168 protein-coding genes, 1 rRNA gene, 5 pseudogenes and 2 riboswitches (1 of these 176 running past the window's edge) are annotated in these 171,229 nt (G+C 73.1%); of the genes and pseudogenes, 83 read left to right on the forward strand and 91 right to left on the reverse strand.

Going from position 1 to position 171,229, the window contains the following annotated elements; genetic code table 11:
- On the forward strand, positions 1 to 1,363 hold the 3' portion of the coding sequence (gene adh, locus ACFV46_RS08740; protein ID WP_361930414.1) for an aldehyde dehydrogenase. It extends 161 nt beyond the left edge of the window; only the last 1,363 of its 1,524 coding nucleotides appear in the window; the start codon falls outside the window, past its left edge; it ends in the stop codon at positions 1,361 to 1,363.
- A 91-nt stretch (positions 1,364 to 1,454) separates the two neighbouring features.
- On the opposite strand, the gene ACFV46_RS08745 is transcribed toward adh, so the two are convergent.
- The 3 genes from ACFV46_RS08745 to ACFV46_RS08755 all read right to left on the reverse strand — a co-directional run bounded on the left by ACFV46_RS08745 (position 1,455) and on the right by ACFV46_RS08755 (position 4,053).
- Positions 1,455 to 1,802 (reverse strand): ArsR/SmtB family transcription factor, encoded by a 348-nt coding sequence (locus ACFV46_RS08745; protein ID WP_385497540.1) that lies wholly within the window; start codon positions 1,800 to 1,802, stop codon positions 1,455 to 1,457.
- Between the two features lie 188 nt (positions 1,803 to 1,990).
- Positions 1,991 to 3,715, reverse strand: a complete 1,725-nt coding sequence (locus tag ACFV46_RS08750) for a SulP family inorganic anion transporter (protein WP_385497542.1) — start codon at positions 3,713 to 3,715, stop codon at positions 1,991 to 1,993.
- Complete coding sequence (locus ACFV46_RS08755) at positions 3,712 to 4,053, reverse strand: ArsR/SmtB family transcription factor (protein WP_385497543.1); 342 nt, start codon at positions 4,051 to 4,053, stop codon at positions 3,712 to 3,714. Before ACFV46_RS08755 ends, ACFV46_RS08750 begins: the two co-directional genes overlap by 4 nt.
- A gap of 193 nt (positions 4,054 to 4,246) precedes the next feature.
- Between ACFV46_RS08755 and ACFV46_RS08760 the strand changes: the two genes are divergently transcribed.
- Together ACFV46_RS08760 and ACFV46_RS08765 are read left to right on the forward strand one after the other, a co-directional pair.
- Positions 4,247 to 5,476, forward strand: coding sequence for a metallophosphoesterase (locus ACFV46_RS08760; protein WP_385497545.1), 1,230 nt, complete (start codon positions 4,247 to 4,249; stop codon positions 5,474 to 5,476).
- A 51-nt stretch (positions 5,477 to 5,527) separates the two neighbouring features.
- On the forward strand, positions 5,528 to 5,683 hold the full coding sequence (locus tag ACFV46_RS08765; RefSeq protein ID WP_385497547.1) for a DUF2804 domain-containing protein: 156 nt from the start codon (positions 5,528 to 5,530) through the stop codon (positions 5,681 to 5,683).
- Between the two features lie 123 nt (positions 5,684 to 5,806).
- Here the strand turns inward: ACFV46_RS08765 and ACFV46_RS08770 are convergent, their stop codons facing one another.
- Both ACFV46_RS08770 and ACFV46_RS08775 read right to left on the reverse strand, forming a co-directional pair.
- A complete protein-coding gene (locus tag ACFV46_RS08770; RefSeq protein ID WP_361930427.1) occupies positions 5,807 to 6,082 on the reverse strand; it encodes a hypothetical protein in 276 nt (91 codons plus the stop codon).
- 104 nt (positions 6,083 to 6,186) lie between these two features.
- Positions 6,187 to 7,386, reverse strand: a complete 1,200-nt coding sequence (locus ACFV46_RS08775; RefSeq protein ID WP_385497665.1) for a cysteine desulfurase-like protein — start codon at positions 7,384 to 7,386, stop codon at positions 6,187 to 6,189.
- A 226-nt stretch (positions 7,387 to 7,612) separates the two neighbouring features.
- Here ACFV46_RS08775 and ACFV46_RS08780 point away from each other — a divergent pair, with 226 nt between their 5' ends.
- Positions 7,613 to 8,536, forward strand: coding sequence for a LysR family transcriptional regulator (locus ACFV46_RS08780; protein WP_385497548.1), 924 nt, complete (start codon positions 7,613 to 7,615; stop codon positions 8,534 to 8,536).
- Positions 8,537 to 8,542: 6 nt separating this feature from the next.
- Here the strand turns inward: ACFV46_RS08780 and ACFV46_RS08785 are convergent.
- A pseudogene (locus ACFV46_RS08785) lies at positions 8,543 to 8,701 on the reverse strand (sarcosine oxidase subunit gamma); the annotation flags it as partial.
- Positions 8,702 to 8,853: 152 nt separating this feature from the next.
- Between ACFV46_RS08785 and ACFV46_RS08790 the strand changes: the two are divergent.
- Positions 8,854 to 10,131, forward strand: a complete 1,278-nt coding sequence (locus ACFV46_RS08790) for an alginate lyase family protein (protein WP_385497549.1) — start codon at positions 8,854 to 8,856, stop codon at positions 10,129 to 10,131.
- 16 nt (positions 10,132 to 10,147) lie between these two features.
- On the opposite strand, the gene ACFV46_RS08795 is transcribed toward ACFV46_RS08790, so the two are convergent.
- The 4 genes from ACFV46_RS08795 to ACFV46_RS08810 form a co-directional block, all read right to left on the reverse strand.
- Positions 10,148 to 11,371, reverse strand: coding sequence for a glycoside hydrolase family 88 protein (locus tag ACFV46_RS08795; RefSeq protein ID WP_361930435.1), 1,224 nt, complete (start codon positions 11,369 to 11,371; stop codon positions 10,148 to 10,150).
- 94 nt (positions 11,372 to 11,465) lie between these two features.
- Positions 11,466 to 11,651 carry a hypothetical protein gene (locus ACFV46_RS08800; RefSeq protein WP_376728469.1) on the reverse strand — a complete coding sequence of 62 codons (186 nt, stop codon included), beginning with the start codon at positions 11,649 to 11,651 and terminating at the stop codon, positions 11,466 to 11,468.
- A 58-nt stretch (positions 11,652 to 11,709) separates the two neighbouring features.
- Positions 11,710 to 12,792 carry a sugar ABC transporter substrate-binding protein gene (locus ACFV46_RS08805; protein WP_385497552.1) on the reverse strand — a complete coding sequence of 361 codons (1,083 nt, stop codon included), beginning with the start codon at positions 12,790 to 12,792 and terminating at the stop codon, positions 11,710 to 11,712.
- 20 nt (positions 12,793 to 12,812) lie between these two features.
- A complete protein-coding gene (locus ACFV46_RS08810) occupies positions 12,813 to 15,323 on the reverse strand; it encodes a SpoIIE family protein phosphatase (protein ID WP_376728467.1) in 2,511 nt (836 codons plus the stop codon).
- Between the two features lie 429 nt (positions 15,324 to 15,752).
- On the opposite strand from ACFV46_RS08810, the gene ACFV46_RS08815 reads away from it, so the two are divergent.
- The 6 genes from ACFV46_RS08815 (at position 15,753) to ACFV46_RS08840 (ending at position 21,336) form a co-directional block, all read left to right on the forward strand.
- A complete protein-coding gene (locus tag ACFV46_RS08815) occupies positions 15,753 to 16,841 on the forward strand; it encodes a substrate-binding domain-containing protein (protein ID WP_385497554.1) in 1,089 nt (362 codons plus the stop codon).
- A 45-nt stretch (positions 16,842 to 16,886) separates the two neighbouring features.
- A complete protein-coding gene (locus tag ACFV46_RS08820; protein WP_385497555.1) occupies positions 16,887 to 17,660 on the forward strand; it encodes an ATP-binding cassette domain-containing protein in 774 nt (257 codons plus the stop codon).
- Positions 17,657 to 18,937 (forward strand): sugar ABC transporter permease, encoded by a 1,281-nt coding sequence (locus ACFV46_RS08825; RefSeq protein WP_385497666.1) that lies wholly within the window; start codon positions 17,657 to 17,659, stop codon positions 18,935 to 18,937. Before ACFV46_RS08820 ends, ACFV46_RS08825 begins: the two co-directional genes overlap by 4 nt.
- Before the next feature lie 40 nt (positions 18,938 to 18,977).
- Positions 18,978 to 19,604 (forward strand): DedA family protein, encoded by a 627-nt coding sequence (locus ACFV46_RS08830; protein WP_361930454.1) that lies wholly within the window; start codon positions 18,978 to 18,980, stop codon positions 19,602 to 19,604.
- Between the two features lie 58 nt (positions 19,605 to 19,662).
- The gene (locus ACFV46_RS08835) at positions 19,663 to 20,025 is read left to right on the forward strand and encodes a DUF779 domain-containing protein (RefSeq protein WP_192806050.1); all 363 of its coding nucleotides are present in this window, start codon (positions 19,663 to 19,665) and stop codon (positions 20,023 to 20,025) included.
- A gap of 72 nt (positions 20,026 to 20,097) precedes the next feature.
- Positions 20,098 to 21,336: a phosphodiester glycosidase family protein gene (locus tag ACFV46_RS08840; RefSeq protein WP_385497558.1), complete on the forward strand. Its 1,239-nt coding sequence runs from the start codon at positions 20,098 to 20,100 to the stop codon at positions 21,334 to 21,336.
- Between the two features lie 3 nt (positions 21,337 to 21,339).
- On the opposite strand, the gene ACFV46_RS08845 is transcribed toward ACFV46_RS08840, so the two are convergent.
- The 6 genes from ACFV46_RS08845 to ACFV46_RS08870 form a co-directional block, all read right to left on the reverse strand.
- Positions 21,340 to 21,534: a hypothetical protein gene (locus tag ACFV46_RS08845; protein ID WP_151782841.1), complete on the reverse strand. Its 195-nt coding sequence runs from the start codon at positions 21,532 to 21,534 to the stop codon at positions 21,340 to 21,342.
- A 125-nt stretch (positions 21,535 to 21,659) separates the two neighbouring features.
- A complete protein-coding gene (locus ACFV46_RS08850; RefSeq protein ID WP_385497560.1) occupies positions 21,660 to 22,523 on the reverse strand; it encodes a phosphatidylinositol-specific phospholipase C/glycerophosphodiester phosphodiesterase family protein in 864 nt (287 codons plus the stop codon).
- A 183-nt stretch (positions 22,524 to 22,706) separates the two neighbouring features.
- Positions 22,707 to 23,789 carry an acyl-CoA dehydrogenase family protein gene (locus ACFV46_RS08855; protein WP_385497562.1) on the reverse strand — a complete coding sequence of 361 codons (1,083 nt, stop codon included), beginning with the start codon at positions 23,787 to 23,789 and terminating at the stop codon, positions 22,707 to 22,709.
- The gene (locus tag ACFV46_RS08860; RefSeq protein ID WP_385497564.1) at positions 23,786 to 24,967 is read right to left on the reverse strand and encodes an acyl-CoA dehydrogenase family protein; all 1,182 of its coding nucleotides are present in this window, start codon (positions 24,965 to 24,967) and stop codon (positions 23,786 to 23,788) included. The genes ACFV46_RS08855 and ACFV46_RS08860 overlap by 4 nt, the downstream gene beginning before the upstream one ends.
- Positions 24,964 to 25,941, reverse strand: a complete 978-nt coding sequence (locus ACFV46_RS08865; RefSeq protein ID WP_385497565.1) for an NADPH:quinone oxidoreductase family protein — start codon at positions 25,939 to 25,941, stop codon at positions 24,964 to 24,966. Before ACFV46_RS08865 ends, ACFV46_RS08860 begins: the two co-directional genes overlap by 4 nt.
- An 88-nt stretch (positions 25,942 to 26,029) precedes the next feature.
- On the reverse strand, positions 26,030 to 26,605 hold the full coding sequence (locus ACFV46_RS08870; protein WP_361930618.1) for an XRE family transcriptional regulator: 576 nt from the start codon (positions 26,603 to 26,605) through the stop codon (positions 26,030 to 26,032).
- A gap of 92 nt (positions 26,606 to 26,697) precedes the next feature.
- Between ACFV46_RS08870 and ACFV46_RS08875 the strand changes: the two genes are divergently transcribed.
- The 5 genes from ACFV46_RS08875 (at position 26,698) to ACFV46_RS08895 (ending at position 31,500) form a co-directional block, all read left to right on the forward strand.
- Complete coding sequence (locus tag ACFV46_RS08875) at positions 26,698 to 27,630, forward strand: NAD(P)/FAD-dependent oxidoreductase (protein WP_376728461.1); 933 nt, start codon at positions 26,698 to 26,700, stop codon at positions 27,628 to 27,630.
- Between the two features lie 131 nt (positions 27,631 to 27,761).
- Positions 27,762 to 29,300, forward strand: a complete 1,539-nt coding sequence (locus ACFV46_RS08880) for an ATP-dependent DNA ligase (protein ID WP_385497567.1) — start codon at positions 27,762 to 27,764, stop codon at positions 29,298 to 29,300.
- Positions 29,297 to 29,770: an NUDIX domain-containing protein gene (locus ACFV46_RS08885; RefSeq protein WP_361930477.1), complete on the forward strand. Its 474-nt coding sequence runs from the start codon at positions 29,297 to 29,299 to the stop codon at positions 29,768 to 29,770. Before ACFV46_RS08880 ends, ACFV46_RS08885 begins: the two co-directional genes overlap by 4 nt.
- A 73-nt stretch (positions 29,771 to 29,843) precedes the next feature.
- Positions 29,844 to 31,238 (forward strand): NADP-dependent succinic semialdehyde dehydrogenase, encoded by a 1,395-nt coding sequence (locus ACFV46_RS08890; RefSeq protein ID WP_385497568.1) that lies wholly within the window; start codon positions 29,844 to 29,846, stop codon positions 31,236 to 31,238.
- Between the two features lie 25 nt (positions 31,239 to 31,263).
- Positions 31,264 to 31,500 (forward strand): DUF6213 family protein, encoded by a 237-nt coding sequence (locus tag ACFV46_RS08895; protein ID WP_055622335.1) that lies wholly within the window; start codon positions 31,264 to 31,266, stop codon positions 31,498 to 31,500.
- A gap of 44 nt (positions 31,501 to 31,544) precedes the next feature.
- Here ACFV46_RS08895 and ACFV46_RS08900 read toward each other — a convergent pair whose 3' ends face one another.
- On the reverse strand, positions 31,545 to 32,771 hold the full coding sequence (locus ACFV46_RS08900; RefSeq protein WP_385497570.1) for an acyl-CoA dehydrogenase family protein: 1,227 nt from the start codon (positions 32,769 to 32,771) through the stop codon (positions 31,545 to 31,547).
- Between the two features lie 185 nt (positions 32,772 to 32,956).
- On the opposite strand from ACFV46_RS08900, the gene ACFV46_RS08905 reads away from it, so the two are divergent.
- On the forward strand, positions 32,957 to 33,601 hold the full coding sequence (locus ACFV46_RS08905; RefSeq protein WP_151782850.1) for a TetR family transcriptional regulator: 645 nt from the start codon (positions 32,957 to 32,959) through the stop codon (positions 33,599 to 33,601).
- Between the two features lie 20 nt (positions 33,602 to 33,621).
- Here ACFV46_RS08905 and def read toward each other — a convergent pair whose 3' ends face one another.
- A complete protein-coding gene (gene def, locus ACFV46_RS08910) occupies positions 33,622 to 34,167 on the reverse strand; it encodes a peptide deformylase (protein ID WP_385497571.1) in 546 nt (181 codons plus the stop codon).
- 113 nt (positions 34,168 to 34,280) lie between these two features.
- Between def and ACFV46_RS08915 the strand changes: the two genes are divergently transcribed.
- The 5 genes from ACFV46_RS08915 (at position 34,281) to ACFV46_RS08935 (ending at position 38,744) form a co-directional block, all read left to right on the forward strand.
- Positions 34,281 to 35,519: a MurT ligase domain-containing protein gene (locus ACFV46_RS08915; RefSeq protein ID WP_361930487.1), complete on the forward strand. Its 1,239-nt coding sequence runs from the start codon at positions 34,281 to 34,283 to the stop codon at positions 35,517 to 35,519.
- Positions 35,520 to 35,544: 25 nt separating this feature from the next.
- A complete protein-coding gene (locus ACFV46_RS08920; RefSeq protein ID WP_361930490.1) occupies positions 35,545 to 36,273 on the forward strand; it encodes a glutamine amidotransferase in 729 nt (242 codons plus the stop codon).
- Positions 36,274 to 36,439: 166 nt separating this feature from the next.
- A complete protein-coding gene (locus ACFV46_RS08925; RefSeq protein ID WP_361930493.1) occupies positions 36,440 to 37,465 on the forward strand; it encodes a 6-phosphofructokinase in 1,026 nt (341 codons plus the stop codon).
- A gap of 112 nt (positions 37,466 to 37,577) precedes the next feature.
- Positions 37,578 to 38,528: a cytochrome c oxidase assembly protein gene (locus ACFV46_RS08930; protein WP_385497573.1), complete on the forward strand. Its 951-nt coding sequence runs from the start codon at positions 37,578 to 37,580 to the stop codon at positions 38,526 to 38,528.
- Positions 38,529 to 38,573: 45 nt separating this feature from the next.
- Complete coding sequence (locus tag ACFV46_RS08935; protein ID WP_151782856.1) at positions 38,574 to 38,744, forward strand: hypothetical protein; 171 nt, start codon at positions 38,574 to 38,576, stop codon at positions 38,742 to 38,744.
- Between the two features lie 3 nt (positions 38,745 to 38,747).
- Here ACFV46_RS08935 and ACFV46_RS08940 read toward each other — a convergent pair whose 3' ends face one another.
- The 4 genes from ACFV46_RS08940 to ACFV46_RS08955 are packed head-to-tail and all read right to left on the reverse strand — an operon-like array spanning position 38,748 to position 42,832.
- Complete coding sequence (locus ACFV46_RS08940) at positions 38,748 to 39,968, reverse strand: histidine kinase (protein ID WP_361930499.1); 1,221 nt, start codon at positions 39,966 to 39,968, stop codon at positions 38,748 to 38,750.
- The gene (locus ACFV46_RS08945) at positions 39,965 to 41,677 is read right to left on the reverse strand and encodes a cation acetate symporter (protein ID WP_385497575.1); all 1,713 of its coding nucleotides are present in this window, start codon (positions 41,675 to 41,677) and stop codon (positions 39,965 to 39,967) included. Before ACFV46_RS08945 ends, ACFV46_RS08940 begins: the two co-directional genes overlap by 4 nt.
- Before the next feature lie 37 nt (positions 41,678 to 41,714).
- Complete coding sequence (locus ACFV46_RS08950; protein WP_283289584.1) at positions 41,715 to 42,080, reverse strand: hypothetical protein; 366 nt, start codon at positions 42,078 to 42,080, stop codon at positions 41,715 to 41,717.
- 2 nt (positions 42,081 to 42,082) lie between these two features.
- Complete coding sequence (locus ACFV46_RS08955) at positions 42,083 to 42,832, reverse strand: LytTR family DNA-binding domain-containing protein (protein ID WP_361930505.1); 750 nt, start codon at positions 42,830 to 42,832, stop codon at positions 42,083 to 42,085.
- A gap of 88 nt (positions 42,833 to 42,920) precedes the next feature.
- On the opposite strand from ACFV46_RS08955, the gene ACFV46_RS08960 reads away from it, so the two are divergent.
- From ACFV46_RS08960 to ACFV46_RS08985, 6 genes are all read left to right on the forward strand, one after another.
- On the forward strand, positions 42,921 to 43,433 hold the full coding sequence (locus ACFV46_RS08960) for an Lrp/AsnC family transcriptional regulator (RefSeq protein WP_361930508.1): 513 nt from the start codon (positions 42,921 to 42,923) through the stop codon (positions 43,431 to 43,433).
- 114 nt (positions 43,434 to 43,547) lie between these two features.
- Complete coding sequence (gene ddaH, locus ACFV46_RS08965) at positions 43,548 to 44,360, forward strand: dimethylargininase (RefSeq protein ID WP_151782862.1); 813 nt, start codon at positions 43,548 to 43,550, stop codon at positions 44,358 to 44,360.
- Positions 44,357 to 45,574, forward strand: a complete 1,218-nt coding sequence (gene rocD, locus ACFV46_RS08970) for an ornithine--oxo-acid transaminase (protein WP_361930511.1) — start codon at positions 44,357 to 44,359, stop codon at positions 45,572 to 45,574. Before ddaH ends, rocD begins: the two co-directional genes overlap by 4 nt.
- Before the next feature lie 161 nt (positions 45,575 to 45,735).
- Complete coding sequence (locus ACFV46_RS08975) at positions 45,736 to 48,192, forward strand: SpoIIE family protein phosphatase (protein ID WP_385497579.1); 2,457 nt, start codon at positions 45,736 to 45,738, stop codon at positions 48,190 to 48,192.
- Between the two features lie 83 nt (positions 48,193 to 48,275).
- Positions 48,276 to 49,502, forward strand: coding sequence for a SpoIIE family protein phosphatase (locus ACFV46_RS08980; protein WP_361930517.1), 1,227 nt, complete (start codon positions 48,276 to 48,278; stop codon positions 49,500 to 49,502).
- A gap of 298 nt (positions 49,503 to 49,800) precedes the next feature.
- Positions 49,801 to 50,526 carry a lysophospholipid acyltransferase family protein gene (locus ACFV46_RS08985; protein ID WP_361930519.1) on the forward strand — a complete coding sequence of 242 codons (726 nt, stop codon included), beginning with the start codon at positions 49,801 to 49,803 and terminating at the stop codon, positions 50,524 to 50,526.
- Here ACFV46_RS08985 and ACFV46_RS08990 read toward each other — a convergent pair.
- The 7 genes from ACFV46_RS08990 to ACFV46_RS09020 all read right to left on the reverse strand — a co-directional run bounded on the left by ACFV46_RS08990 (position 50,519) and on the right by ACFV46_RS09020 (position 55,790).
- Entirely contained in the window at positions 50,519 to 51,301 is a 783-nt protein-coding gene (locus ACFV46_RS08990; RefSeq protein WP_385497580.1) for an urease accessory protein UreD, read from the reverse strand. The two genes, ACFV46_RS08985 and ACFV46_RS08990, sit on opposite strands and share 8 nt — an antisense overlap.
- Positions 51,289 to 51,966, reverse strand: a complete 678-nt coding sequence (gene ureG, locus ACFV46_RS08995) for an urease accessory protein UreG (protein ID WP_283289590.1) — start codon at positions 51,964 to 51,966, stop codon at positions 51,289 to 51,291. The genes ACFV46_RS08990 and ureG overlap by 13 nt, the downstream gene beginning before the upstream one ends.
- Before the next feature lie 37 nt (positions 51,967 to 52,003).
- The gene (locus ACFV46_RS09000; protein WP_385497583.1) at positions 52,004 to 52,678 is read right to left on the reverse strand and encodes an urease accessory protein UreF; all 675 of its coding nucleotides are present in this window, start codon (positions 52,676 to 52,678) and stop codon (positions 52,004 to 52,006) included.
- Positions 52,679 to 52,690: 12 nt separating this feature from the next.
- Entirely contained in the window at positions 52,691 to 54,412 is a 1,722-nt protein-coding gene (locus tag ACFV46_RS09005) for an urease subunit alpha (RefSeq protein ID WP_385497584.1), read from the reverse strand.
- The gene (locus tag ACFV46_RS09010; RefSeq protein WP_151782871.1) at positions 54,405 to 54,716 is read right to left on the reverse strand and encodes an urease subunit beta; all 312 of its coding nucleotides are present in this window, start codon (positions 54,714 to 54,716) and stop codon (positions 54,405 to 54,407) included. The genes ACFV46_RS09005 and ACFV46_RS09010 overlap by 8 nt, the downstream gene beginning before the upstream one ends.
- A gap of 8 nt (positions 54,717 to 54,724) precedes the next feature.
- A complete protein-coding gene (locus ACFV46_RS09015; RefSeq protein WP_055622481.1) occupies positions 54,725 to 55,027 on the reverse strand; it encodes an urease subunit gamma in 303 nt (100 codons plus the stop codon).
- A gap of 115 nt (positions 55,028 to 55,142) precedes the next feature.
- The gene (locus ACFV46_RS09020) at positions 55,143 to 55,790 is read right to left on the reverse strand and encodes a TetR/AcrR family transcriptional regulator (RefSeq protein WP_385497585.1); all 648 of its coding nucleotides are present in this window, start codon (positions 55,788 to 55,790) and stop codon (positions 55,143 to 55,145) included.
- A gap of 110 nt (positions 55,791 to 55,900) precedes the next feature.
- Between ACFV46_RS09020 and ACFV46_RS09025 the strand changes: the two genes are divergently transcribed.
- A complete protein-coding gene (locus ACFV46_RS09025) occupies positions 55,901 to 56,917 on the forward strand; it encodes an ABC transporter permease (protein ID WP_361930535.1) in 1,017 nt (338 codons plus the stop codon).
- A gap of 666 nt (positions 56,918 to 57,583) precedes the next feature.
- A riboswitch (cyclic di-AMP (ydaO/yuaA leader) is annotated at positions 57,584 to 57,794 on the forward strand.
- A gap of 3 nt (positions 57,795 to 57,797) precedes the next feature.
- Positions 57,798 to 58,271, forward strand: coding sequence for a C40 family peptidase (locus tag ACFV46_RS09030; protein ID WP_361930538.1), 474 nt, complete (start codon positions 57,798 to 57,800; stop codon positions 58,269 to 58,271).
- Positions 58,272 to 58,440: 169 nt separating this feature from the next.
- On the opposite strand, the gene ACFV46_RS09035 is transcribed toward ACFV46_RS09030, so the two are convergent.
- Entirely contained in the window at positions 58,441 to 58,899 is a 459-nt protein-coding gene (locus ACFV46_RS09035; RefSeq protein ID WP_376728448.1) for an ATP-binding protein, read from the reverse strand.
- Positions 58,900 to 59,111: 212 nt separating this feature from the next.
- Between ACFV46_RS09035 and ACFV46_RS09040 the strand changes: the two genes are divergently transcribed.
- Both ACFV46_RS09040 and ACFV46_RS09045 read left to right on the forward strand, forming a co-directional pair.
- Positions 59,112 to 59,978, forward strand: coding sequence for a helix-turn-helix domain-containing protein (locus tag ACFV46_RS09040; RefSeq protein WP_376728447.1), 867 nt, complete (start codon positions 59,112 to 59,114; stop codon positions 59,976 to 59,978).
- 9 nt (positions 59,979 to 59,987) lie between these two features.
- Complete coding sequence (locus ACFV46_RS09045) at positions 59,988 to 60,215, forward strand: DUF397 domain-containing protein (RefSeq protein ID WP_361930545.1); 228 nt, start codon at positions 59,988 to 59,990, stop codon at positions 60,213 to 60,215.
- A gap of 54 nt (positions 60,216 to 60,269) precedes the next feature.
- On the opposite strand, the gene ACFV46_RS09050 is transcribed toward ACFV46_RS09045, so the two are convergent.
- Positions 60,270 to 61,397, reverse strand: a complete 1,128-nt coding sequence (locus ACFV46_RS09050) for an 8-amino-7-oxononanoate synthase (protein ID WP_385497587.1) — start codon at positions 61,395 to 61,397, stop codon at positions 60,270 to 60,272.
- A gap of 146 nt (positions 61,398 to 61,543) precedes the next feature.
- Here ACFV46_RS09050 and bioB point away from each other — a divergent pair, with 146 nt between their 5' ends.
- From bioB to ACFV46_RS09070, 4 genes are all read left to right on the forward strand, one after another.
- Positions 61,544 to 62,761 (forward strand): biotin synthase BioB, encoded by a 1,218-nt coding sequence (gene bioB / locus ACFV46_RS09055; protein ID WP_385497590.1) that lies wholly within the window; start codon positions 61,544 to 61,546, stop codon positions 62,759 to 62,761.
- Complete coding sequence (locus ACFV46_RS09060) at positions 62,754 to 64,043, forward strand: adenosylmethionine--8-amino-7-oxononanoate transaminase (protein WP_385497591.1); 1,290 nt, start codon at positions 62,754 to 62,756, stop codon at positions 64,041 to 64,043. Before bioB ends, ACFV46_RS09060 begins: the two co-directional genes overlap by 8 nt.
- A 1-nt stretch (position 64,044) precedes the next feature.
- Complete coding sequence (bioD, locus tag ACFV46_RS09065) at positions 64,045 to 64,761, forward strand: dethiobiotin synthase (RefSeq protein ID WP_361930554.1); 717 nt, start codon at positions 64,045 to 64,047, stop codon at positions 64,759 to 64,761.
- A 118-nt stretch (positions 64,762 to 64,879) separates the two neighbouring features.
- Entirely contained in the window at positions 64,880 to 65,581 is a 702-nt protein-coding gene (locus ACFV46_RS09070; protein WP_385497592.1) for a class I SAM-dependent methyltransferase, read from the forward strand.
- Between the two features lie 5 nt (positions 65,582 to 65,586).
- On the opposite strand, the gene ACFV46_RS09075 is transcribed toward ACFV46_RS09070, so the two are convergent.
- A complete protein-coding gene (locus ACFV46_RS09075; protein ID WP_385497593.1) occupies positions 65,587 to 65,961 on the reverse strand; it encodes a fic family toxin-antitoxin system, toxin component in 375 nt (124 codons plus the stop codon).
- A gap of 4 nt (positions 65,962 to 65,965) precedes the next feature.
- On the reverse strand, positions 65,966 to 66,205 hold the full coding sequence (locus tag ACFV46_RS09080; RefSeq protein WP_062668086.1) for a hypothetical protein: 240 nt from the start codon (positions 66,203 to 66,205) through the stop codon (positions 65,966 to 65,968).
- A gap of 211 nt (positions 66,206 to 66,416) precedes the next feature.
- On the opposite strand from ACFV46_RS09080, the gene ACFV46_RS09085 reads away from it, so the two are divergent.
- The 6 genes from ACFV46_RS09085 to ACFV46_RS09110 all read left to right on the forward strand — a co-directional run bounded on the left by ACFV46_RS09085 (position 66,417) and on the right by ACFV46_RS09110 (position 73,691).
- On the forward strand, positions 66,417 to 67,262 hold the full coding sequence (locus tag ACFV46_RS09085) for an ABC transporter ATP-binding protein (protein ID WP_376728443.1): 846 nt from the start codon (positions 66,417 to 66,419) through the stop codon (positions 67,260 to 67,262).
- Between the two features lie 3 nt (positions 67,263 to 67,265).
- A complete protein-coding gene (locus ACFV46_RS09090) occupies positions 67,266 to 69,839 on the forward strand; it encodes an ABC transporter permease (protein WP_385497594.1) in 2,574 nt (857 codons plus the stop codon).
- A gap of 76 nt (positions 69,840 to 69,915) precedes the next feature.
- The gene (locus tag ACFV46_RS09095; RefSeq protein ID WP_151782887.1) at positions 69,916 to 70,341 is read left to right on the forward strand and encodes a GNAT family N-acetyltransferase; all 426 of its coding nucleotides are present in this window, start codon (positions 69,916 to 69,918) and stop codon (positions 70,339 to 70,341) included.
- A gap of 143 nt (positions 70,342 to 70,484) precedes the next feature.
- Positions 70,485 to 71,828, forward strand: coding sequence for a hemolysin family protein (locus ACFV46_RS09100; protein ID WP_376728441.1), 1,344 nt, complete (start codon positions 70,485 to 70,487; stop codon positions 71,826 to 71,828).
- A complete protein-coding gene (locus tag ACFV46_RS09105) occupies positions 71,825 to 72,838 on the forward strand; it encodes a hemolysin family protein (RefSeq protein ID WP_385497595.1) in 1,014 nt (337 codons plus the stop codon). Before ACFV46_RS09100 ends, ACFV46_RS09105 begins: the two co-directional genes overlap by 4 nt.
- Before the next feature lie 70 nt (positions 72,839 to 72,908).
- Complete coding sequence (locus tag ACFV46_RS09110; RefSeq protein WP_385497597.1) at positions 72,909 to 73,691, forward strand: SGNH/GDSL hydrolase family protein; 783 nt, start codon at positions 72,909 to 72,911, stop codon at positions 73,689 to 73,691.
- 76 nt (positions 73,692 to 73,767) lie between these two features.
- Here ACFV46_RS09110 and ACFV46_RS09115 read toward each other — a convergent pair whose 3' ends face one another.
- A complete protein-coding gene (locus tag ACFV46_RS09115; protein WP_385497599.1) occupies positions 73,768 to 74,496 on the reverse strand; it encodes a hypothetical protein in 729 nt (242 codons plus the stop codon).
- A gap of 341 nt (positions 74,497 to 74,837) precedes the next feature.
- Here ACFV46_RS09115 and purB point away from each other — a divergent pair, with 341 nt between their 5' ends.
- Together purB and mug are read left to right on the forward strand one after the other, a co-directional pair.
- Positions 74,838 to 76,280: an adenylosuccinate lyase gene (gene purB, locus ACFV46_RS09120; protein WP_151782892.1), complete on the forward strand. Its 1,443-nt coding sequence runs from the start codon at positions 74,838 to 74,840 to the stop codon at positions 76,278 to 76,280.
- Between the two features lie 13 nt (positions 76,281 to 76,293).
- Entirely contained in the window at positions 76,294 to 76,839 is a 546-nt protein-coding gene (gene mug, locus ACFV46_RS09125; protein WP_361930575.1) for a G/U mismatch-specific DNA glycosylase, read from the forward strand.
- 4 nt (positions 76,840 to 76,843) lie between these two features.
- Here the strand turns inward: mug and ACFV46_RS09130 are convergent, their stop codons facing one another.
- The 3 genes from ACFV46_RS09130 to ACFV46_RS09140 are packed head-to-tail and all read right to left on the reverse strand — an operon-like array spanning position 76,844 to position 78,929.
- The gene (locus tag ACFV46_RS09130; RefSeq protein WP_385497601.1) at positions 76,844 to 77,257 is read right to left on the reverse strand and encodes a hypothetical protein; all 414 of its coding nucleotides are present in this window, start codon (positions 77,255 to 77,257) and stop codon (positions 76,844 to 76,846) included.
- Between the two features lie 41 nt (positions 77,258 to 77,298).
- Entirely contained in the window at positions 77,299 to 78,006 is a 708-nt protein-coding gene (locus ACFV46_RS09135; RefSeq protein ID WP_385497602.1) for an ABC transporter permease, read from the reverse strand.
- Positions 78,007 to 78,008: 2 nt separating this feature from the next.
- Positions 78,009 to 78,929, reverse strand: coding sequence for an ABC transporter ATP-binding protein (locus tag ACFV46_RS09140; RefSeq protein WP_385497603.1), 921 nt, complete (start codon positions 78,927 to 78,929; stop codon positions 78,009 to 78,011).
- A gap of 108 nt (positions 78,930 to 79,037) precedes the next feature.
- Here ACFV46_RS09140 and ACFV46_RS09145 point away from each other — a divergent pair, with 108 nt between their 5' ends.
- The 3 genes from ACFV46_RS09145 to ACFV46_RS09155 all read left to right on the forward strand — a co-directional run bounded on the left by ACFV46_RS09145 (position 79,038) and on the right by ACFV46_RS09155 (position 82,165).
- A complete protein-coding gene (locus ACFV46_RS09145) occupies positions 79,038 to 80,219 on the forward strand; it encodes a histidine kinase (protein WP_385497604.1) in 1,182 nt (393 codons plus the stop codon).
- Between the two features lie 14 nt (positions 80,220 to 80,233).
- Positions 80,234 to 80,896 (forward strand): response regulator, encoded by a 663-nt coding sequence (locus ACFV46_RS09150; protein ID WP_385497606.1) that lies wholly within the window; start codon positions 80,234 to 80,236, stop codon positions 80,894 to 80,896.
- A gap of 111 nt (positions 80,897 to 81,007) precedes the next feature.
- Positions 81,008 to 82,165 carry an ROK family protein gene (locus ACFV46_RS09155; protein ID WP_361930589.1) on the forward strand — a complete coding sequence of 386 codons (1,158 nt, stop codon included), beginning with the start codon at positions 81,008 to 81,010 and terminating at the stop codon, positions 82,163 to 82,165.
- Positions 82,166 to 82,214: 49 nt separating this feature from the next.
- Here the strand turns inward: ACFV46_RS09155 and ACFV46_RS09160 are convergent, their stop codons facing one another.
- Together ACFV46_RS09160 and ACFV46_RS09165 are read right to left on the reverse strand one after the other, a co-directional pair.
- Entirely contained in the window at positions 82,215 to 82,976 is a 762-nt protein-coding gene (locus tag ACFV46_RS09160) for a GntR family transcriptional regulator (protein WP_361930592.1), read from the reverse strand.
- 167 nt (positions 82,977 to 83,143) lie between these two features.
- Complete coding sequence (locus ACFV46_RS09165) at positions 83,144 to 84,028, reverse strand: RNA polymerase sigma-70 factor (RefSeq protein ID WP_376728433.1); 885 nt, start codon at positions 84,026 to 84,028, stop codon at positions 83,144 to 83,146.
- Positions 84,029 to 84,219: 191 nt separating this feature from the next.
- On the opposite strand from ACFV46_RS09165, the gene ACFV46_RS09170 reads away from it, so the two are divergent.
- A complete protein-coding gene (locus ACFV46_RS09170; protein WP_385497608.1) occupies positions 84,220 to 85,050 on the forward strand; it encodes an alpha/beta fold hydrolase in 831 nt (276 codons plus the stop codon).
- A 90-nt stretch (positions 85,051 to 85,140) separates the two neighbouring features.
- On the opposite strand, the pseudogene ACFV46_RS09175 reads toward ACFV46_RS09170, so the two are convergent.
- Positions 85,141 to 85,986, reverse strand: a pseudogene (locus tag ACFV46_RS09175) (DMT family transporter); the annotation flags it as partial.
- Between ACFV46_RS09175 and ACFV46_RS09180 the strand changes: the two are divergent.
- The 5 genes from ACFV46_RS09180 to ACFV46_RS09200 all read left to right on the forward strand — a co-directional run bounded on the left by ACFV46_RS09180 (position 85,977) and on the right by ACFV46_RS09200 (position 94,974).
- Positions 85,977 to 87,434: a PLP-dependent aminotransferase family protein gene (locus ACFV46_RS09180; RefSeq protein WP_385497609.1), complete on the forward strand. Its 1,458-nt coding sequence runs from the start codon at positions 85,977 to 85,979 to the stop codon at positions 87,432 to 87,434. The pseudogene ACFV46_RS09175 and the gene ACFV46_RS09180 overlap by 10 nt on opposite strands.
- Positions 87,435 to 87,620: 186 nt before the next feature.
- A complete protein-coding gene (locus ACFV46_RS09185) occupies positions 87,621 to 89,192 on the forward strand; it encodes an alkaline phosphatase D family protein (protein ID WP_385497611.1) in 1,572 nt (523 codons plus the stop codon).
- 143 nt (positions 89,193 to 89,335) lie between these two features.
- Complete coding sequence (locus ACFV46_RS09190; RefSeq protein ID WP_385497612.1) at positions 89,336 to 90,742, forward strand: SWIM zinc finger family protein; 1,407 nt, start codon at positions 89,336 to 89,338, stop codon at positions 90,740 to 90,742.
- Complete coding sequence (locus ACFV46_RS09195) at positions 90,739 to 93,393, forward strand: DUF6493 family protein (RefSeq protein WP_385497613.1); 2,655 nt, start codon at positions 90,739 to 90,741, stop codon at positions 93,391 to 93,393. The genes ACFV46_RS09190 and ACFV46_RS09195 overlap by 4 nt, the downstream gene beginning before the upstream one ends.
- Positions 93,394 to 93,513: 120 nt before the next feature.
- Positions 93,514 to 94,974, forward strand: coding sequence for a GNAT family N-acetyltransferase (locus ACFV46_RS09200; protein ID WP_385497614.1), 1,461 nt, complete (start codon positions 93,514 to 93,516; stop codon positions 94,972 to 94,974).
- A 74-nt stretch (positions 94,975 to 95,048) separates the two neighbouring features.
- On the opposite strand, the gene ACFV46_RS09205 is transcribed toward ACFV46_RS09200, so the two are convergent.
- Positions 95,049 to 96,266, reverse strand: a complete 1,218-nt coding sequence (locus ACFV46_RS09205; RefSeq protein WP_361933432.1) for an aminotransferase class I/II-fold pyridoxal phosphate-dependent enzyme — start codon at positions 96,264 to 96,266, stop codon at positions 95,049 to 95,051.
- 93 nt (positions 96,267 to 96,359) lie between these two features.
- On the opposite strand from ACFV46_RS09205, the gene ACFV46_RS09210 reads away from it, so the two are divergent.
- Both ACFV46_RS09210 and ACFV46_RS09215 read left to right on the forward strand, forming a co-directional pair.
- Entirely contained in the window at positions 96,360 to 96,851 is a 492-nt protein-coding gene (locus ACFV46_RS09210) for an Lrp/AsnC family transcriptional regulator (RefSeq protein ID WP_151782907.1), read from the forward strand.
- A gap of 78 nt (positions 96,852 to 96,929) precedes the next feature.
- On the forward strand, positions 96,930 to 98,618 hold the full coding sequence (locus ACFV46_RS09215; protein ID WP_385497617.1) for a DUF885 domain-containing protein: 1,689 nt from the start codon (positions 96,930 to 96,932) through the stop codon (positions 98,616 to 98,618).
- Positions 98,619 to 98,627: 9 nt separating this feature from the next.
- Here the strand turns inward: ACFV46_RS09215 and ACFV46_RS09220 are convergent, their stop codons facing one another.
- From ACFV46_RS09220 to ACFV46_RS09230, 3 genes are read right to left on the reverse strand one after another with little or no spacing between them, the layout of a single operon-like run.
- The gene (locus ACFV46_RS09220) at positions 98,628 to 99,461 is read right to left on the reverse strand and encodes an SDR family oxidoreductase (protein ID WP_385497618.1); all 834 of its coding nucleotides are present in this window, start codon (positions 99,459 to 99,461) and stop codon (positions 98,628 to 98,630) included.
- A gap of 41 nt (positions 99,462 to 99,502) precedes the next feature.
- Positions 99,503 to 100,033 (reverse strand): immunity 21 family protein, encoded by a 531-nt coding sequence (locus ACFV46_RS09225; protein WP_385497619.1) that lies wholly within the window; start codon positions 100,031 to 100,033, stop codon positions 99,503 to 99,505.
- A 56-nt stretch (positions 100,034 to 100,089) separates the two neighbouring features.
- On the reverse strand, positions 100,090 to 100,590 hold the full coding sequence (locus ACFV46_RS09230) for a rhodanese-like domain-containing protein (RefSeq protein WP_385497620.1): 501 nt from the start codon (positions 100,588 to 100,590) through the stop codon (positions 100,090 to 100,092).
- Between the two features lie 133 nt (positions 100,591 to 100,723).
- On the opposite strand from ACFV46_RS09230, the gene ACFV46_RS09235 reads away from it, so the two are divergent.
- Positions 100,724 to 101,170, forward strand: a complete 447-nt coding sequence (locus ACFV46_RS09235; RefSeq protein ID WP_151782912.1) for an Lrp/AsnC family transcriptional regulator — start codon at positions 100,724 to 100,726, stop codon at positions 101,168 to 101,170.
- On the opposite strand, the gene ACFV46_RS09240 is transcribed toward ACFV46_RS09235, so the two are convergent.
- The 6 genes from ACFV46_RS09240 to ACFV46_RS09265 form a co-directional block, all read right to left on the reverse strand.
- The gene (locus ACFV46_RS09240; RefSeq protein ID WP_385497621.1) at positions 101,164 to 104,184 is read right to left on the reverse strand and encodes an AAA family ATPase; all 3,021 of its coding nucleotides are present in this window, start codon (positions 104,182 to 104,184) and stop codon (positions 101,164 to 101,166) included. The two genes, ACFV46_RS09235 and ACFV46_RS09240, sit on opposite strands and share 7 nt — an antisense overlap.
- Positions 104,181 to 105,344, reverse strand: a complete 1,164-nt coding sequence (locus tag ACFV46_RS09245) for an exonuclease SbcCD subunit D (RefSeq protein ID WP_385497622.1) — start codon at positions 105,342 to 105,344, stop codon at positions 104,181 to 104,183. Before ACFV46_RS09245 ends, ACFV46_RS09240 begins: the two co-directional genes overlap by 4 nt.
- A gap of 132 nt (positions 105,345 to 105,476) precedes the next feature.
- Complete coding sequence (locus ACFV46_RS09250; protein ID WP_385497623.1) at positions 105,477 to 106,640, reverse strand: aromatic acid exporter family protein; 1,164 nt, start codon at positions 106,638 to 106,640, stop codon at positions 105,477 to 105,479.
- Between the two features lie 96 nt (positions 106,641 to 106,736).
- A complete protein-coding gene (locus ACFV46_RS09255; RefSeq protein ID WP_385497626.1) occupies positions 106,737 to 107,363 on the reverse strand; it encodes a YigZ family protein in 627 nt (208 codons plus the stop codon).
- Positions 107,364 to 107,420: 57 nt separating this feature from the next.
- Positions 107,421 to 107,963, reverse strand: a complete 543-nt coding sequence (locus ACFV46_RS09260; RefSeq protein ID WP_385497627.1) for a SixA phosphatase family protein — start codon at positions 107,961 to 107,963, stop codon at positions 107,421 to 107,423.
- Positions 107,960 to 108,679: a hypothetical protein gene (locus tag ACFV46_RS09265; protein WP_385497668.1), complete on the reverse strand. Its 720-nt coding sequence runs from the start codon at positions 108,677 to 108,679 to the stop codon at positions 107,960 to 107,962. Before ACFV46_RS09265 ends, ACFV46_RS09260 begins: the two co-directional genes overlap by 4 nt.
- A gap of 304 nt (positions 108,680 to 108,983) precedes the next feature.
- On the opposite strand from ACFV46_RS09265, the gene ACFV46_RS09270 reads away from it, so the two are divergent.
- Together ACFV46_RS09270 and ACFV46_RS09275 are read left to right on the forward strand one after the other, a co-directional pair.
- Positions 108,984 to 109,391 carry a CoA-binding protein gene (locus ACFV46_RS09270; RefSeq protein ID WP_151782918.1) on the forward strand — a complete coding sequence of 136 codons (408 nt, stop codon included), beginning with the start codon at positions 108,984 to 108,986 and terminating at the stop codon, positions 109,389 to 109,391.
- Between the two features lie 60 nt (positions 109,392 to 109,451).
- The gene (locus ACFV46_RS09275; RefSeq protein ID WP_385497628.1) at positions 109,452 to 110,675 is read left to right on the forward strand and encodes a 4-hydroxybenzoate 3-monooxygenase; all 1,224 of its coding nucleotides are present in this window, start codon (positions 109,452 to 109,454) and stop codon (positions 110,673 to 110,675) included.
- A 19-nt stretch (positions 110,676 to 110,694) separates the two neighbouring features.
- On the opposite strand, the gene ACFV46_RS09280 is transcribed toward ACFV46_RS09275, so the two are convergent.
- Positions 110,695 to 111,054: an ArsR/SmtB family transcription factor gene (locus ACFV46_RS09280; RefSeq protein WP_376728418.1), complete on the reverse strand. Its 360-nt coding sequence runs from the start codon at positions 111,052 to 111,054 to the stop codon at positions 110,695 to 110,697.
- Between the two features lie 62 nt (positions 111,055 to 111,116).
- Here ACFV46_RS09280 and ACFV46_RS09285 point away from each other — a divergent pair, with 62 nt between their 5' ends.
- The gene (locus ACFV46_RS09285; RefSeq protein ID WP_361933279.1) at positions 111,117 to 112,175 is read left to right on the forward strand and encodes a cation diffusion facilitator family transporter; all 1,059 of its coding nucleotides are present in this window, start codon (positions 111,117 to 111,119) and stop codon (positions 112,173 to 112,175) included.
- A 12-nt stretch (positions 112,176 to 112,187) separates the two neighbouring features.
- Here ACFV46_RS09285 and ACFV46_RS09290 read toward each other — a convergent pair whose 3' ends face one another.
- Both ACFV46_RS09290 and ACFV46_RS09295 read right to left on the reverse strand, forming a co-directional pair.
- Entirely contained in the window at positions 112,188 to 112,751 is a 564-nt protein-coding gene (locus ACFV46_RS09290) for a YbaK/EbsC family protein (RefSeq protein ID WP_361933282.1), read from the reverse strand.
- A 43-nt stretch (positions 112,752 to 112,794) separates the two neighbouring features.
- A complete protein-coding gene (locus tag ACFV46_RS09295; RefSeq protein WP_361933284.1) occupies positions 112,795 to 113,367 on the reverse strand; it encodes an XRE family transcriptional regulator in 573 nt (190 codons plus the stop codon).
- A 103-nt stretch (positions 113,368 to 113,470) separates the two neighbouring features.
- Here ACFV46_RS09295 and ACFV46_RS09300 point away from each other — a divergent pair, with 103 nt between their 5' ends.
- Positions 113,471 to 114,328 (forward strand): DMT family transporter, encoded by an 858-nt coding sequence (locus ACFV46_RS09300; protein WP_385497630.1) that lies wholly within the window; start codon positions 113,471 to 113,473, stop codon positions 114,326 to 114,328.
- A 359-nt stretch (positions 114,329 to 114,687) separates the two neighbouring features.
- Here the strand turns inward: ACFV46_RS09300 and ACFV46_RS09305 are convergent, their stop codons facing one another.
- Positions 114,688 to 115,485: an acyltransferase gene (locus ACFV46_RS09305; RefSeq protein ID WP_361933290.1), complete on the reverse strand. Its 798-nt coding sequence runs from the start codon at positions 115,483 to 115,485 to the stop codon at positions 114,688 to 114,690.
- A 115-nt stretch (positions 115,486 to 115,600) separates the two neighbouring features.
- Here ACFV46_RS09305 and ACFV46_RS09310 point away from each other — a divergent pair, with 115 nt between their 5' ends.
- On the forward strand, positions 115,601 to 116,137 hold the full coding sequence (locus ACFV46_RS09310) for a gamma carbonic anhydrase family protein (RefSeq protein ID WP_361933293.1): 537 nt from the start codon (positions 115,601 to 115,603) through the stop codon (positions 116,135 to 116,137).
- A gap of 34 nt (positions 116,138 to 116,171) precedes the next feature.
- On the opposite strand, the gene ACFV46_RS09315 is transcribed toward ACFV46_RS09310, so the two are convergent.
- Positions 116,172 to 116,822 (reverse strand): DedA family protein, encoded by a 651-nt coding sequence (locus tag ACFV46_RS09315; protein WP_361933295.1) that lies wholly within the window; start codon positions 116,820 to 116,822, stop codon positions 116,172 to 116,174.
- A gap of 170 nt (positions 116,823 to 116,992) precedes the next feature.
- A complete protein-coding gene (locus tag ACFV46_RS09320) occupies positions 116,993 to 117,445 on the reverse strand; it encodes a DUF4442 domain-containing protein (protein WP_385497632.1) in 453 nt (150 codons plus the stop codon).
- A gap of 153 nt (positions 117,446 to 117,598) precedes the next feature.
- On the opposite strand from ACFV46_RS09320, the gene ACFV46_RS09325 reads away from it, so the two are divergent.
- A complete protein-coding gene (locus tag ACFV46_RS09325) occupies positions 117,599 to 118,909 on the forward strand; it encodes an MFS transporter (protein ID WP_385497633.1) in 1,311 nt (436 codons plus the stop codon).
- A gap of 7 nt (positions 118,910 to 118,916) precedes the next feature.
- On the opposite strand, the gene ACFV46_RS09330 is transcribed toward ACFV46_RS09325, so the two are convergent.
- The 3 genes from ACFV46_RS09330 to ACFV46_RS09340 form a co-directional block, all read right to left on the reverse strand.
- A complete protein-coding gene (locus ACFV46_RS09330; RefSeq protein WP_385497635.1) occupies positions 118,917 to 119,762 on the reverse strand; it encodes a spermidine synthase in 846 nt (281 codons plus the stop codon).
- An 82-nt stretch (positions 119,763 to 119,844) separates the two neighbouring features.
- On the reverse strand, positions 119,845 to 121,014 hold the full coding sequence (tuf, locus tag ACFV46_RS09335; protein WP_376728411.1) for an elongation factor Tu: 1,170 nt from the start codon (positions 121,012 to 121,014) through the stop codon (positions 119,845 to 119,847).
- A 275-nt stretch (positions 121,015 to 121,289) separates the two neighbouring features.
- A complete protein-coding gene (locus ACFV46_RS09340) occupies positions 121,290 to 122,012 on the reverse strand; it encodes a DNA alkylation repair protein (RefSeq protein WP_385497636.1) in 723 nt (240 codons plus the stop codon).
- 48 nt (positions 122,013 to 122,060) lie between these two features.
- Here ACFV46_RS09340 and ACFV46_RS09345 point away from each other — a divergent pair, with 48 nt between their 5' ends.
- Entirely contained in the window at positions 122,061 to 122,843 is a 783-nt protein-coding gene (locus tag ACFV46_RS09345) for a TVP38/TMEM64 family protein (protein WP_376728410.1), read from the forward strand.
- A gap of 13 nt (positions 122,844 to 122,856) precedes the next feature.
- Here the strand turns inward: ACFV46_RS09345 and ACFV46_RS09350 are convergent, their stop codons facing one another.
- Positions 122,857 to 124,026: a thiolase family protein gene (locus ACFV46_RS09350; RefSeq protein WP_376728409.1), complete on the reverse strand. Its 1,170-nt coding sequence runs from the start codon at positions 124,024 to 124,026 to the stop codon at positions 122,857 to 122,859.
- Positions 124,027 to 124,272: 246 nt separating this feature from the next.
- Between ACFV46_RS09350 and ACFV46_RS09355 the strand changes: the two genes are divergently transcribed.
- The 3 genes from ACFV46_RS09355 (at position 124,273) to ACFV46_RS09365 (ending at position 126,055) form a co-directional block, all read left to right on the forward strand.
- The gene (locus ACFV46_RS09355) at positions 124,273 to 124,743 is read left to right on the forward strand and encodes a helix-turn-helix domain-containing protein (protein ID WP_361933319.1); all 471 of its coding nucleotides are present in this window, start codon (positions 124,273 to 124,275) and stop codon (positions 124,741 to 124,743) included.
- Between the two features lie 142 nt (positions 124,744 to 124,885).
- The gene (locus ACFV46_RS09360; RefSeq protein WP_361933322.1) at positions 124,886 to 125,761 is read left to right on the forward strand and encodes an undecaprenyl-diphosphate phosphatase; all 876 of its coding nucleotides are present in this window, start codon (positions 124,886 to 124,888) and stop codon (positions 125,759 to 125,761) included.
- Between the two features lie 114 nt (positions 125,762 to 125,875).
- Positions 125,876 to 126,055, forward strand: a complete 180-nt coding sequence (locus ACFV46_RS09365) for a hypothetical protein (protein ID WP_385497638.1) — start codon at positions 125,876 to 125,878, stop codon at positions 126,053 to 126,055.
- An 80-nt stretch (positions 126,056 to 126,135) separates the two neighbouring features.
- On the opposite strand, the gene ACFV46_RS09370 is transcribed toward ACFV46_RS09365, so the two are convergent.
- Complete coding sequence (locus ACFV46_RS09370; RefSeq protein ID WP_376728407.1) at positions 126,136 to 126,696, reverse strand: hypothetical protein; 561 nt, start codon at positions 126,694 to 126,696, stop codon at positions 126,136 to 126,138.
- A gap of 49 nt (positions 126,697 to 126,745) precedes the next feature.
- On the reverse strand, positions 126,746 to 127,123 hold the full coding sequence (locus ACFV46_RS09375) for a winged helix-turn-helix transcriptional regulator (RefSeq protein ID WP_385497639.1): 378 nt from the start codon (positions 127,121 to 127,123) through the stop codon (positions 126,746 to 126,748).
- 102 nt (positions 127,124 to 127,225) lie between these two features.
- Between ACFV46_RS09375 and ACFV46_RS09380 the strand changes: the two are divergent.
- The 3 genes and pseudogenes from ACFV46_RS09380 to lnt form a co-directional block, all read left to right on the forward strand.
- Positions 127,226 to 127,885 (forward strand): annotated as a pseudogene (locus ACFV46_RS09380) (NADPH-dependent F420 reductase); the annotation flags it as partial.
- A 64-nt stretch (positions 127,886 to 127,949) separates the two neighbouring features.
- Positions 127,950 to 128,432, forward strand: a complete 483-nt coding sequence (locus ACFV46_RS09385) for a nuclear transport factor 2 family protein (RefSeq protein WP_385497641.1) — start codon at positions 127,950 to 127,952, stop codon at positions 128,430 to 128,432.
- A gap of 72 nt (positions 128,433 to 128,504) precedes the next feature.
- The gene (lnt, locus tag ACFV46_RS09390) at positions 128,505 to 130,076 is read left to right on the forward strand and encodes an apolipoprotein N-acyltransferase (protein WP_385497642.1); all 1,572 of its coding nucleotides are present in this window, start codon (positions 128,505 to 128,507) and stop codon (positions 130,074 to 130,076) included.
- Here the strand turns inward: lnt and ACFV46_RS09395 are convergent.
- Complete coding sequence (locus ACFV46_RS09395) at positions 130,000 to 130,905, reverse strand: Gfo/Idh/MocA family protein (RefSeq protein ID WP_385497643.1); 906 nt, start codon at positions 130,903 to 130,905, stop codon at positions 130,000 to 130,002. The two genes, lnt and ACFV46_RS09395, sit on opposite strands and share 77 nt — an antisense overlap.
- Positions 130,877 to 132,103, reverse strand: coding sequence for an FAD-dependent monooxygenase (locus tag ACFV46_RS09400; protein WP_385497645.1), 1,227 nt, complete (start codon positions 132,101 to 132,103; stop codon positions 130,877 to 130,879). The genes ACFV46_RS09395 and ACFV46_RS09400 overlap by 29 nt, the downstream gene beginning before the upstream one ends.
- Before the next feature lie 94 nt (positions 132,104 to 132,197).
- Between ACFV46_RS09400 and ACFV46_RS09405 the strand changes: the two genes are divergently transcribed.
- The 4 genes from ACFV46_RS09405 (at position 132,198) to ACFV46_RS09420 (ending at position 134,563) form a co-directional block, all read left to right on the forward strand.
- Positions 132,198 to 132,788, forward strand: a complete 591-nt coding sequence (locus tag ACFV46_RS09405) for a TetR/AcrR family transcriptional regulator (protein WP_385497646.1) — start codon at positions 132,198 to 132,200, stop codon at positions 132,786 to 132,788.
- A gap of 53 nt (positions 132,789 to 132,841) precedes the next feature.
- A complete protein-coding gene (locus ACFV46_RS09410; RefSeq protein WP_385497648.1) occupies positions 132,842 to 133,354 on the forward strand; it encodes a DinB family protein in 513 nt (170 codons plus the stop codon).
- Between the two features lie 112 nt (positions 133,355 to 133,466).
- Positions 133,467 to 133,955, forward strand: a complete 489-nt coding sequence (locus ACFV46_RS09415; RefSeq protein ID WP_385497649.1) for a hypothetical protein — start codon at positions 133,467 to 133,469, stop codon at positions 133,953 to 133,955.
- A gap of 125 nt (positions 133,956 to 134,080) precedes the next feature.
- Positions 134,081 to 134,563, forward strand: coding sequence for a hypothetical protein (locus tag ACFV46_RS09420; protein WP_361933350.1), 483 nt, complete (start codon positions 134,081 to 134,083; stop codon positions 134,561 to 134,563).
- A 15-nt stretch (positions 134,564 to 134,578) separates the two neighbouring features.
- On the opposite strand, the gene ung is transcribed toward ACFV46_RS09420, so the two are convergent.
- From ung to ACFV46_RS09450, 6 genes are all read right to left on the reverse strand, one after another.
- Positions 134,579 to 135,262: a uracil-DNA glycosylase gene (gene ung / locus ACFV46_RS09425; protein ID WP_376728397.1), complete on the reverse strand. Its 684-nt coding sequence runs from the start codon at positions 135,260 to 135,262 to the stop codon at positions 134,579 to 134,581.
- 142 nt (positions 135,263 to 135,404) lie between these two features.
- Entirely contained in the window at positions 135,405 to 136,985 is a 1,581-nt protein-coding gene (locus ACFV46_RS09430; RefSeq protein ID WP_361933355.1) for an ABC transporter substrate-binding protein, read from the reverse strand.
- A 212-nt stretch (positions 136,986 to 137,197) separates the two neighbouring features.
- Entirely contained in the window at positions 137,198 to 137,959 is a 762-nt protein-coding gene (locus ACFV46_RS09435) for an SDR family oxidoreductase (protein ID WP_385497651.1), read from the reverse strand.
- Between the two features lie 18 nt (positions 137,960 to 137,977).
- On the reverse strand, positions 137,978 to 138,739 hold the full coding sequence (gene fabG / locus ACFV46_RS09440) for a 3-oxoacyl-ACP reductase FabG (protein ID WP_361933361.1): 762 nt from the start codon (positions 138,737 to 138,739) through the stop codon (positions 137,978 to 137,980).
- A gap of 114 nt (positions 138,740 to 138,853) precedes the next feature.
- The gene (locus ACFV46_RS09445) at positions 138,854 to 139,303 is read right to left on the reverse strand and encodes a DUF3037 domain-containing protein (RefSeq protein WP_385497652.1); all 450 of its coding nucleotides are present in this window, start codon (positions 139,301 to 139,303) and stop codon (positions 138,854 to 138,856) included.
- Positions 139,300 to 140,064, reverse strand: a complete 765-nt coding sequence (locus tag ACFV46_RS09450) for a HipA family kinase (protein WP_361933366.1) — start codon at positions 140,062 to 140,064, stop codon at positions 139,300 to 139,302. Before ACFV46_RS09450 ends, ACFV46_RS09445 begins: the two co-directional genes overlap by 4 nt.
- Before the next feature lie 210 nt (positions 140,065 to 140,274).
- Here ACFV46_RS09450 and ACFV46_RS09455 point away from each other — a divergent pair, with 210 nt between their 5' ends.
- Entirely contained in the window at positions 140,275 to 140,718 is a 444-nt protein-coding gene (locus tag ACFV46_RS09455; RefSeq protein WP_062668155.1) for a Rieske (2Fe-2S) protein, read from the forward strand.
- Here ACFV46_RS09455 and ACFV46_RS09460 read toward each other — a convergent pair.
- Positions 140,705 to 140,983, reverse strand: a pseudogene (locus ACFV46_RS09460) (cysteine hydrolase family protein); the annotation flags it as partial. The gene ACFV46_RS09455 and the pseudogene ACFV46_RS09460 sit on opposite strands and share 14 nt — an antisense overlap.
- 119 nt (positions 140,984 to 141,102) lie before the next feature.
- Here ACFV46_RS09460 and ACFV46_RS09465 point away from each other — a divergent pair.
- A complete protein-coding gene (locus tag ACFV46_RS09465; protein WP_361933371.1) occupies positions 141,103 to 141,570 on the forward strand; it encodes a pyridoxamine 5'-phosphate oxidase family protein in 468 nt (155 codons plus the stop codon).
- 8 nt (positions 141,571 to 141,578) lie between these two features.
- Here ACFV46_RS09465 and ACFV46_RS09470 read toward each other — a convergent pair whose 3' ends face one another.
- Positions 141,579 to 142,478, reverse strand: coding sequence for a LysR family transcriptional regulator (locus ACFV46_RS09470; RefSeq protein WP_361933373.1), 900 nt, complete (start codon positions 142,476 to 142,478; stop codon positions 141,579 to 141,581).
- Between the two features lie 74 nt (positions 142,479 to 142,552).
- Between ACFV46_RS09470 and ACFV46_RS09475 the strand changes: the two genes are divergently transcribed.
- Complete coding sequence (locus ACFV46_RS09475) at positions 142,553 to 143,488, forward strand: DMT family transporter (RefSeq protein ID WP_361933376.1); 936 nt, start codon at positions 142,553 to 142,555, stop codon at positions 143,486 to 143,488.
- A gap of 24 nt (positions 143,489 to 143,512) precedes the next feature.
- Here the strand turns inward: ACFV46_RS09475 and ACFV46_RS09480 are convergent, their stop codons facing one another.
- Positions 143,513 to 144,844: an aminotransferase class I/II-fold pyridoxal phosphate-dependent enzyme gene (locus ACFV46_RS09480; protein WP_376728395.1), complete on the reverse strand. Its 1,332-nt coding sequence runs from the start codon at positions 144,842 to 144,844 to the stop codon at positions 143,513 to 143,515.
- A 35-nt stretch (positions 144,845 to 144,879) separates the two neighbouring features.
- Between ACFV46_RS09480 and ACFV46_RS09485 the strand changes: the two genes are divergently transcribed.
- Positions 144,880 to 145,563, forward strand: coding sequence for a pyridoxamine 5'-phosphate oxidase family protein (locus ACFV46_RS09485; protein ID WP_283289681.1), 684 nt, complete (start codon positions 144,880 to 144,882; stop codon positions 145,561 to 145,563).
- 47 nt (positions 145,564 to 145,610) lie between these two features.
- Here ACFV46_RS09485 and ACFV46_RS09490 read toward each other — a convergent pair whose 3' ends face one another.
- The 4 genes from ACFV46_RS09490 to ACFV46_RS09505 form a co-directional block, all read right to left on the reverse strand.
- Positions 145,611 to 146,558, reverse strand: coding sequence for a DMT family transporter (locus ACFV46_RS09490; RefSeq protein WP_376728394.1), 948 nt, complete (start codon positions 146,556 to 146,558; stop codon positions 145,611 to 145,613).
- Positions 146,559 to 146,730: 172 nt separating this feature from the next.
- On the reverse strand, positions 146,731 to 147,735 hold the full coding sequence (locus ACFV46_RS09495; protein ID WP_361933385.1) for a DMT family transporter: 1,005 nt from the start codon (positions 147,733 to 147,735) through the stop codon (positions 146,731 to 146,733).
- 74 nt (positions 147,736 to 147,809) lie between these two features.
- Positions 147,810 to 148,349: a Clp protease N-terminal domain-containing protein gene (locus ACFV46_RS09500; RefSeq protein ID WP_385497653.1), complete on the reverse strand. Its 540-nt coding sequence runs from the start codon at positions 148,347 to 148,349 to the stop codon at positions 147,810 to 147,812.
- A 285-nt stretch (positions 148,350 to 148,634) separates the two neighbouring features.
- Positions 148,635 to 149,249, reverse strand: coding sequence for a PadR family transcriptional regulator (locus tag ACFV46_RS09505; RefSeq protein WP_385497655.1), 615 nt, complete (start codon positions 149,247 to 149,249; stop codon positions 148,635 to 148,637).
- Positions 149,250 to 149,567: 318 nt separating this feature from the next.
- On the opposite strand from ACFV46_RS09505, the gene ACFV46_RS09510 reads away from it, so the two are divergent.
- Positions 149,568 to 149,780: a hypothetical protein gene (locus ACFV46_RS09510; RefSeq protein WP_376728392.1), complete on the forward strand. Its 213-nt coding sequence runs from the start codon at positions 149,568 to 149,570 to the stop codon at positions 149,778 to 149,780.
- Positions 149,781 to 149,850: 70 nt separating this feature from the next.
- A complete protein-coding gene (locus ACFV46_RS09515) occupies positions 149,851 to 150,660 on the forward strand; it encodes a PhzF family phenazine biosynthesis protein (protein ID WP_385497656.1) in 810 nt (269 codons plus the stop codon).
- 69 nt (positions 150,661 to 150,729) lie between these two features.
- On the opposite strand, the gene ACFV46_RS09520 is transcribed toward ACFV46_RS09515, so the two are convergent.
- Positions 150,730 to 151,530, reverse strand: coding sequence for a CPBP family intramembrane glutamic endopeptidase (locus tag ACFV46_RS09520; RefSeq protein WP_376728391.1), 801 nt, complete (start codon positions 151,528 to 151,530; stop codon positions 150,730 to 150,732).
- Between the two features lie 208 nt (positions 151,531 to 151,738).
- On the opposite strand from ACFV46_RS09520, the pseudogene ACFV46_RS09525 reads away from it, so the two are divergent.
- Positions 151,739 to 153,513, forward strand: a pseudogene (locus ACFV46_RS09525) (substrate-binding and VWA domain-containing protein).
- A 30-nt stretch (positions 153,514 to 153,543) separates the two neighbouring features.
- Here the strand turns inward: ACFV46_RS09525 and ACFV46_RS09530 are convergent.
- Positions 153,544 to 155,061 carry a glutamate-cysteine ligase family protein gene (locus ACFV46_RS09530; protein ID WP_376728389.1) on the reverse strand — a complete coding sequence of 506 codons (1,518 nt, stop codon included), beginning with the start codon at positions 155,059 to 155,061 and terminating at the stop codon, positions 153,544 to 153,546.
- 557 nt (positions 155,062 to 155,618) lie between these two features.
- Here ACFV46_RS09530 and ACFV46_RS09535 point away from each other — a divergent pair.
- Both ACFV46_RS09535 and ACFV46_RS09540 read left to right on the forward strand, forming a co-directional pair.
- Positions 155,619 to 156,221: a hypothetical protein gene (locus ACFV46_RS09535; RefSeq protein WP_385497657.1), complete on the forward strand. Its 603-nt coding sequence runs from the start codon at positions 155,619 to 155,621 to the stop codon at positions 156,219 to 156,221.
- Between the two features lie 334 nt (positions 156,222 to 156,555).
- Positions 156,556 to 156,762, forward strand: a complete 207-nt coding sequence (locus tag ACFV46_RS09540) for a DUF5999 family protein (protein WP_361933408.1) — start codon at positions 156,556 to 156,558, stop codon at positions 156,760 to 156,762.
- Between the two features lie 199 nt (positions 156,763 to 156,961).
- Here ACFV46_RS09540 and gcvP read toward each other — a convergent pair whose 3' ends face one another.
- Positions 156,962 to 159,847, reverse strand: a complete 2,886-nt coding sequence (gene gcvP, locus ACFV46_RS09545) for an aminomethyl-transferring glycine dehydrogenase (protein ID WP_361933411.1) — start codon at positions 159,845 to 159,847, stop codon at positions 156,962 to 156,964.
- A 175-nt stretch (positions 159,848 to 160,022) separates the two neighbouring features.
- A riboswitch (glycine riboswitch) is annotated at positions 160,023 to 160,118 on the reverse strand.
- Between the two features lie 113 nt (positions 160,119 to 160,231).
- Between gcvP and ACFV46_RS09550 the strand changes: the two genes are divergently transcribed.
- A complete protein-coding gene (locus ACFV46_RS09550; RefSeq protein WP_361933414.1) occupies positions 160,232 to 160,624 on the forward strand; it encodes a PRC-barrel domain-containing protein in 393 nt (130 codons plus the stop codon).
- Positions 160,625 to 160,875: 251 nt separating this feature from the next.
- Here ACFV46_RS09550 and ACFV46_RS09555 read toward each other — a convergent pair whose 3' ends face one another.
- The 11 genes from ACFV46_RS09555 to rrf form a co-directional block, all read right to left on the reverse strand.
- Positions 160,876 to 162,351, reverse strand: coding sequence for a DNA polymerase IV (locus ACFV46_RS09555; protein WP_385497659.1), 1,476 nt, complete (start codon positions 162,349 to 162,351; stop codon positions 160,876 to 160,878).
- 44 nt (positions 162,352 to 162,395) lie between these two features.
- Positions 162,396 to 163,058, reverse strand: a complete 663-nt coding sequence (locus ACFV46_RS09560; RefSeq protein ID WP_361933419.1) for a MerR family transcriptional regulator — start codon at positions 163,056 to 163,058, stop codon at positions 162,396 to 162,398.
- A gap of 260 nt (positions 163,059 to 163,318) precedes the next feature.
- Positions 163,319 to 163,792 carry a bifunctional nuclease family protein gene (locus ACFV46_RS09565; RefSeq protein WP_004002801.1) on the reverse strand — a complete coding sequence of 158 codons (474 nt, stop codon included), beginning with the start codon at positions 163,790 to 163,792 and terminating at the stop codon, positions 163,319 to 163,321.
- Positions 163,793 to 163,877: 85 nt separating this feature from the next.
- Positions 163,878 to 164,615 (reverse strand): MerR family transcriptional regulator, encoded by a 738-nt coding sequence (locus ACFV46_RS09570; protein ID WP_151782970.1) that lies wholly within the window; start codon positions 164,613 to 164,615, stop codon positions 163,878 to 163,880.
- A gap of 39 nt (positions 164,616 to 164,654) precedes the next feature.
- Positions 164,655 to 165,191 carry an FHA domain-containing protein gene (locus tag ACFV46_RS09575; RefSeq protein WP_361933422.1) on the reverse strand — a complete coding sequence of 179 codons (537 nt, stop codon included), beginning with the start codon at positions 165,189 to 165,191 and terminating at the stop codon, positions 164,655 to 164,657.
- 424 nt (positions 165,192 to 165,615) lie between these two features.
- Complete coding sequence (locus ACFV46_RS09580; protein WP_361933425.1) at positions 165,616 to 166,458, reverse strand: DUF881 domain-containing protein; 843 nt, start codon at positions 166,456 to 166,458, stop codon at positions 165,616 to 165,618.
- 5 nt (positions 166,459 to 166,463) lie between these two features.
- The gene (locus ACFV46_RS09585) at positions 166,464 to 166,796 is read right to left on the reverse strand and encodes a small basic family protein (RefSeq protein WP_003988855.1); all 333 of its coding nucleotides are present in this window, start codon (positions 166,794 to 166,796) and stop codon (positions 166,464 to 166,466) included.
- Entirely contained in the window at positions 166,793 to 167,704 is a 912-nt protein-coding gene (locus ACFV46_RS09590) for a DUF881 domain-containing protein (RefSeq protein WP_361933427.1), read from the reverse strand. Before ACFV46_RS09590 ends, ACFV46_RS09585 begins: the two co-directional genes overlap by 4 nt.
- Before the next feature lie 98 nt (positions 167,705 to 167,802).
- Positions 167,803 to 170,298, reverse strand: coding sequence for a mannose-1-phosphate guanyltransferase (locus tag ACFV46_RS09595; RefSeq protein ID WP_361933429.1), 2,496 nt, complete (start codon positions 170,296 to 170,298; stop codon positions 167,803 to 167,805).
- A gap of 114 nt (positions 170,299 to 170,412) precedes the next feature.
- On the reverse strand, positions 170,413 to 171,024 hold the full coding sequence (locus tag ACFV46_RS09600; RefSeq protein ID WP_062674484.1) for a CDP-alcohol phosphatidyltransferase family protein: 612 nt from the start codon (positions 171,022 to 171,024) through the stop codon (positions 170,413 to 170,415).
- Between the two features lie 110 nt (positions 171,025 to 171,134).
- A 5S ribosomal RNA gene (gene rrf, locus ACFV46_RS09605) occupies positions 171,135 to 171,229 on the reverse strand; the annotation flags it as partial.

Below are 171,229 nucleotides of genomic sequence, written 5' to 3' on the forward strand. Positions count from 1 at the left end.
CACGGCGGAGGACGTGGAGCGGGCCCTCGACGCGGCGCACGCGGCCGCTCCGGCGTGGGGCCGTACCTCGGTCGCCGAGCGGGCCGGGATCCTGCTGAAGATCGCCGATCGCATGGAGGCCAACCTGGAGCGGCTGGCCGTCGCCGAGAGCTGGGAGAACGGCAAGCCGGTACGGGAGACGCTGGCGGCCGACATCCCGCTGGCCATCGACCACTTCCGTTACTTCGCGGGCACGATCCGGGCGCAGGAGGGCACGCTCGGCGAGGTGGACGACGACACGGTGGCGTACCACTTCCACGAGCCGCTGGGCGTGGTCGCGCAGATCATCCCGTGGAACTTCCCGATCCTGATGGCCACCTGGAAGCTGGCGCCGGCGCTGGCGGCGGGCAACGCGGTGGTGCTCAAGCCGGCCGAGCAGACCCCGGCGTCCATCCACTACTGGCTGAGCCTGGTCGCCGATCTGCTGCCGCCGGGCGTGTTGAACATCGTCAACGGCTTCGGCGTGGAGGCGGGCAAGCCGCTGGCGTCCAGCCCCCGGGTGGCCAAGGTGGCGTTCACCGGTGAGACCACCACGGGCCGGCTGATCATGCAGTACGCGTCGGAGAACATCACGCCGGTGACCCTGGAACTCGGCGGCAAGTCCCCGAACATCTTCTTCGACGACGTCTGGTCGGCCGCCGACGACTTCCGGGACAAGGCGCTCGAGGGGTTCACGATGTTCGCCCTCAACCAGGGCGAGGTCTGCACGTGCCCGTCCCGGGCCCTGGTGCAGCGCGGCAGTTACGCGGAGTTCATGGAGGCCGCGGTCGCGCGGACCGAGCAGATCAGGACCGGTCACCCGCTGGACACGGACACGATGATCGGCGCGCAGGCCTCCAACGACCAGTTGGAGAAGATCCTGTCCTACCTCGACATCGGCCGGCAGGAAGGGGCGAAGGTCCTCACGGGCGGGGAACGCCTGGAGCACGAGGGCGAGTTGAAGGGCGGCTACTACGTCCAGCCGACCATCTTCGAGGGTGACAACCGCATGCGGATCTTCCAGGAGGAGATCTTCGGGCCGGTCGTGTCGGTGACGTCCTTCGACGACTTCGACGACGCCATCAAGATCGCCAACGACACGTTGTACGGCCTGGGCGCGGGCGTGTGGACCCGGGACGTCAACACCGCGTACCGCGCGGGCCGGGCCATCCAGGCGGGCCGTGTGTGGACGAACTGCTACCACGCGTATCCGGCACATGCCGCGTTCGGGGGCTACAAGGGCTCCGGGATCGGCCGCGAGACCCACAAGATGATGCTGGAGCACTACCAGCAGACGAAGAACCTCCTGGTGTCGTACTCCCCGAAGAAGCTGGGCTTCTTCTAGACACCCGCGAAGGGCGCCTGACCCGGGTTCCCGCGGTCGGGCGCCCTCCGGAACTCGAAGCTCGCGCAGTGGCAGGCGAGGGTGCCAGGCGTCAGGACGGTGATTCCGTCCCCGTGCCCGCCTGGAGGTCTGCCAGGAGTTCGGCCTGGCCTGTCAGGACGCCGGAGAGGATCGTGCGGGCGACCCGGAGGAGTTCGGCGACCTGGAGGGTGGCCAGGGAGTAGTAGACGGTGGCGCCCTCCCTGCGGGTCACGACGAGATTGGCCCGGCGCAGGACCGCCAGTTGCTGGGAGAGGTGCGGGGGCTCGATGCCCACCTCGGGCAGCATCTCCGCGACCGCGTGCTCGCGTTCGCTGAGCAGTTCCAGAACGCGGATGCGGGCCGGGTGCCCGAGCGTCTTGAAGAACTCGGCCTTCAGTTGGTACAGCGGCGTGCTCACCGGGCCGCCTCCTCCCCGCGGCTGCGGCACACGCTCCAGCTGCTCGTCGTATGCATGCTGCCTTCCTCGTCGGCGGAGCCGGCACCGCCGGTTCCCCGTGCGGTCCCGGGCGCACCACTTCCCGTGGTGACGACCTTTCGAATTGCCAACATTAGCAATCGGGCAGAAACAGCCGCAGGGGTGCGCGGTCAGGCGGGCTCGTCGCGTGCCGCCTGGGCCGGGATCGCCTCTGCCCCGGCGCAGAGGACGCCCGTCAGCTCCAGATGGTCACGGGCGGCGCGGATCGCCTCCGGGGTGGTGGCGTACGCACGGCCGTCGGGCTGCAGCAGGTCCAGTGCGCCCACGGAGTCCAGGACCTGCCGCTGGCCGGGGCGTACGCCGGACGCCAGGACGAGGATGCCGCGGCGGGTCAGTTTCTCGACCGCGTCCTTGAGGACGAGGGCGCCGGTCGCATCCATCGTCGACACCCGCGACATGCGCAGGATGACCGCCCGGACGTCGGCGACCTCGGTCAGTTCCAGCAGGAAGCGGTGAGCGGCCGCGAAGAACAGCGGGCCGTCGATGCGGTACGCCACGATGTGCTCGGCGAGCAGCGCGTGTTCCTCGGCGCTGTGGTCGCCCCGCTCCAGCGGGACCTGGTCGAGGCGGGCCTGCTTGGCCACCGCGCGCAGGGCGAGGGCGCCGGCCACGACGAGGCCGATGATCACGGCGTACACGAGGTCCAGGGCCAGTGTCGCGACGGCGGTGACGACGAGGATCAGCGCGTCGGACCGGGTGGCCCGGGCCATGGCTCGCAGGGAGCCGACCTCGACCATGCGGATCGCGGTGGCCAGCAGCACGCCCGCCAGCGCGGCCAGCGGGATCCTGGAGACGAGGGGTGCCGCGGCGAAGACGATGACGGCCAGGACGGCGGCGTGGATGAGGGCGGCGAGCCGCGAGGTCGCGCCGGTGCGGACGTTGACAGCGGTGCGGGCGATGGCGCCGGTCGCGGGGACGCCGCCGAACAGCGGGGCCGCGATGTTGGCCAGGCCCTGCCCGAACAGTTCCCGGTCGGGGTCGTGCCGCTGCCCGACGGTCATGCCGTCCGCGACCGACGCCGACAGCAGGGACTCCAGGGCGGCGAGGGCGGCGACCGCGACGGCGGGGGCGAGCAGGGAGCCCAGGGCGCTGGGATCGAGGAAGGCGAGGGTCGGTGCGGGCAGGCCGGACGGCAGGTCGCCGATCGGTCTGGCCGCGTTCAGGTGCGCGAGCTGTGCGACGACCGTGGCGGCGATCACCGCGACGATGGAGAAGGGCACCGTCGGCCGCCATCGGGCACCGGCGAGCATGAGCGCGGCCACGGCGACCGCGAGACCGACGGCGGTCCAGTTCGGGGACTGGGCGAACTCCTGGACCGCCCGCCAGGTGACCACCAGCACGCGGTCGCCCTCCGGCGTGGGCACGCCGAGGGCGTTGGGGATCTGCTGGAGGCCGATGACGCAGGCGATGCCGAGGGTGAAGCCCTCGACCACCGGAGCGGGCACGTACTGCATGTACGTGCCGGCCCGCAGCACGGCCAGCGCCACCAGCATCACGCCGGCCATCAGTCCCACGGTCAGCACGCCGGTCGGGCCGTACGCGCCGACGATCGGGACCAGGACGACGGTCATCGCGCCCGTGGGCCCGGACACCTGGAGGTTCGAGCCGCCGAAGACGGCGGCGAGGGCACCGGCCACGACGGCGGTGGCCAGGCCCGCCTCCGCGCCCAGCCCGGAGGAGACCCCGAAGCCGAGAGCGAGCGGCAGGGCCACGACCGCGACGGCCAGCCCCGCGAGGAGGTCCCGGCGCGGGTCGCTCCGTACGTCCCTGAGGTCGTGCCGGCCTGGCAGCAGGGAGGCGATCCGGGTCCACACCCGGCGGGCACCGGGGGTCATGGTGCGACGACCTCCGCGTCCTTCGGTTCGGCCGCCAGTCGGCCCCTCCCGGCGAGCATGTCGGTCAGGATGCGGCGCGCGGCCCTCATGAGGTCGGCGACGTCACCGCCCGCCAGCGCGTGGACGACCGTGGAGCCCTGCCGGGTGGAAGCGACGATGCCGGACCGGCGCGACACCGCGAGCTGCTGCGACAGGCACGGCGCCTCCACCTCGATCGCGGCCGGCAGGTCCCGCACCGGCGACGGCCCGTCCTGAAGCAGCTCCAGCACCCGGATGCGGACGGGATGACCGAGCATCCGGAAGAACTCGGCCTTGGCCTGGTACAGCGGAACGGACACGACCCCTCGACTTCCCGCGGACGGCACCCAGGGAGGCCGTGTGGCAGTGCACCACCCTGACGTCAGCAAGAAGAGCATGTTGGCAATTGCTTAATTTCGCAACTCCGCATGTCCTGACAAGCCCGCCGCCGACCGGCATCCTCCGGCTCGCCCGATACAGTGCGCGAGACGGCAGCCCGGTGGGAGGGGACGCGTGACCGACACCAGCAACACCAGATCCGCCGACGGCGAGGCGCCCGCCCCGAAGCCGAGGCGGCTGCTGTACCGCGTGATGCGCCACCTCCCCGCGATCGCCCCCGTCCTGCTGTGGGCGGTGCCGTGCGTCGTGCTCCTGCACACCGGTCAGCACTGGCCGCTGCCCGTCACCCTCGCCGGCACCGCCCTGTTCGTGCTCGGTCTCGCCGCCATGCCGGTCGCGATGGTGCGCGGTCACGGGCGACGTCAGCAGGACCGTGCGGCCATCGTCGGGGACACGCTGCTGGGCGGCAGCTGGGTGCTGTTCACCTGGTCGCTGCTGCTGGGCGTGCCCCTGCGGATCGCCCTGACCGTGGCCGGCGTCGGAGAAGGGCACGACCGGGCCCGGATCGCCACCTGGGCCGTCCTCGGCGTCACCGCCGTCCTGCTCGTCTGGGGATATGCCGAGGCCCGGCGCGTGCCCCGTGTGCGGCAGGTCGAGGTGCGGCTCCCCCGGCTGGGCGCCGGGCTGGACGGTCTGCGCGTCGCCCTCCTCACCGACACCCACTACGGCCCCCTCGATCGCGCCCGCTGGTCCGCGCGGGTCTGCGAGACGGTGAACGGCCTCGACGCCGACGTGGTCTGCCACACCGGCGACATCGCGGACGGCACCGCCGCCCGCCGCCGCGCGCAGGCGGCTCCGCTCGGCACCGTGCGGGCCACCCGGGCGAAGGTGTACGTCACCGGGAACCACGAGTACTACAGCGAGGCCCAGGGCTGGGTCGACCTGATGGACGAGCTGGGCTGGGAGCCGCTGCGCAACCGCCATCTGCTGCTCGAACGCGGCGGCGACACCCTGGTGATCGCGGGGGTCGACGACGTCACCGCCGAGTCGTCCGGCCTGGCGGGCCACCGTGCCGACGTGGCCGCGGCGCTGGAGGGCGCCGATCCCGCACTGCCCGTCCTGCTGCTCGCGCACCAGCCGAAGTTCGTGGACCGGGCGGTGGCCGCCGGGGTCGACCTGCAGCTCTCCGGGCACACGCACGGCGGCCAGATCTGGCCCTTCCACCACCTCGTCCGGCTGGACCAGCCCGCCCTCGCCGGTCTCAGTCGGCACGGCGGCCGCACCCACCTCTACACGAGTCGCGGCACCGGCTTCTGGGGCCCGCCGTTCCGGGTCTTCGCCCCCAGCGAGATCACGCTGCTCGTGCTTCGCTCCCCCGATCCGGCCCCGGCCGCCTCCGCATAGCGCGCGTCGTCGGAGCGGCGCCGGTTCCCGACGTCCCGTCAGCATCCGCAGGTGCGAACGGACTTCGGCGGGTGCGCCCTGTTCGTCGCCCGTGAAACCCTCCAGTGCTTCGGCGAGTTCCTTGGGCGCGCGCAGTCCGACGACGGCTCCTCGGTGGAGCTCGACGGGCTCACCGGCTGGGCGGAGGAGGCACGCAACCGCTGGTGACCGGCCGACCGGGGCGCGACTCCAAGGTGGCGCCGGATACAGCCCGAGTCGGTCCGGAAACGCGGCAGCCAGGCGCCCGGTTCGCACCGGTCGCCTGGCTGGTCGCCGCGAAGCGGGGTTCGCTCAGAAGGCGCTGTTGTTGCAGCCCATCGACGAGCCGAGGTGGGTGCTCTGCGCGCCCGCGTCGCCCTCACCGTTGACACCGGCGCCGAGGACGCCGTTGAGCAGGCCGACGACACCGAGGATGTCGATGTTCAGGTCGTGCGACTTGCACTCGGTGCTCTGCTGGACGTTGTACGCGCTGCCCTGCGGGCCGTCGGCGTGGGCGGTGCCGGCGGCGAGGAAGCTGACGCTGCCGAGGGCGGCGACCATGACGGCAGCCTTGCGAAGCTTGAGCATTTCATCTCCGGTGGAGCGAGGTGGATGCGAAGGTGAGAGGGTGACCCCTCACGATTTACGGAGATTAATGAGAAATGTCCCACATTGCCCTGTGGCGCGCCGTGTCAGAGGAAGGACGCCAGCCCTTCCAGAAAACGGTCCACCTCCTCGGCGGTGTTGTAGGGCGCGAGGCCGACGCGCAGGGCGGGGTCCGGCAGTTCGAGCGCGGTGAAGGGCTCGTGGGCGTAGAACGACCCGGCGGGGGCCACCACATCGCGCGCCGCCAGATGCGCTTGCGCGGCGCGGGCGTCACGTCCTTCCGGGGTCATCAGCAGGGTCGGGGTGCGGTCGGCCGCCTTCGTGTGGACGGTCACCGCGTCGCCGAGACCGCGCAGCCCTTCCTCCAACCGGGCGCGCAGCACGGTCTCGTGGACGTGCAGCGAGGCCAGTGAGCGCGCGAGCCGCTCCCGGCGCGTGCCCTCGGCCGCGGGGTCCAGCGCGGCGAGGAAGTCGACGGCCGCCGTCGCGCCCGCCAGCGTCTCGTACGGCAGCGTGCCGAACTCGAAGCGCTCCGGCACCGCGTCGGAGGACGGCAGGAGCTTGTCCGGCCGCAGCGTCTCCAGCAGTTCGGGGTCGCCGGCCAGCACACCGCAGTGCGGGCCGAGGAATTTGTACGGCGAGCAGACGAACAGGTCGGCGCCCAGCGCCGGAACGTCCACCAGGGCGTGCGCGGCGTAGTGCACGCCGTCCACATAGACCAGCGCGCCGGCCTCGTGCGCCAGGTCGGCGATCCGGCGGACGGGCGGCTTGGTACCGAGCACGTTCGAGGCGGCCGTCACCGCGACCAGCCGGGCACGGGAGGACAGCGCGCGCTCGAACGAGGCCAGGTCCAGCTCCGTGGTCGCGTCGTCCAGTTCGATCCAGCGCACGATCACCCCGGCCCGCTCGGCGGCCTGGACCCACGGACGGACGTTGCAGTCGTGGTCGAGACGGCTGAGGACGATCTCGTCGCCGGCCGCCCAGCCCTTGGCCAGATGACGGGAGAAGTCGTACGTCAGCTGGGTGGCGCTGCGCCCGTGGACGACGCCGTGCGCGGGTACGGCGAGCAGGTCGGCGTAGGCGGCGCGGAACTCCGCGACGGCGCGCTCCGCGTTGAGCTCCGACGGGCTGACCGCGCCCCGGTTGGACAGCGGCCCGGTCAGGGTGGCCGCGATGGCGTCGGCGACGGGCCGCGGGGTCTGGGTCCCGCCCGGGCCGTCGAAGAAGGCCAGCCCCTGCCGGAGGGACGGGAAGTGGGCCCGGAGGGCGGTCAGATCGATGGCCATGGCCTCGGCTTTCGAGAGCATCGGGCTCAGTGGGAGCGGAGCGGTTCGCCGGCGGGTGCCGGAGACGGTCCGCGACGTCATGTCGTCCGCCGGCGCGGCAGTCCGGACGCCGCGGACACCCTTGGACTCTGGCACCCGGCCGCGCGACACGTACAGCGATGGATCGCGAAGTGAGAGTTCATGTTTCATGATGGCTCGAGCTCGTGCGAGGTGGTGGCGGTGCGTCATGAAGGACCAGCCGGATCTGAAGCTGCTGGCCACGTTCCTGGCCGTGGTCGAGCACGGCTCCATGGCCGCGGCGGCGGCAGCGCTCGGCTATGTGCCGTCGGCGGTGTCGCAGCACATAGGCGCCCTGGAGCGGGACCTGGGTGTCGAACTGCTGGTCCGCCGGCCGGGCAGCCGGCTGATCCTCACGGGCGCCGGCCGGTCGCTGGCCCGTGCGGCCGGGGAGCTGTTCGAGGCGACCGCCCGTTTCCGTGACGCCGCCGACGGCATCGCCCGCCGGGAGGTCGCCGAACTGCGCGTCGGCGCGTATCCGAGCGCGGTCAGCCATCTGTTCCCGGGCGTGCTGTCCGCGCTGCGGCCCCGGGAGCGGGGCGTCCGGGTGCGGCTGATCATCGTGGAGACGCACGCGGGGCTGCCCAGGGTCCGGTCCGGCGACCTCGACCTGCTCATCGCCTACCGGTATCTCCCCGAGGACCCGCCCGCCGCCTCCGCCGAGCTGGCCCTCACCTCGCTCGGGCACGAACCGCTGGTCCTCGTCGCGGGCGCGCGGCCCGGCAGCCGCCCCCTCGCCCTGGAGGACTGTCTGGACCGGGAGTGGACGTCCGGCCTGGCGCACAGCCCGGACCGGCGGCTGCTGCACCGCTGGGCCGGTGAGCTGGGCATCTCCCCGGACGTGACGCTGGAGACCGAGGATCTGCACAGCATGCTGGCGATGATCCGGGCGGGCCTCGCCGTGGGCTGGATCCCGGCCACGCTGATCGACGGGGAGCGCGGCGACGAAGGCGTCCAACGGGTGGTGCTGCCTCCCGGCTCGGCGCCGCTGAGCCGGGAGATCCTGGCGGTGAGCCGGCCCGGCACCCGGACCCCGGTGGCCGACGAGCTGGTCGCGCTGCTGACGCGGGCTCTGCGGGGCGCCAGGGCGTAGCGCCGCCTAGGGGGTGTGCAGGAGATACTCCGTCGCCGCGTCCAGCAGCCAGTCCGTCAGATGTGCGGCGTACGACGACCGGACCAGCACCCGGAAGCCTGCCCGGTGCGGGGCGCGGGCGGCCAGGACGACCTGAGTGCGGCCGAGCGTCGCGCGGGCGCACCGGCGCCACCGCCGCGCCCGTCGCAGGGCCACCTTCCCAGAGCCGGCCGCCGGAGGACCCGTTCCGTTCGGACCCTCATCCATGCCATGCTCATGCAGACTCATTCATGAACCTCGTTCATAACCATGACCATTGGCTGATACGGAGGCTGGAGATGAGAGCGACATCCCGACTGGGTGTCCTGCTGGTGGCGCTGGCCGCGTTCACCACGGGCGCCGTCCCGGCCGCGACCGCTGAGGCACCGGAGCGGCAGACGCCGCGTGTGCCGCACACCGTCGTCCTGGACGGCTCCCGTATGCAGCGGACCAAGGCCCGCCTCGATCACGGCGACCCTCAACTGCGCCGGGCGGTACGGGCGTTGCGCGCCCGGGCCGACACCTGGCTGGACCAGGGCCCGTGGACGGTCGTCGACAAGCCCCGGCCCGCGCCCGGCGGCGACGTCCACGACTATCTGAGCCAGGCCCCCTACTGGTGGCCCACCACTCCCGCGACCGCCGACAACCCGTGGGGCTGTCCGTACGAGCAGCGCGACGGCGAGCGCAATCCCGAGGTGGACTCCGGCACCGACCGGCAGGACGTGGAGAAGACGTTCGACTCGTCCTACGACCTCTCCCTGGCCTGGTACTACACCGGGGAGCGGAGGTACGCCGAGAAGGCCGCGCGGGTGCTGCGCACCTGGTTCCTCGACCCGGCCACCCGGATGAACCCGAACCTCGACCACGCGCAGTTCATCCCCTGCCGGTACGACGGCCGCGCGATCGGGATCATCGACTTCTCGCAGTCCTACACCGCCGTCCTCGACGCGGTCGCCCTGCTGGAGACCGGGGCACCCGGCTGGACGGCGGAGGACCGCGCGGCCATGAGGACGTGGAACACCGACTTCCTGAGGTGGCTGCGGGACAGCGACTTCGGCCGGCAGGAGGCCGCGGCCACCAACAACCACGGCACCTTCCACGACATGCAGGTCGCGGGCCTGGCGTTGGCGACCGGCGACCGGGAACTGGCCCGCCGGACCGTGCTGGACGCGCGCGCCCGGCGAATCGCGCCGCAGATCGCGTCCGACGGCGGTCAGCCCCAGGAGCTGGCCCGCACCCGGAGCTGGCACTACTCGACGTTCGACCTGGTCGCCTACACCCGGCTGGCGGCGATCGGCCGCCATGTCGGGGTGGATCTGTGGGCCTATGAAGGACCGCAGGGACAGAGCCTGTTCAAGGCGGTGGACTATCTGCTCCCCGCCGCGACCGGCGCCGCCCCCTGGCCGCATCCGGAGCTGGAGTTCCACCGCTTCGCGGCGACGGACGTCGTGCACGCGGCGGCCGACGCCGGGGACCGCCGGGCGGGGCAGGCCGTCCCCCTGCTGGAGGAGCCGCCGGGCGGCGACCTGTGGGCCCTGCGCCCGGCGGCGGAACAGCTGGACTCGATCGCGGGCTGACCGGCGGCCCGGCGGGTCAGACCGTGGAGAGGTCGATCGCGCGGTCGACGTCGGCGGGCCGCAGGACGCGCAGGATGCCCTCCAGCAGGTAGTAGTCGGCGTACGGGAGGGAGATCTCGACGCCGTCCTCGGCCGGGCGGTTGCGGGTGCAGCGGGCCACCACCGCGTCCGCCCGGGCCGACTCCGTGGTCAGGCACGTCCGCGCCAGCGCGGTGAGCATCCGCAGCGCCACCTCGCGGTACCGCTGCCGTCCCGTGGCGGCGGCCAGGTCGAGCAGCCCGCAGGCCATGATCGCGCCCGCGGAGGCGTCCTTGACGTCGTGGGGCTGCTGCGGGGCGCGGAAGTCCCACACCGGCACATGGTCCGGGGTGAGGGCGCCGACGGCGTAGTCGGCGAGGGCGCGGGCGGTGGTGAGGAAGCCGGCGTCACCGGTCCTGCGGTACATGGTGGTGAACCCGTAGATCCCCCAGGCCTGCCCGCGTGCCCAGCAGGAGGTGGGGCTGTATCCCTGCACGGTGTTCGGGCCGATGGGGCGGCCGTCGGCCGGGTCGAAGTCGTACACGTGCGGGGTCGAGCCGTCCGGGCGGGGGAAGACGCGCCGCGCGGTCCGCGCGTGCTCGACGGCGATGTCCAGGTAGCGGCCGTCGCCGGTCTGCCGGGTCGCGAAGGCCAGCAGGTCGAGGTTCATCATCGTGTCGATGATGACCCGGCCCGCGTTGTTCGGGTCGTTCAGGCCGCCCCAGGCCCGGATGAAGCGCCCGCGCGGGTTGTAGCGGCGGATGAGGGAGTCCGCCGCCCGCAGGGCGCCGGTGCGCCAGGCGTCGTCACCGGTCAGCCGATAGGCGGTGACCCAGGAGGGGTAGAAGAGGAAGCCGAGGTCGTGGGTGCCGGTGTCGTCCTGGCGCGGCGCCAGCTTCCGGGCCGAGGCGAGGGCGCGGGTGCGGAAGGCGTCGTCGCCGCTGTACAGCCAGGCCATCCACAGCGTGCCCGGCCAGAAGCCGCCGACCCAGTCGCCGTTCTGCGAGTACACCCACTTCTCGAATCTGGTGCCGACCGGGAAGGCGGTCACCCCGGGCGAGACGGCGGCGAGCTTGCCGACCGCGTAGTCGGCCGCCGTACGCAGCGTGCGCAGGTCGGCGGGGGGTGCCGTCGCCTCCACGGCCGCGGCGGGCGCCGGTAAGGCACCCGCCGACGCGGCTCCGGCCGCCGTGGCCAGCACAGTACGCCGGGAAACACTCATGCGGACTCCTCCAACTGCTCGGTGTGGGGGAACGGAGTTGACCGAGCCTTGCATGAGCCGCGCCGAGCTGTACACCCATGTGGGCGATGTTCATTCACCTGAACGTCTGGGGACCCCTGGCGTCGTCGCGTTCGCCCTCCGCCTGGGACGGCTCCGTCCTCGGGACGTCCGGGTGCTGCTCCGCCGCCGTGCGTTCCGCCGGCTCGTCGCGTTCCCCCTCCGCCTGGGACGGGGTGTGCGAGTACAGCCAGCGGTCGTAGTACGAGGCTCCGCTCTTCATGGCCGACCTCCCTCGACGGTTCCCTCCATGCTCCCCCCGGTGCGACCGGCCGACCAGCTCAGCGGGTGATCCCCAGGCGGGCGCAGGCGGCGCGCAGCTCCGGGACGCAGATCTGGGCGGCGGTGTAGACGCCCGGGCGCACCAGGGTCCGCTCCACGTTGCCGGCGGTCACCGGGGCCGGGGTCAGCAGGATGGCGGGGATGTCCTGGCGGGTGGCGCTGTCGACGGTGGTGGTGGCCACGTCCTCGGCGGGCTCGCCCCGGCCGAGGGCCACGGCCATGGCGGCGGCCGCGGCGGCCTCCTTCTCGAACGGCTTGTACACCGTCATGTACTGCCGGCCGGCGACGACGCGGCGTACGGCCTCCAGGTCGGCGTCCTGCCCGGTGACCGGCGGGGGCTTGTCGATCCCGGCCTTCTTGAACGCGGAGACCACTCCGGCGGCGATGGCGTCGTTGGCGGCCAGGACGCCGCTGATGCGGTCCGCGCCGAGGGCTGAGATCGCGGCCGACATATTGGCGTGGGCGCTCTCCGGGCTCCAGCCGGCGGTGTCGTAGGAGCGGGCGATGGTCACCTCGGGTGCCAGGACGGAGAGCGCGCCGCGCCGGAACCACCCCGCGTTGGCGCTGCTCGGGTCGCCGTTCATCATCACGACGGTCCGGCCGTCCCCGCGGGCCCTCATCGCCGTCAGCAGCGCCTGGCCCTGAAGCCTGCCGACCTCCGCTCCGTCGAAGCTGACGAACCCGGAGACGGGCCCTTCGGCGAGGCGGTCGTAGGCGACGACGGGGACACCCGCGCGGCGCGCCTCCTGGATCGAGGAGCGCAGCGCCTTGCTGTCGGCCGGATCGAGGATGAGCACCTTCACCCCCTTGGTGATCATGGAGGTGACCTGGTCGCGCTGCCGGGCCGCGTCGGCCTCGGCGTTGGCGTACACCACCCGGCAGTCCGCGCACCGCCGGGTGACGTGCTTCTCGATCAGCGGTTTGTCCGCGTGCTCCCAGCGGGGGGTCACCCGGTTCGGGAGCAGCAGCCCGACGGTGAAGCTCTGTCCGCCGGTCCTGTCGTCCGAGCCGCATCCGGCCAGGGACACGGTCAGCAGTCCCGCGACGAGCGCCGCGGCGGCCTGCAGCGTACGGGTGCGCATCCCAGCTCCCCTCGTCGTGTTCAGGGCGCGCGCCCGGCGGCGGCGGCACGGTTCGGCACGACGACCTCGCTCCACACCTGCTTGCCGCCGGCCACCGGGAACGATCCGGTGGACTCCGACACCGCCTCGACCAGGAGCAGTCCCCGGCCGCCGGTGGACTCCCAGTCCACGATGACCGGCTTGGCGGGGGCGCGCGGCGAGGAGTCGCTGACGCAGACGCGCACCCGGTCGCCGCGCAGGACCAGATCGAGCCGGACCGAGCCCTGGGTGTGCACGAGGGCGTTGGTGACCAGTTCGGAGACGACGAGCAGCACGGCGTCGGCCGCGTCCTCGACGTGCCAGCGGCGCAGGGTGCGCGCGGTGAACCGGCGGGCGTGCATCACGGCGTCGGGCAGCCGCCACACCACCCAGCCCGCCCGGATCGGCTTGGTCCGCATGCCGTCGTAGCGCAGGAGGAGCAGTGCCACGTCGTCCTCGCGCGGGCCGCCGTCGCCGAGCAACTGGTCGGCGGCGCGGGGCAGGTCGGCCGGGTCGGCGGCGGCGAGGGCGGCGCGGGTGCGTTCCATGCCGACGTCCAGCGGGAGGTCGGCGGCCTCCACGAGGCCGTCGGTGACCAGGGCGAGCACGGTGCCGGTGCCCAGCGCGACCGCCGTCATCGGGAACTCGGCGTCGGCCAGGACGCCGAGCGGGGGCCCGCCCTCGACCAGCACCTCCTCGGTGGTGCCGTCCGGATGGCGCAGCAGGGGCGCGAGATGCCCGGCCCGTACGAAGAGGAAGTTGCCCTCCTCCATGTCCAGTTCGACATAGCAGCAGGTGGCGAAGAGGTCGGTCTCCATGCCGGTGAGCAGACGGTTGGCGTGGGCCATGACGACGTCGGGCGGGTGTCCTTCGACGGCGTAGGCCCGCACCGCCGTCCGCATCTGGCCCATGATCGTGGCGGCTCCCGCGCTGTGGCCCTGCACATCGCCGATGACGAGGGCGACCCGGTCGTCGGACAGCGCGATGACGTCGTACCAGTCGCCGCCCACCTGCAGGCCCCGCCGGGCGGGCAGGTAGCGGGCGACGGCCGCGCCGCCGGGCAGCTCGGGCAGCCGCCGGGGCAGCAGGCTGCGCTGGAGCATGGTCGCCAGCTCCTGCTCCGCGTCGTGCGCGTGCGCCCGTTTCAGGGCCTGTCCGACGAGCGCGGCGGTGGCGGTGAGCAGGGACCTCTCCTCGGGCGTGAACTCGTGCGGCCGATCCCAGCCGACCAGGCACACCCCGGCGACGCTGCCCTTGGCGGGCAGCGGCAGCACGGCGAGGCCGCCGGAGCCGATACCCGCGAGCGCGGGCTCCAGGGGGGTTCCGGCGGGCCAGAGGTCCATCCGGCCGTCCCGCAGGGCGAGTTGCAGGGTGGGCACGGCGCCGATCGGGGCGTCGGGCCACTCCGAGCGCCATTGCGCCCGCCACACCTGGGGCCAGGCCGACGGTTCGGGCGGGTCGAGCAGGGTGACGACGAGCCGGTCGTCCCGGATGTCGGCCAGCGCCACCCGGTCGGCGCCCAGCGGCTCACGCAGCGCGGTGACGGCGACCCGGCCGACGTCCTGGACGCTCACGGCGTCGTCGAGGGCGGCGGTCAGCCATTGGATGCGGGACACGTCGTCGGTGGTGCCGTGCTCCACGGAGGTGGCGGTCACCACGCCCAGCACCTCCTCGGACCGGTCGCCGGAGGCGGGCCGCACCCGGCAGCTCAGGCTCAGCCAGCGCAGCTCACCGGAGGGGCGGCGGACCCGGAACTCCAGTTCCCGGCGGACGGGGGCCTGCGAGGTCGGTTCGAGGACGGCCATCAGCGCGGGCATGTCCTCCGGGACGGCGTGCCCGAGCAGGGACTCCACCTTGCCGTCGAAGGCGTCCGGGGTGGTGCCGACCAGTTCGAGCAGGGTCTCGTCCGCGTCGATCAGGCCGGTCTCGGGGACGAGGACGAAGGAGCCGGCGCGCATGGCGTGCAGGGCGCGGGCGAGCAGTTGAGGGGGCGCGGTGCCGGCCCGTTCGGCGCCGAGCAGACGGCCGACGTTGTCGGCGTAGCACTCCAGGAAGCGCTGCTGTCCGGCGTCGAAGCCGTCCGCCGAGGTGCCGACGACGACGAGGCAGCCGAGTCCGCCGTCGGTACCGCGCAGGGGCAGGGCACCGAGGGAGACGCTCCTCTCCCGGGGCGGCGCGGGCGCTCCCTCGGGGTAGGAGGCCAGTGCGGCGGCGTTCAGCCACAGGGGGCGGCCGGTGCGGAAGGCGTGGGCGGCGGCCGAACCGCCGGTCGCGGACAGGGCGGGCGGCAGCCGGTGCTGCGGGGAGTCCAGCCCCGCGGAGTCGAGCAGCCGTAGCTCGGGTTCGTCCGGGTCGGCCGCGTAGACGGCGGCGAGGGCCGTCCCCGCGAAGGTCAGCGCCCGGCCGCCCGAGGCGGCCTGTCCCGCCGTGAGCGCCGCACCGGTGCCCGTGATGCCGGCCTCCGGTGCGTCCGGCTCCGGAACTCCGGTCCGGGCACGGCCGTCATGAGGCATGTCCGCAACCTTCCTCCCGTCCCTGCCGGAGGTGCTGGGGGAGATCGGGGGCACCCTCACGCGGAAGGCGCACGGGAACCCGGGACACCAGAATCGCATATCCGGATGATCCGGACATATCTATCTACGGGGCCTCTTCGTTCGCTGGTGGGAGCGCTGTCACTGCGTTCGCCGATCGACCGGGCCGGTGTCAGACTGACCAGGTGGTCGTCTTGCCGCCGCCACGGAGCACGCACCGGCCGGGAGCAGGGCGCCGGCGCGTGGCCGCACCGTCGGCCCGCCTTCCACCCGGCCGGGCGCATGGAGCCTGAGCCGGCCCGGCGGGTGGGCGCCTCCGCCGCCCCGCACCGGCCGCCACCGGCTCCGCCGACGCGCCACGGCACCGCCGGCCCGGCGGTGCCGCCCCGGCACGCTCGGGAGGTCTTCCGTATGAGAACTCGCATACGGGACACCGCCGTGGCCCTGGTCGCGGCTTCCACCGCCATCGCCGTGGCGGCCTGCGGCTCGGACGGCGCAGGCGGCGCCGGCGACGGGACCGGACCGAAGATCGGGATCCTGCTGCCGGACAACACCACGGCCCGCTGGGAGACCCAGGACCGGCCGCTGCTGGAGAAGGAGATCGAGAAGCGCTGCGGCGACTGCACGGTGGTCGCCGCCAACGCCAAGGCGGACGTGGCGGCGCAGCAGCAGCAGATGGACTCGATGATCGCCAACGGGGCCGACGCCCTGCTGCTGGTGGCGGTGGACGCCCGCGCGATGGCCTCCGCGGTGCGCAAGGCGGAGGAGGCCGGCATCCCGGTCATCGCCTACGACCGGCTCACCGACGGGCCGATCGCCGGGCACGTCTCCTTCGACGGCGAGGAGGTCGGCCGGCTCCAGGGCACGGCCCTGCTCAAGGCGATGGGCGACGAGGTGCCGGGCGCCCAGATCGTCATGATGAACGGCGACCTCAGCGACCCCAACGCGGTGCTGTTCAAACGCGGCGCCCTGTCCGTGCTGCGGGGCAAGGTGAAGATCGGCAAGACGTACGACACCCTGCAGTGGCGGCCCGAGGCGGCCAACCAGAACATGTCCGCCGCCATCGCCGCCCTCGGCGGCGACAGCATCGACGGGGTGTACGCCGCCAACGACGGACTGGCCGCCGGCAGCATCTCCGCGCTCCGGGCGAACCTGGTCCGTCCGCTGCCCCCGGTCACCGGACAGGACGCCGAACTCGGCGCCATCCGCCGCATCGTCAAGGGCACGCAGTACATGACCGTCTACAAGCCGTTCCTCCCGGAGGCGACCGCGGGCGCCGAGATGGCCGTGGCGGCGGCCCGCGGGGAGAACCTGGACCGGGTGGCCGACGACGAGGTGACGACCCGTGACGGGCACGAGGTGCCGACGGTGACGCTCACCCCCGTGTCCGTGACCGTGAACAACATCAAGGACACCGTGGTGAAGGACGGCGTCTACACGGTCCGCCAGATCTGCGTCCCCGACCTCGCCGCCGCGTGTCGTACGGCCGGACTGACCTGACCACCGGTCCGGCCCGGCCGGACGCACGGGAAGGAGATCGTCTCCGTGTCCTCTCCCCCACTGCTGGCCCTGCGCCGCGTGAGCAAACGCTACGGCGCCGTGGAGGTCCTGACCGACATCGACCTGGAGATCCGGGCCGGCCAGGTCGTCGCGCTCCTCGGCGACAACGGCGCCGGCAAGTCCACGCTGGTCAAGGTGATCTCCGGGGTGTCCCCGGCCGACCGGGGCCTCATCGAGTGGGAGGGCCGCGCGGTCCAGATCCGCCGCCCCGCCGACGCCCGGGAGCTGGGCATCGCGACCGTCTACCAGGACCTCGCCCTGTGCGGGAACCTCGACGTCGTCGGCAATGTGTTCCTCGGCCGCGAGATCCGCCGGTACGGCTTCCTGGACGAGATGGAGATGGAACGCCGCACCCTGCACCTGCTGGAACGCCTGACCCGGGGCATGCCCGATCTGCGGGCCCCCGTCGTCTCCCTGTCCAGCGGCCAGCGGCAGACGGTCGCCATCGCCCGCTCGCTCCTCGGCGAGCCGCGGCTGATCCTGCTGGACGAGCCCACCGCGTCACTGGGGTTCCAGCAGAGCACCGAGGTCATGGACCTCGTGGACGAACTGCGCGACCGGGGCATGGGCGTGCTGCTCATCAGCCACAACATGGGCGACGTCAAGGCCCTGGCCGACCGGGCCGCCGTGCTGCGGCTGGGCCGCAACAACGGCTTCTTCGACGTGAACACCGCCTCCCAGGAACAGATCATCTCGTCCATCACCGGCGCGACGGAGAACACGCCCCGCCGGCCGGCGCACCAGGAGGCGGCGTGGTGAAAGGGACCCGCACCATGGCGGACGACCGGGGCACCGGGACCGCGTCACCCCCGGCCGGGGACGGCCGCGGTCCCCGCGGGCAGGCCGTGACCGGCACGCTGCGACGCTGGGCGGCGCTCGCCCGCCGCAGGCTGCGGGCCGGTGAGGTGGGCTCGCTGCCCGTGGTGGTCGTCCTGGCCGTCGTCTGGATCACCTTCCAGTCCCTCAACGACAACTTCCTCTCCCCGCGCAACCTGTCCAACCTGAGCGTGGACATCGTGGGCACCGGCCTGATCTCCGTCGGCATCGTCTTCGTCCTGCTGCTCGGCGAACTCGATCTGTCCGTCGGGGCGATCAGCGGGCTGGCGGCGGCCATCTTCGCCGTCCTCAATGTGCAGAACGGTGTGCCCGAGTGGCTGTCCCTGGTCATCGCCGTGCTCGCCGGCACCGTCGCGGGCGCCGTGCAGGGCTACTCCTTCGCGAGAACCCGGGTGCCGGCGTTCGTCGTCACGCTCGCCGGGCTGCTCACCTGGAACGGCCTCATGCTCTACGTCCTGGGCACCAGCGGCACGATCAACCTCGACGACAACGGGCTGGTGGCCGAGCTGACCAGTTACTACTTCACCCAGGACGCCGTCGCCTACGCGGTGGCCGCGCTGGCGGTGGGACTCGTCCTGCTGGTGTCCTGGCTGGACCGGCGGCGCCGGGTGGCCGCCCGGATGCCGCACCGGTCGCTGCAGGTGATCGTCGCGCGGGCCGGCGGGCTCGCGGTCATCGCGTTCACGGCCGCGTACCTGCTCAACCGGTTCCAGGGGCTGCCGCTCGCACTGCTGATCTTCCTCGTGGTGGTGGCCGCCCTCGACATCGTGCTGCGGCGCACACACTACGGACGGCAGGTCTACGCCCTCGGCGGCGGGGTCGAGGCCGCCCGCCGGGCCAGTCTCAGCGTGACCCGGGTGCAGACGGCGGTGCTCGCCGTGTCCGGGACCATGGCCGCGATCGGCGGGCTGTTCCTCGCCTCACGCATCACGTCGGTCAGCCAGAGCTCCGGCTCGGGCGTGCTGCTGCTCAACGCGATCGCGGCGGCCGTGATCGGCGGGACCAGCCTGTTCGGCGGGCGCGGTTCGACCTGGTCGGCCGTGCTCGGCATGCTCGTGATCCAGTCGATCGCCTCGGGTATGGCCATCACGGACACCCCGGCGGCCATCCAGTTCATGATCACCGGAGGAGTGCTGTTCGCGGCGGTGGTCATCGACGCGCTGTCCCGCCGCTCGCAGGAAGCCCACGGCCGCGCGTGACCCCGCGAGCGCGGCACCGGGCAGGCGGGAGGTGAGGGCGGTGCTGGCCGTGAACCCGACCGACGGTGACGCCGTCCTGGCCACCTTCGGAGCCCTCGGCGTCCTGGTGGTGATCTTCGCCGAGTCCGGGCTGCTCGTGTTCGGCTTCTTCCTGCCGGGCGACACCCTGCTGCTGCCGGCCGGAGTGCTGTGCGCCGCCGGTGCCGGCCAGGGGCTGGTGCTCTGGCAGGTGCTGCTGTGCGCGGCCGCCGGGGCCCTGCTCGGCGGCCAGGTCGGCTATCTGATCGGGCGGCACGGCGGCCGGGCGCTGCTCGCGCGCACCTCCAGACCGCGTGTGCGCGAGGCGGCGGCCCGCGCGGAGACCCTGCTCGCCCGCTACGGCTACGGCAAGGCGCTGGTGATCGGCCGCTTCGTGCCGCTGGTCCGCACGGTCCTGCACCCGGCGGCCGGAGCGCTGGGCGTGCCCGCGCGGACGTTCACGCTCTGGCAGATCGTCGGCGGGCTGCTCTGGTCCCAGAGCCTCGTCCTGGCCGGCTACGCGCTCGGGCACTCCGTCCCCGACATCGAGTCCTATCTGCTCCCCCTGGTGGCCGGTGTCGTGGTGATCTCCCTGCTGCCCGCGCTGCCGGTCCTCGCCCGGGCCCGCCGCGAGCGCCGCGACCGCTGAGCCCCGGCGGAACACGCCGCAACCCCCTCGCAACCTTGCGTGTGATGCGCTGGGCCGCATGTATGAGGAGACCCCGCGCGTCGAACTCACCCCCGCGGCCGCCGATCTGCTCCGGCGGCTGCACGCGGCCCACGGCCCGCTGATGTTCCACCAGTCCGGCGGCTGCTGCGACGGCAGCGCGCCCATGTGCTACCCGGAGGGCGAGTTCCGCACGGGCGGCTCCGACGTGCTGCTCGCCGAGCTGGAGGTCGAGGGGGTGGCCGAGCCGGTGACGTTCTGGATGTCGCGCGCCCAGTACGAGGCCTGGCGGCACACCCGTCTGATCGTCGACGTGGTCGAGGGGAGGGGCAGCGGATTCTCCCTGGAGGCACCCGAGGGAGTGCGTTTCCTGATCCGTTCCCGCGTCGTCGGCGCTCAGTGACGTCGCAGGTCGTCGCCGTCTGGTGCACTTCCCCCGAGTCCTGCCACATTTGACGTGACCTCAGGGGGGATCGTGACGCTTCACCGGAGGAGATCAGGCACGGCCCGGGCGGCCCTCACGCTGCTCACGGCGTTCGGCGCGCTGGCCGGTGCGGCCCTGACGGGGGCGGCACCGGCCGGCGCCGTGCAGCGGGGCACCCGGATCGCGCCGGGTGTGGTCTACGACGAGTTCGACATCGCGGCGGCGAAGGGCACCGCGCACGCCCATGTCCTCACCGTCGACCTGCGGGAGCGGCGGGTCCGGCTGGGCCTGCTGCATCCCGGGGCGGTGGCCGCGCGGGCGCCGGTCTCCCGGCAGGCGACCGCGCTGGGGGCGGTCGCCGGGGTGAACGGCGACTTCTTCAACATCAGCGAGACCCAGCACCCCGGCGTCCAGGCGACCGGGGCGAGCGTGGGCCCGGCGATCGCGCGGGGCCGGGTGCTGAAGGGCGCGGTGCCGGACGGCCAGCGCTTCGGCCCGGCGCTGCCGCCCGGTACGAGCACCGCGGAGGTGTTCGGGGTGGGCGCCGACCGGCGGGCCCGGCTGGACCGTCTGCGCCTGACCGGCTCCGTCCGGACCCCCGAGGGTGTGCTGCGGTTGCGCGGGCTGAACCAGTACGCGCTGCCGACCGGCTCGATCGGGGCGTTCACGGCGGCCTGGGGCAGCGCGTCCCGGGTGCGGGCCACCTGCGGCACGGACACCGACCGGGCGGCCCCGTGCAGCACGGACACCTACGAGGTGACGGTCCGTCGCGGCCGGGTGGTGGCGGCCTCGAACACCCCCGGCGGCGGCCCGGTGGCCGCGGGCACCACGGTCCTCGTGGGCCGGGAGGAGGGCGCGCGGCGGCTGCGGAAGTTCTTCGTGGGCGAGCGGGTGACGGTACGGCACCGGCTGGTGGCGGCGGCGTCACGGGTCCCGTACCGCTTCGCGCTCGGCGGTTATCCGGTGCTGTCGGACGGGCGGCCGCTGCCCGGCCTGGACGACCGGACGTCGGCGGTGCGCACCGCCGTCGGCGTCGCGGACGGCGGCCGGCGCGTGGTGCTGCTCGCGCTGGACGGCGCGCCGGCGTACCGCACCGGCCTGACGATCGCGGAGGTGGCGGCGGTCATGCGGAAGTTGGGTGCGGTGCACGCCTTCAGCCTGGACGGCGGCGGTTCCTCGACCCTGGTCGCCCGTGCGCCGGGCGCGCAGGCCGTCTCCGTGCGCAACCATCCGTCCGACGGGGCGGAGCGGCCGGTCGCCAACGGCATCGGGGTGTTCTCGACGCCTTGAGCCTCAGGGCCTCAGACCGCTGACGATGTCCGCCGTGGCGGTCAGGCCGCTGTGGATGGTCGGCGCCATGCTGGTGCTGGCCAGATAGAAGCCGAGCAGCAGGCAGACCAGCGCGTGGGTGATCTTCAGTCCGCCGTTGCGGACGAAGATCACCGCCAGAATGAACAGCAGCAGTACCACCGAGATGGAAATGGCCATCGTCAACCTCCTCCGCCACGCCGTCACGCCCGGTTCACGGCGTTCGGGCGCAAGTGTGGCGTAGCGGAGGGTTCGTCCGGGCGGCTGACCTGTCCCCCGAACGTGTGATGTTCCAGGTCGTCGGGCTAGACGTGGTGGTGGCTGTCCAGGAAGGCCTCCAGTCCGGCCAGGTCGTCGGTGTTGAGGTGGTCGACGCCGGCGGCGAGCAGTTCGGTCCAGAGGGCGTCGCGGGCGGGGCCCGGGGTGTCCGGGGTGGCCCAGAAGCGGACGCGCTGACCGTGTGCGTGGGCGGCGGCGGTGAGGGCGTGCAGCGTGCGCCGTTCGGCGTCCGGGAAGGGGCCGGTACCGAGCCAGGTGAAGTTCAGCGTCCAGTTGTCGCTGATGAGCGGGATGAGGGAGGCGGGCGCCGCGCTGCCGAGGTCGGTGAGACGGCCGTCGTAGAAGGCGTGGCGGACCTTCTGGGCCTCCATCGGAGCGCGGGCCGCGCGGTCGCCGGAGACGACGGCGGTGACCGGGCCGGGCTGCACCCGGCCGTGGGCGTACGTCGTGAACAGGTGCCGGTGGCGGGCGAGACACCGGTCGAGCGCCAGGTAGGTCGAGGCGCCCTCGGTCTTGAGGTCGATCAGCAGCTGGAACGACCGCCGGGCGCCGGGATGCACCCGGCCGTGATGGGCCCGGACGCGGGCGGCGAGCGGGTCGAGGTACAGGGCCTCCAGGGTGCGGGCGGGGTCGAGGTCCTCGGGGCCGTGCGCCACCAGGAGCCGGCCGTCGACGAGGTGGACGTCCGCTTCGACGCTGCCGAAGCGGTGGTCGAGGGCGTCGAGGAGGGGCCGTGGGTGCTCGTAGTCGTTGTGGGCGTGGGCCCGCCACAACGGGCGGGGGTGGTGCGGGCGTTCGGCCGCCTGGGCGCGGGCCGCGGGGAGGGCTGCCGCGCCGGCGAGGGCGGCGCCGAGGGTGGTGAGGGCTCCGCGACGGGTGGTGGGTGCCATGCTTCGCCTCCGTGTCGGGCCGGACGGGACTGCGGCGAGTATGCGATCCCGAGGGGCCCGAACAGCAGGGGCCGGGGCGGGAATTGGCCGGACCGCCCTCCCTCGTTCACCTCACCGGCGCATGGCACACGCGGAAGCCCGCCCCTGCCGGGACGGGCTTCTGCGGGGTTCCGCTCGGGTGCCTCAGGGAGCGCGGAGGTCGACCAGTTCGGCCAGCGCCTCGCGGTGGACGCCCGCCGTGCCGTAGGCGAGCGAGTCGGCCTTGGCCCGCTTCAGATACAGGTGGACCGGGTGCTCCCAGGTCATACCGATCCCGCCGTGCAGCTGCAGGGCCTCCTCGGCGGCGTGGACGGCGACCGGGGACGCGTAGGACTGGGCGACGGCGACCGTCACGTCGGTGTCCTCGCCGGTCGCCAGGGCGTCGGCGGCCGCGCGGGCGGCGGCGCGCAGGTTGACGACCTCCAGCCACAGCTGGGCGAGTCGGTGCTTGAGCGCCTGGAAGCCGCCGACGGGGCGGTTGAACTGCTTGCGCTCCTTCAGGTAGCGGACCGTCTCCGTCAACGTCCAGTCGGCGAGCCCGAGTTGCTCGGAGGTGAGCAGTCCGGCGCCGGCGCGCAGCGCGCGTCGTACGGCGGGTTCGGCGTCGCCCAGCAGACGGCCCGGAGCGCCGTCCAGGGTGACCGTGGCCACGGGCCGGGTCAGGTCCAGGGACGGGTGCGGTGTGACCGTCACGGCGTCGGCGTCGACCGCGTACAGCCCGCCGTCGTCGGCCGGGACGAGCAGGACGTCGGCGATCACGGCGTCCGCGACACCGGTCAACTCGCCGTACAGCGCACCGCCTTCATGGCGTACGACCGTGTAGGCGCCGCCCGCCGCGGTGTTCAGGGCCAGCGCGAGCGCGGCGACGGTCGTCGCGGACGCCAGCCGGCCGAGCAGCTCCTCGTCCCCGCACTCCAGCAGGGCCTCGGTGGCCACGACGGCGCTGGTCAGATAGGGCACCGGGGCGACGGCCCGGCCCAGCTCCTCCAGGACGACGGCGGCTTCGCGGTGCGTGGCGCCCTGTCCGCCCAGCTCCTCGGGGATGAGGAGGCCCGCGAGCCCCATCGTGCCGGCGAGCGCCTTCCAGGCCGCGATGTCGTGCGGTGCGCCGGACTCGGTGCGGGCGATGACACCGGGAGCGTCGCAATGGTCGGCGAGCAGGTCCCGCACGGCCGCCCGCAGCGCCTCTTCCTCCTCGGTGTACAGCAGGTCGGGCTGGGTGCTCATCGGGCGAGGTCCTTCCAGGCGACGTCCTTGTCGGTGCGCGGCTCGGCGGGCAGGCCCAGGACGCGCTCGGCGACGATGTTCAGCAGGACCTCGCTGGTCCCGCCCTCGATGCTGTTGCCCTTGGAGCGCAGGTAGCGGTATCCGGCGTCGCGGCCGGTGAAGTCCACGAGCTCCGGACGGCGCATGGTCCAGTCGTCGTACAGCAGGCCCTCCTCGCCGCGCAGTTCGACCTCCAGACCGCTGATCTCCTGGTTGAGACGGGCGAAGGCGAGCTTCATGCCGGCGCCCTCGGGGCCGGGCTGGCCGGCGACCAGTTGCTGGCGCAGCCGTTCGGCGGTGAGGCGGGAGACCTCGGCGTCCACCCACAGCTTCAGCAGCCGCTGGTGCAGGTCGTGGGTGCGCAGTCCGGGGCGTTCGCGCCAGGTCTTCGCGACCGGGCCGATCATGCCGCCCTCGCGGGGCAGCCGCATGCCGCCGATGGCGACGCGCTCGTTGTTCAGGGTGGTCTGGGCGACCCGCCAGCCGTCGCCGACCTCGCCGAGGCGGCGGCTGTCGGGGATGCGGACGTCGGTCAGGAAGACCTCGTTGAACTCGGCCTCGCCGGTGATCTGCCGCAGCGGGCGGACCTCGACGCCGGGGTCGGTCATGTCGCACAGGAAGTACGTGATGCCGGCGTGCTTGGGCACGTCCGGGTCGGTGCGGGCGATGAGGATGGCCCAGCGGGCGATGTGGGCGCTGGACGTCCACACCTTCTGCCCGTTGACCACCCAGTCCTCGCCCTCCCGCACGGCCCGGGTGCCGAGGGCCGCCAGGTCGGAGCCGGCGCCGGGCTCGCTGAAGAGCTGGCACCAGACCTCCTCGCCGGTCCACAGGGGCCGCAGGAAGCGCTGCTTCTGCTCGTCGGTGCCGTACTTGAGGATGGTCGGCGCGGCCATGCCGAGGCCGATGCCGATGCGGCGCGGGTCGTTGTCGGGGGCGCCGGCGGCCTCCAGTTCGGCGTCCACGACGACCTGGAGGGAGCGGGGCGCGCCCAGGCCGCCGAGGCCCTCGGGGTAGTGCACCCAGGCGAGGCCCGCGTCGAAGCGGGCGCGCAGGAAGTCCGGGCGGCCGGTCGTGGCCGGTGGGTGCGCGGCGAGCAACTCCTGGGTACGGCGGCGCAGTTCGGCGGCGTCGGTCATGCCGCTCCTCCTTCGGTGAGTCCCGGGAGTACGACGACACGGCCGGTGGTGACGCCGTCGGCGACCCGCTGGACGGCCGCCGCGGCCCCGCCCAGCGGGACCCGCTCGCTCACCAGCGGCTTGACGGCGCCCTGGGCGGCCAGCTCGGTGAGCTGTTCGTGGCAGTGCCGGACCAGCTTGGGATTCTTGGTGTTGTACAGACCCCAGTGCAGGCCGAGGATCGAGTAGTTCTTCACCAGGGCGTGGTTGAGGGCCGGTGCCGGGATGGTGCCGCTGGCGAAGCCGAGGACGACGATCCGGCCCTCGAAGGCGACGGCCTTCGCGGACTGGGCGTACGCCTCGCCGCCGACGGGGTCGTACACGACGTCGGCGCCCCGGCCGCCGGTCGCCTCCTTGACGGCGGCGACGACGTCCTCGGTGTGCCGGTCGATCACCACGTCGCAGCCGAGTTCGCGGGCCACGGCGGCCTTGGCGGCGCCGCCCACCACCCCGATGACCCGGGCGCCGGCCGCCTTGCCGAGCTGGACGGCGGCGCTGCCGACCCCGCCCGCGGCGGCGTGGACCAGCAGGGTCTCGCCGGCTTCGAGGCCCGCGCGGCGGTGCAGGCCGAACCAGCCGGTCTGGTAGCCGATGTGCAGGGCGGCGGCCTCGGCGTCGTCGAGGGCGTCGGGCGCGGGCAGCAGGGCGGCGGCGTCCGCGACCGTGTACTCGGCGAATCCGCCGTACGGCAGCGCGGGGGTGGCGAGGACGCGGCGGCCGTCCTCGGTCTCGCCGCAGACCTCCACACCGGGCGTGAACGGCAGCGGGGGCCGGACCTGGTACTGGCCCCGGCACAGCAGCGCGTCGGGGAAGTTGACGTTCGCGGCGCGCACCTTCAGCAGGACCTGGCCGTCGCCGGGCGTGGGGGGCTCGGTCCGGTCGAGCCGCATCACCTCGCCCGGTTCGCCGTTGCGGTGCACTTGCCATGCCTGCATGCGGAGCCTCCACGGGGGACTGCGTCGTCTGTCCGGGTCGGTTAGCATACTAAGCGGTCGCTTGCCGATCAGGGAACCGTCGGACGCGTCACGTCTGCCGCGGCCGCGCCCGTACGTGCATCCGCTCGCCCTGCGGCCCGAACAGACTCAGGAACTCCACGGGCCCCTCCCCCGTCGAGCCGAACCAGTGCGGGACCCGGGTGTCGAACTCGGCGGCCTCCCCGGCGGTGAGCACCACGTCGTGCTCCCCCAGCACCAGCCGCAGCCGGCCCGACAGGACGTACAGCCACTCGTAGCCCTCGTGGGTGCGCGGCTCTGGCGGGCAGCTGCGCTGCGGTTCGAGCACCTTGAACGCCTGGAGGCCGCCGGGCTGGCGGGTGAGCGGCCAGTGCTTGCGGCCGTAGCGCTCGATCGGCTCGGTCGCGCGCACCCTCGGGTCGCCGACGGCCGGGTTGCCGACCAGTTCGTCCAGCGGCACCTGATGGGCGCGGGCGATCGGCAGCAGCAGCTCCAGGCTGGGCCGGCGCAGGCCGGACTCCAGCCGGGAGAGCGTGCTCACCGAGATACCCGTGGCCTCGGACAGCGCGGAGAGCGTCACCTCGCGCTCCTTGCGCATCCGGCGCAGCCTGGGACCCACACCGGCAAGGACGTCGTCGTCGCTCATGTTGTCGTCCGTCATACGGTCATTGCAGTTTCGGCAAACATGTTTGTCAATCCCGCACCGCGCACCGCACGGTTCAGGTGGAGGTGGTCATCGTGACCGAGACGTACGAAGTGATCGTGATCGGCGGAGGCGCGGCCGGGCTGTCCGCCGCGCTCGTCCTGGGCCGTGCCCGGCGCCGGACCCTGGTGGTGGACGCCGGGGAGCCGCGCAACGCGCCCGCCGCCCATATGCAGGGCTATCTGACCCGTGACGGCATGCCGCCCGCCGAGTTCCTGGCCGCGGGGCGGGAGGAGATCGCGCGGTACGGGGTGGAGCTGGTCCGGGACCGGGCCGTGGACGTCTCGCGGGACGGAGACGCCGGCGACTTCACGGTCGGGCTGGCGGGCGGCCGGACCGTCCGCGCCCGGCGCCTGATCGTCGCCACCGGCCTCAAGGACGAGCTGCCGACCGTCCCCGGCGTCGCCGAGCGCTTCGGCGCGGACGTGCTGCACTGCCCGTACTGCCACGGCTGGGAGGTCCGCGACCGGGCCTTCGGCGTCCTGGCGACCACCCCGCTGAGCGCCCACCAGGCGATCATGGTGTCCCAGTGGTCGAAGGACGTGACCTTCTTCCTGCACGAGGTCGCCGCATCCGACCTCACGGCCGACGACGTGCGGAGGCTGGCGGCGGCCGGAGTGAAGGTGGTCCCCGGCGAGGTGGCCGGGCTGGCGGTCGAGGACGACCGGCTCACCGGTGTCCGGCTGGCCGACGGCACGCTGCACGCGCGCGAGGTGCTGTTCGTCGCCCCGCGCGCGGTGCCGCGGACCGGCCTGCTGGAGAAGCTGGGCGCCGAGCTCCACGAGACCCCGTTCGGCGCCTACCCGGTGGTGGACGCCACCGGCCTCACCTCGGTCCCGGGCGTCTGGGCGGTCGGCAACGCGATGGGCTTCTCCGAACAGGTCGTCAACGCCGCCTCGTCCGGCTACCGAGCAGCGGCCACCCTCAACGGAGACCTCCTCTTCACGGATCTGGACACCGGATCATGAGAACGCCGAGGCCGGAAACATCCTGAAGGGGAGCGGGGAACCGCACGACAGACCCCCACGGCGCCGCAGCGGACCGACACACCGCAACCGTGCGGGTGTGCACCGGCGCCGCACACCCCAGGATGGTGCGCATGCTGCTGACCCGTCTCGCCCGCGTGTCCCAGGAGGTCGCCGCGACGTCGGCGCGGTCCCGGAAGATCGCTCTGCTCGCGGAGCTCTTCCGGGACGCCGAGGCGGACGACGTGCCCCTCGTCATCCCGTATCTGGCCGGCCGGCTCCCCCAGGGACGGCTCGGCGTCGGCTGGAAGGTGCTGAGCCGCCCGGTGCCCCCGGCCGCCGAGCCGGCCCTGACCGTCCGTGAGGTGGACGCCCGGCTCACCGCCCTCGGCAACGTGTCCGGCGCCGGATCCCAGGCTGAACGCACCCGCCTGGTCGGTGAGTTGATGGGCGCGGCGACCGAGCACGAGCAGCGTTTCCTGCTCGGCCTGATCACCGGCGAGGTACGCCAGGGCGCGCTCGACGCGGTGGCGGTGGAGGGGCTCGCGCAGGCCACCGGCGCACCGCCCGCCGACGTACGGCGGGCGGTCATGCTCGCCGGCTCCCTGCAGAGCGTCGCGCAGGCGCTGCTCGCGGACGGCCCCGAGTCGCTGGACCGCTTCCGGCTCACCGTCGGCCGCCCGGTGCTGCCGATGCTCGCGCACACCGCGTCCTCGGTGTCCGAGGCGGTCGGAAAGCTGGGCGGCTGCGCGGTGGAGGAGAAACTGGACGGCATCCGCGTCCAGCTGCACCGCGACGGCGACACCGTCCGCGCGTACACCCGCACTCTGGACGACATCACCGACCGGCTCCCCGAAGTCGTCGCGGCGGCGAAGGAGTTGCGGGGCGAGCGGTTCATCCTCGACGGCGAGGTCATCGCGTTCGACCCCACCGGACGGCCCCGCTCCTTCCAGGAGACCGCGGGCCGCGTCGGCTCCCGGGTGGACGTCGCGACGGCCGCCCGGGAGGTCCCCGTCTCCCCCGTCTTCTTCGACGCCCTGTCCGTCGACGGCCGCGACCTGCTCGACCTGCCGTTCGCCGAGCGGCACGCGGAGCTGGCCCGGCTGGTCCCGGAGCCGATGCGGGTGCGCCGCGCCCTGGTGTCCGGCCCCGACGACCTGCCCCGCGCCGAGGAGTTCCTCGCCGAGACCCTGGAACGCGGACACGAGGGCGTCGTGGTGAAGGCGCTCGACGCCGCCTACAGCGCGGGCCGGCGCGGCGCGTCCTGGCTGAAGGTGAAACCCGTGCACACCCTGGACCTGGTGGTGCTGGCCGCCGAGTGGGGGCACGGCCGCAGGACAGGCAAGCTCTCCAACCTGCACCTGGGGGCGCGTACGGCGGACGGCGGGTTCGCCATGCTGGGCAAGACGTTCAAGGGGATGACGGACGCGCTGCTGACCTGGCAGACCGAACGGCTCCAGGCGCTCGCCGTGAGCAGCCACCCCTGGGGGGTGACCGTCCGCCCCGAACTGGTCGTGGAGATCGCGTACGACGGTCTGCAGCGCTCCTCCCGCTACCCGGCCGGGGTGACGCTCCGCTTCGCGCGCGTGCTGCGCTACCGCGAGGACAAGCGCCCGGAGGAGGCGGACACCGTCGAGTCGCTGCTGGCCGCGCACCCCGGGGTGCGGCCGTGAGCGCGGCCCGCGAGCGGCGCAGCGCCGGCCTGCTGCTCTTCCGCCGCGCGGACGCCGGCCTGGAGGTGCTGCTCGGCCATATGGGTGGGCCGTACTTCGCGCGGCGGGACGCCGGGGCGTGGACGGTGCCGAAGGGCGAGTACGCGCCGGACGAGCCCGCCTGGGACGCGGCCCGCAGGGAGTTCCAGGAGGAGCTGGGGCTGCCGCCGCCGGACGGGGAGGCCGTCGCGCTGGGCGAGGTCCGGCAGGCGGGCGGCAAGACCGTCACCGTCTGGGCGGTCGAGGCCGATCTGGACCCGGCGGACGTCGTGCCGGGCACGTTCACGATGGAGTGGCCGCCGCGCTCGGGCCGTAGCCAGGAGTTCCCGGAGCTGGACCGGGTGGCCTGGTTGTCCCTCGACCGGGCGCGCGAGCTGATCGTGAAGGCGCAGGCCGCGTTTCTCGACCGGCTGGCGGAGCACTCGTCCTGAGCAGCAGCACGCGTTGCGGGACCCACCGCGGCGCGGGAAGGTCGAAGCAACAGGTCGCTTCAGGAGGTCGCTCATGCCCATCGCGACGGTCAACCCGGCGAACGGCGAGACGCTCAAGACGTACGAGGCCATGGGCGAGGAGGAGGTCGAGCGCCGGCTCCAGCTCGCCGAGGCCACGTTCCGCACGTACCGGACCACGAGCTTCGCCGACCGCGCGCGGCTGCTGAACCGCGCCGCGGACCTCCTCGACGAGGACCAGGCCGACATCGCCCGGACGATGACCACCGAGATGGGCAAGCCCGTCGCGCAGGCCCGCGCGGAGGCAGCCAAGTGTGCGAAGGCGATGCGCTGGTACGCCGAGCGCGCCGAGGGGCTGCTGGCCGACGAGGAGCCGGCCGACACGGACGTGAAGGACTCGGGTGCCTCGCGGGTGCGGGTCCGCTACCGCCCGCTGGGGCCGGTGCTCGCCGTGATGCCGTGGAACTTCCCGTTGTGGCAGGTGATCCGGTTCGCCGCGCCCGCGCTGATGGCGGGCAACGTGGGTCTGCTCAAGCACGCTTCGAACGTCCCCCAGACGGCCTTGTATCTGGAGGACCTGTTCCATCGGGCGGGCTGTCCCGAGGGCTGTTTCCAGACCCTGCTGATCGGCTCCGCGCAGGTCGACGACATCCTGCGCGACGACCGGGTCAAGGCGGCCACCCTCACCGGCAGCGAGCCCGCGGGCCGCGCGGTCGCCTCCACCGCCGGCGAGATGATCAAGAAGACGGTGCTGGAGCTGGGCGGCAGCGACCCCTATGTCGTGATGCCGTCGGCCGACCTGGACCGGGCCGCGAAGGTCGCGGTGACCGCGCGGGTGCAGAACAACGGGCAGTCGTGCATCGCCGCGAAGCGGTTCATCGTGCACACGGACGTGTACGACGCGTTCGCGGAGCGGTTCGTGGCGGGCATGAAGGCGCTGGTGGTCGGCGATCCGATGGAGGAGGGCACGGACGTCGGCCCGCTCGCCAGCGAACAGGGACGCACGGACCTGGAGGAGCTGGTCGACGACGCGACCCGCAGCGGGGCGACCGCCCTGTGCGGCGGGCACGCGCTGCGCCGCCCCGAACTGCCGGGCTGGTACTACCCGCCGACGGTGCTCTCCGGCATCACCCGCGAGATGCGCATCCACCGGGAGGAGGCGTTCGGGCCGGTCGCCACGCTGTACCGGGCTTCGGACCTGGACGAGGCGGTGCTGATCGCCAACGACTCGCCCTTCGGCCTGAGTTCGAACGTGTGGACACGCGACGACGCCGAGGTGGAGCGTTTCGTACGGGATCTGGAGGCCGGGAGCGTGTACGTCAACGGCATGACGGCGTCCCATCCGGCGTTCCCGTTCGGAGGGGTGAAGCGGTCCGGGTTCGGCCGTGAGCTGTCCGGGCACGGAATCCGGGAGTTCTGCAACATCACTACGGTTTGGCAGGGTGCGTGAGCGCAGCGCGACTACGATCCCAGCTGTGAACCGCGAAGTTACTCTGCCGCTGATCGTCGACGACCGGGGGACCTTGCAGGTCGCCGCCGCCGACGTGAGCAAGCTGCTGCGCACGGTGGGCGGCCGGTGGCTGCACCTCGTGGAGGCCGGCGCGGACGGGCTCGACGAGGACACCGTCGCGGCGCTGACCATCGAGCTGGCCAAGCTCGCGGACCGCATCGACGTGGCCTGCATCGCCCACAGCAGCGGCACCACGCCATAGGGGAAGGCCCGCGCCACCCGCGCGAGCCTCCCCTGTCCCCCGCTCTAGCGGATCGACATGCCCGACAGCGTGCGGGCGATCACCAGTCGCTGGATCTCGCTCGTCCCCTCGAAGATCGTGTAAATGGCCGAGTCCCGGTGCATGCGCTCCACCGGGTACTCCCGGGTGTAGCCGTTGCCGCCCAGGATCTGGATGGCCTGCGCGGTGACCTTCTTCGCCGTCTCGCTCGCGAACAGCTTCGACATCGACCCCTCGGCCGCCGTGAACGGCTTGCCGTTGATCGCCATCCAGGAGGCCCGCCACACCAGCAGCCGCGCCGCGTCGACCTGGGTGCGCATGTCGGCGAGCTGGAAGGCGACGCCCTGGTTGTCGATGATCGGGCGCCCGAACTGCTCACGCGTCGTCGCGTAGTCCAGGGCGACCTCGTAGGCGGCGCGGGCGGTGCCGACGGCCATCGCGCCAACGGCCGGACGGGACGCCTCGAAGGTGGCCATCGCGGCGTTCTTCACGCGCTCGCCGCCCTTCTTGGCCCGTTCCCGGGCGCGCGCCAGGCGCTCGTCCAGCTTCTCCTTTCCGCCGAGCAGGCAGGAGCCGGGGACGCGCACGTTGTCCAGGATGACCTCGGCGGTGTGCGAGGCGCGGATGCCGTGCTTCTTGAACTTCTGCCCCTGGGAGAGGCCCGGCGTGTTCGGCGGGACGATGAAGGAGGCGTGGCCCTTGGAGCCGAGCTCGGGGTCGACGACGGCGACGACGACGTGGACGTTGGCGATGCCGCCGTTGGTCGCCCAGGTCTTGGTGCCGTTGATCACCCACTCGTCCTTGGCCTCGTCGTAGATGGCGCGGGTACGCATGGAGGCGACGTCGGATCCGGCGTCGGGCTCGGAGGAGCAGAAGGCGGCGAGCTTGACGTCGTTGGCGTCGCCGTACATCTGGGGCACCCAGGTGCCGATCTGCTCCTCGGTGCCGTTGGCGAGGACGCCGACGGCCGCGAGGCCGGTGCCGACGATCGACAGGGCGATGCCCGCGTCGCCCCAGAACAGCTCCTCCATGGTCATGGGGATGCCGAGGCCGGTCTGGTCGAAGTACTGCTGGGCGTAGAAGTCGAGCGAGTAGATGCCGACCTTCGCGGCCTCCTGGATGACCGGCCAGGGAGTCTCCTCACGCTCGTCCCATTCGGCGGCCGCGGGGCGGATCACGTCGGCCGCGAAGCCGTGCAGCCAGTCCCGGACCTCCTTCTGTTCGTCGTTGAGCTCCATGGTGAACTCGGCCATGACCCCTCCAGCGGCGTACGCGCATGCCCGCTGCATGCTTTGTTACTAGCGGTAACCCTAGTTTGTTACCGGCCGGTAGGTAAAGTCAACCCGCGATGTGCGCTCGGCAGCCCGTTCGATGGTCATGCCTGGTTGAGTGTTACTTTGCGCAGGCGTCACCGAACCAGTACGGGTGGGGAGAGCTCATGGACACCACGCAGCGGACGGATCAGCAGAGGTCCGCCGACCGCCGTCGGCGCGAGCTGCTGGAGGCCGCCGACAGAGTGGTGCTGCGGGACGGCCCGCAGGCCTCGATGAACGCCATCGCGGCCGAGGCCGGCATCACCAAGCCCATCCTGTACCGGCACTTCGGCGACAAGGGCGGGCTCTACGCGGCGCTGGCCAAACGGCACACGGACGCCCTGCTGGACTCGCTGCGGGCCGCTCTGGACGCGCCCGCCGACCGGCGCGAGCGCGTCGAGTCCACGCTCGACACGTATCTGGCCGCCATCGAGGCACGCCCTCAGGTGTACCGGTTCCTGATGCATCCGGCGGAGGGTGGCCACGCCGGCGACCAGGGGTTCGACGTCGGCAAGCACTCCGCCCCGCTGCTGCGGCGGATGGGCGAGGAGCTGGCCACCGTCATCGAGGAGCGCCTCGACCTCGGCCCCGGCAGCCAGCAGCTGGCCCGGGTCTGGGGCCACGGCATCGTCGGCATGATGCACGCGGCCGGGGACTGGTGGCTCGGCGAGCGGCCGTGCTCACGGGCGGAGTTGGTGCGCAGCCTCGCGGACCTGCTGTGGGGCCGGCTGGCCGCGGCGGGCGACAAGATGGGCGGGCCCGGCTTCTGAGCGCGGCCGTCCGCGGGCGGTCAGCCGGAGCGGCGCCAGGGGGCCCGTGCCACCTGGCGCATCAGCCGCCGGTGGCGCAGCCCGCCGAGCCGGTCCGCGTACACCCGGCCCTCCAGATGGTCGTACTCGTGCTGGAGACAGCGGGCGAAGAAGCCGGTGCCGTGCACGGTGACCGGCTCGCCGGCCACCGTGAACCCCTCGACCACCGCGTGGTCGTACCGCTCGGTGCCCGCCTCCAGGCCGGGCAGCGACAGACAGCCCTCCGGGCCCCGGACCACCACGCCGTCCGCCTCGACCAGCCGCGGGTTCACGACATGGCCGAGATGGCGGACGTCGTCGTCGTCCGGGCAGTCGTAGACGAACACCCGCAGGGACTCCCCCACCTGGTTGGCCGCAAGGCCCACACCGCTCGCCGCGTACATGGTGGCGAACAAGTCCTCCACGAGCTCCGCGAGTTGCGGTCCGAAGGCGGTGACCTCCGCGCAGGGGGTGTGCAGGACGGGGTCGCCGAGCAGGGTGAGGGGCCGGACTCGCCCACGGGTGCCCGGAATGGAGCTGTTGCGCATGGCCGCAAGGGTACGGCGATTCGGGAGTGCGATTGGATCTCGAATAGGCTGACCACCACCACGTTGCCGTAGGGCTTCAGGCGCGGCGCGTACGCAAGGAGGATCGAGATCTGATGGCAGGCAACTCGGACCCGCTGACGCCGCGGGCCAAGCTGGCCGTGACCGCGGGCAAGGCGGTCGCGGCTGCATCACGCGCCGCAGGGCGTGGCAGCGGTTCGGTGATCGGCGGCCGGGTGGCGCTCAAGCTCGACCCCGACCTCCTCGCCCGGCTGGCGCAGAACCTGGACGTGGTCCTGGTGTCCGCCACCAACGGCAAGACGACGACCACGCGGCTGATCGCGGAGGCGCTGCGGGCCGCGGGCCCGGTCGTCTCCAACGCGCTCGGCGCCAACATGCCGGCCGGTATCACCTCGGCGCTCGCCGGCGGCTCGGACTCGCGCTACGGCGTGATCGAGGTCGACGAGAAGTACCTCGCCGGGGTGGCCCGGGACACCGACCCGAAGTGCATCGCGCTGCTCAACCTCTCGCGCGACCAGCTGGACCGGGCCGCCGAGACCCGGATGCTCGCCGAGAACTGGCGTGAGGGCCTGGCCGGTTCCAAGGCCGTGGTCGTGGCCAACGCCGACGACCCGCTGGTCGTATGGGCCGCGTCCTCCTCCCCGAACGTGATCTGGGTCGCCGCCGGGCAGATGTGGAAGGACGACGCCTGGTCCTGCCCGTCCTGCGGCGGGGTGATGCAGCGGCCGGGCGACGACTGGTTCTGCGGCGAGTGCGGCTTCCGCCGCCCGACGCCGAGCTGGGCGCTCTCCGGCGACCACGTCCTCGACCCGCACGGCTCGGCGTGGCCGATCCGGCTGCAGCTGCCCGGGCGGGCCAACAAGGCCAACGCCGCCTCCTCGGCCGCCGTCGCCGCCGTGTTCGGCGTGCCCCCGCAGGTCGCCCTGGAGCGGATGTACTCCGTGCAGGCGGTCGCCGGCCGGTACGACGTCGTGCAGTTCATGGAGCGGGACCTGCGGCTGCTGCTCGCGAAGAACCCGGCGGGCTGGCTGGAGACGTTCTCGCTGATCGACCCGCCGCCGACCCCGGTGATCCTCTCGGTGAACGCGCGCGGCGCCGACGGCACCGACACCTCCTGGCTGTGGGACGTCGACTACACGCGGCTGACCGGCCACCCGATCTGTGTCGTCGGTGACCGCCGGCTCGACCTCGCGGTGCGCCTGGAGGTCGCCAACCAGCAGTTCCAGGTGTTCGACACCCTCGACGAGGCCGTACGGGCCTGCCCGCCGGGGCGGATCGAGGTCATCGCCAACTACACCGCGTTCCAGGACCTGCGCCGCCGCGTCGGCAACTGAGCCCAGAGACTTCAGAGGACTTCAAGTGAGCGACAACCAACTGCGGGTCGTCTGGATCTACCCGGACCTGCTCAGCACCTACGGCGACCAGGGCAACGTCCTCGTGGTGGAGCGCCGGGCACGCCAGCGCGGCCTCGACGTGGCCCGCCTGGACGTGCGCAGCGACCAGCCGATCCCGACCTCCGGTGACATCTACCTGATCGGCGGCGGTGAGGACCGGCCGCAGCGGCTCGCGGCCGAGCGGCTGCGCCGGGACGGCGGGCTGCTGCGCGCCGTGGAGAACGGCGCCATCGTGTTCTCGGTGTGCGCGGGCTACCAGATCCTCGGCCACGAGTTCATCAACGACCTCGGCCAGCGCGAGCCCGGCCTCGGGCTGATCGACGTGGTGTCCGTGCGCGGCGAGGGCGCGCGGTGCGTCGGCGACGTGCTCGCGGACATCGACCCGCGCCTCGGCCTGCCCCCGCTGACCGGGTTCGAGAACCACCAGGGCGTCACGCACCTCGGCCCGACCGCCCGCCCCTTCGCCCAGGTCCGCTTCGGCAACGGCAACGGCACGGGCGACGGCACGGAGGGCGCGTACAACGACACCGTCTTCGGCACGTACATGCACGGCCCCGTGCTCGCGCGCAACCCGCAGATCGCGGACCTGCTGCTGAAGCTGGCGCTCGACGTCAACGCGCTGCCGCCGACCGACGACCGCTGGTACGAGGCGCTGCGCGAGGAGCGCATCGCGGCCGCCCAGCAGCCCGCCTGAGACGGGTCTCGGCAGCCCGTCTGACGGCCTCTCCGCACAGGTGAGCGGGGCCGTCCAGCAGGCGGACGCACGGTTCGGCCCCGCCCCCCGATGCCGCTAGGGTGGCGGGGATTCGAGCCGGACAGCGTGGTCCGGTCCCGGCCCACGTGGAGAAGGTTTTCGGGCTATGCGCATTGGTGTCCTCACGTCCGGCGGCGACTGCCCCGGCCTGAACGCCGTCATCCGGTCCGTCGTGCACCGCGCCGTCGTCGACCACGGCGACGAGGTCATCGGCTTCCGGGACGGCTGGAAGGGCCTCCTGGAGTGCGACTACCTCAAGCTCGACCTCGACGCGGTGGGCGGCATCCTCGCCCGCGGCGGCACGATCCTCGGTTCCTCCCGTGTCCAGCCCTCCCATCTGCGCGACGGCGTGGAGCGGGCCAAGGGCCACGTCGAGGAGCTGGGCCTGGACGCGATCATCCCGATCGGCGGCGAGGGCACGCTCAAGGCGGCCCGGCTGATGTCGGACAGCGGCCTGCCGGTCGTCGGGGTGCCGAAGACCATCGACAACGACATCGCGGTCACCGACGTCACCTTCGGTTTCGACACCGCCGTGACCGTGGCCACCGAGGCCCTGGACCGGCTGAAGACCACCGCCGAGTCCCACCAGCGCGTCCTCGTCGTCGAGGTCATGGGCCGGCACACCGGCTGGATCGCGCTGCACTCCGGCATGGCGGCCGGCGCGCACGCCGTCGTCGTCCCCGAGCGCCCCTTCGACATCGACGAGCTGACCCGGCGGGTCGGGGCCCGGTTCGAGGCGGGCAAGCGGTTCGCGATCGTCGTCGCCGCGGAGGGGGCCAAGCCGGCGCCCGGCACGATGGCCTTCGACGAGGGCGGCAAGGACGTCTACGGCCACGAGCGCTTCGCCGGGATCGCCCGCCAGCTGTCCATCGAGCTGGAGCACCGGCTGGGCAAGGAGGCGCGGCCGGTGATCCTCGGGCATGTGCAGCGCGGTGGCACGCCCACCGCGTACGACCGGGTGCTGGCGACGCGGTTCGGCTGGCACGCGGTGGAGGCCGTGCACCGCGGCGAGTTCGGGCACATGACGGCGCTGCGTGGCACGGACATCGAGATGGTGCCGCTGGCGGAGGCCGTGGAGACGCTGAAGACGGTCCCCGGGGACCGCTACGAAGAAGCCGAGTGCGTCCTGTAGGCGACACCGCGCTGATCTGACGAGTCTGCCCCCGGCCGCGAGCGCGGCCGGGGGCGGTTCTAGTCTGTGTGCGGACAGAAATGCACAACCCCCACGAAACAGGAGCCGTCGGATGGATCACAGCGGCCACGGCACGATGTCGGATCTGCCGCCGTTCACGCTGGAGCGAGGGCTCGCGTGGTCCACGGACCCGTTCTTCCTCATCGCCTGCCTGGTGGGGCTCGGCCTGTACGCGTGGGGTGTCGTCCGGCTGCGGCGGCGCGGGGACGCCTGGCCGGTGACCCGGACCGTGTCGTACGTCGTCGGTGTGCTGACCGTGCTGTTGGTCATGTGCACCGGGCTGAACGACTACGGCATGGTCATGTTCAGCGTGCACATGGTGCAGCACATGGTGATCAGCATGCTGTCGCCGATCCTGCTCCTGCTCGGGGCGCCCGTCACCCTGGCGCTGCGCGCGCTGCCGCCCGCGGCCCGGGGCAGCAAGGGGCCGCGCGAGCTGCTGCTCGCGCTGCTGCACAGCCGGTACATGCGGATCGTGACGCACCCGGCGTTCACCATCCCGCTGTTCATCGCCAGCCTCTACGCCCTGTACTTCACGCCGCTCTTCGACTTCCTCATGGGCTCGAAGACCGGGCACATCGCGATGATGGTGCACTTCCTCGCCGTCGGCGTGGTGTTCTTCTGGCCGATCATCGGCGTGGACCCCGGGCCGCACCGGCCGGGCCATCTGATGCGGATGCTGGAGCTGTTCGCCGGGATGCCGTTCCACGCGTTCTTCGGCATCGCGCTGATGATGGGGTCCGTCCCCATGGTCGAGACGTTCAAGAACCCGCCCGCCTCCCTCGGCATCGACGCGCTCTCCGACCAGGGCGCCGCCGGCGGCATCGCCTGGGCCTTCAGCGAGATCCCGTCGGTGCTCGTGCTGATCGCGCTGCTGTTCCAGTGGTACGGCTCGGAACAGCGCCAGGCCCGCCGCAAGGACCGCGCCGCCGACCGGGACGGCGACAAGGAACTGGAGGCGTACAACGCCTATCTCGCCTCATTGAACGCACGCGGGAACTGATATCGGGGCACCATGGAGGGAACCGAACCTGAGGAGGGTGTCGTGATGCCCGGTTCTGCGGACGGTTCCACCAAGGCGATGGGGGCGCTCACGGTCGGCGGTCTGGTGATGGTGACCGCGTACACCGTGGCGCTGGGGAGCAACGGCTGGCTGTGGTTCGGGTGGGTGGTGCTGGGCCTGATCACGCTGGGGATGGTCGTCAGCCGCGGTACGTGAGCGTCAGGGAGCGGTGAGCCGCCCGGCGGAGTGCACCCCCGGCTGGTACTTCGGGAGCCGGGCGGTGATCTTCATGCCGGCGCCCGGGGCGGTCTCGATGACGAGCCCGTACTCGTCGCCGTAGACCTGCCGCAGCCGGTCGTCGACGTTGGACAGGCCGATGCCCCCGGACGGGCTGACCTCGCCGGCGAGGATGCGGCGCAGCGCGTCGGGGTCCATTCCGGCGCCGTCGTCCTCGATCACGACGAGGGCCTCGGCGCCGGCGTCCTGGGCGGTGATGCCGATACGGCACTTGGCGGCCGCCGACGACGCCCCCTTGCCCTCCAGACCGTGCTTGACGGCGTTCTCCACGAGCGGCTGCAGGCACAGGAAGGGCAGGGCCACCGGCAGGACCTCCGGGGCGATCTGGAGGGTGACGTCGAGGCGGTCGCCGAAGCGTGCCCGCACGAGCGCCAGGTAGTGGTCGATGGCGTGCAGCTCGTCGGCGAGGGTGGTGAAGTCGCCGTGCCGTCGGAACGAGTACCGGGTGAAGTCGGCGAACTCCAGCAGCAGCTCGCGGGCCCGCTCGGGGTCGGTGCGCACGAAGCTGGCGATCACCGCGAGAGAGTTGAAGATGAAGTGCGGGGATATCTGGGCGCGCAGTGCCTTGATCTCGGCCTCGATGAGCCGGGTGCGGGACCGGTCGAGGTCGGCCAGTTCCAGCTGCACCGACACCCAGCGGGCGACCTCGCCGGCCGCGCGCACCAGGACGGCGGACTCGCGGGGCGCGCAGGCGACGAGGGCGCCGTGCACCCGGTCGTCGACGGTGAGCGGGGCGACGACCGCCCAGCGCACCGGGCAGTCGGGGCTGTCGCAGCTGAGCGGCAGCGCCTCGCCGCGGCCGGACTCCAGGGGTCCGGCGAGGAGCTCCATGATCTGGGTGCGGTGGTGCTGGCCCACGCCGTCCCAGACCAGGACGTCGGTGCGGTCGGTCAGGCACAGCGCGTCGGTGCCGAGCAGGGAGCGCAGCCGGCGGGCGGACCTGCGGGCGGCCTCCTCGGTGAGTCCGGCGCGCAGCGGGGGCGCGGCGAGGGTGGCGGTGTGCAGGGTCTCGAAGGTGGCGTGCTCGACGGGGGTGCCGAGGTCGCCGAGGCTCTGGGGGCGGGCGGTGCGCCGGCCGAGCCAAAAGCCGGCGGCGAGCAGGGGCAGGATGGCCACGCACAGGCCCGCGACGAAGCCGCTCACGCCTTGACCTCCGCTCTCAGTTCCTCGGGCAGATGGAAGCGGGCGAGGACCGCCGCGGTGCCGGGCGGGACCCGGCCCGGGGTGGCCAGGGACACCAGGATCATGGTGAGGAAGCCGAGCGGCACCGACCAGAGGGCGGGCCAGGCCAGCAGCGCGTGCAGCGCGCCGGCCTGGGGGAAGCCCGCCATGGTGGCGGCGACGGCGAGCAGGGCGGACCCGCCGCCGACGAGCATCCCGGCGGCGGCGCCGGGCGGGGTCAGCCGGTGCCACCAGATGCCGAGGACGAGCAGCGGGCAGAACGAGGACGCCGACACGGCGAAGGCGAGGCCCACCGCGTCGGCGACGGGCAGCCCGCCGACCAGGACGCTCGCGGCGAGCGGGACCAGCATGGCGAACACGGTGCCGAGCCGGAAGTGCCGAACGCCGCGGGAGGGCAGGACGTCCTGGGTGAGGACGCCCGCGACGGCCATGGTGAGGCCGGACGCGGTGGACAGGAACGCGGCGAAGGCGCCGCCCGCGACGAGCGCGCCCAGCAGTTCCCCGCCGACTCCGCCGATCATGCGGCCGGGCAGCAGCAGCGCGGCGGCGTCCGCGTCGCCGGACAGGGTGAGCTCGGGGGCGTAGAGCCGGCCCAGGGCGCCGTAGACGGGGGGCAGCAGGTAGAAGGCGCCGATCAGGCCGAGCACGGCGACCGTGGTGCGGCGGGCGGCGACGCCGTGGGGGCTGGTGTAGAAGCGGACGACGACGTGCGGCAGCCCCATGGTGCCGAGGAAGGTGGCGAGGATCAGCCCGTACGTGGCGTACAGCGGGCGTTCGCCGCGGCTCTCGGCCAGCGAGGGGGACAGTCCGCCGCCGGTGCCGTGGTCGCGGGCGGGGACCTCGTCGCCGCGGGCGAAGGTCAGCCGGGTGCCGTTCTCGATGTGGTGCGGCCCGGCGTCGAGCCGGACGCGCCGGTCCTCGTGGGCGCGGCCGTCGACCGTGCCGTCGACGGTGACCGTCAGCGGGTCGCGCAGTCTGATCGTGAGGGTGGCGTCGGCGCGGACGACGCGCTGCTCACGGAAGGCCGCGGGCTCGTCGAAGGCGTGCCGGGGGGCGCCGTCGCCCTGCCAGGCGAGGATGAGGAAGAGGGCGGGGACGAGCAGCGCGGTGAGCTTGAGCCAGTATTGGAAGGCCTGCACGAAGGTGATGCTGCGCATGCCGCCGGCGGCGACGATGGCGACGACCACGACGGCGACGACGAGGCCGCCGAGCCAGTCCGGCGCCCCCGTGAAGACGGTCAGGGTGAGTCCGGCGCCCTGGAGCTGGGGCAGCAGGTACAGCCAGCCGGTGCCGACCACGAAGGCGCCCGCGAGCCGCCGTACCGCCTGCGAGGAGAGCCGGGCCTCGGCGAAGTCGGGCAGCGTGTAGGCGCCGGAGCGGCGCAGCGGGGCGGCGACGAACAGCAGCAGGACGAGGTAGCCGGCGGTGTAGCCGACCGGGTACCAGAGCATGTCGGGGCCCTGGACGAGGACGAGCCCGGCGATGCCGAGGAAGGAGGCGGCGGACAGGTACTCGCCGCTGATGGCGGCGGCGTTGAGGCGGGGTCCGACGGTGCGGGAGGCGACGTAGAAGTCGGAGGTGGTGCGGGAGATGCGCAGGCCGAAGGCGCCGACGAGGACGGTCGCCAGGGCCACGAGGGCGACGGCGGGGACGGCGTAGCTGGAGTTCACGGCCGGATCGGTTCCTGGTCTCGGTCAGCGCGGGTGGTCAACGGTCCTCGACGAGGCGGACGAAGTCGCGTTCGTTGCGTTCGGCGCGGCGGACGAACCAGCGGGCCAGCAGCACCAGGGGCGCGTACAGGCCGAAGCCGAGGACGCCCCAGACCAGGTGGCGGGCGTCCGGCATCGCCGCGAACAGCAGCGGCAGCGGGGCGACGAGCAGGCCGAGGACGGCGAACACGGCGAGGGCGGTACGCAGTTGGGTGCGCATCAGGGAGCGGACGTAGGTGTGGCCGAGGGTGGTCTGCTCGTCGATCTCGGTGCGCGGCCGGTAGTAGCCGGAGACGCGGCGGGTCCGGGTGCGCCGGGGCGGGCCGGTGACGACGACGCGGCGGTCGGCGGGACTGCCGGGCATCGTCACGGCCTCCTCATGAGCAGGTCCCGCAGTTCGCGTGCGTGGCGGCGGCTGACCTGGAGTTCCTCGGAGCCGACGACGACGCTCACGCTGCCCGCGTCGAGCCGGAGTTCGCCGATGTGGCGCAGGGCGACGAGATGGCGGCGGTGGATGCGCACGAAGCCGCGGGAGCGCCAGCGTTCCTCGAGGGTGGACAGCGGGATGCGGACGAGGTGGCTGCCCTTGCCGGTGTGCAGGCGGGCGTAGTCGCCCTGGGCCTCGACATGGGTGATGTCGTCGACGGGGACGAAGCGGGTGACGCCGCCGAGTTCGACGGGGAGGTGGTCGGGGTCGGGTTCGCTCACGGGTATCCGCGGGGTGGCGCCGCGCTGTTCGGCGGCCCGGCGGACGGCTTCCGCGAGGCGTTCCTTGCGGACGGGTTTGAGCACGTAGTCGACGGCCTTCAGGTCGAAGGCCTGGACGGCGAAGTCCTCGTGGGCGGTGACGAACACGATGAGCGGCGGCTCGGCGAAGCCGGTGAGCAGCCGGGCCAGGTCGAGGCCGTCGAGGCCGGGCATGTTGATGTCGAGGAAGACGACGTCGATGGCCTCCGCTCCGCCGGGGCCCGACTCCAGCGCGCGGTTGATGCGGCGCAGCGCCTCGGTGGCGTCGCCCGCGCCCTCCGCGCTGCCGATCCGCGGGTCGGCGTTCAGGAGGTACAGCAGTTCCTCCAGCGAGGGGCGTTCGTCGTCGACAGCCAGGGCGCGCAGCATGAACGGGAGTGTAGGAGCAACGGGCGCCGGTGGACACGGGCCGGGAGGGGACGTTCGCGCTGGGTGCCCGGGCGCTTACAGTGCCCTCATGAACAGCGGCGCGGCTTCTTTCGACGAACTCGACCGGAAGATCATCACCGCACTGATGGCGAACGCCCGGACGAGTTTCGCCGAGATCGGCATGAGCGTCGGGCTGTCGGCGACGGCGGTCAAGCGGCGGGTGGACCGGCTGCGGGAGACGGGGGTGATCACCGGGTTCACGGCCACGGTCCGCCCGTCGGCGCTGGGCTGGCGCACGGAGGCGTACGTCGAGGTGTACTGCGAGGGCGCGGCACCGCCGCGGCGCCTCGCGGAGGTCGTCCGCAACCATCCGGAGATCACCGCGGCGATGACGGTGACCGGGGGCGCGGACGCGTTGCTGCATGTGCGGGCGCGGGACGTGGAGCACTTCGAGGAGGTGCTGGAGCGCATCCGTGTGGAGCCGTTCATCCGCAAGACGATCAGTGTCATGGTGCTGTCCCACCTGATCCCGGAGAGTCCGGAGGCGGGCGCCAGCCAGCCGGCGCCCGTCGACGCATCAGTCGTGCGTGAACAACGGTGAAGACGCAGCATCGCTGCGTGGACACGCACTTCCCGTTTCTTGTCGCTCGTCGGCGTCGGTTTCTACCGTGGAGTCAATCCTCATCGACACCGTAGGAAGCGGAGGGACCCCTTCGTGCCCGAGACCCGTGTGCCGCGGCGGCGGCGCTTCCTCGTCTGCGAACCCAGACACTTCGCCGTGCAGTACGCGATCAACCCCTGGATGCGACCGGACGTCCGGGTGGACGTCGATCTGGCGCAGGAACAGTGGCACGCGCTGATCAGCGCCTACCGTTCGCACGGCCACGCGGTCGACGTCGTGGAACCGGTCGCCGGTCTCCCCGACATGGTGTTCGCCGCGAACTCGGCGGTCGTCGTCGGCGGCCGTGTCTTCGGATCGCTCTTCCACGCGCCCGAGCGGCGCCCGGAGTCCACCCACTACGACCAGTGGTTCCAGGCGGCGGGCTTCGACGTACACCGCCCGGAGTCGGTGTGCGAGGGCGAGGGCGACCTGGTCTGGACGGGCCGCCACGTGCTCGCCGGGACCGGTTTCCGCACGACCCGGGAGGCGCACCGCGAGGTGCAGGAGTTCTTCGGCCACCCGGTGATCAGCCTGACGCTGGTCGACCCGTACTTCTACCACCTGGACACCGCGCTGTTCGTGCTGGACGACGACAACATCGTCTACTACCCGGAGGCGTTCTCGGCCGGCAGCCGCGCGGTGCTCGCGCGGCTCTACCCGGACGCGGTGCTCGCCACCCGGGAGGACGCGTCCGCGTTCGGGCTGAACTCGGTGTCCGACGGCCGTCACGTCTTCATCGCGCCGCAGGCCGAGGCCCTGGCGGCCCGGCTGGACGACCGCGGCTATGTCCCCGTCCCCGTCGACCTGTCGGAGTTCCGCAAGGCCGGCGGCGGCATCAAGTGCTGCACTCAGGAGATCCGCTCATGACCGCGCCCGCGCAGACCCGTTCGTCCGCCGATCTGATCCGCGCCGAGGAGCCGGTCCTGGCGCACAACTACCATCCGCTGCCCGTGGTCGTCGCGAGCGCCGAGGGCAGCTGGGTCGAGGACGTGGAGGGCCGCCGCTACCTCGACATGCTGGCCGGGTACTCGGCCCTGAACTTCGGCCACCGCCATCCGGCGCTGATCGAGGCCGCGCACCGCCAGCTGGACCGGCTGACGCTGACCTCCCGTGCCTTCCACAACGACCGGCTCGCCGGTTTCGCCGAACGCCTGGCCGCCCTGACCGGCCAGGACATGGTGCTGCCGATGAACACGGGCGCCGAGGCCGTGGAGAGCGGCATCAAGGTGGCCCGCAAGTGGGCGTACGAGGTGAAGGGCGTCCCCGCCGACCGGGCGACGATCGTGGTCGCGGCGGACAACTTCCACGGCCGGACGACGACGATCGTGTCGTTCTCGACGGACGAGACGGCCCGGGCGGGCTTCGGCCCGTTCACGCCGGGCTTCCGGATCGTTCCGTACAACGATCTGCCGGCGCTGGAGGCGGCGGTCGACGAGACGACCGCGGCGGTGCTGCTGGAGCCCGTCCAGGGCGAGGCCGGTGTCGTCATCCCGGACCGGGGCTATCTGGCCGGGGTGCGCGAGCTGACGAGCCGGGCGGGCTGCCTGTTCATCGCGGACGAGATCCAGTCGGGCCTCGGCCGCACCGGGCGCACGCTGGCCGTGGAGCACGAGTCGGTCGTCCCTGACGTGCTGCTGCTGGGCAAGGCGCTCGGCGGCGGCATCGTGCCGGTGTCGGCGGTGGTCGGGCGCCGGGACGTGCTCGGGGTGCTGCGGCCGGGCGAGCACGGCTCGACGTTCGGCGGCAACCCGCTGGCGGCCGCGGTCGGCACGGCGGTCGTGGACCTGCTGGAGACGGGTGAGTTCCAGCGCCGGGCCGCCGAGCTCGGCGTGGTCCTGCGGGGCGGTCTGACGGCCCTCGTCGGCAAGGGCGTCGTCGGCTTCCGTGCGCGCGGGCTGTGGGCGGGCGTCGACATCGACCCGGCGTTCGGCACCGGCCGGCAGATCAGCGAGCGGCTGATGGCCGAGGGCGTGCTGGTCAAGGACACCCACGGCTCCACGATCCGGCTGGCGCCGCCGCTGACGATCACGGCGGACGAGCTGACGGGCGCGCTCGCCGCCCTGGAGAAGGTCCTGGCGTAGTCGGGTCCCCGGTGCCGTACGGCCGTCCGGGCAGCCGGCCCCGGGCGGCCGTACGGCGTCGTTCCCACACTCCCGGCCCTCGCGGAGAGGCACGGGGGCCCGGAAGGGCGAAGATGGGGACAAGTGGTGGTAGACCGCTCTCAGCGACAGAGAGGTCGGCCGTGGATCCAGAGGACGAGCGGAGCGTGGCCCGGCAAGGGTTCGACGTGGCGGACGCCGTGCCCGTGCTGCTCGACGCCCAGGGCGTGGTGACCGGCTGGACCCGGGAGGCCGAACGGCTGCTGGGGTACCCCGCCGCCCAGGTCGTGGGGCACGGGGTCGCGGTGGTGCTGGCGTCGGAGGACGCGGACCGGGCGCCGGAGCTGGTGGACCGGTGCCGTGGGGAGGGCGGCTGGGCGGGGCTGGTCACGGCGGTGCGCTCCGACGGCACCCGGCTGCGGCTCATGGCCCGGATGACGCCGGCCCTGGACGCCGACGGCCCCTCGCGGCGGCTGCTGCTCCTGTCGGAACTCGCCGGGGCACCGGGCTGGGACATGAGCCGGCAGGTGCTGGAGCAGATGGTGACCCGCTCCCCCGTCGGCATAGCCGTCGTCGACACCGAGCTGCGGTTCGTCTGGTCCAACCCGGCGCTCACCCAGTTCGGTGGCGGACCGCCGAGCAGCCGGCTGGGGCTGCGGCTCGGGGACATCCAGCCCGGTCTGGACGCCGAGAACATCGAGGCGCAGATCCGCCGGGTGCTGCTGACCGGTGAGCCCGTCGTCGGCTACGAGCACGTGGGGCAGGTCCGGTCCGCGCCGCTGCGGGAGACCGCGCACACGATGTCGTTCACCCGGCTCGACGACGGGCACGGCAACCCCATGGGGGTGTACTACACGGTCGAGGACGTCACCGACCGGCACCGCACCCGTCAGCGTCTGGCCCTGCTCGACCGGGCCGGCGAGCACATCGGCCGCACGCTGGACGTCACCCGCACCGCGCAGGAGCTGGCCGACGTGGCCGTGCCGGGGCTCGCCGACGTCGTCGCGGTGGATCTGGTGGAGTCGGTGCTGAGCGGCGGTGAGCCGTCGGACGAGCCGCTGGACGGCACCGACCGGGTGCCGCTGCGGCGCGCCGGGTACCGGTCGGTGAGCCGGCGGGCGCCGGAGGCGATCGTCGGCATCGGCGAGGTGGTCACCTATCCGTCCGGGTCGCCCCCGATCCGCACGCTCAGGACGGAGCAGTCCTGGCGGGAGCCGCGCCTGGACCCCCTGGGCGAGGCGTGGGCGGAGCACGCGCGCGGCGGAGGGGCCGCCATCTTCCTGGAGCTGGGGCTGCAGAGCGCGATGATCGTGCCGATCCGCGCGCGGGGTGTCACCCTCGGTCTGACCACGTTCTTCCGGCGGCACCGCCAGGAGCCCTTCGAGCCGGACGACCTCAGCCTCGCCGAGGACCTCGTGTCCCGGGCTGCGGTCTGCATCGACAACGCCCGCCGCTACAGCCGGGAACGCGACGCGGCGCTGGTCCTCCAGCGCAGCCTGCTGCCACACCATCTGCCCGAGCAGGACGCCCTGGAGGTGTCCGCCTGCTACCGCCCGGCCGACGAGCTGACCGGGCTGGGCGGCGACTGGTACGACGTCATCCCGCTGTCGGGGGCACGGGTGGCCCTGGTGGTGGGCGAGGCCACGGGACACGGCATCGACGCGGCGGCCGCGATGGGGCGGATGCGGACCGCCGTACGGACGCTGGCGGCGCTGGATCTGCCGCCGGACGAGGTGCTGGCGCATCTCGACGACCTGGTGGCGCGGTCGGCCAGGGAGGAGGGCGTCGTCCCGGGCGCGGCGGGCGCCGACACGCTGGGGGTCGGGGCGGGCTGCGTGTATGTGGTGTACGACCCGGTGGACGGGACGTGCACGATGGCCGCCGCGGGCCATCCGGCGCCCGCGGTGGTGATGCCGGACGGGCACGTCGCCTTCGTGGACCTGCCGCAGGGGCCGCCGCTGGGGGTGGGCGGCCCGCCCTTCGAGGCGGTGGAGCTGGCGCTGGCGGCGGGCAGCACGCTGGCCCTGTACACCGACGGGCTGCTGGCCGGCGGGGCGCGGTGGGCCGTGGACGCCGACCGGCAGCGGCTGCGGCAGGCCCTGGAGAAGCGGGCGGAGTCCCTGGAACTCCAGTGCCGGGCGGTGGTGGACGCGCTGGTGCCGGACCGCCCGTACGACGACGTGGCGCTGCTGCTCGCGCGGACGCGGGTGCTCGGCGACGGGCAGGTCGCCGAGTGGGACCTGGCCGCCGACCCGGCCGGGGTGGCCGACGCCCGCCGGACGGCGACCCGGCAACTGGCGGACTGGGGCCTCGACGACCTGGCGTTCACGACGGAACTCGTGGTCAGCGAGCTGGTCACCAACGCGATCCGGTACGCCACCGGCCCCATCAGACTGCGTCTGATCAAGGAGCGCGCGCTCTTCTGCGAGGTCTACGACGGGGGTGCGACCGCCCCGCATCTGCGCCACCCCCGCACCACCGACGAAGGGGGGCGCGGGCTGCTGCTGGTGTCGCAGTTCACCCAGCAGTGGGGGACCCGGTTCGTCCCCGAGGGCAAGATCATCTGGGCCGAGCAGTCGCTGACGGACGCCCCGCCCTGACCTGCCGGATCGTCCTCTCCACAGGACAGCGGTATGACCCATAGCGTGCGAAACTGGTCGGATCACGGCGTGAGGCAGGTGCCATGGACGAGGTCGACTACGAGGCGGTCTTCCAGGCGCTGCCCGGCATGGTGGCCCTGCTGGACACCGATCTGGTCTACGTCGACGCCAACGAGGACTTCCAGCGGCTGTCCGGGCGCAGCCGGGAGCAGCTCGTCGGCCGCTACATCTTCGACGTGTTCCCGGACAACCCCGACAACCCCGCCGCGACCGGGATGCGCAACGTGCGGGCGTCCATGCTGCGCGTGGCGGAGACCGGGGAGCGCGACGCCATGGCGCTCCAGCGCTACGACGTGGAGGACGCGGGCAACCCGGGCCACTGGGAGGAGCGGTACTGGAGCCCGATCAACGCCCCCGTGCCCGGGCCGGACGGGAAGGTCGCGTTCGTGCTGCACCGGGTGGAGGAGGTCACCGAGCTGATCCGGGTGCGGGGCGGCGCGGGCCAGGACAGCCGGGCGCGCATCCTGGAGGCCGAGCTGTACACGCGTGCCCGGGAGCTCCAGGAGCTCAACGAGCGGCTGCGGCAGGCCCACGCCCGCGAGCGCGAGGTGGCGCTGGCCCTGCAGGAGGCGATGCTGCCCGCGAGCCGGCAGGTGGGCGACCACCGCACGGCGGTGCGCTACCGGCCGGCGGTCGGGGCGCTCAACGTGTGCGGGGACTGGTACGACCTGGTCGATCTGGTCGGCGGGCACCGCATCGGGGTGTCCGTGGGCGACGTCGTCGGGCACGGCCTGCGGGCGGCCGGCGTCATGGGGCAGCTGCGCAGCGCGCTGAGCGCCTCGTCGCGGGTGGCCGCGGGTCCGGCGCAGGCGCTGGACGTGCTCGGGCGGTACGCGCACGTCGTCGACGGGGCCGAATCGGCCACCGCGGTCACCACGTTCATCGACTTCGACGCCCGGACGATCGCCTACAGCAGCGCCGGCCACCCGCCGCCGGTCCTGGTGCACGCCGACGGCCGGGTGGAGTTCCTCGACCAGGCCACCGACACACCGCTGGACGCCCGGCCCGACCCGATCCGCCGGCCGCAGGCCGCGACGACCTACGAGGAGGGCGCGACGCTCGCCCTGTACACGGACGGTCTGATAGAGCGCCGGCGGGAGGACATCGACGTCGGTCTGGGCCGGCTCGCGCACGCGCTGGTCGAGCACCGCACCGCCGCCCCGGAGGATCTGGCGGACGCCGTCCTGCTGGAGCTGCTGCCGCCGGGCGGCGCCACGGACGACACGGCCCTGGTCATCGTGCGGCTGTGATGCCTCGCGAGCCGGACGGGACCTCCGGTACGCGCCCCGGCCGCCGTGATCACGCCAAACCCGGAGACCGGCTTGCCGCACACCGGCTCCGGGGACGAGGCTGGTCCGGCGGTCCTCCCCACCCGCAACACCCGCCGCGCGCCAGTTGTCTGACGTGCCATCAGGTGAGTGGACGCCCGCGGTCCGCCCCGGTTCCGGCGACCGGACCCTGCGCCTACACTGACACCCCCACGGCACGCTGGCTGACCTGCCAGAACATGGCGGCCCGAGCTGATCCGCCCGAGTGAGGAGCGCCCCTTTGTTCTACTACGTCCTCAAATACGTGTTGCTGGGCCCTCTCCTGCGGCTGGTCTTCCGGCCCCGTATCGAAGGTCTGGACAATGTGCCGTCCACGGGCGCGGCCATCATCGCCGGCAACCATCTGTCGTTCTCCGACCACTTCCTGATGCCCGCGATCCTCAAGCGGCGCATCACCTTCCTCGCCAAGAAGGAGTACTTCACCGGCCCCGGCGTCAAGGGCCGGCTGACCGCGGCCTTCTTCCGCAGCGCCGGGCAGATCCCGGTCGACCGCACGGGCAAGGAGGCCGGCCAGGCCGCGATCCGCGAGGGCCTCGGGGTGCTGAGCAAGGACGAACTCCTCGGTATCTACCCGGAGGGCACCCGCTCGCACGACGGCCGCCTCTACAAGGGCAAGGTCGGGGTCGCCGTGATGGCGCTCAAGGCCGGGGTGCCCGTGGTGCCGTGCGCGATGATCGGCACGTTCGAGGCGCAGCCCCCGGGCAAGGTCATCCCGAACATCCACCCGGTGACCATCCGCTTCGGCAAGCCGCTGGACTTCTCCCGCTACGCCGGGATGGAGAACGAGAAGGCGGTCCTGCGGGCCGTGACCGACGAGATCATGTACGCCATCCTGTCGCTGTCCGAGCAGGAGTACGTCGACCAGTACGCTGCCGTCGCGAAGGCCGAGGAGGCCGCCGCCAAGGCGGAGCAGGGCCGCCGGTTCCCCCGGCTGCCGCTCAGGTGACCGAAGCGGCCGTACCGAGGAGGGCCAGGGCCTCGTCGAGCGTCGCGCGCAGCCGTCGCGCGTCCGCCGCGACCGCGCTGACGAGCACCGCCGGTCCCGCCAGGGGCAGCACGGCGGCGCTCTCCCCCAGCGCCCGGGGCGCGACCGGAGCGCTCGCGAACTCGGGCCGCACGACGAGGAGTTGCCCGACGGCACGGTGGCCGCCGAGGGCGGCCGGGCCGTCCCAGCCGCCCGGCGCGCCGGGCCCGCAGGCCAGTTCCTGATCGAGGACGAGCCGCTCCGCGACCCTCACGCGCAGCCGGCTCGCCAGCCGTCCCGGCTCCTCCTCCACCCGCCCGAGCACCTGCTCCTCGCGCAGCACGAGCCGTCCCGTGGCTCCCACCTCGACCTCGGTGGTCACGGTCAGGTCGCTGCCGCAGGCGGAGATCAACGGCTCCGGCAGCCAGTGCAGTTCGGCGTCGTCGGCCACCGAGAGACGGACGTCGTAGCGGGCCCCGCCCTTGCCCTGCCCGGGCAGCGCGAGGGTGGCCGCCGCCGATCCGGCGCGCAGCCGGGCACCGGGAAGCACCTCCGCCTCGACGGTGAAGTGGTCGCCGCCGAGCGGCCCGCTCATCGCCCCCACGAGCAGCACGTTCGCCTCGGCACCGGTGCCACGGGTCCGGCGGGGCGCGAGCGGCCCGTCGCCGTCGAGGACGGGCAGGGCGGTGCCGCCCCGCCCGTCCGGGCGGGCGACGATCCGGGCGCGGGCCCGTACGCCGGCGGTCACGCCGTCCACGCGGCCAGCCGGGACCGCACCCAGCCGGCGACGTCGCGCACGCCGGGCTCGCCCCTGAGCGACTGCAGGACGACCGGGAGTTCGGCCCGCTGCGCCTTCGCGTCGGCCGCCATCCGCGCCAGGTCGGCGCCGACGTACGGGGCGAGGTCGGTCTTGTTGACGACGAGGAGGTCGGCGGTGGTGACGCCGGGGCCGCCCTTGCGGGGGATGTCGTCCCCGCCCGCCACGTCGATCACGAAGATCTGGGCGTCCACGAGCCCCTTGGAGAAGGTCGCGGTGAGGTTGTCCCCGCCGGACTCCACGAGGATCAGGTCCAGCGGTCCGACCTCGTCCTCCAGGTCCTCGACCGCCTCCAGGTTCGCGGAGATGTCGTCGCGGATGGCGGTGTGCGGGCAGGCCCCCGTCTCCACGGCCGCGATCCGCTCCGGGGGCAGCACGGCCTCGCGCAGCAGGAACTCGGCGTCCTCACGGGTGTAGATGTCGTTGGTGACGACGGCGAGGGACAGCTCCTCGCGCAGCGCCCGGCACAGGGCGGCGACCGTGGCGGTCTTGCCCGAGCCGACGGGGCCGCCGAGGCCGATGCGCAGGGCGCGGCGGGTTCCGTCGGGGCGGCGGGCGTCCGCGCTGAGGGCGGCGGGTCCGTCGTGGGTGTGGTCGAGGTGCATGGGACACGGCTCCCGGGGTGGAGGGGGAAGGACAGGGTCAGGACGCGAAGAGGCGTACCGGCCAGCCGGCGTGGGCCTCCGCCGAGATCTCCAGCAGGGGCGCGGAGGCGGCGGGCAGTGCTTCGGTGCCTGCGCGGGCCGCGTGCCGGGCCGCCTCCACCGCGCGGTCGGCGACGCGGTCCAGCTCCGGGGCGAGCCGGGCCAGTACGGCGGTGGCCCCGAAGGGGTCGAGGCCGAGCAGCCGTACCACCGCCGTCGCGGGCCCGCTGACCGACTCGTACGCCGCGCAGTGCGCCGCGTCGAGTGCCCCGAGACCGGCGACCCGGGCGACGGCTCCGAGCACCACGGGCTGGTGCGCCCCCTTGGGGAACCGGGCGGCGAGGGCGTCGAGTTCGGGGGACGGCCAGGTCGCGCGGGCCGCCCGCAGCAGTTGCCGGCCCAGTTTGCGCGCGGTGGTCCGCAGCGGCGGTGACGGCGTACGGGCGTCGGCCGCGGCGTCCAGGCAGTCCGGGTCGAGGCCGCAGGCGGCCGCCGCCGCGAGCGCGGCCGCCACGAGGCCGGCCGTGTGCATCCGGCCCCGGCAGAAGTCCTCCAGGCTCGCGGCGTCGGTGATCCGCCCGGCCCGGACGGCCGCCTCTGCACCGCCGGAGTGGGCGTGTCCTCCGGCGGGGAAGCGGCCGTCGGCCAGGACGAGAAGGGTGGCCCGTGTCATCGCCGGCCGCCTTCAGAAGAGGAAGTAGCGCTGGGCCATGGGCAGTTCGGCGGCGGGCGTGGCCTCCACCAGCTCCCCGTCGATGTGCACGGCGAAGCTGTCGGGGTCGACGCGCACCTCGGGCCGCGCGTCGTTCTCCCGCATGTCGGCCTTGGTGACCCCGCGTGTCGACTCGATGGCCACGAACCGCTTGCCGAGCCCGAGCCGTTCCGGCAGGCCGTCCTCGATGGCCGGCGGTGCCACGAAGTTGACCGAGTTCGCGGCCGGCGCCCGGCCGATCGCGCCGAACATCGGGCGGGGCAGGATCGGCTGGGGCGTCGGGATGGACGCGTTGGCGTCGCCCATCTGCGCGTAGGCGATCTGCCCGCCCTTGATGACGAGGTGCGGCTTGACGCCGAAGAACGCCGGCTCCCACAGCACCAGGTCGGCGAGTTTGCCGGTCTCCACGGAGCCGATCTCCCGGCCGAGGCCCTGCGCGAGCGCCGGGTTGATCGTGTACTTGGCCACGTACCGGCGCACCCGGTGGTTGTCGGCGCGTCCGTCGCCGGGCAGCGGGCCGCGGCGCCGTTTCATCACATGGGCGGTCTGCCAGGTGCGCAGGACGACCTCGCCGACGCGTCCCATGGCCTGGGAGTCCGAGGAGATGATGGAGATGGCCCCGAGGTCGTGGAGGACGTCCTCCGCCCCGATGGTCGACGGCCGGATCCGGGACTCGGCGAAGGCCAGGTCCTCGGGCACGGCCGCGTTGAGGTGGTGACACACCATCAGCATGTCGAGGTGTTCCTCGGCGGTGTTGAGGGTGAACGGCCGGGTCGGGTTGGTGGAGCTCGGCAGCACGTGCGGCTCGGAGACCACGGTCATGATGTCCGGCGCGTGCCCGCCGCCCGCGCCCTCGGTGTGGTACGCGTGGATGCCGCGGCCCGCGATCGCGGCGAGGGTGTCCCCGACGAAACCGGCCTCGTTCAGGGTGTCCGTGTGGATGGCGATCTGGACGCCGGTCCGGTCGGCGACGGTCAGCGAGGCGTCGATGACGGCCGGGGTGGAGCCCCAGTCCTCGTGCAGTTTCAGGCCGAGCGCGCCGCCGCGGATCTGGGAGAGCATCGCCTCGTGCGAGACGGTGTTCCCCTTGCCCAGCAGGCCGAAGTTGACGGGGTGTCCCTCCATCGCCTCCAGCATCCGGGCCAGGTGCCAGGGTCCCGGGGTGACGGTGGTGGCCTTGGAGCCCTCGGCGGGGCCGGTGCCGCCGCCGACGAGCGTGGTGATGCCGGAGGCGAGCGCCTCGTCGGCGATCTGGGGGCAGATGAAGTGGACGTGGGCGTCGATGGCTCCGGCGGTGAGGATCCGTCCGTTGCCCGCGATGATCTCGGTCTCCGGGCCGATGACGAGGTCCGGGTGCACCCCGTCCATGGTGTCCGGGTTGCCGGCCTTGCCGATGCCGGTGATCCGGCCGTCGCGGATACCGAGATCGGCCTTGACGATCCCCCAGTGGTCGACGATCACGACTCCGGTGACGACGGTGTCCGGGGTGCCCTCGGCGCGGGTCGCCCGCGACTGGCCCATGGACTCGCGGATGACCTTGCCGCCGCCGAACACGGCCTCGTCACCGGCGCGCCCGGGGCCGCCGGAACGATCCTCCTCGATCTCGATCAGCAGATCGGTGTCGGCGAGCCGGATGCGGTCCCCGGTGGTCGGTCCGAACAGGTCGGCGTAGGCGGCACGGGAGATCTCAGGCATCGAGGGCACCTCCGGTCTCGCCCCGCAGGCCGGGCACCACACGGGCGCCGGCGAGGGGGACGAGTTCGACGTCGACGGGGATGCCGGGCTCGAAGCGCACGGCGGTGCCGGCCGCGACGTTCAGCCGCTTGCCGCGGGCCGCGGCACGGTCGAAGCGCAGTCCGGGGTTGGCCTCGGCGAAGTGGTAGTGGGAGCCGACCTGGACGGGCCGGTCGGCGGCGTTGAGGACGGTCAGCCGGGTGATCTCGCGGCCCTCGTTGTATGCGATCGGGCCCTCGGCGAACAGGACTTCTCCGGGAATCATGGCCGCCCTCAGACGATCGGGTCGTGGACGGTGACGAGCTTGGTGCCGTCGGGGAAGGTCGCCTCGACCTGGACGTCGTGGATCATCTCGGGGATGCCCTCCATGACGTCGTCCCTGGTGAGCAGGGTCCGGCCGGAGGACATCAGCTCGGCGACCGTGCGGCCGTCACGCGCGCCCTCGAGGATGTGCGCCGTGATGAGGGCGACGGCCTCGGGGTGGTTCAGCCGGAGCCCACGGGCCCGGCGCCTCTCGGCGACGTCGGCCGCCACGTGGATGAGCAGCCTCTCCTGCTCGTGCGGGGTCAGTTGCACGGCGTCCCACCTCACAGTCCTCCTCCGGACCGTGCGGGGTCCGGTTGCCGACGCCAGAGGGCGAAGGGCCCGGTGGCGTGGGTCGGCAGGCTAGTTGGACCGCGTTTCGGGCGCGTTAACCCCGCGCCGGGGCGGCCGGGGGTTCGTCCTCGGACCGCATGCTCATGAGGGCGCGCAGCCCCTGCCGCAGGACGTCGACGGGCGCGGGTCCGAACAGCGACTGCTGGGCGATGAAGCCGAGCACGCAGGCGATCATCGTGCGGGCGACGTGGTCCGGGTCCACGTCCGTCCGCATCATCCCGGCGTCCTGGTAGCTCTCGACGATCCGCGCCCAGGCACCCCGCACCGAGCCGTAGCCCTCACGCAGGATCGCGGCCAGCTCCTCGTTGCGCAGGGTCTCCGTCCACACCTGGACGACGAGCCGGGGGAAGGCGGGCCTGCCGTCGACGACCAGGGACGCGCGCTCGGCGAGGGTACGGCCGAGGACGTGGGCGACGAGCTCGTCCGGCGGTGGGGGCGGGCTCTGCCGCGCCGCCTCCTCGAACGCCGCGCGGACCGAGCCGAGCACCTCGGCGACGATCGCGCCGATCAGCTCCTCCTTGCCGTTGAAGTAGCGGTAGACGGCCCCCGCCGAGAGGTCGACCTCCTTGAGCACGTCCTGCATCGAGGTGGCGTGGAAGCCGTTGCGGGCGAAGCAGAGGGCGGCGCCGTCGAGGATCTGGCGGCGGCGTGCGTCGAGGTGTTCCTGGGATACGCGGGCCATGCCCACAAAGTAGAACGAACATTCCTTCTTGACAAGCGCCGACCCATGTGAGCACGGTGGACCTACCGAAAAACGAACGATCCTTCTTTTTGAGACCAGGGGGAGATCCCATGTCCTCGCCGTCCGCCACACCACCCGGGAAGGCCGCGTCGCGGCGCCTGGTCACGGTGGTCGTGCTCGTCCCCGTCCTGGCCGCCCTCGCCCTGTGGGCGTTCGCCTGGCCGGCCGCCCGCACCGCTCCGCGCGACCTCCCACTCGGCGTGGCGGGGCCCGCGTCGGCCGTGACACAGGTCGAGCGGCAGCTGTCCGCCCACGACGGCGCCTTCGAGGTGCACCGCTATCCCGACGAGCCGGCCGCCCGTGACGCCATCGAGGACCGGGACGTGTACGGCGCGGTCGTCGTGACGCCCCAGGGCCCCCGGCTGCTGACCGCGTCCGCCGCGAGCCCGGCCGTGGCCCAGCTGCTGCAGCAGGCGGTCGCCGGCCAGGCGGCCGCCGAGGGGGCGCGGGTGGAGACCGTCGACGTGGTGCCGGCGCCCGAGAAGGACCCGCGCGGGGCGGCCCTGACCTCCAGTGTGCTGCCGCTCGCCCTCGCGGGCATGGCGGCGGGCGCCGCGGTCACCCTGCTGGGGCTGCGCGGCTTGGGCGCCGTGGGCGCCCTGGTGGGCACGGCCGCCGTGATCGGTGTGATCGCCGCAGCGCTGGCGCACAGCTGGCTGGGCGTCATCACCGGTGACTGGTGGGCGGAGGCCGGGGTGTTCGCGCTGATGAGCCTGGCCGTGAGCGCCGCCGTCGCCGGGTTCGCCGCCCTGATCGGACCGGCCGGCATAGGACTCATGGCCGCCACCGTCATGCTGATCGGCAACCCGTTCTCCGGGGCGGCCTCGGCCCCGCGGATGCTGCCGGAGCCGGTCGGCACGATCGGCCAGTGGCTGCCGCCGGGCGCGGGCACGACCCTGCTGCGCTCGGTGTCCTTCTTCGACGGCGCGGCGGCCGTCGGCCCGGCTCTCACCCTGACCTGGTGGGCCGCCCTGGGTCTCGGCGCGGTCCTGCTGGGCGCCCGCCTGAAGGCGAGCGCGCCCACCACGGAGCCGGCACGGACCCGCCGACCCGCCCCGGTCGGGTAACCCGGCCTGCAGCACCACCGAACCGGCCGTGCGTCCCCGCTGTAGCGGACGGGGACGCACGGCCTCGGCGCGTCCGGGCTCCCGTCGGAAGACGGACGGTGCCCCACCCGAGCTGCCTCTGCTCCCCCGCTGACGCGTGCGCTGATCGACCGTCGCCTCGACCGGGCTCCCGTCGGCACGGCACTCGCGCTCCGGGACGCGCCGGCGCTGATGCACCGTCGGGGCGAGGCGGAGCGGCACGCCCGCACGCTGGGGCGTGCGCCGCGCGTCCTGGACGGGCGGCGCCGCACGGCTCGCGTCAGGCCGCCGCCGCGCTCCGACAGTTGACGGCGCCACAGCCGCGTTCCGGACACGCGGCCCGCCGCCTCCACGTCCGGCGCCACGCCGAAACGGACCGAATGGCGTACCCCCCATCGGCGTATTCCGCATTCCGTCCACGCGCTCGTACGGCTTGCGTCAGGGACCGGACGCGCGGGCGGATTTGAGCCTTCCGCCGCTGGTCCGGGGCTCGTCGGGCACCTGGCCACTTCCTCGAACGCAGTAGCGTCCACCCGAACGGGTGAGTGGTGAGTAACACCACAAATCCCCGGTTCCGTTGGGATTTTCGTTCTTCCGTGCGCCAAGATCCCTGACTGACGACAAGACCCCGCCGCAGCGGCGGGGCGATCCGGGCGGACGCCGAGTCCTGCCGCCGCGCGGATGACCGGTCGACAGGAGTGGATCGGCAGGAGTGGAGGACCCGAGCAAGACGGGTCGCCGGTACGGACGTTCGTTCGAACCGAGCAACCCTTGGGGTGAAGCCGCGACACCGCGGCCGGGCAACTTCGCCAGCCCGAATCCGACAGGTCATCCTTCACAGGCGGCTGACGAAGGGTTGCGCATGACTGCGCTCAATCGTGTCCCGTCGCTCATGGCCAGGGCCGGTACGGCCTCGGCCCTCACTCTCGCCGCGGTGGGCGGCTCGATCGTGACGCCCGGTCTCGCCTCGGAGGCGGAGGCCGCCGCGCCGGCGACGAAGGCACTGCAGATCGCGGCCTCGAAGAAGGGGTCGCCGTACAAGTGGGGCGCCACCGGCCCGAACCGGTTCGACTGCTCCGGGCTGACGCTGTACTCGTTCAAGAAGGCCGGCAAGAAGCTGCCCCGCACGGCGGCCCAGCAGTACAACAAGACCCGCCATATCTCCGCCTCCAGCCGCAAGGCCGGTGACCTGGTGTTCTTCCACTCGGGGTCGTACGTCTACCACGTGGGCATCTACGCCGGTAAGGGCAAGATCTGGCACTCCCCCAAGAGCGGTGACGTGGTCCGGCTGCAGAAGATCTGGACCAGGAGCGTCTGGTACGGCCGGGTCAAGTGACCCCTGGGGGCGCACAGGGCGCCCCCACCCCCGCCGGCGCCCTCCCGGAGCGCGGAGGGCTCCCGGCACGGGCCGGGCCCTCCGGCGCCTCCAGGGCCTCCCGGGGCCGACGGGGGCGGAGCGCGCCGCGCGGTGCCCGGTGCGGCACCACGCGGCGCTTGTGCGGTTCCTACGGCTCCTGTGGCGTCGCGACCGCGACCGGCGAGGCCGGTACGGTCCACGGCAGCTCGACGGAGACCGTCTTGCCTCCCTCCCGGGTCGGCCACACCCGGAGCCGGCCGCCGCACTCGGCGGTCAGCCAGCGAATGATCACCATGCCCCGGCCGTTGTCCTGCTGGACGGCGGCCGGCAGCCGTTTGGGGAAGCGCGGATGACTGTCGGTCACCCCGATGCGCAGGTGTTCGTCGCGGTCGAGCTCGAGGTCCACCGTGAAGGTGGGCGACTGCCCGAGGGTGTGCTGCACGGCGTTGGTGGCGAGTTCGGAGACCATGAGCCGGATGGTCTCCGCCGCGTCCGTGTCCGACGGCAGCCCCCACTCGGCGAGCGTGGTGATGACGTAGGTCCGTGCCGCGGAGACCGAGGCGGGATCGCTCGGCAGAGTGACGGATGCTTCCAGATGGTCTGCCATGGCGACGTCGTCCCTTTCCGACGGGACCGCAGTCCGACACGGAGCGGAAGGTTCGAGTACGGTCCCGGACTGTGCTTCGCCGCCAGACTGCCATCACCGCGACGGTCACGGGTGGCGATCCACCAAGATATGCATATATCTGTCGCTCGAAGCGGTGAACTCTGCGACGGCAGACCGTATTTGGGCGGCCCGGTCGGAGTAAGGAGTTGCCCATGCAGCACGGCCCGGCGGTCCGCCGCCGGAAACTGGGCGCGGAACTGCGTGCGTTGCGCACCGGGACCGGACTCACCAGTGGTGAGGCGGCACGCCTGGTGGGCTGGCACCAGTCCAAGGTGAGCCGTATCGAGACAGGCGCCAGCGGGGTGAAACCGGACGATGTGCGATTACTCCTCGACGCCTACGGCGTACGGGACGCCCGGCTGCGGGAGGTGCTGCTGGCGCTGGCCGGGTCCGACGCGGCGGGCCGGCACCACTGGTGGCACGCCTACCGAGGGGTCCTGCCGCCGACGTACCGGGACTTCATCAGTCTGGAGTCCCAGGCGAGCGCGATGCGCACGCTGGAGATCTCCGTGGTGCCGGGGTTGTTGCAGACGCCCGAGTACGCGCGGGCGGTGACCCGGGCGGCGACGGGTGGGACGGACGACGGCGCCGACGACCGGCTCGACGCGCTGGTCGCGGTCCGGCTGGCCAGGCAGGAGGTACTGCGGGCCGATCCGCCGTTGCGGCTCAGCGCGGTGCTGGACGAGGCGGTGCTGCGCCGGGAGATCGGCGGGCCCGAGGTGATGCGGCGCCAGCTGGAGCGGCTGCTGGAGGCGGCCCGGCTGCCCCAAGTGGACCTGCGAGTCCTGCCGTTCACGGCCGGTGAGCATGTCGGCATCACCGGGCCTTTCGTTATCTTCTCATTTTCGAGCACTTCTGATCTGGACGTGGTTGTTCTCGACCACTTGACGAGTAGCCTCTATCTGGAGCGGAAAGAAGACCTCCAGGCCTACACGGAGGCCTTCGACACCCTTCGGCTCCACGCCCTTTCGCCCGAGGAATCGCTGGATCTCATCGCCGCGATAGGTGGCGGCGTGTAAGGAGGCACCATGACCGCACCGCCTCGGAACCTCAGGTCGAGCACCGAACTACCGGACGCCCGCTGGCTGCGCAGCAGTTACAGCACGGGGGCGAACAACTGCGTCGAGACGGCCCGGCCGCGCTCCGGTCCCTGGACCGGCTCACTGGCCGTGCGCGACTCCAAGGATCCGGCCGGACCCGCGCTGCTCTTCTCCCCCGAGAGCTGGGCGTGTTTCACGGCCGCGCTCCAGACCTGACCGTTTCTGATCGTTTCTGCCCGCTCCGGTACCGCCCGGCCGTGTCACGCCGACTCATGGTCGTGTCGTACCGATGACCCGTACAGCGCGTTCGATCTGCCCCTCGGAGAGGTCCGCGCGGGCGGTCAGCCGCAGCCGTGAGATGCCGTCCGGCACGGAAGGCGGACGGAAGCAGCCCACGGCGAGACCCGCCGCACGGCACTCGGCCGCCCACCGCACGGCCCCCTCCGGGGACGGCGCCCGCACGGAGACGACCGCGGCGTCCGGACGCACCGCCTCCAGACCCGCGGCCGTCAGCCGGGTGTGCAGCTCGCCCGCCACCGCGCGGGCCCGCGCCGCCCGTTCGGGCTCACGGCGCAGCAGCCGCAGGGCCGCCAGCGCCGCACCCGCCGGCGCGGGGGCCAGTCCCGTGTCGAAGATGAACGTCCGCGCGGCGTTGACCAGATGGTCGATCACCCGGGCGGGGCCGAGCACGGCACCGCCCTGGCTGCCGAGCGACTTGGACAGCGTGACGGTCACGACGACGTCCTCGGCGCCCGCGAGACCGGCCGCGTGCGGGGCGCCCCGGCCGCCGTCCCCGAGGACGCCGAGGCCGTGCGCGTCGTCCACGACCAGCCCGGCGCCGTGCTCCCGGCACGCCTCGGCGTAGGCGGCCAGCGGGGCCGCGTCGCCGTCGACCGAGAAGACGGTGTCGGAGACGACCACCGCCGGACCGTCGTGGGTGCGCAGCGCCTTGCGGACGGCGTCCGGGTCGGCGTGGGCGGCGACCTGCGTGACGCCCCGGGCCAGCCGGCAGCCGTCGATGAGGGAGGCGTGGTTGCCCGCGTCCGACACGATCAGGGAGCCGTGCGGCGCCAGCGCGGTGACGGCGGCGAGGTTGGCCGCGTAGCCGGACGAGAAGACGAGCGCCGCCTCGGCGCCGCAGAAGTCGGCCAGTTCCCGCTCCAGCTCCGCGTGCAGTTCCGTCGTACCGGTGACGAGGCGGGAGCCGGTCGCGCCGCCGCCCCAGGTCCGCGCGGCGCGCGCCGCGCCCTCGACGACCTCGGGGTGCCGGGCCAGGCCCAGGTAGTCGTTGCTGGCGAGGTCGAGGAGCGGGGAGTCGGCGGGCCGGGGGCGCAGGGTCCGTACCAGTCCGGCGCGGCGGCGCTGGTCCGCCTGTTCGTCGATCCAGCCGAACGCCATGGCTCCTCCGGGCTTTTGTAGGCAGTGCACAGACACTAGCGGCCGGGACCGCCGCCCACGGTGTGGCAATACCCACACATCGAATCGACAGGGTTGTGCAAACTCACCTTGGCTCGAGCCCCCTCCGTACGTCAGGATCACCTCCCATGGACCTGCTGAACACGCTGGTGGACAAGGGGCTTCGGCGCGAGCTGCCGACCCGCGAGGAAGCACTCGCCGTTCTCGCCACTTCCGACGACGACCTGCTCGACGTGGTGGCCGCGGCCGGCAAGGTGCGCCGGAAGTGGTTCGGCAGGCGGGTGAAGCTGAACTATCTCGTCAACCTCAAGTCCGGTCTGTGCCCCGAGGACTGCTCCTACTGTTCGCAGCGGCTCGGCTCCACCGCCGGCATCCTCAAGTACACCTGGCTGAAGCCGGACGAGGCCTCGCAGGCCGCGGCCGCCGGGTTGGCGGGTGGCGCCAAGCGGGTGTGCCTGGTGGCGTCCGGGCGCGGCCCGACGGACCGGGACGTGGACCGGGTCTCCGAGACCATCAAGGCCATCAAGGACCAGAACGACGGCGTCGAGGTGTGCGCCTGCCTCGGGCTGCTCTCGGACGGGCAGGCGGAGCGGCTGCGCGAGGCCGGCGCGGACGCCTACAACCACAACCTGAACACCTCGGAGTCCACGTACGGGGAGATCACGACCACCCACACGTACGCCGATCGGGTGGACACGGTGAACAAGGCGCACGCGGCCGGTCTGTCCGCCTGCTCCGGACTGATCGCGGGCATGGGCGAGAGCGACGAGGACCTGGTCGACGTCGTCTACGCGCTGCGTGAGCTGGACCCGGACTCGGTGCCGGTCAACTTCCTGATCCCGTTCGAGGGCACTCCGCTGGCCAAGGAGTGGAACCTGACCCCGCAGCGCTGTCTGCGGATCCTCGCGATGGTCCGGTTCGTGTGCCCGGACGTCGAGGTGCGCATCGCGGGCGGCCGTGAGGTGCATCTGCGCACCCTGCAGCCCCTCGCCCTGCACCTGGCCAACTCGATCTTCCTCGGCGACTACCTCACCAGTGAGGGCCAGGCGGGCAAGGCCGACCTGGAGATGATCGCGGACGCCGGGTTCGAGGTGGAGGGCGCCGGCGAGGTGACGCTGCCGGAGCACCGGGCGAGCGCGGCCGGGGGTGGCTGCGGATCGCACGGGAGCGCGGGCTGCGGGTCCCACGAGAGCGCCGGGTGCGACTCGCACGCGGACGGCGGGGTCTGCGGTACGGCCGCTCCCGCACCCGGTGCGGCGGCTTCCGCGCCGGCCGGTGAGCCGCGCACCGATCTGGTCGCCGTCCGCCGGCGGGGCGCCGGGACGGACCTCGCGCCCAATGCCTGAGCTGCCCGGCCTGAGCGTGCCCGAGCTGCTGGACCTGGACCGGCGGCACGTGTGGCATCCGTACGGTCCGATGCCGGGCCGCGCCGAGCCGCTCGTCGTGGAGTCGGCGAGCGGGGTGCGGCTGCGGCTCGCCGACGGCTCGGGCGAGCTGGTCGACGGCATGTCGTCGTGGTGGTCGGCCATCCACGGCTACAACCACCCGGTCCTCAACGAGGCCGCGCACGAGCAGCTGGCGCGGATGAGTCACGTCATGTTCGGGGGGCTCACGCACGAGCCCGCCGTACGCCTGGCGAAGCTCCTTGTCGACATGTCGCCCGAGGGCCTGGAGCATGTCTTCCTCGCCGACTCCGGGTCGGTGTCGGTCGAGGTCGCCGTCAAGATGTGCCTGCAGTACTGGCGTTCACTGGGGCGGCCCGGCAAGCGGCGGCTGCTGACCTGGCGCGGCGGCTATCACGGCGACACCTGGCAGCCCATGTCGGTGTGCGACCCCGAGGGCGGGATGCACGAGCTGTGGGCGGGCGTGCTCCCACGCCAGGTGTTCGCCGACGCGCCCCCGGCCGAGTACGACGAGGCGTACGCCGAACGGCTGCGGTCGCTGATCGAGCGGCACGCGGACGACCTGGCGGCGGTCATCGTCGAGCCCGTGGTGCAGGGCGCGGGCGGGATGCGGTTCCACTCCCCCGCGTATCTGCGGGTGCTGCGGGAGGCGTGCGACGCGCACGACGTGCTCCTCGTGTTCGACGAGATCGCGACCGGCTTCGGGCGCACGGGCGCCCTGTTCGCGGCGGAGCACGCGGCGGTGACTCCCGATGTCATGTGTGTGGGCAAGGCCCTGACCGGCGGCTACCTGACGATGGCGGCGACGCTGTGCACGGCTCGCGTCGCGGACGGCATCTCGCGCGGCGAGGTGCCGGTGCTCGCCCACGGCCCTACCTTCATGGGCAACCCGCTGGCGGCGGCGGTCGCCTGCGCGTCGATCGACCTGCTGCTGGGCCAGGACTGGCGGGCCGAGGTCGGGCGGATCGAGGCGGGGCTGCGGTCCGGTCTGGCGCCCGCGGCGGACCTGCCGGGCGTCAAGGACGTACGGGTCCTGGGCGCGATCGGGGTCGTGCAGCTGGACCACGAGGTGGACATGCGGGCGGCGACGACGGCCGCCGTGCGCGAGGGCGTGTGGCTGCGGCCGTTCCGCGACCTCGTCTACACGATGCCGCCGTACGTCACGGGCGACGCGGACGTCGCACGGATCGCCCGCGCCGTGTGCGCGGCCGCACGAGAGGGCTGAGATGACGGTACTGGTGGTCACGGGCACGGGCACGGAGGTCGGCAAGACGGTCGTCACCGCGGCGGTGGCCGCCGCGGCGCTCGCCTCGGGCCGTACGGTCGCGGTGCTCAAGGCCGCGCAGACGGGCGTGGGCCCGGACGAGGACGGGGACGCGGCCGAGGTGGCGCGGCTCGCCGGTCCGGTCACCACGGCCGAACTCGCCCGGTACCCGGACCCGTTGGCCCCGGCGACGGCGGCGCGGCGGGCGGGCCGGGCGCCGGTCCGCCCGGCGGAGGTCGCCGATGCGGCCGCGAAGCTGGCCGCCGAGCACGACCTGGTACTGGTGGAGGGGGCCGGCGGGCTGCTCGTCCGCTTCGACGAGGCGGGCGGCACCCTGGCGGACGCGGCCGAGCTGATGGCGGCCCCCGTGCTGGTGGTGGCGTCGGCCGGTCTCGGCACCCTCAACACCACGGAGCTGACGGCCCGTGAGCTGCGGCGCCGGCGCCTCGACCCGCTCGGTGTGGTGATCGGCAGCTGGCCCGGGGAACCGGATCTGGCGTCGCGCTGCAATGTGGCGGATCTCCCGGAGGTGTCGGGGGTGCCGCTGCTGGGCGCGGTGCCCGCGGGCGCGGGCGGGCTGCCGTCCGCCGGGTTCCGCGCGGCCGCCCCGGACTGGCTGGCGCCCCGGCTGTTCGGCCGGTGGGACGCGGACGGGTTCAGGGAGCGGACGGCGCTCTGAGGCCTCGCGCGGGGCGGATGCGCGCGGGGGTGTGCGCCGCGGATGCGCGCGGCGGGGGGTGCGGCGGCGCCGTTCGGGGGAGAATCGGGGGTGAGTCCCGTTCTGCCCGGGAGGTCCGATGGCCCTGCGATCCGCCCGTGCGGGCGCCCGCCCACGCGACGCCGTGCACCATCCGGTGTTCGCCCGCTGCTACGCCCGGCTGAGCGTCGGCGCCGAGACCCGGATGGGCATGGCCCGAGTCCGGGAGCGGCTGCTGGACGGGCTGTCGGGCCGGGTGCTGGAGATCGGCGCGGGCAACGGCCTGAACTTCGCGCACTACCCGGCCACGGTCTCCGAGGTGGTCGCCATCGAACCGGAGCGGTCGCTGCGGCGGTTGGCGGTGGAGGCCGCGCTGCGCGCCGAGGTGCCCGTGGACGTGGTGCCGGGCACCGCGGAGGCGCTGCCGGTCAAGAACGAGGGCTTCGACGCGGTCGTGCTGTCGCTGGTGCTCTGCAGTGTGCGGGACGTGCCACGGGCGCTGTCCGAGGTGCGCAGGGTGCTGCGGCCCGGCGGAAGCGTGCGGTTCTTCGAGCACGGCCGGGGCGGCGGGCCGGCGATGCTGCGCGCCCAGCGCGTGCTGGACCGTACGGTGTGGCCGCTGGTCAGCGGCGGCTGTCACGTCTCCCGCGAGCCGGTGGCGGCGCTGCGGGAGGCGGGCCTCGAACTCGGCCCGTACCGGCGGGTGATGATGCCGGAGAACGGTCCCGCCCTGCCCTCGTCGTACTGCGCGCTGGGCACGGCGTGGCGCCCGGTGGACGCCGGGACGTCACCCGGCCGGTGAGCGGGTCAGAGACTCCAGCTCTCCAGTTCCCGCGCGATGTCCCCAACGGACGCCTCGCCGCTGTGCACCAGGCGGGCGAGGTCGCGCACCTGCTCGGGCGAGGTCGCGACCTTGAGGCCGCTGGCCACCAGGTAGGCGTAGGCGACCGCGGAGGCGAACATCGCGTTCGAACGCTCCAACGCGGGGACGTGCATGAGCAGTTGCAGCAGGGAGGCCGCGCGGGCCTGGGGGCTGTCGTAGACGGGGACGTCGAATATCTCCGCCTGGTGGCGGGCGACGGCGGCGACGAGGGCGCCCCAGTCGGTGACCGTGGGGTCGCCCGGTGTGCGCTTCTCGGCGACCATGAGCAGCCAGGCGAGATCGATGGTGAGCGGGCTCAACGGATCAGTGGCGCCCTTCGCGCGGGCCCTCGCGGTCGGTGCCGAACTCCTCGGCGAAGACCGACTCGTACTGCTTCATGAAGTCGGCCGCGGCCTCCACGAAGGTGTGGCCGACCTCGCCGGTGTCCTGGCGGACCAGCTCCTCGATGTAGCGGTTCACGCTCATCCCGCGGGCCAGGGCGCGTTCGCGGGCGGCGCGGGCCGTGCCCTCGTCCACTCTCACGTTCAGCTGCGTCTTCGCCATACTTCGAAGCTAGCGCGCGGGTGCTAGCACGGCAAGCGTCCTCCCGGCGGCATCGGGTGCCCCTTACACCGGTTCGGGGTCCCCCACCTGGGTCGGAGACGGCGCGGGACCGCAGAAGGATACCCGGTGTGCGGTGGATCACATTAGGCTCGGCGGCGACGAGAAGGGGCGCGTCCCGGCGGCCGCCGGCGCGTCCCGTGAGGAGGCGGCCTTGACCACAGCAGCTGCGCAGCACGTCCCCGGTCCCGCGCCGGCCGAAGGCGTGGCGGCCCGCGCCCGCGGGCTGACCAAGGCGTACGGCTCCGGTGAGACCGCCGTGCTCGCCCTCGACGCGGTGGACGTGGACATCGCGCGTGGCCGGTTCACGGCGGTCATGGGGCCCTCGGGGTCGGGGAAGTCCACGCTGATGCACTGCCTGGCGGGCCTGGACGACGTCTCGGCGGGACGGGTCTGGCTCGGCGACACCGAGATCACGGGGCTGAAGGACCGTGAGCTGACGCGGCTGCGGCGGGACCGGATCGGGTTCATGTTCCAGTCGTTCAACCTGATCCCGACGCTGACGGCGGCGGAGAACATCACCCTGCCCATGGACATCGCGGGGCGCGGACCGGACGAGGCGTGGCTGGCCCAGGTCATCGACACGCTCGGGCTGCGCGACCGGCTGCGACACCGGCCCTCGCAGCTCTCCGGCGGTCAGCAGCAGCGGGTCGCCTGTGCTCGCGCCCTCGCCTCCCGACCGGAGCTGATCTTCGCCGACGAGCCCACCGGCAACCTGGACTCGCGGGCGGGCCTGGAGGTGCTCGGGTTCCTGCGCGAGGCGGTGGACCGGCTGGGGCAGACGGTCGTCATGGTCACCCATGACCCGGGGGCCGCCGCCCACGCCGATCTGGTGCTGTTCCTCGGGGACGGGCGGATCGTGGACGAGATGCCGCGCCCCACGGCGGAGGCCGTGCTGGAGCGGATGAAACGCTTCGACGTGATCCGCGGGGCCTCCGAGGACGGCGGGCGCGCCCCCGGCGTCGAGGCCGGGGAGGGCCCGGCGCTCGAGAAGGGCTGATCGGTGCTCAAGGCGACCCTCAGGAGCTTCCTCGCCCACAAGGGACGGCTCGCGCTGTCCGCCCTGGCGGTGCTCCTGTCGGTGGCGTTCGTCGTCGGCAGCCTCATCTTCTCGGACACCGTCGGCCGCACCTTCGACCGCCTGTTCGCCTCGACGGCCGCCGACGTCACCGTCAGCCCCAAGGAGTCGTTCGACGAGACGATCTCCTCCGGGCGCACCCCGACCCTGCCGGCCGCGCTGGCCGGACGCCTCGCCGGGGTGGACGGTGTCGCGGCGGCCCGCGCGGAGGTCGACGTGGACGGCATCACCGTCGTCGACGCCGACCGCCGTCGGGTCAGCCCGACCTCGGGGGCGCCGACGCTGGCCGCCGTCTGGAACCCGACCGAGCGCAGCCCGGTGGAACTCACCTCCGGGCACGCCCCGCAGGGCGACGGGCAGGTGCTGCTCGACGCGGACACGGCGGACCGGGCGGACGTGGGCGTCGGCGACCGGCTCACCGTCGTCGGCCCGCGCGGCTCCTTCCCCGTCCACGTGGTCGGCGTCGCCACCTTCACCACCACCAACCCCGGTGCCGCGCTGGTCTTCTTCGACACGGCCACCGCGCGGAAGAGGCTGCTCGGCGACGCGGACGCGGCGACCTCCATCGCCCTCGACGCCGCCGACGGCGTCACCGAGCCGGAGCTCGAGCGGCGGGCGGCCGAGGCCCTGGGCGCGGACGCCGCCTCCTACGAACTGCGGACCGCCGACGAGCAGGCGAAGTCGGACGTCGAGCAACTGGGCACGTTCCTCGACGTCATCAAGTGGGTCATGCTCGGTTTCGCCGCGGTCGCCGTCCTGGTCGGCGTGTTCCTGATCGTCAACACGTTCTCCATGCTGATCGCCCAGCGCACCCGTGAGCTGGGGCTGTTGCGCGCGCTGGGCGCGGACCGCCGCCAGGTGCGCCGCTCGGTCCTCGCCGAGGCACTGCTGCTGGGGCTGGCCGGCTCGACGGCGGGGCTGGCGGCCGGAATCGGCCTGGCGGTCGGGCTCATCGAGCTGATGGGTCTGCTGGGCATGCACATCCGGACCGGCGAGATGGTGATCGGCTGGGGCACCCCGGTCGCCGCGTACGTCGTCGGGCTGGGCGTCACCTTCGTCGCCGCCTACCTCCCGGCCCGGCGGGCGGCCGGGGTCTCGCCGATGGCGGCCCTCGCGGCCGCGGAGATCGCGGACGTCGGACGCCCGCTGCGGCTGCGCGCCGTGGTGGGCTCGGCCGTCGGGGCGGTGGGGGCGGCGGCGCTCGCGGGCGCCGCCGTGTCCTCGCGGACGTCCACCGCCGCGTCCCTGCTGGGCGCCGGCGTGCTCCTGACCCTCATCGCCACGGTCGTCGCGGGGCCGCTGCTGGTGCGTCCCGTCATCCGCGTGCTCGGCGGCGCCTTCCCGGCGCTGTTCGGGCCGGTCGGCCGGATGAGCCAGCGCAACGCGCTGCGCAACCCGCGCCGCACGGGTGCCACCGCGGCCGCGCTGATGGTGGGCCTGGCCCTGGTCGGCGGCATGTCGGTGGCGAGCGCGTCGATGTCGACGTCGTTCGACCGGCAGATCGACAAGACCCTCGGGGCCGACTTCGTGGCGCAGGACGGCAACTTCGTGCCCTTCCCGCGGGAGATCGCCGACCGTATCCGGGCCACCGAGGGCGTCGGGCTGACCGTCCGCTCCCAGCTCACGACGATCGCGCTGCGGCTGCCCGACGGGGACCGGGTGCGGACCACCGCCGCCGGATACGAGCCCCGGCTCGACGAGGTCGCCCATCTGACCTACGCGCGCGGGGACTCCGCGGCCGCGCTGGCGGACGGGCATCTCGGGATGGACCGCGACTTCGCCCGGGACCACGGGGTGCGGGTCGGCAGCGTGCTGCCCGTCGAGTTCCAGGACGGGCGCCGCGCCCGGCTGACGGTCGGCGCCCTCACCGACCAGGACTCCGTCGACGGGTTCGGCGCACAGGGGGGCGTCTTCTTCGGCCTGGCCACGCTGGAGAGGTACGCGCCGGGCGGCCAGGACGCGGCCGTGTACGTGAACGCCGCGCCCGGCACGGACACGGACGCGCTGCGGGCCGCTCTGGAGAGGACCCTCGACCCGTATCCGCAGGTGCAGGTCCGGGACGTCGCCGACTACAAGGACCTGGTGCACGACCAGATCGCCGTGCTGCTCTACCTGGTGTACGCGCTGCTGGGCCTGGCGATCGTCATCGCGGTGCTCGGGGTGGTCAACACGCTCGCCCTGTCGGTCGTGGAGCGGACCCGGGAGATCGGGCTGCTGCGGGCCATCGGGCTGGCCCGGCGCCAGTTGCGCCGGATGATCCGGCTGGAGTCGGTGGTGATCGCCGTGTTCGGCGCCGTCCTCGGGCTCGTCCTGGGGCTGGTGTGGGGCGTGTGCGCACAGCAGGTGCTGGCGTTGCAGGGCATGACGGCGCTGGCGATCCCCTGGGGCACGATCGTCGCCGTGGTGATCGGATCGGCGGTGGTGGGGGTCGTCGCGGCGCTGCTGCCCGCGTTGCGCGCCTCGCGCATGAACGTGCTGGCGGCCATCGCCCACGAGTGACGGGCGGGGAGCCGGGACGGGCGTCCATATGCCGGAAACCTCTGCGGCGCCCCGGGCCCGGTGGTGGGATCGGCTCATGAGTGATCTTCGTTTGCGTTCCGCCACCGCCCGGGACCTGGACGCCGTGCTGGCCTTCTGGAAGTCGGCCGCCGAGGGCACCAGCATCAGCGACGACCGGGACGGCGTGGAGCGGCTCGTCGCCCGCGACCCCGAGGCGCTGATCCTCGCCGAGCTGGACGGCGAGCTGGCCGGCACGGTGATCGCGGGCTTCGACGGCTGGCGCTGTCATCTGTACCGGCTGGCGGTGCACCCGGACCGGCGCCGTCAGGGGATCGGCTCGGCACTGCTGGCCGCGGCCGAGGAGCGGTTCGTACGGCTCGGCGGGCGGCGCGGCGACGCGATGGTCCTGGAACGGAACACCCGTGCGCATCATGCCTGGCGTGCAGCGGGGTACACGCCCGAGGACCAATGGCGGCGGTGGGTCAAGCACCTCACCGACTGACCGCTTTGCCGATCCTTTACTATTGGGGTTCCCCTTCGGTCCTCCAGTGAAAGGTGTGAGCCTCCGCCCATGGGCGAGCCTCCCAGCTGTAGACATCGCGCATTCGTTCCCACCCTGTCCGACCATGGGACGGAGGTGACCCGATGACCGAAGTGCTCCTCCTTCTGGTGGCGATCCTGCTGTCGCTGGCGTGCGGCGCGTTCGTCGCGGCCGAGTTCTCCCTGACGACCGTCGAGCGCAGCGAGCTGGAGCGGGCGGCGGAGCGCGGCGAGCGCGGCGCGGCCGGCGCTCTCAAGGCCGTACGGAACCTGACCTTCCAGCTGTCCGGCGCGCAGCTCGGCATCACCGTCACCAACCTGGTCGTTGGCATGCTCGCCGAACCGTCCATCGCCGCCCTGCTCGCGGGCCCGCTGGAGTCCATCGGGATCTCCGGCTCGACGGCGCGTTCGGTCGCGCTGGTCATCGGTACGGCCCTGTCGACGGTCGTCCTGATGGTCGTCGGTGAACTCGTCCCGAAGAACTGGGCGATCTCCTCCCCGCTCGCCGTCGCCAAACGCGTGGGCAGCGCCCAGCGCTGGTTCAGCGCGGTCTTCCGGCCCTTCATCACGCATCTGAACAACACGGCGAACCGCATAGTGCGGCGCGTCGGCGTCGAGCCCACCGAGGAGCTGGCCGCCGCGCGCGGGCCCCAGGAGCTGGCCGCGCTGGCCCGGCACTCCGCCCGGGAGGGCGCCCTGGAGGCGGACACCGCGGAGCTGTTCGTACGGACGCTGAACCTGGCCGACCTGACCGCGGAGAACGTGATGACCCCGCGCGTGCAGGTCGTCGCCCTAGAGGCGCAGGCCACCTGCGAGGACGTGGCGAACGCGACCCGCGCGACGGGCCTGTCCCGCTTCCCGGTCTACCGCGGCAACCTCGACTCGGTGGTGGGCACCGCCCACATCAAGGACATCCTCGCGGTGCCCGCCGAGGAACGGCCGCGCACCCCGGTGTCCGAGCTGATGCGCGAGCCGCTGCTGGTCCCCGCCACCCTCACCGTCGACCGGCTCCTCGACCGCCTCTCCGGCAAGCGCACCATGGCCGTGGTCATCGACGAGTACGGCGGCACCGCGGGCGTCGCCACCCTGGAGGACATCGTCGAGGAGGTCGTCGGCGAGGTCCGCGACGAGCACGACCCGCACGAGACGCCCGACATCGCCCCCGCCGGCAGCGACGAACGAGGCCGCGCGCTGTACTCGGCCGACGGCTCGGCGCGCACCGACCAGCTCGCGCGCGTGGGCCTCAAGGTGCCTGAGGGCCCCTACGAGACCCTGGCCGGTCTCGTCGCCACCGAGCTCGGCCGGATCCCCGCCGTCGGCGACGAGGTCGAGGTCGCCAGGTGGCAGCTCGACGTGGTGGACGCCGCCGGCCGCAGGGCCGCGCGGGTGCTGTTGCACGCCCCGCTCGACGAACCGGCGGAGCACGAGACGCAGGAGGACGGGCGATGACCGCCGTACAGCTGTTCATCGGCCTGCTGACGCTGGTCGTCAACGCCTTCTTCGTGGGCGCCGAGTTCGCGCTGATCTCGGTGCGCCGCTCCCAGATCGAGCCCTACGCCGAGCAGGGGGACCGCCGCGCCAAGAGCGTGATGTGGGGGCTGCAGCACGTGTCCGCGCTGCTGGCCGCCGCCCAGCTCGGCATCACCCTGTGCACCCTGGTGCTCGGCATCGTCGCCGAGCCGGCCATCGCGCATCTGCTGGAGCCCGTGTTCCACGCGGTGGGCGTCCCCGAGGGCGCCGGTCACGCGGTCTCCTTCGTGATCGCGCTGACGCTGGCCACCTATCTGCACATGCTCCTCGGCGAGATGGTGCCGAAGAACATCGCCCTGGCCGAGCCGGTGCGCAGCGCCCTGCTGCTGGGCCCGCCGCTGATCACGCTGTCCCGGGCGCTGCGGCCGGTGATCTTCACGATCAACGCGTTCGCCAACGCGCTCCTGCGGCTGCTGCGGGTGGAGACCAAGGACGAGGTCACGGCGACCTTCTCGGACTCCGAGCTGGCGCGGATGGTGCGCGACTCGGGTGAGGCCGGCCTGATCGACGAGCGTGCGCGTGAGCGCCTGCACGACGCGCTGGAGCTGGGCCGCCGGCCCGTACGCGACGTGGTGCTTCCGCTGGAGCGGGTCGTCTACGCGCACGTGGGCGTCACCCCGGAGGAGCTGGAGAGGCTGTCGGCGCAGTCGGGCTTCTCGCGCTTCCCGGTGGTCGACACGGGCCGCCGTATCGTCGGCTACCTCCACGTCAAGGACGCGCTCGACGCCACCCCGCGCGACGTGCCGTTCCAGATCCGGGACATGCGGGCCATCGCGCGCGTCCGGGAGAGCACACCGCTGGACGACGTGCTCACGGCGATGCGGGGCAGCCGTACGCACCTCGCGGCCGTCCTCGGCGACGACGGGCGGCTGGCGGGGCTGGTGACCATGGAGGACGTGCTGCGGGAGCTGTTCGGGCAGCGCGTCTGACGGGGCCGGAGAGTGGTTCCCGGGCCGACCGACCGCTGGGTATGGAGCACGGGATACCATTTCCGTCGCCATGCAGACGAATCCCACTCACAGCAGCCTGGTCGCCGTCGGCGACTCCTTCACCGAGGGCATGTCGGACCTTCTCCCGGACGGTTCGTACCGGGGCTGGGCCGATCTCCTCGCCGGCCGGATGGCCGCCCAGAACCCCGGCTTCCGGTACGCGAACCTCGCCGTGCGCGGCAAGCTGATCGGGCAGATCGTCGACGAGCAGGTCGACGTGGCCGCCGCGATGGGCGCCGACGTGGTCACGCTGGTCGGCGGGCTCAACGACACCCTGCGGCCCAAGTGCGACATGGGCCGGGTGCGGGGCCTGCTGGAGGAGGCCGTGGAGAAGCTGGCCCCGGCCTGCCGGCAGCTGGTGCTCATGCGCAGCCCCGGACGGCAGGGGCCGGTCCTGGAGCGGTTCCGGCCCCGCATGGAGGAGCTGTTCGCCTGTGTGGACGAGCTGGCGGAGCGGCACGGCGCGATCGTCGTCGACCTGTACGGGGCGCCGTCGCTGAGCGACCCGCGGATGTGGGACGTGGACCGGCTGCATCTGACGGCCGACGGGCACCGCCGGGTCGCGGAGGCCGTGTGGCAGGCGCTCGGCTACGACCCGGCCGACACCGAGTGGCGTACACCGCTGCCGGCGTCGGTGCCGCCGCGCTGGGTCGCCCGGCGGGTCGCGGACGTGCGTTTCGCGCGTCAGCACCTGCTGCCCTGGATAGGGCGGCGCCTGACCGGACGGTCCTCGGGCGACGGACGGCCGGCGAAGCGGCCGGAGCTGCTGCCGTACGACGGGCCGGCCGCGTAAGGCACCGCGCGTACGTGGTGGCGCCCCTGCCGCCTCGCGCGGCAGGGGCGTTCGTGTTCCTGCGGTTCCAGCCGTCCTAGCCGCGCGAGGCGGCGCGGCTGCGGCGGTACAGCACGGTGCCGGCGATCAGCAGGGCGCCGCTGGCGGCGATGCCTCCCACGACCCCTCCGACACCCGTCTCGGGCAGGTGCGGCCGCTCCGACCCGGCCGGCGGGCTCTGCGACGGCGCCGGGCCGGGCTCGTGGGGCGTGGGCGAGGGGGCGGGGCGGGTGGGGGTGGGCTCGGGGGTGTCGGGCTCGTCTCCGTAGCCGTAGCCGTGCCCGCTGGGCTCGTCCGGCTTGTCGGACTCCTCGCCGTACCCGTACCCGTACCCGTGACCGGAGCCGTAGCCATGGCCGTGACCGGTGGGCTCGGACGGCTCGTCGCCGTAGCCGTAGCCGTGCCCCTCGTCGGACGGCTCGTCGGAGCCGTAGCCGCTCGGCTCGTCCGTGCCGTAGCTCGCGCCGGACGGCTCGTCGCTTCCGTAGCCGGCGCCGGACGGCTCGTCGGAACCGTAGGAGGCGGTGCCCTCGCCGGACGGGGCGGCTCCGGGGAGTTCCAGCTCGTCGAGCCTCTCGTCCACGCCGTCGAGCTGCTCGTCCATCGCGCCGAGTTTGTCGTCCAGCTGATTCGGCCCGTCGGAGTCCGACGCTTTCGCGTGGCCCGGCAGGACGACGGCGGATTTCACCACGGTGCCCTGTACACGCGGGGCCGCGGACGCACTGGTGCCGTACAGGGACAGGGCGCTCGTCGCGGCAGCGGCCACGATCAATCCCCTGGTCAGAGCCTGTCGCATTCTCGTTGTCTTTCTTTCGGACGGAAAGGGAGGCCGACGTCGGTCATCGACACGAATGCGGCGCTCGCCGGAATTCGAGAGGTCGTGGCAGGAAGGGTGACGCGCAGCTGCGAACTCGCCACGACCTGCAGACTATGAACGAGTTGTGAAGGCCCCGGGAAACCGGGACGCGGTCACCTGCGGGGAATTCACCCGATCGACCCGCCACGGCCGTCCGCCCGGGCCCGGCGCCCGGGTCCGCGGCCCTGACCTGGGGCGCTCGGGCGGAGCGGCGCCCGGGGCCCGGAGGGCGCCGGGTAAACTCCGTGCACGTGACTTCTGCGCCCGCCAAGCCCCGCATCCCGAACGTCCTCGCCGGACGCTACGCCTCCACCGAGCTCGCCACGCTCTGGTCCCCCGAGCAGAAGGTGAAGCTCGAGCGTCAGCTCTGGCTCGCCGTGCTGCGGGCCCAGAAGGACCTCGGCATCGAGGTGCCGGACGAGGCGATCGCCGACTACGAGCGCGTCCTCGACACCGTGGACCTGGCGTCGATCGCCGAGCGCGAGAAGGTCACCCGGCACGACGTGAAGGCGCGGATCGAGGAGTTCAACGCGCTCGCCGGACACGAGCACGTGCACAAGGGCATGACCTCGCGTGACCTCACGGAGAACGTCGAGCAGCTGCAGATCCGCCTCTCGCTGGAGCTGATGCGCGACCGTACGGTGGCCGTGCTGGCCCGTCTCGGCAAGCTGGCCGGTGAGTACGCCGAGCTGGTCATGGCCGGCCGCTCGCACAACGTCGCCGCCCAGGCCACCACCCTCGGCAAGCGCTTCGCGACCGCCGCGGACGAGCTCCTCGTGGCGTACGGCCGGGTCGAGGAGCTGCTCGGCCGGTATCCGCTGCGCGGCATCAAGGGCCCGGTGGGCACCGCTCAGGACATGCTCGACCTGCTCGGCGGGGACCCGGTGAAGCTCGCGGAGCTGGAGGACCGGATCGCCGCGCACCTGGGCTTCTCGCAGGCGTTCACGTCGGTCGGCCAGGTCTACCCGCGCTCGCTGGACTACGAGGTGGTGACCGCGCTGGTGCAGCTGGCCGGGGCGCCGTCCTCGCTGGCCAAGACGATCCGGCTGATGGCCGGGCACGAACTGGTGACCGAGGGCTTCAAGCCGGGCCAGGTCGGCTCCTCCGCGATGCCGCACAAGATGAACACCCGGTCCTGCGAGCGGGTCAACGGCCTGATGGTGATCCTGCGCGGCTACGCCTCGATGACCGGCGAGCTGGCGGGCGACCAGTGGAACGAGGGCGACGTCTCCTGCTCGGTGGTCCGCCGGGTCGCCCTGCCGGACGCCTTCTTCGCGCTGGACGGCCTCCTGGAGACGTTCCTGACCGTCCTCGACGAGTTCGGTGCCTTCCCGGCCGTCGTCGCCCGCGAACTGGACCGCTACCTGCCGTTCCTCGCCACCACCAAGGTGCTGATGGGCGCCGTGCGCGCCGGTGTGGGCCGTGAGGTCGCGCACGAGGCGATCAAGGAGCACGCCGTCGCCTCGGCGCTGGCGATGCGGGAGCAGGGCGCCGAGCGCAACGAACTGCTCGACAAGCTGGCCGCCGACGAGCGCATCCCGCTGGACCGGGCGGAGCTGGACGCGCTGATGGCCGACAAGCTGTCCTTCACCGGTGCCGCCGCCGCGCAGGTCGGTGTGGTCGTGAGCCGGATCGAGGAGATCGTGAAGCAGCGTCCGGAGGCCGCGGGCTACACGCCCGGCGCGATCCTCTGACCGGGCGCACGGCATGCCGCGCTTCACCGCCGAGCAGTTGGAGGCCGCCCGCGACCGCCTCGTCCCCGACGTGGTCGCGGACGGCCTGCGTGTGCTGTTCTGCGGGATCAACCCCGGTCTGATGACGGCCGCGACCGGCCATCACTTCGCCCGCCCCGGCAACCGCTTCTGGCCGGTGCTGCACCTGTCCGGCTTCACGCCGCGGCTGCTGAAGCCATCGGAGCAGGGGGAGTTGCCGTCGTACGGGCTCGGCATCACGAACGTCGTCGCGCGGGCGACGGCGCGGGCCGACGAGCTGAGCGCCGAGGAGTACCGGGAGGGCGGCCGGCTGCTGGCCGCCAAGGTGGAGCGGCTGCGGCCGCGCTGGCTGGCCGTCGTCGGGGTGACCGCCTACCGGGCGGCGTTCGACGACCGCGGGGCGCGGGTGGGTCCGCAGGAGCGGACGATCGGCCGGACACGGGTGTGGGTGCTGCCCAACCCGAGCGGGCTGAACGCGCATTGGACGGCGGCGACGATGGCGGAGGAGTTCGCCCGGCTGCGGGTGGCCGCGCAGGAGTGAGCCGTCAGGGCGGGTCCCGGTCGGTCACCATCAGCAGGAGTTCGGGGTCCGCGTCCGGGTCCCGGTCGGCGACGGCGAGGCTGATCCAGCGGCCGGTGCCCGGCTCCCGCCAGGTCCGCAGGTCGTCCGCGCGAAGGCCCAGCTCGGCCCAGGGCTCGGGTATCTCCTCGCCCCGGGCCCCGCGTTCCAGCAGCGTCACGCTCCCCCAGCGCGCCCCCGCCCCCCAGCGCTCCTCGAACCGCTCTATGAGCGCGGCCTCGTGGGCGTACAGGTCGGCGGCCGTGCCGCCGCCGGCGGCTCCCAGCACCACGAGGAAGTAGCCGGGGCCGCCCGGGGCGGGGCCCGCCCCTTCGCGCGCGGCGGGGAACTCCCGGCTGCACAACGAGTCGGTCAGGGCCAGGTCGTTCACGACGTCCATGGGGTGCAGTATCGCCTTCCCCACTGACAATTGGCGTGGCGTCAGGTGTCCCTGCGCCGTACGCTCCACGCTCCCGCGAGGAGCGCGGCGGCCGTCCACAGCGCGGTCACGGCGAGCCCGGACCAGGGTCCGAGGGAGCCGTCGTACGTCCGGTGGAGGACGGTCTGCCCCGCCTTGTCCGGGAGGAAGTCGGCCACGGTGCCCACCGCGTCGCCGACCACGAACGACACCACGAGGATGAACGGGATCAGGACGGACAGCGTGGCCACCCCGCTGCGGAACACGGCGGTCAGACCGGCCGCGAACAGCGCCATGAGCATGAGGTAGAGGCCGCATCCGGCGATCGCGCGCGCCTGGTCGGAGCCGGTCAGGCCGTCCGCGCGGGCCGCGGCGAGGGCCGCCGCCGCGGTCACGAGCCCGGTGAGGAGGACCGGCACGGCGACGGCCGTCAGCTTCGCGGCGAACCAGCGCCCGCGCCGCGGGACCGCGGCCAGCGACAGCCGCAGCGCTCCCCCGTGGTACTCGGCGGCCATGGCCAGGGCGCCGAAGGAGACGGCGGCGATCTGCCCGGGCAGCACCCCGAAGAGTGCCGTGAACAGCGGGTCGGAGTCCGGGTCGTCGCCCGCGTCGGAGCCCGCGAGCGCGGAGAACGCCACGGTCACCACGAACAGCGCGGCCAGCGCGGCCGGAAGGGACCGCAGCGTACGGATCTTGAGCCACTCCGAGTGGAGTACGGGTGCGTTCGCCATGGTCAGACCTCCTGCGGCTGTGCGGTGAACTCGGTCGCCTCCGAGGTGAGATCCAGGTACGCCTGCTCCAGCGTGCCCTCCTCGGCGGCGAGTTCGAGGAGCGGGACGCCCGCCTGTGAGGCGAGGCGGCCGACGGCGTCCACACGCGCGTGGCGTACCGTCCAGTGCCCGTCCTCGTGCCGGTCGGCGTCGAGGCCGTGCCGGGCGATCAGCGACTCCAGCGCCTCGGCGTCACTGGTGCGGACCCGGACGCGTGGCTCCACGCGCGCGCTGATGAACTCCCGCATCGGGGTGTCGGCCAGCAGCCGGCCGCGGCCCAGGACCACCAGGTGGTCGGCGAACGTGGCGGTCTCGTTCATCAGATGGCTGGAGACGAGGACCGTGCGGCCCTCTTCCGCGAGGCGGCGCAGCAGTTCGCGGATCCAGATGATGCCCTCCGGGTCGAGGCCGTTGGACGGCTCGTCGAGCAGCACGACCTCGGGGTCGCCGAGGAGCGCCGCCGCGATGCCGAGCCGCTGGCGCATCCCCAGGGAGTACGTCTTCACCCTGCGCCGGGCCACCGAGGCGAGCCCCGTCCGCGCCAGCACCTCGTCGGCCCGGGACGCCGGGATGCGGTTGCTCGCGGCGAGGACGCGCAGATGGTCGCGGCCGGTGCGGGAGCCGTGCGCCGCCCCGGCGTCGAGCAGGGCACCGACCGTGCGCAGGGGGTCCTTCAGGGTGGCGTAGGGGCGGCCGCCGACCGTGGCCGTCCCGGACGTGGGCCGGTCGAGGCCGAGCACGAGCCGCAGGGTGGTGGACTTGCCGGCGCCGTTGGGGCCGAGGAAGCCGGTGACGCGGCCGGGGAGGACGGTGAAGGTCAGGTCGTCCACGGCTCGCCTGGTGCCGTACTCCTTGGTGAGTGCCTGGACTTCGATGCTGGTCATGGCCTCAGCCTGACCGGCGGGGGCGGGGCGGGGCCTCCCCCGCGGGTGGAGACCGTCTCCCCCGTGCGGGGGAGGCCCGTTGTCGGTGGTGCCTGGCACGATGACGCGATGGTCCGTTTGCTGCGCCCGTTCGGCCGGGCGGTGACGTACACACGGCTGCTGCACCTGTTCGTGACCGTCGTGTGGCCGGCGATGCTGATCTTCATCAAGGAGGCGTGGTGGATCTGGCCGCTGGCCGCCGCGACGCTCGTCCCCGCCGGGCTGGTGCCGGCGGTGCGCACGGTCGAGGGGCTGCAGGCACGGCTGCTGCTGATCGGGCACCGTCACGACAGCGGCGGCGATGACGGCGGCCCGGGGATCGTCGTCGCGCCCTCCGCGACCTGGGCGGACCGGTGGCGGCTCGTGCTGTGGCTGGAGGCGCGGTTCCTCCTCGGGTGCGCCTCGATCGCGCTGAGCGCCCAACTGCTGTTCACCATCGCCGATCTGATGGCGGCCTCCGCGGGCTCCCGGCCGGACAGCGGGATCGTGGCCGCGCTCGGTCCTGCGCGCGCGTGGCACATCGTGCTCGTGCCCGTGCTGCTCGCGGCGCTGGCGGCGACCGTGTGGGGCGCGGGCCGGCTGATCACGGCCCTCGCGGTGCGGCTTCTCGGGCCCTCCCCCACCGAGCGGCTGGCCGCCCTGGAGGAGCGCACCGAGCAACTGCTGGAACGCACCCGTATCGCCCGGGAGCTGCACGACTCGATCGGGCACGCGCTGACCGTGGCCGTCCTCCAGGCCGGCGCGGCCCGCGCGGCGGACGATCCGGCGTTCACGCGGCGGGCGCTGGACGCCATCGAGGAGACGGGACGGGCCGCCCTGGAGGACCTGGAGCGCGTCCTGGGCGTCCTGCGGGACTCCGGGAGGCCCGCCGGCTCCCGGCCCACGCTGACGGACGCCGGCCGTCTGCTGGAGTCGGCGCGGGCGTCCGGCGCCGAGGTGGACGCGGATCTGGCGGGGCCTCTGGAGGGCGTGCCGGGACCGGTCTCCCGGGAGGGCTACCGCATCCTGCAGGAGTCGCTGACCAATGTGCTGCGGCACGCGGGGCCCGTGCCGGCCCGGGTCCGCGTCAGCGTCGAGGGCGCCGCCCTCCGTCTCGACGTGCGCAACCCCCTGCCCGCCGGCCCACCGGAGCCGGGAAGAGGCATCGGCCTGCAGGGCATACGCGAGCGCGCCGCCCTGCTGGGTGGCCACGCGAGCGCCGGTCCCGTCGGAGACGACTGGCAGGTGCACGTGGAACTGCCGATGAGGTGATCTAGCCTGTCGGGATGCCGGTCAGAGTGCTCCTCGTCGATGACGAACCCCTCGTACGGGCGGGTCTTCGGGCCGTGCTCGAGGCGCAGGGCGACATCGAGGTCGTCGGGGAGGCCGCCGACGGGGCGGCGGTGATCCCGCTGGTGCGCGTGCTGCGCCCGGACGTCGTCGCCATGGACGTACGGATGCCGCTGCTGGACGGCATCGAGGCCACGCGCGCGGTGCTGCGCGTGGTCGCCGAGCCGCCGAAGATCGTCGTGATCACCACCTTCGAGAACGACGAGTACGTCTACGAGGCGCTGCGCGCCGGGGCGGACGGCTTCCTGCTGAAGCGGGCCCGCCCGGCCGAGATCGTGCACGCGGTACGGCTGGTCGCCGCGGGCGAGTCGCTGCTGTTCCCCGCCTCGGTGCGGCAGTTGGCGGCGCGCTACGGGGACGACGGCGGCAATCGTGCGGCGCGCGCGGCGCTGGAACGGGCCCGGCTGACCGAGCGGGAGGCCGACGTGCTGCGCCTGATGACGCGTGGGCTGTCGAACGCCGAGATCGCCGAGCGGCTCGTCGTGGGCACGGAGACGGTGAAGTCGCATGTGAGCGCCGTGCTGGCGAAGCTGGGGGCGCGCGACCGCACGCAGGCGGTGATCACGGCGTACGAGTCGGGGTTCGTCGCGCCGGGGTGAGGCGGCCGGGGCGACGGGCGGCCCCGTCCCGTGTGACGCCCGGCACTCGCAGGGGTGGGCGCCGACGAGTAGCATCCGCCCAACACGCGCACGAGCTGGGAGGACGGACCTTTGGGGCAGCTGACCGGTGGGGATCCCTCGCTGCTGCGAAGGATCAACTCCGCGGTGGTGCTGCACGCGCTGCGTGCCACGGATGCCGCCACGCTGACGGAGATCACCCGGGTGACGGGACTGTCCCGGCCCACCGTCGAGGGGGTCGTCGAGGGGCTGATCGAGGCGGGGTACGTCGTCGAGAAGGCGGCTGACGACAGTGTCGCCCGCCGGCAGGGCCGGCCCGCGCGGCGGTTCCGGTTCCGTGCCGAGGCGGGTCATCTGCTGGGCCTGGACATCGGCGCGCACCGGGTCGCCGCGCTGCTCGCCGACCTGGACGGCCGGGTGATGGGCGCCACCACCAAGGACGTCGACGAGGCGGCCGACGCCGACGAGCGCCTGGAGAAGGTCCGCACGGCGGTCGTGGAGCTGCTGCGCCGGGCCGGGGTCGCGCGCGGCTCCTTGCGGGCCGTCGGGGTGGCGACGCCGGGCATCGTGGAGGCCGACGGCACCGTGCGGCTGGGGGCGGCGCTGCCCGGCTGGACCGGGCTGCGGCTGGGCGAGCGGCTGAGCCGGTCCTTCAAGTGCCCGGTGCTGGTGGAGAACGACGCCAACGCGGCGGCGGTCGCCGAGCACTGGAAGGGGTCGGCGACCGAGTCCGACGATGTGGTGTTCGTGCTGGCGGGGCTGAGCCCGGGCGCCGGTTCGCTGATCGGCGGGAAGCTGCACCGCGGGTTCGGCGGCGCGGCCGGGGAGATCGGCGCGCTGCACATGCTGGGCCGTGAGGCGACGCCGGAGACGCTGCTGTCGACCACGGACGAGCCGTTGCGTCCGCTCGACGAGCGGGCCGTGGCGGCGGTGTTCGCCCAGGCCCGTGAGGGCGATCAGCGCGCGCTGGAGGCCGTCGACCGGTTCATCCAGCGGCTCGTGCACGACGTGGCCGCCCTGGTCCTCGCCCTGGACCCGGAGCTGGTCGTGGTGGGGGGCTGGGCGGCCGGCCTGGACGGTGTCCTGGAGCCGCTGCGGCGGGAGTTGTCCCGCTACTGCCTGCGCCCGCCGAACGTGGCCCTGTCCCTGCTCGGTGAGGCCGCCGTGGCGACGGGTGCGCTGCGGCTCGCCCTCGACCATGTGGAGGAGCAGCTGTTCGCGGTCGAGGGGACGGTCACGGGCCGCCGGTGAGCGTGTCCGCGTCCCGGAGCGGGAGTCCGGGGCGCGGGCTGTCGCGCCGTCAGGAGGCCCGGCGCTCCGGGTCCTCGTGGATCTCCACGCCTCCGGTGTCGCCGAAGGTCAGCCGGCAGGTGTCGGCGCGGTAGGTGGCGACGGAGAGCGCAGCGGTCCTGCCGCGCGCGAGGTAACGCGTCGTCACGACAAGCACCGGCGCTCCGGGCAGCCGGTCGAGTTCCCTGGCGTCGTCGGCGCGGGCCGAGCCCAGTTCGACGGCGCTCTCCCGGCCCTCCAGCTCCAGTCGCTGGAGCTCGCGCAGCACGGCACGCGCGCGTGCGGCGCCCGACGGGGCGTCGATGGCGGACAGGTCGGGCACCGAGGACGGCGGCACGTAGAGCAGTTCGGCGGCGACCGGCTGACCGTGCGTCACCCGGGAGCGGCGCACGGTGTGCACGGGTTCGCCGGTGCCGGTCACCAGGGTGTCGGCGACCGTGGCGGGCGGCGCCGCGAGGGCGCAGTCCGTGGCCTGCCAGCCGTCCTCGGCGGCTCCGGGCCAGGCGTGCTGCTCGGTGCCCACGGCCACGCCCACGCGCGGCGGTGCGACGGTCGTGCCGACACCGCGGCGGCGTTGCAGCCTGCCTTCGAGTTCGAGCTGTTCCAGTGCCTGGCGGAGCGTGGCCCGGGCGACGCCGAAGCGGGCGGCCAGGTCGCGTTCGTTGGGCAGGATCTCGCCCACCGAGAACTCCGATTCAAGTGCCTCGCTGAGCACGGTCCTCAGGTGCCAGTACTTCGGTTCCGGCACCGTTTCCAGCTGCGTGGTCCCCACCCTGTCCTCCGCAATCGCCGTGGCCCGGCGGCGTTTCAGCGCCTTGTTTATTAAAGGTTGTTGCACTTGTCAGCGACCATAGGACGGCCCACACCCTTGGTCAATACCAATCACCCGGACCGCTCACGGGCTGTGATCACGCCCTCACGTGGCCTGTCGGCCGCTTGTCATGCGCCTGTGAGGGCCCTGAGCTTGTCGGGGTTGCGGATGACGTAGACCGCCTGGATCCGCCCGTCCAGGACGTCCACCTGGAAGACGCTGTCGGGCGTGCCGCCGGACAGGACCAGGAGCGCGGGGCCGCCGTTGATCTCCAGGTATCGGAAGCTCGCGTCGGCGATGCCCTTCCGCGCCACGCCCGCGAGGAAACGGCCCACGTGGTCGGCGCTCTCCAGGATCCGCAGCGGCGCCTTGGCCTTGCCTCCGCTGTCGCCGATGAGCCGGACGTCCGGCGCGAGCAGCGACATGAGCCCCTCCAGGTCGCCGCCGGCGGCCGCGGCGAGGAACCGTTCGGTCAGGTCGCGCCGCTCGGCCGGGTCGACCTCGTAGCGGGGCCGTCGTTCCTCGACGTGCCGGCGGGCGCGCCCGGCGAGCTGACGTACCGCCGCCTCGCCCCGGTCGAGCATGGCGGCGATCTCGGCGTAGGGGTAGCCGAAGGCCTCCCGGAGGACGAACACCGCCCGCTCCAGCGGCGACAGGGACTCCAGGACGATCAGCACGGCGAGGGACACGGAGTCGGCGAGGACGGCCCGTTCCGCGGTGTCCGGGACGCGGTCGCCGAAGTCGGTGACGTACGGCTCCGGCAGCCAGGGGCCGACGTAGCTCTCGCCGCGCACCTTGACCTGGCGCAGCCGGTCGATGGCCAGGCGGGTGGTGACACGCACCAGGTAGGCGCGTGGTTCGCGCACCTCGGACCGGTCGGCCCGGGACCAGCGCAGCCAGGCATCCTGGACCACGTCCTCCGCGTCGGCCACACGGCCGAGCATGCGGTAGGCGACCCCGAGGAGGACGGGGCGGTGCTCTTCGAAGACGTCGGTCTCGGCATCGGTGGTCACGGCACCATCCCATCCCGGCGCGGTGGGACGTGTCCAGGCGATTCGGACGGCCGCCGTCCGATGTCCCCTGGGCGGCGGCCGCCGGAACCACTCCTCGGCAACGGGGGTCTACCCGTCGGTAGCAATTGCTGACAAGCTGTCTACGGCCGTCCGTCGGCGTGTCCAGCCGGGTTCAGAGTAGGAGCACCGCCATGTCCGCCACCGTCTCCTTCCAGGTCGCGTCGCCTCTCGGGCCGCGCGACGTGAGCGTCGACTACGCGCGCGTGGGCCGCGGCGAGCCGCTGCTCCTGCTGCACGGCATCGGTCACCACCGGCAGGTCTGGGACCCGGTGCTCGACATCCTCGCGACCGAGCGGGAGGTCATCACGGTGGACCTGCCCGGCTTCGGGACCTCCCCCGGCCTGCCGAACGGGCTCGCCTACGACCTGGCCACGACGACGGCCGTGTTCGGCGCCTTCTGCGAGGCCCTGGAACTGGACCGTCCGCATGTCGCGGGCAACTCGCTGGGCGGGCTGATCGCCCTGCAGCTCGGCCGCGAGAAGCTCGCCCGGTCCGTCACCGCCCTGTCCCCCGCCGGCTTCTGGACCCCGGCCGAGCGGCGCTACGCCTTCGGCGTCCTGCTCGCGATGCGGCACATCTCCCGGCGGATGCCGCTGCCACTGGTCGAGCGGCTGTCCCGGTCGGCGGCCGGGCGTACGGCGCTGACCAGCACCATCTACGCCCGCCCGGGCCGCCGCTCACCGGAGGCCGTGGTCGCCGAGACGCTCGCGCTGGCCGGCGCCACGGGCTTCGACCAGACCCTGCGGTCCGGCCGGGCCGTCCAGTTCCTGGACGACATCTCCGAGATCCCGGTGACCGTGGCCTGGGGCAGCCGGGACCGGCTGCTCATCCCCCGTCAGGGTGTGCGCGCCAAGCGGGTCATCCCCAAGGCGCGGCTCGTCCGGCTGCCCGGCTGCGGCCACTGCCCCATGAACGACGACCCGGCCCTGGTCGCGCGCGTCATCCTCGACGGCAGCCGCTGACCCGCGGCGCGGCCGGAGCGCACCGGAGCCCAGGGCGACCCCGGCGCCGACCAGGGCGCTGCCGAGTCCCTGCACGGCGCCGTAGGAGCCGGTCCCGGCCAGCGGGGCGGTGCAGGCGGCGGCCACCGGGATGAGACCGGAGAAGAGCGTGGCCCGCTCGGCGCCGATGCGCTGCATGCCCATGTACCAGCACACGAAGCCGACGACCGTGACGATCGCCGCCTGCCACAGCAGTGCGGCGGTCTCGGTCGCGTCGGGCCGGCGCAGCCACCCGGTGCCGTCCGCGAGCAGCCCGACCAGTGCGGCCTGGACGGCGGCGACCCCGCAGACCGTCGCGGACAGCAGACGCGGCCCCAGCGGCCGCAGCACGGGTACGGCGAGGACCGCGAAGCCCACCTCGCCGACCAGCGCGCACACCGAGAAGGCGATGCCGGTGCCGTCGGTGCGGCCCCACCCCTGCACGGTGAACGCGCCGACCGCGACGAGCGCGGCGCCGTACAGCACGGCCCGTTGCGGGCGGCGGCCGTCCAGAAGCGGGACGAGCACGGCCACGGCCACGGGGGCGCAGCCGACGAACACGCCGGGAACGGCGGGTTCCGCCGTGCGTTCGGCGGCGAGGACGGCGAGGTTGAACCCGAGCATGCCGACGGCGGCGAGCACCCCGAGCCGCACCCACTGGCGGACGGTGAGCGCGCGCAGGCGCGCGGGGGCACCGCGTCCGGCGAGCGGGACCAGCAGCAGGCAGGCGAGCGCGTAGCGCAGGAACTGGCCGCCGGCGTACGGATAGTCGCCGAGCAGGCTGTTGGCGGTGAAGGATCCTCCGACGAGGACGCAGGCGAGCGCGGCGAGCAGCGCGCCGCGCGTGGTGGTGGCGTTCATGGCAGTGACGCTAGGAACGGCGGCGGCCCGGTTTAAGGTCCACTTCCATGACGTCATCGGAGACCAATTCCGCGCGGGACACCGCACGGGACGCCACGTCGCACGCCTGGGAGGTGCTGCTGCCCGCGGTCGCGGCACCCCCACGCGCGCGTGGACGGTCGCTGCGGGAGGCGCTGCGCGAGGCGGTGCGGTCGGGACGGCTGGCTCCGGGGACGCGGCTTCCGTCGAGCCGGGATCTCGCCGCCGACCTCGGGGTGTCGCGCGGATTGATCACCGAGGCGTACGAACAGCTGACGGCGGAGGGGTATCTGCGCAGCGGCCGGGGTGCCGGGACCTGGGTGGGGGGTGCCGCGCGGGCCGCGCCGCCCCGCGCGCGGGACCACGCGCCCCGCCCCGCCGGGGCACGGGCCGGCTTCGTACCCGGCACGCCGGACGTGTCGCTGTTCCCCCGGCCCGCGTGGGCGGCGGCGCAGCGCGCCGTCCTGACCGAACTCCCCCACGACGAGCTGGGGTACCCGGACCCGCGCGGCCTGCCCAGGCTGCGCTCCGCGCTGGCCGCGCTCCTGGCGCGTCGCCGGGGCGTGGTCGCCGATCCCGAGCGGATCGTGGTGCTGTCCGGGGTGTCGCAGGCGATGGCGGTGCTCGGCTTCGTGCTGCACGCGCGCGGCATCCACGAGGTCGGTGTCGAGGATCCGGGAAGCCCGCAGCACGCCGCCCTGTACGCCGCCGCCGGGGTGCGGGCGGTGCCGCTGCCCCTGGACGGCGAGGGCCCGGCGATGGGTCCGCTGCGGGCGTCGGGCGTGCGGTGTGTCGTGACGACACCCGCCCACCAGTTCCCGACCGGCATCGCCTGTTCCGCGCGCCGGCGTGCCGAACTGCTCGACTGGGCGCGATCCGTGGACGGGTTCGTGCTCGAGGACGACTACGACGGCGACTTCCGGTACGACCGGGCGCCCGTGGGCGCGCTCCAGGGACTCGACCCGCAACGCATCGCCTACGCCGGGTCGGTCAGCAAGTCCCTCGCACCCGGGCTGCGGCTCGGCTGGCTCCTGGTGCCGGAGGCGCTGGCCGAGGAGGTCGTCGAGCGCAAGCGGACCATGGACCTCGGTCATCCCACGCTCGACCAGGCGGTGTTCGCCCGGTTCGTGGAGCGCGGCGACTACGACCGGCAGCTGCGCCGCTGCCAGCGGGCGTACCGGGAGCGCCGCGACACGCTCGTCACGGCGCTCGACGAGCACTTCCCCGGAGCACGCGTCACCGGGATCGCGGCCGGGCTCCACGTCATCGCCGCGCTGCCCGCACGGTACGGCCCCGAGGAGCGGTTCCTCGCGCGCGTGGCGGCGGCCGGGGTGGCCGTACATCCGCTGACGCACTACACGCACGCGCGTGCCGGGGGCGGCGAGGAGGACGCGGGGGTGCGTCTCGTGCTGGGGTACGCGCACCTGCCGCCGGGCCGGATACGGGCGGGGGTGCGGGCGATGGCCGAGGCGGCCGGGCCGGGCTGACGAGGGTGGAGGCGTGCGGTGTTCACCTCGGGGCGGCCGGAATCCCGCGTCCCCCGGCCGTCCGGGTGAACGCCCGGTTCCCTCCCGGCCGGGACCGGTTGTTCACTTGTGGTTTCCGTCGACGCCCAGGCGCACCAGTAGTTGTGGCTCTGCACACCGGCCGGATCACGCCCCTGGAGGCTTGCCATGTCCCTTCCTCTCCCGGACCGCCGCGGCGTCCTGCGCGGCACGCTGGCCGCGTCGGCGGCCCTCACCCTGCCCGCCGCCATCGGCTCCGCACCCGCCTTCGCCCGGTCCGGACGGCCGAGAGCGGACTGGGGCGTGCAGACGGGCGACGTGACGGCGGACTCGGGTCTGGTGTGGGTGCGGTCGGACCGCCCGGCCCGGATGATCGTCGAGACGTCGGCGACCGAGTCGTTCCGCAGGACGCGCCGCTGGCACGGCCCGCTCCTGGGCCCCGGCACCGACTTCACCGGCACGACGCGGCTGCACGGCCTGCCCTCCGGGGAGCAGATCCACTACCGGGTGCTGCTCGCCGACCCCGACGACCCGCGCCGCACGGGCGAGCCGGTCGCCGGCACGTTCCGTACGGCCTCCGCGCGGCGCCGGGACGGGGTGCGCTTCCTGTGGTCGGGCGACCTGGCCGGGCAGGGCTGGGGCATCAACCCGGACTTCGGCGGCTACCGCATCTACGACGCGATGGCGCGGCTCGACCCGGACTTCTTCCTGTGCAGCGGGGACAACATCTACGCCGACGGACCGATCTCGTCGTCCGTCACCCTGCCCGACGGCAGCGTCTGGCGGAACGTCACCACCGAGGAGAAGTCCAAGGTGGCGGAGACGCTGACCGAGTTCCGCGGCGCCTTCCGCTACAACCTGCTCGACGCGAACCTCCGGCGCTTCAACGCCCAAGTGCCCTCGATCGTCCAGTGGGACGACCACGAGGTGCTGAACAACTGGTACCCCGGTGAGATCCTGACCGACGCCCGCTACACGGAGAAGAACGTCGACGTCCTGGCCGCCCGCGCCCGGCGGGCCTTCTCGGAGTACTTCCCCCTGTCGACGCTGCGGCGCCCGTCGGGCCGCGTCCATCGGGTGATCAACCACGGCCCGCTGCTCGACGTGTTCGTGCTCGACATGCGCAGCCACCGCGACGCCAACTCCCCCGGCGACCAGCCCACCGACGCCCAGGGCATCCTCGGCGCCGAGCAATTGGCCTGGCTCAAGCGGGAACTCGCCCGTTCACGAGCGGTGTGGAAGGTGATCGCCGCGGACATGCCCCTGGGCCTGGTGGTGCCGGACACCGGGGACGGCAGGCCGGACATCGAGGGCGTGGCCCAGGGCGACCCGGGCGCTCCGCTGGGGCGGGAGCTGCAGATCGCCGAACTGCTGCGGTTCATCAAGCATCGCCGGATCACGGGCACGGTGTGGCTGACCGCCGACGTGCACCACACCTCGGCGCAGCACTACCAGCCGTCGCGGGCCGCCTTCGGCGACTTCGAGCCGTTCTGGGAGTTCGTCTCCGGTCCGCTGAACGCGGGTGCGTTCCCGGCGAGCGCCCTCGACGGCACCTTCGGCCCGGAGCGGGTCTTCGTGAAGGCGCCGACGACGTCCAACGTCGGTCCGGCCGGCGGCTACCAGTTCTTCGGCGAGGTCGACATCGACGGCGGCAGCGGCGAACTGACCGTGCGGCTGCGCGAGTCGGACGGGACCGTGCTGTTCACCAAGGTCCTGCAGCCGGGCCGCGTCGGTCAGTGACTCCTCTACCCTGGAAGGCGTGTCGCGCGCCGGCGTCATCCCCCGGTGCGCGGCACGGCCTCCGGACGCCGCGACACGGTCCTTCCAGGGGGCGTCTTCGCAGGTCGGGGTGATTGTCAGTGGTCGCCTCTACGGTCTTTCCCATGACGCGATCTCTCCAGGCCGTGGCCTATCGCCGACCCTCCGCGCTGCGCTCCGCGGCGGACGGACAGCACTTGGGACTCGAGACCTCCCGGGGTGCGACACCCTCCGGTGTCGAGGACCATCCGCGGTTCTTCACAGGCTTCCTGACGTCTCCTCAGGTGGCGTCCGCGGGGCTGCTCGCGGTGGCGGACGTGGCGGCCACCCGCTACTACCAGCGGCAGCTGGCCGCCTCCCTGGACCCGGTGGTGACGGGCAACGGGGACCGCCTGCGCTTCGAGTCCTTCTCCGGCTGCTGCGGGGTGTACGCCCGCCTGGACGTGCTGGAACCGGGCCTGGACGGCGGCGAGGTGGGGCACGGCACCACCAACGTCGACGTCAACAACCCGCTGCGGGAGGCGCTGTCGCGGATCGGCGCGGACGATCCGCTCCATCTGCGGGTCGGTCCCGAGGAGCTGGCGGTGACCACCGTCGACGGCCCGGTCGTGGAGAAGAAGGTGCCTCTGCCGGACCGCTGGCTGCGCGGCTTCGCGGAGGCCCAGGTCATGGCGGTCGGCTTCGATCTGCGGGCGGAACTGCCGGCGGCCGAGGCGGTGCGGTTCCTGCGCTCGCTCCCGCGCGGCGGTGCACGCGGCGCGTCGGGCGGGGCGCGCTGGGTCGTGCCCGCCGGGAAGAGCCTGCGGCCGACGACCCGTGCGGTGCCGGGGGCGGTGTGCCTGCCGGGCCCGGAGCGGCTGGTCGCGCTCCAGCGGGTGCTGCGGTACGCCACCGCGCTGCGGGTGTACGGCCCGGCGCTCACCGGCGGTTCGGCCGGCACGGCGAGCGCGTGGGAGGCGGTCCTGCCCGGGATGCGGCTGACCTTGACCCTGTCGCCGGACGCCGCGCGCGGCTTCTCCGGGGAGGGCGGCGTCCTCGACGCGCTCGCCACCGACGAGGCCGCCGAGGACGCGGAACTGGTCGCGGTGCTCCTGGCGTGGGAGCCCCGGATCGACGACGCCGACCTGGCGGCCGCCTCCGGACTCACGGCCGACCGGGTGCGGGCGGCCCTGGTCCGTCTCGGCACCTCCGGCCGGGTCGGCTACGACACGGCGGAAGCGGCGTACTTCCACCGGGAGCTGCCGTACGACGCCGAGCGGGCGGAGCGTCACAACCCGAGGTTGCGGGCGGCACGGGCCCTGGTCGCGGCCGGGGCGGTCACCCTGCAGGGCGAGATCGGCACGGTGACGGCCGAGGACGGGCATGTGCACCGGGTGCGCGACGCGTCCGGGGTGCTCAGCTGCAGCTGTCTGTGGTGGGCCAAGTACCGGGGCGGGCGCGGGCCGTGCAAGCATGCGCTGGCGGTCCGGATGGTTCGGCGAGGCGCCTCCGTCGAGGAGCGCGACATGGCGAAGGCCGGGGGTACGCGATGAGTTCGCTGGTGGAAGCGGTACGGGCGGGGCGTTCGGCGGACGTGGTGAGCCTTCTCGACGGGATGACGGACGCCGAACGGCGGTCGGAGTTCACCGAGTTGCGAGCGCTGCGCAAGGAGCTGCGGGCCGATCCGTGGACCGCGCAGGCACGCCGGATCTATCCGGCGCTCCACGCGGCGGGCGCGGCGTGCCAGACCGGGGCTGCCGGGGTGGCCGCCTGGATCGCGGCCTCCGACATGCGCTGGTCGTCCGCCTCGCCGGGGGTGCTGATCGACCTGCTGGGCGACCGGCCCCCGGCCTGGCTCGCGGATGTGGCGCACCGTCTGGCGGCCCGGCCGGTCACCTCCCGGGTGCCGTACGAGCTGATGGCTGGGCTCGTCCGGCTGGCCGGGTGCCCGGTGCCGACGACCGAGGCGTATGTGCACGGCTGGGTGGATCACATCGGTCATGTCTGGCAGCGCGGGGACACGATCCTGGACCGGCTGCGCAAGGACCCGCATCTGACGCAGCTGGTGGCCGCGCTGTTCGAGACGGCCGACATCGGGGGCCGGCTCTCCTGGGCGTCGGACGAAGGGGAGGACAGCTGGAGCGGGGCGCTCGCCCGGCTCACCGCCGAGGGTGCGCTGGACCGGGGGGCGACGGTGGACGCCTGTGTCGCGCGGCTGCTGCGGGGCGGGCCGGCCGCCGATCACCGGGTGTTCCTGCGCATGCTGCAGGCGTTCACGCTGACGCGTGACGAGGAGCGGGAGCGCGTCGCCGACTGGCTGGCCCTGGCGTCCGACGGGCCGTCCGTGGTGGCCGCGCACGCGCAGTCGGTGCTGGCGTCGCTGGCTCTGGACGGCGAACTGCCCGCGCGCCGGCTGGCCGAGATGTCGGGTGCCGTGCTGTTCCGTACCGAGAAGAAGCTGGTCCGCGCCCAGTTGATCCTGCTCGGCAAGGTACTGGCCCGTGACACGTCGACGGCCGGCGAGTTGCTGCCCGCCGTCGCCCAGGCGTTCGGCCACGAGGACTCGGAGGTGCAGGAGCGGGCGCTGAAGCTGGTCGAGCGGCACCGGCGCGCGATCGGCGCGGCCGGGGTCCGCGACGAACTGCGCTTGGCCGCGGAGCAGTTGATCCCGGCGCTGCGCCAGCGGGCGGCGGACGTCCTCGGGGTCTCCCTCGACGCGCCGGAGCCGCTCCCCTACGAGGAGATGCTGCCGCCCGCGCCGCAGCCGGTGCGGCTGACCCCCGCGCCCGCGTCGGCGACGGAACTCGCCGAGGAGGTGGGGGCGCTGCTGGCCGCCGGCGGCGACGTGGCGGCGTTCGAGCGGACCGTCGACGCACTGGTGCGCGAGACGCACCGGGACCGGAAGGGGCTGCTGGAGGCGCTGGGACCCGTGCTGGCCCAGCGCTGGTGGCACCAGCCGGATGCGCTGCGCCACCCGGTGGAGTCCTCGTTCACCGGCCCCTACGGGCTGGTCGGCCCGTCGCACGCGCTGGAACTGCTCCTGGCGGCGGTGGCGGGCGCGGTTCCCACCGCCGCCCTCCGCGACGTCCTCGCGATGCGGACCGCGAGTGACCAGTGCGGTCACGCCCCGCTCATCCGGGCCTTCGAGACCCGGATCTGGGAGCTGGCCTACCGGTTCCGCACCGAGCCTCTGCCGTTCCTGCTCTCCACGCCGACCTGGGGCACGGGGCTGCTGGATCCGGAGGACCTGGTGACCCGCCTCGAGGAGTACAGGAGTCTCGGGGCGCGGGTGTCGCAGGCCGACTTCGCGCAGGCGCTGCTCCGGGTCCGGCGCGGCGACCGGGCGCGGGCCGGCGCGGTGGCGGAGCGGGCGGCCTCGCTGGGTACGGCGGAGGGGAAGCGGCTGGCCGAGTGGCTGGCCTCGGCGCCCCCCACGCCGGTGCTCAGGCGCCGGACGGCGGAGGACCGCGTCCTGGTGGAGGCGGATGCGATACCCGAGTTCCTGGACGGACTCCCGGAAGCGTTCCGCACCCTGGGCCTGCCGGTGAGCGGCGACGCGGCGCGCTGGTCCTGCTACCACTGGCACGACGGCATGCGGCCGCACTGGCTCGCGGTGCTTCCCGAGGCACGGGAGCTGGTGGCGGTCCGGTTGCTGCGCGACGTCTCGTTCACGGCGATCCACGACAGCCGCGGGGAGGCGGCGATCCTGCCGCTGCTCGCCGAGTCGGGCGGGGAGGCCGGTGAGGCGGTGCGTCTCGCCGTGGCGCACGGGCTCGGCGCACGGCATCCGGAGGACCGGCTGGCGTCGGTCGACGCCCTGCTGGTGCTGGCGTCGCGGGGGCAGTTGGACACGGCCGGACTGGGCGCGGACCTGGGTGACCTGGCCCGGCGCGGGGTCGTGAAGCCGTCGCGGCTCGTCGACTCGATCCGCACGGCGATGTCCACGGGCGCGTACGGCACCGTCTGGGAGACGCTGCGGCACACCCTGCCGGTGCTGCTGGCGGACGTGGCGACGGGTGCGGCGACCGCTCCGACGCGGGGGCTCGCGGATCTGCTGGCCGCCGCCGCGGAGTGCGCCGAGCGGACCGGGGCACGCGGGGAGGTGCCGCATCTGGCGGGCACCGCCGACCGCCGGGGATCGTCCCGGCTGGTCGGACAGGCGCGGAGGCTGCACACCGCGCTGACGACCGAGCTGGCCGCCTGAACTCCCGCCGAGGAATTATTATGTGACAACACAATAGTAGAAACTGGGACAGAGTGGGTCTTTACCGCCTGGTCACAAAACGTTCGTGATCACGCAACACCGTTCCTTCACAGTGGCTGCATGAGCCGAGACATATGTGATGTGACGCGAGCGAAGAACGGCCGCCCGGTCCACGCGGGGCGACGCGACGCCGTACGCCTCGCCGCCCTGCTGACGACGGCCGCCGTGACCGGTGTCGTGACCCATCTGCTGGAACGCGAATCCGGCACCTCGTCCCTCCCCCTCGCCACGGCACTGCTGACCGCGGCGGCGACGCTGCTGGTGGCGACGGGGGTCCGCGCACGGTGGACACGCCGCCACGGCCACGCGCCGCCGTCGAGCGATACCGGTGCCCGGCCGCGCTCACCCGAGCGCGCCGGGCAGTCCGAGCCGGACACCGACGCGGCCGAGGCCGTGACGCGGCGGCGCGCGGAGAGCGTTCTGTGGCGGATGCGGACGACGGTGAAGGACGAGCCGGGCTCCCTGGCCGCGCTGTGCACGGCCCTCGCGCGGCTCGGCGTGGACATCCTCAGCCTCCAGACGCATCCGCTCGCCGAGGGCACGGTGGACGAGTTCCTGCTCCGGGCCCCCGGGGACGTGGACGGGGACGGCCTGGTCGGCGCGGTCACGGCGGCCGGGGGCACCCGGACCTGGATCGAGCGGGCCGACACGCACGACCTGGTCGACGCGCCGACCCGCGTCCTGGGCCTCGCCACCCGGACCGCGCTGGACGCGGCGGAACTGCCTTTGGCGCTGCGGCAGTTGCTGGGGCGGTGCACCATCCGGCAGCGCCCGGGCACGCCCGCCACGGGAGGCCGGGGACCGTCGCCGGTGCCGGTGGAGGGCGTCCTGGAGGAGACCGTCATGCGGCTGCGGGCGCCGGAGGGCGGGGTGATCACGGTGGAGCGGCCGTTTCCGCCGTTCACGCCGACCGAGTTCGCGCGGGCGCGGGCGCTGGTGGAGCTGGACGCCCGGCTCGGACCGCGGGTCCCGGCCAGCCTCGACGTCCTGACGCTTCCCGAGGGCAACGCGATCACCGTGCGCCGGGCCGACACCGGCGACCTCCAGGCCGCCAAGGAGATGCACGAGCGCTGCTCGGCGCGGACGCTCTCCATGCGCTACCACGGGCCGGTCGGGGACGCGGACCGCTATCTGAACCATCTGCTGAGCCCCCGTTACGGCCGCACCCTCGCCGTACAGACGGCCTCCGGCCGCATCGTGGGTCTCGGCCATCTGCTCTGGGACGGTGACGAGACGGAGGTCGCGCTGCTCGTCGAGGACGCGTGGCAGCAGCGCGGGATCGGCGGCGAACTGCTGTCCCGGCTGGTGGCGATGGCCGTCGAGGCGGGCTGCGAGAGCGTCTACGCCGTGACCCAGGCGTCCAACACCGGCATGGTCGCGGCGATGCGGTCCCTGGGTCTCCCCCTCGACTACCAGATCGAGGAGGGCACCCTGGTGATCACCGCCCGGCTGGACGCTCCGCGGCCGGCCGCCCCGCACCTGTCGGGCACCGGGGAACCCGGCGACACCTCGGCAAGGTGACGCGCCGCTGAGGAAACCGGCACGGGCCCCGCTCTCCCCCCGTCAGGACGACGAGAGCGGGGCCCGTGCCGGGGTCAGTGGGCGCCGGCCGGGGCCGGTCGGCCGGCGGCCCCTTCGTCCGCGGACCCGCCGGCGGCACCGGTCGCCCTCGCGCCCAGCGCCTGGTCGAGGTCGGCCCACAGGTCGTCGACGTCCTCGAGGCCCACGGACATCCGCAGCAGCCGGTCGCTCACACCGGCGCCCCGGCGGTCGTCCGCGTCGACGATGCGGTGGCTGATGGACGCCGGATGCTGGATGAGGGTGTCGACGCTGCCGAGGCTCACGGCCGGGGTGATCAGGCGGACGCCGGCGATGACCTCGTGCGGGTCGCCGTTCACCTCGAAGGCGACCATGGCACCGCCGATGCGCGGGTAGTGGACCTGGGAGACCCGCGGATCGGCGGAGAGCCGGCGGGCCAGTTCCGCGGCGTTCTCGGACGCGGCGCGGACCCGCACCGGGAGGGTGGCGAGGCCCCGCAGCAGCAGATAGCCGGCGAGCGGATGCAGGACGCCGCCGGTGGCGAAGCGCACCTGCCGCAGCCGCCCGGCGAACTCCTCGTCGCAGGCCACGACCCCCGCCATCACGTCCCCGTGTCCGCCGAGGTATTTGGTGGCGCTGTGCAGCACGAGCCGCGCGCCGTGCTCGGCGGGACGCTGCAGGACGGGCGTGGCGAACGTGTTGTCGACGAGCAGCGGCACCGAGCCACAGGCATGGGCGACGGCCCGCAGATCGATCTCGGCGAGCGTCGGGTTCGCCGGGGTCTCCACGATCACCAGACCGGTGTCCGGGCGCAGCGCGTCCGCGATGCCCGCGGGGTCGGTCCAGGTCACCTCCGAGCCGAGCAGCCCGGCGGTCAGCAGATGGTCGCTGCAGCCGTACAGCGGGCGTACGGCGACGACGTGGCGCAGCCCCATGGAGGCCCGGACGAGGAGCACCGCGCTCAGGGCGGCCATGCCGCTGGCGAAGGCGACCGCCGCGTCGGTCCCCTCCAGGCGGGCGAGGGCGGTCTCGAAGCGGGCGACGGTCGGATTGCCGAGGCGGCCGTAGACGGGCGGCCCGTCCGGTTCGGCGCCGGTGGCCGCGAACGCGTCGATGCGGGCGGCTTCCGCGCGGCTGTCGTAGGAGGGGTAGGTGGTGGACAGATCGATCGGCGGGGCGTGCAGGCCCTGCCGGGCGAGGTCGTCGCGGCCGGCGTGCACGGCCTCGGTCGCGAGTGCTCTTGCTGCGGTGCGTGCGTCGTCGTACCCGGACATCCGCTCGTACGCCTCCCTGCTCGAAGGGTCCATGAGCGGAAGGGTGAACAGTGACCGGATCCATGCGGCCGAATCCCGTGTTACGTTCGGCCAATGGCGGAATCAGTCGTACTCGATCCGGTGGACCTGCATCTGCTGCGGCTTCTGCAGAACGACGCCCGGGCCACCTACCGGGACCTCGCCGCGCAGGTCGGGGTGGCACCGTCGACGTGCCTGGACAGGGTGACGCGACTGCGCCGCTCGGGTGTGATCCTCGGCCATCAGCTCCGCCTGGACCCGGCCAAGCTGGGCCGCGGTCTGGAGGCCCTGCTGTCCGTGCAGGTCCGGCCGCACCGCCGGGAACTGGTGGGACCGTTCGTGGAGCGGATCCGGGCGTTGCCGGAGTCCCGGAGCGTCTTCCATCTGACGGGTCCGGACGACTACCTGGTCCATGTCGCGGTCGCGGACATGTCGGATCTGCAGCGCCTGGTCCTCGACGAGTTCACCGCGCACCGCGAGGTGGCGCGGGTGGAGACGCGGCTGATCTTCCAGCAGTGGGACTGCGGGCCGCTGTTGCCGCCCGGCGCACCGAGGGGCACGCCCTGAGCGAAATCGGGCCGGTGGCGGACGCCGCCGACGCGATCCGGGCTGACGCGGGGGCGGCCGCCGTACGAGGATGGCGGCATGTCCGACACCAACACTCCACTGCCCCGTGAGGTCGCCGACGCGTACGTCGACGAGCTCATCGCCCTCGACCCGCTCACCGGTACCTACCTGGGCGTGAAGGAGAGCAGCAGCAGGCTGCCCGACCTGTCCCCGGCCGGCCAGGAGGCACTCGCCGGGCTCCAGCGCGCCACGCTCGCCCGGCTCGACGAGGCCGAGCGCAGGCCCGGCGCGGACAGCGACATCGAGCGCCGGTGCGCGCGTCTGCTGCGCGAGCGGCTCACCGCGGAGCTCGCCGTGCACGACGCCGACGAGGGTCTGCGCGCGGTCGGTAACATGGCCACGCCCGCCCACTCGGTGCGCGAGGTCTTCACGGTGACGCCCAGCGAGACCGACGAGGACTGGGCGGCGATCGCCGAGCGGCTGCGCGCGGTGCCCGCGGCCTACGCGGGCTACCGGGAGTCCCTCGAACTGGGCCTGGAGCGGAAGCTGTACGCGGCTCCGCGGCCGACCGCCACGTTCGTCGAGCAGCTCACCGAATGGGCCGGCCCGGCGGGCGGGCGCGGCTGGTTCGAGGACTTCGCCGCCGCCGGACCCGAGGCGCTGCGCGCGGAGCTGGACGAGGCGGCCCGGGCGGCGACGGCGGCCGTGGCCGGGCTGCGGGACTGGATGCGGGACGTGTACACGCCCGCGATCGAGGGCGCGCCGAACACGGTGGGCCGTGAGCGCTACGCCCGCTGGGCGCGCTACTTCAACGGCATCGACCTGGACCTGGACGAGGCGTACGCCTACGGGTGGTCCGAGTACCACCGGCTGCTCGGCGAGATGAAGAAGGAGGCCGAGCGCGTCCTGCCGGGTGCGGCGACCCCGTGGGTGGCGCTGGCGCACCTCGACGAGCACGGCAAGCACATCGAGGGCGTCGACGAGGTCCGCGACTGGCTGCAGGGCCTGATGGACGAGGCCATCGAGAAGCTGGACGGCACCCACTTCGAACTGGCCGAGCCGGTGCGGAGGGTGGAGTCGTGCATCGCCCCGCCCGGCGGCGCGGCGGCCCCGTACTACACCGCTCCGTCGGAGGACTTCTCCCGGCCGGGCCGCACCTGGCTGCCGACGATGGGACAGACCCGGTTCCCGGTCTACGACCTGGTCTCCACCTGGTACCACGAGGGCGTGCCCGGCCATCACCTCCAGCTCGCGCAGTGGGTGTACGTCGCCGGGAACCTCTCCCGCTACCAGGCCACCATCGGCTTGGTGAGCGCCAACGCCGAGGGCTGGGCGCTGTACGCGGAGCGGCTGATGGACGAGCTGGGCTTCCTCACGGACCCGGAGCACCGGCTCGGCTACCTGGACGCGCAGATGATGCGGGCCGCGCGGGTCATCGTGGACATCGGCATGCATCTGGAGCTGGAGATCCCGGCGGACTCGCCGTTCCACCCCGGTGAGCGCTGGACGCCGGACCTGGCGCAGGAGTTCTTCGGCGCGCACAGCAGCCGTCCGGCCGACTTCGTGGAGAGCGAGCTGACCCGGTACCTGACCATCCCGGGCCAGGCCATCGGCTACAAGCTGGGCGAGCGGGCCTGGCTGCAGGGCCGGGAGAAGGCGCGGCAGCGGCACGGCGACGCCTTCGACCTCAAGGCGTGGCACATGGCGGCGCTGTCTCAGGGTTCACTGGGCCTGGACGACCTGGTCGAGGAGCTGGCCGCGCTGTAGGACCGGGACTCAACGGCGGAAGCCGCCCTCTGAGTTGATGACCTCGCCGGTGATCCAGCCCGCCTCGTCCGTGGTGAGCCACGCGATGAGGCGGGCCGGGTCGTCGGGCATGCCCCACCGCCCGGCGGGGAAGCGGGCCGCGACGGCGTCGTACGCGTCCCCGGTGAGGTAGTCGGTGTCGACGGGCCCGGGGTTGACGGTGTTCACGGTGATCCCGCGCGCGGCGAGCGGGTCGGCCAGGGAGCGGGTGATGGAGGCGAGGGCGCCCTTCTGCAGGGCGTAGGCGATCTCGCCGGGCATGCCGCCCGCCATGTCCTGCCCGGAGGTCATCATGACGACGCGTCCGCCGGGCCCGCCCGGCCTGAGCCGGGCGTGGGCCTGGACGAGGAGAAGCACCGAGCGGGTGTCGACCGCCCAGTGCGCGTCGAGCATCGCGGCGTCGATCTCGTCGAGCGAGCCGTCGCTGCCGCTGAGGGCGTGGTTGGCGACGAGGATGTCGAGACGTCCGCCGAGCGCCGAGGCGGCCGTGGCGACGAGTGCGGCGGGCGCGGCCGGGTCGGAGAGATCGCCCGGACCGGCGACGACCTGTGCGCCGGGGTCGCCGAGCGCGTCGCGCACGGACGCCATGACGTCCTCGGGGCGGTCGGCGCCCCAGGGCATCGCGGCGTCGTGCGGGACGTGGTGGTGCAGATAGACGCTCGCTCCGTACGCGGCGAGCCGGCGGGCGACGGCGTGCCCGATGCCGCCGCGCCGGCTGGCGCCCGTCACCAGGGCGGTGCGGCCGCGCAACGGCAGTGGGTCACGGCGCAGTTCGTCGGGGTCGGGATGCGGAAGTCGTGGCATGACAGATCATCATGCGTGCCGTCCCCCGGCCGCGCACCCGCTTATCGGCGGGCGTCCCCCTGCGGCAGCCGCCGCAGCTGGACGAGGATCATCCAGGTCTCGGGGCCGGGCCGGGCGTGCGCGGCGCGGACGGCGTACCGGCCCGGGGTGAGGCCGACCCGCAGATGCCCGGTCCGTGCCGTCTCCCGTCCCGGCCAGGCCGAGTCGAACAGCACCACCGGGCCGGGCACCTTCCAGTGGATCTCGCGCCCCCAGTGCGCCGTGGCCAGGGCGGACGGGACCCCGGCGAGCAGGTCCGCCTCGGAGTCGGCCGCGCACCACCGGACGAAGACGCCGTGGTCCGGGAGATAGGCCGTGGCCGCGGGTTCGTCGCCGAGGACCAGCGCCGCTCCGTCCCCGACCGGGAGGAGGCCGACGGGGGCGTCGACCTCGCAGGCCCGGTCGTAGTCCGAGGCGGTCTCGTCGCCGTCGGCGCCGGCCCAGAACGGAAGCACCGTCTCCGGCACGGCTATCAGCGGGCCTCCGCCCGACTCGATCCACTCCAGTGTGCCCGGTTCCGCGAAAGTCACCATGGCAGGAGAACCTACACGCAGCGTCGCGGCGGGTGGCGGGGTGTCCAACTGGCGTATCAGCAACCGCAGTTCTCGTCACCCGAGGGTGCGGTGAGCGGGTCGGCGGGCCGGCGTTCCCGGCCCTGCCAGGTCTCGAACTCGAAGCCCTCGCGGACCCAGTACTCGAATCCGCCGAGCATCTCCTTGACCTGGTAGCCGAGTTCGGCGAGGGCGAGCGCGGCGCGGGTCGCTCCGTTGCAGCCGGGTCCCCAGCAGTACGTCACCACGGGCACGGACGGGTCGAGGAGGTCCCCGGCCTGCTCCGGGATGAGCGCGGTGGGCAGGTGCACGGCGCCCGGGACGTGCCCCTGGTCCCAGGACGCCGTGGACCGGGAGTCGAGGACGACGAACCCGGGGTCGGTACCGGCCGCGAGCGCGGCGGCGACGTCGGACACGTCCGCGTGGAAGGCGAGGCTCGCCCGGAAGTGGGCGGCGGCCTCGGCGGGCGCGGCGGGGGCGACGCGCAGGACGGGGTTCACGGCGGGAGCGGTGGGGACGGCGGGGACGGCGGCGGTCATGGTCGTGCCCTTCGGATGGATCGGCGGCCTTGATCGGATGATCGGAAATCTACGGACGCCGACCGCTTCCCTGAAGGGCCGTTCCCCGGAGCCTCGCTTGATGCGCCGGGGAATCCCCTGCTATCTCTCGCCCATGACCGCGTATTCCCCGGACGCCACCGACTGGCGCATCCTCGACGTCCTCCAACGGGACGGCCGCGCCAGTTACGCCGACCTCGCCCGTGCCGTGTCCATGTCCGCGAGCGCGGTCACCGAGCGGGTGCGCCGCCTGGAGGAGGCGGGCGTCATCCAGGGGTACGCCGCCGTCGTCGACCCCGAGCGGCTGGGGCTGCCGATCCTGGCCTTCGTCCGCCTGCGCTACCCGCACGGCAACTACAAGCCCTTCCACGACCTGGTCGCCGCGACCCCGGAGATCCTGGAGGCGCACCACGTCACCGGCGACGACTGCTTCGTCATCAAGGTCATGGCCCGCTCCATGCGGCACCTGGAGGAGGTCTCGGGCCGGATCGGCGCCCTGGGCTCGGTGACGACGAGCGTGGTGTACTCCTCCCCGCTGCCCCGGCGCCCGGTCGGTCAGTGACCGCGCTGCCGCAGCACCGACCCCGTCCGGTCCTTCACGACCTCCAGCTGGGCGTGGATGCGGCGGCGCAGGTCGGCGACATGGCTGACGATGCCGACGCTGCGGTCGCGTTCGCGCAGGGAGTCGAGGACGTCCAGGACCTCGTCGAGGGTCTGGTCGTCGAGGCTGCCGAAGCCCTCGTCGATGAAGAGGGTGTCGAGGCGCACCCCGCCCGCCTCGTCGGTGACGACGTCGGCGAGGCCGAGGGCGAGCGCGAGGGAGGCGAAGAACGTCTCGCCGCCCGACAGGGTCGCCGTGTCGCGTTCCCGGCCGGTCCAGGCGTCGACGACGTGCAGGCCGAGTCCGCTGCGGCCGCGGCCGGTGCGGTCGTCGGAGTGGACGAGGGTGTAGCGGCCGGACGACATCCGCTGGAGCCGTACGGTCGCGGCCGCGGCGACCTGCTCCAGCCGGGCGGCCAGCACGTACGACTCCAGCCGCATCCGGCGTTCGTTGTCCGCCGAGGTGCCGGCGGTGAGGGCGGCGAGGCGGGCCACCCGTTCGTACTCCGTGCGCAGCGGGGCGAGGTGGCGTACCGCGCTCGCCGCGCGCGCGGAGAGCCGGTCGAGTTCGGTGCAGCGGCGGGCGGCGGCGTCCCGGGCGGAGGCCGCGTCGCGGGTGCGCCGGGCCGCGGTCTCGGCGGCGCGCTCCGCCGCCGCCAGGTCCGCGGCGGGGCGCCGGGCCGCGGCCACGGTGTCGGCCTCCGCGAGGACCGCGCGGACGGCGGACTCCTCCGACTGCCAGGCGTCCAGGCGCCGTTGCAGCTCGCGGTGGGTCGCGTCGTCGAGCAGGGCGGCGGCAGCGTCCTCGGGGGTGTCGAAGCCGGCCCGGAAGGCGGCGTCGGCCAGGCGGGCGTCGGCGTCCTTGAGGCGCCGGGCGGTGTCCTCGGCGGCGCGCGCGGTGTCGGCGGCGTCGGTGAGGAGCGCCACCTGCCGCTCCAGCTGGGTGGCGCGCGCGGCCACGCTGGTCGCGGAGCCGCGGGCCTGGGTCAGCTCCGCCTCCAGGCCGGTCTGCTCGCGGTCCAGCCGCTCGCGGTGCCCGATCCGGGCCGCCGCCCGGACGGCCGCCTGCTGCCGGTCGGCGGTGCGGCGCTCGTGTTCCGCCTCGGCGCGGCGCAGTTCCTCGTGCGCCGCGTGCAGCGCCGAGGCGTCCCGGCGGGCGAGGGCGTACTGCCGTTCCACCTCGTCGGCGGCTTCGGCCAGGCGGTCGGTCGGCAGGTCGCCGGCCTCGGCGGTGGCGGCGGCCAGCGCCTCGCGGACGGTCGCGAGGCGCTGCTCGGCCTCGGCGAGAAGCTCCTCGGCCTCTCTGGTGGCGGTCAGCGCGCGTTCCTCGGCCTCGCGGTCGACGTGTCCGGCGTCCTTGCGGGCGGGCGCGGGGTGTTCGGTGGCACCGCACACGGCGCACGCCTCGCCGTCCCGCAGCTGGGCCGCCAGTTCGGCGGCGATGCCGTTGAGGCGGCGCTCCCTGACGTCCAGCCAGTGCGTCCTGGCGGCCAGGGCCCGCTCCTGGGCCTGGGCGGCGTCGGCGGCGGCGGTCTCCGTGTCGTCGGCCAGCTGGTCGCGCAGGCGCGCGGCGGCGAGCCGACGACGGGCCGGCTCACGCTGCGCGGCGAGCTGGTCGGCGCGGTGCGCGGCCTCCTGGGCGGACTCGATCGCCGACTGCAGGCGGGTCCGGGTCTCCTCCCAGCCCGCGAGCCAGGTCTCCGCCTCGGTGCGGACGTCGTCGTCGGCCCGCTCCTGGCGGTCCAGTTCGACGCGTTCGGCGACGAGTTCGGCCAGGCGGCGCTCGCCGCGGCGCGCCGACTCCAGGCCGCCCAGTTCCTCGGCGGCCCGGCGTGCCGCGCCGGCGAACCCGGCCGCGCCGCCGTCGTCGAACGCGGTCCGCAGATGGGTGTCGGCGCCGAGGGCGTCCCGCAGCAGATCCCGCGCGCGTGCCTGCGCCGCGACCGCCTTGCGGTGCTCGGCGTCGGCGGCGTCGCGCAGTTGGAGCGCCGGGGCCACCGCCTCGGCCTTGCGGCCCCGCTCCATGCGGGCCCGCGCCTCGCGGTGCGCGTCCGCCCGTGACGCGAGGGCCTGAGCGCGCTCCTGCGCCTCGGCGAACCTATGCTGCAGCCGCGCCACTTCGCGTACGCCGGCCAGCGCGCGGTCGGCGTCGGCCTGGGCGTCCTCGGCGGCTTTCAGACGGCACTGGGCGACGGTGAGTTCCTCGCGGGCGGTGCTGCGGGCGACGGCGGCGGCGCCGAGGACCGCCTCGGCGAGGCCGGGCTCACCGGGGGTGAGGTCGGGCAGCTCCATGGCGTCGCCGGCCGCCTGCTGCATGCGGTGGGCGTCGGCCAGCAGTGCGGCGTCGCCGTCGCGGACGCGGGCCTCGGTGCTGCGGCGCCGTTCGGCGAGGCGCTTCTCGACCTCGGCGAAGCGGTGGGTGTCGAAGAGGCGGCCCAGGAGCTTGCCGCGCGCCTCGGCGTCGGCGCGCAGGAAGCGGGCGAAGTCGCCCTGCGGCAGGAGCACCACCTGGCAGAACTGCTCGCGGCTCATCCCGAGCAGCTGCGTGATCTCCTCGCCGATCTCCTGGTGGGAGCGGCTGAGGTCCTTCCAGGTCCCCGCGCGGGGGTCGTGCTCGCGCAGCCAGGTCTGGGCCTTGTCGAGCGTGGTGCCCGAGCCGCGCTTCTTCGGGCGCTCCCACGGGGGCTGGCGGGTGATCTCCAGACGGCGTCCGGCGACGGTGAGTTCGAGGCGGACCTCGGTGCGGGTGCCGGCCGCCGCGTGGTCGCTGCGCAGGGTGAGGCCCTGGCCGCTCTGCCGGGCGCCCGGCACCGAGCCGTAGAGCGCGTAGCAGACGGCGTCGAGGACGGAGGTCTTGCCGGCGCCGGTGGGTCCGTGCAGCAGGAAGAGGCCGGCGTGGGACAGGGCGTCGAAGTCGACGGTCTGGGTGCCGCCGAAGGGCCCGAAGGCCGTCAGGTCCAGGCGGTGGAGCCTCACCGGGCCACCTCGCGCACGGTCTGGTCGGCGCGCACGGCGTCGAACGCGTCCCGCAGCACTGCCTGTTCGTGGGGGTCGGGCCCGGTGCCGCGCACATGGGTCACGAAGTCCTCCGCGATCTCCTGGTCGCCGCGTCCGGCCAGCCGTCGCGCGTAGGACACCGCGGGCTCGCCGGGGGTCCGCTCGGGGTCGAAGACGAGGCTGAGGGTGTGGGGGAAGCGTTCGGTGAGGCGGGCCATGGGGTCGGCGGGGCGTACCGCGTCGGTGAGGGTCGCCTCGACCCAGGACTCCTCGTGTCCGCGCAGGGCGGGGTCGGCGAGCAGGTCCTCGAGCGTCCCCCGGATCCGGGCCAGCGGGCGCGGCACCGGGCAGTCGATCCGCTCGGCCGTGACGGCGCCGCCGGCGTCGAGGTCGACGAGCCACATGCTCTTGCGGTGGCCGGCCTCGGAGAACGAGTACGGCAGCGGGGAGCCCGAGTAGCGGACGCGTTCGGAGAGCGTCTGGCAGCCGTGCAGATGCCCGAGCGCCACGTAGTCGATGCCGTCGAAGACGCCGGCGGGCACCGCGGCCACGCCGCCGACGGTGATGTCCCGCTCGCTGTCGCTGGGCTCGCCGCCGGTGACGAAGGCGTGAGCGAGGACGACGGACCGGGTGCCGGGCGGGCGCGTGGCGAGGTCGGCGCGGACCTGGCGCATGGCGGCGGCGAGCACGGCCTCGTGACCGGCCTTCTCGACGCCGAAGCCGTCCTTGACGAGGGCGGGCTCCAGATAGGGCAGCCCGTAGAAGGCGACGTCGCCGAAGCCGTCCGTCAGCACGACCGGGGTGGCGCAGGTCGCCGGATCGGTGCGCAGGTGGATCCCGGCGCGGCCCATGAGTCCGGCGCCGACGCCGAGGCGGCGCGCGGAGTCGTGGTTTCCGGAGATCATCACCGTGGGCACGCCGAGGTCGGCGAGCCGGTGCAGGGCGTCGTCGAACAGCTCGACGGCGGCGAGCGGCGGCACCGCCCGGTCGTACACGTCCCCCGACACGACCACCGCGTCCACCTCGCGCTCGCGCGCGGTCGTGACGAGGTGCCCGATGAACTCGGCCTGGGCGCCGAGCATGTTGACCCGGTGGAACGCGCGGCCGAGGTGCCAGTCGGAGGTGTGCAGCAGTCTCATGATCCCCCGAGCCTATCGGCCGGGTCCGACAACGCAGGCGGTTACTCCCGTATCGCCCGGTCTCGCACGTTCCCGCACCCCCGGGCGCGCCCGACGCTCATCAGCCGTGCCCTGTACGGCATTTCAGACATGTCAGGAAACGTGCTCCTCGGTGACCAGTTGATCCGCGAGGCGGCGGGCCTGGGTGAGCAGGGTGCCGTAGGCGGCCAGGGCGTCGGGGTCCTCCAGCACGCCGTCGGGCAGCCTGCGGTGCAGGGCGTCCAGGGTGGTCCGCATCTCGTCGACGACCTCGCGCAGTTCCTCGTCCACCTTCGCGTCGTAGCCGCCCGGGGCGAACCGGCTCTGCGGATAGAGGCAGATCGCGCGGGCGCTGCCGCGCAGGAAGTCGGCGTACACCTCGCTGACCGCCGGGCCCGGCCGGGGCTGCGGGCGTCCGCCGTCGCTGGACTCCAGCACCGCGCGGGTGACGCCGGAGGTGTGGACGGCGACGTAGTCGAGGACGGTCACCGCGTCGTCGTACTCCTGGCCGGGCGGCTCCTCCGCCAGTTTGCGGCGGCGCGGGTTGACCCGCAGGCTCTCGCGGCTCCAGCCGACGGCCGAGCGGGCCTGGTCCACGAGCCGGTACAGGCGCAGCGCCCGCTCGTGCAGCTGCTGCGCCGGCTCGGCGTCCCACTCGCCGGCGGCCAGCCGGTCCGCCACCGCCTCCAGGATGCGCCGGGCCTCCTCGGCCGCCTCCTCCAGGGCCACGCGCGTGCCGCGCAGGTACACGGGGGGACGGATGAGCGCGTTGACGGCGATGCCGACGACCGCGCCGAAACAGGCCTCGGCGATCCGGGTGCCCGACGCCATGAGGGTCACCGGGCCGCTGGTCAGCACGAACAGCGCGCCCGTGGCGGCGTAGATCCCCTGGCTGCCGAGCCGCCCCCAGTTGCCCAGCAGCACCACGACCGGGAGCACCAGGGCCATGGCCAGGGTCGGGGAGTCCAGCAGCAGGGCGACGCCGGTGGCGACGACGGTCCCCATGGCGATGGCCGCGAGCTGCTGCAGCCCGTGCGCGATCGACCGGAACACCGTCGACTCCACGAGCACGATGGCCACCCAGGGCGCGACGAAGGCGTTCGGCGCCTTCAGCCACCATCCGGCCACCGCCCACGCCACGCAGGCCGCCAGGGCCGCCTTGCCGGCCTGGATCGCCACGTCCCGCTCGGGTCCCGGCTCGGACCACGCCCGCCGGACCGACTCTCCCAGGCCGCGGGCGCCGCGCCGGGCGCGCACGGCCGTGTCACTCATCCCCATGCCCTGCAGGTGCCACATATGCCGGGATGAATGCGGATCACGGACGGATCGGCGCGCCCTGTGGCCGGTGTCACGCGCGCGTGGAGGCGCGCCGGGTCAGGCGTCCCCGTACGCCTCCCCGCCGAGCTCGAGGAGGGCCGTACCGGCTGTCGCGTCGGCGAGCCAGGCCCGGAACGCGTCCACGTCGGCGTCGGGGAGGGCGATCTCGAGGGTGACGTCCTCCGCGTACCGCACGTCGCGCACCTCGCGGCCGGTGGACCTGAGGTCGTTCTGCACCTTGCCCGCGCGGTGGTGGTCGACGGTGACGGTGGCGAGCCGGAACCGGCGCCGGGTGCGCGTGCCCACGGCGTCCAGCGCCTCGCCGACCGCTCCGCCGTAGGCCCGGATCAGCCCGCCCGCCCCGAGCTTCACGCCGCCGTAGTAGCGGGTGACGACGGCGACGACGTACCGCATGTCGCGGCGCAGCAGCATCTGGAGCATGGGGACCCCGGCGGTGCCGCCGGGCTCGCCGTCGTCGCTGGCCTTCTGGACGGAGGCGTCGGCGCCGATGACGTAGGCCCAGCAGTTGTGGGTGGCGTCCGCGTGCTCCTTGCGGACGCGTGCGACGAAGTCCTGGGCCTCCTGCTCGGTGGCGGCCGGCGCGAGCGCGCAGAGGAAGCGCGAGCGGTTGATCTCGGTCTCGTGCACACCCGCGCGGGCGACGGTTCGGTACTCGTCCTGCATCCGGCCAGCCTAAGCCGCCCCTCGCGCGGCCCGGCACGCGCGTGCGTGCCCGCCCGGTCAGCCCTTCCGTCCCCGCGCCACCATGACGTCCGTCAGCAGGGCCGTGCCCGGTGCCAGGTCGCGCCAGCCGGGGCCGTGCCAGGCCAGGACGGCCGCCGCCGCGGTCGGGAACTTCGTGCCGACCTCGTCCAGCAGGTCGTCGAGCCCGTCCCCGGCGAGGTCGAGGACGAGTTCCTCCAGACCGGGGTTGTGCCCGACCAGCAGCAGCGTCCCGACCTCCGGGGACACCTCGTGGACGACGTCCAGCAGGTCGGTGACGCCCGCCGCGTACAGGCGCCGGTCGTGGCGTACCGGCGGGGGCGTCCCCCACTGGGCGCACGCCAGGTCCCAGGTCTGCCGGGCGCGCAGGGCGGTGGAGCACAGGGCGAGGTCCGGCAGGCAGTCGGTCTCGGCGAGCAGCCGCCCGGCGACCGGGGCGTCGCGGCGGCCGCGCGCGGCGAGCGGCCGTTCGTGGTCGGGTCGCTCGTCGGGCCAGGCGGACTTCGCGTGCCGCAGGACGACGAGCCGGCGCAGCGGGCCCGCCCCGATGTGCGGGGTCATCGCGGGCTTCCGAGGTCACGGGTGAGGTCGAGGCCGAGCAGGCGGTCGGCGTGGGCGAACGTCTCGAAGCGGGCGCCGTCCGGGAGGTCGGGCGCGCTCTCGACGCGGCGCAGGACGCCGAGCACCCCGGGCACGTCCAGGTCGTCCTCCCAGGCCGTGCGCAGCGCCGCGCGCACCTCGTCGGGGACGGGCCGCGACGGACTGGTGGCCCAGTCGGCGACGGCGCCGCGCCAGCGCGCCAGGGTGGCGTGGGCCGCGTCGAGCGTGTCCGTGTCGAGCGCCACGGGGACGCCCCGGCGCGTGCCCAGCAGCGCGAGGCGCAGGACGGCGGGGTCGGCGTCCTCGGGCGGTGCGGACGCCTCCACGGCGGCGACGGCCACCCGTACGCCGTCGGGTTCCGCGCCGCCCTCGCGCACGACGTGCAGGACCTGTGTCTCGCCCAGCCCCGACACGGCGTCCCGGCCTTCTTCGAACGGCCGGATGCCGAGCGCCGCGGCTCCGGCCCTCAGCTCGGCCTGCCGGCGCTCCTCGTCGAGCAGCGCCCACACGGGTGTGCCCCCGATCTCCAGGGCGCGTACGAGGAGGTCCGCGACGAGCAGGACCCGCAGGGCGGTGACGTCGAAGCCCTCGGTATGCGCCTCTACTCGGGTCAGGCCCCGCCGGGCGGGCGCGGCGTCGACGGTCTGGCCGGTTCGGGCGTCGATGATGCGCAGCACGGAGCGAGCGTAGGCGCCCGAGCGGCCGTCCGCAGCCGTCCGGCGCGCCTGCCCCTCGGCGTGCCGCGCGCCGGGGTCGTCGGGGGCGGGCGGGTCAGCCATGGGGCCACGGCCCGTCCACGCGCGCGTGACACCTGTCGTACCCGGGCATCGCCACCCCCTGCCGTGCGGACTGCCCGCACGGTACTGCGCACCGGACCACCCGGACAGGCGTTCGGTGCGCGCCCGCGGCGGGAATCGTCACGGCCCGTCGTCCGTTGTGACGGGGGAAGGCAGTGGGACGACGACACAGAAGGAGGCCGCGGTGTACGGAGACGACGCGACGGTCCGCAGGATCCTCGGCGAACTCGGCGACACCTGGGCCATCGTGGGCCTGTCGTCCAACCGGGGGCGGGCGGCGTACGGCGTGGCCGACGTGCTGCGGCGCCACGGCAAGCGGATCGTGCCGGTCCACCCGAAGGCCGAGACGGTCCACGGGGAGCAGGGCTACGCGTCGCTGGCGGACATCCCCTTCGACGTGGACGTGGTCGACGTCTTCGTGAACAGCGATCTGGCCGGTGCGGTCGCCGACGAGGCGGTCGCCAAGGGGGCCAAGGCGGTCTGGTTCCAGCTCGGCGTCATCGACGAGGACGCGTACGACCGTACGCGCGCGGCGGGCCTGGACATGGTCATGGACCGGTGCCCGGCGATCGAGATCCCCCGCCTCGGCTGACCCGGCGGCCGGCCGCGCACCCCCTCCCCCGCCCCGGCGGGGCCCCTCCATAATGCTCGGGTGACTTCGACCTCCCCCCACATCAACTCCCCTGCCCCGCAACGGTTCCCGGTCGTCATCGTGGGCGCCGGCCCGGCCGGCCTGACCGTCGGCAACATCCTGCGGGCCGCCTCCGTCGACTGCCTCGTCCTCGAGACAGAGACACGCGCCTTCATCGAACAGCGGCCGCGAGCCGGGGTCCTGGAGGAGTGGGCCGTCCGTGGGCTGGAGCGGCGCGGTCTCGCGGAGACCCTGCTGGAGCGGGCCCAGCGGCACACGGAGTGCGAGTTCCGGTTCGACGGGCGCCGCCACCGGTTCGCGTACACGGAGCTGACGGGCACTCACCACTGGGTCTATCCCCAGCAGTTCCTCGTGACGGACCTGGTCCGGGAGTACGCGGACGTACGCGGCGGCGAGATCCGCTTCGGCGTGCGGGACGTCGAGGTGCACGACGTCGACGGCGACCGGCCCTCGGTGTCCTACGTCTGCCCGCGGACCGGGCGGCGCGAGGTGGTGCGGTGCGACTTCGTCGCCGGGTGCGACGGGGCGCGCGGGGTGACGCGGGCCGCGCTGCCGGCGGGCAGCGTGAGGACGTCCCGTGGCGACTACGGCATCGGGTGGCTGGCCCTGCTCGCGCAGGCGCCGCCGTCGGCGGACTCGGTCGTGTTCGGCATGCATCCGCGCGGGTTCGCCGGCCATATGCCGCGCAGTGCCGACGTGACCCGCTACTACCTCCAGTGCCCACCGGACGACGATCCGGAGAACTGGCCCGAGGACCGGGTGTGGGCGGAGCTCCAGGAGCGGCTCGGCGCGCAGGGCGCGCCGCCGCTGACCGAGGGGCGGCTGGTGGAGAAGCGCGTCCTGGAGATGCACAACTACGTGGTGGAGCCGATGGTGTTCGGGCGGCTGCTGCTGGCGGGCGACGCGGCCCATCTGACCGCGCCCATAGCCGCCAAGGGCATGAACCTCGCGCTGCACGACGCCTTCCTGCTCGGCGACGCGCTGGTCGCCCGGCTCACGAAGGGCGACTCCTCCGGGCTGGACTCCTACTCCGCCGCCTGCCTCGAACGGGTCTGGGACTACCAGGAGTTCTCGCACTGGCTGTCCGAGGTGTACCACGGCGTCTCCTCGGGCGACCCGTATCGCGCGGGCACCACCCTGGCCCGGCTGCGCCGTGTCTTCGACTCGCCGGTGGCGGCACGGGCGTTCGCCGACCAGTACCTCGGACGGCCCGTCACGCCCTGACGCACTCTCGCGTGCCGCCTCAGTCGTGCGGCGGCCGGTCGCTGAGCCGGTGGTCGGCCACGTTCAGGGCCTCGTCGACGAGGCGGCGCAGATGGCCGTCGCGCAGGGAGTAGATCACCCGCCGCCCCTCCTTGCGTGTGTCCACCAGACCGGCGAGCCGCAGCCGGGCCAGGTGCTGGCTGACGGCCGGCCGGGCCGCCCCGCACGCCTCGGTGAGCGTCGTGACGTCCGCCTCACCGGCGGTGAGGGCGTGCAGGAGGGCGAGCCGGGTGCGGTCCCCGAGCAGGGCCAGGAGTTCGGCGGCCAGGGCGAACTGCTCCTCGCCCGGACTGCGCGGATGCGCACCGTGCGCAGGTGACAGGTGCATGCGTGCGCTCATACGCACATAATGGCCCCGTGGGCGGCCGGCCGTCCACCTCCGCACACCGGAAGGGGACCGCCGTGAGCGAGGGTCACGCGCATGGGCAGGACGGACACCGGCATCCAACGAAGCAGGAGGGCCCGCACACCCGGGCGCCCCTCCGGCACCGACTCGCCCACCTCCTGCGCCCGCACTCCCACGAGACGGCCCACAAGCTGGACTCCGCCCTGGAGTCGTCGGCGCGCGGGATACGGGCCCTGTGGGTCTCCCTGCTGGTCCTCGGGGCGACGGCGCTGGCCCAGGCGGTCGTGGTGGCCGTCTCCGGGTCGGTCGCGCTGCTCGGCGACACGGTGCACAACACCGCGGACGCACTGACGGCCGTCCCGCTCGGGATCGCCTTCGTCCTGGGCCGGCGCGCGGCGACCCGCCGCTTCACCTACGGGTACGGCCGGGCCGAGGACCTGGCGGGCCTGGTCATCGTGCTCACGATCGCCGCGTCCGCGGTCTTCGCGGGCTGGACGGCCGTGACCCGCCTGCTGGACCCGCGCCCCATGGACCACGTCCCGGTGGTGGCGGTGGCGGCGCTCATCGGCTTCGCCGGGAACGAGTGGGTGGCCCGGTACCGCGTCCGGGTCGGGCGGGCCATCGGCTCGGCGGCGCTGGTCGCCGACGGGCTGCACGCCCGCACCGACGGGTTCACCTCACTGGCGGTGCTGGCGGGCGCGGGCGGCGCCGCCTGGGGATGGCAGTGGGCCGACCCGGTCGTGGGGCTCGCGATCACGGCCGCAATCGTGCTGGTACTGCGGGACGCGGCGCGCGAGGTGTTCCGGCGGATGATGGACGCCGTGGACCCGGCCCTGGTGGACCGGGCCGAGCGGGCCCTGCGGGACGTCCCGGGCGTCCGGGAGGTCGGCGAGCTGCGGCTGCGCTGGATCGGGCACCGGCTGCGCGCCGAGGTGGCCGTGGTCGTGGACGGCGAGGCGACGGTGCGTCAGGCGCACGCGATCGCGGTGGACGCCGAGCACGCGCTGCTGCACGCCGTCCCCCGGCTCACGGCGGCCCTGGTGCACGCCGATCCGGCACCGGTGACGGGTGAGGAGGACCCGCACCACGTGCTCGCCCACCACATGACCGCGTGAGACACCGGCTCCTCAGCCCGCGGCGACGCCGAGCCCGTCCAGCACGACGGCGTTGGGCAGTTCGGCGAACGCCTTGCCGGGGACCAGCAGCTTGCCGCGCCGGCGGCCGCTGCCGACCAGCACGTACGGCAGGTCGACCACGGCCGGGTCGACCAGCAGGGGCCAGGACTCGGGCAGGCCGATCGGGGTGATGCCGCCGTACTCCATGCCGGTCTCGCCGGTGGCGGTGTCCATGGAGGCGAAGGACGCCTTGCGGGCGCCGAGCGTGCGGCGCACGACGCCGTTCACGTCGGCGCGGGTGGTCGACAGGACGAGACAGGCCGCCAGCGTCGTCCCGCCGCCGCGCTTCCCGGCGACGACCACGCAGTTCGCGGACGTCTCGAGGAGGTCCTGCCCGTAGTGCTCGACGAAGACGGCGGTGTCGGCCCACTGCGGATCGGTGTCGACGTAGACGATCTGCTCGGCAGGGACGCTGCCGTGCCAGTTCCGTACGGCGTCGGCGACGGGGCCGATCAGGTCGTCGAGGCACTCGGGAGCGGGCGTGGCGGTGTCGAACTGTCCGATGGGTGCGTCCATGACCGCACGCTAACAGGCTCCCGGCCGCCGTCGGACGGACGTCTCAGCGTGCGGGCGGGACGGAGACGGCCAGCATCCACTCGGCCGGGACGTCGCCCTGATTGCCGTACACGTGCGGGGCGTCGGCCTCGAAGGTGGCGCTCGCGCCGGCCGGGACGCGGTGGTCCACTCCGTCGACGGTGAGGCTCAGCTCGCCTGCCGTGACGTGCACGATCTCGACGGTGCCGACGGGGTGCGCGTCCGAGCTGCTGCTCTCGCCCGGCATCATCCGCCAGTGCCACATCTCCAGCGGGCCGGGGGCCTCCGCCCCGGCGAGGAGCCGGCTGTGGCTGCCCGCGTCGGTGTGCCACAGCCGGACGACCTGGTCGGCCGGGACGACCCGCACCTTCGGGCCCCGCTCGTAGTCGAGGAGCGTGGTGATGCTGACGCCGAGCGCGTCTCCGATCTTGACGACCGTGCCGAGGCTGGGGTTGGTGCGGGCCTGCTCGATCTGGATGAGCATGCCGCGGCTGACGCCGGCGCGGGACGCGAGCACGTCCAGCGTGAAGCCGCGCACCGTCCGCCAATGCTTGACGTTGCGTGCCAGGGACTGGGTCAGCAGGTCGAGGTCCGACACATTCCGTCCTTGCGGAGTCCAATATTCTGGATGACAGGGTTCACTGGACAGCACTACCGTGGGGTGCACCCGATCGTGCACCGAACTGTACTGCGAGGCTCTTGTGACAGCACTCTTCGCCCTGGCCACCAGCCTGCTCTGGGGTCTGGCGGACTTCGGCGGCGGCGTGCTGACCCGGCGCATCCCCGCGCTGACGGTGGTCGTCGTCTCGCAGGCGATCGCGGCGGCCGTCCTCGGCGTGATCGTCCTGGCCACGGGCGCCTGGAGCGAGGCGGGACCGCGGTTGTGGTGGGCGGTCGCGGCCGGCCTGGTGGGCCCGGTCGCCCTGCTCTGCTTCTACAAGGCGCTCGCGCTCGGACCCATGGGCGTGGTCTCCCCGCTGGGCACGGTGGGCGTGGCCGTCCCGGTCGGGGCGGGCCTCTTCCTGGGCGAGCGGCCCGGGCTGGTGCAGACGGCGGGGATCGCGGTGGCGGTGCTCGGCGTGGTCCTGGCGGGCGGGCCGCAACTGCGGGGCGCTCCCGTGCAGCGGCGGGCGATCCTGCTCACGCTGGTCGCGGCCCTCGGCTTCGGGACGGTCTTCGTGCTGGTCGCGGAGGCGTCGACCACCGTCACCGGTCTGTTCCTCGCGCTCTTCGTGCAGCGCGTCGTCAACGTCGGCGCGGGCGGCCTCGCACTGTACGTCTCGGTGCGGCGCGGGGCGCCCGCCCTCCCGGCCGACGGCTTCCCCTGGCGCTCGCTGCCCGCGCTCGCGTTCGTCGGTCTCGCCGACGTCGCCGCGAACGGCACCTATGTGGTCGCCGCCCACCATGGCCCGGTGACCGTGGCCGCCGTGCTCGCCTCGCTCTATCCGGTGGTGACCGCCCTGGCGGCGCGGGGCGTGCTGCGGGAACGGCTGGCCGGCGTCCAGGCGGCGGGCGCGGGGCTCGCCCTGGTGGGCACGGTGCTGCTGGCCGCAGGCTGACCCGAACGGGCCGTGCCGGGCTCGCCCCTGGTGGGCACGCGCCGCCGCCGCGGACTGCCCCGAACCGGCCCTGCCAGGCACGCCCTCGTGGGGCACGTGCTGCCGGCCGCAGGATGACCCGAACGGGCCGTGCCGGGCCCGCCCCTGGTGGGCACATGCTGCCGCCGCGGACTGCCCCGAACCGGCCCTGCCAGACGCGCCCTCGCGAGCACGGTCCGCCGGCCACAGCCTGCCCCCGAACGAACCGTGCCAGGCTCACCCCTGGTGGACACGCGCTGCCGCCGCGGACTGACCCCAACCGGCCGTGCCATGCGCGCCCTCGTGGGCACGGCACTGCCGGCCGCAGGCTGTGGCACCGGTCAGGACTCGGTGGCCGGCTCCGCCAGTTCGGCGGTCGCCCGCTCGTCCAGCTCCGCCAGCCGCGCCACGGTCTCCTCGTCGAGGTCCGCCAGCGCCTGGAGCTGTCCGGGGGTGACGCCGTCCGGTATCGGCACGGGCGCCGGGGTCCGCAGCGGCGGCTGCCAGCCGTCCTCGGGCGTCCACCGCCGTACGACACGGGCGGGCGCGCCCGCCACCACGGAGTGGTCCGGCACCGCGCCGCGGACGACCGCGCCGGCGGCGACCACCACGTTCCGCCCGATCGTGGCGCCCGGCAGGATCACCGCGCCGGTGCCGATCCAGCAACCGGGGCCGATCTCGACGGGCTCCATCCGCGGCCACTGCCGGCCGATGGGCTCGTGCGGGTCGTCGTAGGAGTGGTTGGTGGAGGTGACGTAGACGTACGGGCCGAAGTAGCAGTCGCTGCCGATGGTCACCGTCGTGTCGGCGATGACATGGCTGCCCCGGCCGAGGACGACGCCGTCGCCGATGCGCAGGATCGGGTCCGGGCCGAGGTCGAGGTCGGGCATCAGACCGGCCGTCAGGGTGACCTGCTCGCCGACGATGCAGTGCGAGCCGAGGTGGATCCACGGTTCGCCGAAGACCGTGCCGAGCGGGAAGGCCAGCCGCGTGGCCTCGCCGAGGGAGCCGAACCGGAAGCGGCCCGGGTGCTCCGCGGTCACCGAGCCCGTGCGCTGCGCCCAGGCCCAGCCCGCGTGGACGGCGCGCTGCGCCAGTCGGCGTCGCCAGGATGAGAACGTGTTCTTGCGCTTGGGCACGGCCTCACGGTACTGAGCGTTCGCGGTCGTGATGAGGCCGAGGGGCTGTGATCTTCGCCCTACCGGGTGGCGTACGGTGCCCGGTGTCGACGACGTTCACGGTGAGGAGAGGGCGATGACGGACAAGGCGCTGGTCATGGGGATCGCGGGACGGGAGCCGAGGATCGACGCGTCCGCGTTCGTGGCGCCGACGGCGTCCGTGATCGGTGACGTCACCCTGGAGGCGGGCGCCAGCGTCTGGTACGGCGCGGTGGTGCGCGGCGACGTGGAGGCGATCTCCGTCGGGGAGCAGGCCAACATCCAGGACAACTGCACGCTGCACGCCGACCCCGGTTTCCCGGTGCGCGTGGGCGCGCGGGTGTCGGTCGGGCACAACGCGGTGGTGCACGGGGCGACCGTCGAGGACGACTGCCTCGTCGGGATGGGCGCGACCGTGCTGAACGGCGCGGTGATCGGGGCGGGCTCGCTGGTCGCCGCGCAGGCGCTGGTGCCGCAGGGGATGGTCGTGCCGCCGGGGTCGCTGGTGGCGGGCGTGCCGGCGAAGGTGAAGCGGCCGCTCACCGAGGAGGAGCGGCAGGGGGTCACACTCAACGGCACGATGTACGCCGAGCTGGCCAAGGCGCACCGGGAGGAGCACGAGGGACGCGGCTGAGTCCGCCGCGCCCGCCGCGCCGGGCCCTGGGTGCTCAGTCGCCGGCGGGGACCGGCGCGGGTTCCGCTTCCTGGTGTGCGGCCCCCGCCTTGGCGGCCTTGCGCTTGACGATGAGGAACGAGGCGAGGCCGATCAGGACCGCCGCCACCAGGCCCAGCCAGGAGAAGCGCTTCAGCCAGGACTCGGCGACCACGCCGACGTAGTAGATGACGGCGGTCGTGCCGCCGGCCCAGACGATGCCACCGAGCACGTTCGCGATCAGGAACTTCCAGTACGGCATGCGCAGGACCCCCGCGAGGGGTCCGGCGAAGATGCGCAGGAGGGCGACGAACCGGCCGAAGAAGACCGCCCACATCCCCCACTTCTGGAAGGACCGTTCGGCGGTGGCGACGTGTCCCTCGCTGAAGTGCCTGGGGAACTTCGCGCCCAGCCAGGCCAGCAGGGGCCTGCCTCCCTTGCGGCCGATGGCGTAGCCGATGGAGTCACCGACGATCGCGCCGGCGCTCGCGCAGGCGCCGAGCACGAAGGGGTCGATCTCGCCGTGCTGCGAGGCGAGCAGGGCGGACGACACCAGGATGATCTCGCCGGGCAGCGGGATGCCCAGGCTCTCCAGTCCGATGACCAGGCCGACCAGAAGGTAGATCGCCAGCGGGGGCACCGTTTCGAGCCATTCCTGGACGTGCAACGCCGCTTCCTCTCGTGTGCCTGACCCTGCGTTCCCGGGCGCCCGCTCCGCGGTGGGCGCGCATCGGGGAAGCCTACCCGCTCTGTTGGACGCCCCGGGCGGCGCCCGGGTTGCCTCCGCACCGGTCGTCGCACGCACGCGAGCTGGTGGGCGGGTCGCCGCGGCGTCGCTCAGCCGTTCGGCCGCAGAGTCCAGATCGCCGTCATCTCGCCGGTCAGAGCGCCGTCCGCGCGCCGGATCTCGATCGCCACCGGGAACTCGGGCCGTTCGCCCGCGTCCAGCCGCGCGACGACGTCGGCGGCCGGGCTGCCCAGGGTCGCGGTGGCCGTGACCGCTCCGATGGCCAGCCGGTGGTAGGAGATCTCGGCGCTGACCGCGAGCGGCACGGCACGGGCCAGCTGGTCCCCGAACGCGGACAGCACGATGGCGCCGCCCGCGGACTCGCCGAGCGTGAACAGGGCGCCGGTGTGCGGGCCGCCCACGTGGTTGTGGAACGCGCTCTGGTCCGGCAGGACCACGACGGCCCGCTCGGGGGTGATCTCCACGAAGTCGAGGTGCAGGGTCCGGGCCATGGGCACGCCGGCGACGAGCAATTCGCCGACGGACAGCTGGTCTGCGCTCATGACCGTCACGTTACTCGCGAGTAGGGACAGGGGAACAGGCTCCCGTGACGCACCCCTCACCCGGGACCCCGCGCGGCGTCCCGAGCGCCCGTTCCCGGCCGCGACCTGCGCATCGGCTTGGCAAACCGGGGCCCGGACGGCGATAGTCGGCCGGTGACCCGCGCCGCCCCTCCTTCCCGCCGCTCGCGCCGACCCGCCTGGGCCGGCCGCAACTACAGCCTGCTGACCGCCTCGGCGTTCGTCACCAACCTCGGCAGCAACGGCGCGCTGATCGCCGCCGCCTTCGCCGTCCTGGAGGCGGGCGGCGACGGCGGCGACGTGGGGCTGGTCGCCGCCTCCCGGACCCTGCCCCTGGTCCTCTTCCTGCTGATCGGCGGTGCCGTCGCGGACCGGCTCCCCCGGCACCGGGTGATGGTCGCGGCCAACGCCCTCAACTGCGCGTCGCAGGCGGTCTTCGCCGCGCTGGTCCTCACCGGCGAGGCCACGCTGTGGCAGATGATGCTGCTGACCGCGCTCGGCGGCACCGGCCAGGCGTTCTTCAGCCCGGCCGCCGAGGGCATGCTGCTGTCGTCGGTGCGCGGGGAGCAGGCGGGCCGGGCGTTCGCGGTGTTCCGGATGGCGATGCAGGGCGCGGCCGTCGGCGGCGCGGCGCTCGGCGGTGCCATGGTGGCGGCGCTGGGGCCGGGCTGGGTGCTGGCGGCGGACGCCGCCGCCTTCGCGGTCGCCGGGGCGATGCGGGCCCTGCTGGACGTCAGCCGGGTGGCGCCGCGCGCGCCGGGCGGCGGCATGCTCGCCGATCTGCGCGAGGGCTGGCGGGAGTTCGTGGGACGGCCGTGGCTGTGGGGTGTGGTCGTCCAGTTCTCCGTCGCCAACGCGGTGGTCGCCGCGGCCGACGCGGTCTACGGTCCGCTCGTCGCCCGGGACCACCTCGGCGGGGCCGGCCCGTGGGGCGTGGCGCTGGGGTTCTTCGGCGCGGGCACGGTGGCCGGCGCGCTGCTCATGACGCGCTGGCAGCCGCGCCGTCTCCTCCTCGCCGGCACCCTGTGCGTCTTCCCGCTGGCCCTGCCGTCCGCGGCGCTCGCCGTGCCGGTCCCGGTGGGCGCGCTGTGCGCGGTGATGTTCCTGACCGGCGTGATGCTGGAGGTGTTCGGCGTCTCCTGGATGACCGCGCTGCACCAGGAGATACCGGAGGACAAGCTGTCCCGGGTCTCGGCCTACGACTGGTTCGGCTCGGTCGCCATGGTGCCGCTGGCGACGGCCCTCGCCGGCCCGGCGGAGACCGCGTTCGGACGCACGCCGGCGCTGTGGGGCTGCGCCGCGGTGATCGTGTTGGTCACCGCCGCCGTCCTGTGCGTGCCGGACGTCCGCAATCTGCGCCGCCGCGGCAAGCCGGTGACGTCGGGCGGCACCGGCGCCCCGGCGGGCACGGAGACGACGGGGGCCCCGGCCGAGGGAATCGGCTGAGGGTTCCTCAGCCGATGCCGAACGCCCCCTCGGGCGGCTCGGGTGACGGAACGGCGTCCTCGTCCCGCACCGGGCGGGCCGTCCCCATGAAGGCCCGCACCCCGGCCCCATGCTCCACGCGGGTCGGGAACGCGTCGCCCGCCGTCAGCCGGGCCAGGGCGGCCGTGTCCACGGGCCGGTGCGCGGCCACCAGGACCGCGTTCCCGAAACGCCGCCCGCGCAGCACGGCAGGTTCGGCGATCAGCGCGAGCTCCTCGAAGACCGTGGCCAGGTTGGCCAGTTGGGAGCGCAGGAAGGCGAACGGCGTGGCGTCGGCGAGGTTCGCGAGGTAGACACCGTCGCCGCGGAGCACCCGGGCGGCGGCGCGGGCGTACTCGACGGACGTGAGGTGCGCGGGCACCCGGGAGCCTCCGAACACATCGGCGACGAGCACGTCGGCCGACTGCGCCGGGGCGGCGTCGAGCCAGGCCCGCGCGTCGGCGGCGTGCGCGGTGATGTCGGCGCCGGCGGGCGTCGGCAGATGCTCCAGGACCAGGTCCAGCAGCGCGCCGTCGAGTTCCACGACGTGCTGCCGGGAGCCCGGCCGGGTGGCGGCGACATAGCGGGGCAGGGTGAGCGCCCCGCCCCCGAGGTGCACCACGTCCAGGGCGCGCCCCGGCTCCGCCACGACGTCCAGCGCGTGCCCGACCCGGCGCACGTACTCGAACTCCAGATGCGTGGGCTCGTCGAGGTCGACGTACGACTGCGGAGCCCCGTCGACGGTGAGCAGCCAGGCCCGTTCCCGGTCGACGTCGGGCATGAGCTTGGCGAAGCCGTGCTCGGTGGTACCGGCGACGGGTCTGGAGTCGTTCACTCCCCCATTGTGAGCGCCCCGGCCCCGCCACCGGCACGGGGGCCGCGCGCCCGGTCGTCCCGGTCGCACGGCCCCCGGCCCGTCACACGACGGCGGTCACCGTCCCGGCCCCGACGGTCCGGCCACCCTCGCGGATGGCGAACCCGAGGCCGGGCTCCAGCGGCACCTCGCGCCCCAGTTCGACCGTCATCGTGACGGTCTCGCCGGGCCGCGCGACGGCCGCCTCACCGAGGTCGACGTCCCCCACCACGTCCGCGGTGCGGATGTAGAACTGCGGCCGGTACCCGGTGGACAGCGGCGTCGAGCGGCCGCCCTCCCGGGTCGACAGGACGTAGACCTGCGCCGTGAAGCGGCTGCGGGGCTCCACGCTGCCCGGCGCGGCCACCACGTGCCCGCGCCGGACGGCGTCCCGGGGGACGCCGCGCAGCAGCAGCGCCACGTTGTCCCCGGCCTGGGCCTCGTCCATCGGCTTGCCGAAGGTCTCCAGGCCGGTCACGACGGTCTCCACGCCGGCCCCGAGCACCTCGACCCGGTCGCCGACGCGGACGGTCCCCCGCTCCACGGCGCCGGTCACCACGGTCCCCCGGCCGGTGATGGTCAGGACGTTCTCGACGGGCAGCAGGAACGGCGCGTCGACGTACCGCTCCGGCATGGGCACATAGGTGTCCACGGCGTCGAGCAGCGCCTCGACGGCCGCCGTCCACTGGGGGTCGCCCTCCAGCGCCTTCAGCCCCGAGACCCGTACGACGGGCGCGGCGTCGCCGCCGTAGCCGTGCTCGCTGAGCAGGTCCCGGACCTCCAGCTCGACGAGGTCGAGCAGCTCCGGGTCGCCGGCGTCGGCCTTGTTGAGGGCGACGACGATGTGGTCGACGCCCACCTGCCGCGCGAGCAGCACGTGTTCGGCGGTCTGCGGCATGATGCCGTCGAGCGCGGAGACGACGAGGATCGCCCCGTCGAGCTGCGCCGCGCCGGTGACCATGTTCTTCACGTAGTCGGCGTGGCCCGGCATGTCGACGTGCGCGTAGTGACGGGTGTCGGTCTCGTACTCGACGTGCGCGATGTTGATGGTGATGCCGCGGGCCGCCTCCTCCGGCGCCCGGTCGATCCGGTCGAACGGCACGAAGGTGCCGGAGCCGCGGGCGGCCAGGACCTTGGTGATGGCCGCGGTCAGCGTGGTCTTGCCGTGGTCGACGTGGCCCATCGTGCCGATGTTCAGATGCGGCTTGGTACGCACGTACGCCGTCTTGGACATGGGTGTACTCCGAAGTCTGACGTCTCAGGACGTCTCCGTGGGAAGAGCGGGGACCCCGTGGAGCCGCCGACCCTCCCCCTGCGGGGTCCGCCGGACGTTCCGGAGAGGGTCAGCTTCGGGCGCCGTCGACGGCGGCCAGGAAGACGAGAACGGCAGCCTTCGGCGTATCCGCGACTGCGGATGCGGCGAGAACGAAGGCGTACCGGAACATGACGTCGATCATCGCCGAGGCCGCCCCCGGCGTCGAATGGTTTTCCGGCTCACCGGCCCGGTGGTCAGGCCCCGATGTTCTTCAGCGCCTCACGCACGGACAGCGGGGCGAACCGCCCGCCCTCACGCGCCAGGAAGTCCCGTACGGCCTCGGGGTCGGTCTTGGCGTACTCGCGCAGGCACCAGCCGATGGCCTTGCGGATGAAGAAGTCGGGGTGCCCGGACTGACGCAGGCAGTAGGCGAACAGGCGCCCGGCGTCGGTGCGTTCCCTGTAGCGGAGCTGGTGCAGGAGGGCGGTGCGGGCGACCCACAGGTCGCCGTCCTCGATCCAGGCGTCCATGTCCCCGGCCAGCGCGGTGTCGGCCGCGACGAGCCCGCCGACGACGTGCGCGGCGAGCGCGTCGACGGTGTCCCACCAGGGCACCGTGGACACCAACTGCCGTGCCACCGGAAGGAACCCGGAGGACAGACGCGTCACATGCCGGCGCAGATAGTCGACGGCGAAGTACTGGTACTCCCGCTCCGGCAGCCGCCAGCAGCGCAGCGCGACGGCGGTGCAGTCGCCTTCGCCGGGGCACGGGACGCCCCGGACGACGGAGCGCGACAGGGCGCGGCGCTCGGGCGAGGGGATGCCGAGGAACGGGGCCACGTCCTTCATGTACGCCCGCATGGCGGCGGCCCGTTCCCGGTCCGCGGCGGCCGTATAGGCGCTGGTCAGCCGCTCCATCACCGTGTCGGCCAACTCGCTGTGCGGTACGTCCGCCGCTTCCGCGCCAGTCACGCTCATGGGACGACCATACGGCGATCACATGTCCCCTTCGGTTACTGTCGCCGAATGCTCGACGATGCCACCACCCGCTCTGGGGGCACCGCGACGGCCTCTCCCCGGGCCGTCACCACGGAGCTCGCCGTCCCCGTCCCCTCGCTCACGCCCGCGCCCGCCGGCCTGGCCGCGCGCTGCGGCAGAGCGCTGCTCTCGCCGTGGTCACGGCTGTCCGCGCTCGTGCTCCTGCTGGCCGCGGCCGGGTCCTGCGTGCTGCTCTTCGAGCCGCAGAGACTCCTGTCGGATGGCTGGCCAGCGCATCTCGGGGGCGCGGCGGCGGTCGTGCTGTTCGCGGTGGCCTACGGCCTGGTCACGGTGGCGTTCGTGCCGCGCCCCCTGCTGAACCTGGCGGCGGGCGCGCTGTTCGGCTCCCAGCTGGGTCTGGGCGCGGCGCTGGCGGGCACGGTGCTGGGGGCGGGGATCGCCTTCGGGCTCGGCCGGCTGCTGGGCCAGGACGCCCTGCGGCCGCTGCTGCGCGGCCGGGTGCTGAAGGCGGCGGACGGCCAGTTCAGCCGGCACGGCTTCCGCTCGATGCTGGCGGTGCGGCTCTTCCCGGGGGTGCCGTTCTGGGCCGCGAACTACGCCGCCTCCGTCTCCCGCATGGGGTACGTCCCGTTCCTGCTGGCGACGGCGCTCGGCTCGATCCCGAACACCGCCGCGTACGCCGTGGCCGGCGCCCGTGCCGCCACGCCGACGTCGCCCGCCTTCCTGATCGCGCTGGCGTGCATCGCCGTGCCGGCGCTGGCGGGCGTGGTGGTGGCCTGGCGCAAGCGCCACCACCTGCGCGGCCGCTGAGCGCCGCCGTCGGTCACACGGCTTCGAGGACCATCGCGTTGGCGAGTCCGCCGGCCTCGCACATGGTCTGCAGGGCGTAGCGGGCGCCTCGCTCGCGCATGGCGTGCACCAGGGTCGTCGTGAGCCGGGTGCCGCTGGCGCCGAGCGGGTGGCCGAGCGCGATGGCGCCACCGTGCACGTTGACCTTGGCGAGGTCCGCGCCGGTCTCCTGCCGCCAGGCGAGCACGACGCTGGCGAACGCCTCGTTCACCTCGAACAGGTCGATGTCGTCGATCGACAGGCGCGCCCGGCGCAGCACCTTCTCGGTCGCCGGGATGACGCCGGTCAGCATGAGGACGGGGTCGGAGCCGGTGACGGCGAAGCTGTGCAGCCGGGCCAAGGGGCGCAGGCCCAGGCGGGCCGCCGTCTCGGAGGACGTGATGAGGACGGCGGAGGCGCCGTCGTTGATGGGGCTGGCGTTGCCCGCGGTGACGTTCCACTCGATCTGCGGGAAGCGCTCGGCGAACACCGGGTCGTGGTAGGCGGGCTTGAGTCCGGCGAGGATCTCGGGCGTGCTGCCGGGCCGGACGCACTCGTCGCGCGCGACGCCGTCCAGGGGTGCGACCTCGGCGTCGAACAGGCCGTTCTGCCAGGCCGCGGCGGCCCGGTGGTGGGAGGAGACGGCGAACGCGTCCATCTGCTCGCGGGTGAGGGACCACTTGGCGGCGATCAGTTCGGCGCTGATGCCCTGCGGGACGAGCCCGTCGGGGTAGCGGGCGGCGATCCCGGGGCCGAAGGGATCCTTGCCGGGCGGCACGTTCGACCACATCGGCACACGGCTCATCGACTCGACCCCGCAGGCCACGACCAGGTCGTACGCGCCGGACAGGACGCCCTGGGCGGCGAAGTGCACGGCCTGCTGGGAGGAGCCGCACTGGCGGTCGACGGTGGTCGCCGGGACCGTCTCGGGGAACCCCGCGGACAGGGCGGCGTAGCGCGTGGTGTTCATGGCCTGCTCGCCGACCTGGTCGACGGTGCCGCCGATGACGTCGTCGATCAGCGCCGGATCCACCCCGGAACGCTCGACGAGGCCGCGCAGGGTGTGGGCGAGGAGTTCGACGGGGTGGACGTGCGCGAGGGAGCCGTTCGGCTTGCCCTTGCCGATGGGGGTGCGTACGGCTTCGACGATGACTGCGTCTCGCATGGTGCGGGCCTCCTTGGCGCACGAGCCGATGACCGATGACTGCGACTGCGACTGCGACTGCGACTGCCGATGACTGCGACTACGGATGAGTGGGATCACCGGCGAGCGCGATTACTGTCCAGTGCGATTCCTGTCCAGTGCGATTACCGGCGAGTAGGAAATCTGGACTCACCATAGCCCTGTCAGTTGGAAAATCAAACCCAGAAGGTTGGAAAACCCAACCCGCCATTCCCTAGACTGACCGGCATGGCCGCCACCAAGGACCCCCGCCCCTGCTCGATCGCCGACACACTGGCCCTCGTCGGTGAGAAGTACTCCCTGCTCGTCCTGCGCGAGGTCTGCCTCGGCAACGGCCGCTTCGACCAGCTCGTCCGCAACATCGGCGCCCCGCGCGACGTCCTCTCCACGCGGCTGCGCCGGCTCGTCGACGCCGGGATCCTCACCAAGCGCGCGTACAGCGAGCGGCCGCAGCGGTTCCAGTACCGGCCCACGCAGGCCGGCCTCGAGTTGGAGCCGGTCCTGATGACGCTCATGGCCTGGGGCGACCGGCATCTGCGCCAGGACGACGACCGGCCCATGGTGATCGAGCACAGCTGCGGCAACGAACTGCTCCCGGTCGTCACCTGCCGGGCCTGCGGCGAGACGGTCCGGCACGAGGACCTCACCGCGCATCCCCAGGCAGCGGGCTGGTCGGTGTCGGGCCCGACGGCCGCCTGACGGCCCCCAGCACGCCGAGCCCCTGTGGCAGGGGGTTCACCCGAGGGCGCTACGCTGCCCCTCGACAGCCGCGATCACCGCGCCGACGACGCGGGCCCCCGCGCATCCCCTGCCACGATCAGCACTTGGACGCCGTAACTTCATGTCTTGGTTTGAATCCCTCATCCTCGGACTCGTCCAGGGGCTGACCGAATTCCTCCCCGTGTCCTCCAGCGCGCACCTGCGGCTGACCGCGGCGTTCTCGGGCTGGGAGGACCCCGGCGCGGCCTTCACCGCGATCACCCAGATCGGCACGGAGGCGGCGGTCCTGATCTACTTCCGCAAGGACATCGGGCGGATCGTCCTGGCGTGGCTGAAGTCGCTGACGAACAAGGAGATGCGGCGCGACCACGACGCCCAGATGGGCTGGCTGGTCATCGTCGGCTCGATCCCGATCGGTGTCCTCGGCCTGACGTTCAAGGACCAGATCGAGGGCCCGTTCCGCGATCTGCGCGTCACGGCGACGATGCTGATCGTGGTCGGCATCGTCATCGGGATCGCCGACCGGCTGGCGGCCCGCGACGAGTCCGGCGGCCGGCACCGCGCCGCCAAGCAGCGCAAGTCGCTGGAGGACCTGAACGTCAAGGACGGCCTCATCTACGGCCTGTGCCAGGCCATGGCGCTCGTCCCCGGCGTGTCGCGCTCGGGCGCCACCATCAGCGGCGGCCTGTTCATGGGCTACCAGCGGGAGTCGGCGGCCCGCTACTCGTTCCTGCTGGCGATTCCCGCCGTCCTCGCCTCGGGCCTCTTCGAGCTCAAGGACGCGCTGGAGAGCGACCATGTCTCCTGGGGCCCGACGATCTTCGCCACGGTCATCGCCTTCGGCTCGGGATACGCGGTCATCGCATGGTTCATGAAGTGGATCTCAACCAAGAGCTTCATGCCCTTCGTCTACTACCGGGTGGCGCTCGGCCTCGTCATCATCGCCCTGGTCGCGGCCGGCGTCCTCAGCCCGCACGCGGCGGAGTCGTCGGGCTGAGCCGTCCGACTCGCCGGTGAGCAAACGTTTTTGACCGAATTCGTGACCAAAGCCATACGTGGCGTGTAGCCGTCCGGTAGCGCACGGTCAGTGCCAACCCCTAGGCTTGACACCATGTCCCCCAGTTCCTTAAAGCCTGGTTCCGTGCGCTCCGCCGCCGAGGTGAACGAGGCCATCCGTGCCCTGTGGATGCGCGCGGGCGGCTCGCTCTCGGCCCAGGAGCGCGAGGAGTACGAGCTGCTGGTGGTCGAGTGGGCGGCCGCCATCCGCACCGAGGTCGTCAAGGCCGCTTGAAGGGGCGAGAAGCCCGGGACTGATGAACCGTCATAGCGAGCCTCAAGGCGGCCGGCGCCCGGCGGCAGTAGTCCAAGGCCCTACGGACGCACACCGGGGCCGCCCGCGGCCCGTCGTGTCCACAGGGCGAGGTCACTGCTCGTCGCCACGGCGACGGTCTGCCCGGAGGGCGAGAAGCCGGCCGTCCGCAGCTCGGAGCAGTCGGGGTCGTAGAGGTGCCACCGCCGCTCGCCCTCCTGCCCGGCGCGTGACAGCAGCACACGTTCGCTCGACCGGGCCGGAGCGGCGACCTCCAAGGTCCAGCCGTCCTCGGTGGTGGTGCACAGCCCGCCGCCGAACAGCCCGGCGATACGCACCCGGCTCCCGGCGATCGGCCCCAGGCCGGGGCAGGAGAGGCCGGACGCCTCGTCCGGCAGGGCGTCCTCCGGGTCCGGGTCGTCGTCCCGGGCGATCCTCTCGCCCGTCACCGCGTCGAACAAGCCATGTCCGCTGTGGGAGACGGCCAGCACCAGATCGTGGCCGCTGTCGGGATGCGTCGCGAAACCGATCCCGACGAGCCCGCCGACGGGCACGCCGTACGCGGGGGCGAACACGCCTCGCCAGGGCTCGGGGGCAGGCACCACGGGGGCCACATGCGTCACGGCCCCATGATCCACCCCCTGGACCGGCCCCCTCAACGGAATTGACGGTTCACAGCCTCTCGCCGGCCTCCCGCTCCCGCGCCTCCAGCAGTTCCTCCCCGTGTTCCAGGGCCCAGCGGCCCAGTGCTGCCATCGGTCCCTCGACCAGGCTGCGGCCCAGGGCGGTCAGGGCGTACTCGACGCGGGGCGGCACCTCCGGGTGGGCGTGGCGTTCGATCAGGCCCGTGGCGAGCAGGCGGTGCAGGGCCTCGGTGAGCGCCTTGTCGCTGATGCCGCCGATCGCCGTGCGCAGCGCGTGACGCCGGCGCCGTCCCTCACCCAGCGCCGCCAGGACGACCGGGTCCCAGGTGTGGGTGAACAGGTCCGTGGCCGCGCGCACCCGGCAGTCGGCGACGAACTCCTGGCAGTGGGCGTCTTGTTCCGTCATGGCCAGGACATCATCCCGCTCCCTCACGCACCGACCGGTGTGTACCGGCTCGCCTAGCGTCGGTCAGCGGCGAGAACGCCACCGACCGACGAGAGAGGCGAGACCATGCGCATCGGGATTCTGGGAACGGGGACCCTCGCGACCGCCCTGGCCACGGGCTGGACGCGGGCAGGGCACGAAGTGGCGCTGGCCGGGCGGTCGCGGGCGAAGGCCGAGCGCATCAGCCGGCGACTGGGCGACGCGGCGGAGGCCGTAGCGCCGCGCGCGGCGGTCGACGGGCGGGACGCCGTGCTGCTCGCCGTGACGTGGGACGGAGTGGAGGACATGCTGCGCCTGGCGGGCGCCCCGGACGGCACGCTCGACGGGACGCCGCTCATCGACCCCACGAACGCCGTGGCCCACGGCGTCGGCACACTCCTCGTCGGCCCCGGCGAGTCGGCGGCCGGGCGGATCGCGCGTCTCGCGCCGGGCGCCCGGGTCGTGAAGGCGTTCCACCTCTTCCCCGCCGACCGGTGGGTCCCCTCGCCCGGCAGCGCCGAGTCCCCGGTGACGGTGGCGATGTGCGGCGACGACCCGGCGGCCCTGAAAGTCGTCGGCGACCTGGTGCGGGACGTGGGCGGGACCCCGGCCACGCTGGGAACGCTGGACCGCGTCCGTCAGTTGGAGGAGGTGGCGGGGTTCGTCATCGGCCTGGCCTTCGCCGGTGTCGATCCCGACTCCGCGGTGCCCGTGGTCGCCTCGCCCGCCCTCCCCGGGGCGTAGCCCGGCCCCGGATATCCTCGTCCGCCCTCTTGGCGCATCGCGTCCCATGCCCAACACTGAGCCGATGACGCAGCGTGCGGAGATCGCCACCCTCAGGGACCGGCTGGCCGTCGACGAGCTGGTCACCGCGTACGCGGTGGCCGTGGACGACGGCGACTGGGAGGCGTACCGCGGACTGTTCGCCCCGGCCGGCCGCGCCGACTACCGCTCGGCCGGAGGGGTCGAGGGCGACGCCGGGACCGTCGCCGCGTGGCTGGCCGAGAGCATGGGGGCCTTCTCGGTACGGCAGCACCTGATCGTCAATCGCCGGGTGCGCTTCGACGTCCTCGAGCAGGACGTCGGGGACAGCGCGCAGGTGCGGGCCGACTACGTGAACCCCATGCGGCTGGCCGGCGGCGAGGAAGCCGGGCCGCCGGACTTCGTCAGCGGCGGCCGGTACGCCTTCGCGCTGGCCCGCACCGACGGCGGCTGGCGTCTGCGCGGGCTGGTCATCGAGGAGAAGTGGCGCCGCGCGCCCGGGCGGACCACGCCGGCCGGGACCGCCTGACCGGCGGCGGCCGGCTGTCCGGCCGCCGGTCCTGTGCGCACACTGGAGGGACCACGGGGTAGGAGGCGCTGCATGAAGACGATCAGTCGCTGGCTCGCCTCTCCGTGGCGGCGCTCGGCCATCGCCGCACTCCTCGGCGCCCTGCCCGTGCTCGCCTTTCCCCAGCCCTCGCTGTGGTGGTTCGCGTATGTCGCGCTGATCCCGTGGATCGCGTTGCTCCGCGGTGCGCCGACGGGCCGGCGCGCGGCACACGACGGCTGGTGGGGCGGGTTCGGCTTCATGCTGGCGATGCACCACTGGCTGCTGCCGAACCTGCACGTCTTCACCTTCGTCATCGCCGCCCTGCTGGGCGCGCTGTGGGCGCCGTGGGGCTGGCTGGTGCACCGTCTGCTCGGCGCGGGGCAGGCGCCGCCGCGGGCCACGGCGGCGCTCGTGCTGGTGCCGTCGGGCTGGCTGCTGATCGAGCTGGTGCGCTCCTGGCAGGGCCTCGGCGGGCCGTGGGGCGTGCTGGGCGCCAGTCAGTGGGAGGTGGGCCCGGCGCTGCGGCTCTCCTCGGTGGGCGGGGTGTGGCTGATCAGCTATCTGGTGGTCGCGGTCAACGTGGCGCTCGCCGTGCTGCTGACGGAGCGTGCGGCGCGCGTTCCTGCGGTGGCCGGGCTGACCGCGGCGGCCGTGGGCACGTCGGCGGCCTGGATGTGGGCGCCGCGCCCCGACGTCGACGAGCGGGCGCGGATCGCGGTCGTGCAGCCGGGCGTCGTGAAGGGCCCGGACGCGCGGTTCGACCGCGAGGAGCGGCTGACCCGCGAACTGGCGGGGCAGAACGTCGATCTGGTCGTGTGGGGGGAGAGCAGCGTCGGTTTTGACCTGGCGGACCGGCCGGACCTGGCGCGCCGGCTCGCCGCCCTGTCCCGTGAGACCGGCGCGGACGTCCTGGTGAACGTGGACGCGCGGCGCTCCGACCGGCCCGGCATCTACAAGAGCTCGGTCCTGGTCGGCCCCGACGGGCCGACCGGTGACCGCTACGACAAGATGCGGCTGGTGCCGTTCGGCGAGTACATCCCGCTGCGCTCCGTGCTGGGCTGGGCGACCTCGGTCGGCAAGGCGGCCGGCGAGGACCGCAGGCAGGGCACCGAGCAGGTGGTGATGGACGCCGGGCACGGGCTGCGCGTCGGCCCGATGGTCTGCTTCGAGTCCGCCTTCGCCGACATGAGCCGGAATCTCGCGGACGACGGCGCCGAGGTGCTGGTCGCCCAGTCGGCGACGTCGACGTTCCAGCAGAGCTGGGCACCCGAGCAGCACGCCTCGCTGGCGGCGCTGCGGGCCGCCGAGACGGGCCGGCCCATGGTGCACGCGACGCTGACCGGGGTGTCGGCCGTGTACGGCCCGGACGGGGAGCGCGTCGGGTCCTGGCTGGGGACGAGCGAGAGCGCGAGCGCCGTCTACGAGGTGCCGCTGGCGGACGGCGTGACGCCGTACGTCCGGTTCGGCGACTGGCCGCTGCACGCGGCGGTGCTGATCGTCGCCCTGTGGTGTCTGGGCGAGGCGACACGCGGTCTGCGGCCCCGGTTCAGGCGGCCTGCTCCTGAATCGCCCGTACCACCCGCTCACACAGTTCGTGAGTCGCCAGGGCGTCCCTGGCGCTGAGCACCTTGCCGGCCCGTACGGCGTCGAGGAAGGCCCGCGCCACCTGCTCGATGCCGCGCTGGCGGGCGACCGGCACCCAGTCGCCGCGCCGCCGCACGGTCGGCTGGCCCTTGTGGTCGACGACCTCGGCGAGATTCAGGACCTGCCGCTTGGTGTCCTGCCCGGAGACCTCCAGGATCTCCTCGGCGGAACCGCTGAGCCGGTTCATCACACCGAGCGCGGTGAAGCCCTCCCCGGAGAGCTGCAGCACGACGTGATGGAGCAGCCCGCCCTCGGTGCGGGCGCGCACGGTCACGTCGTCGACCGGGCCGGGCACCAGGAAGCGCAGGGTGTCCACGACGTGGATGAAGTCGTCGAGGATCATCGCGCGCGGTTCCTCGGGGAGCCCGACGCGGTTCTTCTGCATGAGGATCAGCTCGCGCGGGTGGTCGGCGCACTGCGCGTAGCCGGGGGCGTAGCGCCGGTTGAAGCCCACCGCGAGGCTCACGCCGCGCTCCTCGGCGAGTGCCACCAGCCGCTCGGAGTCGGCCAGCCGGTAGGCGAGCGGCTTGTCGACGTAGGTCGGCACCCCGGCCTCCAGCAGCCGGGTCACGATCTCCGGGTGCGCCACGGTCGACGCGTGCACGAACGCGGCGTCGAGCCCGGCGGACAGCAGCGAGTCGAGGTCGGCGTGGCGCTGGGCGTCCGGGAGGTGCAGACCGTCGGCGACGCGGGTGAGCGTGGCGGGCGTACGGGTCTGGAGGTGCAGTTCGACCCCCGGCTGGACCCCGAGCACCGGCAGGTAGGCCTTCTGCGCGATGTCACCGAGTCCGATGCAGCCGACCTTCACGGGGTGTGCTCCTTGGGTGGTTGCCGTCCGGGGTCTTCGGGGCAGCATACGGCGCCTGCGGCGGCCGCCAGTCGGCGATGCCCTCGAAGCCCTTCAGGAACAGCAGCGGCGCCGCCTTGGACACGGCGGCCAGCGCGGTGTTCCGCAGGGCGACGCCCGCTCGGCCGGTCATCATGTTCAGCCGCGCGACCCGGACGGCCTGGCGGGCGATGGCCGTCGTCCGCGGGAGGCGGGCGGCGGTGTAGGCGGCGAGATCGCCGGCGTGGTGGGCGAGGACGACCGCGTCCTCGACGGCCTGGTTGCCGCCCTGCCCCAGGGTCGGCGGCATGGCGTGGGCGGCGTCGCCGACGAGGGCGACCCGGCCGCGGTGGTAGGCGGGCAGGGGCTCGGCGATGTGGTGCACGTCGTGCCGCAGGACGTCGTCGGGGCGGGCGGCGGCGAGGATCGCGGGGACCGGGGCGTGCCAGTCGCCGTAGCGGCGCAGCAGCTCGGCCTTCTCGTCGTCGGGGGCCCGTCCTCCGGCCGGGGTGACGGCGGCGGCGTAGGCGTACACGCGTCCGTCCTTCAGCGGATGGGAGCCCCAGATACGGCCCGGTCCCCAGGTCTCGTGGGAGGCGAAGTCGGCGCCGGGCACGGGGATCACGAGCCGCCAGGTGGTGAAGCCGGAGTAGACGGTCCCGGGGTGGCCGGGGAAGAGCACGCCCCGTACGGCGGACCGGATGCCGTCGGCGGCGACGACGAGCTCGGCCTCCAGCTCGCCGTCGGGGGTGCGCACGCGGGCCGGGCGTCCGGCGTCGCCGGGGTCGGTGAGCGTGGCCGCGGTCCCCGTGCGTACGGCGCTCGCCGGGAGCCGTGCGGCGAGGCTGGTGACGAGGGTGGCGCGGTGCAGCAGCACGAGGGGGCCGCCGAAGCGCCGGGTCACGGCGTCGGCGTCGGTGTGCGCGAGCCAGCGTCCGGACGGCGTGCGCAGGCCGCCGTCGCCCTGCCAGGCGGCGAGGTCGCGGATCTCGTCACCGGCGCCGATGACGTCGAGGGCGCGCAGTGAGTTGGGGGCCAGGGAGATGGCGGCGCCGACCGGTTCCAGGCTGGGGGCCCGCTCCAGGACGGTGACGGCCCAGCCCCGCTGGTGCAGTGCGGCGGCCGCGGTGAGGCCTCCGATACCACCGCCGATCACGACGGCCCGCCTCGTGGGTGCCATGGCTCCTCCAATGGAGACGTCAGCTCTGACTACAGGTGTAGTTCCCTGTGTCTCGACCGTACTACAGACGTAGTGAGCCCGGTAGGTTGACTCCATGCCCGTACGCACCCCGTCCGCCGCCCGCGCCGATCTCGTCGCCGACACCGCCCTCGCACTGCTGGCCGAGCGCGGCATGCGCGGGCTCACCCATCGGGCGGTCGACGAGGCGGCGGGGCTGCCGCAGGGCTCGACGTCCAACGTGGCCCGCACCCGGCAGGCCCTGCTGGAACTGGCGGTGCGCCGGCTCGCCGAGCGCGAGGCACGGGTGCTGGCCCTGGAGGAGATGCCGGACCCGCGCGGCGGCCTCGACGCCCTGACCGACGGACTGGCCCTCGCGACCCACCGCTCGCTCACCCGCAACCGCGAGCTGACGCTGGCCCGCTATGAACTGGCCCTGGAGGCCACGCGCCGCCCCGAGCTGCGGACGTACTTCGACGCGACGGGCCGCCGCTTCCGCGACCAGCTCGGCGCGCTGCTGACCGCCGCGGGCTCACCCGCTCCCGCCCGGCATGTGCTGTCCCTCGCCGCCTGGGCGGACGGTCTGATGTTCAGCTGTGTGGCCGGCTCCTTCAGCACCGAGGTGCCGAGCCTGGACGAGGTCCGGGCCGGACTGCGCGAACTGCTCGCCGGGATGTCCGGCACCTGACCCTCGCCGGGAAACTCCTGGTCACCGAAGCCGAGTTGGGCGATCATGCTCCGATGACGACCGAACGCCATGAACCCCCCACGACCGCCGACGAGCGCACCATGCTGGAGGGCTGGCTGGACTACCACCGGCAGACCCTGGCGTGGAAGTGCGAGGGCCTGACCGAGGAGCAGCTGCGCACCGCCTCCGCCGAGCCGTCCGAGCTGACCCTGATGGGACTGGTCCGGCACATGACGGAGGTGGAGCGCAGCTGGTTCCGGCGGGTCCTCGCCGCCGAGGACGCGGGCCCGGTCTACTACAGCGACACCGACCCCGACGGCGAGTTCCACCTCTCCCCCGCCGACTCCTGGAAGGACGCCTACGCCGGCTGGCAGGCGGAGATCGACCGGGCCCGGCAGCACGCGGCGCGCTTCGGCCTGGACGACATCTCGGAGGGCGCCCACGCCCGCACCGGCGAGCGCTACAACCTGCGCTGGATCTACACGCACATGATCGAGGAGTACGCCCGGCACAACGGCCACGCCGACCTGCTGCGCGAGCGGATCGACGGCGCGACCGGCGAGTGACGTCATCCTGAAGGAGCCGGGGCCGCCCGTACGGGGCCGTTGATCACCCGTGCGGAGCAACCTGCGCCTGTCCGCCCTCCGGCCGGCCCCGGCACCCACCAGAGTGGAGCGGGTGCATCGATCGACGACCACCGCGACCCTTCTGGTCACCGCGGCCGTCTCGGCCCTCACCGGCTGTACGACGGTCCAGGCCCCGGCGGCCCCCGCACCCCGGGCGACACCCGCGCGGCCCGCCCCGCTCCACCCCACCGGGCACAGCCGGCCCGAGGTCGTGCAGGCGCCGGCCTCCGAGGCGCTGGCCCTGATCGGCCCGTCCCGCCGCCCCGGATCGGCGAGCTCCGCCACGCCGACGGCACCGTCGCACACCTCCCGGCCGGCCCCGGCGGCCCCGCGCCCGCAGCCGCAGCGGCGGACCCCGCACCGCCCCGCCCCCGGCCCCGACGCCCCACGGGAACCCCGTGTCACCGTGCCGGACATGGCCCGCCGGCTCCCCGGCGAGGCCGGAGGGAACGCCGACGTGTGCGCCCTCGGCCGGAGGTACGGCGGCTGGCGGGCGGACAGCCAGGAGGCACGGATCTGCGACCAGGCGTACGGCCGGTGAGCCGGACCGGCGACGACACCGGGCGGCCGCCCGGACGGACGCGGCACGGGGCCGCCTGACCGGGATCGCCGGTACGGGCGGCTAGCGTCGGCGGGAACCCAGCCGACGAGGGCCCGGAGGACGCGGTGACGGAGCGACAGGAGCGCACGGCATCCGATGCCCTGCTGACACGGATCGGGCAGGTCGTCCTGCTGCACCACGCCGGTGACCGCGAGGAGGCCCGGCGCCGTCTGCTCGACCTGTGGACCGAGCTGGGCGCGGACGGCGACCCGCTGCACCGCTGCACCCTGGCCCACTACCTGGCCGACACGCACGACGATCCCGTCGACGAACTGGCCTGGGACCTGCGGGCGTTGACCGAGGCGGAGAGCGCCGGCGGCGCGGGGCCCGCCGGGACCTCCGGGAGCGCCCCCGCGCTGAAGGCGCTGTACCCCTCCCTGCATCTGAACCTGGCGGCCGACTACGTCAAGCTCGACCGCGCCGAGGCGGCACGGGCCCATCTGCGCCGGGCGCGGGGCGCGGCGGGCGCCCTGGGGGACGACAGCTACGGGGACGGGGTGCGGGCGGAGATCCGCCGGCTGGAGCGGCGCCTGGGCGACACCCCGTAGCCGACGGCCTGGGGATCAGCCCAGGTCAGGAATGCGCCAGTCGATCGCCTCATGGCCCTGCCGGGCCACGGCCTCGTTGATCTGGGTGAAGGGACGCGAGCCGAAGAACTTCCGCGCCGACAGCGGCGAGGGGTGGGCGCCCTTGACGACCACGTGCCGTGTCTCGTCGATGAGGGGGAGCTTCTTCTGCGCGTAGTTCCCCCACAGGACGAACACCGCGGGGTCGGGGCGGCTCGCCACCGCCCGGATCACGGCGTCGGTGAACTTCTCCCAGCCCTTGCCCTTGTGCGAGTTCGCCTCGCCGGCGCGGACCGTCAGCACGGCGTTGAGCAGCAGGACGCCCTGCTGGGCCCAGGGCATCAGATAGCCGTTGTCGGGGACGGGGAGGCCGAGCTCCTCCTGCATCTCCTTGTAGATGTTGCGCAGCGACGGCGGAGTCTTCACCCCGGGGCGGACCGAGAAGCACAGGCCGTGGCCCTGGCCCTCGCCGTGGTACGGGTCCTGGCCGAGGATGAGTACCTTGACCTTGTCGTACGGCGTCGCGTCGAGGGCGGCGAAGACCTCCTCGCGCGGCGGGTAGACGGGACCCTTCGCCCGCTCCTCCTCGACGAACTCCGTCAGCTCCTTGAAGTAGGGCTGCTGCAGTTCGTCACCCAGAACCCCGCGCCAGGACTCGGGCAGCATGGCGATGTCGGTCACGTCAACTTCCTTACGGTGTGCGGTGGACGGTGTGCGGTCCACGCGGCCGGTGGCCGCTGTCGGTTCTCCGAACCTACAGGCGCCCACTGACAATCGCCTCGCGGACCGCACGTCCCGGCCGGTGCTCCGGTGAAGGGCGTGACTACCAGCTCGTCTTGCGGTACAGCTCGCCCACCATCATGATCGTCGACGGGTCGAGGGCCCGCTCGGAACCGGAGATCTCGGTGCTGGAGGCCACGTACTGGCGGCCCTGCCACAGCGGCAGCAGCCGCGCGTCGTCGACGAGGATGCGCTGGGCCTCCTCGAAGTCCTTGACGACGTTGGCCCGGTCGCTCTGGGCGCGGGAGCTGGGCAGCAGCGTCTCGGTGATCTTCGGCGTCACATAGGGCGTGCCGAGGGCGTTCTGGTCGCCGACGAAGGGCGCGATGAAGTTGTCGGCGTCCGGGAAGTCGGGGAACCAGCCGCGCCCGAACACCGGGTACTCGCCCTTCTGGTAGCCGGAGACGTACGTCTTCCACGGGCGGCTCTTGAGGGTGATCCGGAACAGCCCGGACTTCTCCAGCTGGCGCTTCAGCTCGGCGAACTCGGCCTTGGTGGCCGAGCCGTAGCGGTCGCTGGTGTACCAGAGGGTCAGCGCCACGGGGGTCGTGATGCCCTCCTCCGTGAGGATCTTGCGGGCCTTGGCCTTGCTGGGGTCGCCGAAGTCGTCGAAGAACCCGGTGGTGTGGCCGGTCAGGCCCTTGGGGACCATCGAGTACAGCGGCTCGACGGTGTCCTTGTAGACCTTGTGGGCGATGGCCGGGCGGTCGACGAGCTGGGCGATGGCCTTGCGGACGGCGGTCTTGCCGGCCGTGGGGTCCTTCGGGTTGAACACCAGGTAGTTGATCTCGGTGCCGAAGCCCTCGGTGATCTGGAGCTCGTCCTTGTCGTCGGCCTGGAGGTCGACGATGTCGTCGGCGGCGAGACCGCGGAAGGCGACGTCGAGCTCCTTGTCGCGCAGCGCGCCGACCATGGTGGGCGAGTCCTGGAAGTAGCGGATGGTGACCGCGTCGTTCTTGCGCTCGGCGTACCCGTTGTAGGTGTCGTTCTTGACGAGTTCGGCCTGCTTGCCCTCGTCGTACGACTGGAGGGTGTAGGGGCCGGACCCGACGATCGAGCGCTCCTCGCGCAGCTTGCCGGCCGGGTACTCCTCGGGGTCCACGATCGACATGGCGGGGGTGGCGAGCACGAACGGGAAGGTCGCGTCGGCCTTGTTGAGGTGGAATACGACCTCACGGTCGTTGAGCACCTGGACGCGGTCGAGGCTGCCGAGCAGACCGGCCGGGCCGCCGTTGACGTTGATCTTCCGGATGCGGTCGATCGAGTACTTGACCGCCTGGGCGTCGAGCTTGTGCCCGTCGGAGAACTTCAGACCCTCGCGCAGTTCGCACTGGAACTTCTTGTTGGAGCCGTCCGTGAACCGGCACTCCTCCGCGGCGTCCGGTTCGGGCGCGCTCGCCCCGGAGGGGTAACTGAGCAGCGTCTGGTAGATGTTGCGGAACAACTCCCAGGAACTGTCCCAGGCCGCAGCGGGATCGAGGGTGCTGGGGGCGGCCGTCGTCCCCACGATGATCGGTCCCTGCTCCTCCGAGGAGTCGGACGAGAGGACGCCGCATCCAGCCACCAGGGACGTTATGGACGCGATGGCCGCCACCTGCCGCAGGCGTCGGATCCGCTTGAACACGCGCACGCTCCTCGATCTGCCATACCAAGGGTCGGCAAAACATACCGCAGGCTCACGGCCTGTGAACCTCTCGTCTTGGGAGCACTTTTGGGCATGTGGTTTGACTACGTTGTCAGTGAGTCATCGATCGTGCGATACACCGAAAAGGGCGCCCCTGTCGTACAGCGGCGCCCTTGTCGTACCGGCGGATGACCGTGCCGGAGCGGTGTGGATCAGCCCACGCCGGCGTTGAGGAAGATGCCGCCGTCGACGACGAGCGTCTGCCCGGTGACCCAGTCGGACTGGCCGGAGGTGAGGAACGCGGCGGCGCCGCCGATGTCGGACGGCACGCCGAGGCGGGCCAGCGGGTAGGCCGCGGCAGCCTCCTCCTCGCGCCCCTCGTACAGGGCCTGGGCGAACTTCGTCTTCACCACGGCCGGCGCGATGGCGTTGACCCGCACCCTGGGCGCGAACTCGTGCGCGAGCTGCTGGGTGAGGTTGATCAGCGCGGCCTTGCTGACGCCGTAGGCGGCGATGAACGGCGAGGGCGCGATGCCGGCGACGGAGGCGATGTTGACGATCGCGCCGCCGTTCTCCTTCTGCCAGGCGTGCCAGGTCTTCTGCGCGAAGCCGAGCGCCGAGATCACGTTGGTCTCGAACACCTTGCGCGCGACCCCGAGGTCGAGGTCGGCGATCGGCCCGAAGACCGGGTTGGTGCCGGCGTTGTTGACGAGGAAGTCGAGCCGGCCGAAGGCCTCCATGGCGCGCTCGACGGCGACGGTCTGGTGGGCCTCGTCGTGCGCCTTGCCGGCCACGTACACGGCCCGGTCGGCGCCGAGCTGTTCGACGGCCTCCTTGAGGGCGTCCTCGTTGCGGCCGGTGATGACGACGCGGTCGCCGCGGGCGACGAGCGCCTCGGCGACGCCGTAGCCGATGCCTCGGCTGGCGCCCGTGATCAGGGCGACCTTGCCGGAGAGTGCGGGCAGTTCAGTCATGTCGGTGTCTCCCCGGTCCTAGTCGAGCGGTCCGCCGGCCACGTACAGCACCTGGCCGGAGACGAAGCCGGCGGCCTCGCCGGTGAAGAAGGCGATGGCGTTGGCGATGTCCTCGGGCTCACCGACGCGGGCCACCGGGATCTGGGTGGCGGCGGCGGCCTTGAAGTCCTCGAAGCCCATGCCGACCCGGTCGGCGGTGGCCTTGGTCATCTCGGTGGCGATGAAGCCGGGGGCGACCGCGTTCGCGGTGACGCCGAACTTGCCGAGCTCCTTGGCGAGGGTCTTGGTGAAGCCCTGCAGACCGGCCTTGGCGGCGGAGTAGTTGACCTGGCCGCGGTTGCCGAGCGCGGAGGACGACGAGAGGTTGACGATCCGGCCGAAGCCCGCGTCCACCATGTGCTTCTGGCAGGCCTTCGACATCAGGAAGGCGCCGCGCAGGTGCACGTTCATGACGGTGTCCCAGTCGGAGACGCTCATCTTGAACAGCAGGTTGTCACGGAGCACACCGGCGTTGTTGACGAGGATCGTCGGGGCGCCCAGCTCCTCGGCGATGCGGGCGACGGCCGCCTCGACCTGCGCCTCGTCCGACACGTCGCAGCCGATTGCGAGGGCCTTGCCGCCGGCCGCGGTGATCTTCTCCACGGTGTCCTTGCAGGCGGCCTCGTCGAGGTCGATGACGGCGACCGCGCGGCCCTCGGCGGCCAGCCGTACGGCGGTGGCGGCGCCGATGCCGCGCGCTGCGCCGGTGACGACGGCGACCCGCTGCTCAGTGGTGGACATCAGTGACTCTCCTCAGGTGAGCGACCGCTTAGTACCTTCGATGCAGGTGACGCTAGAAGTCCTGGCACGCGGTGTCAACGGCCACCGCGCGCATGTGATCCATCACCCGTCCCGTCACCGCACCAGCCGGTCGAGCAGCCGTTCGGTCTCGGCCGCCGGGTCGAGGGTCAGCCCGGTGTGCACCGGCCCCGGCTGCACGACGGTCGAGCGGGGCGCGATCAGCCAGCGGAAACGGCGTCCCGCGTCGTCACCGGCGGCCTGCCCGGCCTCCTCGGCGGTGCCGCAGACCCGCTCGACCGCGTCGAGGGCGGCCTGTACGCCCGCCACGTCGGCGTCCGGGTCCAGGGCGAGCAGCCGCCGCTCGTCCAGGTGGGTGCGGGCACCCAGATAGCCGCGGGCCCGGCAGTACACAAGGACACCGGCGTTGACGCACTCGCCGCGCTCGACGCGCGGGACGACCCGCAGCAGGGCGTACTCGAAGACGTCCCGTTCGTTGGCCTCGCCGCCACGGATGATGTGGCGCTCGACGACGTGGCCCGCCATGTGGATGTGCCGCTCGCTCACGCGACCTCCTCAATCCCGGTGATGCGCTCGTGGACGCCGGCCGCGCGCGCGAGCAGCGGCCGGACATAGGCCCGTCGCAGGTCGTCGGCGGTGTCGAAGCCGGGCTCGCCGGCCAGCCAGGCGTCGGGGATCTCCGCGGTGACCTCTGTCAGCAGGTCCTCGGTGACGCGGGGCGCGAGGTCGGCCGCGGCGGCCGCGACGTCGGGCGCGAACCGGGCCAGGGCGTGGTCCGAGGCGTCGTAGGGGCGGGCGGCGGAGGCGTCGGCGCCGGGCCAGTTGTGGTGCCAGATCATCGTGGCGCCGTGGTCGATGAGCCACAGTTCGCCCTGCCACATCAGCAGGTTGGGGTTGCGCCAGGAGCGGTCGACGTTGTTCACCAGCGCGTCGAACCACAGGACACGGCCCGCCTCCTCGGCGCTCACCTCGAAGGCGAGCGGGTCGAAGCCCAGCGCGCCGGAGAGGAAGTCCATCCCGAGGTTGGTGCCGCCGCTGGACCTGAGCAGGTCCTGCACCTGCTGCTCGGGCTCGCCGAGCCCCAGCACCGGGTCGAGTTCCACCGTGACCAGCCGGGGGACCCGCAGGCCGAGGCGGCGGGCGAGTTCGCCGCAGACGACCTCCGCGACGAGTGTCTTGCGGCCCTGGCCGGCCCCGGTGAACTTCATGACGTAGGTCCCGAAGTCGTCGGCCTCGACGAGTCCCGGCAGCGAGCCGCCCTCACGCAGGGGCGTGATGTAGCGGGTCGCGATGACTTCCTTGAGCATCGCCCCAGGTTACTGGCGCCGGGGCGCGGGTCCGGGGCCCGGTGCGCCGCCGCGCCGACAGCGGACCGACAGTGGCCGACAGCGGACCGACAGCTCCCCTTTACCCGCGCCCTAGGTCCGGCACGACAGGATTTCCGCAGCGTCTGAACAGGGGGTCCTCAGGGACCGTACCTCTCGGCAGATCACGAGTGACCGGAAGGAAACGTCAGCATGACCAGCGAATCAGTTCAGCCGATGCCGGGCCCGAGCCGCCGTACCGTCGTGGCGGCGGTGGGCGCGGCGGGGCTCGCCGTCGCGCTGACCGCGTGCGGGTCCGAGGACGAGGCGTCGGGCTCGTCCACGGAGCAGGGAGCGGCGGCGGGCGGCGGTGCCGCCCTCGCCAAGACGGCGGACATCCCGGAGGGCGGCGGCAAGGTCTTCGACGCCGAGAAGGTCGTCGTCTCGCAGCCCGCGGCCGGTGACTTCAAGGCGTTCTCGACGATCTGCACCCACCAGAAGTGCCCGATGACGGACCTCAAGGAGGACACGCTCTCCTGCGCCTGTCACGGCAGCCAGTTCTCCGTCCTGGACGGCAGTGTGAAGAAGGGCCCGGCGACCCAGCCGCTGGAGGAGAAGAAGGTCAGCGTGTCCGGGGACTCGATCACGCTGGCCTGACGCGCGGCGCCCGCGCGAGCTGGTCCCGCACCTCGTCCGTGGTGACGTCGGTGGCGACGAGCGCGAGGGCGCGGGCGATCGTCGCGGGGGTGCATGAGGAGGGCACCCCCGCGATGGCGTCCCGCGGCACGACCACGACGTAGCCCCGGTTCTCCGCGTCGAGGACGGCGTGGGGCACGGCCACGTCGGCCGAGACGCCGGCGACGACGAGCGTGCGGCGGCCGAGGTTGCGCAGCAGGGCGTCGACGCCGGTGCCCTGGATCGGGCGTCGCGGCCGGCGCCACGGCCGTCCGGGCACCGTCGGGGCCGAAGACGACTCATCCTTTTCTGACGTGATGTCAGAGGATCTCTCCTCTGGCACGACGTGGGAGAAGAGGGGGCCGTATGACCGTCACTCAGCGCCGTGGCCGGAAGATCATGATGTCGCCGGGCGAGCTGGACGCGTTCCTCACCGAGCAGCGCACCTGCCGGGTCGCCACGGTGTCCGCCGACGGCTTTCCGCATGTCAGCGCCCTGTGGTTCGCCTGGGACGGCACGTCGCTGTGGCTGTACTCGGTGGTCCGCAGCAAACGGTGGGCCGATCTGCGCCGCGATCCGCGGGTGGCGATCGTGGTCGACACGGGCGAGGAGTACGAGCAGCTGCGCGGGGTGGAGCTGTCCGGCACCGTCGACTTCGTGGGCGAGGCCCCGCGCGTGGGCGAGCTGTGCGCCGAACTCGACGTGCCCGAGACGCTGTTCGCCCGCAAGAACTTCGGCATCGAGGAGATGCCGCACGACGGGCGGCACGCCTGGATCCGGCTGACCCCGGAGAAGATCGTGTCCTGGGACTTCCGGAAGCTGGGGTCGGCGTAGCGAGCCCGTCAGACGGCCTCCGCCGCCGAGCGCAGGGCCTGCACCGCCGCCCTGATCGACGGGCGGCGGTCCGCGTCCGCGCGCCAGACGGCGTAGATGTGCCGGTGGACGCTCTCGCGCACCGGCACCGCCCGCACGCCGGGCGGCATGGGGTCGCGGCCGAGGCGGGGCGCCACGCAGACGCCCAGTCCGGCGGCGACGAGGGCCAGTTGGGTGTGGTGCTCCTCGGCGCGGTGGGCGATGCGGGGCTCGATGCCCTCGGTGCGCAGGGTGTAGAGCAGCCACTCGTGACAGAACTCGCCCTCGGGCCAGGCGACCCACTCGTCGTCCGCGAAGTCCTCCATGGTGACCTCGGCGCGCTCGGCCAGCGGATGCCCCTCGGGCATGGCGATCTCCACGCGGTCCTTGAGGATGGACGCCTTCGCCAGTCCCTCGGGCATCGGCAGGGGCTTGTTGTACCAGTCGAGGACGACGGCGAGATCGGCGTCCCCGCGGACCACGGCGGCGACCCCACCCTCGGGCTCCAGCTCCCGTGACCGCACGCGCAGCGCCGGGTGTTCGGCGCGCAGGGCCGTGAGCGCGGCGGGGAAGAGCCCGCGCAGGGCGGTGGGGAAGGCGACGAGCCGCAGCTCGCCCACCACCTGGCCGCGCTGCGCCTCCAGGTCGGACTGGGCCAGTTCGACCTGGGACAGGATGCGCGCCGCGTGCTCGGCGAGCAGCCGCCCCGCGTCGGTGAGCCGCACTCCCCGGCCGTTCTTGGCGAGCAGCCGCTGGCCGACCTCGCGCTCCAGCTTGGACATCTGCTGCGAGACGGCCGAGGTCGTGATGTGCAGCCCCTCGGCCGCACCGCTGACCGAGCCGTGCCGGGCGAGGGCGTCGAGGGTGCGCAGGCGCTCCAGGTTCAACATGTAAGCGATGCTACGAGATAGCGTGCGCGAAATCTCGCTTGTGCTACGAGATCATAGTGCCGCATCGTAGGACCATGACCACCGCCACCACCGCGCGCACGCCGGCCGCGGCTCCGGACCTGCCCCGCTCCCGCACCCGCCTCGACTGGCGTCTGCGGTTCGCCGCCCTCTCGCTGATCTGGGGCTTCAGCTTCCTGCTGATCAAGGTGGGCACCGACGGGTACGCGCCCTTCCAGGTCACGCTGGGCCGGCTGGTGTTCGGTACCGCGGTGCTGGCGGCGGCGATGGCGGTCAAGCGGGAGCGGCTCCCGCGCGGGGCGCGCACGTGGGGGCATCTGGCGGTGGCCGCCTTCCTGCTGAACGCGCTGCCGTTCTCGCTGTTCGCGTACTCCGAGCTGACGATCCCCTCGACGCTCGCCGGCATCTGCAACGCCACCTCGCCGCTGTGGGGCATGGCCCTGTCGATGGTCGCCCTCTCCGAGGACCGGCCCACGCGCGTGCGGGTCGCCGGACTGGGAATCGGTTTCGTCGGCGTGCTGACGGTGCTGGGCGCCTGGCAGGGCTTCGACGGGCTCGACGCCAGGGGGACGGCGATGGCCCTGCTGGCCTCGCTGAGCTACCCGATCGGCTGGATCTACGTCCGCCGCACCCTGGCCGGGAACGGCTCGTCCCACCTGGCCCTGACCGGCGCCCAGTTGCTGCTGGCCACGCTGCAACTGGCGATCGTCACCCCGCTGTTCACGTCCCTCCCGTCCCGGTTCCCGCTCCTCCCCCTCCTGGCGGTGGTCGCCCTCGGGGCGCTCGGCACGGGACTCGCGGTGCTCATCCAGTACGGCTTGGTCGCCGAGGTCGGTCCGACGACGGCCCAGATGGTCACGTACTTCATCCCGGTCATCGCCACGGCGGCGGGGGTGGCCGTCCTGGGTGAGTCCCTCGCCTGGTCGACGCCGGTCGGAGCGGTGATCGTCCTGGCGGGCGCGGCGCTGACACAGGTGAAGCGGGGCACCTGACCCGGCGAAGGCGCCCCCCGGGTCTCAGACGTGGCTCCGCACGGGTGCCCGGCCCACCGCCGCCGCCACCGCGTCCGCCAAGGGTCCGGCTTCCTCCGGGCGCAAGGTCGACGTGGTGATCCGGATGCCGGGCGGGGCCGCCGTGCGGAAGCGGGCGCCCGGGGCGACCGCCCAGCCCGCGTGCAGCAGCCGGGACACCGCCCCGGTCTCGTCGGGCACCGGCACCCAGACGTTGAGGCCACTGCGCCCGTGTCCCTCGATCCCCCGCTCCGCCAGGGCCCGCAGGAGCAGGCCTCGCCGCTCACCGTACGCCGCCGCCACGGCCGCCGGGTCGTGTCCGCCGTCGGTCCACAGCCGTACCACCGCCCGCTGCACCAGCCTGCTGACCCAGCCGGCCCCGAGGCGCTGCCGTCCGCGCACCCGGTCCACGGTGACGTCGTCGCCGGTGAGCACGGCGAGGCGGAGGTCCGGGCCGTACGCCTTGGCGACCGAGCGGACGAACGCCCAGTGCCGGGTCCCGCCCGCGAGGGGGTGCAGGGGCAGGTCGACGATGCCGTGCCCGTGGTCGTCCTCGATCAGCAGGACGTCGGGGTGGTCCCGCAGCACGGAGCGCAGGGCACGCGCGCGTGAAGCGCTCACCACGGCACCGGTGGGGTTCTGCATGCGGTCCGTGACGATGAGGGCCCGCGCGCCCGAGGCGAGGACGCGCCGCACGTCCTCGGGCAGCGGTCCGTCGTCGTCGACGCCCACGGGGGCGAGCCGCAGACCGAGCGCCGGGACCAGATCGAGCAGGGCGCCCCAGCCCGGGTCCTCGACGGCGACGGTGTCTCCGGGCTTGAGGTGGGCCTCCAGGACCCGCTCGATGGCGTCCAGGGAGCCGGACAGGACGGCCGACGGCCCGGACGGCACCCCGTCGGCGTCGAGGGCGGCCCGCGCGAGGCGCGCCAGCTCCGGCTCCACGGGGTCGGCGCCGTACAGGACGGGCTCCCGGTCCCCCTGTTCACCGGCGGCCGCGAACGCCCGCGCGAGCGACGGCAGCAGCGCCGGGTCGGGGTTGCCGCTCGCCACGTCCCGGACACCCTCGGGCACCTCGACCCCGGTGTACTCACGGCCGGTCGTGGCGGGCCTGGGCCGTACCCGGCTGCCCCGCCGTCCCGCGGTCTCGATGACTCCGCGCTCCCGCAGGATGCGGTAGGCGGCGGCGACGGTGTTGGGGTTCACCCCGAGACCGGCCGCCAGCTCCCGCATGGGTGGAAGCAGTTGACCGGGCTCCAGGTCGCCCGTACCCACGCCGCGCTCGACGCTCGACGCGATATCCGTCGCGCGCCGCCCTTCGATCCGATATTCTCCTAGCACAAACAACATTATGCACTAGTGCAATGGAGAGCGCCATGCAGGTGACCCAGCAGCCGACCCCACCGCCCGGCGCCTACACGCCGACGGACCGCACCGTCCCCACTCGCTCCGCGGAGCGGGCGTCCTACGACAGGGAGTTGGTGCACGCGATACTCGACGAGGCGTACGTGTGCCATCTGGGGTTCGTCCGCGACGGCGCCCCGGTCGTGCTGCCCACCCTGTTCGCCCGCGTCGGCGAGACGCTCTACGTCCACGGCTCGACGGGCTCCCGCCCGCTGCGGATGACCGGCGAGCCGGACCCCGGGCTGCCCGTCTGCCTGACGGTCACGCATGTGGACGCGCTGATCCTCGCCCGCTCCGCCTTCCACCACTCGATCAACTACCGCTCGGTCGTGGTGCACGGCACCGCCCACCAGGTGACGGACCCCGAGGAGAAGCGGATCGCCCTGGACGCCCTGGTCGACCACGTCGTGCCCGGCCGGTCCGCGGACTCCCGGCCCGCGAACAAGAAGGAGCTGGCGGCCACCGCGGTGATCCGTCTCGACCTGGACGAGGTCTCCGCCAAGCTCCGCACCGGCGGCGTCAACGACGAGCCCGAGGACCTGGCCCTCCCCCACTGGGCCGGTGTGGTCCCCCTGCGCAAGGGCTACGACACCCCGGTCGGCGACCCGGCACTCGCCCCCGGCACCGCTCTCCCGGACTACCTCGGCACCCACTGAGCACCGAGCCGGCCAGGGGGCCCCGCGCGACGGCGGGGCCCCCTGGCTCACGCCGGGCGCGGGCGGTCCCGTCGGGCTCCCCGGGCCTCGGCCAGCGCGAGCCCGACGACGGACCCGAGCATCAGCAGGGTGCCCAGGCAGGTCGCCGCGGTGAGCTGCTCACCGAGCAGGAGCACCGCCAGCACCGCCGCGCTGACCGGCTCGAGCAGCATGATCACGGACACGGTGGCCGAGCGTACGGCGGCCGCGCCCGCGAAGTAGAGGGCGTACGCGAGCGCCGTCGGCACCGCCGCGATGTACAGCAGGAGCCAGCCGACCCGGGCGGGCTCGGCCGCGTGCGGCACGAGACCCTCCGCCAGCGCGAACGGCAGCAGGCACACACTGGTCACCGCGAAGGCCCACACGGACGTGGAGGCGGCGTCGGCCCCTCCGTCCCGGCCCCACTTGCGGGTCAGCAGCGTCATCACGGAGTACCCGGCCGCGGACAGCAGCGCCAGCAGCACACCGGCGGGCCGTACGGTCGCCCCGGAGTCGCCCAGAGCCATCACGCCGAGCCCGGCGAGCGCGCCGGCCACGGCCGCCACTCCCCCGCGCCCCAGCCGCTCGCCCAGCATCAGCCGGGCGCCGAGCGCGATGAACACGGGACCGGCGCCGAGCGTGACGACGGTGCCCACGGCGAGGCCCGTCGCCTCGACGGCGGCGAAGTAGGCGGTCTGGAAGACGGCGAGGCCCAGGCCCGTGGCCCCGGCCCGCAGCACCTTGCGCCGCAGCGGCGCGGGGGTGGCCGCGCGGGTACGCGGACGCATGGCGTGGACGGCGAGCAGCAGCAGGAAGCCGACCGCGCAGCGCCAGAAGGACAGCGTGACCGGCCCCATGTCACTGGCCCGGTAGACCAGGGAGGCGGCGGCGCCCGCGGTGCCCCAGGCGGCACCGGCGACGGTCAGGAAGAGCAGGCCACGCCCGACGGGCAGGCCGGACAGAGCGGTGTTCGACACGAGTGGTTCTCCGCAGACTTGCGAAACGGTGGAGGACCCGGCTCAGCGGGGTCCGGAGGACGCGTCTGCGGGCAGCACGGCACCGCCCGGCGCGGCCGGGCGGACGATCCGGAGGGCCCGCCTCAGGCGGCCGGAGGCGGAAGAACGCGTGTCATCGGCATGATGGGGCACCTTAGGCGACGTTTTCCGGCTCGGACAACTCGGATTCGACCCCGCCGGACGCGACCGGTCCGGGCGCCCCTTTCGCCGGTGCCGACGACTGCGCGATGAAGGCGCCGGCCAGGACGACGGCACCGCCGACGATCTGCGGGGCGGACAGGTGCTCGCCGAGCAGGAACCAGGCCAGCACGGTCGCGATGACCGCCTCCAGACAGGCGACGACCCCGGCGACCTGCGGCGAGAGCCGTCGTACCGAGACCACGCCCGTGACGTAGGCGACGACGGTGGCGAGCAGGACGATCCAGGCCAGCAGCAGCACGGCCGGGACCGGTGTGCCGTCCATGTGCGCGGTGCCGCCGAGCACGCCCCAGTCCATCGTCCACGGGCGGGCGACGACGGTGAGCACGGCGGCGCCGACCAGGAGGCCGTACGCGATGACCCCGAGCGGGTCGGGGGCGTCGGCGCCGGAGTCGCTGCCCTGGTCGGACAGGACGAAGTAACCGACCTGGCAGCAGGCGGCGCCGAGCGCGAGGAGCAGGCCGAGGGCGTCGAAGCCGAGTCCCGCCCAGACCTCGACGACACAGGCGAGCCCGCCCACGGCGAGAACCACGCCGACGGCGGCGGCACGGGTGACGGGCCGCCGCTGCACGAACCGGACCCAGCCGAGGACGAGCGCCGGCGCCAGGTACTCCACGAGCAGCGCGACCCCGACCGGGATACGGGAGATGGAGGCGAAATAGAACGCCTGCACACCGGCCACGCCGAGCAGTCCGAACCCCGCGAGCAGGGCGGGCCGGCGACGGACCAGGGCCCGATGGCGCACGGCCAGCGGCAGCATCACGAGGGCCGCGCCGGCCACCCGCAGCCACACCACGTGGAGCGGGTCGAGCCCCGCCTCGATCAGCGGCTTCGCCGCCACACCGGACCCACCGAAGGCGATCGCCGAGCCGATCGCCAGACCGAGCCCGATCCCTTTGCCGCGGCCGGCCAGGCCGCTCTCAGACGTGCGCACCGGCACATGATGACAGGCGTTGACATGAGCGTCATCCCCGGTGACACCTGTCTCGTTGGATGGACACGGGGGGACACGACCTAGTACGCGCCCTCGACGCCGGGCGCGCCCTGCTCGCCGATGCGGGCCCGCAGCTCGTCCACGTCGACACCGGAGCGGCCCAGCACCTCCACGGCGCGGGCCCTCGGGTCCCGTACGAGCGCCCCGAGCAGATCGGCTCCCCGGGCCAGCGGGTCGCCGCGGCGGGCGGCGCGCAGGCGGCAGTCGTGCAGCGCGTCCGCGGCGAGCGGGGAGAGGCCGTCGCCGTCCGGCACGACCGGCACGGCCCCCGAGTCCTCCACGGTGCCCTGCCAGCGCAGGCCGTAGCCAATGCTGCGCTGGACGAGGTAGCCGAGCAGACGGGCGACCTGCGGTCCGTCGCCGAGGACGGCGTGGACGTCCGGGTCCTGTTCGAGGAGCGAGTGCAGCAGATGGGCCGGGTCGACGTGCCGGTCCCGGTCCCGGACCGCGCGGCGGCGGGCGCCGGAGACCACCGCCGCCAGCTCGTCGCTGAGCCGGGCGGTGTCCTGGCGCCGGGAGTCCTCCTCCTGGGGGGACTGCCGGGGGATACGGGGCTGCACATGTTCACCCCATCAACTGTTTCGGGGCTCGGCATCCACGAGGGGAACCATGTCCGCGTCCCACGGGAAGTGGACTCCCGGGGCGGAAATCTCCTCCTTGTGGAGGAGATCAGACGGAACACGGCGACACGGCGCGCGCCGCCTTGCCGAACGCAGCTGGAGCCGGCCCGGACGTTCGCGGTGCACCCTGGCGCCCTAGGTCGTGTCCGCAAAGTCCCGCCTGCCGCCCGGCGCCCGGCGAAGCGCCCCGTGGATCACTCCACGGGGCGCTCGGCGCAGCCGTGCTCAGTCCTCGTCGGCGAGGATCAGGTACAGCTTCTTGCGGGCCTCGCCGATGACGGCGAGCGCCTTCTCGCGCTGCTCCTTGGTACCGGTCTTCCAGACCTGGCCGAAGGCCTCCATCAGACCGAAGCCGGCCTGCCGGATCTCACCGAGGGCCTCCCAGTCGACCCCGCGGGAAGCCTCTTCCCAGGGGGCCTCCGGGCCTGCCTCGGCCGCCTCGCGGCCCGCCTCGGTCAGGGAGAACAGCTTCTTGCCGCCCTCGCTCGCACTGACGATCAGGCCCTCGTCCTCCAGCAGCTGAAGGGTGGGGTACACCGAGCCGGGGCTGGGCTTCCACGCCCCGCCGCTGCGCTCGGCGATCTCCTGGATCATCTCGTACCCGTGCATCGGACGGTCCTTCAGCAGGGCGAGGATCGACGCCCGTACGTCACCGCGCCGCGCCCTCCCCCGAGGCCCGCCGCGACCCCTGGGCCCCCACGGGCCCGGTCCGAATCCGGGTCCGCCGAAGCCCTGACCGCCCGGCCCGAACGGTCCGAAGGCGCCGCGGCGCCCTTCGGAACCATCTCGGCCACGACCTCCGTGCCCACCGTGTCCACGCTCGAATCCATGGGAACGCATCACCATCACTCCATCCATCGTTGATCTGTCGCGATGCTTCAACGATATATCGGAAACAATCGAGCGACAAGCCCTTTTCGAGCTGCCTGATCGGGCGCCCCGTCGGTGGCGGGGTCCAGGGTGCGGCGCTGTGGACGCTGCTGATCTCGCACGTCGGGCCCGTGCCGCATCGGGCTTCCTCCCGACCGCGCTGGTCACCCGGCTGCCGGCACGCGGCCACGAGCGGGAGGTGGACGTACATGCCGCGCATGGGAGTGGGCGCGGCTGCTGGGCGAGCGGCGGCAGCCCGAGCGGGCGTCGGACGTCCTCACCCCGTAGGTGGCGACGGGCTGGTGGCCGACAGTTCCGGCCCAGGCGGAACTGCTGGAGGACCGGGGGCGGGCCGAGGAGGCGGTCGCCCTGCCCCGGGCCGAGCGCCTCGTCGACCGCGGCCGGGTCGAGGAGGCGCTGCGCGCCCTGCGGCAACCCCCGCCGGCCGATCCGGTCGTCGTTCCCGGGGCCGGCGGCCACCCCACCGAACCGCCCTTCTGAGCGGACATCGGTCCAGCACCCCCGGATTGGCCTTGGCCCTCCCCTCCCGGCACCCCCTACCGTCGGCGGCATGCGCATGCGAATCGTCGACGCCTTCACCGACCGCCCCTTCTCCGGCAACCCGGCGGGGGTCCTCCTCCTCGACGCGTTCCCGGCGGACGCCTGGCTCCAGGACGTGGCCAGGGAGGTCAACCATCCCGAGACGGCGTTCGCGCACCGGCTGCCCGAGGGCGGGCAGGCCGACTGGGCGCTGCGCTGGTTCACGCCCGCCGCCGAGGTGGCCCTGTGCGGTCACGCCACCCTGGCCACGGCCCACGTCCTGCACAGCACCCGCGCCCACGAGGGCCCCGTGCGGTTCGCCACCCGCAGCGGAGTCCTCGTCGCCACGCCCCGCCCGGACGGTTCGATCACGCTCGACTTCCCGACCGCCCCGCTGACCCCCGTACCGGTACCCGACGGGCTCGCCGAGGCCCTCGGCGCCGAGCCGCTGAACGCCTTCGACACCGGCCCGTACGTCGGCGACCTGCTGGTCGAACTCGCCGACGAGAAGACGGTCCGTGCCCTGACCCCCGACTTCCGGGCGCTCGGCGCGCACTCCGAGCGCGGCGTCATCGCCACCGCCCGCGCCGAGGACCCCGCCCTGGGCCACGACTTCGTCAGCCGCGGGTTCTTCCCGAACGTCGGCGTCGACGAGGACGCCGTCACCGGAAGCGCCCACACCGCGCTCGCGCCCTTCTGGTCCGAGCGCCTCGGCGGCACCGAGCTCACGGGCCTGCAGGCGTCCCATCGCCCTGGGCACGTCCGGGTCGAACTGCACGGCGACCGCACCCTGCTGAGCGGACGCGCGGTCACGGTCATCGAGGGCGAGTTGAACGCGTAGAGGGCCGCCGGGCACCGCGAAAGGGGGCGTACGAGTGGTTCGTACGCCCCCTTCGGCACAACCGGCGGGTCAGGCCGTCGGCAGCCAGTCCACGCGGCCCGCCAGCAGGGCGTATCCGACGAACGCCCCGATGTCGAGCAGGGTGTGGGCGACGACCAGCGGGCCCACCCGCCCCCAGCGCCGGTAGAGGAGGACGAAGACCACACCCATCACCATGTTGCCGAGGAAGCCGCCGATGCCCTGGTAGAGGTGGTACGAGCCGCGCAGCACCGAGCTGGCCACCAGCGCGGTGCCGGGCGTCCAGCCCAGTTGCCCCAGCCGCCGCAGCAGATACCCGACGACGATGACCTCTTCCAGGACGGCGTTCTGCAGGGCCGACAGGATCAGCACCGGATACTTCCACCACACGTCCGGCAGCGCCTCGGGCACCACGGTCAGGTTGAAGCCGAGTTCGCGGACGGCGAGATAGAACGCGATCCCGGTGCTGCCGATGACCGCCGCGATCCCCGCTCCCCGCCCCAGGTCGAACCAGGGCCGCCCGCGGTCGAAGCCGATCGTCCGCATGCTCCGCCCCTCCCGCATGAGGAGGTGCGCGACCAGCGCGACGGGCACCAGCGCGCTGGCGATCCCGAACAGCTGCCAGGCCAGGTCCAGCCAGGGACGCCCGGGCGCGGCCGAGGCGTTGAGCGTGGCCGCCTGGTCCTTGAGGCCGCCCGGCTTCGTCACGGACCCGACGAAGCTGATCAGGGCGGACACCCCGCTCGCGCCGAGCGAGAGCGCGAGGACGAGCAGCGTCTCATCACGGAGGATCCGCCGTGCGGGCCGCTCGCGCGGAAAGGATTCGGCCAGGGGATCTGCCTCGCCCTGCACACCTGCCTCCAGTTGGCTAATCCCGTCTCATCCTGATCGCCGCCCCGCTAGGGTCTCGAAAAAAGTCACGAGGACCGTGCGGGGCCCGCCGTCGGGGGACGGGGTTCCGGTTCCGTACGGGGCGCACCGCCCGCACCGCCCCTCCGCCCGCCGCACAGCGGAGTGCGGCGCGGGAGCGGGCGGGGCGACAGGGAGGGGCACCACCGTCATGGGACGTCACAGCTTGCCCGATCAGTATGGAGCGGGCAGCAGCGACCCCCGTCGGCGTGCCTTCCGGCGCAGGCTGGCGCTGGTGACGGCCATGGCGCTGACGGTGGCCGGCGGTACCGCCGCCGCGGTCGCGGAGGGCCTGCTCTCCTTCGGCACGTCGTGCCAGGACGACGCGGTACGGCTGAGACTGGTGGCCGCCCCCGAGGTGGCGCCCGCGCTGGAGACGGCCGCCGGGCGGGCCCGCCGGGCCGGTCTCACCTCGGACGGGCGGTGCGTGGCCGTGACGGTGGTCGCGCGCGAGCCGCACCAGGTCGCCGCCGCACTGACGGCGGACGAGGACCCCGGTGCCGAGGTGTGGGTGCCGGACTCGCAGGCGTGGGTGCAGCGGCTCACGGCGAACGGCGGGACGGCCGAGGTCTCCACGATCGGCAATGTCGCCACCTCGCCGGTCGGGGTCGCGATGGCCCCGGCCGCCGCGAAGTCGCTGGGCTGGCCGGACCGGACGTACACCTGGACGGAGCTGGCCGCGGCCACCCTGGGCGGCGGTCCCGCGTGCGGCTCGGGGCGGCCGATCCGGCGCGCAGCGCGGCCGGGCTGCTCGCGCTGACCCGGGTGAGCGCGGCCGCGGGCGCGACGAAGGGCGGGGACACCCGTGCGGCGGGGCTGATGAAGGCGCTGTCGGAGCGGGTCACCGACGGCGACGGCCAGGTCCTGGAGACGCTGCCGCGCGACACCTCGGACACCGAGGCGGCCAACCCCCGGCGCAATCAGGCGGTGATCCTCAGCGAGCAGGCCGCCCTCCGCTACAACGCGGCCACCGAGGACGCCCGTGACCTGGACTTCTTCTACCCGGACGACGGCGCTCCGCGGCTCGACTACCCGTACGCGCTGCTCGACCAGACCGGGCTGACGACCGACGAGAGCCGGGCGGCCATCCGGTTCATGAGCTATCTCGACGACCCGGAGCAGCAGCGCCTGCTGGAGCGCCACGGCTTCCGCACGTCCGACGAGAGGGTGCCCGACGGCCTGGTCGCGCGGGCCGGGGGCAGCCTCTCCCAGCCGTACGCGAAGCCCGTGGACCGGCCGGCGACGGCGGTCGCGCTGCAGGAGGCCCTCGGCGTCTGGGAGATCACCGTGCGCAGCGCGCGGATCACCATGGTCGTGGACGCCTCCGCGTCCATGGAGGAGCGCGTGCCGGGGACCGAGAAGTCCCGGATGAACGTCACCAAGGCGTCGCTGCGGCGCGCGCTGGACACCTTCACGGCCGACGACGAGATCGGCCTGTGGGACTTCTCCACCGCGCTGGACGGCGCCAAGGACTACCGCGTGCGGGTGCCGGCCGGGCGCCTCGGGGACAGCGAGGGCGACGTCACCCAGCGGGACCGGCTGGAGACCGCGTTCGGAAAGCTGAAGCCGGTGAAGGACGGCGCGACGGGTCTGTACGACACGACGCTCGCCGCGTACCGGGAGGCGACCTCCACCTATGCGAAGGGCCGGTTCAACGCGGTGGTGGTCCTCACGGACGGCGTCAACGAGGACCCGGGCAGCGTCTCACGGGCCGGTCTCCTCGCGCGGCTCGAGGAGCTCGCCGACCCCAAGCGCCCGCTCCCGCTCATCATGATCGCGGTGGGCCCGGACGCCGACCGCGAGGAGGCCGACCGGATCGCGAAGGCCACCGGGGGCTCGGGGCACGAGGTGACGGACCCGGCCCAGATGGAGACGGCCATCCTCAAGGCGATCGTGAAGGCGGCGTCCCCGGACCGGCGGAGCTGACGGCGAGCCGCCCGCCCCGCCGGGCGGTCCTCACGCCGCCGGCACCGGCTCCGGCAGGCCCACCGGCCAGGTGTGCACGGGCTCACCGCTGTGCATCAGCTCGCGGTAGCGCCGGGTGGTCGCGGCCAGAGCGGCGTCCCGGCTCAGCCCGGCCTCCAGCGCCCGGTGGAACGTGGCCGCCTGCCAGGACGCGCCGTTGGTGCGCCGGCGGCACCGCTCCTCGATGACGCCCAGGTAGAAGTCGCGGTCGGCCGGTTCGACCCCCCACGCGTCCAGCCCTGACTCGGCCAGCGGCAGCAGTTCGTCGCGGACGAGGCTGACGGCGTCGACCTCGGCCATGGCGCCGTGCCGTCCGCGGCGCGGCCAGAGCAGCCGGGCGTCGATGCCGTCCTTGCAGGCGGCGTCGAAGTTGGCGGCCGCGGCCTCGAAGGGCATCCGCGTCCAGACGGGCCGCGTCTCCTCGGCGAGGGCGCGGACGACGCCGTAGTAGAAGGCCGCGTTGGCGATGATGTCGGTGACGGTGGGTCCGGCGGGCAGGACGCGGTTCTCCACGCGCAGGTGCGGTACACCGTCGGCGATGTCGTAGACGGGCCGGTTCCAGCGGTAGACGGTGCCGTTGTGCAGCACGAGCTCGGAGAGGGTGGGGATGCCTCCCGCGTCCAGCACCTCGAGCGGGTTCTCGTCGTCGCAGATCGGCAGCAGGGACGGGAAGTAGCGCAGGTTCTCCTCGAAGAGGTCGTACGCCGAGGTGATCCAGCGCTCCCCGAACCAGGTGCGCGGCCGCACGCCCTGCGCCTGGAGCTCGGGCGGGCGGGTGTCGGTGGACTGCTGGAACAGGGGCGGGCGGGACTCGCGCCACAGCTCGCGGCCGAAGAGGAACGGCGAGTTGGCGCCGACCGCGATCTGTGCGGCGGCGACCGCCTGGGCGGCGTTCCAGACATCGGCGAAGCGGCCCGGGGTGACCTGCAGATGCAGCTGCACGGAGGTGCAGGCCGCTTCGGGCGCGATCGACTTCGAGGTGCACGTCAGGCGTTCCACGCCATCGATGTCGAGCGTGAAGTCCTCGCCGCGGGCGGCCACGATCTGCTCGTTGAGGAGCGCGTAGCGGTCCACCTCGGAGAGGTTCGAGGAGACCAGGTCGTCACGGTCGAGGGTCGGCAGAATGCCGATCATCACGATTCCCGCGTCGACCTCTCCCGCTTTTCGGTCGGCATATGCCAGCGACGTACGGAGTTCCTCGCCGAGCTGGTCGAAAACACGCCCCTCCAGTCGGTGCGGGGCTATGTTGACCTCCAGATTGAACATCGCGAGTTCCGTCTGGAAGTCCCGGCTGGCGATGCGCTCCAGTACCTGTCCGTTCAACATTTTCGGCATACCGTCGGCGCCGGCGAGATTCAACTCGATCTCCAGCCCCAGCAGATTCCTGGGACGGTCGAAGCGCTGCTCCTCCAGCAGCCGCTCCAGCCCCGTCAGACACTGCCGCAGCTTGTCGCGGTAGTGCTGACGATCGGACAGGTCGAACCGACCTGCCACGACCTTCTCCCCCATCGATGTCCTCCTCGGATGGGCGGGCCGAGGATCGGCCGCCGGTCTCGCGGGTCAGGTGCAATGATGCCCAGCCAAGGCGATCGATAACGTCCCCGCCCGGGCGTGTGGCCCGCTAGTCTGTTCCGATGTGACCGGTGGCACATTCACCGGGCAAGCGGCACAGCGCAGTTTCCGCGGGCTCACGAACTCGTGAAAAACGCCGACGACAATTGGCCGACCGCGCCCCGGACGTTTTTCGAGGTCATCACCACACCTCCGGCCGGCAATGGGGATTTTCTCCCGCATATCGCCGACCGAATGCACCCTTGCCGTGTACACCAGGACCGGCTAGATGAAACATCATCTGAACAGTCGTCGTATAAACTGCGCTATCAGGCAGAGGGTCGGCACCCGCGGTCCCCGTACCTGTCGTCCAGGTGACGTACGGCAGGCCCGACATCCCCCGCGCTTCAGGACCCCGGCTCCCCGGCACCTCTGGCCTCCCCCCGAGCAGACAGCGCTGTCCGCCCTGCCCCGCCCTCGCGCCATCGTGCCTGTCGAATGAGAGGCGACCCACCATGCCGCTGCATGTTCCCCCGGCTCCCGCGCCCGCCCTGCGTTCCGTCCTGACCGCGCTCGGTTCCCCCACCGCCGTCAGCGAGGCCCGAACTCCCTCCCTGCGCGCCGCGCAGGGGCCCACCACCCCTGAACTCCCACTGCCCGTCCATGTCCTGGACGAGCTCACGCCGGGAGGCCTGTCCGCGACCCGGCTGGCCGGGTGGCGCTTCCTGATCCGGTGCGGCGAACGCGCGGTGGCCGCCGCCGAGACCCGGCTGACCCCCGACGGCTGGACCTTCTCGCACTTCTTCGAGGGCCCCTACATCACCTCGACGGAGCGCGCGCTGCGCCAGGCCGAGACGCTGACGCAGCCGTACCAGCCGCGTCTGCTGTCGTTCCCCGGCCTCTACATGCTCACCCTGTGGCTGCACGCCGGCAGCACCGCCGACGCCGCCTCCGGCCACCCCGACCCCGCGGACGTCCTCATCCCGCTGGCCCCGGCGCCTCCCGGCATCGCCTCCCATGTACCGCACCGGGTGGCCGACCTGCTGCCCGTCCTCACCCTGCGGGCCACCCCGACGCCGCTGCCGCCCCTGCCACCCCTGCTCGGTTCGCCGGCCTGACCGGCCGAGGCGCGAGGTCCGCGTACCCCGTCACCGCTCCCGGTGGCGGGGTACGCGGCGTTGGGGGCCACCGGGGACCCGCCGGGACTAGCCCCTTCCGGTCAGGTGGAACCACCCGAAGGGACAGGGCGGTGGGGATGAACCGCTCGCGCGGGTGACGCGTCATCAACCAGTGAGAAGCGGTGCTGCCAAATCCCTGCGGATTACCGGCCGTAGGGCAACACTGGGTTCCGACCGACTTATACAACGGGGGGCGGCCATGAGCGAAGCTTCACGCCGCGACACAGACACACCAGCCATCTCATCCGTCACGACAGAGCGAAAGATCCCTTCCATGTGCCAGCACCAACCACCGTGCCCGACAGCCGACTCCGCCGACCGGGAATCCGCCCGACTCGTGGCGCACCACCCGGAGCAGGGCTGGAGCCTGCTGTGCAACGGCGTTCTCCTCTTCGAGGACACCGGTGAACTCCTGCCGGACGGCCAGATCATCGCCCCGCACCGTCCGCTGGGCGCCGCCAAGGTGGTCACCGCCGCGTAGCCCGCGGTACCGGGCGGCGCCCGCCGCACGCCCGGAGTACTTCCAGGGGCCGGTCGCAGACTCCGACTGCGAGCCGGCCCCCACGTGTGTCCGGGCACGCTCACGCAGCGTAGTCCCCCGTGTCTGCCGGGCGAACGGCGAAAGGGCTCCGCCCCCGGCCGGTACGGCCTTGGGCGGAGCCCTTCGGGTCGGCGGGCGGTCAGCCCTCGTACGCGTCCATGGGCGGGCACGAGCACACCAGGTTCCGGTCGCCGAAGGCCTGGTCGATCCGGCGCACCGGGGGCCAGTACTTGTCGGCGGCGGACACCCCGGCCGGGAACACGGCCTCCTCGCGGCTGTACGCGTGCTCCCACGCGCCGCCGAGCGCACCGGCGGTGTGCGGGGCGTTGCGCAGCGGGTTGTCCTCGGCGGGCCACTCGCCCGAGCCGACCTTCTCGATCTCCGCGCGGATGGCGATCATCGCGTCGCAGAACCGGTCCAGCTCGGTCAGGTCCTCGGACTCGGTCGGCTCGATCATCAGCGTGCCGGCCACCGGGAAGGACATCGTCGGCGCGTGGAAGCCGTAGTCGATGAGGCGCTTGGCCACGTCGTCCACGCTGACGCCGGTCGCCTTGGTCAGCGGCCGCAGGTCGATGATGCACTCGTGCGCGACCAGCCCGCCCGGACCGGTGTAGAGCACCGGGTAGTGCGGCTCGAGGCGCTTGGCGATGTAGTTCGCGGACAGCACGGCCACCTGCGTGGCCCGCTTGAGGCCCTCGCCGCCCATGAGGCGGACGTACGCCCACGAGATGGGCAGGATGCCGGCGGAACCCCAGGGAGCGGCCGAGATCGGGCCGACGCCCGTCTCGGGACCGGCCGCGGGCTGCAGCGGGTGGTTCGGCAGGTACGGCGCCAGGTGCGCGCGCACGCCGACCGGGCCGACGCCCGGACCGCCGCCGCCGTGCGGGATGCAGAAGGTCTTGTGCAGGTTCAGGTGCGAGACGTCGCCGCCGAAGTGGCCGGGCTTGGCCAGCCCCACCAGCGCGTTGAGGTTGGCGCCGTCGACGTACACCTGGCCGCCGGCCTCGTGCACCTGCGCGCAGATGTCGGCGACGTGCTCCTCGAACACACCGTGCGTGGACGGGTAGGTGATCATCAGCACGGCGAGCTCGTCACGGTGCTTCTCGATCTTCGCCCGCAGGTCCTCGACATCGATCTCGCCGTCCTCGGCGGTCTTCACGACGACGACCTTCATCCCGGCCATCACGGCGCTGGCGGCGTTCGTACCGTGCGCGGAGGACGGGATCAGGCAGACGGTCCGCTGGTCGTCGCCGTTGGCCCGGTGGTAGCCGCGCACGGCGAGCAGACCGGCCAGCTCGCCCTGCGAGCCGGCGTTCGGCTGGAGGGAGACCTTGTCGTAGCCGGTGACCTCGGCGAGACGCTCCTCCAGCTCGCGGATCAGCGTCAGATAGCCCTCCGCCTGCTCGGCGGGCGCGAACGGGTGCAGCTGGCCGAACTCCGGCCAGGTCACCGGCTCCATCTCGGTCGTCGCGTTGAGCTTCATCGTGCAGGAGCCCAGCGGGATCATGCCGCGGTCGAGCGCGTAGTCGCGGTCGGCGAGCCGGCGCAGGTAGCGCAGCATCGCCGTCTCGGAGCGGTGCTGCCGGAAGACGGGGTGCGTCAGGTACTCGTCGCCGCGCAGCAGCGCCTCGGGCAGCGCGTCCCCGGCCGCCGCGTCCAGCGCGTCGATACGGCCCTCGACGCCGAACGCCTTCCACACGGAGGAGACCTGGGACCGGGTGGTCGTCTCGTCGCAGGCGGCGGACACATGGTCGGCGTCGACGAGGCGCAGGTTCACCCCGTGGTCGCGGGCGGCGGCGACGACGTCGGCGGCCTTCCCGGGCACGCGGGCCGTCACCGTGTCGAAGAACGAGCCGTGCACGACCTCGACCCCGCCGGCCGACAGGCCCGCGGCGAGGATCGTGGCGTAACGGTGCGTCCGGGCGGCGATGCCCTTCAGGCCGTCGGGGCCGTGGTAGACGGCGTACATGCCGGCCATCACGGCCAGCAGCACCTGGGCGGTGCAGATGTTGCTGGTCGCCTTCTCCCGGCGGATGTGCTGCTCGCGGGTCTGCAGGGCGAGCCGGTACGCCTTGTTGCCGTCGGCGTCGACGGACACGCCCACGAGGCGGCCCGGGAGGCTGCGCGCGAACTTCTCGCGCACCGCCATGTAACCGGCGTGCGGCCCGCCGAAGCCCATCGGCACACCGAACCGCTGCGTGGTGCCCACCGCGATGTCCGCGCCGAGCTCGCCGGGCGACTTCAGCAGGGTGAGCGCGAGCAGGTCGGCGGCGACGGTCACCAGGGCGCCGAGCTCATGGGCCTGCTCGATGACGGGTGTGAGGTCCCGTACGGCACCGGAGGCGCCCGGGTACTGCAGGAGCACGCCGTTGATCTCGCGCTCGGCGACCTCGGCCGGGATGCCGTCGCTGAGGTCGGCGACCACGACCTCCACACCGGTGGGCTCGGCGCGAGTCTGTATCACGGCGATCGTCTGCGGAAGGGCGTCCGCGTCGACCAGGAAGAGGCCCTTCTTGTTCTTGCCCATGCGCAGCGACAGGGCCATCGCCTCGGCGGCGGCGGTGCCCTCGTCCAGCAGCGAGGCGCCGGAGGTCGGCAGCCCGGTGAGGTCGGCGACCACCGTCTGGAAGTTCAGCAGGGCCTCGAGCCGGCCCTGGGAGATCTCCGGCTGGTACGGCGTGTAGGCCGTGTACCAGGCCGGGTTCTCCATGACGTTGCGCAGGATGACCGGCGGGGTGAAGGTCCCGTAGTAACCGAGGCCGACCATCGAGTCCAGGACCTGGTTCCGGTCGGCGAGGGAGCGCAGCTCGGCCAGCACCTCGGCCTCGGTCCGGGCGCCGGGCAGGTCGAGCGCGTCGGCGTTCTTGATCACGTCCGGGACCGCGGCGGCGGTCAGCTCGTCGAGGGAGCCGTAGCCGACGTGGGCGAGCATCTTGGCCCGCGCCTCGGAATCGGGACCGATGTGACGCTGCTCGAAGGGAATCCCTTGCTCGAGCTCGGAGAGCGGAATGCGATGGGCGGTCATTGCGGAGGCCTCCTGGTCTGACGCGACCTTCGAGGGGCACCACGGCACGGGTACCCGGACGGCCTCCCCCTCTGTCATCTCAACCTGAGAGCTTCACCGGGGCGCCCGAGGGTCCCGGCTTTCACCGTCGGTGAGGGCGGGAGCCGTCGACACCCGCCCTGCTTTCCAGAGTGACCTCGTCCGTGCGGTACGTGTGCCTGAGAGATTCCGGGGAGGATTTGCTCCTTCGGCGCCTCCGGTGATCTCCGGAGGACTCTCCCGCACGGGGTCAGCAGCCGGTTCCAGCCTACCAGCGGGGTCGCCGCACGAACCTTCGAGTGGCCGCCGTCACGGATCTGGCTTTTCGTAGTGCTGACGGATGACTTGCGACCAAGTGGAGGGACCGTGCAGACCGACATCGATCCGCGCAACCTGATCGGCCGCAAGGCCTTCGACCGCAACGGCACCAAGATCGGCACCATCGACGAGGTGTACCTGGACGACGCGACCGGCATACCCGAATGGGCGGCGATACGCACCGGCCTGTTCTCCCGCGACGCCTTCGTCCCCCTGGAGCCCAGCGAACTGGTGGAGGGCACCCTGCACGTCCCCTTCGACCGCGCCCTCATCAAGGACGCCCCCGACTTCGGCGTGGGCCGCCACCTCTCCCCCGAACAGGAACTCCAGCTCTACCACCACTACGGCCTCGACGTGGCCCCGGGCCCCCCGCCCCCCGACCACGACTTCGGCACCCTGGCCCCCACGAACACCCCCGACGACAAGACCCCACACCCCTGACGCGGGCCACACACCCGACGCCCCAGCACCCGGCACCCCAGCCACCCGGCCACGCCCCACCCGCGGCCGCGGTCGGTCGCACCGCGACCGCGACCGCGACCGCCCCGGCGCCCCGCTCCGCAGCTGCGCAGGCACCCGCCCCGCCCGCCCTGGCTGCGGGCAGTCGTGCCGCTGGGCGGCACGGGTCGGCGCAGGCACCCGCAAGCGCGGCCAAGCGACCCTCCGCCCCGCACCAGCGCTCCGCACGCGCCCTAGCCCCGCACCACAGGGGGCGCCACCCCCCGCACACCAGAACCCGACGCCTCCCCCCACCCCGAAACCAACGGCAACGGCTCCGCCCCCTCCAACGCCGGATCATCGACCCGGAACGTCCGCACCCGCCCCGGCCCGGACTCCGGCGTCTCGAACCGCACGGTCACGCGTCCGACCCCACTCCCCTGCACCCACCCGTGCCCGTACTCGGCATGCCGCACATCGTGCCCCGCATGCCACCGCCGCTCGGCCGCCTGCCCCTCGGCACCCCCGTCACCGGCCTCGTCCCCCACGGACGCGGACGCATCAGAAGTGCTCGCGCCACCCCCAGGCCCGAACTCCCCCTCGCCGTCACTCCCGTCCCCCACGCCCGCCGCCCCTTCCTCGGCACCGCCCCCCGCCCCCGCCGCCTGCGCGAACAGATCCTCCTGGGTGTAGTCGGCGAGCCCACTCACCCCGACCCCCAGCAACCGCACACCCCCGGTCGTGTCCACCCCCTCCAGCAGCCGCGCGGCAGCCTCCCGCACCACCGCCGGATCATCCGTCGGCCCCCGCAACGTCTCCGACCGTGTCAGCGTCGAGAAGTCGTACCGCCGCACCTTCAGCACGATCGTCCGCCCCGAGAGACCGGCCCCCCGCAACCGCCCCACACACCGATCGGCCAGCCGCTGCACCTCGAGCCCCACCCGCACCCGGTCATGGATGTCCACGTCGTACGTGTCCTCGACGGAGACGGACTTCGCCTCCCGCTCGGCCACCACGGGCCGTTCGTCGTGCGCCAGCGCCATCGCGTACAGGGCGTGCCCGTGCGCCTTTCCCAGCAGCCGCACCAGCTCGTCCTCACCCGCCTCGGCGATCTCCTCCACGGTGTGGATCCCGGCCCGCCGCAGATGGTCCCCGGTGGCCGGCCCCACGCCCGGCAGCACCCGCACGGACATCGGCCCGAGCAGCGCCCGCTCGGTCCCCGGCTCGATCAGCACCATCCCGTCCGGCTTCGCCTGTTCCGAGGCGATCTTCGCGACCATCTTGGACGCCGCGAGCCCCACCGACCCGGCCAGCCCGGTGGCGGCCCGTATGTCGGAGCGCAGCTTCACCCCCACCAGCCGGGCGGACTCCGCGTCCCAGGCCACTCCCCCGGCCTCCAGGTCCACGAACGCCTCGTCCAGGCTCAACGGCTCCACCAGCGGCGACAGCTCCCGCAGCAGCCCCATCACACGCTCGCTGACATCCCGGTAGATGGAGAAGCGCGGCACGAGATACGCGGCGTTGGGCGCGAGCCGCCGCGCCTGGGCCATCGGCATGGCGGAGTGCACCCCGAAGATCCGCGCTTCGTACGAGGCCGTGGCGACCACCCCACGCGGCCCCAGCCCGCCCACGATCACGGCCTTCCCCCGCAGGCTCGGCTTGGACGCCTGCTCCACCGACGCGTAGAAGGCGTCCATGTCGAGGTGCAGGATGGTGGGCGCGTTTCTCACAGTTCCGATGCTGCCCTACGGCACTGACAACGCGCCCTTGCGCCTCAGACCGCGCGGTTGCGCCGCCGTGCCAGCTCGTCGGCCGGGTTGTGCCCGACCAGCGTCTCCCCGGTGTCGATCCGCTCCCCGTGCAGCTGCGACAGCGCGCTCTCGACGTCCCGCCACACCACCCCCACGGCGATCCCGAAGATCCCCTGCCCGCCCTGGAGCAGCGCGTGGACCTCGTCCGGCGACGTGCACTCGTACACGGTGGCGCCGTCGCTCATCAGGGTCAGTCGTTCCAGGTCCCGGAATCCCTGCTCGCGCAGATGCTGGACGGCGGTCCGGATGTTCTGCAGGGAGACACCGGTGTCCAGGAAACGCTTCACGATCTTGAGGACGACGACGTCCCGGAAGCTGTACAGGCGCTGCGTGCCCGACCCGTACGCCGGCCGCACACTGGGCTCGACGAGTCCGGTGCGGGCCCAGTAGTCCAGTTGCCGGTACGTGATCCCGGCGGCCGCGCAGGCCGTCGGACCCCGGTACCCGATCTGTTCGGATGCCATGGACGCCGCCCCTCCGCCGCTGCTCGGCACGGCCGCCGGTCGTTGCGGGGCGTGATCGGCCGCACCGCCCTGGACAGCGCTGCCGTGAAGCGGGTACGGGCCGCTCGCCCCGAGGCCGCGCTCGGGTGCACCCCCAGCCGTACCGCCGCCGCTGCTTCTCACGCCGACCTCCGTCCTTGACCTGCCTTCTCGACGGTAGGCAGTCACCGGGGGTGCGTCAACGATCGCCACACTCGGCACGCCGAGTGATAATCACCCTACGAGTGGTTTCCCGTGCCCCGTCGCGGGGAAAGGCTAGCCGAATGCGCCCGAACCGGGCCCCATGACGCCCTCCCTCGCCCGTGGCACATGCCCGGCATCCGGGCCGTGACGGACCGTGGGCCGCGCGCTCCGGACCAGGCCGGCGGGCCACTCACGCCGTCTCACTGACTGCTGGTGCCGAAGTCCTCCGGCGAGATCTGGTCGAGGAACTCGCGGAACTTCTCCACCTCGTCCTCCTGCTCGTCCGGGATCGCGATGCCCGCGTCGTCCAGCACACCGTCGCTGCCGTAGATCGGCGTTCCGGTGCGCAGGGCCAGCGCTATGGCGTCGGACGGACGGGCGCTCACCTCGACACCGCTGGCGAAGACCAGCTCGGCGTAGAAGACGCCCTCACGCAGATCGGTGATGCGCACTTCGGTGAGCTCCTGGCCGACCGCCTCGAGCACGTCCTTGAAGAGATCGTGGGTCAGCGGTCGTGCGGGGGCCATGCCCTGCTGGGCGAAGGCGATCGCCGTCGCCTCCCCGGGCCCGATCCAGATGGGGAGGTAGCGGTCGCCTCCCACTTCACGCAGGAGCACGATCGGTTGGTTGGAGGGCATTTCGACCCGGACACCTACGACATCGAGCTCGTTCACACAGCAACCCTAGGCCGTGCTCGGGACGTTTGGGTAGTCGGGCCCGGATCGGGTGGCCGATCCGGCCGATCCGTGCATGCGCCGCTCAGGGCAGCCGCACGCCGAGCGCCGTCTGCATCAGCGCGGCGTGCAGCCGGACGGTGAGCCCCGCCAGTTCCTTGGCCCTGGCCTCGGCATGAGCCCTGGTCTGCGGGTTGCGGTGCCGCTTCAACGGCGCGACGACCTGCTCCACGAGTCCGGCCTCACGGTCTGCGGCGGCCTTCATCACCCGCAGGTGCCGCGGCTCGATGCCGAAGCGGCCCAGCTCGGCCACGAGCGTGGCCACGGTCACCGCCTCCGCGTCATAGGCGCCGTCCGGCAGGGGGGTGATCAGCCCGTACGACTCCCACTCGGCGAGCTGCTGCTCGGCGATCCCCGCCGCCGCCAGCAGCTGCGCCCTCCCGAGGCGGGCCGCTGTACGCTCCTCGACCGGCTCCAGGACCCCGTCGCCGTCACGCTGCCGGCACAGCGCGGGCAGGGCAGCCGCCTCGCCGCGCTCCATGGCGTCCAGATGCTCGCGGATCACCTTCAGCGGCAGATAGTGGTCCCGCTGCATCCGCAGGACGTGGCGCAGCCGCTCGACGTCCTGCTGGCCGAATTTGCGATAGCCCGACGGCGTGCGGCGTGGCTCGACCAGCCCTTCCGACTCCAGGAAACGGATCTTGGAGATCGTGACGTCAGGGAACTCCTCGCGGAGCACGGTCAGCACCGTGCCGATGCTCATCGGCCGACCGTCCGTGGCGGCGGCGCCGTTCCCGGCACCGCCGCTCGGTGTTTTCAGCATGGACCTTCCCTGGGTCTCCCCGGACGGGTCCGGGGGAGGTCAGAAGCCCCGCTGGCTCGCGTAGAAGACCAGCCGGTACTTGCCGATCTGCACCTCGTCGCCGTTGTTCAGAGCGACCTGGTCGATCCGCTCGCGGTTGACGTACGTGCCGTTGAGGCTGCCGACGTCGGCCACCGTGAACGAGCCGTCCTGGGCGCGGCGGAACTCCACGTGCCGGCGCGAGACCGTCACGTCGTCCAGGAAGATGTCGCTCTGCGGGTGCCGCCCGGCGGTGGTCAGATCGCCGTCCAGCAGGAAGCGGCTGCCCGAGTTCGGTCCACGGCGCACCACCAGGAGCGCGGAACCCACCGGCAGCGCGTCGACGGCGGCCTGTGCCTCCGGGGAGAGCGCGGGAATCTGCGTCTGCCCCGTGGTCTCGGCGTCGTAGGCCTCGATACCCGAGATGGAGATCGTCGACGTCGTCTCGGACGGGCGCTCGGGCACCCCGCCGGCACGCAGCGGCGCGCCGCAGTTGGAACAGAAGCGGCTGTTCTCCGCGTTGCGGTTACCGCACCTCGTACACACCAGGGCCGACATCGGGGAAAACCCTCCACCCGTACTCGAGGCTGACGGTTGCCCGAAACCTATGTCGCCGGACTGGCCAGGGTCAACAGACGGCGCGCCCTGACCTCCGGAAATGTCACCGCCCGGTCCAGGGACCTGGTCCCTGAACAGAGGGCGCTGCCCTTCCTCGTCCCCTTGTGCGCGGTGACGAGTGGTCGCGTTCTCGTCTCGCGCACTCTTGCCGAACAGCTTCCCAAACAACTTCACGGGCGATTCCCCTTGACCGAAACAGACCCGCCCGTGGGGCAGGACGAACCCTGACTGAACCTACTGGCCGACCCGGACATCTTCACAACGTCCGTCTCCGCCAGACAGTTTCCACCACGCACCACCCAATCGGTGCGCCGACCCCCCGCAACCTCATGCCCTTGCCGGATGTCCCCCATGCACCGCCGGTTCACCTGGAGGACGACCGAGCGTAGTCAGGCCGCTTCGCCGCTCGCAAGGCGTCCACAACGATCTTGTCAGACCGCTCGATGGTCACGGTGGCCTGCTCCTTCTCCAGTGTCTGGACCACGCCTCCCGGGATGTTGAGGGCCGGCTCCAGGTCCTGCGGCTTGCCGATGACCTTGAAACGATACGGGGCGTTGATCTTGTTCCCGTCGACGCTCACGGTGTTGCCCGCGTCGGACAGATAGGTGCCGGCGACGATGCGGACACCGTTCACCTGCATCGCCTCCGCCCCGGCCGCGCGCAGCTCCTGGATCGCGTCGAGCAGCATGTCCGCCTCGACCGTCCCCTTCGTGTCGTCGATGGTGATCGTGATGCCAGGTCCCTCAGCGGCCACGGTGCCCGCGAGGATGCCGAGTTGCTTCTCCTTCTCGACCGTCTGCCTGCGGGCCTCCTCGGCCTGGTCGGAACTGTTCTCCAGTTCGTCCCGCTGCTTCTCGAGACCTTGCTTCTCGTCCTCAAGACGCTGACTGCGGTCATCGAGTTCATCGAGGATGCGGACAAGATCTTCCTGGCGTGCTCCGCGCAGCGCGCTGTCGCCGTCGCTGTTCGAGGCGACCTGGACCGCGAGACCGAAGCCGAGCCCGAACAGAAGCAGCGCCACGATGAGTTGGGCCCGGCTCACCCGCGGCGGCCACAGCCCCTTCACCAGCCGCTGCCGGCCGGTCAGCTCCGCCGGGCGGTCACCGTGCTCCTCAGAGGCCTCAGGAGCCTCTTCGGGGCCGGCCTGCACCTCCTCGGGCAACTCCTCGCGCAGCCGGTTCTCCGGGGTGCCGTCCTGGTTGCTCATCGGCCTCACGCCCGGAAGACGTGCCGGCGGATCGCGGCGGCGTTGGAGAAGATCCGGATGCCGAGCACCACGACGACGCCGGTCGACAGCTGCGCGCCCACGCCCAACTTGTCGCCCAGGAACACGATCAGCGCGGCCACGACCACGTTCGACAGGAACGACACGACGAAGACCTTGTCGTCGAAGATGCCGTCGAGCATGGCCCGCAGACCACCGAAGACGGCGTCGAGAGCCGCCACGACGGCGATCGGCAGATACGGCTCGACGACCGCCGGAACCTCGGGCCGGACCAACAGGCCGGCCACGACGCCCACGACGAGGCCCAGTACGGCGATCACGATGTGCCCTTCTCAGTTGTCTCGGTGTTCGGCTGTGCTGTACGGACGATCACGCTCGGTGCCGCGGGCAGGCGGAGGTCCTCCTGCGCGGAGATGCTGGTCCGGATGCCGAAGTTCTCCTGCAGGGCGTTCAGGTACAGCCCGTCGGCGCTGTCCTGGAAGGCGCGGCTCAGCCGCTCCCCGTCCCCCACCGCGAGCACCGTGTACGGCGGCACCAGCGGCCTGTTGTCGACTAGTATCGCGTCACCCGCGGCCCTGATCGCGGACAGGGCGGTCAGCCGCTGCCCGTTGATCGAGACGGCCTCCGCGCCGGACTCCCACAGTCCGTTGACGACGCGCTGCATGTCGCGGTCGCGCACCCGCCCGGTGTCCGAGAAGCCGGACGACCCGCGTGCGTCACCCCCGGCGGCGTCACCGGCCTCCTTGGCGTCGTCCACGACCAGCTTCACGCCCGGCCCCGTCACCTCGACGGCGCCGGACAGGATGCCCACCAGATCGGCCTGCTCGCCGTGACCGGCCGACTTCAGCGCCTCGCGCTGGCGCGCGCTCACGTCGGCGCGCAGCTCGTCGACCGTCTTCTCCAGCTCGTCCGCCGCCTCGGTCTCCTTCTCGACGCGGTCGACGAGCTCTTCACGCTCCTTGGCGACGACGGGCGCCGCCACGCGCGCCTGCGCCGCTCCCACGGTCACCACGAGTGCCGCGAGCACCAGGCCCACGGCGAGCCCCAGCTTGGCCCGCAGCGTCTTGGGCAGCCCTCCGTCACCGGCGGCCTTCTTGCGGGCGGCGGCCTCCGCGTAGCCGTCGTCGAGACTGTGATCCATGACGTTGGTGAGCAGCGACATGGACGCGTCCGGACGCGGCGGGCGCGTGGGTGTGCTCCGAACGGGGGGCTGCGGCATGCCGCACATCGTCGCACGTCGCCGCCGATACTCCGAATGGCCCCACCGGCTGTGCCGGACAGGCCCCTTTCCGGGGTGCCTGTCCGGCACGCGTGCCTACGCGGGACTCAGCGTCCGGCGCTGTCCACGACCGCCGCCCACTCGTCGAGCAGCGCCTGGGCGGACGCGTCGTCCGGGCCCTCGGCCCACAGGTGGGTGACGGCCTCGGCCGGGTCGGGCAGGACCATCACCCAGCGGCCGTCCGTCTCCACGACCCGCACACCATCGGTCGTGTCGACAAAGCGATCCCCGGCCGCCTCGACGACCCGGCGCATCACGAGCCCCTTGACGGCCCACGGGGTCGCCAGGTCCCGCTTGAGGACGTGCGCCCGCGGGATCCGCGCGTCGATCTGGCTGAGCGTGAGCTGCGTACGCGCCACCAGACCGATCAGCCGCACGAAGGCGGCGGTGCCGTCGAAGACGCTGCTGAACTCCGGGATGATGAAGCCGCCGCGGCCGTCGCCACCGAAGATCGTGGCCTCGTCGGCGCCCACGCGGGTGAGGTCGTCGGGCGACGTCGTCGTCCACTCGACCTGCGTCCCGTGGTAGGCGGCCACCTGCTCCGCGATCCTCGTGGTGGTCACCGGCAGGGCCACACGCCCGCTCCGCCGCTCCGCGGCCACCAGGTCGAGCAGGACGAGCAGAGCCCGGTCGTCCTCGACGATCCGCCCCTTCTCGTCGACCAGCGACAGCCGCTCACCGACGGGGTCGAACCGCACACCGAACGCGGCCCGCGCCGACGCCACTATCTCGCCCAGTCGCACCAGCCCCGACCGCCGAGTGTCGGCGGACTCGGTGGGCCGGGACTCGTCGAGACCGGGATTGATCGTCAGCGAGTCCACGCCCAGCTTGCCGAGCAGACTGGGGAGCACCAGACCGGCGCTTCCGTTGGACGCGTCCACGACCACCTTGAGCCCGGACTCGGCGATCCCGGTCGTGTCGACGTTCCGCAGCAGCGACCCGGTGTAGGAGTCGAAGACACTCGCCGGGAAGTGCAGATCGCCGATCTCGCCCGGGAACGCGCGCCGGTACTCCTGCCGTGCGAAGACCCGGTCCAGCTTGCGCTGACTGGCCTGCGACAGGTCGGCACCCTGCCCGTCGAAGAACATGATGTCCACCGAGTCCGGCACTCCGGGCGTCGTGCGGATCATGATGCCGCCGGCACTGCCTCGCGCGGTCTGCTGCCGCGCGACCGGCAGTGGCACGTTCTCCAGGTCCCGTACGTCGATGGCACTGGCCTGCAGCGCGGAGATCACCGCCCGCTTCAGCGCCCGCGCACCACGCGAGTGGTCACGGGCCGTCGTGACGGTGGCCCCCTTCTTCAGGGTGGTGGCATACGCACCCGCCAGCCGCACCGCCAGCTCGGGCGTGATCTCGACGTTCAGGATGCCGGAGACACCGCGGGCACCAAAGAGATGCGCCTGGCCTCTGGACTCCCAGATCACCGAGTTGTTGACGAAGGCACCGGCCTCGATGGTCTTGAACGGGTACACCCGCACATTGCCCTGAACGATCGATTCTTCACCGATCAGGCACTCGTCACCGATGACCGCGCCGTCCTCGATCCGCGCGGCACGCATGATGTCGGTGTTCTTGCCGACGACGCAGCCACGCAGATTGGAGTGCTGGCCGACGTACACGTTGTCGTGCACCACGGCCTTGTGCAGGAAGGCACCGCTCTTGACGACGACGTTGGAGCCGACGACGGTGTGCTCCCGGATCTCGGCGCCGGCCTCGACCTTCGCGTAGTCACCGATGTACGCCGGGCCGCGCAGCACGGCGTCGGGGTGCACCTCGGCGCCCTCGGCCACCCACACACCGGGAGAGATCTCGAAGCCGTCGAGTTCGACGTCGACCTTGCCCTCCAGGACGTCCGCCTGAGCCTTCACATAGCTCTCGTGCGTACCGACGTCCTCCCAGTAGCCCTCCGCGACATAGCCGTAGATGGGCTTGCCCTCCTTCATCAGCTGAGGGAAGACGTCACCCGACCAGTCCACGGGCACATCGGCTTCGACATAGTCGAATACCTCGGGCTCCATGACGTAGATACCGGTGTTCACGGTGTCCGAGAAGACCTGGCCCCAGGTCGGCTTCTCCAGGAAGCGCTCGACGCGGCCCTCCTCGTCGACGATCGTGATACCGAATTCCAGCGGATTCGGCACACGCGTCAGACAGACGGTGACCATCGAGCCCTTTTCCTTGTGGAAGTTGATGAGCTCGGTGAGGTCGAAGTCCGTCAGGGCATCGCCGGAGATCACGAGGAAGGCGTCGTCCTTCAGTGCTTCCTCTGCGTTCTTGACGCTTCCGGCGGTACCGAGTGGCTTCTCCTCATTGGCATACGTGAGCTCCATACCGAGCTCTTCGCCGTCACCGAAGTAGTTCTTGACGAGAGAGGCCAAGAACTGAACGGTAACGACGGTCTCATTCAGCCCATGCCTTTTGAGCAGGCGCAGCACATGCTCCATGATCGGCCGGTTGGCCACCGGCAGGAGCGGCTTGGGCATGCTCGAGGTCATAGGGCGAAGGCGCGTGCCTTCGCCCCCGGCCATCACGACGGCCTTCATGTCGGAAGCGTCCTCCTCCAGAGACGACGGTCTAGCCGACTTCACCCGTCCGTATTGTCCCGCACTTTTCCCGTGCGGGCCATCGAGCCGCTACGCCCTTGGCAATCGGCGAGTTCAATCGGCCATGGCGGCGTCCGCGCGAACGAGGCGGCGGACTTGTACCACGTAGAGGACTCCTGCCCACCAATAGAGCGTTGTACCCCATCCGGCGAACGCCCATCCGAAAATAGCAGCGAGTGACGAGATCCAACCACTACCGTCACTGAGCAGCAGCAACGGGAACGCGTACATCAGGTTGAAGGTGGCCGCCTTCCCCAGGAAGTTCACCTGCGGCGGCGGATACCCGTGCCGCCTGAGGATGCCCACCATGACCAGGAGAACCAGCTCCCGCGCCAGCAGTACACCGGTCAACCAGAGCGGCAGAATCTCCCGCCACGTGAGGCCGACCAAAGTCGAAAGAATGTAGAGCCGGTCGGCCGCCGGGTCGAGAAGCCGGCCGAGGCTGCTGATCTGGTTCCAGCGCCTGGCGAGCTTGCCGTCCAGGTAGTCGCTGACACCACTCAGGGCCAGCACCAGAAGCGCCCAGCCGTCACTCTTGGGCCCACCGAACTCGGGCCGCAGAATCAGCCACAGGAACAGCGGCACGCCAACGAGCCGCGCCATGCTGAGGATGTTGGGGATGGTGAGGACCCGGTCTGTCTGGACACGGGTCTCCTGGACCTCCACCCGGGGGCCTCCTGTGGTGAACGAACCGACGATGCTCCCCGACCCTACCTCAACACAAAAAAGCTCCGGCTCTCGGGCTGTTACGCCCAAGAGCCGGAGCTCTAAAAGGAGTTCGGCGGTGTCCTACTCTCCCACAGGGTCCCCCCTGCAGTACCATCGGCGCTGTAAGGCTTAGCTTCCGGGTTCGGAATGTAACCGGGCGTTT

Source organism: Streptomyces sp. NPDC059852 (assembly GCF_042731455.1).
Lineage (GTDB): Bacteria > Actinomycetota > Actinomycetes > Streptomycetales > Streptomycetaceae > Streptomyces.

Coding starts and splice junctions, on each gene's coding strand:
- ACFV46_RS09320 (WP_385497632.1), bottom strand. CDS start 117,445: ATGAGCGCAGACCAGCTGTCCGTCGGCGAATTGCTCGTCGCCGGCGTG.
- ACFV46_RS09250 (WP_385497623.1), bottom strand. CDS start 106,640: ATGGGGATGAGTGACACGGCCGTGCGCGCCCGGCGCGGCGCCCGCGGC.
- ACFV46_RS09225 (WP_385497619.1), bottom strand. CDS start 100,033: ATGGTGACTTTCGCGGAACCGGGCACACTGGAGTGGATCGAGTCGGGC.
- ACFV46_RS09130 (WP_385497601.1), bottom strand. CDS start 77,257: ATGGACGTCGTGAACGACCTGGCCCTGACCGACTCGTTGTGCAGCCGG.
- ACFV46_RS09340 (WP_385497636.1), bottom strand. CDS start 122,012: ATGAGCGTGACTGGCGCGGAAGCGGCGGACGTACCGCACAGCGAGTTG.
- ACFV46_RS09385 (WP_385497641.1), top strand. CDS start 127,950: ATGACGCAGCGTGCGGAGATCGCCACCCTCAGGGACCGGCTGGCCGTC.
- ACFV46_RS08900 (WP_385497570.1), bottom strand. CDS start 32,771: ATGGCCGAGTTCACCATGGAGCTCAACGACGAACAGAAGGAGGTCCGG.
- ACFV46_RS09170 (WP_385497608.1), top strand. CDS start 84,220: ATGTCCGCCACCGTCTCCTTCCAGGTCGCGTCGCCTCTCGGGCCGCGC.
- ACFV46_RS08960 (WP_361930508.1), top strand. CDS start 42,921: ATGAACAGCGGCGCGGCTTCTTTCGACGAACTCGACCGGAAGATCATC.
- ACFV46_RS09195 (WP_385497613.1), top strand. CDS start 90,739: ATGAGTTCGCTGGTGGAAGCGGTACGGGCGGGGCGTTCGGCGGACGTG.
- ACFV46_RS09205 (WP_361933432.1), bottom strand. CDS start 96,266: ATGTCCGGGTACGACGACGCACGCACCGCAGCAAGAGCACTCGCGACC.
- ACFV46_RS09150 (WP_385497606.1), top strand. CDS start 80,234: ATGCCGGTCAGAGTGCTCCTCGTCGATGACGAACCCCTCGTACGGGCG.
- ACFV46_RS09450 (WP_361933366.1), bottom strand. CDS start 140,064: ATGCTCAAGGAAGTCATCGCGACCCGCTACATCACGCCCCTGCGTGAG.
- ACFV46_RS09035 (WP_376728448.1), bottom strand. CDS start 58,899: ATGGCAGACCATCTGGAAGCATCCGTCACTCTGCCGAGCGATCCCGCC.
- ACFV46_RS08750 (WP_385497542.1), bottom strand. CDS start 3,715: ATGACCCCCGGTGCCCGCCGGGTGTGGACCCGGATCGCCTCCCTGCTG.
- ACFV46_RS09140 (WP_385497603.1), bottom strand. CDS start 78,929: ATGACCAGCATCGAAGTCCAGGCACTCACCAAGGAGTACGGCACCAGG.
- ACFV46_RS09230 (WP_385497620.1), bottom strand. CDS start 100,590: ATGACCGCCGCCGTCCCCGCCGTCCCCACCGCTCCCGCCGTGAACCCC.
- ACFV46_RS09515 (WP_385497656.1), top strand. CDS start 149,851: ATGCGCATGCGAATCGTCGACGCCTTCACCGACCGCCCCTTCTCCGGC.
- tuf (WP_376728411.1), bottom strand. CDS start 121,014: ATGTCCAAGACGGCGTACGTGCGTACCAAGCCGCATCTGAACATCGGC.
- ACFV46_RS08950 (WP_283289584.1), bottom strand. CDS start 42,080: ATGCCCGGCAGTCCCGCCGACCGCCGCGTCGTCGTCACCGGCCCGCCC.
- ACFV46_RS09080 (WP_062668086.1), bottom strand. CDS start 66,205: ATGGCGAAGACGCAGCTGAACGTGAGAGTGGACGAGGGCACGGCCCGC.
- bioB (WP_385497590.1), top strand. CDS start 61,544: ATGGACCTGCTGAACACGCTGGTGGACAAGGGGCTTCGGCGCGAGCTG.
- ACFV46_RS09595 (WP_361933429.1), bottom strand. CDS start 170,298: ATGAAGGCCGTCGTGATGGCCGGGGGCGAAGGCACGCGCCTTCGCCCT.
- ACFV46_RS09110 (WP_385497597.1), top strand. CDS start 72,909: ATGCAGACGAATCCCACTCACAGCAGCCTGGTCGCCGTCGGCGACTCC.
- ACFV46_RS09005 (WP_385497584.1), bottom strand. CDS start 54,412: ATGCCTGAGATCTCCCGTGCCGCCTACGCCGACCTGTTCGGACCGACC.
- ACFV46_RS09135 (WP_385497602.1), bottom strand. CDS start 78,006: ATGGCGAACGCACCCGTACTCCACTCGGAGTGGCTCAAGATCCGTACG.
- ACFV46_RS08835 (WP_192806050.1), top strand. CDS start 19,663: ATGTATGAGGAGACCCCGCGCGTCGAACTCACCCCCGCGGCCGCCGAT.
- ACFV46_RS09040 (WP_376728447.1), top strand. CDS start 59,112: ATGCAGCACGGCCCGGCGGTCCGCCGCCGGAAACTGGGCGCGGAACTG.
- ACFV46_RS08795 (WP_361930435.1), bottom strand. CDS start 11,371: ATGAGTGTTTCCCGGCGTACTGTGCTGGCCACGGCGGCCGGAGCCGCG.
- ACFV46_RS09050 (WP_385497587.1), bottom strand. CDS start 61,397: ATGGCGTTCGGCTGGATCGACGAACAGGCGGACCAGCGCCGCCGCGCC.
- ACFV46_RS08855 (WP_385497562.1), bottom strand. CDS start 23,789: ATGAGCACCCAGCCCGACCTGCTGTACACCGAGGAGGAAGAGGCGCTG.
- ACFV46_RS09475 (WP_361933376.1), top strand. CDS start 142,553: ATGACCACCGCCACCACCGCGCGCACGCCGGCCGCGGCTCCGGACCTG.
- rocD (WP_361930511.1), top strand. CDS start 44,357: ATGACCGCGCCCGCGCAGACCCGTTCGTCCGCCGATCTGATCCGCGCC.
- ACFV46_RS08880 (WP_385497567.1), top strand. CDS start 27,762: ATGCTGCTGACCCGTCTCGCCCGCGTGTCCCAGGAGGTCGCCGCGACG.
- ACFV46_RS09220 (WP_385497618.1), bottom strand. CDS start 99,461: ATGCCACGACTTCCGCATCCCGACCCCGACGAACTGCGCCGTGACCCA.
- ACFV46_RS09355 (WP_361933319.1), top strand. CDS start 124,273: ATGGCCGCCACCAAGGACCCCCGCCCCTGCTCGATCGCCGACACACTG.
- ACFV46_RS09505 (WP_385497655.1), bottom strand. CDS start 149,249: ATGCGTTCCCATGGATTCGAGCGTGGACACGGTGGGCACGGAGGTCGT.
- ACFV46_RS09530 (WP_376728389.1), bottom strand. CDS start 155,061: ATGGGGGAGAAGGTCGTGGCAGGTCGGTTCGACCTGTCCGATCGTCAG.
- def (WP_385497571.1), bottom strand. CDS start 34,167: ATGCGCAACAGCTCCATTCCGGGCACCCGTGGGCGAGTCCGGCCCCTC.
- ACFV46_RS09570 (WP_151782970.1), bottom strand. CDS start 164,615: ATGCTGAAAACACCGAGCGGCGGTGCCGGGAACGGCGCCGCCGCCACG.
- ACFV46_RS08935 (WP_151782856.1), top strand. CDS start 38,574: ATGCCCGGTTCTGCGGACGGTTCCACCAAGGCGATGGGGGCGCTCACG.
- ureG (WP_283289590.1), bottom strand. CDS start 51,966: ATGCACCTCGACCACACCCACGACGGACCCGCCGCCCTCAGCGCGGAC.
- ACFV46_RS09485 (WP_283289681.1), top strand. CDS start 144,880: ATGCAGGTGACCCAGCAGCCGACCCCACCGCCCGGCGCCTACACGCCG.
- ACFV46_RS09280 (WP_376728418.1), bottom strand. CDS start 111,054: ATGAGCGCACGCATGCACCTGTCACCTGCGCACGGTGCGCATCCGCGC.
- ACFV46_RS08980 (WP_361930517.1), top strand. CDS start 48,276: ATGGACGAGGTCGACTACGAGGCGGTCTTCCAGGCGCTGCCCGGCATG.
- ACFV46_RS08850 (WP_385497560.1), bottom strand. CDS start 22,523: ATGGCACCCACCACCCGTCGCGGAGCCCTCACCACCCTCGGCGCCGCC.
- ACFV46_RS09245 (WP_385497622.1), bottom strand. CDS start 105,344: ATGAGACTGCTGCACACCTCCGACTGGCACCTCGGCCGCGCGTTCCAC.
- ACFV46_RS09360 (WP_361933322.1), top strand. CDS start 124,886: ATGTCTTGGTTTGAATCCCTCATCCTCGGACTCGTCCAGGGGCTGACC.
- ACFV46_RS08870 (WP_361930618.1), bottom strand. CDS start 26,605: ATGAGCGACGACGACGTCCTTGCCGGTGTGGGTCCCAGGCTGCGCCGG.
- ACFV46_RS08905 (WP_151782850.1), top strand. CDS start 32,957: ATGGACACCACGCAGCGGACGGATCAGCAGAGGTCCGCCGACCGCCGT.
- ACFV46_RS08865 (WP_385497565.1), bottom strand. CDS start 25,941: ATGCAGGCATGGCAAGTGCACCGCAACGGCGAACCGGGCGAGGTGATG.
- gcvP (WP_361933411.1), bottom strand. CDS start 159,847: ATGACCGCCCATCGCATTCCGCTCTCCGAGCTCGAGCAAGGGATTCCC.
- ACFV46_RS09435 (WP_385497651.1), bottom strand. CDS start 137,959: ATGACTGAACTGCCCGCACTCTCCGGCAAGGTCGCCCTGATCACGGGC.
- ACFV46_RS08800 (WP_376728469.1), bottom strand. CDS start 11,651: ATGAAGAGCGGAGCCTCGTACTACGACCGCTGGCTGTACTCGCACACC.
- ACFV46_RS08775 (WP_385497665.1), bottom strand. CDS start 7,386: ATGGCCATCGATCTGACCGCCCTCCGGGCCCACTTCCCGTCCCTCCGG.
- ACFV46_RS09000 (WP_385497583.1), bottom strand. CDS start 52,678: ATGACACGGGCCACCCTTCTCGTCCTGGCCGACGGCCGCTTCCCCGCC.
- ACFV46_RS09215 (WP_385497617.1), top strand. CDS start 96,930: ATGTCCGACACCAACACTCCACTGCCCCGTGAGGTCGCCGACGCGTAC.
- mug (WP_361930575.1), top strand. CDS start 76,294: ATGCCGCGCTTCACCGCCGAGCAGTTGGAGGCCGCCCGCGACCGCCTC.
- ACFV46_RS09375 (WP_385497639.1), bottom strand. CDS start 127,123: ATGACGGAACAAGACGCCCACTGCCAGGAGTTCGTCGCCGACTGCCGG.
- bioD (WP_361930554.1), top strand. CDS start 64,045: ATGACGGTACTGGTGGTCACGGGCACGGGCACGGAGGTCGGCAAGACG.
- ACFV46_RS09100 (WP_376728441.1), top strand. CDS start 70,485: ATGACCGAAGTGCTCCTCCTTCTGGTGGCGATCCTGCTGTCGCTGGCG.
- ACFV46_RS09105 (WP_385497595.1), top strand. CDS start 71,825: ATGACCGCCGTACAGCTGTTCATCGGCCTGCTGACGCTGGTCGTCAAC.
- ACFV46_RS09575 (WP_361933422.1), bottom strand. CDS start 165,191: ATGTCGGCCCTGGTGTGTACGAGGTGCGGTAACCGCAACGCGGAGAAC.
- ACFV46_RS08930 (WP_385497573.1), top strand. CDS start 37,578: ATGGATCACAGCGGCCACGGCACGATGTCGGATCTGCCGCCGTTCACG.
- ACFV46_RS09405 (WP_385497646.1), top strand. CDS start 132,198: ATGCCCGTACGCACCCCGTCCGCCGCCCGCGCCGATCTCGTCGCCGAC.
- ACFV46_RS09185 (WP_385497611.1), top strand. CDS start 87,621: ATGTCCCTTCCTCTCCCGGACCGCCGCGGCGTCCTGCGCGGCACGCTG.
- ACFV46_RS09260 (WP_385497627.1), bottom strand. CDS start 107,963: ATGACCCCGCACATCGGGGCGGGCCCGCTGCGCCGGCTCGTCGTCCTG.
- ACFV46_RS09345 (WP_376728410.1), top strand. CDS start 122,061: ATGCTCGACGATGCCACCACCCGCTCTGGGGGCACCGCGACGGCCTCT.
- ACFV46_RS08805 (WP_385497552.1), bottom strand. CDS start 12,792: ATGCGCACCCGTACGCTGCAGGCCGCCGCGGCGCTCGTCGCGGGACTG.
- ACFV46_RS09200 (WP_385497614.1), top strand. CDS start 93,514: ATGAGCCGAGACATATGTGATGTGACGCGAGCGAAGAACGGCCGCCCG.
- fabG (WP_361933361.1), bottom strand. CDS start 138,739: ATGTCCACCACTGAGCAGCGGGTCGCCGTCGTCACCGGCGCAGCGCGC.
- ACFV46_RS08815 (WP_385497554.1), top strand. CDS start 15,753: ATGAGAACTCGCATACGGGACACCGCCGTGGCCCTGGTCGCGGCTTCC.
- ACFV46_RS08770 (WP_361930427.1), bottom strand. CDS start 6,082: ATGCTCAAGCTTCGCAAGGCTGCCGTCATGGTCGCCGCCCTCGGCAGC.
- ACFV46_RS09455 (WP_062668155.1), top strand. CDS start 140,275: ATGACCAGCGAATCAGTTCAGCCGATGCCGGGCCCGAGCCGCCGTACC.
- ACFV46_RS09255 (WP_385497626.1), bottom strand. CDS start 107,363: ATGCAGGACGAGTACCGAACCGTCGCCCGCGCGGGTGTGCACGAGACC.
- ACFV46_RS09235 (WP_151782912.1), top strand. CDS start 100,724: ATGACCGCGTATTCCCCGGACGCCACCGACTGGCGCATCCTCGACGTC.
- ACFV46_RS09580 (WP_361933425.1), bottom strand. CDS start 166,458: ATGAGCAACCAGGACGGCACCCCGGAGAACCGGCTGCGCGAGGAGTTG.
- ACFV46_RS09470 (WP_361933373.1), bottom strand. CDS start 142,478: ATGTTGAACCTGGAGCGCCTGCGCACCCTCGACGCCCTCGCCCGGCAC.
- ACFV46_RS09210 (WP_151782907.1), top strand. CDS start 96,360: ATGGCGGAATCAGTCGTACTCGATCCGGTGGACCTGCATCTGCTGCGG.
- ACFV46_RS09350 (WP_376728409.1), bottom strand. CDS start 124,026: ATGCGAGACGCAGTCATCGTCGAAGCCGTACGCACCCCCATCGGCAAG.
- ACFV46_RS09290 (WP_361933282.1), bottom strand. CDS start 112,751: ATGGACGCACCCATCGGACAGTTCGACACCGCCACGCCCGCTCCCGAG.
- ACFV46_RS08925 (WP_361930493.1), top strand. CDS start 36,440: ATGCGCATTGGTGTCCTCACGTCCGGCGGCGACTGCCCCGGCCTGAAC.
- ACFV46_RS08780 (WP_385497548.1), top strand. CDS start 7,613: ATGAAGGACCAGCCGGATCTGAAGCTGCTGGCCACGTTCCTGGCCGTG.
- ACFV46_RS09025 (WP_361930535.1), top strand. CDS start 55,901: ATGTCCTCGCCGTCCGCCACACCACCCGGGAAGGCCGCGTCGCGGCGC.
- ACFV46_RS09535 (WP_385497657.1), top strand. CDS start 155,619: ATGCCGCTGCATGTTCCCCCGGCTCCCGCGCCCGCCCTGCGTTCCGTC.
- ACFV46_RS09020 (WP_385497585.1), bottom strand. CDS start 55,790: ATGGCCCGCGTATCCCAGGAACACCTCGACGCACGCCGCCGCCAGATC.
- ACFV46_RS08915 (WP_361930487.1), top strand. CDS start 34,281: ATGGCAGGCAACTCGGACCCGCTGACGCCGCGGGCCAAGCTGGCCGTG.
- ACFV46_RS08810 (WP_376728467.1), bottom strand. CDS start 15,323: ATGCCTCATGACGGCCGTGCCCGGACCGGAGTTCCGGAGCCGGACGCA.
- ACFV46_RS09400 (WP_385497645.1), bottom strand. CDS start 132,103: ATGGCACCCACGAGGCGGGCCGTCGTGATCGGCGGTGGTATCGGAGGC.
- ACFV46_RS09465 (WP_361933371.1), top strand. CDS start 141,103: ATGACCGTCACTCAGCGCCGTGGCCGGAAGATCATGATGTCGCCGGGC.
- ACFV46_RS09070 (WP_385497592.1), top strand. CDS start 64,880: ATGGCCCTGCGATCCGCCCGTGCGGGCGCCCGCCCACGCGACGCCGTG.
- ACFV46_RS09010 (WP_151782871.1), bottom strand. CDS start 54,716: ATGATTCCCGGAGAAGTCCTGTTCGCCGAGGGCCCGATCGCATACAAC.
- ACFV46_RS09590 (WP_361933427.1), bottom strand. CDS start 167,704: ATGTGCGGCATGCCGCAGCCCCCCGTTCGGAGCACACCCACGCGCCCG.
- ACFV46_RS09145 (WP_385497604.1), top strand. CDS start 79,038: ATGGTCCGTTTGCTGCGCCCGTTCGGCCGGGCGGTGACGTACACACGG.
- ACFV46_RS09060 (WP_385497591.1), top strand. CDS start 62,754: ATGCCTGAGCTGCCCGGCCTGAGCGTGCCCGAGCTGCTGGACCTGGAC.
- ACFV46_RS09045 (WP_361930545.1), top strand. CDS start 59,988: ATGACCGCACCGCCTCGGAACCTCAGGTCGAGCACCGAACTACCGGAC.
- ACFV46_RS09030 (WP_361930538.1), top strand. CDS start 57,798: ATGACTGCGCTCAATCGTGTCCCGTCGCTCATGGCCAGGGCCGGTACG.
- ACFV46_RS09310 (WP_361933293.1), top strand. CDS start 115,601: ATGACGGACAAGGCGCTGGTCATGGGGATCGCGGGACGGGAGCCGAGG.
- lnt (WP_385497642.1), top strand. CDS start 128,505: ATGAAGACGATCAGTCGCTGGCTCGCCTCTCCGTGGCGGCGCTCGGCC.
- ACFV46_RS09540 (WP_361933408.1), top strand. CDS start 156,556: ATGTGCCAGCACCAACCACCGTGCCCGACAGCCGACTCCGCCGACCGG.
- ACFV46_RS09365 (WP_385497638.1), top strand. CDS start 125,876: ATGTCCCCCAGTTCCTTAAAGCCTGGTTCCGTGCGCTCCGCCGCCGAG.
- ACFV46_RS09095 (WP_151782887.1), top strand. CDS start 69,916: ATGAGTGATCTTCGTTTGCGTTCCGCCACCGCCCGGGACCTGGACGCC.
- ACFV46_RS08955 (WP_361930505.1), bottom strand. CDS start 42,832: ATGCTGCGCGCCCTGGCTGTCGACGACGAACGCCCCTCGCTGGAGGAA.
- ACFV46_RS08860 (WP_385497564.1), bottom strand. CDS start 24,967: ATGACCGACGCCGCCGAACTGCGCCGCCGTACCCAGGAGTTGCTCGCC.
- ACFV46_RS08790 (WP_385497549.1), top strand. CDS start 8,854: ATGAGAGCGACATCCCGACTGGGTGTCCTGCTGGTGGCGCTGGCCGCG.
- ACFV46_RS09190 (WP_385497612.1), top strand. CDS start 89,336: ATGACGCGATCTCTCCAGGCCGTGGCCTATCGCCGACCCTCCGCGCTG.
- ACFV46_RS09410 (WP_385497648.1), top strand. CDS start 132,842: ATGACGACCGAACGCCATGAACCCCCCACGACCGCCGACGAGCGCACC.
- ACFV46_RS09180 (WP_385497609.1), top strand. CDS start 85,977: ATGACGTCATCGGAGACCAATTCCGCGCGGGACACCGCACGGGACGCC.
- ACFV46_RS08890 (WP_385497568.1), top strand. CDS start 29,844: ATGCCCATCGCGACGGTCAACCCGGCGAACGGCGAGACGCTCAAGACG.
- ACFV46_RS08845 (WP_151782841.1), bottom strand. CDS start 21,534: ATGGCCATTTCCATCTCGGTGGTACTGCTGCTGTTCATTCTGGCGGTG.